At 39.6% G+C, this 230686-nt stretch carries 192 protein-coding genes, 10 tRNA genes, 3 rRNA genes, 3 pseudogenes and 3 riboswitches (1 of these 211 running past the window's edge); of the genes and pseudogenes, 56 read left to right on the forward strand and 152 right to left on the reverse strand.

From position 1 onward, the window contains the following. Window positions 1-144: 144 nt before the first annotated feature. The 6 genes from drt2 to RCG22_RS12520 form a co-directional block, all read right to left on the reverse strand. On the reverse strand, window positions 145-1527 hold the full coding sequence (drt2, locus tag RCG22_RS12495) for an antiviral reverse transcriptase Drt2 (RefSeq protein ID WP_308103201.1): 1383 nt from the start codon (window positions 1525-1527) through the stop codon (window positions 145-147). Between the two features lie 908 nt (window positions 1528-2435). Then, entirely contained in the window at window positions 2436-2795 is a 360-nt protein-coding gene (locus RCG22_RS12500; RefSeq protein ID WP_308103203.1) for a hypothetical protein, read from the reverse strand. Window positions 2796-2857: 62 nt separating this feature from the next. Next, window positions 2858-3451, reverse strand: coding sequence for a hypothetical protein (locus tag RCG22_RS12505; protein WP_308103204.1), 594 nt, complete (start codon window positions 3449-3451; stop codon window positions 2858-2860). After that, on the reverse strand, window positions 3430-4320 hold the full coding sequence (locus RCG22_RS12510; protein WP_308103205.1) for a hypothetical protein: 891 nt from the start codon (window positions 4318-4320) through the stop codon (window positions 3430-3432). The genes RCG22_RS12505 and RCG22_RS12510 overlap by 22 nt, the downstream gene beginning before the upstream one ends. A gap of 94 nt (window positions 4321-4414) precedes the next feature. Next, window positions 4415-4774: a hypothetical protein gene (locus RCG22_RS12515; RefSeq protein ID WP_308103207.1), complete on the reverse strand. Its 360-nt coding sequence runs from the start codon at window positions 4772-4774 to the stop codon at window positions 4415-4417. A 41-nt stretch (window positions 4775-4815) separates the two neighbouring features. Continuing rightward, a complete protein-coding gene (locus tag RCG22_RS12520) occupies window positions 4816-4959 on the reverse strand; it encodes a hypothetical protein (protein ID WP_308103208.1) in 144 nt (47 codons plus the stop codon). A 189-nt stretch (window positions 4960-5148) separates the two neighbouring features. On the opposite strand from RCG22_RS12520, the gene RCG22_RS12525 reads away from it, so the two are divergent. Together RCG22_RS12525 and RCG22_RS12530 are read left to right on the forward strand one after the other, a co-directional pair. Next, window positions 5149-5487 carry a hypothetical protein gene (locus tag RCG22_RS12525; RefSeq protein ID WP_308103209.1) on the forward strand — a complete coding sequence of 113 codons (339 nt, stop codon included), beginning with the start codon at window positions 5149-5151 and terminating at the stop codon, window positions 5485-5487. Window positions 5488-5661: 174 nt separating this feature from the next. Continuing rightward, window positions 5662-5928, forward strand: a complete 267-nt coding sequence (locus RCG22_RS12530; RefSeq protein ID WP_308103210.1) for a hypothetical protein — start codon at window positions 5662-5664, stop codon at window positions 5926-5928. Between the two features lie 255 nt (window positions 5929-6183). Here RCG22_RS12530 and RCG22_RS12535 read toward each other — a convergent pair whose 3' ends face one another. Then, complete coding sequence (locus RCG22_RS12535; RefSeq protein ID WP_308103211.1) at window positions 6184-6702, reverse strand: DoxX family membrane protein; 519 nt, start codon at window positions 6700-6702, stop codon at window positions 6184-6186. Between the two features lie 634 nt (window positions 6703-7336). Between RCG22_RS12535 and RCG22_RS12540 the strand changes: the two genes are divergently transcribed. After that, window positions 7337-7969 (forward strand): histidine phosphatase family protein, encoded by a 633-nt coding sequence (locus RCG22_RS12540; protein WP_308103212.1) that lies wholly within the window; start codon window positions 7337-7339, stop codon window positions 7967-7969. A gap of 307 nt (window positions 7970-8276) precedes the next feature. Continuing rightward, window positions 8277-9832: pseudogene (locus RCG22_RS12545) on the forward strand (ABC-F family ATP-binding cassette domain-containing protein). A 107-nt stretch (window positions 9833-9939) separates the two neighbouring features. On the opposite strand, the gene RCG22_RS12550 reads toward RCG22_RS12545, so the two are convergent. From RCG22_RS12550 to RCG22_RS12570, 5 genes are all read right to left on the reverse strand, one after another. Next, window positions 9940-10458, reverse strand: coding sequence for a DoxX family membrane protein (locus RCG22_RS12550; RefSeq protein WP_308103213.1), 519 nt, complete (start codon window positions 10456-10458; stop codon window positions 9940-9942). A 179-nt stretch (window positions 10459-10637) separates the two neighbouring features. Continuing rightward, window positions 10638-10940 carry a P-loop NTPase family protein gene (locus tag RCG22_RS12555; RefSeq protein ID WP_374049354.1) on the reverse strand — a complete coding sequence of 101 codons (303 nt, stop codon included), beginning with the start codon at window positions 10938-10940 and terminating at the stop codon, window positions 10638-10640. Between the two features lie 285 nt (window positions 10941-11225). Continuing rightward, complete coding sequence (locus RCG22_RS12560; RefSeq protein ID WP_308103214.1) at window positions 11226-12206, reverse strand: SHOCT domain-containing protein; 981 nt, start codon at window positions 12204-12206, stop codon at window positions 11226-11228. A 223-nt stretch (window positions 12207-12429) separates the two neighbouring features. Further along, a complete protein-coding gene (locus RCG22_RS12565; protein ID WP_308103215.1) occupies window positions 12430-12816 on the reverse strand; it encodes a retropepsin-like aspartic protease in 387 nt (128 codons plus the stop codon). Next, window positions 12813-13076, reverse strand: a complete 264-nt coding sequence (locus RCG22_RS12570) for a hypothetical protein (protein ID WP_308103216.1) — start codon at window positions 13074-13076, stop codon at window positions 12813-12815. The genes RCG22_RS12565 and RCG22_RS12570 overlap by 4 nt, the downstream gene beginning before the upstream one ends. A 291-nt stretch (window positions 13077-13367) precedes the next feature. On the opposite strand from RCG22_RS12570, the gene RCG22_RS12575 reads away from it, so the two are divergent. Next, window positions 13368-14162 (forward strand): type VI secretion system tube protein Hcp, encoded by a 795-nt coding sequence (locus RCG22_RS12575; RefSeq protein WP_308103217.1) that lies wholly within the window; start codon window positions 13368-13370, stop codon window positions 14160-14162. A 270-nt stretch (window positions 14163-14432) separates the two neighbouring features. Here RCG22_RS12575 and gad read toward each other — a convergent pair whose 3' ends face one another. Next, window positions 14433-15902, reverse strand: coding sequence for a glutamate decarboxylase (gene gad / locus RCG22_RS12580; RefSeq protein WP_308103218.1), 1470 nt, complete (start codon window positions 15900-15902; stop codon window positions 14433-14435). Window positions 15903-16168: 266 nt separating this feature from the next. On the opposite strand from gad, the gene RCG22_RS12585 reads away from it, so the two are divergent. Further along, a complete protein-coding gene (locus RCG22_RS12585) occupies window positions 16169-16297 on the forward strand; it encodes a helix-turn-helix domain-containing protein (RefSeq protein ID WP_308103219.1) in 129 nt (42 codons plus the stop codon). A 534-nt stretch (window positions 16298-16831) separates the two neighbouring features. Further along, window positions 16832-17331 (forward strand): annotated as a pseudogene (locus RCG22_RS12590) (hypothetical protein). A gap of 150 nt (window positions 17332-17481) precedes the next feature. On the opposite strand, the gene RCG22_RS12595 reads toward RCG22_RS12590, so the two are convergent. The 7 genes from RCG22_RS12595 to RCG22_RS12625 all read right to left on the reverse strand — a co-directional run bounded on the left by RCG22_RS12595 (window position 17482) and on the right by RCG22_RS12625 (window position 25781). Continuing rightward, on the reverse strand, window positions 17482-19008 hold the full coding sequence (locus RCG22_RS12595) for an Ig-like domain-containing protein (protein WP_308103220.1): 1527 nt from the start codon (window positions 19006-19008) through the stop codon (window positions 17482-17484). 285 nt (window positions 19009-19293) lie between these two features. Further along, window positions 19294-19791 carry an anaerobic ribonucleoside-triphosphate reductase activating protein gene (gene nrdG, locus RCG22_RS12600; RefSeq protein WP_308103222.1) on the reverse strand — a complete coding sequence of 166 codons (498 nt, stop codon included), beginning with the start codon at window positions 19789-19791 and terminating at the stop codon, window positions 19294-19296. Between the two features lie 18 nt (window positions 19792-19809). After that, window positions 19810-22041, reverse strand: coding sequence for an anaerobic ribonucleoside triphosphate reductase (locus tag RCG22_RS12605; protein WP_308103223.1), 2232 nt, complete (start codon window positions 22039-22041; stop codon window positions 19810-19812). Between the two features lie 86 nt (window positions 22042-22127). Then, window positions 22128-23123, reverse strand: coding sequence for a class 1b ribonucleoside-diphosphate reductase subunit beta (gene nrdF / locus RCG22_RS12610; RefSeq protein WP_308103225.1), 996 nt, complete (start codon window positions 23121-23123; stop codon window positions 22128-22130). Further along, window positions 23111-25204, reverse strand: a complete 2094-nt coding sequence (gene nrdE, locus RCG22_RS12615) for a class 1b ribonucleoside-diphosphate reductase subunit alpha (RefSeq protein ID WP_308103226.1) — start codon at window positions 25202-25204, stop codon at window positions 23111-23113. The genes nrdF and nrdE overlap by 13 nt, the downstream gene beginning before the upstream one ends. Next, window positions 25201-25560, reverse strand: a complete 360-nt coding sequence (gene nrdI / locus RCG22_RS12620) for a class Ib ribonucleoside-diphosphate reductase assembly flavoprotein NrdI (protein ID WP_308103227.1) — start codon at window positions 25558-25560, stop codon at window positions 25201-25203. Before nrdI ends, nrdE begins: the two co-directional genes overlap by 4 nt. Continuing rightward, entirely contained in the window at window positions 25557-25781 is a 225-nt protein-coding gene (locus RCG22_RS12625; RefSeq protein ID WP_098262934.1) for a glutaredoxin family protein, read from the reverse strand. Before RCG22_RS12625 ends, nrdI begins: the two co-directional genes overlap by 4 nt. A gap of 119 nt (window positions 25782-25900) precedes the next feature. Then, a riboswitch (cobalamin riboswitch) is annotated at window positions 25901-26079 on the reverse strand. Window positions 26080-26333: 254 nt separating this feature from the next. On the opposite strand from RCG22_RS12625, the gene RCG22_RS12630 reads away from it, so the two are divergent. Next, complete coding sequence (locus RCG22_RS12630) at window positions 26334-27659, forward strand: radical SAM/SPASM domain-containing protein (RefSeq protein WP_308103228.1); 1326 nt, start codon at window positions 26334-26336, stop codon at window positions 27657-27659. Window positions 27660-27892: 233 nt separating this feature from the next. Here the strand turns inward: RCG22_RS12630 and citG are convergent, their stop codons facing one another. The 6 genes from citG to citC all read right to left on the reverse strand — a co-directional run bounded on the left by citG (window position 27893) and on the right by citC (window position 33244). Continuing rightward, window positions 27893-28753: a triphosphoribosyl-dephospho-CoA synthase CitG gene (citG, locus tag RCG22_RS12635; RefSeq protein WP_308103229.1), complete on the reverse strand. Its 861-nt coding sequence runs from the start codon at window positions 28751-28753 to the stop codon at window positions 27893-27895. Window positions 28754-28863: 110 nt separating this feature from the next. Beyond that, window positions 28864-29382, reverse strand: a complete 519-nt coding sequence (gene citX / locus RCG22_RS12640) for a citrate lyase holo-[acyl-carrier protein] synthase (protein ID WP_098262932.1) — start codon at window positions 29380-29382, stop codon at window positions 28864-28866. Continuing rightward, the gene (gene citF, locus RCG22_RS12645) at window positions 29379-30935 is read right to left on the reverse strand and encodes a citrate lyase subunit alpha (RefSeq protein WP_308103231.1); all 1557 of its coding nucleotides are present in this window, start codon (window positions 30933-30935) and stop codon (window positions 29379-29381) included. The genes citX and citF overlap by 4 nt, the downstream gene beginning before the upstream one ends. After that, on the reverse strand, window positions 30928-31830 hold the full coding sequence (gene citE, locus RCG22_RS12650; RefSeq protein WP_308103232.1) for a citrate (pro-3S)-lyase subunit beta: 903 nt from the start codon (window positions 31828-31830) through the stop codon (window positions 30928-30930). Before citE ends, citF begins: the two co-directional genes overlap by 8 nt. Further along, window positions 31831-32145: a citrate lyase acyl carrier protein gene (gene citD, locus RCG22_RS12655; protein ID WP_308103233.1), complete on the reverse strand. Its 315-nt coding sequence runs from the start codon at window positions 32143-32145 to the stop codon at window positions 31831-31833. A 16-nt stretch (window positions 32146-32161) separates the two neighbouring features. Next, complete coding sequence (gene citC / locus RCG22_RS12660) at window positions 32162-33244, reverse strand: [citrate (pro-3S)-lyase] ligase (RefSeq protein WP_308103234.1); 1083 nt, start codon at window positions 33242-33244, stop codon at window positions 32162-32164. 221 nt (window positions 33245-33465) lie between these two features. Between citC and RCG22_RS12665 the strand changes: the two genes are divergently transcribed. The 10 genes from RCG22_RS12665 (at window position 33466) to RCG22_RS12710 (ending at window position 41819) form a co-directional block, all read left to right on the forward strand. Then, complete coding sequence (locus tag RCG22_RS12665) at window positions 33466-35043, forward strand: ATP-binding protein (protein ID WP_308103235.1); 1578 nt, start codon at window positions 33466-33468, stop codon at window positions 35041-35043. A 19-nt stretch (window positions 35044-35062) separates the two neighbouring features. Beyond that, the gene (locus RCG22_RS12670) at window positions 35063-35767 is read left to right on the forward strand and encodes a response regulator (RefSeq protein WP_308103236.1); all 705 of its coding nucleotides are present in this window, start codon (window positions 35063-35065) and stop codon (window positions 35765-35767) included. A 361-nt stretch (window positions 35768-36128) separates the two neighbouring features. Then, window positions 36129-37490, forward strand: coding sequence for a 2-hydroxycarboxylate transporter family protein (locus RCG22_RS12675; RefSeq protein WP_308103238.1), 1362 nt, complete (start codon window positions 36129-36131; stop codon window positions 37488-37490). 87 nt (window positions 37491-37577) lie between these two features. Next, a complete protein-coding gene (locus RCG22_RS12680; RefSeq protein ID WP_308103239.1) occupies window positions 37578-37769 on the forward strand; it encodes a hypothetical protein in 192 nt (63 codons plus the stop codon). A gap of 16 nt (window positions 37770-37785) precedes the next feature. Then, a complete protein-coding gene (locus RCG22_RS12685) occupies window positions 37786-38076 on the forward strand; it encodes an Rv2993c-like domain-containing protein (RefSeq protein ID WP_308103240.1) in 291 nt (96 codons plus the stop codon). Window positions 38077-38090: 14 nt separating this feature from the next. After that, window positions 38091-38588, forward strand: coding sequence for a fumarylacetoacetate hydrolase family protein (locus RCG22_RS12690; RefSeq protein WP_308103241.1), 498 nt, complete (start codon window positions 38091-38093; stop codon window positions 38586-38588). A gap of 273 nt (window positions 38589-38861) precedes the next feature. Next, the gene (locus RCG22_RS12695) at window positions 38862-40145 is read left to right on the forward strand and encodes a phytoene desaturase family protein (protein ID WP_308103242.1); all 1284 of its coding nucleotides are present in this window, start codon (window positions 38862-38864) and stop codon (window positions 40143-40145) included. A 34-nt stretch (window positions 40146-40179) separates the two neighbouring features. Beyond that, on the forward strand, window positions 40180-41040 hold the full coding sequence (locus RCG22_RS12700) for an RNA polymerase sigma-70 factor (protein WP_308103243.1): 861 nt from the start codon (window positions 40180-40182) through the stop codon (window positions 41038-41040). A 248-nt stretch (window positions 41041-41288) separates the two neighbouring features. Beyond that, complete coding sequence (locus RCG22_RS12705; protein ID WP_308103245.1) at window positions 41289-41489, forward strand: hypothetical protein; 201 nt, start codon at window positions 41289-41291, stop codon at window positions 41487-41489. A gap of 120 nt (window positions 41490-41609) precedes the next feature. Beyond that, a complete protein-coding gene (locus tag RCG22_RS12710) occupies window positions 41610-41819 on the forward strand; it encodes a GntT/GntP/DsdX family permease (RefSeq protein WP_308103246.1) in 210 nt (69 codons plus the stop codon). Here RCG22_RS12710 and RCG22_RS12715 read toward each other — a convergent pair. Further along, complete coding sequence (locus RCG22_RS12715; protein WP_308103247.1) at window positions 41791-42357, reverse strand: MOSC domain-containing protein; 567 nt, start codon at window positions 42355-42357, stop codon at window positions 41791-41793. The genes RCG22_RS12710 and RCG22_RS12715 overlap by 29 nt on opposite strands. A gap of 157 nt (window positions 42358-42514) precedes the next feature. On the opposite strand from RCG22_RS12715, the gene RCG22_RS12720 reads away from it, so the two are divergent. Then, complete coding sequence (locus RCG22_RS12720) at window positions 42515-43147, forward strand: histidine phosphatase family protein (protein ID WP_308103248.1); 633 nt, start codon at window positions 42515-42517, stop codon at window positions 43145-43147. A 95-nt stretch (window positions 43148-43242) separates the two neighbouring features. Here the strand turns inward: RCG22_RS12720 and RCG22_RS12725 are convergent, their stop codons facing one another. Then, complete coding sequence (locus tag RCG22_RS12725) at window positions 43243-43464, reverse strand: YdbC family protein (RefSeq protein WP_098262917.1); 222 nt, start codon at window positions 43462-43464, stop codon at window positions 43243-43245. A 301-nt stretch (window positions 43465-43765) separates the two neighbouring features. Between RCG22_RS12725 and RCG22_RS12730 the strand changes: the two genes are divergently transcribed. Beyond that, window positions 43766-45340: an ATP-binding protein gene (locus RCG22_RS12730; RefSeq protein WP_308103249.1), complete on the forward strand. Its 1575-nt coding sequence runs from the start codon at window positions 43766-43768 to the stop codon at window positions 45338-45340. Between the two features lie 292 nt (window positions 45341-45632). Here RCG22_RS12730 and RCG22_RS12735 read toward each other — a convergent pair whose 3' ends face one another. From RCG22_RS12735 to RCG22_RS12800, 14 genes are all read right to left on the reverse strand, one after another. Next, window positions 45633-45803 (reverse strand): helix-turn-helix domain-containing protein, encoded by a 171-nt coding sequence (locus RCG22_RS12735; protein WP_374049355.1) that lies wholly within the window; start codon window positions 45801-45803, stop codon window positions 45633-45635. A gap of 247 nt (window positions 45804-46050) precedes the next feature. Next, a complete protein-coding gene (locus tag RCG22_RS12740; protein WP_308103250.1) occupies window positions 46051-46446 on the reverse strand; it encodes a hypothetical protein in 396 nt (131 codons plus the stop codon). Window positions 46447-46548: 102 nt separating this feature from the next. Further along, complete coding sequence (locus tag RCG22_RS12745) at window positions 46549-46713, reverse strand: hypothetical protein (protein ID WP_308103251.1); 165 nt, start codon at window positions 46711-46713, stop codon at window positions 46549-46551. Between the two features lie 13 nt (window positions 46714-46726). Beyond that, complete coding sequence (locus RCG22_RS12750; protein ID WP_308103253.1) at window positions 46727-46873, reverse strand: hypothetical protein; 147 nt, start codon at window positions 46871-46873, stop codon at window positions 46727-46729. A gap of 469 nt (window positions 46874-47342) precedes the next feature. Then, the gene (locus RCG22_RS12755) at window positions 47343-48578 is read right to left on the reverse strand and encodes a TerD family protein (protein ID WP_308103254.1); all 1236 of its coding nucleotides are present in this window, start codon (window positions 48576-48578) and stop codon (window positions 47343-47345) included. Window positions 48579-49241: 663 nt separating this feature from the next. After that, entirely contained in the window at window positions 49242-50576 is a 1335-nt protein-coding gene (gene brnQ, locus RCG22_RS12760) for a branched-chain amino acid transport system II carrier protein (protein ID WP_374049356.1), read from the reverse strand. A 282-nt stretch (window positions 50577-50858) separates the two neighbouring features. After that, a complete protein-coding gene (locus RCG22_RS12765; RefSeq protein WP_308103256.1) occupies window positions 50859-51710 on the reverse strand; it encodes an alpha/beta fold hydrolase in 852 nt (283 codons plus the stop codon). Between the two features lie 204 nt (window positions 51711-51914). After that, window positions 51915-53099, reverse strand: coding sequence for a sulfite reductase subunit alpha (locus RCG22_RS12770; RefSeq protein ID WP_098262912.1), 1185 nt, complete (start codon window positions 53097-53099; stop codon window positions 51915-51917). Window positions 53100-53335: 236 nt separating this feature from the next. After that, on the reverse strand, window positions 53336-54724 hold the full coding sequence (locus RCG22_RS12775; protein ID WP_308103257.1) for a sigma-54 interaction domain-containing protein: 1389 nt from the start codon (window positions 54722-54724) through the stop codon (window positions 53336-53338). A gap of 147 nt (window positions 54725-54871) precedes the next feature. Further along, window positions 54872-55837, reverse strand: coding sequence for a DUF561 domain-containing protein (locus tag RCG22_RS12780; protein WP_308103258.1), 966 nt, complete (start codon window positions 55835-55837; stop codon window positions 54872-54874). A 42-nt stretch (window positions 55838-55879) separates the two neighbouring features. After that, window positions 55880-57121: an L-lactate MFS transporter gene (locus RCG22_RS12785; protein WP_308107149.1), complete on the reverse strand. Its 1242-nt coding sequence runs from the start codon at window positions 57119-57121 to the stop codon at window positions 55880-55882. A 77-nt stretch (window positions 57122-57198) separates the two neighbouring features. After that, the gene (locus tag RCG22_RS12790) at window positions 57199-58800 is read right to left on the reverse strand and encodes an acyl CoA:acetate/3-ketoacid CoA transferase (RefSeq protein WP_308103260.1); all 1602 of its coding nucleotides are present in this window, start codon (window positions 58798-58800) and stop codon (window positions 57199-57201) included. Window positions 58801-59530: 730 nt separating this feature from the next. After that, window positions 59531-60739 carry an ATP-binding protein gene (locus tag RCG22_RS12795; RefSeq protein WP_308103261.1) on the reverse strand — a complete coding sequence of 403 codons (1209 nt, stop codon included), beginning with the start codon at window positions 60737-60739 and terminating at the stop codon, window positions 59531-59533. A 113-nt stretch (window positions 60740-60852) separates the two neighbouring features. Then, the gene (locus tag RCG22_RS12800) at window positions 60853-61959 is read right to left on the reverse strand and encodes an NAD(P)-binding protein (protein ID WP_308103262.1); all 1107 of its coding nucleotides are present in this window, start codon (window positions 61957-61959) and stop codon (window positions 60853-60855) included. Between the two features lie 297 nt (window positions 61960-62256). On the opposite strand from RCG22_RS12800, the gene RCG22_RS12805 reads away from it, so the two are divergent. From RCG22_RS12805 to RCG22_RS12815, 3 genes are all read left to right on the forward strand, one after another. Then, window positions 62257-63504, forward strand: coding sequence for a DUF4153 domain-containing protein (locus RCG22_RS12805; protein ID WP_308103263.1), 1248 nt, complete (start codon window positions 62257-62259; stop codon window positions 63502-63504). 248 nt (window positions 63505-63752) lie between these two features. After that, entirely contained in the window at window positions 63753-65105 is a 1353-nt protein-coding gene (locus RCG22_RS12810) for an aspartate aminotransferase family protein (protein ID WP_308103264.1), read from the forward strand. Window positions 65106-65135: 30 nt separating this feature from the next. Further along, window positions 65136-66650, forward strand: a complete 1515-nt coding sequence (locus RCG22_RS12815) for a CoA-acylating methylmalonate-semialdehyde dehydrogenase (RefSeq protein WP_308103266.1) — start codon at window positions 65136-65138, stop codon at window positions 66648-66650. A 188-nt stretch (window positions 66651-66838) separates the two neighbouring features. Here the strand turns inward: RCG22_RS12815 and hprK are convergent, their stop codons facing one another. From hprK to RCG22_RS12845, 6 genes are all read right to left on the reverse strand, one after another. Next, the gene (gene hprK, locus RCG22_RS12820; RefSeq protein WP_308103268.1) at window positions 66839-67774 is read right to left on the reverse strand and encodes an HPr(Ser) kinase/phosphatase; all 936 of its coding nucleotides are present in this window, start codon (window positions 67772-67774) and stop codon (window positions 66839-66841) included. Window positions 67775-68217: 443 nt separating this feature from the next. Beyond that, window positions 68218-69126: an AEC family transporter gene (locus tag RCG22_RS12825; protein WP_308103269.1), complete on the reverse strand. Its 909-nt coding sequence runs from the start codon at window positions 69124-69126 to the stop codon at window positions 68218-68220. Window positions 69127-69163: 37 nt separating this feature from the next. Next, window positions 69164-69607: a YaiI/YqxD family protein gene (locus tag RCG22_RS12830; RefSeq protein ID WP_098262900.1), complete on the reverse strand. Its 444-nt coding sequence runs from the start codon at window positions 69605-69607 to the stop codon at window positions 69164-69166. Window positions 69608-69819: 212 nt separating this feature from the next. Continuing rightward, window positions 69820-70995 carry a NupC/NupG family nucleoside CNT transporter gene (locus RCG22_RS12835; protein WP_308103271.1) on the reverse strand — a complete coding sequence of 392 codons (1176 nt, stop codon included), beginning with the start codon at window positions 70993-70995 and terminating at the stop codon, window positions 69820-69822. Window position 70996: 1 nt separating this feature from the next. Beyond that, window positions 70997-71644, reverse strand: coding sequence for an AmiS/UreI family transporter (locus tag RCG22_RS12840; protein ID WP_308103272.1), 648 nt, complete (start codon window positions 71642-71644; stop codon window positions 70997-70999). Window positions 71645-72149: 505 nt separating this feature from the next. Then, window positions 72150-73166 carry an FUSC family protein gene (locus RCG22_RS12845; RefSeq protein WP_308103273.1) on the reverse strand — a complete coding sequence of 339 codons (1017 nt, stop codon included), beginning with the start codon at window positions 73164-73166 and terminating at the stop codon, window positions 72150-72152. A 738-nt stretch (window positions 73167-73904) separates the two neighbouring features. Here RCG22_RS12845 and RCG22_RS12850 point away from each other — a divergent pair. Together RCG22_RS12850 and nspC are read left to right on the forward strand one after the other, a co-directional pair. Further along, window positions 73905-75143: a saccharopine dehydrogenase family protein gene (locus RCG22_RS12850; RefSeq protein WP_308103274.1), complete on the forward strand. Its 1239-nt coding sequence runs from the start codon at window positions 73905-73907 to the stop codon at window positions 75141-75143. Window position 75144: 1 nt separating this feature from the next. Continuing rightward, entirely contained in the window at window positions 75145-76272 is a 1128-nt protein-coding gene (nspC, locus tag RCG22_RS12855; RefSeq protein WP_308103275.1) for a carboxynorspermidine decarboxylase, read from the forward strand. A gap of 272 nt (window positions 76273-76544) precedes the next feature. On the opposite strand, the gene bglA is transcribed toward nspC, so the two are convergent. After that, a complete protein-coding gene (gene bglA / locus RCG22_RS12860) occupies window positions 76545-77984 on the reverse strand; it encodes a 6-phospho-beta-glucosidase BglA (protein ID WP_308103276.1) in 1440 nt (479 codons plus the stop codon). A 287-nt stretch (window positions 77985-78271) separates the two neighbouring features. Between bglA and RCG22_RS12865 the strand changes: the two genes are divergently transcribed. Next, window positions 78272-78982, forward strand: coding sequence for a GntR family transcriptional regulator (locus RCG22_RS12865; protein WP_308103277.1), 711 nt, complete (start codon window positions 78272-78274; stop codon window positions 78980-78982). 164 nt (window positions 78983-79146) lie between these two features. Here RCG22_RS12865 and RCG22_RS12870 read toward each other — a convergent pair whose 3' ends face one another. Next, the gene (locus RCG22_RS12870) at window positions 79147-79917 is read right to left on the reverse strand and encodes an IclR family transcriptional regulator (RefSeq protein ID WP_308103278.1); all 771 of its coding nucleotides are present in this window, start codon (window positions 79915-79917) and stop codon (window positions 79147-79149) included. 286 nt (window positions 79918-80203) lie between these two features. On the opposite strand from RCG22_RS12870, the gene RCG22_RS12875 reads away from it, so the two are divergent. Then, on the forward strand, window positions 80204-81367 hold the full coding sequence (locus RCG22_RS12875; protein WP_308103279.1) for a Gfo/Idh/MocA family protein: 1164 nt from the start codon (window positions 80204-80206) through the stop codon (window positions 81365-81367). Between the two features lie 85 nt (window positions 81368-81452). Here RCG22_RS12875 and RCG22_RS12880 read toward each other — a convergent pair whose 3' ends face one another. From RCG22_RS12880 to RCG22_RS12905, 6 genes are all read right to left on the reverse strand, one after another. Next, window positions 81453-81725: a lytic transglycosylase domain-containing protein gene (locus RCG22_RS12880; protein WP_308107150.1), complete on the reverse strand. Its 273-nt coding sequence runs from the start codon at window positions 81723-81725 to the stop codon at window positions 81453-81455. Next, a complete protein-coding gene (locus tag RCG22_RS12885) occupies window positions 81725-82471 on the reverse strand; it encodes a hypothetical protein (RefSeq protein WP_308103280.1) in 747 nt (248 codons plus the stop codon). The genes RCG22_RS12880 and RCG22_RS12885 overlap by 1 nt, the downstream gene beginning before the upstream one ends. 170 nt (window positions 82472-82641) lie before the next feature. Further along, window positions 82642-83208, reverse strand: a complete 567-nt coding sequence (locus RCG22_RS12890; protein WP_308103282.1) for an LOG family protein — start codon at window positions 83206-83208, stop codon at window positions 82642-82644. Window positions 83209-83385: 177 nt separating this feature from the next. Further along, window positions 83386-84477, reverse strand: a complete 1092-nt coding sequence (locus RCG22_RS12895) for a GerAB/ArcD/ProY family transporter (RefSeq protein ID WP_308103283.1) — start codon at window positions 84475-84477, stop codon at window positions 83386-83388. Then, on the reverse strand, window positions 84474-85670 hold the full coding sequence (locus RCG22_RS12900) for a Ger(x)C family spore germination protein (RefSeq protein WP_308103284.1): 1197 nt from the start codon (window positions 85668-85670) through the stop codon (window positions 84474-84476). The genes RCG22_RS12895 and RCG22_RS12900 overlap by 4 nt, the downstream gene beginning before the upstream one ends. Continuing rightward, on the reverse strand, window positions 85667-87253 hold the full coding sequence (locus tag RCG22_RS12905) for a spore germination protein (RefSeq protein WP_374049357.1): 1587 nt from the start codon (window positions 87251-87253) through the stop codon (window positions 85667-85669). The genes RCG22_RS12900 and RCG22_RS12905 overlap by 4 nt, the downstream gene beginning before the upstream one ends. 218 nt (window positions 87254-87471) lie before the next feature. On the opposite strand from RCG22_RS12905, the gene RCG22_RS12910 reads away from it, so the two are divergent. Then, window positions 87472-88305: an RMD1 family protein gene (locus RCG22_RS12910; RefSeq protein WP_308103285.1), complete on the forward strand. Its 834-nt coding sequence runs from the start codon at window positions 87472-87474 to the stop codon at window positions 88303-88305. Window positions 88306-88387: 82 nt separating this feature from the next. On the opposite strand, the gene bioB is transcribed toward RCG22_RS12910, so the two are convergent. Together bioB and RCG22_RS12920 are read right to left on the reverse strand one after the other, a co-directional pair. Then, window positions 88388-89386, reverse strand: a complete 999-nt coding sequence (gene bioB / locus RCG22_RS12915) for a biotin synthase BioB (RefSeq protein ID WP_308103286.1) — start codon at window positions 89384-89386, stop codon at window positions 88388-88390. A 503-nt stretch (window positions 89387-89889) separates the two neighbouring features. Further along, entirely contained in the window at window positions 89890-90759 is an 870-nt protein-coding gene (locus tag RCG22_RS12920) for an alpha/beta hydrolase (protein ID WP_308103287.1), read from the reverse strand. 363 nt (window positions 90760-91122) lie between these two features. On the opposite strand from RCG22_RS12920, the gene rlmN reads away from it, so the two are divergent. After that, the gene (gene rlmN, locus RCG22_RS12925; RefSeq protein ID WP_308103288.1) at window positions 91123-92181 is read left to right on the forward strand and encodes a dual-specificity RNA methyltransferase RlmN; all 1059 of its coding nucleotides are present in this window, start codon (window positions 91123-91125) and stop codon (window positions 92179-92181) included. Window positions 92182-93049: 868 nt separating this feature from the next. Here rlmN and RCG22_RS12930 read toward each other — a convergent pair. The 3 genes from RCG22_RS12930 to RCG22_RS12940 all read right to left on the reverse strand — a co-directional run bounded on the left by RCG22_RS12930 (window position 93050) and on the right by RCG22_RS12940 (window position 95521). Continuing rightward, complete coding sequence (locus tag RCG22_RS12930; RefSeq protein ID WP_308103290.1) at window positions 93050-93220, reverse strand: hypothetical protein; 171 nt, start codon at window positions 93218-93220, stop codon at window positions 93050-93052. Window positions 93221-93849: 629 nt separating this feature from the next. Then, a complete protein-coding gene (fabF, locus tag RCG22_RS12935; protein WP_308103291.1) occupies window positions 93850-95091 on the reverse strand; it encodes a beta-ketoacyl-ACP synthase II in 1242 nt (413 codons plus the stop codon). A gap of 148 nt (window positions 95092-95239) precedes the next feature. Continuing rightward, complete coding sequence (locus RCG22_RS12940) at window positions 95240-95521, reverse strand: phospholipase A2 family protein (protein WP_308103292.1); 282 nt, start codon at window positions 95519-95521, stop codon at window positions 95240-95242. 500 nt (window positions 95522-96021) lie between these two features. On the opposite strand from RCG22_RS12940, the gene RCG22_RS12945 reads away from it, so the two are divergent. Continuing rightward, window positions 96022-96804, forward strand: a complete 783-nt coding sequence (locus RCG22_RS12945) for a GNAT family N-acetyltransferase (protein WP_308103293.1) — start codon at window positions 96022-96024, stop codon at window positions 96802-96804. Between the two features lie 174 nt (window positions 96805-96978). After that, a complete protein-coding gene (locus RCG22_RS12950) occupies window positions 96979-97827 on the forward strand; it encodes a DUF2935 domain-containing protein (protein ID WP_308103294.1) in 849 nt (282 codons plus the stop codon). Window positions 97828-97942: 115 nt separating this feature from the next. Here RCG22_RS12950 and RCG22_RS12955 read toward each other — a convergent pair whose 3' ends face one another. The 3 genes from RCG22_RS12955 to RCG22_RS12965 all read right to left on the reverse strand — a co-directional run bounded on the left by RCG22_RS12955 (window position 97943) and on the right by RCG22_RS12965 (window position 100247). Further along, complete coding sequence (locus RCG22_RS12955; RefSeq protein ID WP_308103295.1) at window positions 97943-99253, reverse strand: ammonium transporter; 1311 nt, start codon at window positions 99251-99253, stop codon at window positions 97943-97945. Between the two features lie 4 nt (window positions 99254-99257). Beyond that, window positions 99258-99617: a P-II family nitrogen regulator gene (locus tag RCG22_RS12960; protein ID WP_308103296.1), complete on the reverse strand. Its 360-nt coding sequence runs from the start codon at window positions 99615-99617 to the stop codon at window positions 99258-99260. Window positions 99618-99863: 246 nt separating this feature from the next. Beyond that, window positions 99864-100247 carry a hypothetical protein gene (locus RCG22_RS12965; protein ID WP_308103297.1) on the reverse strand — a complete coding sequence of 128 codons (384 nt, stop codon included), beginning with the start codon at window positions 100245-100247 and terminating at the stop codon, window positions 99864-99866. Window positions 100248-100381: 134 nt separating this feature from the next. Here RCG22_RS12965 and RCG22_RS12970 point away from each other — a divergent pair, with 134 nt between their 5' ends. After that, window positions 100382-100549 carry a hypothetical protein gene (locus tag RCG22_RS12970; RefSeq protein WP_176525598.1) on the forward strand — a complete coding sequence of 56 codons (168 nt, stop codon included), beginning with the start codon at window positions 100382-100384 and terminating at the stop codon, window positions 100547-100549. 45 nt (window positions 100550-100594) lie between these two features. Here RCG22_RS12970 and RCG22_RS12975 read toward each other — a convergent pair whose 3' ends face one another. Beyond that, on the reverse strand, window positions 100595-101035 hold the full coding sequence (locus RCG22_RS12975; protein WP_308103298.1) for an SRPBCC family protein: 441 nt from the start codon (window positions 101033-101035) through the stop codon (window positions 100595-100597). Window positions 101036-101379: 344 nt separating this feature from the next. On the opposite strand from RCG22_RS12975, the gene RCG22_RS12980 reads away from it, so the two are divergent. The 4 genes from RCG22_RS12980 (at window position 101380) to RCG22_RS12995 (ending at window position 107782) form a co-directional block, all read left to right on the forward strand. Then, entirely contained in the window at window positions 101380-102462 is a 1083-nt protein-coding gene (locus RCG22_RS12980) for a branched-chain amino acid aminotransferase (protein ID WP_098262874.1), read from the forward strand. Window positions 102463-102979: 517 nt separating this feature from the next. Next, window positions 102980-105013 (forward strand): Na+/H+ antiporter, encoded by a 2034-nt coding sequence (locus tag RCG22_RS12985; protein ID WP_308103299.1) that lies wholly within the window; start codon window positions 102980-102982, stop codon window positions 105011-105013. A 67-nt stretch (window positions 105014-105080) separates the two neighbouring features. Next, complete coding sequence (locus tag RCG22_RS12990; protein WP_308103301.1) at window positions 105081-105956, forward strand: alpha/beta hydrolase; 876 nt, start codon at window positions 105081-105083, stop codon at window positions 105954-105956. A gap of 125 nt (window positions 105957-106081) precedes the next feature. Next, window positions 106082-107782: a PucR family transcriptional regulator gene (locus RCG22_RS12995; protein WP_308103302.1), complete on the forward strand. Its 1701-nt coding sequence runs from the start codon at window positions 106082-106084 to the stop codon at window positions 107780-107782. 39 nt (window positions 107783-107821) lie between these two features. Here the strand turns inward: RCG22_RS12995 and arcC are convergent, their stop codons facing one another. From arcC to RCG22_RS13015, 4 genes are all read right to left on the reverse strand, one after another. Beyond that, window positions 107822-108799, reverse strand: a complete 978-nt coding sequence (gene arcC, locus RCG22_RS13000; RefSeq protein ID WP_308103303.1) for a carbamate kinase — start codon at window positions 108797-108799, stop codon at window positions 107822-107824. A 57-nt stretch (window positions 108800-108856) separates the two neighbouring features. Beyond that, window positions 108857-110302: a YlbE family protein gene (locus RCG22_RS13005; protein ID WP_308103304.1), complete on the reverse strand. Its 1446-nt coding sequence runs from the start codon at window positions 110300-110302 to the stop codon at window positions 108857-108859. A gap of 2 nt (window positions 110303-110304) precedes the next feature. After that, window positions 110305-111849, reverse strand: coding sequence for an acyl-CoA synthetase FdrA (gene fdrA, locus RCG22_RS13010; protein WP_308103305.1), 1545 nt, complete (start codon window positions 111847-111849; stop codon window positions 110305-110307). A gap of 285 nt (window positions 111850-112134) precedes the next feature. Beyond that, window positions 112135-113079, reverse strand: a complete 945-nt coding sequence (locus RCG22_RS13015; protein WP_308103307.1) for an acetamidase/formamidase family protein — start codon at window positions 113077-113079, stop codon at window positions 112135-112137. A 345-nt stretch (window positions 113080-113424) separates the two neighbouring features. Here RCG22_RS13015 and RCG22_RS13020 point away from each other — a divergent pair, with 345 nt between their 5' ends. The 3 genes from RCG22_RS13020 (at window position 113425) to ilvA (ending at window position 117119) form a co-directional block, all read left to right on the forward strand. Further along, entirely contained in the window at window positions 113425-114318 is an 894-nt protein-coding gene (locus RCG22_RS13020) for an oxamate carbamoyltransferase subunit AllH family protein (RefSeq protein WP_308103308.1), read from the forward strand. A 71-nt stretch (window positions 114319-114389) separates the two neighbouring features. Continuing rightward, complete coding sequence (locus RCG22_RS13025) at window positions 114390-115697, forward strand: purine-cytosine permease family protein (RefSeq protein WP_308103310.1); 1308 nt, start codon at window positions 114390-114392, stop codon at window positions 115695-115697. A 249-nt stretch (window positions 115698-115946) separates the two neighbouring features. Continuing rightward, window positions 115947-117119 (forward strand): threonine ammonia-lyase, encoded by a 1173-nt coding sequence (gene ilvA, locus RCG22_RS13030; protein WP_308107152.1) that lies wholly within the window; start codon window positions 115947-115949, stop codon window positions 117117-117119. A gap of 75 nt (window positions 117120-117194) precedes the next feature. Here ilvA and RCG22_RS13035 read toward each other — a convergent pair whose 3' ends face one another. The 11 genes and pseudogenes from RCG22_RS13035 to RCG22_RS13085 all read right to left on the reverse strand — a co-directional run bounded on the left by RCG22_RS13035 (window position 117195) and on the right by RCG22_RS13085 (window position 126351). Continuing rightward, complete coding sequence (locus RCG22_RS13035) at window positions 117195-117533, reverse strand: zinc ribbon domain-containing protein YjdM (protein ID WP_166250887.1); 339 nt, start codon at window positions 117531-117533, stop codon at window positions 117195-117197. A gap of 134 nt (window positions 117534-117667) precedes the next feature. Then, window positions 117668-118216, reverse strand: coding sequence for a 6-phospho-3-hexuloisomerase (gene hxlB, locus RCG22_RS13040; protein WP_308103311.1), 549 nt, complete (start codon window positions 118214-118216; stop codon window positions 117668-117670). 3 nt (window positions 118217-118219) lie between these two features. Beyond that, window positions 118220-118852, reverse strand: coding sequence for a 3-hexulose-6-phosphate synthase (gene hxlA, locus RCG22_RS13045; protein WP_308103312.1), 633 nt, complete (start codon window positions 118850-118852; stop codon window positions 118220-118222). A gap of 167 nt (window positions 118853-119019) precedes the next feature. Further along, the gene (locus tag RCG22_RS13050; RefSeq protein WP_308103313.1) at window positions 119020-119997 is read right to left on the reverse strand and encodes a LacI family DNA-binding transcriptional regulator; all 978 of its coding nucleotides are present in this window, start codon (window positions 119995-119997) and stop codon (window positions 119020-119022) included. Between the two features lie 168 nt (window positions 119998-120165). Further along, on the reverse strand, window positions 120166-120804 hold the full coding sequence (locus tag RCG22_RS13055) for a bifunctional 4-hydroxy-2-oxoglutarate aldolase/2-dehydro-3-deoxy-phosphogluconate aldolase (protein WP_308103314.1): 639 nt from the start codon (window positions 120802-120804) through the stop codon (window positions 120166-120168). Window positions 120805-120884: 80 nt separating this feature from the next. After that, window positions 120885-122168 carry an MFS transporter gene (locus tag RCG22_RS13060; RefSeq protein ID WP_308103316.1) on the reverse strand — a complete coding sequence of 428 codons (1284 nt, stop codon included), beginning with the start codon at window positions 122166-122168 and terminating at the stop codon, window positions 120885-120887. A gap of 1 nt (window position 122169) precedes the next feature. After that, window positions 122170-123129 carry a sugar kinase gene (locus RCG22_RS13065; protein ID WP_308103318.1) on the reverse strand — a complete coding sequence of 320 codons (960 nt, stop codon included), beginning with the start codon at window positions 123127-123129 and terminating at the stop codon, window positions 122170-122172. Then, window positions 123117-123884, reverse strand: coding sequence for a sugar phosphate isomerase/epimerase family protein (locus tag RCG22_RS13070; RefSeq protein ID WP_308103319.1), 768 nt, complete (start codon window positions 123882-123884; stop codon window positions 123117-123119). The genes RCG22_RS13065 and RCG22_RS13070 overlap by 13 nt, the downstream gene beginning before the upstream one ends. A gap of 260 nt (window positions 123885-124144) precedes the next feature. Next, the gene (locus RCG22_RS13075; protein WP_308107153.1) at window positions 124145-124369 is read right to left on the reverse strand and encodes a hypothetical protein; all 225 of its coding nucleotides are present in this window, start codon (window positions 124367-124369) and stop codon (window positions 124145-124147) included. Further along, window positions 124362-125225 (reverse strand): ParM/StbA family protein, encoded by an 864-nt coding sequence (locus RCG22_RS13080; protein WP_098262855.1) that lies wholly within the window; start codon window positions 125223-125225, stop codon window positions 124362-124364. Before RCG22_RS13080 ends, RCG22_RS13075 begins: the two co-directional genes overlap by 8 nt. A gap of 173 nt (window positions 125226-125398) precedes the next feature. After that, window positions 125399-126351, reverse strand: a pseudogene (locus RCG22_RS13085) (quinone oxidoreductase family protein). Window positions 126352-126692: 341 nt separating this feature from the next. Here RCG22_RS13085 and RCG22_RS13090 point away from each other — a divergent pair. From RCG22_RS13090 to RCG22_RS13115, 6 genes are all read left to right on the forward strand, one after another. Continuing rightward, a complete protein-coding gene (locus RCG22_RS13090; RefSeq protein ID WP_308103321.1) occupies window positions 126693-127448 on the forward strand; it encodes an SAM-dependent methyltransferase in 756 nt (251 codons plus the stop codon). Window positions 127449-127880: 432 nt separating this feature from the next. Continuing rightward, window positions 127881-128264: a MarR family winged helix-turn-helix transcriptional regulator gene (locus tag RCG22_RS13095; RefSeq protein WP_308103322.1), complete on the forward strand. Its 384-nt coding sequence runs from the start codon at window positions 127881-127883 to the stop codon at window positions 128262-128264. A 13-nt stretch (window positions 128265-128277) separates the two neighbouring features. Next, entirely contained in the window at window positions 128278-129492 is a 1215-nt protein-coding gene (locus RCG22_RS13100; protein ID WP_308103324.1) for an MFS transporter, read from the forward strand. 92 nt (window positions 129493-129584) lie between these two features. Continuing rightward, window positions 129585-129779 carry a hypothetical protein gene (locus RCG22_RS13105; protein ID WP_098262852.1) on the forward strand — a complete coding sequence of 65 codons (195 nt, stop codon included), beginning with the start codon at window positions 129585-129587 and terminating at the stop codon, window positions 129777-129779. 97 nt (window positions 129780-129876) lie between these two features. Next, window positions 129877-130056, forward strand: a riboswitch (Lysine riboswitch). A gap of 126 nt (window positions 130057-130182) precedes the next feature. Next, window positions 130183-131070 (forward strand): 4-hydroxy-tetrahydrodipicolinate synthase, encoded by an 888-nt coding sequence (gene dapA, locus RCG22_RS13110; protein ID WP_308103325.1) that lies wholly within the window; start codon window positions 130183-130185, stop codon window positions 131068-131070. A 211-nt stretch (window positions 131071-131281) separates the two neighbouring features. After that, window positions 131282-132889, forward strand: a complete 1608-nt coding sequence (locus RCG22_RS13115) for a ribonuclease J (protein WP_374049472.1) — start codon at window positions 131282-131284, stop codon at window positions 132887-132889. A 66-nt stretch (window positions 132890-132955) separates the two neighbouring features. Here the strand turns inward: RCG22_RS13115 and RCG22_RS13120 are convergent, their stop codons facing one another. From RCG22_RS13120 to RCG22_RS13135, 4 genes are all read right to left on the reverse strand, one after another. Continuing rightward, the gene (locus RCG22_RS13120; protein WP_308103327.1) at window positions 132956-133471 is read right to left on the reverse strand and encodes a response regulator; all 516 of its coding nucleotides are present in this window, start codon (window positions 133469-133471) and stop codon (window positions 132956-132958) included. An 84-nt stretch (window positions 133472-133555) separates the two neighbouring features. Beyond that, a complete protein-coding gene (gene desA, locus RCG22_RS13125; protein WP_308103329.1) occupies window positions 133556-134587 on the reverse strand; it encodes a Delta(5) desaturase DesA in 1032 nt (343 codons plus the stop codon). A 189-nt stretch (window positions 134588-134776) separates the two neighbouring features. Then, window positions 134777-135454: a response regulator transcription factor gene (locus RCG22_RS13130; protein ID WP_308103330.1), complete on the reverse strand. Its 678-nt coding sequence runs from the start codon at window positions 135452-135454 to the stop codon at window positions 134777-134779. Beyond that, complete coding sequence (locus RCG22_RS13135) at window positions 135429-136550, reverse strand: sensor histidine kinase (RefSeq protein WP_308103331.1); 1122 nt, start codon at window positions 136548-136550, stop codon at window positions 135429-135431. Before RCG22_RS13135 ends, RCG22_RS13130 begins: the two co-directional genes overlap by 26 nt. Window positions 136551-136820: 270 nt before the next feature. Between RCG22_RS13135 and RCG22_RS13140 the strand changes: the two genes are divergently transcribed. Together RCG22_RS13140 and RCG22_RS13145 are read left to right on the forward strand one after the other, a co-directional pair. Continuing rightward, window positions 136821-137594 carry a CPBP family intramembrane glutamic endopeptidase gene (locus RCG22_RS13140; protein ID WP_308103333.1) on the forward strand — a complete coding sequence of 258 codons (774 nt, stop codon included), beginning with the start codon at window positions 136821-136823 and terminating at the stop codon, window positions 137592-137594. A 139-nt stretch (window positions 137595-137733) separates the two neighbouring features. Further along, on the forward strand, window positions 137734-139179 hold the full coding sequence (locus RCG22_RS13145) for a DEAD/DEAH box helicase (protein ID WP_308103334.1): 1446 nt from the start codon (window positions 137734-137736) through the stop codon (window positions 139177-139179). Window positions 139180-139611: 432 nt separating this feature from the next. On the opposite strand, the gene RCG22_RS13150 is transcribed toward RCG22_RS13145, so the two are convergent. From RCG22_RS13150 to RCG22_RS13210, 13 genes are all read right to left on the reverse strand, one after another. Beyond that, window positions 139612-139685, reverse strand: a tRNA-Ile gene (locus RCG22_RS13150). A gap of 4 nt (window positions 139686-139689) precedes the next feature. Continuing rightward, a tRNA-Gly gene (locus RCG22_RS13155) sits at window positions 139690-139763 on the reverse strand. A 16-nt stretch (window positions 139764-139779) separates the two neighbouring features. Continuing rightward, window positions 139780-139854, reverse strand: a tRNA-Gln gene (locus RCG22_RS13160). A gap of 9 nt (window positions 139855-139863) precedes the next feature. Then, window positions 139864-139939, reverse strand: a tRNA-His gene (locus tag RCG22_RS13165). 42 nt (window positions 139940-139981) lie between these two features. Further along, window positions 139982-140058, reverse strand: a tRNA-Asp gene (locus tag RCG22_RS13170). A gap of 36 nt (window positions 140059-140094) precedes the next feature. Next, window positions 140095-140168, reverse strand: a tRNA-Met gene (locus RCG22_RS13175). Between the two features lie 24 nt (window positions 140169-140192). Then, a tRNA-Ser gene (locus tag RCG22_RS13180) sits at window positions 140193-140285 on the reverse strand. A 21-nt stretch (window positions 140286-140306) separates the two neighbouring features. Next, a tRNA-Met gene (locus RCG22_RS13185) sits at window positions 140307-140383 on the reverse strand. A 17-nt stretch (window positions 140384-140400) separates the two neighbouring features. Continuing rightward, window positions 140401-140476, reverse strand: a tRNA-Val gene (locus RCG22_RS13190). Window positions 140477-140514: 38 nt separating this feature from the next. After that, window positions 140515-140589, reverse strand: a tRNA-Glu gene (locus RCG22_RS13195). 43 nt (window positions 140590-140632) lie between these two features. Beyond that, a 5S ribosomal RNA gene (gene rrf / locus RCG22_RS13200) occupies window positions 140633-140749 on the reverse strand. A gap of 185 nt (window positions 140750-140934) precedes the next feature. Continuing rightward, window positions 140935-143873: ribosomal RNA gene (locus RCG22_RS13205) — 23S ribosomal RNA — on the reverse strand. A 156-nt stretch (window positions 143874-144029) separates the two neighbouring features. Next, window positions 144030-145567 (reverse strand): 16S ribosomal RNA (locus RCG22_RS13210). The 16S, 23S and 5S rRNA genes sit together here with 10 tRNA genes alongside, the layout of an rRNA operon. Before the next feature lie 464 nt (window positions 145568-146031). On the opposite strand from RCG22_RS13210, the gene RCG22_RS13215 reads away from it, so the two are divergent. From RCG22_RS13215 to RCG22_RS13235, 5 genes are all read left to right on the forward strand, one after another. Further along, entirely contained in the window at window positions 146032-146997 is a 966-nt protein-coding gene (locus RCG22_RS13215; RefSeq protein WP_308103335.1) for a LacI family DNA-binding transcriptional regulator, read from the forward strand. A gap of 183 nt (window positions 146998-147180) precedes the next feature. Then, window positions 147181-147978 (forward strand): Cof-type HAD-IIB family hydrolase, encoded by a 798-nt coding sequence (locus RCG22_RS13220; protein WP_308103336.1) that lies wholly within the window; start codon window positions 147181-147183, stop codon window positions 147976-147978. Between the two features lie 231 nt (window positions 147979-148209). Beyond that, window positions 148210-149280, forward strand: coding sequence for a BMP family lipoprotein (locus tag RCG22_RS13225; protein ID WP_308103337.1), 1071 nt, complete (start codon window positions 148210-148212; stop codon window positions 149278-149280). A gap of 10 nt (window positions 149281-149290) precedes the next feature. Further along, window positions 149291-150427: a carbohydrate kinase gene (locus RCG22_RS13230; protein WP_308103338.1), complete on the forward strand. Its 1137-nt coding sequence runs from the start codon at window positions 149291-149293 to the stop codon at window positions 150425-150427. Beyond that, a complete protein-coding gene (locus RCG22_RS13235) occupies window positions 150424-151338 on the forward strand; it encodes a pseudouridine-5'-phosphate glycosidase (protein WP_308103339.1) in 915 nt (304 codons plus the stop codon). The genes RCG22_RS13230 and RCG22_RS13235 overlap by 4 nt, the downstream gene beginning before the upstream one ends. Before the next feature lie 83 nt (window positions 151339-151421). On the opposite strand, the gene RCG22_RS13240 is transcribed toward RCG22_RS13235, so the two are convergent. The 11 genes from RCG22_RS13240 to RCG22_RS13290 form a co-directional block, all read right to left on the reverse strand. Continuing rightward, a complete protein-coding gene (locus RCG22_RS13240) occupies window positions 151422-152846 on the reverse strand; it encodes a sensor histidine kinase (RefSeq protein WP_308103340.1) in 1425 nt (474 codons plus the stop codon). After that, a complete protein-coding gene (locus RCG22_RS13245; RefSeq protein WP_308103341.1) occupies window positions 152836-153510 on the reverse strand; it encodes a response regulator transcription factor in 675 nt (224 codons plus the stop codon). Before RCG22_RS13245 ends, RCG22_RS13240 begins: the two co-directional genes overlap by 11 nt. Window positions 153511-153712: 202 nt before the next feature. After that, window positions 153713-154708, reverse strand: a complete 996-nt coding sequence (gene add / locus RCG22_RS13250; RefSeq protein ID WP_308103342.1) for an adenosine deaminase — start codon at window positions 154706-154708, stop codon at window positions 153713-153715. 58 nt (window positions 154709-154766) lie between these two features. Further along, a riboswitch (purine riboswitch) is annotated at window positions 154767-154867 on the reverse strand. A gap of 90 nt (window positions 154868-154957) precedes the next feature. After that, window positions 154958-155848 carry an acyl-ACP desaturase gene (locus tag RCG22_RS13255; protein WP_098261766.1) on the reverse strand — a complete coding sequence of 297 codons (891 nt, stop codon included), beginning with the start codon at window positions 155846-155848 and terminating at the stop codon, window positions 154958-154960. 496 nt (window positions 155849-156344) lie between these two features. Beyond that, entirely contained in the window at window positions 156345-157520 is a 1176-nt protein-coding gene (locus tag RCG22_RS13260; protein WP_308103343.1) for an ABC transporter substrate-binding protein, read from the reverse strand. Between the two features lie 410 nt (window positions 157521-157930). Next, entirely contained in the window at window positions 157931-158761 is an 831-nt protein-coding gene (locus tag RCG22_RS13265; RefSeq protein WP_098261768.1) for a carbohydrate ABC transporter permease, read from the reverse strand. Then, a complete protein-coding gene (locus tag RCG22_RS13270; RefSeq protein WP_308103344.1) occupies window positions 158758-159681 on the reverse strand; it encodes a carbohydrate ABC transporter permease in 924 nt (307 codons plus the stop codon). Before RCG22_RS13270 ends, RCG22_RS13265 begins: the two co-directional genes overlap by 4 nt. Window positions 159682-159782: 101 nt before the next feature. Beyond that, window positions 159783-161075, reverse strand: coding sequence for an ABC transporter substrate-binding protein (locus RCG22_RS13275; RefSeq protein WP_308103346.1), 1293 nt, complete (start codon window positions 161073-161075; stop codon window positions 159783-159785). Between the two features lie 17 nt (window positions 161076-161092). Then, complete coding sequence (gcvPB, locus tag RCG22_RS13280; protein WP_308103347.1) at window positions 161093-162670, reverse strand: aminomethyl-transferring glycine dehydrogenase subunit GcvPB; 1578 nt, start codon at window positions 162668-162670, stop codon at window positions 161093-161095. 25 nt (window positions 162671-162695) lie between these two features. After that, window positions 162696-164087: an aminomethyl-transferring glycine dehydrogenase subunit GcvPA gene (gene gcvPA, locus RCG22_RS13285; protein WP_308103348.1), complete on the reverse strand. Its 1392-nt coding sequence runs from the start codon at window positions 164085-164087 to the stop codon at window positions 162696-162698. 23 nt (window positions 164088-164110) lie between these two features. Then, the gene (locus tag RCG22_RS13290) at window positions 164111-164890 is read right to left on the reverse strand and encodes an SDR family NAD(P)-dependent oxidoreductase (protein WP_308103349.1); all 780 of its coding nucleotides are present in this window, start codon (window positions 164888-164890) and stop codon (window positions 164111-164113) included. A gap of 288 nt (window positions 164891-165178) precedes the next feature. Here RCG22_RS13290 and RCG22_RS13295 point away from each other — a divergent pair, with 288 nt between their 5' ends. Beyond that, window positions 165179-166579 (forward strand): sigma-54 interaction domain-containing protein, encoded by a 1401-nt coding sequence (locus tag RCG22_RS13295; protein ID WP_308103351.1) that lies wholly within the window; start codon window positions 165179-165181, stop codon window positions 166577-166579. A gap of 157 nt (window positions 166580-166736) precedes the next feature. On the opposite strand, the gene ebgA is transcribed toward RCG22_RS13295, so the two are convergent. Together ebgA and RCG22_RS13305 are read right to left on the reverse strand one after the other, a co-directional pair. Beyond that, complete coding sequence (gene ebgA / locus RCG22_RS13300) at window positions 166737-169793, reverse strand: beta-galactosidase subunit alpha (RefSeq protein WP_308103352.1); 3057 nt, start codon at window positions 169791-169793, stop codon at window positions 166737-166739. Further along, complete coding sequence (locus RCG22_RS13305; RefSeq protein ID WP_308103354.1) at window positions 169780-171318, reverse strand: amino acid permease; 1539 nt, start codon at window positions 171316-171318, stop codon at window positions 169780-169782. The genes ebgA and RCG22_RS13305 overlap by 14 nt, the downstream gene beginning before the upstream one ends. Window positions 171319-171474: 156 nt before the next feature. On the opposite strand from RCG22_RS13305, the gene RCG22_RS13310 reads away from it, so the two are divergent. Then, window positions 171475-172308, forward strand: a complete 834-nt coding sequence (locus RCG22_RS13310; protein ID WP_308103355.1) for an AraC family transcriptional regulator — start codon at window positions 171475-171477, stop codon at window positions 172306-172308. Window positions 172309-172370: 62 nt separating this feature from the next. Here the strand turns inward: RCG22_RS13310 and RCG22_RS13315 are convergent, their stop codons facing one another. From RCG22_RS13315 to RCG22_RS13355, 9 genes are all read right to left on the reverse strand, one after another. After that, complete coding sequence (locus RCG22_RS13315; protein ID WP_308103356.1) at window positions 172371-174056, reverse strand: amylo-alpha-1,6-glucosidase; 1686 nt, start codon at window positions 174054-174056, stop codon at window positions 172371-172373. A gap of 24 nt (window positions 174057-174080) precedes the next feature. Continuing rightward, window positions 174081-174368, reverse strand: coding sequence for a hypothetical protein (locus RCG22_RS13320; RefSeq protein ID WP_308103357.1), 288 nt, complete (start codon window positions 174366-174368; stop codon window positions 174081-174083). Continuing rightward, complete coding sequence (locus RCG22_RS13325; RefSeq protein ID WP_308103359.1) at window positions 174362-175387, reverse strand: MFS transporter; 1026 nt, start codon at window positions 175385-175387, stop codon at window positions 174362-174364. The genes RCG22_RS13320 and RCG22_RS13325 overlap by 7 nt, the downstream gene beginning before the upstream one ends. A 58-nt stretch (window positions 175388-175445) precedes the next feature. Continuing rightward, window positions 175446-176276, reverse strand: a complete 831-nt coding sequence (locus RCG22_RS13330; RefSeq protein ID WP_308103361.1) for a carbohydrate ABC transporter permease — start codon at window positions 176274-176276, stop codon at window positions 175446-175448. 36 nt (window positions 176277-176312) lie between these two features. Beyond that, window positions 176313-177266: a carbohydrate ABC transporter permease gene (locus RCG22_RS13335; protein ID WP_308103362.1), complete on the reverse strand. Its 954-nt coding sequence runs from the start codon at window positions 177264-177266 to the stop codon at window positions 176313-176315. Window positions 177267-177291: 25 nt separating this feature from the next. Beyond that, window positions 177292-178572, reverse strand: coding sequence for an ABC transporter substrate-binding protein (locus RCG22_RS13340; protein WP_308103364.1), 1281 nt, complete (start codon window positions 178570-178572; stop codon window positions 177292-177294). A 122-nt stretch (window positions 178573-178694) separates the two neighbouring features. After that, window positions 178695-179486: a response regulator transcription factor gene (locus RCG22_RS13345; protein ID WP_308103365.1), complete on the reverse strand. Its 792-nt coding sequence runs from the start codon at window positions 179484-179486 to the stop codon at window positions 178695-178697. Further along, window positions 179464-181200 (reverse strand): sensor histidine kinase, encoded by a 1737-nt coding sequence (locus tag RCG22_RS13350; RefSeq protein ID WP_308103366.1) that lies wholly within the window; start codon window positions 181198-181200, stop codon window positions 179464-179466. The genes RCG22_RS13345 and RCG22_RS13350 overlap by 23 nt, the downstream gene beginning before the upstream one ends. A gap of 233 nt (window positions 181201-181433) precedes the next feature. After that, entirely contained in the window at window positions 181434-182189 is a 756-nt protein-coding gene (locus RCG22_RS13355) for an NRDE family protein (protein ID WP_308107154.1), read from the reverse strand. Between the two features lie 294 nt (window positions 182190-182483). Here RCG22_RS13355 and RCG22_RS13360 point away from each other — a divergent pair, with 294 nt between their 5' ends. Both RCG22_RS13360 and RCG22_RS13365 read left to right on the forward strand, forming a co-directional pair. Beyond that, the gene (locus tag RCG22_RS13360; protein WP_166255941.1) at window positions 182484-182717 is read left to right on the forward strand and encodes a hypothetical protein; all 234 of its coding nucleotides are present in this window, start codon (window positions 182484-182486) and stop codon (window positions 182715-182717) included. Window positions 182718-182807: 90 nt separating this feature from the next. Continuing rightward, a complete protein-coding gene (locus tag RCG22_RS13365) occupies window positions 182808-182987 on the forward strand; it encodes a DUF3934 family protein (protein WP_166255944.1) in 180 nt (59 codons plus the stop codon). Between the two features lie 93 nt (window positions 182988-183080). On the opposite strand, the gene RCG22_RS13370 is transcribed toward RCG22_RS13365, so the two are convergent. From RCG22_RS13370 to RCG22_RS13530, 33 genes are all read right to left on the reverse strand, one after another. Continuing rightward, on the reverse strand, window positions 183081-184118 hold the full coding sequence (locus RCG22_RS13370) for an LLM class flavin-dependent oxidoreductase (RefSeq protein ID WP_308107155.1): 1038 nt from the start codon (window positions 184116-184118) through the stop codon (window positions 183081-183083). Between the two features lie 292 nt (window positions 184119-184410). Then, window positions 184411-185793, reverse strand: coding sequence for an L-cystine transporter (locus RCG22_RS13375; protein ID WP_308103368.1), 1383 nt, complete (start codon window positions 185791-185793; stop codon window positions 184411-184413). Between the two features lie 250 nt (window positions 185794-186043). Further along, window positions 186044-187705, reverse strand: coding sequence for a glycerol-3-phosphate dehydrogenase/oxidase (locus RCG22_RS13380; RefSeq protein ID WP_308107156.1), 1662 nt, complete (start codon window positions 187703-187705; stop codon window positions 186044-186046). Window positions 187706-187844: 139 nt separating this feature from the next. Further along, on the reverse strand, window positions 187845-189335 hold the full coding sequence (gene glpK, locus RCG22_RS13385; protein WP_308103369.1) for a glycerol kinase GlpK: 1491 nt from the start codon (window positions 189333-189335) through the stop codon (window positions 187845-187847). Window positions 189336-189360: 25 nt separating this feature from the next. Beyond that, on the reverse strand, window positions 189361-190185 hold the full coding sequence (locus tag RCG22_RS13390; RefSeq protein ID WP_308103371.1) for an MIP/aquaporin family protein: 825 nt from the start codon (window positions 190183-190185) through the stop codon (window positions 189361-189363). A gap of 309 nt (window positions 190186-190494) precedes the next feature. Next, window positions 190495-191064, reverse strand: coding sequence for a glycerol-3-phosphate responsive antiterminator (locus tag RCG22_RS13395; protein ID WP_308103372.1), 570 nt, complete (start codon window positions 191062-191064; stop codon window positions 190495-190497). Window positions 191065-191260: 196 nt separating this feature from the next. Next, on the reverse strand, window positions 191261-193621 hold the full coding sequence (locus RCG22_RS13400; protein ID WP_308103373.1) for an anaerobic glycerol-3-phosphate dehydrogenase subunit C: 2361 nt from the start codon (window positions 193619-193621) through the stop codon (window positions 191261-191263). After that, window positions 193614-195233, reverse strand: a complete 1620-nt coding sequence (gene glpA / locus RCG22_RS13405) for an anaerobic glycerol-3-phosphate dehydrogenase subunit GlpA (protein ID WP_308103375.1) — start codon at window positions 195231-195233, stop codon at window positions 193614-193616. Before glpA ends, RCG22_RS13400 begins: the two co-directional genes overlap by 8 nt. 316 nt (window positions 195234-195549) lie before the next feature. Further along, the gene (locus RCG22_RS13410) at window positions 195550-196587 is read right to left on the reverse strand and encodes a sensor histidine kinase (protein ID WP_308103376.1); all 1038 of its coding nucleotides are present in this window, start codon (window positions 196585-196587) and stop codon (window positions 195550-195552) included. Further along, window positions 196584-197258 (reverse strand): response regulator transcription factor, encoded by a 675-nt coding sequence (locus RCG22_RS13415; RefSeq protein ID WP_308103377.1) that lies wholly within the window; start codon window positions 197256-197258, stop codon window positions 196584-196586. The genes RCG22_RS13410 and RCG22_RS13415 overlap by 4 nt, the downstream gene beginning before the upstream one ends. A 24-nt stretch (window positions 197259-197282) precedes the next feature. Beyond that, complete coding sequence (locus tag RCG22_RS13420; RefSeq protein WP_308103378.1) at window positions 197283-199031, reverse strand: ABC transporter ATP-binding protein; 1749 nt, start codon at window positions 199029-199031, stop codon at window positions 197283-197285. A gap of 194 nt (window positions 199032-199225) precedes the next feature. Further along, entirely contained in the window at window positions 199226-200842 is a 1617-nt protein-coding gene (locus tag RCG22_RS13425) for an ATP-binding protein (protein ID WP_308103379.1), read from the reverse strand. A 201-nt stretch (window positions 200843-201043) separates the two neighbouring features. Continuing rightward, a complete protein-coding gene (locus tag RCG22_RS13430; protein ID WP_308103380.1) occupies window positions 201044-201829 on the reverse strand; it encodes a 3-hydroxybutyrate dehydrogenase in 786 nt (261 codons plus the stop codon). 150 nt (window positions 201830-201979) lie between these two features. Then, window positions 201980-202708: a GDSL-type esterase/lipase family protein gene (locus RCG22_RS13435; protein WP_308103381.1), complete on the reverse strand. Its 729-nt coding sequence runs from the start codon at window positions 202706-202708 to the stop codon at window positions 201980-201982. Between the two features lie 162 nt (window positions 202709-202870). After that, window positions 202871-204334 (reverse strand): PstS family phosphate ABC transporter substrate-binding protein, encoded by a 1464-nt coding sequence (locus tag RCG22_RS13440; RefSeq protein ID WP_308103382.1) that lies wholly within the window; start codon window positions 204332-204334, stop codon window positions 202871-202873. A 220-nt stretch (window positions 204335-204554) separates the two neighbouring features. Then, complete coding sequence (locus tag RCG22_RS13445; protein WP_308103384.1) at window positions 204555-205790, reverse strand: Zn-dependent hydrolase; 1236 nt, start codon at window positions 205788-205790, stop codon at window positions 204555-204557. Window positions 205791-206316: 526 nt separating this feature from the next. Then, on the reverse strand, window positions 206317-207339 hold the full coding sequence (gene mglC, locus RCG22_RS13450; protein ID WP_308103385.1) for a galactose/methyl galactoside ABC transporter permease MglC: 1023 nt from the start codon (window positions 207337-207339) through the stop codon (window positions 206317-206319). 11 nt (window positions 207340-207350) lie between these two features. Continuing rightward, window positions 207351-208856, reverse strand: a complete 1506-nt coding sequence (gene mglA, locus RCG22_RS13455; protein WP_308103386.1) for a galactose/methyl galactoside ABC transporter ATP-binding protein MglA — start codon at window positions 208854-208856, stop codon at window positions 207351-207353. A gap of 333 nt (window positions 208857-209189) precedes the next feature. After that, window positions 209190-210254, reverse strand: a complete 1065-nt coding sequence (mglB, locus tag RCG22_RS13460; RefSeq protein WP_308103387.1) for a galactose/glucose ABC transporter substrate-binding protein MglB — start codon at window positions 210252-210254, stop codon at window positions 209190-209192. Window positions 210255-210500: 246 nt separating this feature from the next. Then, on the reverse strand, window positions 210501-212087 hold the full coding sequence (locus RCG22_RS13465) for a response regulator (RefSeq protein WP_308103388.1): 1587 nt from the start codon (window positions 212085-212087) through the stop codon (window positions 210501-210503). Continuing rightward, window positions 212062-213546, reverse strand: a complete 1485-nt coding sequence (locus RCG22_RS13470; protein WP_308103389.1) for a sensor histidine kinase — start codon at window positions 213544-213546, stop codon at window positions 212062-212064. The genes RCG22_RS13465 and RCG22_RS13470 overlap by 26 nt, the downstream gene beginning before the upstream one ends. Next, window positions 213543-214544: a sugar-binding protein gene (locus RCG22_RS13475; protein WP_308103392.1), complete on the reverse strand. Its 1002-nt coding sequence runs from the start codon at window positions 214542-214544 to the stop codon at window positions 213543-213545. Before RCG22_RS13475 ends, RCG22_RS13470 begins: the two co-directional genes overlap by 4 nt. Window positions 214545-214712: 168 nt before the next feature. Next, window positions 214713-215702 carry a LacI family DNA-binding transcriptional regulator gene (locus tag RCG22_RS13480; protein WP_308103394.1) on the reverse strand — a complete coding sequence of 330 codons (990 nt, stop codon included), beginning with the start codon at window positions 215700-215702 and terminating at the stop codon, window positions 214713-214715. A gap of 3 nt (window positions 215703-215705) precedes the next feature. Then, the gene (locus RCG22_RS13485) at window positions 215706-216764 is read right to left on the reverse strand and encodes an aldose epimerase family protein (RefSeq protein ID WP_308103395.1); all 1059 of its coding nucleotides are present in this window, start codon (window positions 216762-216764) and stop codon (window positions 215706-215708) included. Window positions 216765-216847: 83 nt separating this feature from the next. Then, a complete protein-coding gene (gene galT / locus RCG22_RS13490) occupies window positions 216848-218332 on the reverse strand; it encodes a UDP-glucose--hexose-1-phosphate uridylyltransferase (protein WP_308103396.1) in 1485 nt (494 codons plus the stop codon). 34 nt (window positions 218333-218366) lie between these two features. Further along, a complete protein-coding gene (locus tag RCG22_RS13495) occupies window positions 218367-219548 on the reverse strand; it encodes a galactokinase (protein WP_308103397.1) in 1182 nt (393 codons plus the stop codon). A 140-nt stretch (window positions 219549-219688) separates the two neighbouring features. Then, the gene (locus RCG22_RS13500) at window positions 219689-221926 is read right to left on the reverse strand and encodes an alpha-galactosidase (RefSeq protein WP_308107157.1); all 2238 of its coding nucleotides are present in this window, start codon (window positions 221924-221926) and stop codon (window positions 219689-219691) included. A 95-nt stretch (window positions 221927-222021) separates the two neighbouring features. Continuing rightward, the gene (gene lacZ, locus RCG22_RS13505) at window positions 222022-225057 is read right to left on the reverse strand and encodes a beta-galactosidase, LacZ type (RefSeq protein ID WP_308103398.1); all 3036 of its coding nucleotides are present in this window, start codon (window positions 225055-225057) and stop codon (window positions 222022-222024) included. A 40-nt stretch (window positions 225058-225097) separates the two neighbouring features. Then, on the reverse strand, window positions 225098-225922 hold the full coding sequence (locus RCG22_RS13510) for a carbohydrate ABC transporter permease (RefSeq protein ID WP_098261813.1): 825 nt from the start codon (window positions 225920-225922) through the stop codon (window positions 225098-225100). Continuing rightward, on the reverse strand, window positions 225915-226841 hold the full coding sequence (locus tag RCG22_RS13515) for a carbohydrate ABC transporter permease (protein WP_308107158.1): 927 nt from the start codon (window positions 226839-226841) through the stop codon (window positions 225915-225917). Before RCG22_RS13515 ends, RCG22_RS13510 begins: the two co-directional genes overlap by 8 nt. A 156-nt stretch (window positions 226842-226997) precedes the next feature. Further along, on the reverse strand, window positions 226998-228284 hold the full coding sequence (locus tag RCG22_RS13520; protein WP_308103399.1) for an ABC transporter substrate-binding protein: 1287 nt from the start codon (window positions 228282-228284) through the stop codon (window positions 226998-227000). Between the two features lie 175 nt (window positions 228285-228459). After that, window positions 228460-230223: a sensor histidine kinase gene (locus RCG22_RS13525; RefSeq protein WP_308103400.1), complete on the reverse strand. Its 1764-nt coding sequence runs from the start codon at window positions 230221-230223 to the stop codon at window positions 228460-228462. Window positions 230224-230236: 13 nt separating this feature from the next. Continuing rightward, window positions 230237-230686 carry the end of a response regulator transcription factor gene (locus tag RCG22_RS13530; protein ID WP_308103401.1) on the reverse strand. Its footprint extends 1110 nt past the window's final position, so the window shows 450 of its 1560 coding nt (coding positions 1111-1560); its start codon lies beyond the right edge, outside the window; its stop codon occupies window positions 230237-230239.

Genomic DNA, 230686 nt, shown 5'->3' on the forward strand with positions numbered 1-230686 from the left:
TCCAAAATGAATTTGTGGATCCTTTTCTCTTTAAATGGATTTTGATCGCTTAAATGTATATATAGATACTTTATGGTACGGTTCACCGTAATGAATCTAAATGAGGTTTTTTCACTAAAATCTAAAAAGCCCAACACTCTTTAATTAGGTGCTAGACTTTTTAGGCTTCGGCGTTATTAAGCGTTTCTGAATTTTTTTCCAATGGTTTTTAACTTGGTATGCCATAAGGTTGTTCGTTGCAGAGTCTTTATCAAATACTTCTTGAGCCCTTTCGGCATAAGTTAAGAAGTTACCATAGCCTGCCTTGCCATTTCCGAGGTGAGTATATTTAGTATATAAGCTTTTCCTATGCTTTTTTACACCCGATTTTTCTGATTTCCAATTACATAATCGAACCTTTTTATACGCCCTGCAATAGTATTTGAATAAACTCTTTTCTCGTAATTTCACATTGTGACCATCAAATGCAAAACCTAGGTAATCTAAAATGCTTGGCTCAAAATTCTCGTCATATATTCTATCCCGATTATAGATAAACCTCTTTGTTTTTTCCTTTTGAATGATTAACCTTGGAGTTTGATTTTTCACTTGCTCAATTACATCTAGATGTTGGCTATAATCGTAAATGTTTGCTTCCCCCTCAAAAGGTATAACAATGATTAAATCATCGCAATATCTTCTGTAAAGCCCCCCACAGGATTCTACATAATTATTTATTTTCTCATCAAAGTCTAAAAGGTAAATATTGGAGCAAACTGAACTCAATCCCGCTCCCTGAGGTATTCCATAATTATTTTTATTGTACTCTACGTTTCGATTATTTGCCTTTCTAAACCTTCTAAAATCCTTCTCATCTAAAAGTCTAGACAGTTTTTTTCTCTTATCCCTATTTTTGTATTTCTTCTTTAATAATTCATCGATTTTTGCCTTATCAACCCAACTATATTTAGTAATATTCTTAAAAACAGCATAATAATCTTCCGGCAAAGTTTCCTTTTCTAAAACCGTTTGTAACTGGTTTTTAAGATACTTGTGGTCAAGTTCATCAAAAAAGGATTTGAAATCCGCTACGTATATGAAAGCCTGATTACTTCTTTTAATATAATCTATTACTTCTTTTGCAAAATGGATATTGCATTTTCCATCATTCTTTCTTCTATAGGCAGTTGCAACAGAATCTATGCCACGTTTAACAACTAATTTATTGTACATATTATTTAGCAAGTCACCGTAATATTTATAAATAAAGCTATCAATATGAGATGCATAAAAGATTTTTCTTTCTTTCGGTTCTGGTTTTTCCTTCCCTTTTATCTCATTATTATATTTATGTATCTTTATACTAAAATGAATAAACGGGTAAAATCCATGCTCTTGTACCCAGCATGGATTTGTAATTCTATCAACAGCATTTTTAATAGAAACTTTATTATCAAAATGCTTATATTTCTTAGTGTTGTATTTATCAAAATTAATATTAGCAGAGCTGGAAAGGGCATGTAATTTTAGCCTATTACTCTGATTCATAGTCAGTCACCCTTTCAGCTTACCGTGGTCTCAATTAAATCCTATAAATAGACTTCAAAAGGACCGTTTACATTGTATGTGATTTCGCACAAACAACAAGGCTGTATATAATATTACTAATCCTATATACTATTAAGTATACAGTGGAATGGTTGACTACAAATGGAGGTGTTAATTCCGATATGCAGTGTGGTTGCCTTATGTTATCCTTTGTTATTGCCTGCTGGTTCGTGATAGCAGCAAGAAATGTTGTTTGGATAAAGCTTGACAACCGTTCACCAGTCTCCCCCGCAACTATTTACGGGGCACTTTTATTATATCACAAATGGATTCTATTACCAGTAATTATATCAATGGCTATTTTATCTATGAAACCTCTAGTCAATTCAAGTTCGGCATTAGCAAAAATAAGTTATAACGCATTAAAAAATATCTGCTTAGTGTACCTTAATAAGTTCATGTGCCAGGAACCACACGAATATTGCCGAAGTTTGGTAGTTTCCAGTAGTAAGTAAAGGAGACCGAATAAATTAAAATGTTTGATTAGTATTTCCCATATTTAAACCTCATACATCTTAATGCTTACCATCTCTTCCATATCTATATCAATTTCCTTAAAAGGTAAAAGTGGATTATCTGTATATCGCCAATTTCGTGTATTCTTCTTATTACATTTCCATCCTACTCCCGTGGGCTATTTTCTGTGGATCTCTCTATTTAAAAATACCGCTGCCCCGAACACAGGTCTTTTACAATGTCGCGTTGCTCCTGCAGGTGCCTGTCCCCAAGTATGCTAAAGCTTTAATGCACCGGGGGACACCTATATTCCATTTTACTAACTAGCTCCATATTTATCCCTCCAAAGCTTGTTAGATTGATAATTTATAAAACACCAGACAAAAATCATGTTAATCAGGTATGGCGAATTCACCAGATTTGATTCTCATTAACAAGCCTTCTGCTTGAAAAGCAGCATCTGGAAAATCGTTACTTAATCTTTCAGAAGCAACTGCTACATCCAGTACCTCTATTACTCTCCCAGCTTCGATAATTCGGAATAAGCAATTGACCCTCGTTCTTGTACCGCCTTCTTCTTTATCAAAACCCTCACCATTATTATATATTTCTTCAATTAATTTTGTTTTTTTATTGGGATCACGTAGTTCATCAATTCTTAATAAGAAAGTTTCCATAAAAAGTGCAACAAACCAGAGCCCCGCGGAACGATATGAATTAATAAATTGCTTTTGATTTATTTGTTTTTTCATATAGGCTACTTTATCCTTTCACTTAAAGAGATGATAAGAAAACTCTATATCATATGTAGTCTCTACTCTACAATTTCCTCCAAACCTAATGCCACATCAATAATCATATTATTTACCTCATCAAAATGTCCTTCATGGAGGCTAATCAGAGGTTTAATGATGTATTGGTGGACTTTTTCCTGGTTGTTCAATATCTCAATTGGGAGGAAGTAGGATTTTGTGATTATTCCATCAGTAAATGTAGTTGTGCAGAGTTTACCGTCAAACTCTTTCGGAACTTCTTCGTGGTCAATCCATCCAGCCTTATAAAGACCATTACCCTTAGTAACTCTATCTTTAGGGTATTCCACAACACCGCATGTTAGAAATGGAATTTTATTTTCTAATCCATCATTGCTTCCATCAAACGTAATATTTACTCCGATACCCTTTTTAGAATTCTTTTCTTTTGTATATACTCGCTGTAACAAATAGGGAAGCCAATAATCTGGATACCGATAATGCCCTGATTTTCCGAACATCACACTACCATCACCAACTGCCAAAAACCCTTCATTCTCCATAATGTCATTAATTACAATCATTAATTGGCTGGTTTCTTGGCAGACTGTTTTCATCATGTCGTAGATTTCTTTTATTTCATTTCCGATTGCCATTCTTTATTCCCCCTCCAAAAATATTTTTCAGCTTTTGTTAGTTTACTAGTATCAATTTCTGAAAATAGTGGTTGGTCCACCTTCTCTACTTCTTCCCAGAATAAAAACTTTGGTAATGAAATTTTCTTTTGAGGTGTAGTAAATCCATTAAATGGAACTAAACCTTTCCTTTGAAGCAATGCCTTCAGATCCTCTAACAAGTAACGCATGGTTGGAGCACTTTTCCAGGTTTCTCTTGAATTCACTTCATCAATGACACCAATGATGCTTATCCAGTTAACCCAAAATAATCTCTGATAATTTTGATTAAAATATTGTTTTGTCCGTAATACTTTAAAGGTTTCTTCGATATCGTGCCTCGGTGAAGCATAGTGGGCCGTTACGAAAAAGAGATATCGATTGTCTGCCGATCGAATGTATTTGTCTCTTATGATGGGATCACCGATATAGACATTTCCGTCCTGAAGTTCCTTAAATAATTCGGCAAGTTGGTCTCCGTCTAAATGTTCCAATGGATTGTTTTCTTTATCAGTGGCGTCTTTTTCTCGATGAGTATTACTTTTTCCAGAATGATATTTTGCCTCTATTAAAATAGCCATTGTGGATTGGTCTTTTTTCGTTAGTATGATTAGGACATCGGGTTCTCTGTTTAGATATGTCGTTCTTGGCCAAAATATATAATCCGCTTCAACAATATCATCGAGAAAATCAGGTGGTGCATTGTCCTTAAAGCTTGTTGCCTTTTTCAAAAATGGGATGAGACCGTTGTTGACATCAAGATACTTGAATGTAGAAAATACATCTGAGCTTAGTAAATCTTCCATATGCTCATAAGGAGAAAGCTTTCCATGGATTTCAGCAATTGTCATAACATTACCACCTAATCGATTTAATCAAAAAACTTTCATGAGCTTTCGCGAGATTAATGACATACAGCATTATACTAAATTTCCTATCATACCTTTATTCTCTAGTTTGCCAAAATACAAAATCTGCTTTTTTGATATTGGTTATTCCTGAGTTTGGATACTCTTGATCAAATAATTGGATGATTAGCTTGCCCGTTTCTTCTGCAAGTATCTTTTTATATTCATTTTTAATATCTTCATATAATAAGATGGTTTCTTCCAACCTATTTTTCTTATAATAAGCGGGAGGCTTCTTATCTAAGTTTTTTAGGACCACTGTGTCCCAAATAGGCAGGTCCGGATTAATGGTTGCTACCAATTTACTCGAGAACGATGCTTCTACTCTCTCTAATTCTTCATATATGTATCTAAATGTCTTTTCAAAGGATGGCGTGCCGTTTTTGTTTTCTTCCATAAAATTATAGAACTTATTATAAAAGATAGGCGGTCGCTGCCTTACTCTATAGAATCCGTTAAAAGACTTTTGAAATCCGCACTATGTGAAACATCCACATTAGTAACCATGCTCATTATTTTTTGATACTTTTCTAATCCTCGCTTTGCTTTTACTATTGAATTCTTTATGTTTAGTTCATCCATTTGCATATGCTCCTAAGTCCTACAATCTAAATGTACTCCTAATTACATAGTTATAGGATTCCATTAATTTCAGTTTACATTATATTCCTATAAATGATTAAATAATTTTATAAAAATACTAATTATTGTAAAATTGATGATAGGATATTATTAAATCTGCTAAATAAATAGAGAAACGAAGTAAACTAGATGGCTACTATTTATTCAGACGAGCAAAATAAAGTTTTTGTCGACTGTATGGAGAAGTATCGGAATTGGGTTGATGGAGAAACAGCTAAAGAAACTGAAAGACTTACAAAGTCATTTGCAAGAGACCTAATAAAAGAGATTCCGCTTATTTCAGACCGAAAATATACTGGTGTAGCCGAACGTCTTGTGTATTTCGATAATCTTCTTGCTGGCGTTGAATTTCCCTTCGATTATTACCTAGCCAGCACCTTTGAACAATATTTTGGCGTTTTACCAAGAAAGAACGGTAGCAAGGAACCTAATAAGCGGAAAACACAACATGAAGGAAGACGAGAATAAGATTTTCAGAATATAATTTCTAACTTAGTACTAGCTATATATGAAGAAATTATATATCAGAAACATTTCATAAATTTCACGTTCAAATCGGTTAAAATATAGTAAGCCAAGTCTAAAATAATATATTGAACTCGTTCTTGCCAGGCTTACATTTAATTTGAGGAGAAAAAATATATGGCGAAAAAGAAGAAAAAACCGAAACAGAAGCAAAAAGAGGATTTCGGAAGTGCTGAATTTTACTGTTCTAAATGTGATTACAAGTTTGAAGTTGAGTGGGAAACAATTTGGGCCATTCAGGAATGCACCCATGGTTATGTAGGCTATCATTTAAATGATACTTTTATCAGCTGCGAAAAATGTGGTGAACTTTGTGTTGACGAAGATACTGTGGAAATGTCAAGGTTAGCACCAATGATTACATATGATAAACTTCCTTTTTAAATGAATAACATAAAGCGGGTTCTCTAGCATAAACGTCTGCAAGAGAATAATCCTTTAATTCAAAACAGTATATTTTTTTAAAAAAAGTAGTGCCTGAACCTCAGCGTGTTAAAGCTTAACGCCACGGGGTCAGCACCTATTTTTTTGTCTCGTTTTTATCTATAGGAGCTTTTTGCTCTTATTTGCTAATTCGTTGATTAATAGGATAATAAAAGACGGTTCGGATACCCAAACCGCCTATCTTTTGATAGTTATTTATACATTCACTTTTGCTTTTTCGTTGCCAGTACTTTTTTTGCTCATTTTTGCGATGAATGGAACGACCCAGCGGTCTAAACCAATTCTTCCTGCATTGTAACCAGCAGTTAAGATGATGAAACCAAGGAAAATGTCTCTTGGGTTATGAGATACGGTTCCTGCTAAGAAGAAGCTGAAATTCATCACTAGACCAAAGAACATGGCGGTTGTCGTTAAGCAGCCTAAGATTAAGCCTAAGCCGATCAATGTCTCGCCCCAAGGAACGATCACGTTCAACACATCAACATTTGGTAGTGCAAAGTGTTTTAAGAAGTCAACATACCAACCAAATACAACGGCACCATCTGGACCCTTTACTGGGTTCGCGATGGCTCCTTTTAAAAATCCAGCTGCATCGAAGCCGCCACTTGTTAATTTTCCGTAACCTGCTGTTACCCAAGAATAGCCAAGGTATAAACGTAAGACCGTAAGAATAGCCGCTGCCATTTTATTTTCTCTTAAAAATTTATTAAACATAAATCATTCCGCCCTTCATGTTTTGTTTGTTCTTTATGATTAAACTATAATCCCTTTTCAAGTTAAACAACATAGCTATGGTGTTAAGTTCACGATTTGTTTGAAATGTTTTGGCGGAATGTTGAACAGTATTTGAATCACCTAAGGGAATTCTAGGAGGGCGGGTCTTTTAAGTGTTTAGAACTTGTATAGCGGAAGATTCTCTAATCTAAGAACATTAACGATTCGCCCATAAAATTGAAGAATTCGCTCATAAATTTGTTAAATTCGCCCGTAAAGTCGGAGAATTCGCCCGTAAAATCGGATTCACTTATAGAGCATTAGTTAGGGTGCCTGTCATGCACCGGATTTTCTTGTTTCAAAACGATGTTCCATGAACAACTTTAATCTATATAATAACAGGCGAACAGCACTGTCACTGTTCGCCTCTTTTTTGTTATTCTTTGTCCAATTTTCACACTCAACCAACCGATTTGTTCCATTCCAAGCTATTTATTGCATCGGATTTGTAAAATCATTAACCAAAATTTGGTGGACGGGAAACGCTTGGTGTATTTATTACAAACTACTCGAATAGTGTGTTAGTATTCATTTTATCAATCAATTAATCCCAATACAAAGTAGGTGTTTACACGTGTCCGCTGAAAAAGAAGTGAATCTTTATTTTGTTCGGCATGGGGAGACCCATTATAATGTAGAGAAACGAATACAGGGATTTTACGATTCACCACTTACAGATAATGGAATTAAACAAGCTAAATCTGTAGGAATCGGTTTATCTGATATAGAATTTAAAGCCGTATACGCTAGTGAAAGCCAGAGAGTAGTAGATACAGCGAGGTATGCCATTGGCCATCAAAACATCCCCATCATTACTGATCCACGTCTAAAGGAAATGAATCTTGGTGTTTTAGTATCCCTATCAGAAACGGAAATTCTAGCTCAATATGGGAATATCCTAGAGACATTATACAGTCTTACCGATTTAAATATGTCAGCACCTCAAGGAGAATCCTCCTTACAGCTTTTTACACGAACAAGTTCTGCTATCGATGAAATCATTCAAAAGTATAAAAATGAAGGTGGAAATGTTCTAGTATTTTCACACGGGGTAACAATCGGCCACTACTTAATGCAAATAGCAAAATTGAGTGGTTATCCTCACCATGAAAATTGCAGTGTTTCTGTGATCAAATATTTGAACGGTAAATTTCATGTAGATAGGATTGCTGACACTTCCTTTAGAGATGAATACTACCTAAAATGAAATCCAATCACCTAAGGCAGCCAGACTCCATCACCGAGCCTTAATGCGAACGACAAATGTGCGATGTACTATCAGATTCCTTACCTGTCACTCCCCAAAAGTGGTGCCTGACCCCCTGTGAGTTAAAACTTCAACGCATCGGGTGTCAGGCACCTTTTTTAAACCGTTCCCACACCTCCAATTTAAACCATTCAACTATTCCATTATCTGTGTTATAGTTAAAAATTAACTTCTAACCAGTAGGCGAATGAAAATATAAAAATATTTCCACACAAAATAAAATGAAATTTAAATGAGGTTTGAATAGATGAGTATATTAACGGTTAAAGACTTAAACCACGGCTTTGGTGATCGGACTATTTTTAATAATGTATCCTTCCGCTTATTAAAAGGAGAACATATCGCTTTAATTGGGGCAAACGGTGAAGGTAAATCGACGTTTATGAATATCATTACAGGGCAACTTCAGCCTGATGATGGAAAAGTAGAGTGGGCAAAGCATCAACGAGTCGGTTATCTTGATCAGCATACTGCTTTACAACAGGGAATGACAATCCGTGACGTACTAAATACGGCTTTTCAATACCTCTTTGACGTCGAAACGAATATTAATACGATTTATGAAAAATTATCGGACGTTACACCTGAAGAAATGGAAAAATTGTTAGATGAAGTCGGTACATTACAAGAAATATTAACAAATAATGACTTTTATATTATTGATTCTAAAGTAGAAGAAGTGGCACGTGGGCTTGGTCTTGATGATGTAGGATTAGAAAAAGATGTTCATGATTTAAGCGGCGGGCAAAGAACAAAGGTTTTATTAGCCAAGCTTTTACTCGAGAAGCCAGATATTCTTCTTTTAGATGAGCCTACAAACTATTTAGACGAACAACATATTGAGTGGTTAAGACGTTACTTGCAAGAATACGAGAATGCTTTTTTATTGATTTCGCATGATATGCCATTTCTTAATAGCGTGGTCAATGTCATCTACCATTTAGAAAATCAAGAATTAAATCGCTACGTCGGTGATTACAATAATTTCCTTATTGTCTATGAAGCTAAAAAGTTACAAGTTGAAGCTGCTTTTAAGAGACAACAATCAGAGATTTCTAGTTTAAAGGATTTTGTAGCCCGTAATAAGGCAAGGGCATCTACTAGCAGTCTGGCAATGTCCAGACAGAAAAACTCGATAAAATGGACGTTATTGAAATTGCACAGGAACGACCAAAACCTGATTTCAACTTTAAAGAAGCAAGAACATCAGGTAAATTAATTTTTGAGACGAAAGAATTTGTCATTGGGTACGAAGAGCCACTTTCAAAACCGTTAAATCTTTATATAGAGCGTGGACAAAAAGTCGCCTTAGTTGGTGCGAATGGAATCGGAAAGACGACACTCCTTCGTAGCATGCTTGGAGAAATAAGATCTCTTTCTGGTATACTTGAACGCGGTGAACACCAGTATATTGGCTATTTTGAACAAGAAGTGAAAACAGAAAATCAAAATACGTGCATCGAAGAAATATGGAATGAGTTTCCTCATTTAAGCCAAGGACAGGTTCGCGCTGCTCTTGCAAGATGTGGATTAACTAGAAAACACATTGAAAGTAAAATATCGGTTTTAAGTGGTGGCGAGCAAGCGAAAGTCCGCTTATGTAAACTTCTTAACCAAGAAAGCAATATTCTTGTTTTCGATGAGCCAACCAACCATTTGGATATAGATGCAAAAGCTGAGCTTAAACGAGCTTTGAAATCGTATAAGGGAAGCATGCTCCTTATCTCTCATGAACCTGAGTTTTACCAAGACGTGGTAACAGATATTTGGGACGTAGAATCATGGACGACTAAAGCAATATAAACTTGAAAGATCGAAAAAGGTGCCTGACCCCTATTGTGCATAGAATTACATGAAATGATAAAAAGACGGTTCGGAATGTCCGAACCGTCTTTTACTTGAAACTATATTTATGCTTGCGCTTTTGCTTTATCGTTACCAGTACCTTTTTTGCTCATTTTTGCGAGGAATGGAACGACCCAGCGGTCTAAACCAATTCTTCCTGCATTGTAACCAGCAGTTAAGATGATGAAACCAAGGAAAATGTCTCTTGGGTTATGAGATACTGTTCCTGCTAAGAAGAAGCTGAAATTCATCACTAGACCAAAGAACATTGCGGTTGTTGTTAAGCAGCCTAAGATTAAGCCTAAACCGATTAATGTCTCGCCCCAAGGAACAATCACATTGAACACATCAACATTTGGTAGTGCAAAGTGTTTTAAGAAGTCTACATACCAGCCAAATACAACCGCGCCATCTGGACCTTTTACTGGATTGGCGATCACTCCTTTTAAAAATCCTGCTGCATCAAAGCCGCCACTTGATAATTTTCCGTAACCTGCTGTAAGCCAAGAGTAGCCAAGGTATAAACGTAAGACCGTAAGAATAGCCGCTGCAATTTTATTTTCTCTTAAAAATTTATTAAACATGAGCTCATTCCGCCCTTCATATTTTGTTTGTTCTTTATGATTACACTATATTCCCTTTTCTCGTTAAACAACATGGGTATGGTGATAAGTTCACAGTTTGTTAAAAATGATTTGACGGACTGTTGAACAGTAATTGAATTACCTAAGGGAACTCTAGGTGGGTAGGTCTTTTAAGTGGTTTATAACTTGTATAGCGGAGGATTTTCTAATCGAAAGCCATTTAACGGTTCGCCCATAAAATAGAAGAATTCGCTCATAAATTTGTGAAATTCGCCCGTAAAGTCGGAGAATTCGCCCGTAAAATGTTGAAATTCGCCCGTAATTTGGGAAACAGGCATTTTTGAACGGTTAAAGCCTCCTGTCGAAGCTATTAATCGCGAAGTGATCAGCTTTTCAGGCATCTCTAAGGAAAAAACGATTGGCAGAAATCCTGCCCCACCCGACATTTTGGCAAAATGAAGCATCACGTCGGTTTTTCCCATCGATGGCCTTGCCGCAAGAATCGCAAAACGTCATAAAAACACCCCCAAAAGTGATTTTTGGAGGCGTCTTTTGCATTTTGGGTGTTTTTTTACCCATTTTTTGTGTAAAGGTGTTTGTCTTTCTTAGGTTACTTTTAAGTCTTGACCTAACCATGATAATTTTTTTATATGTTTGCATTTAATTAGGATAATTCATCACATACTCTTAAATTAAACCTTTATGCTGGTTAGAAAGGTGCACTTTTGATTTCTTGTAACTTTCTTGCTTCTTTTTAAAGTATCCATTTATAATGTAGTATTAAATAATAATTCTTCCTTTTTCCTATCAAACTCTTCCTGAGTTAGGACACCCATGTCTAATAGTTTTTTGTACTTAAGTAATTCATCAGCTGCACTAAATGATGTATTATTATTATTATTATTTTTTTCTTCTGTGGTCTTATTTAAAATATCGTCTTCTACATCAGTAAACTCAGCATCTATGAAATCAGGCATCTCATTTTTCATTTCTTGGAGATCCTTTTTGAAATCATCTTTAGAGTAGTTATTTACGGATTCATATAATGTATTTCTTAAACGTGTTCCCATTGGTTTCATTGACGCATAGGTTAAACCACCCGAAATTACACCGCCTATTAATGGGATTGCTTTTGAAATACCTTGAGCAAATGTTTTCTTTGTTATTTTCACGCCAATTGTAGCTGCGACTTTCTTTATTATCGGGTAATAGATTGTTTTCATTAATGCTTGTTGAGGCAGCTTTTTTAATACTTGTTGTGCAACCTTAGATGACAATACTTTTAATGCTGAGGCAGTACCTCCGACACCAAACATGACTCCTAAAAATAAGGCTAGTTCTCCTCTAACTCTTTCACCATCTATCCTTTCAGCATCCCACAAATCTTCGTAGCCAAATAGATAGGCTAACTCCTGGGCCAATCGTAATGATACTCCATAGAATTGAAGAGTATCAGCAGGAATTGTAGCAGCCATTGCTAATCCACCTGGAATTCCAGCGGCAAAAGATGCTCCAGAACTCTGAAGAGTACGTTTTTCTATTAAAGATTTTGCTACTTTATCTAAAGTATTAATATTTACTCCTGCTTCAATAGGGCCCTTTTCCAATACCACAACAAGTTCATTGTAACTTACAGATTCATGAAGGGCTTTAGATAAGAATTCAGTACGATTAACTTTTACCCCTGGCACTTTTAATGCATTTGTCAATATTAATTCTAATGAAGTATTTGCTTCTGCGCTACTCATTTGGATGACTTCCTCTCGATATATTCTGGCACTCCTTTAGTTTAAGGAGACTTACAGTAAGTTACAATAAATATACATAAATTACTAGTTTCATCTTCCAGAAGTGGTGCCTGACCCCCAGCGTGTTAAAGCTTTAGCGTATCGGGGGTCAGGTACCTATTTTATGGTTCACTGTAACGTATCTAAATGAGTTTTTTCTATATGAGGACGGTTATGGGGTTCTCTACTTTCTAAACACTGCTTTTTCATTAAAATCAATGACTAGACCCGACTTAATCATAAAATCGACACCAAGGATTCCGTTAAACCCATAAGTCTCTTTTGTTATTCCTAATTGTAGCTGGAAGGAACCCAAACGGAAATTATCTATTTCCAACTCTTTGACGTTTTGTTCATAGCACAATTCACTTTCACCGCCGACTCCATACATCCTTCTAGGACTGCCATTTTTGCGGTCTATGATTAAACCTACACCTTCAACTTCATCTGTATCAAAGATTGTATTTGAACAACCTGTATCCAAAAGCACATCATCCAAAATTATTATTTTTCCTTTATATCCAAGTGAAACAGAAACTATCGGCAACCCATCTTCCAGTTGAATTTTCACTGGAGTCGTCTTCTTACTCCAATAAATTTCTGTTCTTTTACTTCAATTGTTTCATGGTCCGTATGGAAAATATAGTATTCACGAGAAGGGTCATCTAAATGTAGTTTTTTGTATTCTTTCCAAGCAAAAGTTGATTCGGGGAAATTTGATATGACGGATAGCTCTTCAAGATAGCGAATTGAATTTCTTGAGTATGCAGAGATGGCTTCGACAAGTACCCATTGTTCCGGAAATTGTTCACGAACTTGTTCCCATTTCACTTTTAACACCTCCATTTTATTTATTTCTAGTATATCACTTCATGGTAATAGTAGAGCGATAATCATTTTCTATTTTATAGGATTTATAATTGATAGCAGTAGCTTGGTGTTTTATGAAAAGTGTTGCCTGACCCCCAGCTTGTTAAAGCTTTTTACCATTCATTCCCCTTTGATCTAATTCCTAATTAAACTTAAATCATTCTTTTCTATTTTAGCTCGTTCTAAATAAGGAATGCTTGGCATCTCTTATATATTGTAGAATCATTTTATTTTTATTAAAGGGGGAACGTTATGGTAAAAATTAAGAAGTTTTTAAACCATTCCATTGCAAAAGGTGGAATGATTGGTGTTTTGGTAATGGCTGCAATTTTTGGTGTTTCAAGTGCTTGGGCACAGGAAAATAATGTTACCTATTATGCTTGTGTGAACAATAGCTCTGGCACAATCAAAATGGTAGATGAAAATAAAGCTTGTAGCACTAATGAAGTAAAAATATCTTGGAATCAAGTCGGTCCGAAAGGTGACACTGGTGCAACAGGCCCTGCAGGTCCACAGGGTCCAAAAGGAGATACTGGTGCTACGGGGCCTCAAGGTCCTCAGGGTCCCCAAGGAGTTTCGGTTCCTTCGGGTGACGGATCTGCTGCTCTTGATTATGATGTTTATTTGTGGTTAGACAGCATCAAAGGTGAATCGACAGTTAAAAATTATGAAGATTGGATTGCGCTAACAGGAGTTCAATTTGATGCTTCTGTATTATTACAAAGTACAAGCGGGGGCGGTGCTGGTGCAGGGAAACCGCAAATCAATGAGTTTGTGGTCAAGAAAAGCTACGATGCCTCTTCGATTCCAATATTTCAGAATATGTTGAAAGGTAACCATGTAAGGGGTGCTAAGATCGTGTTCGTATCACGTGGCACAGCTCCAACTCCTATTCTCACGATTGAGCTAGATAATGTTTATTTCACAAACTATAACTTTAACAATACGTTCGAAAAAGTCCAGTTGAATTTTGAAGGAATTGAGTCAACTTACACTGGAGTAACTCCTGCAATTAAAGGTAGTTTTGATTTCAAAGGAAATAAATAGGGCGCTGCACATTTTTGGGCCAGATTTGTAGATATATCAGAAAAGGTGGTTATTGAAAACCGAGCGCAACTTAATCATCCTATTAAAAGGGCAAGATGAATTGCTTACCCTCAAAATTAAGCAATTTCAATTGGTATATGAGGGCTCTCTTATTTTTTTTATATGGAATATCTAATAATAAAAAGCCCTATCCAACTGGTTATTGGATAGGGCTTGCTTGTGGTAATTCCATCCAAACTAAGCGGAAATCTGATCAGTTCTGACCTCCTCTTAGTGATGAAACCCATTATCACATTTCGTATCATGCGGCATAGGGCCGTCAAGGGAATCCAGAAAGGCAACTGCCTGTTTGAGGTTCATCAAAAACAAATGCGCGAGATCCATGGAAAATCCATTCCGAACCACAACGCGCATGATCGTCACCTCTTCCATATCTGGCGGCAATGGATAGGCGGGTACCTGCCAGCCAAACACACGCAATTGTCGAGACAAGTCATATAGATTCCAGTTTGATGTGTATCCATCTTTCAGCCGCCAAGCGAAAACCGGAATATCCGAACCATCGGACAAAAGTTCGAACGGTTCCATCTCCTGAATGGCCTTGCTAAGAAAATGGGCAACTGTCTGAGAGGCCTTTTGCACCTCATAGTACCCATTTTTGCCTAAACGTAGGTAATTGTAATATTGCAAGAGCACTTGTGCGCCGGGACGAGAGAAATTCAGGGCAAAGGTCGGCATGTTCCCGCCCAAATAGGACACGCGGAAGATGAGATCATCAGGAAGATCTTCAGCTTCCCGCCATATGATCCAACCCAACCCAGGGTAGACTAATCCATATTTATGTCCGGAAACATTGATGGACTTCACCCTCGGTAATTGAAAATCCCAGACCAAGTCTGGCTGAAGAAACGGTGCAATAAATCCTCCCGAAGCCGCATCCACATGCATGGGAATGTCGAGACCCGTCCTTTCCTGTAAACCATCCAACGCTTTCGCAATGGCAGCAACTGGTTCGTAAAGCCCAGTATAAGTTTCACCGAGAATCGGCACCACACCAATCGTATTTTCGTCCACGACAGCGAGGACCCCCTCTGGATCCAAGTGGGGATGCTCTGGGCTAACCTTCACATAACGAGGTTCGACCTCCCAATAGTTCGCGAATTTTTCCCAAACGACTTGAACAGCGGAACTAAACACGATATTGGGCCGATCCACTGGCTTCCCCTGGCTTTTGCGCAAGTTTTGCCAGCGCCGCTTTAACGCAAGCCCCCCGAGCATACAGGCTTCAGACGATCCTGTAGTTGAAACGCCCATCGTCGTAAGGGGGGCGGGCGAATGCCAAAGGTCAGCTAAAATGTGGACACACCGCTCCTCGATTGCGGCTGTCTGCGGATACTCATCCTTGTCAATCATGTTTTTGTCGAATGATTTGGCATATAATTGCTCAGCGGCAGGCTCCATCCATGTACTAACGAATGTCGCAAGATTCAGGCGTGCATTACCATCAAGGGCAATTTCATCATGGACGATTTGATACGCCGTTTCGGGTAACATGCCTTTATCAGGCATTTGAAAGCGCGGAACGACTATTTCTCCTTCGCGGGCAAACAGAGGATTCACAGAAAATTCGTGAGGCAGCTTCATTTGCATGTGACGCGGCAGCCATTGTGGCTTATCTGGCATTACCTCTTTTCCTTCGCTTCCATCGTTCTGAACTTCTGCTTTTCGATCCTGTGGCATACAAGTCCTCCTTCATCTATTGTTTAACCATCATATTATTTCCAAAAAGCCACTTGGTAAACTACGTGGACGTTTCTAATGGTTCAAGCTTTAGTGATAGGTGTTCCAGAAATAACCATGGGTATACAGCAGAACTAGATCCTTCAAAATACTTATGAACAAATCATCATGTTACTCATAAGGCTGTGTAATCCAATTGGGGTAAAAGCGAATGGGAAATATAATATAGACTTTCGATTCATTTCACAAACCGTGAGTTGGCCAACATGTTTGGCACAATACGAGAAACCATTAGCCGTACGCTCAGTCAATTTAAAAAGAAAAATTATATTATCCAAGATGAGGGCGGTTTTTATTTAATTAATCGCGAAGCACTTCAGCAAGAGCTGTTTTAATTTAAAAAGTAAAAGCGAAGTGCCTGAACCCCAGCATGTTAAAGCTTTATCGCATCGGGGGTCAGACACCGAATATCCCATGAACAAGACAGTAGCCTACTGGATATTTCCGCTGTAATAGCTGTAACTCAGCTGGAAGTTTGGGAGATAACAAATGAATATCGAATGATGGCTCTTACTGCTATATTAACCTATAACTCTCCACTTGCAGAAAATTGGTTCACTTTTGGAAAAAACGCACTTTTTGATGGAAGCAGCCATAAGTATGCCACTGACGCGGAGGAATATTTACTCAAAAAGATTGGAATCCACAGAAGATTCCTTGCTATGGAATCGACTTGGCAACCTTTATTATAAAGGAGGCCGAGCAGATTTAGCGGTTATTGCTTTTGAGCGTTGTAACCAGCAGTTAGGATAATAAACCTAGGAAAAATGTCTCTTGGGTGATGAGAAACAGTACCTGCTAAGAAGAAACTAAAGTTCATCACTAAGCCAAAGAACAATCGAATTGGATGTGCTGTATCCTTACGAGTTATGGAAAATCCCAAAAAAGAAGGACATGAGAATATCTTTATTGGTGGCGGATCCACTCAGGAAGAAGTAGGATGCAGAGGCGCGATAACGTTAGGAAAGATATCACAAGCAGAAATTGGTTTCTCTATCGATGTAGGAACTGCCGATGATATTCATGGCATGCCAAAGGAAGGAATTTCCTTAGGTCTTGGTCCTGAATTATGTGTAATGGATTCCTCTACCATCTCTAATCGCAAACTTTTAAATTTTTGATCAAGGTTGCGGATGAGTGCGGCATAGCTTATCAGGTTTCCATTATGAAACACGGTGGAACAGACGCCTCTAAATTCCAGAGCTCCAATTATGGGATGCCGGTATTATTAATCAATGTACCATCCCGTTATGCACATACCCCTACTTCGATGATTCATTTTGATGATTATATCAATACAGTGAAGTTAATGACCGGAGTCATCAAACGGTTAAATCGAAAGACAGTAGATGAAATTAGGAACTTCTAACTTGGAAATCCCCTTATCATTGATAAGAGGATTTTTATTACGCTCTATCACAACTAGCGGAAAAGGTGCCTGACTCCCAGTGTGTTAAAGCTTTAATGCACCGGGGGGCAGACACCTATATTCCTAATGCTTGCAAGGATTTTAAAAAAACTAACTTACTTTTACCGTTCTACTCTTACTCTTATTGCCTGATTTGTCTTGAGCGTATATCTTTAATGTTGAACCCGTCTTTTGTAACTCAATTTTCACTTTATAGTTTCCTCGACGATCTACTATTCCTTGCCCAATCTTCTTATTACCATTGTAAATATAAATAGTGGCTACACTTTCACCTTTACCACTTACCGTTACAGTTTTACTAGTTATTTTATTAACAGTCGGGACAACTGGTGGAGTTTTATCTATTACCTTAACTCTATTACTCTTACTCTTATTTCCTGCCATATCAACCGCATAAACAACAATGCTTGTACCTGCTTTTTGCTTTTTAACTTTAATGGTATATCTACCATTTTTTGCAGTTGCTTTGCCGATTTGTTTGCTTCCCACCATTGCATAAACTTTTGAATCTGATTCAACTTTGCCACTAATAACAGTAGCATGATCATTTACAGCATTGACTGTTGGAATGCTTGGTGCAAAAGACTTTATTACATGGTAAAGGACACTATGTTTTTTATCCAATGTTGACAAAAATTTATCTTCTGAAGCATCTTCACTCAAGAATTTTGTTCTATTAATTTTTTGTACTTTTACCTTTTTGTTAATATTCCAAACTTCTTGGGTAACCTTAAGAGTGATTCCATCCAACCCACCACTCTCTTCTGGAAGCTTTTTCAATCCAATCTCAGTGTAAGATTTTCTTTGGTTGAATTTTTTATCTATCAAAATATCGGTTTTAAGAAAGTTTCTTTTAGTCAGCATTCCTGATTTTTTCATCTCAGGTAATGACTGATTAAACTGAACCCTAACTACTTGTATGACTTGCTTAAGCTCCTCTACAGAAACAACCGTATCATCGCCCGACATTTTACTAACTTCATTAATAGTCTTAGCCAATTGTGTGAGCGCTTTTTGATCTTTTGATAGATTATCAAGGAATTTTAACAATAGACTAGGCAATTCATTAGCAAATACTACAGCATGAATCTTGTGACCTGTTATTTTCTCGCCATGTACTTTAAAATGTACGTTATTTTGGACGTTAATATGTTTTGGGTTTGGCAGATCCTTCACAACAGAAGGAAGCAATTTGGATTGAATAGTTTGAACTAACTTTTCAGTAGATCCCCCATCCTGCTGAACAGGGATGCGGATTGCCTTAGAAGCTTGATCTAATAATAAAACCATCTGCTTTTTATCAGCATATAACTGAAAGGGAATTTTACCTTGTTTAAGTTTGACAAATCCACCCATCGAGAACGTATCAGCATTTTGCATTTTGGTTTGAACCTGAAGTTCCATATTGTTCAAAAGATTTAATACTTTTAAATACTCTTTATCCTTTACATTTGATTTCTTATAAGAAAGATGAAGTGAAGCAACTGCATAACTCTGGGATGACTTAATCTTGGCATTATTCAAAATCATTTGATTTAAATTAACACCTTTTACCGAATCACATGCGGTCATTAAAAAGACAGAAGCAACAATAACTAGAAACAGTTTTTTAAACATCGAATTCTCCTTTTTCATTAGAAAATATACACTTCTCTTCTGCACAAAATCATGATGGAATTTTTTTATCATTCTACAAAAATATTACAATTCAAATATAATAATATCATAATTTTCATTTATGTTGAAAGCCTATAAAAGATGAAAAAAAGTGAAGAACCAAGATCCTGGCACCTTTCACTCACAACCTCTGTTCCGAACTACCCGAAAGGTGTGGTAAAATTCATTTTATCAATCAATTAATCCCAATACAAAGCAGATGGGATCAAAACACGCTTTTTCCATTTAAGCCACATATAAGACAACCTCTTGTTTCTTCAATGAAGCCTGAACATCAATGATACGTTGATTGCAACTACCACGAAAACGTTGCTTCGGTTCCATCTTCTCTATTAAAAACTTTCCATCTACTAATATATCTACTTCTTGTAGAAATGCTTGTACATCAGAATTCTTTTCAGACCAGCGTAAAAGTTCTTCAAATGTAAATCCTGTATAAGACCAAATATTTAATCCCGTTGCTTTTACACGTTTCACTAACGAAAATAGCTCTTGGCAATAAAGAAAAGGTTCTCCACCAGATAGTGTTAACCCATCTAAAAAGGGATTCTCTATAATTTGAGTATAAATATCATCTTCGACATACAGTTCTCCATAATCCCTATCCCAGGATTCTGGATTATGGCATCCCAGGCAGTGATGTGGACATCCTGATACGAAAAGAACAGCTCTCCACCCTTCACCATTCGAGATAGAATCAGAATAGAATCCTCCAATTTTCAATTTCGTTCCCCCTGCCTTTTATGAATGAATGACTCGATCTTGTAATTCCGCTTTTTTCCCTTCATTCCACTTGCCCGTTGTACCAACCAAGTATCCTGTAATACGTTGGATCACATCCACATGATCGCTATGACATGCTTCACATGTTATCGCTTCAGCATCGCTTGTTTCATGTCCGCAATCTAAGCAGCGACAGATCGTATGATTTAAGCTGAAATAGCCAATTTCTAGGTGATGTGCCATCAACACCATCTTTTCAATCGCCTGCCAGTTTTCGGATGCTTTTCCATCTAGTTCGATATAAGCAATATGTCCACCTAATGTGAGGGCATGATACGGTGCTTCAATGGTCATTTTCTTTACAGCAGATATATGATGCCAAACGGGGACATGGTTTGAATTGGTATAGTATTCCCGAGTATTGATTCCTTCCACTTCACCAAAACGTTCTCGATCAAGTTTAGGGAACTTTTTACACAACGATTCAGCTGGTGTAGCAAGTAAGCTATAGTTAAGTTGATGACATTCTTTTAGTTCCGTACATTTATCTCGCATAAAGGTGATAATTTCCAACCCTTTTGTTTGTGCTTCATCGGATTCTCCGTGATGTTTCCCCATTAATGCGAGTAAACATTCTGCTAGTCCAATAAATCCGATCGCTAAAGTAGATTGATTTATCACTTTTTCAATTGGGTTTTCTAGTTTTAATTCACTTCCACCTCGCCATAAATATTTCATGACCGTTGGAAATTGTTTCGCTAAAGCTTGTTTTTGGAAATCATAGCGTATTTTTAATTGTTCTCCAACTTCTCCCACTAAATTCTCAAGTTTCCCATAGAAATGGGCCCATTTCTCTTCTTCGGAAAACTCTTCTCTTTCGACTTCTTCCATTGTCTCTAATGCGATACGCACTAGATTGATAGAAGTAAAGGAAGCGTTACCCCGACCGACAGATGTCTTTTCTCCATGAATATTTTCAAATACACGGGTACGACAACCCATTGTAGCTGCTTCATACAGATAACGTGTTGAATCCTCGACAGTCCATTTTTCATGCTGATTAAAGGGTGCATCTAAGTTGATAAAGTTTGGAAAGAAACGTTTTGCCGTTACGCGACAGGCTAATTGGAATAAATCATAATTAGAATCGCCCTCTTTTAAGTTAACACCGTCTTTTACTTTAAAAATTTGAATAGGAAAAATAGCTGTTTGCCCATTGCCAACACCACGTTCTGTTGAAAGGAGTAGCTGCTCCATCACACAGCGTCCCTCTGGAGATGTATCTGTCCCATAATTAATGGAAGAGAAAACGACTTGATTTCCGCCGCGCGAATGAATGCTGTTCATGTTATGTATAAACCCTTCCATCGCTTGATATACAGTATTTATTGTACGATTTAAAGCATATTGAATGACTCTTTCATCTCCGGTCAAGCCATCCAAATCTTTTTCTTTATAAACAGAAATAGGAATAGCTATTAATTTGTCAAAATCACATCCCGTAAATTCACAAGCCTTCTTCAATTCTTTTTCGTACGTTACTTTAACAAATGGAGCCATATAGAAATCAAAAGCTGGAATCGATTGTCCTCCGTGCATTTCATTTTGAGCAGTCTCAAGAGAAATGCATGCCATTACTGCAGCCCCATGAATCCCATTGGGACGACGCAGTGCAGCATGATTAACCTCCATTCCATTTTCGAGCATTTTATCCAGCGGATGCTGTACGCAGGTTAAGCTTCGAGTTGGATAAAAATCAAGGTCATGGATATGGATTGCTCCAGCTCGATGCAAGAAATGATGTTCTGGTTTCAGTAATTCGGCTGACGTATAAGCTTTTGTCGTTTCGCTTGCGAACTTCATCATCATTCCAGAAGGCGTCTCCGCACTCATATTGGCATTTTCCTTTGTAATATCATTTGACTCCGCTCTAATAATCGACGCAATCGTATCAAATGATTTTCCATTTCTAGCTTTCGATCTTTCTTCACGATATAAGATATAGGCTTTTGCTACATCCGTTCTCTCACTCTTCATAAGTTCAATTTCTACTAAGTCTTGAATATCTTCTACTGAAATTCGAATGTGTTGAATACGTTCATTCAAATCTTTTAATATCTTTTGAGCTAGGTTCGGTGTAACTCCTTGTTCTGTAGCTTGTTCAGCCTTTTCAACAGCCTGTATTATTTTTTGAGGACAAAATGGAACAATACGTTTATCTCGTTTGATTACTTCTTGTATTTTATTCATTGTTAACAAAATCATCACGTTCTTTCGTATAAAGTATCTGTATGAAAAGAGTGTAGGTTGATTCATTTAAAAGGATTGTTTTCGGTTCATCTTCTTAAAATTTTATCTGTTCTTTGACTTAAATCATTAAAGGTTTCATCTGTAATAGGAGCCACTTTCGCTTTTGTATAAGTAGAACCCTTTTGTGAAAAGAAGTCATATGTAGAGCCTTCATTTCGAATACCATTCATCACAATTGGATTGACTTCTTCGTCTGGAAACATGGATTCGAAACCGACATTCATTAATGCTTTATTAGCGTTATAGCGTACATAGGCTTTTACCTCTGGTGATAAGCCTGTTTCCGCATATACATCTTCGGTATACTTTATTTCATTTTGATACAGATCGAGTAATAGCTCATAGCCCCATATTTTCAGCTCATCTTGCTTTTTCTTTGAGAAGTGCTTAAATATATTTTGAGCAAAAAAGCCTACTGCCACACCATGGATCGATTCGTCACGCAGAATAAGCGAAATGACCTCTGCACTATTACGAAGGAAGCCTTGTCCCCCTAAGTATAGGGGGTAGTAAAAACCCGAGTAAAACAGGAAGGATTCAAGCATGACGGAAGAAAACATGGCTTTCCATAAGCTTTCTGAATTTCCTTCTTCTATATTGTTATAAATATCACCAATTTTGTTTGCTTTATATTGAAGATACTCATTTTTCATCACCCATTCAAAAAGCTCATCGATTTCTGTATTGGTACAAAGTGTTGTAAATATATAGGAGTAAGATTTCGCATGAATGGCTTCAAAAGCTGCAAAAACAGTGAAAACAGCCTTTTCTTGTAAATCAGTTGCATAGGCAGCAATATGATTCATGCCAATATTGGTTTGAACCGTATCAAGTAACGTCAATCCTGCAAAAACTTTTTTATACGTATCCTGATGTTCAAAACTTTGCCACTGTTTGACGTCTTTACTGACGGCTATTTCTTCTGGAAACCAAATTTGCTTCCATTGCTGATCCCAAAATACTTGTGCGAGTTCACTTGTTGGTTTATTCCAATTGACCGCCACATACGTTAAATTTGGCATGCCACACACTCCTCTAATGTTTGTAATCGCTGACGCACATAGTAAACCGACTTAATGCCCTTCATCCAGGCATAAATATAAATTTTCGCTAGTTGCTCGGTTGTCCAATTGTCAGTGACATAAAGTGTCATCGAAATTCCTTGATCTACATGTTTTTGAGCAGCAGCATATACATCTATTAAGTCATAAGGATTGACATCGTATGCCTCCACATATAAATGAGTATTCTCGTTTGTTAAGTGCGGCATTGGATAAATTGTACGACTATCCGCATAATCACGTACCTCCACGCGCTCTGTACAAGGAGCAATGGAAGCTGTGCAGCTACGAATATATGAAATGCTGCCCGTTGGTGCAATGGCTATACGATATGAATGGAATAAGCCGTATTGCATGACGTCTTCCTTTAAAGACTGCCACATTTTTTGAGTGATGATTGGAATATTTCCCAGTGCTTTTAATACAATGGGTGGCCTTTCTTGTTCTTCTTTATCCAAATAAGGATCAAAATAAATACCTGATGCGTAATCACTATCCTCAAATCGATAGAATGATTCGCCGCGTTCTCTGGCAATTTCCATTGATGTTTTCAGTGAATAATAGTTTATCGCTTCCATAAAACAATCGATAAATTCAATAGATTCCTTTGATCCGTATAGGATACCCTGTGTCACAAGATGTCCGTGTAAATTCATGACACCTAGCCCGACAGAATGCATTAATTGGTTTGCTTTCGCCACAGATGGAACATTTTTAATGTTTGTCATTTGTGAAACATTCGTTAATAGGAGCATCGCAGTATCTACTAACTTTCCAAAATCATTCACTTTACTTGCTGCATGGATATCAATTGAACCTAAATTACAAGATACATCTAAGCCGTATTGATTTGGTTCATCTTGGTCAGTGATGATACTAGTATGCTGCACCTGAAGAATTTCGGTACACAGATTAGACATTTTTACACGACCAATATTTTTAAGTGGATGGTCTTCGTTGGCATTGTCATCAAAGATTTCAAATGGATAACCTGATTCAAATTGTGCTTTTTTCACTTCTGTATAAAGTTTTCGTGCGTTTACCCGCTTAATTTTACGGATATTCGGATTATCTAGCAATTCATAATACATTTTTGTCAACGAAATTTCAGACATACGCTTGCCATATTCTTTAAAAATATCATATGGACTAAACAACACAATATCTTTATCTCGTCTCATTAGTTCAAAGAAAATATTTGGAATAATGATCCCTGTTGAAAGTGTGGCTAGACGTATTTTATCATCCGCATTTGGCTTCTTAGACGAAATAAAGTTTTCTATATCACCATGGAAAATATTTAAATAGGCAACACCAGAACCATTTCGTTGTCCGAGTTGATTCGAATAACTAAATGAGTTTTCTAGAAGCTTTGCGACTGGTATTACACCACTTGCACGATTTAAAATCCCCTTAATCGGGTCCCCTAATGGACGCAAATCCGTTAAATTCACCCCAACACCGCCGCCAAGACGTGACAATTCTAAACAATAGCCAATATTTTCAGCAATACTATTCATAGAATCATCCATCGATAACTTAAAACAGCTCACCAACTCTCCACGTGCTTTCTTCCCGCTGTTTAAAGCTGTTGGTGTAGCAGGTTGATAAGCCTCCATCATTGCTTCCACTGCTCGTTCTGCTAGATCCGTATTTCCCTGAGCTAAATACAATGCAATAATCACCATACGATCTTCATATTTTTCTAGAATTTCTTCCCCGTCACGGCTTTTTAGGCCATAACTATCATAAAACTTGCTAGCACTCATAAAAGATGGAAAACGGAAACTATAATCATAAGCTTTTTTGTACATTCTTTTAATAAATTCCATATCGTACCGGTCGATAAATTCTTTTTCGTAGTAGCCTTCATCTACTAAATAACGAATTTTTTCTTCCATATCAATAAAGTACCGCAAACGCACATTTACATATTCTAAAAAGTAACGGCGCGTTGCTTCTCGGTCTTTTTCCAATTCTAATTGTCCTGTTGTGCTATAACGATTAAGGACATCGTTATTTAGCTTTAAATACGTTTTCATCCCGTCACCCTCGTTTCATAAAACTGTTGAATTGCATCATAATCGGCTTGATATCCTCGTAAATCTAATTTACGTACTAGGGGGATATGATATGTCGCTGCAATTTTATCGCCAGCACCACCAAATACCGTATGACCGAAGTTACTATTACCACTAACAACTACGCCTTTACAATATTTCGAATTTTGTTCTAAAAAACGAGCAACCTTTTCAGGAATATTACCTAGCCCATCTGTATAGGTAATTAGTAGATAAGGCTTTTTCAACATTAATTCTTCAGAAATTTCAATAGGCACTGCCTTTAATTTGGATGCAATATATCGTACATTGCCCGTTCGACTGGCATAAACAATCATTGTGCAATCAGCTCAATTTGGGAAATAACTTCCTTTACATCACCTATCAACTTTCCTTTGAATTCAAGAACAGGAACACTTAAAAAGCCTGCTTCAATGATTGTTTGCCTTGCATGTTCATCTTGATCAATGTTAATTATGTCTGCTTCAAGCCCGGCACGTTGTAATTCGGATTTTACCCAAAGGCATTTAGGGCAGATTGTTTTCGTATAAAGTTTCATGTAATCCCTCTTTTCGTAATATAAAAAGGCTACCTCTTCGAAAAGAGATAGCCTAAAATGGAAACGTTCAGAAATAAAAAAATGGTTACGTCTCCATTTCTCAATCCCCGAAGAAATGATTAATCTGTTTTATCAAGGCAGGTCTCCTGGCTTCGCTTCATTCTCTGATTCCCTTCCCATGCGAATGCATAGTGGCTTTGAATCATCGTCAGCTTCACAGTTGCGGGGACAGCGTCGGTATCACACCGAACTTCCCTATTAAACTACATATAGTAGTACCTATATAAAACGAATACAATATATTGTTTTTATAGAATCAAGTGTACCATCCTTCAAATAAAAAGTAAATCTATTAAGGACCTAATGAAAAAAGTAAGAATCGTAAAATGGAGAGATTCAGATATCCTCACAAGTCGAGCCAATTGATTCGAACGATAACCCTTAACAATTTATGCCCCACCACTAAGTGATTTATCTCATTTAATATTTTTATTTACACTCCTATAATAGTTTTTGACTATCAAACTATATTCAAAGAAAGTTAGTGTAAGTATGAAAAACAATAATAGTTATGTTCCATCTAGATTTAATGCTCTATCACATACTGATGACAATGGTGTTGTGCTTTTTAATAGTTATACGGGTGCCATTACCCATTTTTCAGATGAAGAAAAAGAAGCTGTCATAAATTCTTTAAAAAGAACTGGTACAGATAGTTTAGAAAATGAAATACATAAGGATTTATATAATAATGGTTTTTTAATTCCTAGCGATGTTGATGAACAGAGAAGGGCACAATTTCTTCATCAGTCCTTACACCGAACAGATATCATGCACCTTATCCTTTTACCAACCGAAGCCTGCAATTTTCGTTGTACCTATTGTTATGAAACGTTTGAACGAGGGAAAATGGATCGAAAAGTAATAAATGGTCTTAAAGCATTCGTACAAGAAAAGAAAGCAAATTTATCAACCCTGCATATTAGTTGGTTTGGTGGTGAACCCTTAGTTTCTTTGGATGTCATCGAGGAACTTTCCACTCACTTTTTATCGATTGCCAAAGAAAACAATATCCATTACTCTTGTGACCTTGTTACAAATGGTTATTTATTAACAAAAGATGTTTTTCAAAAATTGCTATCTTGGAATATTAATCAATTTATGATTACGATTGATGGAATTGGGGAAGTACACGATAATCGAAGACCTTTATTAGGTGGTGGTAAAACATTTGGTAAAATCATCAATAATCTACTAGCCATTAAAGATATCCCAGATTCATTTGATATCACCATTCGAACAAATTTCGATGAAAGTAATTTACAGGAAGCATCCAAGTTAACTGAGCTATTAGTAGAACATTTTGCAGATGATAAGCGTTTCGGAGTTTTGTATCGACCAGTTGGAAAATGGGGTGGAAAAAACGATGATGACATCCCTGTTTGCAGCCGCACCATGTCTAACAAAAAGATTTGGGAGCTAACTGATGAAGCTATAACACAAGGATTAAGTATGAGTCCCATGGTAACAGAGTCATTAATGCCATCTGCATCAGTCTGCTATGCAGCAAAACCACACTCATTAGTAGTTGGTTCTGATGGACAATTGTACAAGTGTACCCTCTCCCTTGATGAGGAATTTAATAAAGTTGGAAAGATACATGAAGATGGTAGTCTAGAACTTGATTATGATAAAATTGCCAGTTGGGTCACTTCAGGAGAGGAGACGGATGCAGTTTGCCAATCCTGCTTCTACCGTCCTGCATGCCAAGGCAATCATTGTCCATTATATCGGATCCGTACCGGAGAGAGACCTTGCCCTTATGAAAAACGAAACATTAAAAAGGTATTAAACTTAATATGGAAAAATAGTTTGTAATAGAGAAAACAGATATTGCAAATCGGTTTTACGCCCAATTAGCCATAGTGAAAGGGGGTGAGTTAAATGCGCGTATTACGTCCAGCTTCATCTCCAGTTAACAATAATAACACTGGAAAAATTATGAAATCAGTACCAGGTAACTTAAAATAAGAGCATATATCAACAGAAGGCAATTCCCCAAATAGGGTGAATTGCCTTCTAAATGCTACTATAAAAACGTCATTAGTCTACTATGAGAGTAGATCAAACATGATTGTTACCGCCAAAAGATCTGCTGATCCTCCAGGACTTATATTTCTACGAATGAATTCTTTGTCCAATTTATCAATCATCTGAACACCTTCTTGTGTTAGCATACCTCCAGCATCCAATACCCGTTGGGCATAAAGATGAACACGTTCCAAGGTTTCTAAATTATGTCTTGCAACTATATTTGTATCTTCATTTACTGCCATTAAATGAAAGAGTGTTTGTACATAAATGTCATTAATAGATATATTACTTAAACTTTTCAGCTTCTTCAGCACAGGAAGAGAGTAATTTCGCACCGTTGGGAATCCATTCTCGACTTCTCCACGTATACCTTTTAGCCCATAATTCACATAAAGTTTTTCCCCATAAGTTAGGTTTACCGTCTTTTTCAAGAGAGTTAGTTCCTTTAAACATAACCCCTGTGTCATCTTGGAAACTTTTGTGCAGATTTTTTCGGTATCAATAATTTTATTTTGACTCTCCATCATGCAGCAAGAAGCAGCAGCGCAGATGATTCCTAATGAAAAAATTAGACCTTTATGGGTATTAACGTTGTTGGTTGCTGCAAACATTGCCTTTTCTGCTTTAATGCCAATGCTTCTTAAGGCTTGGAACAATTGCTTTGGGTCTTTTCCTGAGAATTTTATTCCCTCCGTGACACAATCATTGAAGTAATTACTCAGTGCAGCACTGCTGGCCATAAATGTAAAGAAGTCCATATCCTGATGTGCTCCCTGGTTAAATCTGTCTACAAGCCCTGGTTTAGGACTAGCGGAAACCTCATAAAGTAAAGCAAGCAGCGCTTTTTGTGAAATAGTTTGAATCCACTGTTCTGCCATGTTCCACGTCTCTCCTTCTATTTATCCAAATTCACAAAAAGAGAATGACCAAACTCGGGTAAACTACCTGTATTTAACACAGAAAGCTTATCGTAGTTTGGCCCTATTATTTATATATAAGAATCTACCATACTTTGAATCTTTTGCGTCAGCGCCTCTAATGGATGCTTTCTGCTCCGGCCGCAGCTATGAGCATCCTCATCACAGAGCAGGCATTTCCGTTTTGAATGACCAAAGTCCTCCCTGGAAATGGGTACTCCATCCGATCCGATTACATCAAGATCAAACAGCCGCCCTAGCGGATGTTCGCTCTCAATCTCAAGCATATAAGCTTTTAATGACCGTTCATCTATTTTTACAACAAAATATGCCTCATATCCCGTAATCGGCATATTGGTTCCAAAATACTCCATGCAGAAGCCAGCCTTTTTTAGTTTTTTTACTATTGCACGGCAACCCTCTTCAAAAATAATGCTGCTCTCATATGTTTTCTTGACTGGACCTGGCATATTGACTGTGAAGGATACTAAAGGGAACCTATATTTCTTCATTAATTCCTTCTGATGAGCAGCCCTATATTCTCGAGCCTCTAATAATTGCTCCAGTAATAGTTCTTTGGCTATAATCATTTCCAAGCGTCCTTCTTCACTTGATGAATGACATCGATGACTGAACCATCCCGATACTTAACCACACCAACAATATTGTCTTCTACCTTAATAGACTCTGGAATTCCGACGATTTGGTTGGCCTTTGCCTTGAGCTCTTCAATAGACACGACAGGCAGGTTCGCTTTTTTAAGGTTATTATACAAATCCTTCCTTAGAGGATTAACCGCAATCCCTTGTTCTGTAACCAGTACATCAATCGAACATCCAGGGGTTACGACCGTGTGCACTCTGTCAAGAATGGATGGCATTCTGCCCCTGATAAGTGGTGCCACAATAATTGAGCAGGCCGCTCCTGCGGCTGAATCACTGTGTCCACCTGAAGCTCCGCGGATCACTCCGTCTGAGCCTGTGATAACATTCACATTAAAATCAAGATCAATTTCTAATGCACTTAATACCGTTACATCTAATTGATTAACCGCACTTCCTTGATTATCAGGGCTGGCGTAATACTCCGCACAAATTTGCTGATGGAAGCGATTATTTTTAAGGGAAGCAACTGCTTTCAAATCAAAGCCCTGTACATCTAATAACTTTTTAATCAGACCTTCCTCATGAAGATCTACCATCTGTCCAGTAATTCCACCTAATGCAAAGCTTGCTTTAATGTTTCTCTCAATCATCTTTTCTCTTAAAAATCTTGTCGCAGCCAGAGAAGCACCGCCTGAGCCCGTTTGCAGCGAAAATCCATCCTCAAAATAGCCCGAAGCAGCGATGACATCCGCAGCACTCTGAGCGATTAACAAGTCTTTAGGATTCTTGGTAAAGCGGGTTGCACCTGACATAATCCCTTTTGGATCGCCGATTGCATCCACAACCACAATATAATCCACATGAGATTCAGGAATACCAAATGGTGTATTCGGGTATTCAACCAAATGATCTGTAATTAAAACAACCTTTTTTGCATATTGGGCATCAACTTTTGCATATCCAAGCGAACCGCATTCAGATGCAGCAGAATTATCTCTGGAATATCCATTGGCATTGCCTGCAGGGTCACATGACGGTACGCCTAAAAAGGTAACATCAATTGGCAATTCTCCCGAGGCAATCGCCCTGGCTCTTCCGCCATGGGAATTGATGACAACCGGAATGTTCATCAAGCCGTTCGAAATTGCCTCAGCCAATTCCCCTCGTAGTCCACTCGTCTCAATCCTCCGGATTACTCCATTTTTTATATGATTAATTAAAGGTGCATGGATATCTATAAGAGAACTTGGCGCAATGGTAAGATCCTTAATTCCCATTCTTGCAATGGCGTTAAGCACCATATTAATGATATAATCTCCATTTCGGAAATGATGATGGAAGGAAATCGTCATTCCGTCTCTTAAACCCGTTTCCCTAATTGCTGTTTCAAGGGAATCCAGGATTTTATTTCGGTCTGAATTTCTAATGCGGTCCTTAGATCGCTGCGTATTCTTGACCAATCCATTCGAATCAAACAGCGGCAGAGTTCCAAGTCCGAAAATCTCTTCTGGTATATTTCGCTCAATTGTATTAAACATATTGCAACATCTCCTCCATGCTAACACTATTTACAGCCTTAGCTAGTTCAAGTACTCTGTACGCTCTTTCGACGATTGGCTTATCAATCATTTTGCCGTTCAGACTAATAACGCCCGATCCTTTTTGCTCAGCTTCTTTCGCTGCAGCAATCACCGCAAAAGATTTCTTAATTTCACCTTCAGTTGGCGAATAGATAGTATGGACAATATTAATTTGTCTTGGGTTTATAAGGGATTTTCCGTCAAATCCCAATTGTTTAATCAGTTTGACTTCTTGGATAAATCCTTCTTCATCATCCACATCAGAAAAAACAGTATCGAGAGCATCTATACCGGCAGCCCTTGCAGCAAAGAGGATTTGGCTTCTTGCTGTCAGTAATTCAATGCCTTCTTTTGATCTTGTTGTTTTTAAATTTGTTACAAAATCCTCTGCACCAATAGCGATACCAATTAACCGCTTACTTGCTGTTGCAATTTTATAGGCATTAATAACCCCTAACGCACTTTCAATTGCAGCCATTAGCTTAATGGTTCCATATTCCATCCCAGCTTCTCTTTCAATTCGAGTAATTAATTCATCCGCTTCCTCAACATCTTGGGGTGTTTCCGTTTTCGGCAGACGGATGGCATCAGGTTTCGCTCTGACAATCGCTTCAAAGTCGTCTCTTCCAAATGGTGTATCTAAGCCATTCACGCGCACAAGTATTTCCGTCCGTCCGTAATCCATGGTTCTTAGAGCTTCATAGACTAATTGTCTAGCTGAATCCTTTTCATTAAGAGAAACAGAATCCTCCAGATCAAACATAATTGAGTCTGCTCCATAGATATTTGCATCTCTGATCATACCCGGATTGTTACCGGGAACATATAACATACTTCTTCTAAGTCTACTCATTTATCTTGCCTCCCATGGAATAGAATTTTGATGGGTGGCCCTGCCTACAGCAGTCTTAACTCTGGCCCGGATCGTACAATCCAAGGCCCCTTTATCTTTAGCCACCACAAGGGCATCCTCTATCCCTAATTCTTGCAGCGTATTGATAATGACCTTTTTAATCTGTTTTCCAAATTGATTTTCGACAGTGCTTTTAAGTTCAAGTTCTATTCCTCTACCTTCATTCTTTTCAATTTGGATAATGATATCGCTTGACTCAAGAGTTCCTGCAATCCCTACTTCTTCAATCTTTACTTTTTCTAGTAACATCAACATTTTTAGCAACCTCCTATTAATATTTTTTATGATTTGCCTGAATCTGTTGAATGATGACCTCAGCCTCAACTGATAAAAGAAATTCATATGTATGGTTAGGTACTAATTTTTTTACTTCAGAAAGCTTTCCTTCACCAACTAACTCTCTAACTCTTGAGGCACTTATTGGCATTCCCTCATCTCTTAGCCTCGGAATTATTTGAACCTCTATACCGTGAGCGGGGAGAATCTCTTGCATGACCGAGTTATATGCAGCGGTGACTTTGCAGCACGGTTCCTCACCAACAAATCTTTTTTGAATTTCAAGTGAAGGTGCAATATAACTTTTAAATATTTCTAAGTCTAGCTTTGCATGGGTTTCAACGATATCCTGATATTCTTTGATAAAGTAGGATGGGAAAGTTGCCTCCGATATGATATAGTCCTTTCCCTGATGAACAACCACATTATCGAGATGTTGAACTCCTTCTCTCACCAGCCTGTATCGGATGGCTGACGGAAATATTGACTTGTCCTCCTCGAGAACGAAGACGTGGAGTATTTGACATTTGGATGCTGCGTACTCGATTAAGTACCGATGACCTAAAGTAAATGGGTTGCAATTCACAACCACGGCCCCTGTACTTGTGTTATTACTAATATCAGATATACTATCTTTTTTCTCCTTAATGAGTTGATTCAGACAGTTTTTAATCCCATTCGGCCTGTTCTCCATCAGGATCACCTTTGTAGGAATCTCGACAATTGGATAAAAGCCCAAGTCAGTAAAGATATTCTTATTCTCTGGCTTCGTATAGATAAAGAGATGTGTCCTTCCCCTTGAGCAAGCCTCATGGATCAGATTGGTGACAAGTTTGGCAGATAACCCCATGTTCTGATATTCTTCATCTACAGCTATGCATTTTAAGATTTTCCCTCCGAGAGAACCTGTCGCAACCATCTTCTCGTTTTCAAAAAAGGCAATGGTATAGTCAACCTCAGGATCCAGTGCTAAATTCTGCCTTTTTAAGAATTCTTCAAGTTGAATCCTTTCTTCCTCTACTTGAAGGTTTACAGTTTGTTTACTAAAAGTGTCATACCACATCTTTAAATTCCCCATTGTTTGTATTATTCTACAAAAATATTTTTCTATTTTGCGATATGACTAAATACATTCCTCCTTCATAAAATTGTCAAATATGTCTCTTAATTTTGTGTATAATTTATACTAACTCATTTAATTTCATTGATATAGATTATATAATTAAGCGCCAATAAGTTTATTTATGTGAATTAAGTACCTTTTGTTCAACGGAAAAACACATCGAAGAGGAGCTATGAATGCGATTACAAACGAAGTTATCATTATTAATTTTATCCTTGCTGTTATTCATCATTCTTGTATTTAGCTTTTATTTCCATTCGTTAATTTCAAGTTCCTTAACCAACCAACTTGGGGATAGGGTCCTATCGATTGCCGAAACTGTGGCTTCTATTCCTGAAATTAAGCAAGCGTTTTCGGAAAAGGATCCCTCAAAAATCATTCAACCTATAGCTGAAAAAATCCGAAAGCAAACTGGCGCAGAGTTTGTCGTTGTTGGTAATACAGAAAAAAAACGTTACTCCCACCCCGTTCCTGACCGGATTGGCGAAAGCATGGTCGGTAAAGATAATAACGAGGCATTAAAAGGAAAGTATATTATTTCGCAGGAAAAAGGCACTCTAGGACCATCCTTAAGGGGAATAGTCCCCATCTATAATCAAAATGGGAAAATAATTGGAATTGTAGCGGTAGGTTACTCACTTCAAGATGTTGATGACATTGCGATGAATTATCGTAAAAAAATCATTCTGATCTCTTTGGGCGTTATTCTTGTTGGTATTATTGGTGCACTGCTAATCGCTCGTGGTATGAAGCGAGCAATCCTTGGATTAGAGCCGGAAGAAATCACCCAATTATATCAAGAGAATAAGGCCGTTTTGGAATCAGTCAAAGAAGGGATAGTTGCGGTAAATTTGAATGGAACCATTACTATGGTTAATCAACAAGCCATAAATATGCTCCAATGGCCAAATGAAAGGGATGTCCTTAGGGCGAACATCTTAGATATTTCACCTTACTCCCCTTTGTTAGAAATCATTGAAAAAGGGGAAGCAGTAACGGACAAGGAATTTTCACTTAATGATGAATTCTTTATTGCTAATTACTTGCCAATAATGTCTGAAAAGGGAAATATAACTGGCTGGGTCTCTAGTTTCCGAAGTAAATCCGAACTATCTCGACTTACACAGGAGCTCGCACAGGTTAGACAATATTCAGAAGCTTTACGTGCTCAAACACATGAGTATTCAAACAAGCTCTATATGATTTCAGGACTTATACAGCTTCAGTCGTACCAAGAAGCGATTGATTTCATTGCCCGAGAATTTGATATTCATCAGAACCTATTGAATTTCATTAAGCAAGAAATTTCCGATGTCATGATCGGTGGGTTGTTAATCGGTAAATTTAATCAGGCAAATGAATTAAAAATTCATTTCGATATTGATCGGGAAAGTAGTTTCAAAGAAATCCCAGAAGGTATTGAACGTGACAGTTTGACAACCATAATCGGAAATCTCATTGATAATGCAATGGAAGCAGTAATGAAACCTGGAGCTAAAGCAAAAAATATAAAAATTTACTTTTCCGATTTTGGAAACGATTTAATACTAGAAGTTGAAGATTCAGGAATTGGTATTTCACCGGAAATCGAAGATAAAATCTTTGAAAGAGGTTTTTCTACTAAAAAGTTGGAAAATCACGGTGTTGGTCTCTTTTTAGTTCAAAAAATCATAAAGAAATTAAATGGATACATTTCATATACACCTAACCCTGACGGTGGATCAGTTTTTACCGTTATTATTCCAAAATCATAGTATATTAGGAGGATCCCTGATGGCTTACCAACATCAAAGTGAGGAAATTTCCGTATTAATCATAGAAGACGATGTGCGAATTGCAGAAATCAACCGCCGGCTGATGGAAAAAGTTCCTGGCTACCAAGTCATTGGCATAGCCACAGATGGACAGGAGGCAAGAGATCAGTTAGCCATTCTTCGTCCCGACTTAGTGTTATTAGATATCTATTTTCCCGATATGAACGGATTGGAGTTTTTAGAAGTTATACGCCAGGACTTTCACGAAACAGATGTTATTATGATTACAGCATCTCGAGAAATTAGCTCTGTCAAAGAAGCTCTACGCAGTGGTGTTTTTGATTTTATCGTCAAACCTTTAGTCTTTGAACGTTTGAAAAATTCTCTTGAAAAATATCAAGAGTTTCATAGTAAATTAAAAAGGATCCAAAAAGAAAATCATCATGTAAACCAAGAAGAAATTGATGAATTAATGGATAGACAAAAAGAACAGCTTAATTCTTATCTTCCAAAAGGAATTGATAAGATTACATTACAAAAAGTGACAGAAGTATTAGATCATACAGATGAAGGTCTAAATGCAGAAAAGCTTGCCAAGAAAATTGGGATTAGTCGTCCTACTGCTCGTCGGTATTTAGAGTACCTTGTGGCAAAAGACCAAATTGGAGCAGATTTGTCTTATGGTGAGGTTGGACGACCCGAGAGAATCTATCGAAAAAAATAGGTTACTAGTTAAAAGGATGGTAAATTTACCATCCTTTTTATTTATTTACGGGCCGTTTCGCTTTTATCATGAACAAAAGGTTCAAAATATATCATAATAATCTTTTTAACTCTTAGTTTTATAAGATTCAATTTTCAAACTAATATTGCTATTTTATACCTAGCTTAATAATTTTAAAAAGACTGGAAAGGAGAAGGAAAGTGGAATACTTTCAGGCTTACTTTGTAAACGGTTTCTAACCTTTATCGCCTAATAGGCTATTATCTATTTGTTGTTGCCGTTATCCAACCTAGTAGATCTGGATCAACAATTGTAATCATTCTTACTTAAACTAATTGAAAAAAACTTAGGAGGAATATCAATGGGATTAAGAAAAGAAGTACCGGTATTCGAAGAGGTAACGACAGCGACCTCTACAAAGACAAGCTTTATAAGCTATAATATGTACGGTTTGCCTTTATGGGCATGGTTTGCCGGTGCACTTATTTTTGCTTCTGGAACAATGACAAAATCTTTCCCTGTAAGCTTTGCCGGGGATGTTCTCGTTTTAATTGTTGTTGGCTTTTTCTTTGGAAAAGTTGGCGACACGCTTCCAATCTGGAAGGATTATCTTGGCGGCGGTTCCCTGCTTGCTTTCTTGGGCGCTTCCTATTTGGTATCTACAGGAGTCATTTCGGAAGATGTAGCTGGTGGAGTTAGGACTCTTTTCGATGATATGGGTATGCTTGACTTCTTTATTGCCGTCATTATCACAAGTTCTATTCTTTCTATTAATCGAAAGTTTCTAGCTAAAGCAATCGGGGGATTTATCCCATTAGTTCTTGTTGGTACCGCTGTTGCCTTTATCATGGCAATTGTTGGTGGATTGATTGTAGGTGTCAATTATAAAGATGTAATCATGAATTATGCACTACCAATCATGGGCGGAGGAAATGGTGCTGGTGCCATTCCAATGAGCCAAATTTGGGGACAGGTTACTGGCAAGGATCCTAAAATCTGGTATTCTTCTGCCATTACAATCCTAACGATTGCTAATATTTTCGCGATTATGGTAGGTGCTCTATTAAATGGCATTGGAAAGAAAGTGCCGAAATGGACAGGAAATGGCGAATTAATTAAAGGGCAAATTACTGAGAAAAAGAACGGAGCAAAAGAAAAAAATACTGCAACGATGGAAGATGCTGGCTTTGGTTTACTTGTTGCAGTTGGTTTCTTTGGTTTAGCAAATGTAATTGGAGTTGGTTTAATTCCAAAAATTGGTCCATTCTCTATTCACCCTTACGCTTATATGGTCGTTCTATTAATCATCGCTAATGCACTTGATATCATTCCACAACGTGCAAAAGATGGGGTTAAAAAAGTTAATGAATTTATGATGGGTAAAATGTTATTCGTCTTCTTAGCAGGTGTTGGTATCACTTATACCGATTTTAGCGCATTAGTCCATGCACTATCACTTCAAACGGCCGTTATCTGTTTATTTACAGTTTTTGGAGCTGTAATTGGAAGTTGGTTATTTGCAAAAATGGTTGGATTCTATGAAATTGAAGCAGCAATCGCCGGAGGTTTATGTCACGTTAACCGCGGAGGATCGGGTGATCTTGAAATATTAGGCGCATCTAATCGAATGATTTTAATGTCCTATGCTCAGTTAGCTACCCGTTTGGGTGGAGCTATCATCCTTGTACTTGCAAGCCTTTTCTTTGGACTGTGGGCAAAGTAAGTTGTATAAAAATAGCAGACAAGGCTGGGAATCTACATCCTTCACAGCCTTGTTTTTTATCATTATAAAAAGGAGAGGTGCTTTTATATGTGGGTAATCACAGTGTTTTCAGATGGAAGATGCTCTAAAATATATGAATACGATACGGAAAATGAAGCTAGAGAAGCTTTTAATACTATTCATGGCTATAAGATCCTAACTGAGATGGTTTACCTTGAACCAATTTCCCCATTAGATGTAAATGTAAATCTTAATCAAAAAGAACTACAATTAAGTTAGATAGGAGTTTAAAAAAATGGTAATGCAATTGCTACAAAGAACACAAACAATCGTTCGTTATCAAAATGGTAACGGCAGAATACTTTACGGAATACTTGAAGATGATGAAATTTTACAATTGACTAGTAATTTTACTGAAATTGTAGACAATCAACTAAAATTTGACGGTGTAAGAGTTAAATATGATGATGTGAAAATCCTAGAGCCGGTAAACCCCTCAAAAGTGGTTAATTTCGGCTGGACATATGCAGCACACGCAAAAGAGACCGGGGGACAGCCAATCTCAAAGAACCTTTTTTATTTTTAAAACCTACCTCTTCCTTGATTCCAGACCGAGGGGAGATTATTCTTCCGTCAAATAACTTAACGCAGCAGGTGGAAATGGAAGGAGAAGTAGCACTGGTTATTGGCAAACGTGGCAAAAATATTAAAGAAGAAGATGCATTGGATTATGTATTTGGCTGTACTATATTTAACGATGTAACAGCAAGAGATCTTACGAAAAAAGATCCACAGTTTACACGAGGCAAAGGCTTTGACACTTTTGGTCCGTTGGGTCCTTGTCTTGTGACAGGTATAGATCCAACCAATTTACGTATAGTTACGACTTTAAACGGCAAGGTCGTACAAGATGGTAATACGAACCAGATGTCATTATCCATTCCTTTCCTTATCAGTTGGGTTTCACAAATTATGACACTGGAGCCTGGTGATGTTTTGGCTACTGGTTCACCTGCTGGCAGTTGTCCCATGAAATCTGGTGACATCGTTTCAGTGGAAGTAGAGAAGATCGGCAAGCTTTGTAATTATGTATTTTAGCTAGTATTTATTCTTCTTAACATTTGTTAACATATTATGAAAAGAAATTTGGCAGGCTCTTAACGAGTCCCTGCTTCTTTTTTTATTTGCAGTGCTCGTTAATAGTTTAACAAGTATTAAGGAGGGCAGCCGCAGCTTCTCTCCGTTCCTTAAAAAAGGAAGACGCCCTTTTCTTATTGTACAGCCAATCAATTAGCTTATCATTAATAAAATTTTGTCACATACCTTCCCCCTTCTTCGTCATACGTATGAACGAAATAAGGAGGTACATTTATGACTCAAAAATGGGATGTTGTGATTGTCGGTGGTGGATTGGCTGGTTATGTAGCAGCCAATTATCTAGCTAAAAGCAATTTGTCTGTATTACTTTTAGAAAAAGGAACTAAGGTTGGAGGCAGGGCCAGGACCGATAAGATGAAACAGCAATATTTTAATCTTGGTCCCCATGCCCTTTATAAAAAAGGAAAAGCCATACCAATTCTCGAAGAATTAGGAATAAATATTAATGGAACATCACCCAAACTAAGTGGAACGGTCATTGAAAATAATATCGAATATCCAGCACCCTTTTCACCTCTAGGAATTTTCACAACCAATTTTTTAACATGGAGGGAAAGATTAGAATGGATCAACACTATGACGAAAGTTATCCGTGTTGATCCCGAAAAGTTAGCGCAGCAAGCCTTCCAGCAATGGGTAGAGCAAGCCGTCCTATCAAAAAAGGTTCAGTCATTACTTTATTTATTAGGAAGACTAGCAACCTATTGTCACGCTCCTGAACAAGTTACTGCAAAAATAATGATATCTCACTTGAAGACAGCCATGGGCGGGGTCCTTTATTTAGATGAAGGTTGGCAGACGATCATTGACCAACTCCACAATAAAGCAGTTATTTCAGGTGTTCAGGTGCAATCCCATACAGCTGTAAAACTGATTGACCCAGTTGAACCTAATCATTTTAAAATAGTTCTATTAAATGACGTGGAAATTCGTTCAAAGTATGTGATTAGTACAACAGGGCCCCATGAACTCCAAAAACTGCTAGCTGACAAAGCGACCCATAACCAGAGTAATTTTTTCACTCAAATAAAACCTATCAAAGGCGCTACATTAGATGTTGCTTTAACCCAGCTACCTAATCCAAAACGATTGTTTGCCATGGGCATCACCGATCCCTTCTATTATTCCGTCCATTCACCTTATGCCCGCCTTTCTGATGATAAAAAGTGTGCCGTACTTCATGTATTCAAATACCATCACCCAGATGATTCCATAGACTCCCGTAAGGTAAAAACCGAACTTGAAAAATTCCTAGAAAAGATGCAGCCAGGATGGCAAAAATATGTGATTACCAGTCGCTTTCTACCCCAAATTTCCGTTAACCAACGCTTACCTCGAATAGGTGATGAGGAAGAGTTACACCGTTCTAAAACGGAAATTCCTGGATTATATATAGCAGGAGACTGGGCTTCTCTAGATTCCATTTTGGCAGAAGGAGCAACCAGCAGTGGCAAACAAGCAGCCAAAGACCTCCTTCTCATTTGTAACACTCATTAGGCATGGAGCCGCACAACGAACAGAGGTGAAATAAATGCAAATCGGTAATGAAGACTATCAACAATACAAACCATTGTTGTTTTCAATCGGTTATCGGATGTTAGGTTCGGTAGTGGACGCAGAGGACATTGTGCAGGATACTTTTTTAAAAGCGTTCCAACTAACGGAGCAAAACATAGATAACAAGAAAGCCTATCTCTGTAAAATCATGACCAACCGCTGTCTAGATTTATTAAAGTTGGCGCGGCACCGACGAGAGCAGTACGTGGGTCCATGGAATCCTGCGCCGCTCATGCATGAAAAAGCACATGAAATGGATCCATCCGAAGTGGTTCTACAGAAAGAGGGATTGAGTATTGCTTACTTACGGATGATGGAACATTTGACACCAGATGAACGAGCAGTCCTTCTTTTAAGAGAGGTAATAGGCTTCTCTTATTTAGAGATTGCAAACATCATTGAAAAAAAGGAAGAAAACTGTAGGAAGGTTTTCAGCCGAGCAAAACAAAAAATCTCACGCGTTGATGACGAAAGCTTAGATTATGAGAAGAATAAGTCGATGATCCATCGCTTTATCCAGGCCTTTCAAATGCAAAATACGGACGCCTTATTAGACCTCATTTCTGAAAAAGTCACACTATACTCGGATGGCGGTGGAAAAGTTAAAGCTGCCGTTCGTCCTGTTGTATCCCTATCCCACGTATTGGCCTTTTTATTTGGTATTCTAAAAAAAGCCCCAGACGATTATTATTTTAAGGTAAAAACAGTCAATGGTCAGCCAGCAATTGTGAATTACATGAATGGCACGCTTCAAAGCATTATTAGTTTTTATATAAGCGATGACAAGATTAACGAAATTTATATAACTATGAATCCCCATAAGCTGCCTATCTAAAAAAGAGAGGAGGTAACGAACTTTTCATCGTTTCCTCCTCTCTCATTACTAAGGTCCGCTACATTTCTCTGCTCTAAATCAGTATAACCCAATAAATATCGAGATGTTAGCAAAGGTTTGAGGTGCACTTATTACTGCTAGTATAGTTTGCGAGCCTTAGTTACGCAATGATTACAATGTTCGCACACTTTACTTGAATAATCGTCCTTTTTCTACATAACCTATTTCTGTTTAGGAGGTGAAACAAAATGTCAGACCAAACAAAAACTAATAATCAAAGTGTCTCAGAAGGCATTAAAGAAACTGCAGGTGCTGCGTTTCATGTCGTGCACAGTGCATTAGAAACCACTGAGAATGTTGCTATGAGTGCTGTAGATGCAACTTCAAATGCTGTATCCAATTTAACAGGCAATGCAAGCAATACGCGGAGAAAGCGTCATAATGATTAATGTAATAAGCGCCATTTATATGGCGTTTTTTTATGCTTTTAGAAGAGGTTTTAGATTCCGTGCCTTGTATAGTAAATAGGTTCAAATAATAAAAAAGGCAACGGGAGGTTAAAACATGGAATGGTTACCGATACTTTGGGTAGCAGTCGGAGTGATCCTGTTGTTAGTTCAAATATGAAATTTAAGCTTAATAGTTTCGTTGCTCTCTTGATTGTCGCTATCTTAGTAGGGATTTTAAATGGTTTATTATTAGAAGTCTCTTATGAAGTTTCACAGCTAACCAATCCGAATTCCCTCCTATTTATTGCATCGGATTTACATAATCATTAATCAAAATCTGAACATCATCATGCTCGTGAATGATTCCTGGCCTTTCTACTGCACATACGATCCCCCGCCGCTTATAACCTGCACGTACAAAACGGAGGGATAACTTCTCATGTTCTTCATAATGCTTTTGGATTTTATCGCCAGGTAAGGTACAAGGCTGGTTTTCACCCATACATATTAATCCTGCTCCACTTGGAAAAAGGATCCGTGAACCCATGGTGAGTTTTGTTAATTCCGGAAATCCCTTGACCAAGACATTAGCCCCTAACCACTCAGGCCGAATAGATGTAACCCCTAATTCTTCTGCAATCCTGTCTAATTCTTCCCCAGACACAATCGTTATTTGACGTCGGTTTAGAATTTCTGTTCCTTTTGGATACATCGGCTGTCTTGAATCTGCCTTACTGGTTATTCCAAAATGGCGGTCCCCACGAATCCCCCCAAATTCAAGATTGACTTCTGATGTTCTTCTAGTTATAAATGTCTTTGGATCATCTGCAATTAATACTGCATTTATTTTTGCCCATACTTTTTCCAAAAAGAAAACTCCAATCCATACAAACATTTCCTAAAGTAATACATCACCATCTTGATTGGATTGGAAATGCCTGGTGTATTTATACAAACTAATCGAAAGGTGTGGTAAAATTCATTTTATCAATCATTCAAATCCAATACAAAGCAGGTGGTTACACGTGTCCACTGAAAAAGAAGTGAAATTATATTTTGTCCGGCATGGAGAGACCCATTTTAATGTAGAGAAACGACTACAGGGATTTTGTGATTCACCTCTTACGGATAAAGGAATTAAACAGGCTCAATCGGTAGGTTTTGGTTTATCTGATTTAGAATTTAAAGCCGTTTACGCAAGTGAAAGCCAGAGAGTAGTAGATACGGCTAGGTATGCCATTGGCCATCGAAACATCCCCATCATTACTGATCCACGTCTAAAGGAAATGAACTTTGGTGTGTTGGAAACCCTATTACAAACGGAAATTCAAGCTCAATTTGGAGATATTCTAAAGACATTATTTAGTCTTAAGGATCTAAATATGTCAGCACCTGAAGGAGAATCCTACCTACAGCTTTTCACACGAACAAGCTCTGCTATCGATGAAATCATTCAAAAGCATAAAAACGAAGGTGGAAATGTTCTAGTATTTTCACATGGTGTAACCATTGGCAACTACTTAATGCAATTAGCAAAAATGAGCGGTTATACTCACCATGATAATTGCAGTGTTACTGTAATCAAATATTGGAACGATGAATTTTATGTAGACAGGATTGCTGACACTTCCTTTAGAGATAAATATTACCTAAAATAATATCCAATCCTTAATTTACTTGACCTAAAAAGGCGCCTGACCCCCAGTATGCTAAAGCTTTAATGCAATGGCGGTCAGGCGCCTTACCCTATTACCTACAATCCCATCTCATTCAACAAATCTCTCAAAGCTTTTAACTCCTCAGCCGTCAACGTAATACCCTTCCCCATCTTCTCATGTTCAGGTGCCCAATCACGTAAATCAAACTTTGGTTCTTTTCCGTTCCAACTGATAAGATTGAGTTCTTTGTTCCAGCCTTTAGGGGACTGAGACAAAGTCCCCACAGTTTCTTTTATTTCGAATTTGATTTCTGCCATTGCTTTAAGCCTCCCTTAAAATACATCACCATTCGCTTTATTAGAAAAGCTTTTTAATTAGCTTAAAAATGTCAAATGTGGTTCGATTATATACCTTTCAATTTTTTATCTGCTCTTTATGTTATGTTGGTCAAATCTCAACAAAATTGTTCGTAATAATCATATTTTTTTTGCCGTGTTATTTTATTTGGATATTTCTCATAGTCATTAATGGCATCTACAGGTAAAATGTTTATTATTGAAGCAAAATATCATGTTCAGTAGTAGAAAGCTCATGCATTTCTCAGAGGTGGAATAAAAGGTGAATGATCAAAGAATTCATAGTAAAAATGTTTTGTTAATCCGTATTTTATGGGGCTGTTTTATCCTATGTATGTTAGTCCAAATTTTAAAACATAAAGATCCTACTTTTATCAGTATCCTTTTTGGTAGTGGAATTTTAGTATGTGGAACCATATCGATTTTTATTTACAAGAAACTCTTTATTGAGCAGACAATGTATTTATGTGTACTGGGGATGTCATTTGTAACATTTGTACTTATAGATAATGAGCCTGTCATCTCTAATTTCTACCTCATTTTTTTAGTCATTTTTATTTTATCTTTATATCATGATTACCGCCCAGTCATTTTAATGAGTATACTTAGTATTTTTATAGGTGCTCATTTTTATAAATACGGTGATCGTCTTAATTATACTTATCACAATGGTGACTTTTTTTACTTTTTATTTACACTTTCTGTAACCTTTCTAGTAGCTTTCCTGCAAATTCGCTATAGCAGATCAGTAGAAAGAGACGATAATGCGAAAAAGGAAGAAGTAAGAAAGGACAATGAACAACAAATCCTAGCCCTTATCAATTCAATGCCTGATTTAATTTATATTCAGGATGGCACTGGAAGATTTATCGAAATGAATCAGTATGCTAAAGCCTTATTTAAATTGGAAAACATTGATTATAGGAATAAACATCTAGACGAACTTTTTTCCCAAAATGAATGGTTTAGAAACTTTCAAAATTGCTTTTCGGACGATGACATTTCATGGGATAAGGGTATAGCTTATCGATTCGAATTGGATCTTGCTATCGAAAATCAATTCTCCGCTACATTTGATATTATCAAGGTTCCTACTTTTTTTGCAGACGGCAGCAGGAAAAATTTATTGGTTATAGGCCGTGATATTACAGAACAAAAGAAGGCGTATGACCTAGTGTTAAGATCTGAAAAGCTTGCTGTGGTAGGTGAGCTTGCTGCTGGTGTTGCACATGAAATACGGAACCCGCTAACTTCAATAAAAGGGTTCATACAGTTAGCTAATCAAGAACGAGAGTTTAATCCCAACCACGTACAAATCATGTTAAGTGAAATATCGAGAATTGAGTCGATTGTTTCTGAATACTTATCATTAGCGAAACCAAACCAAAACTCACTAAAGTCTCTTCAAAATATTGATACTCTTGTTAGAAATGTGATTACTCTTTTTGAAAGTCAAACCAACCTAAAGAATATTAATATTCACTCAGAATTAGATTGTTCTTACCAAATAATGTGTAATCCAAATGAAATTAAACAAGTGTTTATTAATATCTTTCAAAATGCGATTGAAGCGATTGGAAGTAATGGGGACATTCATATATATTTGAGGAATGTTCCAGAAAGTGGAGTAAAAATTATCTTTATTGACAACGGATGTGGGATTAAGAAAGAACGCTTAAAGAAGATAGGTGAACCCTTTTACTCAACCAAGGAAAAGGGAACAGGACTGGGATTATTAACTTCCAACCGTATTATTGAAAAACATAATGGTACGATAAAGATTAAAAGTGAAGTAAAAAAAGGGACCGAAGTTACAGTTTTTTTACCCACTAGCTGATTTAAATACAAATACGACAAAGACAAACTTTCATGCAATGCAACAAATGGTCATCTAATCATCAATCATCAATAAGAAGAGACTTTTCAGATCCAGAAAACATTGCAAAACACATCACATTTTTAGTCACTAATATCAATGCATCTCTCGATGGAATTCTCTAATTAAATAATTATAATGAACGCAAAGAAGGGATAGCTTAATCGCTATCCCTTCTTTGCGTTTTCACTATCTAATCCCGTTGGTTGAAGAAAGTTGTTGTCTGTTTTTATTTAGGGTCTTCGTCACTTTTTTACTCCAAAATATCACCCGGCTGACAATCCAAAGTCTTACATATCGCTTCTGATGTTGAAAACCGAACCGCTTTTGCTTTCCCATTTTTCAGAATGGAGAGATTCGCCATAGTAATTCCAACCCGCTCCGAAAGTTCTGTTAAGCTCATTTTCCTTTTTGCCAATATCACATCAACTTCTTTAAAAAATAAGAAGCCTTGTCCATAATTGGGTAACCAACGAAAGTAAATAGGCGGAGGTTTTCCGGTTAAATGCAGAATGGCGCTCGTTTCGGGGTATATAGACGGAGTTTTTCCGGTTATGCATGGCTAGATTTCCCATTTTATAGTTTTTTGAGCTAATAGGCGGAATCTCTCCGTCTATTAAAGCTAGTTTTCATGCTATTTACTAATTAAGCGGAATTTTTCCGTCTATCTATCAGATCGGATGCTTAACCTGATCTGCCAACCGATAAGAGCGGACTCTCATGATACCAGATGCGGGAATCAGCATCTTCTTCACGACTAGTTGAGAAAGTACTTTTTTTACCGTCTTGTCACTTAGCTTCAAATACTTCTCGACTTCTATAGGGGATATGGCTTTTCCCATTCGAATCGCTAGCCGAAGCACTTCCTTTTCGATTAAGGACAGAGAGGTCTGGTCTAGTTCATTACCCAGCCATCGGCCAATCACTTGCTGAACAATCTGTTGGCATCGACGAGGTTCCTCTTTAACTTGATCATACGAAAAGCTTATCACGGTCCATCCGTCAATCACCAACTGATTCTGACGGACCAGGCTGTCGGAAAATTGCCATCTGCTTATGTTCTTCAAATGAGGGCCATATCCGTCCACCTCAAGACAAATCCGGATGGCGGGACGAATATAAGCAAAATCCAAATACCTTTTGCCATCCTTGAAATCATCGACTTCATATTATGGATGAAGATAGCTAAACTGGTAAAATGATGGCCACCACACTTGCTTCAAAAACAACATTTCAGCCTGATTGTGACCTTCTTGTAAGCGCCGAAACCGTTCACCGGTTCTTGCTTGCAAGTGAGCATTCATAAAGGACTGGTATTCTTCTTCAAAACCCATAGAATCCTTCCTCCTATCCAATGGTCATGTCTTTTACAGCACCCTTTAAATTCTTTATTTCATTTCCCAATATTAATATACCGCGCCCTCCACTCTTCTCTTCCTCAACATTGGCTTCGGTATATTTCTCAATTGTTTTCGAAACTCTAAATTCACACAAAAGAGGAATTTCTCATGAGTTTTGGAATATTCATTTTCAAATGCAGAACGTCCACAACACAGGTATTTAATAGCATACATATTCGATGCCACGATGCCACGAATGAATCATCTCCATTATTTATTCATTTGAACTTTAGACAGATTTTTAAAATTAATGAGTGTTAATGCGAGTAAAAAAAGAGGGTTAATGCGGCTTCAAGGGAGAAAGTGAAGGGCAATTGGAGACTTGTATTGTAGCTAATTAAAAAAAATGAATAGAACTATTTTTAGTTTAATAGAATCCCTAAATATGTCAATGTATTTTCTTTATATTTCGACAATACTATTCTTATCATTTCTATTTCCTTGAAAAAACTTATTATGTTCCAGCCTCCCCAACCTTAAGGAGAGGCATTTGGCTAAAAACTTCATTTACTTATGGTACGGTTCACATCGGTGCATCTATATGAGGCATTCCTAATTCTAGTCTACTTGTAATCATTTATTGGACCTTCATCCATTATAACTTCTACCATACCTGAAAACCCCATCCTAAGTTTAGGTCTATGCTCCGAGTTCGGTGTACTATAAAGTTCCAATGGGCTTATAATTACTCCTTCTGGTGTATTTTGAAGTATTCCGGGTACACAGGAATAAATTCTATCATTATTATTTGCATTTTTTGCAGATATGGTAACTGAGGTTCCATTATGATTATCTATACTCATGGACACCTTGTATCTATAGAATGAGCCTGTCCCATTTGACTGAGCAGAATAAACCACAGGAACAACTGCGAGAATATCATTATTTAACCTTAATTTAATAACTTCCGTCTTAGTTGATCCGCTATTCCCCCTAACATCCCCCATATGTTCCACTGCTCCGTTTCCAAAACTTCTGAGCGGAGGTGTTCCTTTTGCCCCAAACATAGCAACATCTATCTGCTTACCATTCTTTGTATAGACTAAAGCATATATATCATAATCTGTCCCAGTCTTCCAAGATACTGTAGCCGTAATTTCTGGTGTTTTTTCAATGATCACTGGCTTTTGACCTTTTTCGAGACTTATCTTACCCTTTACCTTTTCAAGGCTTATCAGTGACATAGTGTTATTTTCAGGAACAGTTTGAGGCGTATTAGGTTCTTTTGCGGTTTGTTTTTGAATAGTTTTAGGTTCAGATGGCATGGTTTTCTCATCCGCTTCAACCTCTACACCATAATTTTTACATAACCCTTCAAGCCCGGAATCAAATCCCCGCCAGATCGATTTTGCTTTTATCTGGCCATTCCTTAGGTATAATTCTAATACTACGATTCCATTTTCATTTCTGAAACTAGATGGGGTTAACTGAATAATATTTTGGTCGGTGCCTATCTCTGCCTTTAAATTCTTTACATTTGAAAATCCCGTACAATTATCCTCTGTAAGAGTTATAGCTATTTTTGAAATACCTTCAGGGGCTTTACTCAAGTCAAAATTAAGCTTATGTACTTTTGTATTGCCTACTTTCTCAGACGGTATTAAGGTAGCTACACCAGAAGAGCTCTCTGGTTGATTATAAAATATAATCCCACTATCTCCCTGTACCCTGTCTAAATCAGTTAAAAGGAACGCTGTTAAGGAAATCTCTATCGAATTGGAAATTTCGTAGCTAACAGTAATAGTACCTTTTGGGGAACTTAAAACTGTATTGGCACCCATCTGAAGAAATTGATTCATATAATCCACTCCCTATTCCTCTTACAATTTTCACCGAAAAATTTTCACAAATCTATCCTTCCACTCTACCCATAAATAAAAGAAAACTTCTAGATTACTCTAATTAATCATATCAAAAATCGACATAATACCCCAAGTGAAATTACAATTATTGGTTTTTTAATTTTCCGCTAAAAGATAATGGTACGGTTCACCGTGACGCAGCAAAATGAGGTTCTCTTGGAATCTATTGAAATAAGAAGTCTTGTCCTTAATTGGGGAACCGGCGAAATTAAAGGCGGAGGTTTTCCGGCTATATGCAGAATGAAGCCCATTTCGGGGGATATAAGCGGAATTATTCCGGTTATGCAAAGCTATATTGCCTTTTTTCTTGTCTTTTAAGTCAATAGGCGGAATCTCTCCGTCTATTGAAGCTAGTATTAATGCTATTTACTAATTAAGCGGAGGTTTTCCGACTATTTATTCTGATCGGGTGCTTAACCTGATCTCCCATCCGATAAGATCGGACCCTCATGATACCAGATGCGGGAATCAGCATTTATTAATATGGTACGCATCGGCCGCCACTTTAACCCACCTTGGAATTAGTAAATTCAAGTGCTAATAATAGAAAAATCCTAATTAACAGTAACTGAGTCAATGTTAATTAGGATTTTTTTAAGTTTAGGCTGCTTTCTTAACAGACGTAACTTTACTATATGTTAATTTTTCAAAAATACTTCCAATTGTGAAACCAATCAAACCAGGAATCACCCAACCAAAGCCTTTATCCTGCATTGGAACATAGGATAATACTTCTGAAAATGTACCATTAAAAAATGTTGAATTGGCGACATCAATCAAGCTAAATAATCCAACTAGGCCGATGGTTACTACATAAACCGGCCGATTATTAAAGGGTAATCTATCATGTAAAAGGCCTAAGATAATTAAGGTAATGGCCATTGGATACAATAAACCCAGCACTGGGATAGATACTTTTAATATTTGTGAAAGGCCAAGGTTTGCGACAAACCCACTGACCAAGCATAAAAGAATGGCCCATTTAATATACGATAATTTCGGGAAAATGCTTGAAAAATATTGAGCACACGATGTTATTAATCCTATACAAACACTTAAACAAGCCAATGTGAAAATTAATCCTAAAACAATCGTTCCACTTTGACCAAAAAGTTGTTGTAACACAGTACTCAATATTACTGCTCCATTGTCAACGTTTCCGATAATGGAAGTGGATGCTCCTAAGTACGCAATAATAAGATAACATATTGTTAAAAGCAGACCACAAATAAGTCCAAAACAGGCTAAATATTTAACTTGTAATTTTTGATTACTAATTTTTTTACTTTTAAAAATATTGATAAATACGATTCCATAAATTAATGCGCCTATGGCATCCATTGTTTGATATCCATCTAAAAACCCTTGTGAGAATGGATTCTCTTTATAAGCTAATGTAGCTCCTTTAAAGCTAGATAAATCTGTAAATAGAGATTTGATAAATACGATGATAATTAAAACTAATAATGAAGGAGTTAAAATCTTTCCAAATCTGTCTACCAATTTAGAAGGCGATTTGGCGAACCAAAAGACGATACTAAAAAATACAATTGTATAAACCAAAAGTCCGAATGGTGAAGACTGGATGGTACCTGGTAAAAATGGTTTTACTCCCATTTCAAATGCAAGACTGCCTGCACGTGGAATGGCCAGTCCAGGTCCGATCGACAAATAAATGGCCATTGGAAATAGTAAAGCAAATATAGGATGAACTCTATTTATTAACGAATCGAATGTCCCTGCCTTTGCAATAGCAATAAAAGCTAGTACAGCGAAACCCGCATCTGAAATGATAAATCCAATCACCGCTTGCCAGATATTTTCTCCAGCAGCTTGTCCTAAATATGCTGGGAAAATTAAATTTCCTGCACCGAATAACATTGAAAATAACATAAATCCAATAAACATAATTTCTTTTTTTGTTAAAGTAATCAACTCATTCACCTCACTTTAAAATAAAATACTTTTTATTGTATCAAATTTTATTCAATTAAGGTTTTAAAAATGAAAACGTTCTTAAATAATTCACTAAATAAGGCTATATCCCACATTATACTTTTTCTACCAATTGCAATTGAATCTGTAGATTAACAAGAGCAACTGTTTATTATCAAAAAAATCGTGTTTAAAAAAACCTTCATCAAATCTGAAAAGGGAAACTACGCTAATTGGTAGTTTCCCTTTTACTTTTTTGTAATCCATAAAGACTCTTGAGTATCATCTCAAGAAATTCTCTATGATGGAGATTTGCTCTTCCGTATTTAATGCTGGTGCGTGTCCTAGTTTTGGAATGGATACCAATTGACAGTTTGGTTTTTGTTGCATCTTTAGCGCTACATCTAAGGGCAATACATCTGATTTCTCCCCTCGGATGAGTAAAGTTTTACATTGAATAGCTTCCCACTGGCTCCAGAGGTTTAAATCCTCCGTGTGCTGAAATTGTAACACGATGTTCGGGTCGTAATTCGGACTAATTCCTCCCTCATTCGTTCGTCTGCAAGAATTTCGGGTAAAATCAGTCCATTCCTGCTCATTGGCCAGACCGAATGCCGCATAAATAGTTTGATAATAATTCTTTAATTCGGAAAAGGTTTTGAATTGCGGAGGAGTTCCAACATAACTAATAATTCGTTTGATACCTTCAATATCTTGAACAGCATTGTCAGATGCACCTGCACCAATGTCATTTAAAATTAAGCTGGTTATACGATTTTGATGAAGAGGTGTTCCGGCAATTCGTAACCCAATCGCTCCTCCCATCGAGGTCCCAATCCAACGGACCTGCTCAATCCCTAACTGGTCTAATAATCCAATAGCCACGTTACTGTAATTTTCAAAACAATAATCCTTATCTGCGGAAGAACTCCATTGGCTCCATCCTCGCCCCATCGTATCTGGACAAAGGATATGATAATCTTGTGCCAATTGCCGGGCTAAAATATCAAAGTCCCGCCCGTTCCGGGTTAAACCATGCCAACAAACCACCGTTGGTTTCTGTGGATCACCCCATTCGGTAAAATGAATTTCCATTCCATTAATGGTTTCAAATCTTGATTTAGGTGACAACATACTTCCTCCCCCTCATTTATAACATTCTATTAAGTATATATTCGCTTTAAGCGAATCTATCCCTACCTAAATACACTTTATAGAATTCAAAAATAAGACCTGCTAATGTTTACCGTACCTGGCACCGCCTGGGTGTTCACTATAAAAAAACCCTTCGTTCTAACCGGAACGAAGGGTGGTTGCTGTTATTTTTATACAAATCTCTTAATAGACATCACGTTGGTAACGACCTTGCTTCTGCATATCTTTTAGATAGGCCTCTGCTTCTTCGCGGCTCATTGATCCTTCATTTTCAATTACGTTAATAAGTGTTTCATTGACGTCTTTCGCCATATATTCCTTATCCCCGCAAACGTAGAAATAAGCGCCTTTTTCAAGCCATTCAAATAGTTCTTTACTATGTTCAAGCATTTTAGTTTGAACATAGACTTTTTGAGTTGTGTCGCGGGAAAATGCCGCATCTAGTTTAGTCAGTATCCCATCTTGCTGATATTTTTCCAATTCATCTTGATAAAGGAAATCTGAAGCCGCATGCTGGTCTCCAAAAAACAGCCATGACTGGCCTGTTCCTTTATTCACGGCACGTTCTTGTAAAAAAGAACGGAATGGTGCAATACCTGTCCCAGGTCCAACCATAATAATATCTTGGTCAGAAGACTCTGGCAAATGGAAATGTTTATTTGCTTGAACAAAGACTGGAATTGTATCTCCCTCTTTCAACCGTTCAGCAAATGAAATAGAACAAACCCCTTTACGATCCCGTCCATGAGCTGTGTAGCGAACAGCACCGATAGTCAAATGAACTTCCTCGGGATTCGCTGCAATGCTGCTTGCAATTGAATAGAGGCGCGGTGTCATTTTTCTTAAGATAGCGACCATTTCTTGGGCAGTAGCTTTCCATGGACCGAATTCACGTAACATATCAAGCAAATCTCGGCCATAGCAATATTCTTTCAATTGAGTTGTATTTTCAACCAAGAGAAGCGTTTGTAACTCTTCATTTTCTGTAAATGCAGCAGCCTGCTGTAAAATCTTTTTTGAAAGTAAGGTAATTTCAAAGTAATTGGTAAGCGCTTCCGCTAATGGTAAATTTTCACCTTGCTTATTGATCGTAACAAGTGCTTCTTCATCCCAATGCATTTCCTCAAGTAGTGAGGCAACCAGGTCTGGATCATTGGAAGGAATAATACCAAGAGCATCACCCGGTACATAAGAAAGGCCTGACCCTTCTAGTGATAACTCAATATGCCTTGTTTCTTTATTAGAACCTGATCCATTTAAATCAATATTCCGAAGAACTTTTGCTTGAAACGGATTTGTTCTTGAAAAGGTTGTTTGAACCAATGTGTCCTTTTGGGCCGTATTCGGGTTTTTCAAAGTAATTTGCATGTTTCTTAACCTCCCAAAAAATTTAATATAATATACATATTAACATGGATTATGGGATTTTAGATGTGTGTTTTCCCACAACCTATTTCCAACTTCTTTAATACCAAGAGAATTTACCTATTAATGTTAAAGTGCTGGTACCCTGGTATAAAAAAAGGCCGCAGTCAGGAGCTGATTTTCCTGACTGCGGCTTTAGACAGAGTCTTTTTTGTTTCTTCTAATTCCTCGAAATAAGGCTATTTACCAAGGGCATTATCCATCTTCTTTAACTTTCGATAAATAACCGATCGATCAACGCCTAATCTTTTTGCGGCTTCTGTCGCATTTCCACTATACGCGTCGAGCACATGTTTAATGTATCTTCCCTCAACAATCGATGTAAAATCTTTTAATGTACATTGTTTATCCAGATTCCTTTTAATAAAATGGTCAATTGCAAACCAATCAGTCACAGCATCCTCCGCAGACTGTTGGATGCTTTGCTGCTCAATGACAACCAGACGCTCGACATAATTTCTTAGTTCTCTGGCATTTCCAGGCCAATCAGATTTAAGTATTCTTTGAAACTCATCTGCACTAAGGACGACCTTATCTTGATATTTCTCATTAAATTCCGCTAAGAAGTAGGATATTAATCCAACAATGTCCAATTTCCGATTACGAAGTGGTGGAATATGAATAGGAATGACGTTAATCCGATAATATAAGTCCTCCCGGAACATTCCTTTTTTCACCATCTTCCATAAATCACGGTTGGTCGCAGCAATAATCCGGCAATTGATGGGCACATTTTGCACGCCGCCCACTCGTCTCACTTCATTATTATCGATTACCCTAAGCAATTTCGCTTGCATTTCGAGCGGCATTTCAGCAATTTCATCTAGGAACAAAACGCCATCATTCGCCAACTCAATGATGCCTTTCTTCTTCACATCTGCCCCGAGGAAAGCAGCTTTCTCATAGCCAAACAACTCTTGTTCAAATAAAGTTGGCGGGATTGCCGCACAATTGATGGTAACAAACGGACCTTGAGATCGATCACTTTTCTGATGGATATAGCGGGCAACTACTTCCTTCCCGGTACCTGACTCGCCATAAATTAAAACCTTGCTGTCATAGGAGGCGATTTGATTGCAGACCTTTACAATTTGCTTCATCGCCAGGCTCTCGGCGACAAAACTAATTTCTGCTCTAGTGTCCTGTATATCTGTTTTACTTTTACCATTTATATTTTGTATGTTAGTGGGTTCAGTGGCTATAGGGAATTTTCCGTTATATTCATTGGAGGTGGTGACCACAAGCCGGAGCTCTCCATCCTTTTGAAAGATAGGAGTTGCCGTCGATTTAATATGGAACCCTCGGTTGGTATCAACAGCCCGTGATACCCTTTGCTTGGTTTCAATTGCTTCCATTGTAATAGAACGTTTATAATAACCGGCCTTCACTAAATCTTGAACGTTCATTTTTAATAATTCATCTAGTGAGATACCAATTGTCAGTGCGGTAAAATCATTGGATATTAGAATATTTCCCTTTGCATCCGTTACGAATAAGGTAGAAGGCAAATCGTTGATGTCCTGAACCTTAAAGTTACTTTTAGATTTCTCAATCACCTTTTTCTTCATTCTTATCAACACCCTTCTGCTATTATTCATTCCTTAATTATAAAGATATAGCACTATCATGACGGTAGATATATTATGACAAATTCATTAAATACAAAAAAAACAGTACCTTAGACTTAAGGCACTGTTTGATTTAAAACAAAACTTTTAAACTAGTACTAACTCTTTTTCTTCTTCCATAACAGTAATTTTACCAAGGTTATTTAATACTTCTTGTGCTTCTGCAAACATACTAGTAATCATTTCTTCAACCGTTGTAATTTCCTGGACTAAACCACAAATTTGTCCAGCCATTACCGATCCACGATCTGTGTCACCTTCAAACACGGCTTTACGTAATGACCCTAATGAAATTTTTTCTAGTTCATCACGCGAAGCATTTTGTCTTTCAAGCTCTTGGAATTCAGCAATCATGCTGTTTTTAATGCTTCGTACGGGTCCACCTAGGCTGCGCCCTGTAACAGTAGTACTTGTATCATCTGCATTGATTACTGCAAGTTTGAAGTTTTCATGTGTTGGACATTCTACTGTTGCTAAGAAACGTGTTCCCACTTGAACACCTTGTGCACCTAAAGCAAATGCGGCCGCAATACCACGTCCATCTGCAATACCACCCGCACCAATAACAGGGATGGAAACCGCACTGGTTACTTGAGGTAAGAGCGCCATAGTTGTTGTTTCACCTACGTGACCGCCTGCCTCCGTGCCTTCAGCGACAATGGCATCAACGCCTAATGCTTCCATTTTCTTAGCAATTTTCACAGAGGGAACAACTGGAATGACTGTAATTCCATGTTCTTTGAAAATGGGCATATAAGGTGCTGGTGTACCTGCACCTGTTGTAACAATTTTTACGCCTTCTTCAATGACTACTTCAATTAGTTCCGGGATATTTTTCATCATTAGCATTAAATTAACTGCAAATGGTTTGTTGGTAATTTCTTTGGTTTTTCTGATTTCTTCACGAAGACGATCGGCAGTAAGTCCGCCAGAACCGATTATTCCTAAACCACCGGCATTGGATACCGCACCAGCTAAAGGGGCAAGCGCAATTTGCGCCATACCTCCTTGAAAAATGGGATATTTGATTCCTAATAATTTTGTGATATTCATGTCGTTTTCCTCCAATAAGTTAATAAGTTAATAGTATTTTAGTTAAGCCACTTTTGGTGTAGTTGTGTTTGTTTGTTTCTTCTTGTCCATTGCTTGGAACACAAAAGTTAAGGCGAAGCCTACAAGTGAAATCACTAACGCGATATAGAAAGCATTGGTGAATTGACCACCATTTGCTGCAGCCACTGTATTGGCAATTCTAGGGCCGAAGAATGCTGCACCTGAGTAGCCAATAAAGGTCACCCCATAGTTGACACCATAATACTTCATTCCGAATTTCTCACCCACAATCGAAGGGAAAATTCCCATTGTACCGCCAAAGCATAAGCCAATTCCTACAATCGCAACCGCAAAGCCGGCAATAGAAGTGGATAATGCGATCGTTAACATCATCGCAGCAATAACAATATAGATCATCATTAGACATTTTGTACGGCCGATCTTATCAGAGATTGCTCCCCAGAAGACACGTCCTGTACAGTTACTTAATGAATATAAACTTACAAATAATGCCGCAGTTGCAGGCGTTAAGCCAAACATGGTCTGTCCAATAACGGAAGCATTTGAGGTAACCATCATTCCGGAAAGAGCGCCGATTAAGAACAAACTTGCAATCACGTAAAAGATTGGTTTTTTAATCATTTCATTCCAAGCAATATTGACGCCGCCTTTATTCGGACCTGCTGCTGCAGGTGGAGTCCATCCTGCTGGAATAAACCCGGCCGGACAAGCTTTTACTAGAAAGCTGCAGCTTAAAATGACAACTAAGAAAGCTATTCCAAGCGTAATAAGTGCAAACTGAACACCGTTACTTGTAATTAGGGCGTTGGCAATTGGCGCAATGACAATGGTTCCACCACCATACCCTGCTGTTACAATCCCAGCTGCAAGACCTCTTTTGTCGGGAAACAGTTTAACAGAGTTACCAATCGTTGCTGAATAAACAATCCCTTGACCCAACCCGGTAATAACACCGTAGGTAATGTACAACATCCAAGGAGCCGTAGCTAAGCCTGATAGGATAAATCCTAAACCAAACATGGAACCGCCAAGGATAATCGCAGTCTTGGCCCCGCCTTTATCAACTAATTTCCCTCCCAAGATCATCGGGATAGGTGAGATCGCAGCATTAATAGTAAAGGCCATCATAATTTCCGGCATAGTCACATGGAATACGTTCGTTAAAGGCATGGCGAAAATACTGAATGCATAAATGGCACCAACACATATGTTAATAATCGTAGATGCAATAAGAATCTTCCAACGGTTAATCTGAATGTTCATCGCTTTTGTTTCCTTCCTATTTTGGATTAGTCGGCAAGGCAACCTGCTTTCTGCCCTGCCAACTGATTTATTCATTTCTACCCTGCTGGAACAAGCTCAGGTTCGTTACAGGTTTCCTTCTTCTCTTCAATGATTGCTTTCAATTTACCCCAGTTTTCTTGGAACATCGCCGGATCCATTTCTTTTAGTTCTGCTGAAATGACCGGAGTGAATTCCATTTGCGCCAGAATATCTTTCTGTAAATCTACACCTGGTGCCATTTCTGTTAAGGTCACTCTACCGTCAATCAGTTCAAATACCGCACGCTCCGTCACATAGACGACTGGCTGATTGATTTGTGAAGCATAAGAACCACTGAAAGTGACTTGCTGAACCTTTTTAATAAATTTCTTTGCTTTACCTTCTTGTAAAATTTGCAATCTGCCATCCTCCACCTTCACCTGCAGACCCCCTGCTGTAAAGGTTCCGGCAAAGACTAGTTTTTTGGCAGATTGAGAGATATTAATAAATCCGCCGCAGCCAGCGACACGAGTACCAAATTTACTTACGTTTACGTTGCCAAATTCGTCTGTCTGCGCTAATCCAAGAACGGATAGGTCAATACCGCCGCCATCATAAAAATCAAACTGAGAATCGTGGTCCACTATTGCTTCAGAGTTAAACGCATGGCCAAAGTCCTTCAAACCTGCTGGAACACCACCAACGGAACCGGCTTCGGTTGTCAGCATAAGTTGATCGTTCACACCTTCTTCTGCTGCTATCGTTCCAACGCAGACTGGGATTCCCACACCAAGATTTAAGATCGTATTGGGCTGAAGTTCAGCTGCGGAACGACGGGCAATGACTTTCCGTTCATCAAGCGGAAGTGCTTCAATCCCATCCACTGGTACTTTTACCTGGCCGGAAAAGGCTGGGTTATAATAGGTATTTTCTGTTTGGAAGTGATTTTCCGGTTTTGCTACGACAATATAATCAACTAAAATCCCCGGTACTTTAATATCCTTTGGATTTAATGTGCCATTTTTAGCAACTGTCTCGACTTGAGCAATGACGATTCCGCCGGAGTTGTGTACGGCTTGAGCAACAGGCAGTACCTCCATGTGCAATCCTTCTTTTTCAAGTGTTAAGTTGCCGTTCTCATCCGCTACCGTTCCGCGGATAAGGCCGACCTGGATCGGAAAAGATTTATAGAATAACCACTCATCTCCCTCAATCTCGATTACCTTGACGATATCTTCTTTAGTAGAAGGCGACATCTTTCCACCTTCAAGGCGGGGGTCGACAAAAGTTCCCATTCCTACTTTTGTAATTACACCAGGCCGTTTTGCTGCGATTTCCCGGTACAACTGGGTGATGACACCTTGCGGCAAGTTATATGCTTCGCATTTGTCTTCTTCGATTAATTTCGCCATGCCTGGAGAGGCAATCGCAATCCCGCCAATCCAGCGTTTTACTAATCCTTCATAACCTAGGTGGCTCATTCCTTTATCCCGGCGGTTACCAACTGCACTTGAATGCATAACCGTTAAGTTCTTGGGGTATCCTGTTTGTAAAAAACGTTCTTCAATGGAAATTCCCATTTCTTCTGCCCAGCAAGATAATCCAAAACCAGTTGCAGCTAGGGTATCGCCATCCTTAATCAACTCGGCAGCTTTTGCAGCTGAAATTACTTTTGACATGTCATCCACTCCTAATTTAGTTTCAGTTTTACTGTAAGTTTCGTTTTGTGAATTATTTCACAATATTTAATAAAAAAAATGGCTTTTTCTTTTTTGTAAGCTTGTCGTTAATGTTTGTGAATCATTTCACTAACATCCTATGATAGAAACTAATCCACGTCAACCAAGCCAAAAACCTTAAAATAGCTGCCTTTGATTGTGGCTTTTTTGCCTAAATCAAAACTAGCTTTCATGATGATTATTTTAAAAATCATGCGATTTCAGCCGTATTTTCTACACCAAAAAACTACAGTTCAAAAGTTCCCTTATGTTCCAGGCTGATATTGTTGACCTGTTGCAAGAAAACAACAACAACACAAACCTTGCTCGCCTCATTTAGATATTTATGGAGACTTTTATATCATAAAAATCAGTACTTCCTTTTACGATAAGATTTGTTTTTTTATAAAAAAATTTTTCCCACGGTCCTCTATCTTAAATATTGCAATTTTACATCAGCTAATCAACACAAGAATGAGGATACTTTCACTCTACTCTATGGAACAAAATTCTCTTTTGAATCAAAAAAATGTCCTTCATCTACTCAATGAAGGACAAATTCCATTTTTAGTTTTAATAAAAACTATTAATCATGTTTTACTTGGGCTCTATGAATCTTTTCACCGAAGCAGGGGGGTGGTTCTTGTGATTGGCACTAACCTCATTAATAACCATAACCATCCCTCTGGATTCAGGAATTTATTGATGGAAATCGTATGGTGACGGTAGTTCCTTCACCTTTCGTGCTTTCGAAGTCAATTGTTCCTTTATATTTTGCTGCGATATTATAGCAAATCATCATCCCTAATCCGGTCCCTTTACTTTTTAAAGAATAAAAAGGTGTACCAAGCAACTTAATTTCTGCTTCTGACATCCCCTGTCCAAAATCAACTACTTTAATCTCGATGAAATCTTTATTCCTACCAGCCGATACAATTACCGAATCGCCAACTTTAGAGGCCTCAATGGCGTTTTTTATAATATTTATTAATAATTGTTTAAACTCTATGTTGTTAGCAGCAATATAGCAATCTTCTACTAAAATTAATTCAATCTTATTATCATGTAAAAGCCCATAGGAATGAAGTAGGTCGGTTACACTCTGAAGAACAATCTTTATATTTACGGTTTCTATTTCTGTTTCTTTGCTTGGCTTGGCTATAGATAAAAATTGAGTAATTACTTGTTCAGCAGTATTTAATTCATCAACTAATAATGTAAAATTTCCTTTTATATCCTCACTAAATCTAGCGTCTTGTTGGTATAATTGCAAAAAACCTTTCACAACGGTCAAGGGATTTCTAATTTCATGTGCAACAGCAGCTGCTAGTTGTCCAGTTGTCTTTAAACGCTCTGCTTGCTGAATTTGTTCATAATATAATTGCTGTTTTTTAATTCTTCCTTGCGTTAAATAAAAAATAAAAGAGATTATCACTTGACTCCCGATAAAGTTGATAACATTTCCGATTAAATCCTGCTTTATATAGGGATACCCATGATCAAAAAGCATAATATAAATAAATGTAAACATGATGGCTAAACTGTTTAATAGTAAAGAAAAATAAAACAGCTTTGAATCAAAAAACAGAATCGCGATGGCTGGAATAAAACATAGAAAAATAAAGGTCGACCAAGTTTCTGGATATAGAAAGAACAGCTCATAAAAGTAAACGGACGCTGCTGTAATGATAATCAGTCTAAAAACATGAGTAATATATTTAAGATAAAGTAATAAACATACAGATAGAATGACAACAAGACCAATATGAAGAATATAACCAGCATCAAACTTCCCGAAACGCGGATTGTCCATTAACAAACCAATTATCATAATCGCTATTACGATTATTACTGTAAAATAATATAACTGTTTATTTACATGAGTATAAAATTCCTTCATACAGACTCCTTTTATATGATTCACTCCTACTATAAAGAAAAAATAATATGGTTTATATTACCTATTTTTATATTATCATATAAAATTGCTTATCTGTCACTCCCTGGTTTTAGTCATAAGGATGCGTCTCCTTTCTTCAATTTTATATATGGTCTTAATAAATAACTTGCTACTCTCAGTGGATTTATCCATTTGGTTTGAAACAATTTTTCACCCATGTCCCCTTGAAGTGCGTGGATAATTCGATTTAATCCTTCATTGGATAACTGTTCCATCGCCCTTCGTAAAACGAGCGAATTAGCATAATTTTGACGATGAGGCTTCATTAACTCTTCATAATTCCCTAAACCACATAAATCATAGGCCGCATACACCCCGCTTATAATAGAAGCATATTGCCCAAAGCCCATAAATGGCATCATCGTTCCGAAACAATTCCCAACATAAAAGGTATTACCAATCCGTGCTGACTGACAAATTCCCATAGGATACTTAGTTATTTGAAACTGGTCGGTTATCGGTAATTCTTGATTAAGCTGAGATCGCACCATATCGTAAAATTTATCCCAAAGATTATTTATATTAAGATCCTTATTTTGGGGTAAGTCTGGAATGGCTAAAGAGATATTCGCTTCTTTTTCTGAATAGGGAATAAGGAAACAATAGCCAAAAGGTGCAAGATCGTAATCAAGCCATGCTGTGACAGAATAACGATTAAAAACCCCTTCAACTGTTGCTCCTTTTATGGAAACCGTTAAATCCTCTCTATAGTTCCTAGTCCTCTTCGAATATTCTCCGTCACCCGTTGCCAAAATGACATGGGAATAACTTGACAATAATTGTTCATAAGTTTTCTCGGAATTAAAGTGAATGGCTGCTTTTATTTGCTTTTCTAACTGCGATTCAAACGAATCCTGTTCCCTGCCTCGTACATTGGTAAACCCAAGGTGACCTTCGATGACTGCTTTCTCATTTTTTGAAAAAAGCTCCATTCTCTGGATATTTGAAGTAGTTTTAAGATAAATTCCAAATTCTTCTGATAATGATGCAATACAATCATGAACGGGTCTTGAAAAAATAGATAATAGCACCTCTCCATTAACAAATCTATCACCCACCCTGCTACGCTTTTCATATATTGTTGGGGTGATTCCATTTTTCTCAAGCGTAATAGCACAAGCTAAGCCAGAAAGACCTGCACCCATAATTGCAACATCCATATTTCTCCTCCAAAATGATTAATTACTTCTTAAAGTATCCCCAGAAAAAAGACAATCATTACTTGAATCTAGCGTGATAGCTACCCCTCCTTAAAAATAATGATACAAGGAATAGAGCATTTCTTTTGTAAGGAGAAATGTTTTTTTGTCTGACTTAACAACAAAAACATAACAAAATTTAATAAAAATTTATTGTAAAACAATAAATAGGATGTTAATATCAAATAAACAACATATAACATTGTGAGGAAAGTTGGAATTAATTTGACAATGATTAGGGGAGGTATTAACAAGGACATGGACATGAACCATTTGATTATTGAAAATATTGCTAACCCCCATGAACTGGAGAGACTGTTTAGAAAAGACCCCAAAGCCTTCAAAAAGTCATTCTCACACGCATGGGAACAAAATCCTGATTCACACGTACTCGCCGTTTGGAATGAAAGATTGAATTTCAAGGAAACAGCACATACAGAGGAAGCATCTTTGCTTCAGAAAGGTTTCTTATTCATGGGCATTTTAGCCATACTAGCCGGGATAAGCACCAGGACTATTTTCCATTTTGTCGAACAGCAAGCAATTGCTCCAATTAACCTTGCTTTCGGGATTCTACCCTTTATTGCAGCCTATTTTGTATATAATAATCCCCCTAAAAAAAATATTCTTTATATCCTTGCATTGTTGTTCCTAACCTCGGGGATTTATCTAAATATGCTGCCATTAAATGAGAAAGACAGTATGATTCTTGTTTACTTGCACCTTCCCATATTCTTATGGGGATTGATCGGGCTTGCATTTTCGGGAAATGAATATTCAAAAGGCCATACAAGGTTAGCCTATCTTAAATTTAATTTGGAATTTTTCATACTTTACGCCAGCATGGCGATTAGTGGAATGCTGCTAACCCTATTAACCCTGCGGTTATTTAGCTTTGTTGACTTGGATATAGAAGACTTTTATTTTAGAAATGTCGTTTTATTTGGTGCTGCTGCTCTCGCTATTGTAGCTGCCTACCTGGTATCAATGAATCTTAAACTTGCTAAGAATATTACACCATATATCGCTAAAATTTTTAGTCCTCTTGTCCTGGCCACATTGTTGGTCTATCTTATCACGGTTCTTTGGATAGGAAAAAATCCATTCATGGACAGAAATTTCTTGATAGCCTTTAATGGAATACTCCTTGGTGTTTTAGCCGTTACCATATTTTCAATAACCGAAAGCGGCACAGACGAGAAAAAGAGCATTTTTGATTATATAAATTTTGCCCTTATTGTTCTTGCTCTTATTATTGACAGTGTGGCTTTGTCAGCCATTATATTCAGACTTTCTTCTTATGGGATTACACCAAACAGACTTGCAGTTTTAGGCGTAAACATACTTATCTGGGGAAATCTAATTTGGATCATGATCTCCTATATGCGTTTTCTACAAAACAAAACCGGACCTTCAACCATCCAAGATGCGGTTACTAAGTATTTGCCGGTCTACGGACTTTGGGCGGCTTTCGTTACATTTACTTTTCCACTAATTTTTAATTAGAAAGGCTATGGATATGCTTCCGCCTAAGCGTCTTTTAGTTGAATTAATGCTGCTCGCGACTCAATTTAAATTCCAGTTTGCTTATGTAGAAAATCTCTCTAAAGGAAGAGGGATTTTTTTTTCGTACAAAAATTTGTCAATATGTAAAACATCTTTTGAAAACATTTTACATTATGTCTGATGATAATAGGGTCATAACCCTTCACAATAAAGATAGATGAAACAAATTTTAAAGGAGTGACTTAAGGATGGAAAATGTTCAAACAGGTGAAAATTTAGTCACGAAAGATGAGAAATACTTATGGCATGGAATGAAGCCGTATAACCCGCAAGCTACTTCCATCATTCAAAAAGCGGAAGGTGCTTGGCTGACAGATATTGAGGGTAATCGTTATTTAGATGCTATGTCGGGATTATGGTGTGTAAATGTTGGTTATGGAAGAGAAGAAATAGCCAAAGCCGCATATGATCAGCTTCTAGAGAACAACTATACACCATTAACCAATGGGCATCCTACAGCGATTTTACTTGCTGAAAAAATTAGCAAGTTATTAGGTGGGGATTATGTAGTATTTTTCTCCAATAGCGGCTCGGAGGCAAATGAAACAGCCTTTAAAATCGTCAGGCAGTATCACCAGCAAAAAGGGCAAGGCAACCGTTATAAAATCGTCTCTCGTTATCGCGCCTATCACGGGAACTCCATGGGAGCACTCGCAGCAACAGGGCAAGCAGAACGGAAATACAAATACGAGCCACTAGCACCTGGTTTTATTCATGTGAAAGCGCCTGATCAATATCGTAATAATGAGGATGGATTTGAGAAGGCAAGTGATTTACCTTCCGTTAAAGCAGTAGACGAAATCATGACATGGGAACATTCAGAGACGATTGCGGCGATGATATTGGAGCCGATTATTACAGGTGGCGGGGTCATTATGCCACAGGATGATTACCTAAAAGGTGTAAAAGAAGTTTGCGAGAAGCATGGCGCCTTATTAATTGTCGATGAAGTTATTTGCGGCTTTGGACGGACAGGTAAAGCTTTCGGCCATCAACATTATGGGGTTCAGCCAGACATTATTACAATGGCAAAGGGACTTACCAGCGCTTATATGCCACTTTCAGCAACGGCAGTCAAGAGAGAAGTTTATGAGGAGTTTACGAAAAGCGGGAATTATGACTTTTTCCGCCATATCAATACATTCGGAGGCTCTCCAGCGGCTTGTGCAGTGGCATTAAAAAATTTAGAAATTATGGAACGAGAAAATTTATTTGAACAATCGACCGAAATGGGTACGATTTTAATAGAAGAATTAAAAGCTAGAATTTCACATCATCCTAACGTTGGGGATATTCGCGGAAAAGGATTGCTGATTGGAATTGAGCTTGTCGAAGACCGCAATACAAAAAATCCTTTACCGGTAGACAAGGTCAATCAAGTGATTGCTAAGTGCAAAGAACAAGGATTAATAATTGGAAAAAATGGTGTAACCGTCGCAGGATACAACAACGTATTAACGTTATCTCCACCATTAAATATTACGCTGGAGGAAAAAGATTTTATTTTAACAAACTTAGTTCAAGCCATTGAATCATTATAAAGCTTTTAAAATCGAGAGGAGAACGGGTAGATGACTAACATTACTGACGTGAAAGAACTTACACATTTTATTGATGGAAAAATGATCAAAGGTGAAAGCGGCCGTTTTTCAGACGTGTTCAATCCAGCAACAGGCGAAATCATTGCGAAAGTACCATTGGCTTCCTCCAATGAAGTGAAAAGTGCCATAAAAAAAGCAGAAGCTGCCTTTCCGGCATGGCGTGATCTCTCCGTTGCAAAGCGTGCAGAAATTGTCCTGAATTTCCGTAACTTACTAAAGAATAATAAAGATAAAGTAATCGAATTAATCTGTACCGAAAGCGGGAAAACAGAAGAAGACGCAATGGGTGAAATTACTCGTGGATTAGAATCAGTAGATTTAGCGATTAATGCGCCTCATTTCATGAAGGGGGAATATTCAGTTAATGTAGGCGGACAAATTAATGCCTATTCAGCTAAATATCCACTTGGTGTAGTGGCAGCCATCTCTCCTTTTAATTTTCCAATCATGGTGCCATTAGCACAAACAAGCATGGCAGTAGCCGTTGGAAATGCGGTAATTTTAAAAGCTTCTGAACGCGTACCAATGACCGCTTTATATATTAGTGAATTATGGAAAGAAGCCGGCCTGCCAGATGGTATTTGGACAGTAATTAATGGTGATAAAGAGGCGGTAAATGAACTACTTGAAAATCCCGCTGTACAGGCCATTTCATTCGTTGGGTCTACACCAGTAGCACATTACATTTATGAAACCGGTGCTAAATATGGCAAACGCGTGGTTGCCTTAGGTGGCGGAAAAAATAATATGGTCGTTATGCCAGATGCTGATTTAGAACAAGTAGCGAATGCTTTCATTAGTGCAGGGTATGGGGCGGCCTCACAACGGTGTATGGCCATTTCTACCTTAATGCCAGTCGGACAAGAAACGGCTGATCGCTTGGTAGCAATTTTAAAAGAAAAGGTTGACCGCTTAAAAGTAGGTGCTTTTAATGACGGTGCAGATTACGGACCAGTTATTTCCTTGCAAGCAAAAGAAAATATCTTAAAAGCCATTGACCTCAGTGAAGAAGAAGGGGCAACCTTCGTTTGTGATGGCCGTAATAAAGACATTACCAAAAATGACGGCGGATTCTTCCTGGCACCAACATTGCTTGACCATGTGAAACCAGGAATGAAAATTTATGATGAAGAAGTATTCGGTCCTGTTCGTAATATTGTCCGTGTAGATAGTTTAGAGGAAGCCATCAAATTAATTAATCAGCAAGAATTAGCAAATGGTGTAACGATCTTTACCAATAATGGGCTGGCAGCTAGAAAATTCACAACTGAAATTGATGTAGGAATGGTTGGTGTAAATGTACCCATTCCGATCCCAGTAGGCTTTCATAACTTTGCTGGATTTAAGGGCTCAAGATTCGGCGACGGGCAAATGTTTGGCCCAGACCAAGCACGGTTCTATACGAAGACCAAAACAGTTTCAGAACGCTGGGTATCAGCAAGCGAAAACAGTAGTTTGTCATTTGCATTCCCTAGTAATAAATAATACAGTCAGTTCCGGTACACCACTGAGAAATGTCGATTAATTGCTGGACATTAGGGTCAGTCCCCCGCTATGATATCATGCTGAAGCAGCGGGGGATAATCTTTCATTACTTCACTTTAATGCATCAAGTTAGGGACATTTTTTGGTTCTCCGTGACCGTTTTTTTTTGCAAATTACTACTTTAATAGTTATTTCAAATCAGATTTCGAAATATCCGCCTCAATCCTGCTCATGAACTCTTCTGCTGCGCTGTAGCCTTGCTGCCTTAGATACCAATTATTAGCTGCTGCCTCAATTAAACCCGCCACATCACGTCCAGGCTGGAGTTGAATTTCGATCGATGGAATCTTAACACCCATATATTCTATATATTGAGGGTCCTGGTCCAATTCATTATTCAAGTCATCTTTTTGCCATTTCGTTAAATGAATATCAAGCACAATTCGTGATTCATCTTGAAAAGCTTTGCGCCCGTATAAGCGAACCACGTTAAGCAGCCCAATACTGCGAAGCGCCAAAAATTCTTTAGCTTTTTCATCATGTGTACCGAGAATGGTTTGCGGGCCAAGCTTCTTCAGGACAACAATATCATCAGAAACGAGCCGGTGTCCTCGAAGGATTAGTGTATGTGCTGTTTCGCTTTTCCCTACCCCTGAATTACCGCGGAGTAAAATCCCGATGCCGGACACATTCATACAAACGCCATGAACCGTCATTTCTGGTGCTAATTCCTTCACCAAATACGCATCCAATTTAGGGATAAACTCTGAAGTTGTCTCCGGCTTGTTTGTTAGTAACAACGGGATCCCTTGTTCAACACAATGATGTGTTAAGTAGGTAAGTCCCTCTTCACCAGCCGTCACAATAAAACATGGCGGGTGATAGTGAACGATATTTCCAATTCGAATTTTCCGTTCCTCTTTCGTTAACTTATGTAAATAGGTAATTTCCTTTTTTCCTAGAATTTGAACTCGTTCCATTGGAAAAAAATCAAAATGGCCAACAAATTCCAGGCCAGGGCGATGCACCCGTGATTGTGTAATCATTTTCTGCAGTTGATTTTCCCCAGTTACAACTTTCAATGAAAACTTCCGAACCAAGTCTTCGACTGTAATTTTTTTCACCTTATATTCACCGTCCTAAAAGCCTTTCTATAGTTGAATTATACTTAATAAAAGTGGAAACGTCATCCATTTATGAACTGATTTCCATGTGGCTGCTTTATTCTATGGACAACGTACCCACTTTTGTACAAGGCAATCATTAATATAGAGATTTTATGTAAAATTACGCTTCAATCGTGGAACATTCATCATCTATTAGTCGATTGAACTCTTCAATGAGCGAATTTTATAGTTCTATGAGCGAATATTGGGGTTCTATGAGCGAATATTGGGATTCAATGAGCGAATATTGGGATTCAATGGGCGAATTTCGTAGTTCTATGAGCGAATTTAAGAAGCAACATTTTTTTAAAAAAGTTGTAAGAAAAAACACCTTACTATTTCTGCTAAGGTGCCTGTTAGGTTTGAGTACTCTTTTAATAAGAACTGTTCCCATAGTTTCCCTATAAAATAAAATTTGCAAAAGTATATAATATGGCAATGCTAATTAAAATGGTTATATTTGATATGGTGGCAATTAAGCGGGTGCTGCTGGTGCTGTATTTAAATTCAACGGCAAAGGTTAAGGCGGATGCTGCAACAGGTAGTAACAGCCCGATTAAGACCGTGAATCGATACATCTGATTGTAAGGAAGGAATAAGTACAAACCAAATCCAAAAAGTAAACCTAAACCATACCGGAAGGTTAAAAATTTCAACATAGGTTTAATAAATTGTTTGTCCAATTTAAAATTTAAATAAAGTCCTAATAATAATAAGGATAAGGGCATATTGGCTTTAGAGATTGTACTTGCCACATTAATAATCGTATCCGGTAATTGGATGTGACTAAAATTTAAAATACTAGCAATTAGGTAGGTCATTAACGGAATCGACTTGCCAAGTTTTTTTAGAATTTCTATCGGTTTAAGTTTAAGACCTTCTGCCGAAAAATAGCTTCCTAAAATATAGGCAATACCAAAAACGACAAATGATGTTCCAACATCAAACATACTAAAATAGGTTAATCCTTCCATCCCCCATATGGCAAAAACTAAAGGAAAGGCAAATAAGCCTACATTAAATCCGGAAAGCATCAGGAAGGAACCTTTCAGTTCCCTTTCCTCATTTTTAAAAACCAATAAGCCTAGACAGGCGGTGATAAGGCCATAAATAAGGACGATCACTGGCAATAAAATTAATGATGTTTCTATTTTTACAGAATCGAATGTGACAAGAACTAAGGCCGGAAGGGAAATTTTAAAGATAATTTTTGAAATGACTTCTCCATCTTTTTCTTTTAAAATATTTAAACGCTTCAATAGGTACCCAAGGGCAATGATGATAATAATATAAAGAAATTCCTGATTCATTAAAAAAGTACGCTCCTCTATGATGGATCTTTGTTTTTCATTGATTTAAAATTGCTTGTTTAAATAGTTGCCTAAATTGCTCCCGGTCTTCAGCAGTAAAAGGCTTCGGTCCCTTAGTTCGTTTTCCACTTTTTCGAGCCATGGCACTTAAATAACGTGTTTGTAATAATTGATCAATATTTTCATTAGTATAGCGAAACCCCTTATGGTGAAGAACGATGCATCCTTTGGCTAAGCCCAGCGATGCAAGACCATAATCTTGCGTCACTATAATATCCCTTGCTTGGGCCAGCTTCATAATCCGATAATCGGCCGCATCCGCTCCAGAGTCAACATATATGATTTCCACTCCTTGAGGCTGCTCCGCATTAGAATAGTGAGAAAAGCTCGTCACAAGGATAACAGGTAACCCTGCATTCCTTCCTTCCAAAATAATAATATCTTTTACCGGACAAGCATCCGCATCCACATAAATTTTCATCTTTATCTCTCCTGTAACGAAGTTCGAATTAATGTGATACTATTGCTAAATTAAGCTTTTGTCAAACTTTGTAAGCACAGGGGCGCTTCTATTTACCAACTGGTGTCAGGCACCAAAAAGGCACCAAAACATAAAAAAATCCCCTTCCTCACTTTTGTTTACATTGGGTAAATAAAGTGAGAGAGAGGATTTGAATCTTCATTATTAAATAATTATAGGAACAAACCTATGATAGTTCCCGTTAAGACTGATCCCATTGTTGCAACTAACAATACCTTTAAACCAACTTTAGCTAACTCACTCGCTTTTTCATTATTAATAGCTTGTACAGTTCCTAAAATGATTCCAATGGAAGAGAAGTTAGCAAATGATACTAAGAAACCTGAGACGATCCCTACAGTCTTCGGAGCCAAGTGAGGGATCATTTTCATGAAGTCTAACATAGCGACGAACTCGTTAGCGGCTACCTTGGTACCCATGACTGAGCCAGCTTTAACAATCTCATTTGAAGGAATACCCATGATCCAAGCGATTGGTGCGAATACATATCCAAGTACACCAGTGAAAGAGATTCCGAAGATTGAAGTAAAAACCCAGTTAACTGCCGCGATCAATCCTACATAAGTGATAAGCATAGCGCCTACGATTAAAGCCGTCTTTCCACCGAGCAATGTCCAGTTGCCGATGGCTTCAAAAAGAGATTTCTCTGGAATCATTCCTTTAATGTCGATTTCTTCATCTTCTTCTTTTCGAACGGGACAAACGATCGTTGATAGGATAAGTCCTGAGAATACGTTAATTGGTAACGCCACCAATACGAACTCCGCAGGAATCATTTGCATGTAAGCACCTAAGATGGAACAACTTACCGCAACAAGAGAAGAAGTAACAACAACAAACAAGCGATTACCAGAAAGGCTAGGAATGAATGATTTAACAGAAAGAATGGCAGAAGTATCACCAAATACCATAGAATTCACCGCAACAAATGATTCCACTTTTGGTAGACCTGTTATTTTACTTACGGCACCACCAATGTATTTAATAGCTAATGGTAATATTCTTGAATAAGTTAAGATACCTAGAAGAGCTGTTACGAATACAATCATCATAAGAACATTTACAAAGAATAAATTCTTTCCTGCAAGATCACCGAATACGAATGAGATCCCGTCATTACCAAAAGAAAGAACTTTGTTAAAGCCATTTACGATCTTGTGCAGAACTTTTTGACCGATTGAAGTATTGAGCATAAACCAAGCGATAAACAACTGAACAGCTGCCATGATACCGACTGCACGATAGTTGATGTTTTTCTTATCGTTGGACATCAACCAAGCAATACCTACTAGAACTAGGATACCAATGATTGCGATTAGGATTGACATATTATTTTACCTCCAGAGGATGGATTTCTTGAATTTCTTGACCGATATTATCGTTTTGATCCGAAAACTTCAATCTGTAAAAACTAACAACAAAATAGACAATGGCTAGGATTAATACGCTAGTCCAAATTTGATGAACAATATGAGTATTCCAGATACTTAAAAAGTAAAGGAGCGACGGAATGGTCAACGTTACCCACGACTGAACAAATGCAACTTTCCCAATATAATGGTCGATTTTCTTACCTAGTGCATTTGATAAAAAGAACAGAAACCATAAAAATGCCCACATGCCCCATGTTAGTGCATTGACAACATCATGAAAGTGAATAATAGATGTAAAAGTATATACAATTCCAATAATAGCAACCCAGAGACTGAACCAACCAAGCCCGCTGCCTTCAAGTCCCTTCCATATATTGCATCCAACATATAAATAAGTTAACCCAAATAAGAATATAGATGCATCATTATAAAGCTCCCAATGATCTTGACCCGAAACAATGATTAAGTAAAATGGGATGATTATTTGAATCGTTCCTATGAAAAGATTAAATATCCCCACACTTTTTGCCTCTGCTTTTCCTAACAGCATGAGACTGTTAAGAAATAATACTGCACCTGAAAGAAATAAACCAACAAACCCCATATTAATTGTTGTGAAAAGAATTTTTCACAACTTTCCCTCCTTCACAAACAGGACTGAGTGAACGCTTCCATCTGTAGTTTCTAAAACACGTAAATAATATAACACAACTTTTGAACAAATGTTAAAACACTTATGAAAAAATGTAAATTATTTTTTCATAATTCCCTAGAAAATGTCCATTTCCATATATTTCATAAGAATTTTTATAAAAATTTTTGAATAAAAGTGAAATTTTGTAATATTTACTTTGAAAAAATGTAAATAAAACTCACATAAGATACACTATGCAATTGCACTTTTTAAACAAGGGAGGATATGAAAGTTTCAATTGTAGAGATACAAAAAGACCTGGAAGAGGAAATCCTCATTAGGTGTTATGAGATGTGTTGTGATATCAAGGCAGTATGTGCATGTGCTTAGAAATAAACTGGAGTTTTCAGAGGAGGGACAATAGGAAAAAGACCAAACGTCAAAGAAAAAATGTTGCGTCTTGGTCTATACAAATTTATAATAAATTTTTTAATAATTTCTGTGTTTCTAACTGGAAGGAATCCCTATACACTGGATAACCAGGTTGCGAGTTCGTCCGTATTTGGGTCTGAAGTAAGTCGAGTAAACCCTGCATATCTGGATCATTTCCCTTTTTTAATTCACCTTTCTGGAGAACGTTCAAGTTTCCAAAAAACTTACTAATAGTTTGTAAGTAAGTGCCGGCCTCCTTTTGATCTGTTGAAGATAAGTGTCCTTCCTTTTCCCATTCCTTTAAGGTCGTTACTATGGTCGAAATATAATCATAGCATTTGCTCATCTTTTTGAGCTCCATATCATAATTATTAAGCAGGGAATGATGCTTTTTGCCAAAAGGATTAAATTTCAAACTATTGGTTGCTGTACTTAATATATCCTTTGTAGAATGTAACTCCTGCAAAAATTGATTTATTTTGTTCTCTATGATGTTCCCTTTTTCTTGTCCCCATTCGACTTGGATCCAATTGGAAAGTTCACTAAGGATTTCTGAGAGTTGACCTGATAATTTTTCTAAAGATTTTGCTGCCTTCTTTGTAAAGTCTGGCGGGAATAAAAACATGTGAATCAAAATAGCCACTACTATCCCAATCATCGTATCCACTATCCGATCAAATGCATAATCCTTAGATTTTCTTTCAAATGTAAATATCAGAACAATGGTGAGAGCTACCTGATGTATAACCGATTCATCTAATTTTAACCACTTAGCAATAAAGGCTCCTCCTAATATTAAAAGACCCAATATCCAACCATTCATATCTAAGTGACTAACAAGACTAGCCGATAAAATGATACCAATAGCCGTTCCTACCATACGGTGAAAAGAATACCGAATCGACTGATCTATCGTAGTTTGCAAACAAAGAACAACAGAAATGGGTGCTAAATATGGGTGATCAGAGCCCACTAATTTTGCTAATTCCCAAGAAATTGCTGAAGCAATAGCCATTTTCCAGACCAAGGCTGTTTTACTTTCTAAGTTTTTCTTCTCCATGTTGATCTTCTTCCTTTCAGCCATCCATCTTCCTTATGTTTGTCCCACTCAGAACTTTTATACGGTTGTTTCAAAAACGCGCCGATAGAACTGTTCAACCTTCCCAAGGGCTTTTTTTGATCCCCTAATATTTTCCGACATTTTTTTTATTTTGCATATTGCCATTTATGTTTGTTACTGATACTATAGAAAGTGCGTAAATTGGAAAGCTAATATTCAATATATCTGGATCTTTCCAAGCAGATAATTTTTGACCACTTCGTTTACGAAGTTAAGGCCATACGGACAGCCGGGTCAAATGCCGAATGGCAACTTTAGTTGCCTTATTGATTGAGTTAGAAGCTCAAATTTTATAAGTTGGTTACTTTACAACCAGTGCATATTGCACACAACTTGTGAAACGGTCAATAAGAGTAGTAAAAGTGATTATTTGCTATATAGACTCTGATCCTATTATGATATATTTTGAATATTATTAAGCTTCCTTACTAATCCTTTAAGGACATTTATCGTATTAGTGTATGATTTCTATTACGGTATTCTTATGCTTTTTAATATTGATGATTATATCTAAAGCAAGTGTGGTGCGCAGGTTTGCGTTTTTACACTTGCTTTTTTTGTTGTGTTGCAGCTGCTTTAAAGAGGTTATGACTTTCGTCTTCATCGTTCGATCATCGTTATATTGTTATGGAATCCTCTTTGCTTTATCAAAAATTCTATTAGTTAGGAGATAAGAAAATGGGAAAAGCACTTATAATCGGGGCAGGCGGCGTGGCATCTGTTGCCATTCATAAATGTGTTCAAAACAGTGAGGTATTTGAAGAGATTTGTATCGCAAGCCGTACCAAATCCAAATGTGATGACTTAAAAGCAAAACTAGATGGCGGTAAAACAAAAATCACCACTGCACAAGTGGATGCTGACAATGTAGAAGAGTTAATCGCGTTAATTAATGAAGTAAAACCAGATATCGTTATGAATTTAGCTCTTCCATACCAAGATTTAACGATCATGGATGCATGTCTAGCAACAAAAACACACTATATGGATACTGCAAACTATGAGCCAGAAGATACAGCAAAATTTGAATACAAATGGCAGTGGGAATACAAAGAGCGCTTTGAAAAGGCTGGAATTACAGCTCTTTTAGGCAGCGGCTTTGACCCGGGTGTAACTGGCGTATTCTCTGCTTATGCACTTAAACATTATTTCGATGAAATTGAATATATCGACATCCTTGACTGCAACGGCGGCGATCATGGTTATCCGTTCGCGACTAACTTTAACCCTGAGATCAATATCCGTGAAGTTTCTGCTAACGGAAGATACTGGGAAAACGGCAACTGGATTGAGACAGAGCCAATGGAAATCAAACGCGAGTATAACTTCGCTGAAGTTGGCCAGAAAGATATGTATTTGCTTTACCATGAAGAACTAGAGTCTTTAGCTCAAAACATCCCAGGAATTAAGCGTATTCGTTTCTTCATGACATTTGGCCAAAGCTATATTACTCACCTAAAGGCCCTTGAAAATGTTGGTATGACTAGCATTGAGCCAATTGAATTCGAAGGAAAACAAATCATTCCACTTCAATTCTTAAAGGCTGTATTACCAGATCCAGCTTCCCTTGGACCTCGTACAGTTGGAAAAACAAATATCGGCTGTATCTTCAAAGGGAAAAAGGACGGCAAAGATAAAACTTATTACGTTTATAATATTTGCGATCACCAAGAGTGCTATAAAGAAGTAGGTTCTCAAGCTATCTCTTATACAACAGGTGTTCCTGCAATGATCGGTGCAGCGATGATCATGACTGGCAAATGGAACAAACCAGGCGTTTACAATATCGAAGAATTTAATCCAGACCCATTCATGGAAGAGTTAAACAAATGGGGACTTCCATGGGTTGAAGACTTTAACCCAGTGCTAGTTGATACTTTGCCTGAAGAAAAAAAAGATACGGAGCTAGTTCGTTAAGATGCGGTTCGAAGAATTACCAACACCATGTTATGTAGTTGATGAAGGGCTTGTCGAAAGAAATCTTAAAATCCTGAACGGGGTTATGGAACGTACAGGAGCAAAGATTGTTTTGGCGCAAAAGGCATTTTCGATGACTACCATGTATCCACTCATTGGCAAGTATTTAAGCGGTACAACAGCAAGCGGTTTGTACGAGGCACGTCTGGGTTACGAGGAAATGGGCAAAGAAAATCATGTCTTTGCCCCTGCCTATCGTGAGGATGAAATGGATCAAATCATCTCTATTTGCGATCATATCATCTTTAACTCGTTCTCACAGTTAGAAAAATTTAAAGATATAGCTCTTCAAGCTGGCAGGAAAGTTGGCTTGCGGATCAATCCTGAATGCTCCACACAAATTGGGCATGCCATTTATGATCCGTGTTCACCGGGTTCAAGGTTCGGTGTAACCCGTGAGCATTTTCGTCCTGATTTGCTCGAAGGTGTTTCAGGGCTGCATTTTCACACCCTTTGCCAGCAAAACTCAGATGACTTAGAGACCACTCTAAATGCTTTCGAAGAAAAGTTTGGGGAATGGCTTCCTCAAATGGAATGGGTCAACTTTGGCGGCGGGCACCATATTACGAGAGAAGATTATGATATCCCACGCTTGGAAGCATGTATTAAGAGAATGCAAGATAACTATGGTTTAGAAGTCTATCTTGAGCCGGGAGAAGCGATTGCTCTCAATGCAGGTTTCTTGATTACATCCGTTCTTGATCTCCATCAGAACGGATTGGAGATTGCGATTCTTGACACTTCTGCCAGCTGCCACATGCCTGATGTATTGGAAATGCCGTATCGCCCCCCTCTTTTTGGATCAGGCGAAGCCGGAGAAAAGCCATTTACCTATCGACTTGGCGGGCAAACCTGCCTGACAGGCGATGTCATTGGCGATTATTCTTTTGATCAGCCATTAAAGAGCGGCGATCGGTTAGTATTTGGTGATATGGCCATTTATACAATGGTCAAAAACACCACCTTTAACGGGATGCCATTACCAGCCATCGCTGTTCAAGATAAAGATGGAGATTGCCGTATCGTTCGCGAATTTGGCTATCAAGATTTTAAAATGAGACTTGCTTAACAGACGATTATTTATAAAAGAAGTGCATTCGAGGATGCCGCTTCTTCTACATAAATATCTATAAAAAAACCAGATTCTGAAATATGAATCTGGGTTTTTTTACTGATGAAAGTAATCTGAATCTTTTATGAAAATTAGTATTTTGATTGTTAAGGAGAATAGAAGTTCCGACTCCGATGGACAAAATCCCCTTTAAAAAACCCGGATGAGGCACTTGTTTAGAAGTGCCCATTATCCGGGTTTACATTCATCCCGACTGCTGCAGGGAGTGATTATAATTCTTGGCCATCTGTTTGAATGACGTTTTTATACCATTCAAATGAATCTTTCTTCATCCGTTTCATTGATCCATTTCCTTCATTATCACGATCAACATAAATCATACCGTAACGTTTTTTCATTTCACCTGTTGTGAATGAAACGATATCGATGATTCCCCACGGTGTATAGCCCAGTAAATCCACACCATCGTAATTTACGGCTTTTTCTAATGCTTCAATATGTGATTTTAAATATTGAATTCTTTCGGGGTCATGGATGCTGCCATCTTCTTCGACTGTATCCACAGCACCAAAACCATTTTCCACGATAAATAATGGAATTTGGTAGCGATCATAGAAACGGTTTAATGTATAGCGGAGTCCAGTAGGATCAATCGCCCAGCCCCAGTCGCTCGATTTAATATATGGATTTTCTACACCATTAGGTAATCCGCCATTCACGATATCTCCAAGGTTATCCTTTACCACATCGCTTTTAACGGTAGTAGACATATAATAACTGAAACCTAAATAATCAACCGTCCCATTTTTTAAGATTTCTGCATCACCATCTTCGAACTTGATATCATAGCCTTCCCTTTCAAATTCTTTTAAAGCGTAGCTTGGATAAGAGCCGCGGACATGTACATCAGCGAAGAAGTAGCGTTGTCTCATTTCTTCCTCCGCCAGCATCACATCTTCTGGGTTGGATGAATAAGGATAAATCGGAACATGCGAAACCATTGCCCCAATTTGGAAATCTGGGTTAATTTCCTTTCCTTTTGCCACAGCCAATGCACTGGCAACTAATTCATGATGACCTGCTTGGTACATGACTTCTTTTGCATTTTCGCCTTCTTCTACAGTAACACCTGAATTTGTCCATAAAAACAGGGGATTATTCACGTCCATTTGGTTATTAATTTCATTAAAAGTCATCCAGTATTTAACCTTGTCTTTATAACGATCGAAGCAAACCTCAGCGAATTTCGCAAAAAAGTCTACTACTTTTCTATTTTTAAATCCGCCATATTCTCTTGCCAAATGTAACGGCATTTCAAAGTGAGAAAGCGTAATAACAGGTTCAATTCCATACTTGAGCAACTCATCAAATACATCATCATAGAATTGTAATCCTGCCTCGTTCGGTTCCACTTCATCACCTTTTGGAAAAATCCGGCTCCAGCCAATGGAAGTTCTTAAACATTTTAAGCCCATCTCTGCAAATAAAGCGATATCCTCTTTATACTTATGAAAGAAATCAATGGCTTCATGATTCGGGTAGAATTCATTCTCTTCGACCATTTCTGTTATTCTTCTTGGTACGCCATGTGCTCCTGCAGTAAGAACATCAACCACACTTGGTCCTTTACCTCCTTGATTCCATCCACCTTCAAATTGGTGAGCGGCTAAAGCGCCGCCCCATAGAAAATCCTTTGGTAATTTTTCCATGTCCATTTCCCCCTTACTTCACTACCGTGAATAATTTCTGATCTAATGTAATGTCTTTAATATTTTCGATAATAATTTCTTTAAACGCATGTGTATTTGTAATGAAAAGAGCTTACTTTTAAAATTATAAGGTAATATTAATATTGTACGGGTATAATTCATTATAATTGTACCGGTATAATTTATCAATACCCAAATAATATAATTATAAGCACATAATATTTTTGTTCGGTTTATGCTATAATTCTAATAATGAAGCAAGTAAATTTAACTAATGAGGAATGCATATGTTAAAGTACCAGCAAATCGCATTTGAAATAGAAAAATATATTGAAGATAATTCCCTTCTACAAGGAGATAAACTTCCAGTTTTAGAAACTCTAATGACTCAATTTGAAGTGAGCAAAAGCACCATTACGAAATCTTTAGAACTATTGGAGAAAAAAGGGGTCGTTTTTCAAGTCAGAGGCAGCGGAATTTTTGTGAGAAGGCATAAAAGAAAAGGATATATTAGTTTGCTTTCGAATCAAGGATTTAAATCGGACCTTGAGGATTTCCATGTAACTTCGAAAGTAATTGAATTGGAGTTAAGAAAACCAACCCAAGAAGCAGCTGATAATTTAAATCTTACGCTCAATGATGATGTCTATTATGTAAAACGAGTCCGGTATATTAACGGACAAACCTTATGTTATGAAGAATCTTACTATAATAAATCGATCGTTACGTATTTGAATGAGGAAATTGTTTCAGAATCGATCTTTCATTACATTAGGGAGGGGTTAGGATTAAAGGTTGGTTTTTCAGATATATTCCTTCATGTCGATAAACTAAATGAGGAGGAAGCCGAGTATTTAGGGTTAGAGACTGGTGCGCCCAAACTTTACGTCGAAACGATCTTTCATTTAACCAATGGTCAGCCCTTCGACTTTTCCAAAGTAACCTATAACTATCAGCAATCCCAATTCTTTATTCAAGCGACTAATCATTTATTATAAAAACAAAGGATTGTAAAGCAAAAAATTAAACCTGAACAACATCCTCTAGTGACTAACGGGATGAGGTAGCATTCTAGACAAAAAAAAGTAAGCTGGACCAGATATGTCATTAAGATATATCTGGTCTAGCTTATTTTTTCGTTTTGCTATGGTCCTTATTACTTTCATTTGTTACCAAGGTGCTGGTTAATTGTTTGACATGTATTACGAAGGGCAGCCGCAAGCTTCTCTTCCTTGCCATAAAAACGAGAAGATGGGAGCGGAATCGATATCGCCCTTAAATTCCCCATTTGATCAGAAATAGCTGCACCCACCGCACATATTCCTTGGATATGTTCTTCCTTGGCAAAAGCAACTCCCTCTTTACGAACCACTTCTAGTTCCTTTAACAATTCATACCGGCTTGTAATCGTATGATCATTGTACCGTGGCAGTTCTTCAGGTAACAATCTCTCGACCTCAGCTATTGGCAAAGCGGCTAGTATGGCCTTTCCGTTTGCCGTGCAGTGTAATGGAAAGGAAACACCAGGTTGTGAAGTCGCTTGTAATGGATGCGGAGCAATAATTTGATCCACGAAAAGCACCTTCCCGTTATCTAATACGGACAGGTCCACTGTTTCATTGACTTGGCTTGATAATTGGATTAAAAATGGTCGAACTTCCTCCCTTAAATCACTCTGGACAGCAGCCCCAAGTATCGCAAGCTCAGGTCCCAGACGGAATCCTTCTTCAGAGGAAACGGCTGCTACAAACTTTTCCTGTTCTAGTGTAGCAACAATTCTTTGAACCGTAGATCTAGCCAGGCCCACTTCTTTGGCAATTTTCGACAGACTTAACCCTTTGGGATGATCTTTAAGTGCCCTTAGAATATTAGCCGCACGAGAGATCACTTGAACCGTAGATAGTTTCGTTTGATCCTGTTTATCATTGTTCAAGAGTATGAACTCCTTCCACAAATATATCCATCTATTATACCTGAAATATGAATCGCTTTTGTATATTGAATCGTGGAACGCATATGTTTTAAAGAATCATCAAGAAAATTGTGGAAAAAGTTAGTGATTGACAGATGAATTTCCTAACTAATATACTTTAGTTAACACAAATGATACAAGTGTACCACGATGTGGTTAATTTCTTCCTCATAAATATAGAACAGTTTTAAATAGATCCTCGTGTTTTCCTATAAAAAAAGAATCCTACAAAAGATGAGGGATAGATATGGGCTTAGTTAAGGTTGGCGTGATTGGAATAGGAAATATAGGCAGTTCGCATGTTCAATTGTTGAACAACGGACAAATCAAGGGGGCAGCTTTAACAGCGGTTTGCAGCAGAAATGAAAGCCGGATGGAATGGATAAAAAATCATACAAAGGGTGATGTGAAGGTTTTTAAGGATGAAGACACCTTTTTTAATGAATCAGGAATTGACGCCGTGCTTATCGCCACACCTCATTATAGTCACCCCGAACTCGCCAAAATGGCCTTTGCGAAAGGAATTCATGTCCTGATTGAAAAACCAGCAGGAGTCTTTACAAAAGATGTGCAAGAAATGAATGATGCCGCGAAGTTGAGTGGAAAAGTATTTGGTATTATGTATAACCAAAGGGCAAACCCGCTTTTTCAAAAAGTACGAGACCTTATTCAGTCGGGTGAAATAGGCGAGATCAAACGGACCAATTGGATTGTTACCGATGTTTACCGTTCACAAAGTTATTACGATTCCAGTAAATGGAGAGCCACATGGAGAGGTGAAGGTGGCGGTGTTCTATTAAATCAGGCGCTTCACCATTTAGATATTTGGCAGTGGACCACAGGTTTGTTGCCAAAGAGCATTCGTGCTATGTGCCGTATCGGAAAGTATCATGATATTGAAGTCGAAGATGATGTAACTGCATTTGTGGAATACGAAAATGGGGCAACAGGTGTATTTATTACTTCAACTGGAGAAGCTCCAGGAACGGATCGATATGAAATTGTTGGGGACCGCGGGAAACTTGTGGTTGAAAATGATGAACTTACTTTTTACCGATTAACACAATCTGAACGTGACTTTAATGCTACGTATACAGGTGGTTTCGGGTTGCCTGAATGGCAGAAAGTCGAGATTCCTGTAAAGTCCGGAAATGCAAATCATTCCATAATTATTCAAAATTGGATGGATTCGATTGTCACAGGTTCACCGTTATTGGCACCAGGTATAGAAGGAATAAAGGCATTAGACATTTCAAATGCCATTTACTTATCCTCTTGGCTCAACAAAACGGTAGAACTACCTGTCGACCCAAACCTTTATTATGAAAAATTACAAGAAAAAATCAGCAGCTCCACATTTAAGAAAAAGTCGGTCACGAATACAACATTAGATGTAACCGGAACACATTAGTGCCAAGGGAGAAAGTCTTTCTAATGGCTTATTTATGGTTGCTCCGATCAATAAAAAGCCATCGGAATCTTCCGGTGGCTCAATCCTAATTTGTCGGCAATCCTGCAGCAGCAAATTGGCGCTGATATTTACTAGCCAATGCAGGTACATTTCGAATATAGTTTTGGGTCTCAGAGATATACAAATACCTTAAGTTGAGCACTCTTCCGGGACCGGCATTATAAGCAGCCAACGCCAGTTCAAGACTTCCAAAACGATTAAGTTGAATGGCTAAATATTTTGTACCGCCTTCAATGTTCTGCGCAGGGTCGTAAGGATCAACGCCTAACCCCCGGGCCGTTCCAGGCATTAATTGCATCAATCCGATAGCTCCAGCCGGACTTTGGACATTTGGATTACCCCGGATTCTTGTTCGATAACCGCGGCTATTACAGCTGGGTCGATTCCATATTTATTAGAGGCGGCTTGAATTTCATTACCCCATCTCATTACTTTATCAGATGAATCAAAATCGACAGCGACAGGTTTGTTTTCAACAACCTTCACAATTATTGGTTTACCATCTTCAGTCATAATTCTAACAGTCAACATATCCTTAAGGGCATTAAAACCGTCGTTTAGGTTATTTTTAATAATACCCCAATCCGATATGGCAACTTTTGTATCCTCTGCCTGCTCATCCTCAAATTCTATTTCATTTACGAGTAGATCCTTGAATTTGCTATCCTTAGAGATCTCTTTCCTTAAACTTGTTAAGTTGTTATTTGGGTCGTTACTTTGAATTCCGACTTTTGAGGCTAACAACTGAACAGAAATTTTGATGTTGGTCTTAAACATCATATACTTTTCCTTTTTATAAGCTTTAGTGTCGATGATATCCACCTTATCTCGAAATAGCAGGGAAGATTGATTACCTATGGGTTCCTGATGGGCTAATTGGTCAATTACCCAGTTTTCAATAGGCTCCCAATTGATTTTCCCGGCAACATAAATCAATACAGCCAAAATGCCTATTAGTATTAAGACTTTGCGAAAAACTGGCCAAATCCAGCCTTTTATTACTAGATTGATATTTTTTTGTAGTGGCACAAGATATTTATTCAAAGGTAATTCCTCGCTTTTGTCTCTGACAATAGAAAAAAATCCACCCTATTTTCCTAAGAAATTTTAAGGTAGGATTTGTTATTTCATATTAATTAATTATACCATCTATTCTCTTACTATCTTGATGACATAATTTCGAATCTTTTTCGCTGTTACCTATGGTTTTTTTCCTACTCGTATGTTTTGATCGTCGGAGGAATATAGTTTACAAATTTATCGAGTAATGCTTCTGGCTTTTCTTCGATAATAGCCATCGAGCGGAATTTTTCCTGGAGGAATTTTTGCTCAATCATATGGTCAAACAGGCTGATCAATGGGTCGTAATAATGACTAATATTAAGAAGCCCGCATGGCTTTTGATGCAACCCAATCTGACCCCAAGTGAACATTTCAAAAAACTCTTCAAGTGTTCCGGTGCCTCCGGGTAAGACAACAAATCCATCAGCTAAATCAGCCATTTTCGCCTTCCTCTCGTGCATGGTTTCAACGGTAATCAATTCCGTTAATCCTTTATGAGATATTTCACGTTCCTCCAACACTCTTGGTATCACACCAATCGCATGACCACCCTCAGCCAATACCGTATCCGCGACCACACCCATCAAGCCGTTACTCGAACCGCCGTATACTAACGTAATGCCCCGTTTAGCAAACTCTTTTCCTAGTTGGATAGCTCCTGTTTTATATGCCTCTGAAGCACCGAAACTTGAACCACAAAAGACAGCTAATCGTTTCATATGCTGTTGCCTCCCCCTTTTTTCTATCTAATATAAAATATATATGATTCCCATTGGAACTAGAATACGGATATACTGACGATTACTGACTTCATTTCGGTGAAACAAAAACTTAAAACAAGAGAGCCATACCTAAAATTCATAAGCAAAAGACCAACAATAACTTCCCCTTTTGGATTAATGATTTGCTTGAATTTTTTTGCGTAGACTTCCAACAAACCATAGTAAAAGTGGAATACCCACCATATTGACAGGCAGGGCAAAATAGATCCAATAGGTATTATCAAAGATGTAGGTATAGGTAGGGTTTGGAAAAATGATGGCTAAAATAAAAAAGAATGTCGAAGTAACCCAGATTAATTTCCGCCATTTTTTTATATGGAACAATTGTGCTGTGCCATAATTGGCTAAAAAGAAGTAAAGCGATAGCTTAATAAAAACACTAAGGATCCAGATTAGAACCGCAATAATTTCTAAATTTTGAATAAAATCCATGACGGTAATGTAGCTGACTGCATCAAAAGCAGGGTGACGCAGTCCCGATGCAATCTCAGGGCCCAAAACCAGCAATACCCAAATCGCGACGGTACTCACTAAACAGGAGGCTGCGGCAATTCCCCAAACGGCTCTTTTTGGACCCTTGTTTGGCTGATCCATAAATGAGAGAAGCATCAACATCATGACTGACTCTCCCAAAAACGACAGCGGATGCAGGGTCCCTTTAAGTATAGGTACGAAGCCTGTATCTGAAAAAACAGGTAAAAAATTTTTGTAATTGAAAATTGACACGGATAAAATCAACAAAATCAATACAGATAGGAGGATGATGGGACCAAACACTTCGCTGCACCGTCCAATTCCTTCAATTCCACCGCTGTAAGTTATATAAATTAGTAACAACAGCATGGTTAATACCAATACCCACATAGGTGTGGTGGGAAGAAGAATCGTTATCGTGAATTCCGCAAATTCTCTTAAAATATCGCCTAATACAGAATACCATTGAATAAGATAGACAATCACAATCAGAATTCCCAGCCACTTGCCAAATATAAGCTTACTGTATTCAATAAGTGTCTTACCGGGATATAGCAGGGCTGCTTTAGAGGAAACAAACACAATTAGGATTCCCAATATGGCAGCGAGCAAATAGGAAATCCAAGCATCCTGTTTAGCGTCCTGAAAAGTTGGGGAAAGGGTAAGCAGAATCATATTTCCCGTTTCAAAAGTAAACATTAGCCAAAAAACTTGCAGCCCTGAAATTTTCATCTTTTTATCTCACTTTCTTTATACAATAATGAGGGTCCATCCATTCCAATCTCTTTGATCCTTAAGTCTGTTTTCACTAAAATGGTCGCCTCTGAAAATTTCTTGTCCCAATCATGCTTCAATAATTTCCATTTGTTTGGATTCTTTCGGTGGATCACTTCCCCCAATCCAAAGATATCAAGGCCGTATTCTTTTTGTACCTTTGTAACCATTTGTTGAACTTGTTTTTGTGAAGTTTTTTCAAATTCCTTTTCAAGCTGTTTAAGATTTTTTGGATTCCTAACGTCCAACCCTGAATTATTTTCCTTCAGGGAACCGTCACCTTTTAGGGTGATAGTGAATGTAATCTGCTGATTTTTACTTATATGTGGTTCAATTTTACTGCTGAGTTTGTCTACAGTGAGACTAGCGTTGACATCCTCTTTTTTAACTCCAATGGCTAAAAATTTTTGGATTCCCATCACCCAAAGCACATCCCTGTATTCTTCCATATTCAAAATTCCTTGCATTTTAAGGTTTTTATCAAATATAGCAACACCAGCAATCCTAAGCAGCGGGGGGTTAGCTGATTCTTTATCTTTGCGTTTCCCACCTTGGGTACTGCTGAATTCAAGAACAGGAATAGAAGGGCGTAAACCGTCACTGGTAGCGGCCATGAGGAGATCTAAATAAGCCGTGTTCCCTCTGCCGCCACTTTGTTCATGTTCACCTAATGGAGCAGTAATAGGTGGTTTTTCTAACGGATTGGATACAGAAAGGGCTTTCTTTGCTGTCGCCCCTTTAATCACAAAGACATCTGTCCGCAAATTGACCTCGGCACGCCGTTGATTGTTGTCTAATTCTCTTTTTATTCCCCGTCTAGCAAATGGTTCCCCGAATATCATCACACGCCGCTGTCCAGCTAAAGCCTGCCTTGGAAGTTTTGTCTGGATGTTTTGCAAGGCGTCAGTTAGATTTTTCCCAATTGCAGAGATCGTAAAAAAACCCTTTTGCATCGTTCCACCCCCACCGCCTTGGGTTTGAATGTTAGAGGGAATGACAATCTGTCCGCTGACTTCTATGCCGCCATTTTTAGCAACATCCCAACCTGACCCAATCCAAATGGCCTGTTCATTTAATTCCTTGCGATCCCAGCAACCAGTGATAAAAAGGACAGACAAACATAATCCTAAACGAAGAATGATCTTCTTCAATCGTCTCTTCCTCCTTTTTGGGAATCTGGCTTTTGACCGGGAGGAACCCGCTGTTTATTCCTGCCAAATGTAAAGATTGGACCAGTCTGTAAAGCCCATCGGGGTGACCTGATTAATACATCCTTTAAATCGCGGGGAATCTGTGGTGCCACCGGAGTAAAGTACGGAACCCCAAAAGAGCGCAGGTTAACCAGATGGATGGTCAGCGTAATAAAACCTAGGGTAATACCATAAAAACCGAAGATTCCCGCTAATATCAGCATGGCGAACCTAATAAGCCGGAGTGCAGTTCCCAGATTGTAACGCGGAATCGAAAAGGAGGCAATTCCAGTTGTGGCCACCACAATGACCGTCGGAGCGGAAACGATTCCTGCTTGTACAGCAGCCTGGCCGACGACAAGTGCTCCGACAATACTGACGGCTTGTCCGACCGCTTTTGGCAGTCGAATCCCTGCTTCCCTTAGACCTTCAAACACAAATTCCATGAGCAGTGCTTCGATGATTGTTGGAAATGGGACACCTTCCCGGGCTGCGGCTACACTAATAAGAAGTTTAGTCGGTATAAGTTTAGGATGATAGGTTGTAAGGGCGACATAGACAGATGGTAAAAAGAGAGTAACATTAAACATAACATAACGAACCAGCCGGATGAAGCTGGTATAGATAGGCCGTTCATAGTAATCTTCAACCGCCTGCATTCCATCCCAAAATGTCATTGGTACAATGAGGGCAAAGGGAGTGTTATCGACGAGAATCGCTACCTTTCCCTCCAGCAGGTTGGCAATGATAATATCAGGCCTTTCGGTATTTTGGATTTGTGGGAACGGAGAATGAGGCACGTCTTCAATAAATTCCTCGATATATTCTGATTCTAGTATGGCGTCAATTTTAATGCGGTTTAGTCGTTTGCGGACCTCATCCAACAGGGAATCACGAGCAATCCCCTCAATATAAGCAATTACAACATCCGTTTGAGAAAGCTCGCCAATCGAGAGGGGTTCGAATTTCAGTCTTGTACTTCGAATTCTTCTGCGTAGAAGGGTGATATTTGTCCGTATTGATTCAGTAAACCCTTCTCTCGGACCTCTAATAACAACTTCTGTCGCTGGTTCTTCTACATTGCGCTTTTCAAATCCTGTTAAACTGGCAAGTAAAGCCTCGGACTCTCCATCTATTAACATTCCAACATTCGCCTTCAAGATTCCGTTGACCAGGTCGTTCATATGTAAAACAGTTTTAACTGGAGTGGCAGAAAAGAGTTGCTCCTTCATTATTTGTACAATTGGACGAAATTCACCTAATTCGTTGGGAAAACCATCCGATAAAATAGGCTTTAACAGAATATTTTCCAGTGTTATTGTGTCTGTTAACCCATCTAAATACATTAGAAGTATTTTAGGTTTTCCAGTTATATAAATAGGACGAATAACAAAATCAGAGCATTTTTGAAACAAATCTCGTAAAATTTGCTCATTTTTTGAAAGATCCGAACTAAACGGTTCGTTATTTTCTTCTTCAGAAGGCAGTGAAGTCATCTTTTTCATTTCGTGAAACTTCATTCGTTTACGGAACCGAACCATCATCAAGGCCCCCTTTAATTAACTATGTGTATTTTTCCAATTAAAGGGATTAATATGCGCATTGGCCGAACCTAAGATGGAATATTGTTAAATGATATCTAGAAAACTTTCACTAATTTAAATCCTTTTTTTATAATGCTAGAACTATGCAGCATGTTTTTAAGTAGGATAGAATAGAATCAAAAGAAGGACAAGTACAATTCATTGGAAAGGTGATCCAAGTGAAAGAAATTACCTTTAAAGCATTTGCCATTACGCATGAAATTGATTTGAACAAGATTGCCATCCATTGCGGTATTCCTAAGAAATTCACCTGGGAACAGCCTTTGATCTTAAAAGGCGAGATTCTAGAATCGATCCTTGGTCAGGAAGTGGACGAATCGCAAATGGTGCTAGTTTTTTCGTTTGGCAGCATTGTCTTTACTAATCACAAACACGCAGATGAAATAAAGAGCTTATTGCACTACATCCATTCCTTTGAACCGGATTTTGACATTGAACAGGCCGATAGATATACCGATGATTACTGCCTTCATATCAGTGAAGCGGAGAGTATTGAATTAACCGACGAATATGTGATGGTGCCTGAATATGAGGATTTTTACCCTGAATTGATTTCTACCGTGATCGCTAAATCAGTGGCGCTTGAGAAAACAGAGGAACAACTCGGGAAAATCCACGATAAGCTCGAAACCATGATCGACCGGCTGGAGAAAGGCAAGCTTCGGATTGGTAACAAGGAATTGGCCAGGACCACTGCCAAAATCGTCCGCCACGAGTATAATACGCTAGCTTATATCATGATTTTGGATAAGCCTGATATAACCTGGACGAGCAGCACAGCAGGCGATTTCTATGACCGGATGGTTGAGTTTTTTGAGTTGAATGATCGATATAAAATTTTAAAAAGCAAAACGGATATTTTATATAATATCATGGATGGATTTTCCACCATTAGCCATTCGATCCGTGGTTTATTCGTGGAATGGATCATCGTAACTCTGATTGTCGTGGAGATTGCCCTGACATTATTACAAATTGGCGGCTGGCTATAAAGGATTTGCGTTTTAAAAAAGAGACACCATTGGACTTCGGCCGAGGTGTCTCTTGCTGTGATTTTGTATTACAATAAACCCTCTAGCTAAGGCTAGCTTTCATTTCTTCTACGGATTCTACTTCAAATCCTAAATCATGTAACATTTTGTGATCTTCCGATTCAGCTTGTCCGGCAGTTGTTAAGTAATCACCGACAAAGATGGAATTGGCTGCATATAAACCCAATGCTTGGAGTGAACGAAGGTTGACTTCTCGTCCACCTGATATTCGAATTTCCTTTGTTGGATTGATAAAACGAAATAACGCCAAAACCTTTAAACAATAAAGTGGGTTCAATTCTTTTACTCCTTCTAACGGAGTACCATCAATCGCATGTAAAAAATTAATCGGAATTGAATCCGCATTAAGTGCTTTTAAGCTGTTAGCCATATCGACTACATCCTGCTTTGTCTCCTTCATCCCTACAATAACACCTGAACATGGGGACATTCCGTATTTTTTTACCGTTTCCACCGTAGTGATTCGATCATCGTATGTATGTGAAGTTGTGATGTTTGCATGATTGCTTGCAGACGTATTGATATTATGATTGTAACGATCTACACCGGCTTCCTTCAGTCGCTTTGCTTGGTCAGGTTTTAACAGCCCTAGGCAGGCACAAACTTTCAATCCATATGTTGTCTTTATTTCTTTAACTGCGTCCACCACGTGATCTACATCTTTATTAGATGGCCCTCTACCACTAGCAACAATACAGTATGTCCCTATATTTAAATCATGTGCACGTTTTGCTCCTTCAATTATAGTATCCTTATCTACCATTCTGTAAGAATTAATCGGTGCTGTCGAAATCGAAGATTGAGAGCAATAGCCACAATTTTCGGGACATAGTCCGGATTTTGCATTCATGATCATATTAAGCTTTACTTTTGTTCCATAATATCGCTTTCTAATTTGAAAGGTAGCATGCATTAGTAAAAGTACGTCATCATCAGGGCAATCTAAAATTGAAAGGGCCTCCTGATTTGTTATTTCCTCCCCATCTAACACACGATTAGCAAGTTCCATCCATTTATTCATCTTTATCCCTCCATTTTATTTCATTTACCATGCCAATCAGATAAATTCCCAATATTCCAAAGTTCCGAAGCTCCAACCATATGTCTTTTGATTGTAAACTAAAATCATAACAATGTTAACAATTAAATAATAGAATCATTAAATTATTCTGTCAACCTTGGAAACCTTAAAAGGATAAATATCATTTAAGTCAGAACTATTTAGATCCTTCAAAAGGATATAGATTTATCGGAAAAATTAATGATGTGTGGGAGTAATGAAATTCTTGAGGGATATTGAAGAATATGGTGAAGGTGTTACTCCGATTCGGTCGAACTGCTAGATGAATGGTGGTGGCATCTCGATAAGGTGGCATCAGGTGAATTGGAGGTAGTAATTGGATTAAGCCAGAAAGATAAGGTTCCATGAAAACTTCAAATACCAAAAATACCACAGCCTATGCTGTGGTAGATAAAAATTTTCTTTTTATAAAAGGCCCTGCTTCCCCAAAAATAGTATCCTTACTATACTCTAACCATCTCCCTGTATAGCACCTTTTGTTTTTTCTCCAGCTGCTGGTCTAACCAGCCGACCAAATCTCCTAAAAACTTCTCTCTTCCCACTCCATCAAAGGGACGATGCTTGACTAGGGCGTACTCATATAGCTGTTTGTCTGTGGATGCCACTTGGTGGAAAAATTGTCTTAGCTTTGTTGGCGGGGTAATTTTATCATCCAGTCCGTATTGCAATAATAATGGCAGTTTAATGGACTGCGCCTGATTTACTGTTCGTGAAACCGCCTGAATTAATTCACTGCCCAATCCAGGTGTAACGGTATTATGACGCAGACGATCGCTATAATATTTCGCATGTAGCTCCGAATTTTTTTTCAAAAGCATTCGAGTATTTGCCAATTTATTGATCGTGTAGTCTGGTTTAACCTTACCCATTAAGGTTATCCCAAACTGTTCAAATGGTGTCACTTCGTAAGAAATAGCCGGAGAAATTGCGATCATTCCTGAGATACCTGAACTATAATCTAATGCATACTCAAGTGCAATTAGGCCACCCATACTGTGCCCGACAATATATAAAGGCAGGTCGGGTTGATCGAGAGAAACAAGTTTCCGAAACGCATGTAAATCCCCTCTAAATTCATCCCAATTCCGTATAAATCCCCTTTTACCGGTGCTTTTTCCATGACCGCGTAAATCAAGGGCATAAACAATATATTCATTATTAACCAAGCTTGCGCTAAGATTCCGCAGCCCTCCACTATGGTCGCCATGTCCGTGCACTAAAATAACCGCAGCTTTTGGAGCTGATAATGGTTCGATCACCCGAAAAAATAGTTCTGCTCCAGCGACACCATTAAATGTCCCTTCTGTTGCCATGCTTTGTAATCCTCCAGTTATGCAATAAAATGAAAACAAGTCTTTGTAGTTTCAAAAGTTTTTAAAGTTCATTTTATTATAAAGCTAGAGACTGACCCTGTCACGCTCCAACGGCTACAATTTATTATATCGTGGTGTCAGGCACCATGTTGGTGCCTGACACCACGCCCTTTCCCGCAACCAATTTTAGGTAATTTTTTATTATATGTGTTTTCTTGGTATAATAGATAATGTTTTTAAATTTTACATCTGGTGAAGAGTTGGATAAGCTCTTATAAGAGTTTTTATGCAAATAATAGATTACAATTTGGGTAAGAAAGATAAATATTAGTAAGTTGTATCGTTACGAAAAGAGGGGAACGTATGAATAAACAGTCTATATATGGATTAACTATAGATCAATTGGAAGCCTGGCTTACCCAGCACGGTGAGAAGAAGTCGCGGGCACAGAAAGTTTGGGAATATCTTTATCGAAAACGTGTGACAGCATTCACGGAGATGACGGATGTCAATCCAGCGTGTCTTCAATTACTATCAGACCATTTCGTCATCCAGACCCTACAGGTGCATATTAAGCAGGAATCGGCGGACGGCACGATTAAATTCTTGTTTAAATTGCAGGAGGGCAACTTGATTGAAACCGTGTTAATGCGGCAGAAATACGGCCTTTCTGTTTGTGTGACAACGCAAGTAGGCTGTAACATCGGCTGTAGTTTTTGCGCGAGTGGTTTATTAGCGAAAAGCAGAGATTTATCAAGTGGAGAAATTGTTGAGCAGATTATGAACGTTCAACTGCATCTGGATAAAAAAGGTCAACGGGAAACGGTCAGTCATGTAGTTGTGATGGGCATTGGTGAACCCTTTGATAATTTTGAAAATCTATTAGACTTCATTAAGGTCATCAAAGATGATAAAGGTCTCGCGATTGCGGCTAGGCGGATCACCGTATCCACCAGTGGTCTTGCTGATAAGCTATATGAATTCACGGATACGAAGCTGCAAGTAAACCTAGCCGTCTCCTTGCATGCGCCCAACAATGAGCTCCGGACCCGCATTATGAAAATAAACCGTGCCATTCCGATTGAAAAATTAATGAAGGCAATGGAGTATTATATCGAAAAAACAAACCGCCGGATTACGATCGAATACATTCTGCTACGGGATGTAAACGATCATAAGCAAGAAGCCGAACAGCTGGCCGAACTTCTTCATCCGCTTGAACAGCAGGTCTATGTTAATTTAATCCCCTATAATCCGGTGGATGAACATAGTCAATATCAACGAAGTGAGCAGGAATCAGTGCTATCCTTTTATGATACGTTAAAAAAAGGCGGGGTAAATTGCAAAATCCGCCAAGAACACGGAACTGACATTGATGCCGCTTGCGGCCAGTTACGAAGCAAACAAATAAAAAAAGCATAAGCCTAATTAGCTACAGATTTGAGCTATTTGACTAAGAAAAAGAAAATAGGAAAGCGGAAGCGCCTTGAACAAGGACGACAAGCATTAGACTAGCCGGCGAGTAGGTCGCTCTTTACCTTCTTGACGGCTAGTCCTATGACCTCGAGCCCCTAGGCGCTGCAGCTAGACAATACGAATCGCAACTTTTTTGCGATTCTTTGTTGACTTATCGTAAGGAAGAAATATCAAGGTTTACTCGTTGCAGGCCTAGAACTGGACAATTCTCTAGGCATACCTAATAAATAATGATTATTGTTTGATATGATATCTAATTTCATAACAAAAAAAACGACAGAAAACTGCCGTTCCCAGTTTAATATCTAACTGCCTGATAGTTTATCAGTATGTAACTCCACGATCTTGTTCAGGAAATAAAAAAAAGTATCTCACAACCTAAGCCGTTCTCTTTCAAGGTACCCGCAACAATAAAAGTCAGTATAAAAGCAAAGCAATTCGCGTAGGAATTCGCTTTGTTTTTTTATTGATATTTTTAGACGGAGAAATTCCGCCTAATTAGTGAATATTATCAAAAATAGCTAAAATAGACGGAGAGATTCCGCCTATTGAATCATTAAACGTGAAAATGGAGGATTTGGCTATGCATAAGCGGAAAACCTCCCCTTATTTACCTCGTAACAAGTTCTATTTTGCTTTTAACCGGAAAATCTCCGCTTATCTTACTTCCGCTAGTTACTTAATTAAGGTAAAGGCTTCTTATTTAAACGGGCTTTTTTTATGAATTTGGATTACGATAATTCCACCTTCTATAATTGCGTTTTCCCTTGCGGGTACTCCAAAAGTGTACGGCTTACTCACAACCTTCCCTACCTTAATCTCTTAAATATTCCTCAAATGTGACTTTCCCTATTTTTTGGCTAAAATTAGTGTTTTTCCCATCGTAGAAAGATTTGTAAAGTTTTCCTGGTGAAGAAATGTTTAAAACCTTATTTGTTTCATTATTTATCTTAATTTTAAGCTCGGCCATTTCTCTTAACGTCATTATATTTGGCCCACCAAAGTCTTCTGTTCTTCCTTGTGGTTCTTTATTAATAAAGTCAATTAAATGATTGGCAAATTCACCAACATCTATACTTTGAGCCTAGTTGTCCTGTTGAACCAGTCACCAATATCCTCACGTACATCCCTCACTCTACCTGATTATCTTTGTATTGTAATATTCAAAAATTGGTGTCTTTATTCAAATATTATTCCCTTTTAATTATGGCTAAAGTTTACCTGGGCTTATTTTGTCGATGCGGATTTCGACATTCTTTTCTTCATTTCCCAGGAAAAATCCTTTTGATAAAGGTTTATCTTATATCTAATCAAACGTTTAGTTAGTAAGGAATTATCAGGAAATATGTCGAAGAGTGAGTATTTCACTAAGAAAATCCTTGTTTCGACATGATTTTTTATTTTCATAGAGGAAAAATTTAAACGGTCGACAAGGATTTGATTCAAATAAAGGTTGAACCCTTTATTTATAAGAGGTCATGGGTATTTAATCAAACGTTTGATTAGTTTTATTTTTGGTAGATATTGTCGAGACATTTAAGGTCTCCTTTTGAAAAAACCGTAAAAAAAGGGTTCTAAAAAGATATTTTAGACCCCTTTTTGCACTATTTATGGTTATTCGGTAAATTTTTTAAAAATTAATGTGGCATTATGTCCGCCAAATCCTAAGGAGTTCGATAATACTACTTGGACATCCTTTTTCTTTGCCACGTTAGGGACATAATCTAAATCAAGTTGCTCATCCGGTGTTTCATAGTTGATGGTCGGAGGGATGATTCCTTCCTTAATAGCTAAAAGAGAAAAAATGGCTTCAATAGCCCCTGTAGCTCCCAACATGTGTCCCGTCATTGATTTCGTCGAGCTTACAGATAAAGTATAGGCATGTTCTTTGAAGACTTCTTTAATGGCTAACGTTTCATACAGATCATTATAAGGAGTGGACGTTCCATGTGCATTGATATAGTCGACTTGTTCCGGGGAAATGCCCGCATCATTTATAGCAAGCTTCATTGCCCTACCTGCACCTTCTCCTTCAGGTGCCGGAGTCGTAATGTGATGGGCATCACCGGTAGCTCCATATCCAATTAGTTCGCCATATATGGCAGCACCACGGGCGATTGCATGCTCTAATTCTTCCAGGAAGACAATCCCTGCGCCTTCCCCGATGACAAATCCATCACGATTCTTATCAAACGGACGGCTTGCTGTTTTAGGATCTGGATTTTTGGTAAGAGCGGTCATATTAGAAAATCCAGCAACGGTCATCGCAGTAATCGTTGCTTCAGTTCCACCGGCAATCATTGCATCCACATCCCCCTTTTGAATCACACGGAATGCATCACCAATGGAATTGGCACCTGAGGCACATGCGGTTACGGAACAATTGTTGATCCCTTTCGCTCCAAGTGCAATCGAGACTTGTCCAGCTGCCATGTCAGGGATAAACATCGGAATCGTAAACGGGTTAACCCTTCTTTGACCTTTTTCAATAAATTTCCGATGTTGTTCTTCGAATTCAGCTAACCCGCCAATCCCTGATCCAATCCAAACACCGACTCGTTCAGGCTGAATATTCTCACCGATTTGGATGCCTGCATCCTTTACAGCCATTTGACTCGCGGCAATCGCAAACTGGCTATAACGCCCCATTCTTCTTGATTCTTTTTTATCCATAAATTCTTCTGGTGCAAAGCCTTTTACTTCCGCTGCAATCTTAACGTCCACTTGGTCAACATCAAAAAGGGTTGCCGGGCCAATTCCTGAAACACCACTTTTAATCTGTTCCCATGTTGTATGAGCATCATTCCCCAAAGGAGTGACGGCCCCAATACCTGTAATCACTACTCTTTTATTCATTCAATCTCTCCCACTCTATATTCAAAGTAATATACCGACAAATGTTCATCTTTTATAGTTTAACGAATTTAGAGTGGTTGGACAAATTGATTTCGGACTATCTTTATTTTATTTTTGTTAAAAAAAACATATTTTAACGACACAGCATCTATTTTGTACAGGTGAACGTGGTCTTCATTTTCATAAATCCGTACATTAAGCGTGCATTTCTACCTTTTTGCGTATGCGGAGTAATTTTTGATTTAAGGCATTTCATAAATTGTTTATCACAGTAACATGGTGAATTCCCTTGGCTCAGACAGCGGTCATGCTGATAGCAGCAGCCATCCACATCATTAATCGGTCTTCCCGGACCGCTGCATCCAGGCCCGCACCAACGATAACCTGGAAAAAGACAAAATGAGAGGAAGCTCTTTTTTCTACGTTTCACTAAGTTTCCACCTCCTAGAAGTTTATTACTATATTAATATGAAAAAGTACTGCATCGGTTTAGACTCATTTGCTAAGACCCTTTCGGAAAAAAATATGGTAAACGCTTTATTTGTTTTTGCTATGCTTGATCATGGTTCTCTAACAAGCTATGGCGGAATATAAATATATAAAGCGTTCTTTGATTATTGAAAACACTTACATGAAAGGGGGAATCTATACCTATGGATGTTTGCATTTCTTGCGGGAGTGAATTGTCCAAATTCGAAAGAAATAGAAGTGAATGCTGGGAGTGCATGGATACAACCACCGAAGCCTATACAGAAGAAGAATAATTATTTTATACAGACAAAATCCTTTTATAAAGGAATAAAAATCGCCCAGTCCTCTAAACAAAATGAGGATTGGGCCATTTTTATTTATATTCAACAAATTTACATTGAAACCATTGTAATTTTCCAAATATTTGTTTACCTTTAAGAACAGGGAGGGGAATTGGAGATGATTCGAAAACTTACAGACCACGATCATGAACAGGTTCTCGCTTTTTTAAGTGAGGAACCGTCTATTAATCTATTTATCATTGGGGATATTGAGGCATTTGGATACTCATCTGAGACTCAAGAACTATGGGCAGAGTTTGATGAAAGCGACACCATTATTGCTATTCTTCTTCGGTTTCATCAATCCTTTATTCCCTATGCTAAAGGAGATTTTGATACGAACGGTTTTGCATCCATTATGAAAGAGTACAGCCAACCGATTCTTCTATCAGGAAAGTCCGATATTATAGAGAAATTTGAAGGTTTTGACGGCCTGCAGCTCGGTAAAAGGCAAGTTACATACTTTGCTGAATGCCGCACGAATGAATTTCTGGCTTTAGATAACGTGGGTTATAAAAAGGCTACTATCGAGGATGTGGACCAAATAGTAAAACTTCGCGAATCTATTGATGAATTTTATGTAAGAAGTGATGCACGCGATATATTAAAACAATCGATGGAATCTAATGCATCTCGGACCTATTTCACAGAAGAGAATGGTATTGTCACTTCTTGCGTTTCAACCACAGCGGAAAATTCCATGTCGGCAATGATTGTGGGTGTCTGCACCCGGAAGGAATATCGAAAGAAGGGTCTCGCCACATCGATTATGCAACATGTCGTTCAGGATGTTCTAAACGAAGGGAAAACACTTTGTCTTTTTTACGATAACCCCGAAGCCGGCCGTATATATAAGCGCCTTGGTTTTAAGGAAATAGGAATGTGGACCATGCATCGCTGATTGATTCATTTCAATGAAGCAGCAAACCAAATTATCGGGCTTTCACCAATACATATAGAGGCGTATTAACTCTTTTCTGGTCTTAAGGATATCCCCCGGATTTTTATATGGTCTTTTTATTTGGATAAGTTAATAAGAATAGTAAGGACGTAGTATATTCAGGGGGGGTTGGAAATGAGTAGTGATGAACGCGCATTACATCCTGATACCGGTGTTACATCCGGAATGTTCGTAGAGCGCTCTTTAAATGAAATTCGTTTTTGGGCTCGAATCATGAAAGAGCATTCTTTATTTCTTCGATTGGGTTTTAGAGCAGAGGATACTCAACTAATCCAAGAGGCGAATCAATTTTACAGATTGTTTGAACGCATCGAACAAACCGCACATTCCTATACAAATCATACAGATCCTGAGCAAATAAGAAGGTTTAATTCAGAAGTACAACAAGCAGCAACTAATATTTTTGCATTTAAGCGAAAAGTACTAGGATTAATCCTCACATGTAAATTGCCAGGGGCGAATAACTTCCCTCTATTAGTTGATCATACAAGCAGGGAAGCTAATTATTTTAGAAAACGTTTAGTTGAATTAAATGAAGGTAAGTTGAAGCCTCTTGCCGATGCCATTATTAAAGAAAATGTTTTCTTCTTAAGGATTATGGCAGATCATGCTAAATTTATTGGGCATCTGTTGGATCCGTCCGAAAGAAAACTAGTTGATACAGCTCAAAATTTCAGCAATGATTTTGATCAATTGCTGTACCAAGCACGGGACTTAGAATCTATGAAGCCACAATCGCAAACCGTTCCTCTTTTAGATCAATTCCTAGATCAAAATCGTGTGTCGGTCTCATCGCTTCGGGACTTCAAGAAAACCGCACGGGATTTAATTGAGCAATGTAAAATACAAAGTATCATTCATCCATTATTAGCAGACCATGTTTTCCGTGAAGCAGATCGATTCCTTGAAATCATTGATATGTTCGATGCACACCTTACAAGCGCTAATCCCCAATCAAGTTAGCCCATAAATATCTATTCACACACATAGAAAATTGATGTGGCCCCCTATTATCTAGGGGGCCATTTTTATGGATTAATTATTTATTTTATGAGTACCCGAAGGGAATCCAGCAAATTTAAACAACTTCCTTTTCTTTCCTAATAGCAGGCGTGGCAACTGTAATACCTGTTGTTTCCTCAAAATTAAAGAGGCTGGTTGGGATATCGGTAAAACGTTCTAATTCATTGTAAGCAGGGATCCCATGATAAGACATATCCAACCCCTCGTCTTCTTCCCGTTCCGTCGCCCGGAAACCCACAGTCTTCTCGCATACCTTTGCAATAAAAGTTCCCCCAATTAACCCCCAGCCAACAACCACTACCGCACCTAGTAACTGAACCTTTAAAAGCGAGAAATCACCAGTTGTTAGGAGGCCTTGTGACTGATCAAGGAATCCAACAGCAATTGTTCCAAACACACCACCGAACCCATGAACCGCCACAGCCCCGACGGGATCATCCACCTTTAGATAGTCGACAAACAGAGTGGCATAAATCACGATTAAACCACTTAAAGCTCCAATCAAGATCGCGCTCCATTCAGAAACATATGCGCATCCGGCAGTTATCGCAACCAGCCCGGCTAATACTCCATTTATCGTCATACTCGGATCAGCTTTTCCGAACTTCCTCATCGTCAAAAAGAGAGCTGCCGACCCGCCACTTGCTCCGGCTAACATCGTATTAATGGCAATAGGTGCCAAAGCTGAACTAGAAGCATCTAAAGTACTTCCTGCATTAAAAGCAAACCATCCGAACCACAAAATAAAGGCACCTGCTGAAGCTAAAGGTATGTTACTGGGGGCAAAAACATTCACGCTGCCATCCGAATTAAACCTTCCTTTTCTCGGTCCCAAAAGCTTTGCCATTGTGAAAGCCGTAAACCCTCCGAGAGCATGAATCGCGGATGAACCCGCAAAATCTTTCATTCCAAGCTTCTCTAGCCATCCATCGCTGTTCCAGATCCAATGACCGGAGAGAGGGTAGATTATCATACAAATAAGCGCGGCTGTGACTACGTAGGCTTTAAAATTCATCCGTTCAGCTACTGCTCCCGAAATAATCGAGACACAAGCCACAGCAAATCCCATTTGAAAAAGGACAAAAGCAACACTTGGCAATTCAATAGAAAGTGCAATTTTCTCGGGACTTCCAAGAAGACTAGTCCCAATGAATCCAAATGCATCTTTTCCAAACATAATCCCAAATCCGATAAGCCAAAATGCCAAAGCTCCTATCGTCAAGTCTACAAATATTTTCATCGTCACATTTACAGCATTTTTTGTTCGGACAAACCCGGCTTCGAGTAAACTAAATCCACCTTCCATAAACAACACCATAGCTGCAGCAAGGACAACCCAGACCGTATTTATGTACATTAGTTCCAAAAGCTCACCCCTCACCCTTCGCCAAATCTTCGATATCATAGTCAATTGTCCCGGTCCGAATGTTATATGCTTCTAAAATTGGATAGACATAAATTTTACCGTCACCATCTTCACCGGTCTGAGCAGACTTAACAATTGTCTGAATCGTAGACTCTACCAAATAGTCCGATAACACAATTTCCATTTTCACTTTCGGGTGGAGTGTAACCTGATAATTTTTCCCGCGATACACTCCTTGAGTATCTTTTTGTTTCCCTCTGCCAACAACCTGTGAAACCGTAAAACCTGTAATTCCTATTTTTTTTAATCCTTTTATCGTCTCCGTGAGCCTCTCCGGTCGAATGATTGCCTCAATCTTTTTCAAAGAATCAGCCCCTTATGTTATATTTCCTAACATTAATATGTTAAAATATATAACATGTAAGGAATGTCCGTCAATATAAATTTATGGAAATCGAAAAATTCCAAAATTTTTATATAAAAATCATTGGTCTCTAGATTTTATTTGCAATTAAAAAACACACAAGCTTTTACGCCTGTGTGTTTTCCAAACACTATTAATTCGGAGTTTGTTTATATTCTTTTAAGAATCAAAACCGCACGAAAGAAGCTAATGTCTCCCCTTAGACACCGTTAATTCCTTTATTTTAACAATCCAATCCTTGAAACTTCCGTACTCATTGGAATCAAAGCCGAAGTACGACTTGATGAATTGAATAGTTTCGCTTTCTTGATCATGAAAAACTCCATCGCTATAGATAAGTTGAAGGAGTTCGGTTAAGACAATATTTTTTGATCGTTCAGTCTTAAATTCCTTAAGAATTTCCCCAATTTCGAGACCTTTTATTTTATAATCCTCAAATCCCATTTCTTTTTGGTACTTAATAAGTATGGAATTCTCGAAAATAGATACTTTTCCATCAATTTTGGCAATCAGCGAAGCAAGTTCAAGAAACGCCTTTCTTTCCTCTGCTTGAAGTTCTGCTAGGAACATTCCCACATCTCCTTTTTAAGCTTTGTTCTAAGTATACGTAGAAGGTCAGGAGAAAGTTTCAAATTGTTTCTTCCCCATTGAATAAATTCATTCATACTACAAATACTACTCTTTGTGTTTAGGAGGTGAAGATTATGCCAAATCAACAAAACAATCAACAAAAAAGGAAAACGGATCCTACTGAACAAGGTTCAGGAACCCAGTATCATAAAGAGCATGCAAGTAATGTCCCGGATTACGGAGCAAACACGGTTGACCCAAATGCATTCACGAATTCCACAGAAAACAGTGAACAGCAATGATCAACTGATTAGACGCCCAATTGTGGCGTTTTTCTTTTTGAATTTTTATTTTTCAGATTCAAGGATATCCTTAATTTTCTTTAAATCTTTCCTGTTTGCTTTTTTCATCATCGGAGCCATAATTGGCGCGAAGACTTTAGAAAAACCGGTTGGATTTCCTTTGTTTCTTAATGTCATTCGCGTTCGATTGCCCTCGATAGCCTCCCAATTATAGGTTGTTTCCATCGGAAAAGGTCCCTGTGCCGTTCTCATCACTAGCTTTTTTTCAGAAATAAATTCTGTTATTTCATAAATATAAGCAAGTTCCCTTCCAAGAAATTGCGCTTTAAAGGCAACCCTTGAGCCCACTTTCAATGGTTTTTCGGTTTGCCATTGTGCTGATTGAATATTTACATACCAATTCGGAGCGTTGTCAGGGTCGGCTGCGTACATTGAAACTTGATCCACAGGACGCTGGATGATGATCTCAGTAAAAACGTCTACCACATGTTACACCTCCCTTTTTTGATCCTATGAAGATTTATTTTTTTCCACATAATTCTCTTATCTTGTTACTTCTGGAAAAAATTCAATACCATCTCTTGAGTCACTCACCACTTTTGAATAGTATCACTTTCATGGTAGTATCTATACGGTCCAATATTACTCAATAATTTGTTTTTCCTAAATCTATAGTATGGAAGTTCGTACTAATAAAATGGTATAGTTAGATAATATAGTTAATTACAAATTTTCAACCTTATTTGAATCCTTTATGTTACAAATGATTATTCAAGGGAACGTATCCTGCTTTCACGTTGGAAAGTAGAGAATTGACAAGAGGTGTGTCCATGAAACAAGAAATTGGATTTGTTCAGAGAGAAGTTTTAAAGGAAAAGCCTGATTTTTCATCTCTAGGTTTCGGTAAATATTTTACTGATTATATGTTTGTGATGGATTATCAACATGAAATCGGCTGGTTTGACGCGCGAATTACTCCTTACGAGCCATTAACACTCGAACCGTCCGCGATGGTTTTTCACTATGGGCAAGCAATCTTCGAGGGAATGAAAGCTTATAAAGCAGCAGATGGAACCATTCAACTCTTCCGCCCTGAAAAAAACATGAAGCGTTTGAATGACTCATGCGAAAGACTGTGCATTCCACAGATTGATGAGGACTTTTTATTAGAATCCATTAAACAATTGATTTTAACAGAAAAAGATTGGGTTCCTGATGGTGAGGGGACTTCTCTTTACATTCGTCCGTTTATATTCTCAACCGAGCCTTATCTTGGTGTTCGACCTGCGAAACAATATAAATTGCTCGTTATTCTTTCTCCATCGGGAGCTTATTATGGAGACCAATTAAGCCCTGTTAGAATTTATGTAGAAGAACAGTATGTTCGGGCTGTTATTGGCGGAGTGGGTCATGTGAAGACGGCCGGAAATTATGCAGCAAGTTTGAAAGCGCAGGAAAAAGCAGATGAAAATGGATTTGCTCAAATTCTCTGGCTTGATGCGAAAGAGAATAAATATGTCGAAGAAGTTGGCAGTATGAATATCTTCTTCAAGATCAATGGCGAAGTGGTAACACCACGATTAAATGGCAGTATTTTGCCGGGTGTTACACGTGATTCGGTTATTGAATTACTAAAGTATTGGAATATCCCTGTACGAGAAGAGAGAATTTCAATTGAAGAGGTATTTGCTGCACATGCGCGCGGAGAACTGGAAGAGGTCTTTGGTGCAGGAACGGCTGCCGTTATTTCCCCTGTAGGCGAATTAACTTGGAATGAACATGCAATTGCCATCAATGATTATAAAATTGGTGAACTCTCTCAACGCGTTTATGACGAAATGACCGGCATCCAACTTGGGAAAAAAGAAGATCCTTTTAACTGGACAGTGAAAGTTGAACAGGTAGAAGTGTAAAAGCAAACCGGGCAAATCGCCCGGTTTTTTTGTCTACTGAATTTTACCTCCTTCTTATAGGCACTGGTTGACTCCACTAATGACCGGTGAACCACTTTTTCTACCTCCACGGGCATTAGTCGCTTCCACTAGTTACCGGTGAACCACTTTTTCCACCTCCATGGGCATTAGTCGCTCCCACTAGTTACCGGTGAACCACTTTTTCCACCTCCATGGGCATTAGTCGCTTCCACTAGTTACCGGTGAACCACTTTTTCCACCTCCATGGGCATTAGTCGCTTCTACTAGTTACCGTTGGGCCACTTTTTCGACCTCCATGGGCACTAGTCGCTTCCACTAGTTACCGTTGGAACACCACTTTTTCGACCTCCACGGGCACCATACGCTTCCTATAATCACCGCTGCACCGAATGTTTCGGACATTGCAAGTCGCTTATTTTTTAAAAAATAGGAAATGTTCTTTAACGTGTTGAAAAGTCCCCTTGTTACACAAAATACTTAAGAGAGGAGACACGATATGGAATTTTTTCTACTTACCCTTTTACTACTCGCTATTATCGGCTTGTCCAGTTTCATCCATCATTTTATGCCATACATACCAGTGCCACTTGTCCAAATTGCATTAGGGGTTTTGCTTGCGGCACTTCCGTTAGGAATCCAAATCCCTATGGAGCCAGAATTGTTCTTCGTACTATTTATCGCTCCCCTGCTATTTCATGATGGCAAAAATGTATCCAGGCAAACATTATGGAAATTGCGGAAACCGATTCTGTTGATGGCTCTCGGACTTGTGTTCGTTACTGTATACACGATTGGTTACTTAATTTATTGGCTTATCCCGTCCATTCCCTTACCAGCCGCTTTCGCGTTAGCAGCGATTCTTTCCCCTACGGATGTCGTTGCCGTGAGTGCCATATCAAGCAGGGTAAAGATACCGCAAACCATTATGCATGTTCTTGAAGGGGAAGGGCTAATGAATGATGCGTCAGGTTTAGTTGCTTTTAAATTTGCCGTTGCAGCAACAGTAACGGGCGTTTTTTCATTGGTTGACGCAAGTTGGAGCTTTTTAGTGATTTCGATTGGAGGCATCGTCGGCGGCGCCTTTCTATCTTTTCTTATTATTCAACTGAAAATTTTTATTCGACGGTTGGGGATGGAAGATGTAACCATTCACATGCTGATCCAACTCCTTACCCCATTCGTGATTTTTTACATCGTTGAGCATTTTCATCTTTCAGGAATCTTATCTGTCGTTGCAGCAGGTATCGTTCATACCATTTTTCGAGATCGGGATCAATCGCCTGCCATGCAATTGCAATTGGTATCCCAAAGTACATGGACCGTTCTAATCTATATTTTAAACGGATTAGTATTTGTGCTGTTAGGCCTGCAAATACCGAATGTAATCAGTGAAATCTTTCAAGACCCGCTGTTTAATAATTGGCAGGTGAGCAAGTATATTTTCATTATTTCTGCTGCCCTATTTGTCCTTCGTTTCTTGTGGATTATGGCAGCATGGCAGTGGGGATGGCTGAAAAGGCAAATTCAAATGCCGTCTATGAGGGCGGTTGGCATCCTTACAATTTCTGGTGTAAGAGGAGCCGTTACACTGGCTGGGGCATTTACGATTCCCTATGTATTGGCGGATGGGAGTCCCTTTCCGCAGCGCTCGTTATTCATCTTTATCGCTGCCGGGGTAATTCTGGTTACACTAGTCGCAGCAAGCATCCTCTTACCGAGTCTGGCACGGCCCGAAAAAGGAAACGCAGATGAACTTGGTAAGGAAATGGAGCGGGTCGCCCTGATCCGAACGATTGACTCCGCCATTCGTTCGATTCGTGAATTGATGAATGATGAGAATCGTGGAGCAGCAGTCTCTGTTATTTCATCGTACAATCAACTCCGAAATCGGCTTACCACTATTAGTGAGGAGAACAACGATCAACTGAAGTTAGTAGAAACGGAAATTCGGATGAAGGCCCTCGATGCCGAGACCAGCTATATTGAAAAATTAAAAAAAGAAGGACAAATTGATCGTGAAATGGCTTATATGTCTGAGGAACATATTCAACGGATGAGGCTTGCGGTTACCAACCGAATCCGCTATCGAAGATTGTTTATTTGGACCTTGGTTAAAAGAAGTCTGTACCAGGTCGTTCATCTTTTTCTACCAGATAACAAAGAACAGCTTAAACAACGCCAAGCACAAATTAAAAAGGTCATTCGACTTAAAGTAAACATGGCGAAAGCTGCTATTCAGTATTCGAAGAAGCAAATGACTTCTGAAAATGCAAATATCTATTTAGCGATTATCGGAGAATATAGCGAATTGATCATGAAATTAAAACTAGCTAAAAAAGGCGCAGATTCTACTCACTACACACAATTACAAAGAGAATTACATGTGAAAGCATTTCAAGCAGAACGAGATGCCATTCAGAACTTGTACGAAGAAGGCGAAATCACAATCGATGTCACCCGGAAAATTCGGAAGCAGATCAATATCCGGGAAGCTTATTGGATGGAAGAGAGCAGTTTGCATTCTCACTAATTAAACAGAACATAAAAAATGTTACAATATCCTTTAGAACTACCTTATTGGATGGGAAATGATATCTATGAAGAAGAATACAGTTGTTTATAAAGAAGATGAGCGTTTTGCGCTTCACGTTGATTTTTATGGAACAATGAAGGAGCAATCACCAGCTGTGGTATACATCCATGGTGGCGGGCTTCTTTGGGGGACTAGAGAAGAAATTCAGGAGGAAATGGTCGAATTCTATTTAAATAATGGATTTTCGCTCTTTTCCATTGATTATCGACTTGCACCGGAAACAAAATTGCCCGACATACTTGAAGACATCCATGATGCTCTAAACTGGATTGAAACCGAAGGATCAAGGCGATATTCGATTGACTCCAGCAGAATTGCGGTTGTAGGCAGCTCTGCCGGCGGCTTTCTTGCTCTAAGTACCGGTATGTTCCAGCATAAACCACGTGCCATTGTCTCTTTCTATGGATATGGAGATATAACATCTAAATGGGCAACCGCCCCTAATCAATTTTACAGTCAAAAGGTCACTGTCCCGAAAGAAACAGCCCAAAAGCTTGTAACTAATCAAGTGATTACAGAAGGCTCCATTGACGAGCGTTTCTTACTGTATTTATATGCAAGGCAGACAGGTGAATGGATCCAAGAAATTTCTGGAATCAATCCAAATCTCCATAAACAAGAACTCATGAAGTTTTGCCCTCTGCACAATGTTACCAATGATTACCCGCCTACTTTACTGCTGCATGGAACAAAAGATGTGGATGTTCCTTACGAGCAGTCTGTCTATATGCGCGGAGCATTAGTGAAACAAGGAGTGGAAGCAAAACTAATTACCATTCCAAATGGTGAGCATGTGTTTGACAAAGACTTTCAAAACCCTGTTGTGCAAAATGCCTTAAAGCAGGTTTTTGCGTTTTTACAAAAACATTTAATAGTTTAAGGTTTAACTTCCATATATAATTCATCAAATTGTTTAAATTGACTAATTGTATGAAAGAATATTAGTGATATATTATCTATCATAAACTGCGAATAATGGTCCGTTTCCACAAAGAAGGTGAAAAAATGTTAACTGTTAAAGACTTACTAAAGATTAAATCAATTGAAGGAATTCGAATTGTTGCTGGTGAAAAAGGAATCAATAATAAGATAGCGATTGTCAACATTATGGAGAACCCAGATACATTTGATTGGCTGACACCAAATGAACTGCTCCTATCTACGGGTTATATCTTTAAAGATAGCGTGGAGTTACAGAATCGCATTATTAAGGAACTTGCCGAAATCAATTGTTCCGGTCTTTGTATAAAGATGAAACGGTATTTTGATAAAATTCCGCAAAACATGATTGACCTTGCTAATCAATATAATTTTCCACTTTTAGAGTTGCCATTTGAATATACCTTATCACAAGTGATTTCTATTATTAATGAAAAATCAGCTGGGGTCTATGACTTATTAAACAGAAAAGCTCTGGACATGCATAATAATTTGTTTCGGATCTCGCTTGAAGGTGGGGGCATCGATAAAATTTCATCAGAACTGGCAAGACTGATTCATAATCCTATTCTGTTCGTGGACCGGGACTGGAATTTACTGCATTATGTTGAACTTGAAGATAATAAAATACCACTTACTACTTGCCTTCCCCTTAAAAAAAATAGATCTTTGTTCTCAGAAGAATTTACGGAATCGATTCCGGCAAATATCAAAGAGTTTAAAAAGGCAATCACACGGATCTATCGAGCAAATGAGTTTGAGGTAAAATGTCGAATTCTCCCTGTAGCTGTTTCCGAATATATTTATGGTTATATTGTGGTATGGCAATCAGTTAGCGAACTGTCAGAATTCGATTATGTTATCCTGCAGGATGTCTCGAGAATGATGGCCCTCGAAAGGATCAAAGCACAGGAAATAGAGGAAGTAAAATTAAAAATAAGACAGGACTTTTTCGATGATCTATTAACCGGGAAGCTTTCCTCAAATGATAATGTTCAAACTCTTTGTGATCTCCATGGTTTAAAATCGGACTATATGTATTATTGTATGGTGATTGATATTAACCAAGTGAATATCAATCGAGACGATGATATGATTGCCAGAAGGCTTAAGCTCGAAAACATCGCGAAAAAGTGTGTCAATTTCATTTATGATGATTCACGAAAAATACAAGGTGAACTTACCTCCTTTTACCGTAATAATCGCGTGATTATTCTTATTGGTAAAAAGGACTTTATTCATTCTAAGACAAAAGAAGAAGCAAAGATTTTTGGTGCTGATATTTATAAAATCCTAACTAATGAAATCAGGGATACTTCCTTTTTTATTGGAATTGGGAGCCAGTATAAATCGATTACTGCGCTTCACAAAAGCTTCACAGAGGCACATGAAGCCATTCGGATGATGAAACAATTGGAGAATCATACGGGGGTCACTCATTTTGAAGATTATTCTGTCTACCATTTACTAGGCTCTAATATTAATAGTCAGGAATTAGCGGACTTTTTTATGAAAAGCCTTGGAAAGATACACGAACATGACAAACTTCACGATACCTCTTACCTAAATACTTTAGAAAGTTACTTTCAAAATAATCTTAATTTAAGTGAAACGGCAAAAGCGCTTTTTATTCATCGGAATACACTTATCTATCGGATTGAAAAAATAAAGGAACTTCTTGGAACAGATTTGAAAAATGCCGAGGAATTATTACAGTTTCAACTAGCTATAAAAATTTCCTATCTACTTCCAAGTTTGCATCAATAAAAAATAGCCCTATATTAAAGTATAGGGCCACTTTTATGTTTATTGAGCTATTTGTAAACATTCTGACTGAGCAAGAATATGAGTACCTGCTTGTTCATTCAAAGCATCCTTAAGGCTTTTTGGGTCGGTAATAATAACCCGTTTCCCGTTGTTTTCTAGAAAGTTAAGACTGGCTTCAATTTTAGGTAACATACTGCCTTTAGCAAAGTGGTCTTCAAGGACATATTGTTTCGTTTCATTGACCGAAATTTTATCAAGTGCCTTTTGATTGGGTTTACCAAAATTAATACACACTCTGGAAACACCGGTTGTGATAATCAATGTCTCCGCACTAATTTGTTCAGCCAATAGGCCTGTTGCAAAATCCTTGTCGATTACAGCATCAACACCCATGTAGGAATCATCAGCGGTTTTTACTACCGGCACACCGCCGCCACCAACTGCAATTACTACAAAACTAGATTCAATTAATGATTTGATGGCGTCCTTTTCAACGATATCGATTGGTTTTGGAGATGGAACTACTCTCCTGTAACCTCGCCCGGAATCCTCCATGAAAATCCAATCAGGATGTTCCTTTTTCATTTCTTCGGCTTGATTAAGCGTAAAGAACGATCCAACGGGCTTTGTTGGATTGAGGAAGTTCGGGTCATCCTTACTTACTTCAACCTGCGTTATCACCGTAGCCACTTTTTTATTGATTCCTCTTTTAACAAATACATTTGTTAATGCTTGCTGAATTTGGTAGCCAATCCCTCCTTGTGTATCTGCCACGCAGTTCACTAGCGGCATAGCCGGCATACCTACTATTTCATTGGCAATTTCCGATCTTCTTAATCCAAATCCAACCTGTGGTCCGTTTCCATGTGTTACGACAACAGAATAGCCTTCTTCTACCATATCAGCAATGTGTCCTGCTGTTTCACAAACTGCTTCATACTGATCATTAACGGAATCACGGCCATTTTCCCTTACTAACGAGTTACCTCCGATTGCGACAATTACTAGTTTCTCCAAGCTGCTCTCCCCCTGATTAACAAGACCCCATAAATGGGGTCCGTTTAAATTTATTTATTATGCCATCTGTAATTCTTTATTTGTAATTCTTTCTGTAAATGCAAGCAGAGCCTTTTCAAAAGCAACTGCGGGCGGGTAGGTAATACCGGCACCAATCATTCCAATTCCAGCTTCTTTATGAGCAATTGCTGTATTAATAACTGGCAGAATACCTGTTTGAACAACCTTGCGGACATCAATACCAGTAGCAATCCCGCGGAAATCAAGCAATGGAATGGTAATGTTTGGATTTTCTGCAGTTGTAATTTCAGTCATTTTCTTTGAGTAGCCTATTGCTTCATCGACAGTACCACCTACTAGTGGGACAATTGCTGGAGCAGCTGCCATTGCAAATCCACCGATACCGTATGTTTCAGTGATGGCACTGTCACCGATATCTAACCCTGCATCTTCCGGCTTATATCCAGCAAATAAAGGTCCAATAACCTTTTGCGCTGGACCAGTAAACCATGTAAAGCCCGGCATACCGCTGACGCGAATCCCAAAATCAGTACCATTGCGGCACATCGTAGTAACAATGGTGCTATTTTCAATTCCATGTGCAGCATCAAGGGCGCATTTAGAAACTGCCATCCAGGTTGGGCCTGAAAAATAATCAGAGCTGCCAATGAAATCAAATACTGTCTTCTTTTGTTCTGTTGTAAAATCGGTTTGTAAAAGGTACGGAGCCAAAGCTTGCATTAATAATAGTGTCCCTGCACCATTACGGTTGTGACACTCGTCGCCCATATGAAGAGCTTGTACAAGCAAGAAACGCAAATCAATTTCACCTGCAAGTTTCATCGCATCCCGTAACATCGGACCAAATACATCACGCATCCAGTTAAGACGTTCAATAACGGTGTGATCATTGGCGCCCATCCGTAAGATTTTTGCCAACTGTTCAGATAAGTTCGTGTAGGCAATATTTCCATAAGTTTTATTTTCAACCACGTGCATAAACATGGATGCAGATGTAACCCCGGCCATTGAGCCAACACAGTTATGCTCGTGGCAAGGCGAGAAGGTGATTTTTCCAGATGCAGCAAGCTGTGCAGCTTCTTCAACTGTCTCAGCTAATCCTTCAAATACAATTGCACCAGTTACAGCTCCCCTCATTGGTCCATTCATTCTGTCCCATGTAATGGGAGGGCCAGCATGGAGAATCGTTGTTTTAGTCATACCAGGAACTACGTTAATCGCTTGATCATATCCAATCAGAACCGGATGAGAATTGATAATCCTCTCAACGGCTAATTTGTTAGCAGCTTCAATTTTTTCTATCATTTCAGGATTTTCAAGTTTATCAAGTGCAGTAATTAGCTCTGGATTTCCTCCACCTGGCGGAGTCCATTCTAATTGAGTAACCGTTGCATTTTGTTTTTCCATATCTTCTTTAAATAGGTCGACACCAACATTAATTACGTTTAATTTTTGATTAAAAAGCTCATTAATTTTGTTCATCGTTAAGCTCCTTTCACAACAAATTCGCTTGCTAATAATCCTGCTTGAGTGTTACTGTTTGCAAGCATTACACCGGCAGCTGCTAATTTATCCTTTTGTTCTTCTATATTTTGACTATCTAATTCTGTTCCGAGTACATATCCAACAATTTCAAGATGTCTGCCTTCTTCTTCTGCCAATTGTTTTGCTTCAATAATTGCAGGAAGGAAAGCCCCAGCTGGATCCTCATGTGCTCCAAATCCCAAAACAAAATCCATGACGATAACACCGACAGATGGATCTTTTGCTTCTTGAGCAAATCTTGCTAGTCGGGTAGATGGATCTATCATTGGGTGCGGTTTACCTTGAGTAAATTGGTCATCCCCAAAATCGATAAAAGTATGTCCCGCACTGACATTTGTATCTATAAGAAGAAATTTCGGATCCCTTTGAATATTGCTGTAGACATCATTGAATTTCTCCATTGCTGCATGCATGGCTTCATCACAAAGGGTTCCGCCGCTAAAAAGGCCGCGAATATACTTTTGTTCTGGAGAAAGCTTTGCACGAACCTCACTGATAAGCTCTTGATTTAACTCGCTAGAACGAAGGGTATTTACTTTAACTCCAGCAAGTTCAACAGCTTTCCATGCAGCTTCTTCTGTTGTTTTGGCAAAATGTCCGCCTGCTTCAACAGCAGCGTCTTCCTTACCGCCCATGAAGCAAACTACCACTGGTTTTGTACAATTTTTTATTTCTGCTAGCACTTTTTTCTCAACCGTTGGATGTGGTGGTTTAGAAATCAACACAATGACCTCAGTAGAAGGATCCGCCTCAAGTGCTCTGATTCCATCGAGCATCATAATACCGCCGACTTCCTCACTTAAATCTCTTCCCCCGGTTCCAACTAACTGTGTAATTCCACCGCCTAAATTATGAATAAGAACGGTAACTTCTTGGCTTCCTGTTCCAGATGCACCAACGATTCCAATATTGCCCTTTCTTACTGCATTTGCAAAGCAAAGTGCGACATTACTAATGATTGCTGTTCCACAGTCTGGACCCATCACTAATAACCCTTTTTCATGTGCTAATTTCTTAAGCTGAATTTCATCTTCAAGGCTGATATTATCACTGAACAACATCACATGCAGGTCGTTTTCGAGTGCTTTTCTAGCTTCTCTGGCAGCATATGCACCACTTACTGAGATAACCGCCAAGTTTGCTTCCGGAATGTTCTTTGCAGCAGATGGAATAGTGGAATATTTTACGTCGCCTGCATCTTTGGGTTTTGCCTTTTTTGTAAATAATTCTTCTACTTGGATGAATGCGCTCTCACAGAGTTCCTCAGTAGCTGCCTTTACAATAATCATCAAATCACTGCTGTTTGCTCCTTCAATCTCAGGGGTACTTAAACCGATATTTTTTAAAACCTCCTTATTCATATCCGTACCCATTGCGATCATCGCTTGGTCAACGCCTTCAATATCACTTGCCCGATTTGATAGTGTCATTAATGATACTGAATCAATATATGTGTTTTTCTTAAATACCACTTTAATAGACATTTTTTACCCTCCAATATTTATTTTTAAAGCTATATGATAGATTTTACCGATAGTAGAGTTTAAGACCCCTTTCCTGTGAATGCAGAAGAGAAAGTACTTCTTCATATTGTTGATTTTGAAAAAGGCTTACACGATTATTTTAGAAGGATGGCTTAAAAACGTCATTGTATAACCAATCCAAAAAATCTTCTTAACAGTTAGGCATAATATACAATGATAATATTTCACAATTACTGCCAATCAAAAAAACTGAACACTCCTTGTGTCCAGTTCATCCTACCTTATTCAAATCTTCCTTAATGTCTCATGTGGTAATACTGCATGTACCCCCTTGACCCCATTTACAATTTGGGTAATTCTTAGGTCTACTGCAACACTTGCCAGGGCAGTAGCTTCAAGCTTATCGACTTGGTAGAGTTCCTGAATTAATTCCAACATATCTTGGAGAGCCATAATGGTTGCCTCATTTAAATCCTCATGAAAACCAAACGTTATTAAGCCCGAAGGTGTATTGGCTCTAGGCATTTTAAGTTGCATGTCTTCTCTTACGATAAAGGTAAGGTCAACAAGTTCCATCGGACATTCAATCGCAGTCCCCGATGATTCCCCATCCCCTTGTGCAGCATGACCATCGCCTACGGAAAATAATCCACCTTCTACTGCAATTGGCAGATACAAAATACTTCCCTTTATTAATTCCTTACAATCAATATTCCCCCCACAATATCTCGGCGGCATTGTGGAATGAACCCCTGGCTCAGCTGGCGCAACCGCCATCACACCCATAAATGGGTTTAACGGGACAGAAATAGAACGATTGCCAACTTGTGTGATGGCCCTGTTATTTGTTTGATCGATTAGCCACTCCAACTTTCGTTCCAATTGTTCAACTAACTTTAGATGTTGGTTCAGCCAGTTAGTATGGCCGCCTGCCCAATTGACACCATACCAACCCGGAACAATATCATTTATTCTAACCTCCAGGGTCATTCCTGGCTTTGCACCGCGGATGGCAATCGGCCCAATCATAGGATGCCCCCAAAAACCTTCTTTTTCCCTTGATTCAAACCTAGTTGGTTTTCCATCTTTCGGTATGTTTCCCCAATCAATATCTGGGGTTTTAAACTGTACAGAATCACCAGATTCAATCATAAGAATGGGTTGATAGTTTTTACTAAATGAGGCATGAAGGTTTTCATCCTTTGCATCAACTCTATGTTTTTTACTCATCTTTCAACTTCCTCATCTTTTCATTAATATAATTATTATACATTTTACAAATGGCTATAATCCTCTCCAACTAAAAATTAAATAGTAGGTCTTATCGCCTCTTGAAAACACCTATATTTTTACTAATTACCCTTTTCCATACAAATCACTCGTATATAATGCATAATCGAATGCCTCTATTTTTAGTTTTCTTATACAATGACTCCAACAGAGATGCCACTTACAATATTCTTGTAAGGTCATTTGAAAGCGATTTATTTACCAAAATGATATATATAAAAGGAGGGATCCTTTCCCAAAAGCCCTTTTAGATTCAGTAAACTTTCCAGATAAGAGGTGATTTATATGATACAAGCTTTATCTGGTGATGTTGAGTTTGTCCAGGCGATTGTCCATTCTGGGTTTAACGGATTTATTCATAGTATTTTTAATAAAACAGTAAATATTAAGTGCCGGAAAACTGGCGATTTATACACCCTGGCAAGCAATAGTTTGGATAATGGACCAAATTCAATCGTGATTAATATTAACAGTTTTGCAGACAGCCACCTTGAATTAACTAATAACGTTTTTACGAACAACAACTCTCTATATATTGAGGATAAAATCGCTATTTCAATGAATGATATCAAAAAGTGGGAATGTTTATTACCTAGCTATCCAGTAAATGATACGCAGCTGAGAAAAAACTTAATCATTATAAAGAATCAGATCGAAGAGTTTGGCAAATGTGGAGGAATGAAGCGAAATTTACACACTAAAAATCCATTTCAAATTGAAATGGAACTAATGCTTCAAGAAAGAGCTCATTCATTTCTATGCTCATTAGTAAACAATAATGTGGCTGATGCCTTACGCCATGCAACTAGGCTCATAGGTTTAGGACCTGGATTAACACCATCGGGGGATGACTTCTTAACAGGATTAATGGCCACTTTTCATTTACCTAATTGCCCATGTTTATCGTTTCAAAGTTTTAATAAAAATGTAGTTACTAGTGCGCAATCTTTAACAAATGATATCAGCTATATGACCTTAAAAATGGCATCGGCAGGTAAAGTAAGAGAATCGATTGTTACATTACTCCATTTAGCGTTAACCGGGGAAGAGGAGCATTTAATTTCTGCCTTACAAGAAGTTTTAAAAATTGGTTCTTCATCCGGAACAGATATCGCTCTTGGTATTGTCAGCGGGTTGGAAGTGAATTTAATTAGAAAAGCGCAAGGGCACTGGAGCTAGACAATTTTCAAAGTCGAATTTTATACTTTCTTACCTTTAAATAAAAAATAGATTCCATTAGGAGGATTCATATGTCAACTAATAATGTTGATAAAAAGTTATTAGACCCGGAGTTTGAACACACTCCCGTTCCAAAAGAATATCGAAAAAAATTATCATCTGTAGCAGCTGTTTGGTTTGGTTTCCCAATGGTATTAACCAGTGCCGTAATCGGCGGACTTATTACGGCTCAACTTGGATTTAAAGCCGGTGCGTTAGCGATGCTGGTTGGAAATCTACTATTGTTTGTTATGGTAGGGTTACTGAGCTATGATGCTGGCCGGAGCGGATTGAACTTTTCTCTTACTGCACAGAAGACTTTTGGACGTAAAGGATATTACCTCATTTCCGGATTACTTTCTACTGTTGTAATTGGCTGGTTTGCCCTTCAGGTAGGACTAACTGGCGCTACAATGCATGGGTCATTTGGGGCAAGCCTATTATTAATGACAGTGATTGGCGGAGTCCTTTATGTAGCTGTAACTTATGTCGGGATTAAAGCACTATCATTCTTAGGCTGGATTGCTGCACCATTTTACATTCTCATTGCAGTAATTGCAATTACAATGGCATTCCAATCTGGAAACTCTGATATTCTTAATTACCACCCTCATGTTTCAAATGCCATGTCATTTGGAGCTGCTGTTACTTTAGTATTTGCTGGATTTGCCGACTCCGGTACGATGACAGCAGACTTTACCCGCTGGGCAAAAAATGGTCGTGAAGGGGCTTTATCCACTATATTTGCATTCCCAATCGGGAACTTTATCGCTGAACTTGTAGGAGGAATTGTTGTTGCAACTGGTGTCATCCCTAATCCGGCTTCAACAGGGGGAGACTTCATGTCAGTATTGGCTGGGCATGGTCCATTGCTTACAGTTTTATCCATTCTGTTTGTTTTTATCAATTTAGGTTCTGTTGGTACACACTGTTTATATAACGGGGCAGTTGGCTGGTCTCATATGACAGGTAAAAAAATGCGACCTATCACTGTTATTATTGGAGTGGTTGGCCTAATCGTTGCAGTTTCCGGAATATATAATCACTTTTTCAACTGGCTTGTTCTTCTTGGAGTAATCATTCCGCCAATCGGAGCAATCATAATTATGGATCGTTTAGTTTTTAGTAAAAAGCAATCTGCTAATTTAGTAAGCTGGAGACCAATGTCATTTATCGTATGGATCTTGTCAGCAGCTATCGCGTTATACTGTAATTACTTTGCACCGCATTTATCAGTAGCTGTAGTTGGCCTTGTATCTGCAGCAATCTTCTACGCCATTGGCAATCTTTTTGTCAAAGGTGATTCTGATACAAATGCCGGTATGAAGAAAGCCGTTTAAAACGAATTCTAAAACAAACATCAGCAGGAAAGTTTATCAGAATCAATAAATAAAGTAGAGCCGCCTACTCCTTTTTATAAAGGAATTGCGGCTTTTATTTTGTTATCCGGCTACGTTCCCCCTTTATGTTATAACTTTGTAAAATTGGACATAGTTTATTTTCTCCAGTACATCCTAAATAGTAGAACTTGGTGTTCGGAGGAGGATAAAAACGTGAATATCGATGATATCATCATTGCACGCGAGAAGATGAAAGGAATTGTCCATACCACTACCCTTGATTATTCCAAAACATTTAGTCAGCTTGCCCATAATGAAGTCTATTTAAAGCTTGAAAACCTCCAAAAGACAGGCTCCTTTAAAGTGAGAGGTTCTTATAATAAGCTCAATTCCCTCTCAAAGGAAGAGCTGGCCAAAGGAGTTGTCGCTGCATCAGCTGGAAACCATGCACAAGGGGTGGCCTATTCCAGTCAAATGCTTGGTGTCCCTTGTAAAATTGTCATGCCAAAAGGAGCACCACTTAGTAAGATTCTTGCCACAAAACAATATGGTGCGGAGGTTATTTTAGAAGGAGCGACATTCGATGATGCACTCGCCTATGCATTAGAGCTCAAAGAAAAATTAGGGGCCACATTTATTCATGCTTTTGACGATGAGGCGATCATTGCCGGCCAAGGAACGGTCGGTTTAGAAATTCTCGATCAACTGCCGGATGTGGAGGCAGTAATTTGCCCTATTGGAGGTGGCGGGCTGATTGCCGGAGTGGCGATGGCAATTAAGGAACAAAATCCTCATATCTCCGTTTACGGTGTTCAAGCCCTTGCTTGCCCAAGTATGAAGCAGTCCTTGTTTGAAAATAATCCTGTAATGGTTGCTTCCACACCCACAATGGCGGATGGAATTGCCGTTAAAAAACCCGGGGTAAAGCCCTTTGAAATTGTCCAAAAATACGTGGATGATATTTTTTGCGTCGATGAAATGGAAATTGCTAGGACCATGCTCATGTTGCTGGAGAGGAATAAACTGCTAGTTGAGGGGTCAGGCGCCGTTTCACTTGCTTCGTTACTTTATGAAAAGGGGAATATCCGGGGGAAAAAAGTTGTTGCTGTGTTAAGCGGCGGTAACGTCGATATGAATTTTATTTCAAGAATTATCGAACGCGGTTTGGTTGAATCCGGAAGGTATGCTAATTTTACGATTACGTTAAAAGACAAACCAGGTGAACTGCAACGCGTGTTAAGCTCAATAACCGACGTAGATGCGAACGTTCAATCGGTGAATCTCCATCGGATTGGTAAGGATATTTATCCAGGCTATGCCCAAATTGAGATTTCAGTCGAGACCAAAAATCATGATCATATTGAGCAGTTGCACAAAGTTCTTACCGAGAAAAACTATCATGTGGAAATGGGGAATTTTTAGAGTCATTGTGATTATTGAAAAAGAGCTTGGAATCCAAGCTCTTTAACATTTTTTTACTCGACTACTTCTGAGACTCTATAACTTTTTAACAAATTCAGATTTTAAACTCATAGCACCGAATCCATCAATTTTGCAATCAATATTATGGTCTCCATCTACTATACGAATGTTTTTAACCTTTGTACCTGCTTTCAAAACCGATGAACTTCCTTTTACTTTCAGGTCCTTAATTACGGTGATTGAGTCCCCATCGGTTAAAACATTCCCATTGGAATCTTTAACAATATTCTGGTCTTCCTTTTCAGTCTCTGATTCTAAATTCCATTCATGAGCACATTCCGGGCAAACAAAAAGGCTGCCATCCTCGTAAGTGTACTCTGAATTACATTTCGGGCAATTTGGTAAATTAGACATCTATTTAATTCCTCCATTCATCCCTGTTATTCTAATACATACAAGGGTTTGTAGTCTAGGATGTGTTAAAGAAAAAAGAGTGCCTGACACCAATTCGGATATTTCCGAATTGGTGTCAGGCACCATTTACTTCCCTATTCTAGATTGCTATGCCGGCTGAAAGCTAGTGTATGGTCAACTTCATTCAGCTTGCTGTAGAGCAGGCAGAGGGTATCAAATAGAATATGAGCGCATTGATCGAATAAAGAACCAAGCGGCTGGATCGTTTGCAACTCATTCTCTCGGCGATATTTTGTCGCTGCCGGTACATGTAGAATCTGCGTTGCCGCCGCTGCTAATGGAGACTCAGGGCTTGTAGTCACAGCCATAACCAAACAGCCAAGTGACTTCGTTTTTTCAGCCGTCCAAACCACGTTTTTCGTTGTGCCTGAACCCGAGATTGCTACTAAAAGATCTCCTTCTTCAATGGACGGAGTGATGGTTTCTCCAACTACAAACACGGTTGCTCCTAAATGCATTAAACGCATCGCGAAGGATTTTGCCATCAAGCCGGAACGCCCTTCCCCGATGACAAAAATCCGCTTCGCTTTTTGCAATTGAATCGCTAACTCTTGAAGCTGCTCTTGTTCCACTTGGCTTAGGACTGTTTCTACTTCTTTTAATATAGTAGGAATGACTAACATCTTCTATTTTCCCTCCGATTGTAAAATAAGTTGTTTAAATTGTGCCGCAGCCTCTGCTGGATTTTCCGCTTTCGTAATCGCAGAACCAATAATGACCACTGCTGGGTTTAATGACCTTGCAAGGTCGCCTATCGATTCCAACTTAATCCCACCTGCTGCCGCTACCTGGAATCCTGAAAAAACACTTTGCATTGTTCCATGATTTTGACTGCCTAACTCCTCTTGCTGATCCTTACTCACGTGCTCACAAAAAATGGCTTCCGTGTATTTCATTAAGTCTCTTTTTTGTTCAGCAGATGTATTCAATAGATCAATCATGACCTTTTTTTGATAACGACTGGCTACTTCCATACAGGTATCAATCGTCACAAGGGGTGAGACACCCATGACAGTAGCCACATCTGCCCCCGCATCAAAACACAGTTCAAATTCATAACGAGCATTATCAATGGTTTTTATATCAGCAACAATTTGTTTATTTGGAAATGCTTGTTTCATCTCCTTGATGCTCGCCACACCAAATTCTTTGATTAGTGACGTACCAACCTCGATCCAATCGATTGAAGTCTCTACTTGTCTGGTCAACTCAATCGCTTTATCTATTTCCATCCGATCCAAAGCAAGTTGTATATTCATCATCCGAACTCCTTATTTAGGGTTTAGGTTTAGAGTTATATTTGGATAAATCGATTTACTAAATCGGTTTATTAATAAATTATACTCCATTTGTAAGCGTTTTTCAATGAACAAAATGTGCCTGACCCATTATGGTGTCAGGCACCAACACTTACGAACGAATTCTTTTACACGATCCGGCTTGGAAAAACAAACACTTCAGGAGGGGTGTCTTCTTTATTGATCTGTTGAAATAGCAGTTCGGCCGCCTTTTTTCCCATTTCTGCTGCCGGCTGTATGATGAAAGAGATAGGCGCTTCTAGCAATTGGGAGAACGGGATATTATCAAATACAATTAATTCCAGCTGTTTGCCAAGCTTGATTCCCTTTTCTTTTAAAAATTCCCCCACCGCCATAAATGCCCGATCATTGGCCGCTAGGAGTGCAGTTGGCTTAACCTCTAATGAAAAAAGCTGTTCTAGTTTGTTTTTCATGTCGGGTATACTTGCTTCAATAATATAATCCGGATTTATTTCTATACCTGCATCGGTTAATGCCTGTTTATATCCTGCTAATCGATCGATTCGGGTACTAACCGATAGTGGCTGTACCACGAAGGCGATATTCCGGTGGCCCTTTTCAATGACACGCTGCACGGCCATTGAAGCCGCATGGGCATTATCTGTTATGACTGAAAACACCTCTAGATTCTCGACTTTTCTATCGACAAATACAACGGGATAGCCTTGACTCACCATTCTTTTATATAAATCATTATTTTGTCCAGTTGGAAAAATGATAAGACCATCAACCTGCTTCGCTCTTAACATTTCAATATAATTTTTCTCTTTCTCAGGATCATCATCTGCGTTACAGAAGATCGCATGCAAATCATGTGTATGACAAAAATCCTCAATGGCACGACTGATTTCCGTTGAAAAAAAATGAGTAATATTTGCCACAATAATACCAACCATCGAGGTACGTTTTTGCTTTAGACTTCTTGCGATAAAATTTGGCTGGTATCCAAGCTCTACGATGGCCTCTTCGATTTTAAGCTTCGTTTTTTCGCCCATATATTCATATCGTTTATTTAAGTATTGTGAAACGGTACTTTTTGATACGCCCGCCACTTTCGCAACATCAGCCATTGTTACTTTATTCATGCCTATCTTCCTCTTTCCTGTTGGTTCACTGACTTTATTTTAGCGGCAAATCTAGTATTTTTCCAGTAATGGTCCGAATAGGAAACCCACATAACAAAAAAAGATGACCTCTAAAGTGAAAAGTACCCGTTAAAAACCGAGCCCTGTCACTTACGGTCATCCTCCCCCTTATGCTTGCCGAGCTGACTGTACTTCTTCCATCAACTTTCTCGCATTTTCAGTGATTAGTCTTAAATAATCATCTGTTAAAGCTTTTTTCGGGTTAACGAGTGAGCTTCCAACACCAACAGCAACCGCTCCGGCGCGGATATAGTCCTTCGCATTTTCCATGTCAATACCGCCTGTTGGCATTAACGGAATATGTGGCAGCGGGCCTGCTAGATTTTTAAAGTAACCAGGTCCGACACTGCCAGCCGGGAATACCTTAATCACATCGGCACCGTACTCATAGGCAGTTAGAATTTCGGTAGCGGTAAACGCACCGGGAACACTAATGACCCCATACCGTTTTGTCATCTCAATCGTTTCCTTTCGGACAGTCGGTGAAAAAACAAACTTCGCTCCTGACAGTATCGCAGCTCGGGCAGTTTCCGCATCCAAGACCGTACCGGCTCCTACAAAAATTTCATCACCAAACACATTGGCTGCTTTTTCAATAATGGCTAATGCTTTTGGGGTTTCCATCGTAATTTCAAGTGCAGTGACCCCGCCTTCTTTTAGGGCATGAGCCATTGGAATGATAGTTTCCACGGAAGCACCGCGAAGGACTGCAACAACCGCCCGTTTTTTAATTTCCTCTACTCCCATTAAAAAAACTCCCTTCATTTCATATTTTCGAAAAACAATAAGGAACAGCCTTGGAAAATTTCCAAAGCTGCCATCCTTTTTTAAGCACTCACTTTTACATTAGCAGGCTTACTGCTATCCTTTTTTGCCACTTTTACTGCCCAAATGGTTAAGATGGCAGAAAGGAATAGTGATCCAGCCATAAAGATATAAGAAGTACCGAATCCACCAGTTGAATCATTTAAATAACCTACGATATAGGCACCCACAAACGATCCTAATGCACCCATACTGTTAATAAGAGCCATTGCGCCCCCAGCCACATTACGCGGAAGGATTTCGGGAATGATTGCAAAGAATGGACCATACGGCGCGTACATAGCACCACCAGCAATGACGAGTAAGGCAAATGAAATCCAGAAATGATCTGTTCCAATCGCATAGGAGGCATAAAATGCAACGGCACCAATTAAAAGGAACGGCCAAACAAATGCGTTACGATTCAATGTTTTATCAGAGAAATAGGAAGCAACTAACATTAGAATAATGGCTAAAATATAAGGAACCGAAGATAACCAGCCAGTTTTTACAATATCCATATTTGGAGCTGCTTTAATAATTGATGGAAGCCACATGACAAATCCATATACACCAATGCTCCAAAGGAAATATTGCGCGCTTAACAAAATAACTGGTTTCGATTTAAAGGCTTCGCTGTAGTTTTTAACAGCCTTAATTCCTTCTTGTTCTTTTGCTAATTGTTGTTCAAAATCATTCTTTTCTTGTTCCGTTAACCATTTGGCATCTCTTGGTTTGTCATTGACAACCTTCCACCAAATAAATGCCCAAATTACTGCAGGAATACCTTCGGCAATAAACATCCATCTCCAGCCAACAGAGTTCACTAAATAACCAGAAACAATCGACATCCATAAAACGGTTGCAGGATTTCCTAAAATTAAGAACGTATTCGCACGAGAACGCTCCGCTTTCGTAAACCAGTTGCTTAAAAGGACGAGCATCGATGGCATAACGGCACTTTCCACAACCCCAAGCGCAAACCGTATCACAAATAGTAATTTAATATTGGTAATCATCCCTGTGAAAGAAGCTAATAACCCCCATGCAATCAATGACCAGAAAATAAGTACCTTTGCACTCTTTTTCTCAGCAAAAGCCGCACCCGGCACTTGGAAAAAGAAATAACCTAAGAAGAATAACGAACCAAGTAAAGATGAAGTACCTGCTGTAATGTGAAGGTCTTCTGCTAATCCTGAAGCAGCGCCGAATCCATAGTTAGCACGGTCAAGGTATGCAAGACTGTAAGTGATAAATGCAATTGGAATCAGCCTGAGCCACCGTTGTTTGGCAATCGTTTGTTTCATGTTAAATCACTCCCTGTAGGTTATTTTTTAAATATTTTTCTAACTCTGTTTTGGTTGGATAGCCATCATTGTCACCTGGTGATTGAACCGCTAACGAACCAATTGCATTTCCCTTGGATACCGCTTCTTGAACGGTGAGGCCTTCGAGTAGTCCACTGATGACTCCAACCGCAAAGCCATCGCCCGCACCAACGGTATCAACAACCTTTTCCACATGGAAGCCGCGTACGGTTCCTTCTTCTGTTGCTGTTTTATAAAATGCTCCCTCAGCTCCAAGCTTAATAACGACAAGCTCAACACCTTTTTCTAGGTAAAAGGAAGCGATTTCACGCGGTTCCTTAGAACCTGTTAAGATTTCACCCTCAGTGATTCCCGGAAACACATAATCTGCCAGGAATGCCGCTGCGTTGATTTCCCTCACCATTTCCTCTTGTGATGCCCAAAGAGTTGGCCTTAAATTCGGGTCAAAGGAAACCTTTTTACCATTCATTTTCATGAAAGATAAAGCGTGCCTTGCAAACGCTCTTGCACTGTCTGAGAGTGCTAAAGGAATCCCTGTCATATGCAGGTGCCTGGCACTTTGAAAATAATCTTCATTTAAATCATCGCTTGTTAGATGGCTTGCTGCCGATCCTTTGCGGAAATATTGAACCTCCGGGTCGCCTTCTAGCACCATCGATTTCAATTGAAAGCCCGTCGGATAATTTTTGTCGATTAAAACATGGTCGATGTCAACGTTTTCATTTTTGAGCCTTTCGATGACAAATTTTCCAAACGCATCATTTCCGACTTTACTTGCCCAACCAGAGTGCAGGCCAAGTCTGGCAAGTCCGATCGCTACATTCGTTTCCGCACCGGCAAGTTCGCGTGTAAATTGGCCAACTTCATGTAGAGAACCAGGATAATTGGCCATAAACATGGCCATTGCTTCTCCAAAAGTAATTACATCTAACTGTTGCATGTGAATACCTCACTTTCCGTTATCATCTGAACAAACTCTTTTGTTTTCTCCTTTGGTTCAATAGGAAACTCAAGGGCCTTAATGATTTCAGCTGAAAAACTATTCATGACTTTCTCCCAACTGTGTCTTCCATCTTTTTGAAGAGGCACAGTGATGAATTCCCCATTGTCATCTACCACTTGTTTCAGATGTAGATATTGGACATATGGTGATAGCTTAGTTAGTGCTTCGTCCACATCCTGCCCGGAATAATACCAGTTCCCTGCGTCAAATGTCATTTCAACGGGTGTTGCCTGCTCGGAGGCGCTTTCAAAAAAGGACGTTAATTGATTGATATTGCCGCCATGAAGCGTCTGGTCATTTTCAACGAGCAAATGAATCCTTGGGTGCTGATTCAAAAAGATATTCAGTTCCATAAGATTGGATTGACCTTTCTGAAAATGCCCTAATGAAACTTTTATCCATTTCGCTCCAAGTGCTCTTCCTTCTTGGAAAATCACGTTTAATTCTTTTACATTTAGCCCGTTGTCCTCTTTCCATAACTCAATCGGAGCCGAGTACACGGTAAAAAGTTGATATGCTTCAATTTCTTTTCTCATGCTATCTAGCGGCGGATCCTGTTCCGACAATAATTCACGGCGAATCTCAATTCCAAATGCGCCAGACTCGGCAATGAGCCGAATAAATGAAGATTGCCCTTTCTTCAACACTTCGAATCTATCAAAAGCATTTATCGGGACAATTACATTTTTCATAACAAAGACCCCTTTTGAAAAATAATTACTATAAACCGATTTAGTAAATCGGTTTAGTAAATCAATTTATACACATTATAAACCCAATGTAAGCGCTCTTGCAAGAAAAACTTTTTTCTTTTTTAAAAATACATTGTGGTCCTTTGTGGTGCCTGACACCTTAAAATTGGTCTAAGTAATCTTGGGGGAAAATGGGGAAAAGGTTATAGTTATAGAACTCCGAAGTAAAGATTCCCAAAAAAAAGGCCCCGTATGGGGGGTTAAAGACCGAAGCTTTTCAATTTCGACCGGTCGATTTTTTTTTCCTGTTTCATTTCATTTTCTTTACGAATTGCTCCGACACCCTGTTCCATATCTCGTTGGATCAGGCGTTTGATATATGTGGCAAATTGAATGAACTGGTTACAATGTTCTAGAAGCTCTCTTTCATAGGGGTCATCAAGGTTAAAAGGGACCGACTTGACCTTTCGATTGATTTCATTCATCAGCAAAGACCGCTTTCCCCATAGAATAATACCCGAACGCGTTGGCATATTGCGGACTGTATGCTTTGGGTCCGTTCATCCGGTAGAGGACGGGTTTGATTAGCTGGATATTTTTAAAATGCTCTTTAATATATGGAAGAAGATATTCAGCAATTCCCCCGCAAAGAAACGTCGGCTCAGACAAGTTCCACTTGCCCCGAATTTCTGCCAGGATGGCCACTGCCATTTGTTTTTCTGTCATATCCATATGTGTTTCAGCCCCGAAAGCAAGGGTTCCGCTTTTCCTGTCAATAAAGTAGCCATCTTCCACTCTTAAATAGTTGAAGGTACCACTTCCAGCGTCAATGATGTTCGCAATTTCCTCCGGTCTATCTTCCATGCTGAAGTATGCTCCCGACCCTTCAGGTGCGACTTTTACATCCTCGATGTGGAACGTTTTCTTTACATTGTTCACTGTGATTGTGTGTGAACCTTTCAGCATGTTCTCAATTTTTTCCCTGTCCTTATCCACCATACCTCGAATCGGCTGCCCAATCACTACACAGTTTCCTTTCACCTTTCCATACTGATGTACAGCGACGAGTACCCTGATCTTTGTTTCTTCGTGCGCTTTCGAAATATCTCTCGGCTCCCTTATTGCATGACATTCCCTCCAGGCAATATTCCCCACGAACAGCTTTTCGTCTTCGTACTCAACGATGAAATCGCCGGCTTCCATGTAGTTGCCATCCGCGTTCGTCAAATGGAGATGGCGGTATGGTCCAATTGTTGACCTAAACTTAAATACTTGATCCCTTGTTCTTCCCTTTACCTCGTAGGCCCCAGCATCGATCGCTAAAATCCATTTGTAATCCATTTATCCTACCCCTTTTAACAATATAGTGACAGTGCACATATGTCATACATCTAGCCCATTTTCAAACTTATTATATGAGTGGAGTACCACATGTGACACACACCTGTCATACTTTACTGTTCATTGGAAAATGGATAATTCAGTTGGGCAAAAATAAGGACAGGACCTTCACTTTAGGGAATTAGTAAGATTTTTCCCATGCTCTTACGGCTTTCCAGTAAACGGTGTGCTGCTTGACCATCACGCAGTGCGAAGACGGTTGGTTCGGAAACCTTAACTTTCCCTTCCTCCATCCACCGGAACAGCTCATTTGAACGGACTACTCGTTCTTCTCGGGAGGTAAGGACATTCCATAGATCTCCGCCTGTAAGGGTTTTGGATGTATCCATTAACATTCTTGGATCCACCAACGCCGGATCCCCCCTGCCATACCGTAAAATACAACCGTTCCACCGATACGCGTTACATAAAAACTGTCTTGAAGGGTAGAGCCTACTGATTCATAGACCACATCGACTCCTTTGCCATTCGTCGCCTCGAGCACTTGTCTCTTCCAATCATCTTTGTATAAAAAGACCTTATCCGCACCTGCTTCAACTGCGGCAGCTGCCTTATCAATCGAAGAAGTTAAGCCAATTGCCGTGCCTCCAAGTAATTTCACCATTTGAATAAGAAGCTGCCCGACACCGCCTGCAGCCGCATGTACAAGCACAATCTTGTTCTTTTTCATGGGATAACTATCTTTTGTTAAATAATGTGCTGTTAAACCTTGTAGCAGCACAGATGCTCCTTGCTCAAATGAGATGGTGTCAGGAAGTGGGATTGCTTTTTCTACTGGAACAGCTACTAATTCTGCATTCGCATAAGGTACATCAGCAAAAGCAATTCGGTCACCAACACTGATTCCATGGGCATTTGCTCCTGTTTCTTGGACGATCCCTGCCCCTTCATACCCTAAGATATAGGGCGGATCACCTGCAAGATGGTAGTTTCCTCTTCTTCTATATATATCAGCAAAATTTAAACCAATTGCTTTCATGCTTACCAATATTTCATCCGGACCTATCACAGGTTCCTCTACATCACCAAATTCAAGGACTTCTGGCCCTCCAAATGCTTTAAACATAAGTGCTTTCAAATGAATTACCTCATTTTAGTTATTTTTTTGGACACGTCTATATTAAATAAGATAGTGATGGTAATGCAACTAATCGTTACCGCTGACTCTAGTTTCTCAAGCCCACAGGCACGATTACTACCTAATCGTTACCATTACCTCCATTTTTCCGAGCCCAAGGGCACGATTACTACCTAATCGTTACCGCTACCTCCATTTTTCCGAGCCCATGGGCACGATGAATCTTATTAAATAAAGTTGACATTCTCTTAATAATGATAATAAATGAGATGAGGATAGTGTTAGGAATAACCCATAAACACTTGGAGTAGAAAAGGAGCCCTATACATATGGATCGAAACAAATTTTCAGCGATTGCCCATCGCAACCATGCATTCAGTAATCCAATCAGCGAAACAAAGCTCATGAAAATGCTCGACATTGTATCTCCGCAAGCTACTGATAAAGTTATAGATATCGGGGCAGGAAAGTGTGAACTGTTGATTCGCTTGGTGGAAAATTATCAAGTATCAGCTACCGCGATAGAATTGTTTGACGGGGCCGTCGAGGAAGCAAAGCGCAAGGCTAGCAGCCGAATACCCGAGGGGAGTATTGAATTTATTCTGGATGATGCCTCAGCAGCGATCGAGAGATGTAAGCCTGATGGCTATGATTTGGGTATTTGTATCGGTTCTACGCACGCATTAGGCGGACTTGAACCAACCCTAGAGACACTCAAGCGCCTAGTAAAGAAAAATGGCTATATTTTGATAGGTGAAGGCTATTGGAAACAAACTCCAAGTCCCGAGTATTTAGAGGCTCTTGGGGGCGCAGACGAGTCAGAATGTAAGAGCCATGCGGATACCGTTAAGACTGGCGAGGAATTAGGATTAATCCCGCTATGGTCTTATGTTGCCAACGAGGATGACTGGGATGATTACGAATGGCTCTATTCGATGTCAGTTGAGAATTATTGTCTTCTTAATCCTGATGACCCCGACCATGATGCGATGTTGGACCGGATTCGAACATGGCGACGGACTTATTTGAAATGGGGCAGGGATACGTTGGGATTCGGGTTGTATTTGTACCGGAATAACAAATAACACTCTTTCAAGTAAAACCAGACAGGTGAATGCAAGTCATACCAAGGATTCAAGCCTATTTAATCAAACGTTTGATTAGTTTTTTCGGGTATTTTTACTTCCATTTTTAATTAAACGTTTGATTAGTTTTTTCCAAAAAAAAATCCCCCCTCCTTATAAAACCATCTATACCAAGGCCTCAACCCACTTTAATCAATCGTTTGATTAGTTTATCCGAAAAAACTCATTCCCTCAGAAAACTATACCTACCAAGGCTTAAGCCCTTTTTAATCAAACGTTTGATTAGTTTCCTACCAGATTCAGCCTTAGACATTCTTATCAGACTTTGTTACACTATTATAGTTACCCAAGGTAATTATTACTCTAGCTAACTATTTTGTAAGGGGTGTGTTTCAAATAAAGACTTCTCAAAAATTCTTCCACCAATTACTGATGTTATACCGGCCCTTTGAAAATAAACTTAATTTCCATCTAGCCGAACATCAGTTGCACCGAGCGCAATGGTCAATTTTTTACTATTTATTCAATAATGGCTCGGCAACTCTTGTGGAACTTTCTCATTATCTTTATGTTGAGAAGCCCACTATCACCCGTACCATGAATCGCTTGGAAGAACTAGGCTATGTGGAGCATGTTCCAAGCAATGATAAACGAGAAAAGAGAACACAGCTGACAGAGCTTGGCAGAAATGTATATGCGGAGGTCCGTGTCACAATTGATCAATTTGAAACTGATATTTTAAAAGGAGTCTCAGAGCGAGAACAGCTCGAGGCCATCCGTATTATGGGTGAAATTCGCAATAATATTATTAAGTAAGGGGTCTTTAAAAGTGAATCAACCGAGAGCTAAACTGTGGACAAAGGATTTTACGATTATTTCCGGAGTCAATTTTTTAGTAACTTTAGTTTTTTATTTATTAATCGTCATTATCGGTGTCTATGCCGTTGATGAATTTCATGCTTCTACAAGTCAAGCAGGACTTGTCACCGGGATCTTTATTGTCGGGTCGCTAATTGGACGATTGGTCATTGGCCGATTTATCGAGTCAATTGGCCGTAGGAAAACGTTATTCATTGGGATCATCTTTTTTATTTTGACGCTTCTTTTATATTTTGTGAATATGGGGATCACCTTCTTGCTTATCACCCGCTTACTTCATGGGATTGCAGGGGGAATGGTCGGCACAGCGACAGGTACGATTGTGGCCCAGATTATTCCTTCAACTCGTAAAGCAGAAGGAATCGGCTACTACAGTATGAGTGCGACATTAGCTACCGCTGTTGGACCCTTCATCGGACTGTATATGACCCAGCATACCGATTATCAAATGATTTTTATTTTCTCTCTTGTCTTAGGGGTAATTAGTTTAATCACTGCCTACTTCGTGGATGTGCCGCAATTGGACCGATTGGTCCAACCAACTGAAACAAAAGGATTTAAGTTATCTAATTATATTGAGCCAAAAGCACTTCCCATCGCGGTTATTACATTAGTAGTCGCCTTTTGTTATTCCAGCGTTCTTTCTTTTATTAACTTCTATGCAATAGAAATTAACCTAGTAAGTGCTGCAAGTTTCTTTTTCTTAGTTTATTCCATTGCTGTCTTGTTATCACGCCCCATCACTGGACGTTTAATGGACTTGAAGGGTGCAAATTCGATTATGTATCCAGGCCTTGTCATCTTTGCGATTGGCTTGTTCCTGTTAAGTTCAGCAAGTATGAGCGCCACCTTATTATTAGCTGGTGTTCTGATTGGCCTTGGTTTCGGAAACATGCAATCAAGCACTCAGGCGGTAGCAGTTAAAGTGACTCCTCCCCATAGGATGGGATTAGCAACGTCTACCTTCTTTATCTTTCTTGATGCAGGGCTTGGATTCGGTCCCTATATCCTTGGATTCATCATTCCATTAACAGGCTACAGGACTCTATATGTTATCTTGGGGGTTGTTGCCCTTGCAACGATTGTTCTTTACTACTTCCTGCACGGGAAGAATGAAAAGTCGCGAAGGTCGATTATGCACCGACCAACACCTGAAACGAATTGATTTCCAAAACCGGCTTCTCTCAAGTCAGACATAAAACCAGTTTACAGCAAATATGATTATCATAAGAATCCTAATTAAAGGGGTCGGTAGATTTGATAATTTTCAATAAAATTGCCTTATCCTTTGTTGTCTTCTTTTCCTTCAGCATAATCATAAATACTTACTTAGGAGAAAAGGAACAGGTGCAATCGAATGTTATTTACTTGTGTTTAAACGGGTTTGCCTACATCGTATCTGCCTTAGAAGTTGAAAAGGAAAAACAGCGTTTAGAAATGGCGGAAGTTTGACAACAATTTCAAAAAAAGTTCCAATTCCTCTTGAACAAAAAGGAATATTCTGATATATTTACAGTCAATTAAATATTTTCTTACTTCAATTTTTTGAAGTGAGGATAGAGGCGCAAAGACCATAAGTACACAATATGAGGATAATGAGATCTAATGATGATTGTGAAAAGGGGAATTTGCCGAAGCTTCAATGAATCTCATGGTCTTGAAGCTGGTTCTGCTATTGAAAAAATACAGAACTGTCATATAGGAAACTATATGGAGGGCTATCTTACGCACGGGAACTTATTTTTATGTTTCTACTGCAACAGCGAACCCTCGTTGTTGCTTTTTTGCGTTAAATGATAAATGGCCTTACCCACCTCTAAATTTTATAAAAAATTTATATAAAGGGTGAGAAAAAATGAATTTTGGCCAATTATTAACCGCAATGGTTACGCCATTTGATCAAAATGGTGAAGCAGATTTTAACGCCACGAGAAATTTAGTAGACTATTTAATCGAAAATGGTACGGATGGAATCGTTGTTGCTGGTACAACCGGGGAATCACCTACTTTATCGTCTGAAGAAAAAGTTGCTTTATTTCAATTTGTTGTCAATGTTGTCAATGGAAGAGTTCCGGTTATCGCCGGTACCGGCTCAAATAACACCAGAGCTTCCATCAGCTTAACAAAGCAAGCTGAAGAAGCCGGTGTCGATGGGATTATGCTTGTTGCCCCTTATTACAATAAGCCATCTCAGGAAGGTATGTATCAACACTTCAAGGCAATTGCTGAATCCACATCATTACCGATTATGATATATAATATCCCGGGACGATGTGCAGTCAACATATCCGCAGAGACCATCGTTCGACTTTCACAGCTTCCTAATATTGTTGCAGTAAAAGAAGCAAGCGGCAACCTTGATGCTATGGCTGAAATTATTAGCCAAACACCAAGTGATTTTTCTCTTTATAGTGGGGACGATGGCTTAACCTTGCCGGTCTTAGCGATTGGCGGAACCGGAGTGGTATCCGTTGCATCCCATGTCATTGGGAATGAAATGAAAGATATGATTCAACTATTTAAAAATGGGCAAGTCCAAGAGGCTGCTAGTGCCCATCGACGTCTCCTCCCGATTATGAAAGCTTTATTTACTGCACCAAACCCGGCACCTGTGAAGGCTGCATTAAATATCAATGGTGTTAATGTTGGAGGGCTTCGCCTTCCGTTGCTGCCATTAAGCGATGAAGAAAAGAGTGCATTACAAGCTGTTCTTCCTGCTAGAAAAATCAAAGTAATATTTTAGAAAAAATAAGCTGTTGAACTCCCCTTAATGCGGTAGTTTGACAGCTTTTCTTTTTATAAAAAAAATTTTAGCTCCCTCCTCCCGATATTGTCCATCTAAAGGGGCATACTAACCCTATTTACTTGGGATAAGGAGGATATAAACTTTGCGAACCAATGATAGGTCATTATCTATTTTCGCTTTAGGCGGAATCAGTGAAATTGGAAAAAACATGTATGTGGTTCAATATGCTGACGATATCTTTATCGTCGACTGCGGTGGTAAATTTCCAGATGAAAGTTTGTTAGGAATTGATTTGATTATTCCCGATATTACCTACTTAGAAGAAAATCAGGAGAAAATCCGCGCTTTAATTGTGACCCACGGGCACGAGGATCATATTGGAGGTATTCCATATATCCTTAGAAAATTAAATATCCCTATCTATGCCACTCATTTTACTCTCGGTCTCATCGAATTAAAAATAGACGAGCATCGACTCCATGGAAACACCAAACTCATGACGATTGATACTAATTCGAAACTTGAGTTTGGAGATGTAGCTGTTTCCTTTTTCAGAGTAAGCCATAGTATCCCTGATTGTCTTGGCATTGTCTTTCATACACCTGAGGGGAATGTTGTTCATACGGGAGACTTCAAGTTCGACTTAACACCTGTGAATAATCAACATTCAGATATTCATAAAATGGCCAATATCGGTCAGCTAGGTGTCCTAGTTTTACTATCTGAAAGTACCAACGCTGAGCGTAAAGGACTAACACCTACCGAACAAATCATTGGTGATCATTTGGATGAGGCGTTCATGAAGGCTGACGGGAAAATATTTATCTCCACGTTTGCATCGAATGTAAACCGAGTCCAACAGGTGGTTGCGGCGGCGATCAAGGCCAATCGAAAGATAGCCCTTCTTGGCCGGAGTATGGTAAATGTGGTCTCTGTTGCGATTGATCGTGGTTATTTAAACATGCCCGAGGGGATGCTCATCGAACCACGCGAGGTCGACAGACTTCCACCTGAAAAGGTGGTCATCCTTTGTACAGGTAGTCAAGGGGAGCAAATGGCAGCTCTTTCCCGCTTAGCGAGCGGAAATTTTCGTGATGTCTCCGTTTATCCTGGCGATACGGTTATTTTAGCTGCCTCTCCAATCCCTGGAAATGAAAAGGATGTTTCTCGGATTATCGACAACCTATTTCAATTGGGTGCCAAAGTAATCTATGGTTCCGGAAGTACTACAGGGATGCATGTTTCCGGACATGGCTACCAGGAAGACTTAAAACTGATGCTTACCTTAATGAAACCTACCTATTTTATACCGATTCACGGTGAGTATCGTATGCTGCACCACCACCGTTTGTTAGCTGAGTCCGTGGGAGTCGAGAAGGGAAATACCTTCATTATTAAAAATGGGGATGTCGTCGATGTGGAAAACCAAGTGGCTCGTCAGACCCGGTCTGTACCAGCTGGGGATACATATGTGGACGGGATGGGTGTTGGCGATGTTGGAGAAATTGTGTTACGCGACCGAAAGCAACTTTCTGAAGATGGTATGCTCGTGATTGTGATTACCATTAATAAAGGGGACCGGCGGATTATTTCCGGGCCAGACACCATTACCCGTGGTTTCGTCTACGCCAGAAACTCGGATGAACTTCTAAAAGAGATCAATCGCCTGGCCAAGAAAACCATTAATGACCTGCAAAGTGAGAATATCCGGCAATGGAACATCATCAAACAAAACATCAAAAAAACTGTCGGTCAATATGTATTCACCCAAACCAAGCGAAAACCCATGATCCTCCCGATTATTATAGAAATTTAAAAGATAAAAGATTAAAGGTGTCAGGCACCATGTGAATATTTCACATGGTGCCTGACACCCATTTTTTTATCCGGTTGGTAATTTCATTTTATCTAGGATGGTTGTCAGGTAATTTCTGACTGAGTTAACTTTTGTCGGTCTTTGGCCTTGCGCTTGGAATACTTCTAAATCCGCTTCGTAGTCATTTGAGTCCTCATTGATTAGTTCAGAACTGTATATGTGCTGTCCCTCGATGATTCTCCGAATCGAGCCTGCCAATTCTTCACTTGGGTTATCTTTCAATAAATACCCGCTTACATTCGCTTGTAAGATCCGTTCAAAATACCCGCTTCTGGGAAAGGTTGTTAAGATAATAACCTTGCAGCCAAAGGACATTAACGCCTCTGCTGCCTCAAGTCCACTCATTTCAGGCATCTCGATATCCATGATACAAACATCCGGCAGCAATTGGTGCACGAGTGCAAGCGCCTCTTCCCCATTACTTGCCTGGCCGACCACTTCCATATCCTCCTCCAAATTGAGGAGAGAACCCATTGCTCCTAGCAGCATTTCCTGATCCTCAGCAATCACAATTCGAATCATCTATGTCCTCTCCTTATCTGGCAGCTGTTATGTAAATAACAACTCCCCTTATTATGAAGGGGAGTTTGCCTGGTCATGATCTCATTAAATTTCAGGTTTAACTTGAACAGAAAACCTTTTTTTAGCTAAAGCTTTGACTTCTTTAAAGCTGACAAAATTCTTTCTTTCCTCATCCCATAAACGGAAACGAAGTGAACGTAAGCTCGTCGCAAGCGTAATCGTCGGTACCTTTTGTAACGGCGGTGTATTTTTGTGTGCCTCTTCTAATTTGTAATTAGGCACTCTTGGGCTTAAATGGTGAACATGGTGGAAGCCGATATTCCCTGTAAGCCATTGTAAAATTTTTGGAAGCTTAAAGAAAGAACTGCCTTCTACTGCAGCTTTCACATATTCCCACTCTTTATCCTCTTCAAAATAAGAATCTTCAAACGTGTGCTGTACGTAGAACAACCAGATACCTGCTGCACCTGAAATCATGAAAATTGAGCCTTGTACTAATAGAAATGCCTGCCATCCAATTGCCCAACAAAGCAAGCTAATCAAAGCAACAATCAGAAGATTCGTCAAATACGTGTTGTTACGTTCTTTACTTTTAGCACCTTTGCGGTTAAATCGATTTTTTAAAAGGAACACATAAATTGGTCCTAAACCAAGCATGACCAATGGATTGCGATAAAAGCGATAGGCGAAACGTAGTTTAAGTGGTGCTGCCAAATATTCATCAACGGTTAGCGTCCAAATGTCGCCTGTTCCGCGTTTATCCAAGTTCCCGCTTGTCGCATGATGAACCGAATGTTCGTGACCCCATTGATCGAACGGAAAGATGGTTAATACACCCATGGCCGTCCCAACAATGCGGTTAGCCTGGCGGTTTTTAAAAAAGGAGTGATGGGTACAATCATGAAATATAATGAAAATCCTCGTTAAAAATCCTGCTGCTACCACAATTGGAACTAATGCTAACCAATAGGAAACGGATAGGCTTAAATAGGCAAGGTACCACAAGACAAAAAACGGTACGACAGTGTTAATAATCTGCCCTACACTTTCTTTTGTCGTTGATTGTTCAAAGGGAGCTATGTGTTTTTTTAGAGTTTTCGTATTTTGTATAGTCATTTTATTGATTTCCCTTCCTTCTTTGTTTCGTTATATCTTATATCAAAAGTATAAGCGAAGGAATTTGTCCGTGTTAGTAGCAGGTGTCATGTACAGGGTATGACAAATGTCACATTCCAATAATATTTTCAACAAAAAGGTGCCTGACACCAGATGCAGAAGTGCTTCTGGTGTCAGGCACCTTTTTTTCTAATCATATTTTTCTAATGAATTTGGGCGGATTAATCCTTCTTCTGTCGCTTTAAAGACAGCCTTGTGTCGTCCAGTGACTTCTAATTTTGAATAAATATTGGATATATAATTTTTAACCGTTCCTTCTGTTAAGAATAGTTTTCTGGCGATTTCACGATTGCTTGATCCTTTTGCGAGTTGCTCTAGCACCTCAATTTCTCTTTCAGTCAGTCCATAGGTAATTTTTTTATTTTTTGCCACTTTTGATTGTTCCAGAGGGTGGATCCAATCGGCAATCAGCTGTTTGGCGATCTCCTGCGTAATCAGCGTCCCACCATGATGAACCAATCTGATGCCTGCTGCTAAATCTTTAGGATGGATGGCTTTAAGTAAATAGCCTTCAGCGCCTGTTGCCAATGCTTCCCTTACATATTCCAACTCCTGAAAGGTAGTTAAAATAATCACTTTTACTCCTGGAAACTGACTTTTGATTTGCCTTGTTGCCTCAACCCCGTCCATTAGCGGCATATGAATATCCATGAGGACAAGATCAGGAGAAAGTTGTTTGGCAAGTTCCACCGCCATCTTTCCCTGCTCAGCCAAACCGACAATTTCAAAATCTGACTCGCCACCCAATACAATCGACAGGCTTTCACGAATGAGTTCTTGGTCATCCACAATCAACACTTTTATCATTTTTCAGGTTCTCTCCCCTTATCCGATCAAATCTTACTGGTAAAAAGCAAGTAACAACCGTTCCTTTTTCTACTTCCGATTCAATCGTTAATCCACCTTGAAGGGCTTCTAGACGATCCTTCATTCCGGTCAGACCAAACCCAAATGTTTCTTTTTCCATCCCGACTCCATCATCCTTAATCGTTAAAACAATCTGTGAAGCCTCTTGCTTAAGAATAACGGTTATTTCTTTTGGATTGCCGTGGCGGACTGCATTTGTTAAGGCTTCCTGTAAGCACCGTGTTAATGCAGTTGTGCCTTGAAAAGAAATATTTGCTGGTGTCCCCATACTCTTAAACTTAATTTCTGTTTTCGTGTGGGTAGCAAATTCACATGCAACATTCCTTAGTTGGGCGCACAAATCCTCCCTGCTGTCATTCGGGGAGATTTGATGAATATAGGATCTTGTTTCATCTAGTGACCTTCGCATTACCTCTCTTAGCTTGCCAGCTTGTTCCTTTGCTTGTTGTGGAGAAGTATCGATAAGGAAGGATACGGCATCAAGTCCCATAATGACGGAGGTAAACGTATGTCCCACCGTATCATGCAGATCCTTGGCGAGTCGGTTTCGTTCCTCCAATAATGTGACATTTTCAATCTGCTTGGCGTATTCCTCTAACAGTTGATTTTGACGTTGATTTTCAGCCAATAACATTTTGGTCCTTTTCTCCGCCTCAAGGACCTTCGCAATGGTAATACCAATTGCGAAAAAAAAGAAACCATCAATCACGCCCAACCCGATCTGATCTATCCCTACAGCTAGATAGGCTAGAATAGGAACAATCGAAAAACCAGCCCATAGTAACCATCTCTCTTTCCCTGGTCGGCAATAGATACCCGCACAGAGGGATGGGATCGCTAAGAAGGAAGAATATTTCCCCAATAGGTAACATCCGGCAATTAAGAATAACCCGCTAAAAACCAATTCCAGCAACGGGTAGTTGATGCGCTTAGCGGGATTCACGTTTTCGCCTGCCCATTGAGGTATAAGGAAGGCTGCAAAAAGTAAGGTCATTAGCAGCCAGGAGAAAGAAAATGGAATTAGGAATACTGCCATAATGAATAAATGAAAAATAAACCAGCCTATTCTTGTGATGTGCGAAGCTTTATATACCCAATGGGTTTCATTTTGAAATGACAGCATACTGCTCTCCTTTATATACTAAGGAATTCTGATTTGTTTACTTAATTCAACAAACCGTTCCTTTTTTCCTTTTTAGAAAGTCATATGACTATATATGAATAATTGATGACCGAACTCACTGTTTGGTATGACCGGTTCTGTTTCATAATGAAGATACAAATTAGTTATGAAGGAGAGATAGTAATGAGATTATTTTTACATCGGCATGCTTTAGTATTATTTCTAGTGGTTATGTTCGGAAGAGGAATTCTCGGGATGCTGACTGTGAAAGGGATTCAGCTGGTTAATCCCGAACTTTCCGTACAAAAGGATTTAGGTTGGTTAGTGATGCTTTTATATGCGGTCTGTGCCTGCTTGGTAGTGAAATGGGTGAGGATTGATAAGGAGATTGGTTTAATTAAACCTACTTCGTCAAAGGATTGGTTCGTTTGGTTACCCGTATTGATTATTCCATTAACTTTAGGATTTTATTTAGGTTTTGACACCACATGGGGACATGTCCCGTTATTACTGATTGCTGCTTTAGGTGTTGCTATTAATGAGGAAATAGTATTTAGAGGGATTCTCCTACGTGCGATGTTACCCTTCGGGAAAGCAGTTGCCATTATCATTCCTTCGTTGCTGTTTGGGGCAGCGCATCTAGGCAATATTTTTGTAGGCGGGGATGTGACATTTGCTCTTTTCCAGTTTGCATGGGCGTTTATCGGCGGCATGGCCATTACAGCGATGCGTTTACAAAGTAAGAGCCTGCTCCCGGCGATTGGATTTCATTTTATACTCGATGCAGTAGAATATGCTGCAACCGGAGAATACGGCGTGCACAGTATCCATTATTCACTTGGATGGCTCTTAATATTTGTCCTGTTAAACCTTGCCTTTCTTGTTTATGCACTTTTCGGATTAAAACTGAAAAGAAAAGGCGTTAGTGTCGTTAAAAACACGATTAACGCCAATTAAAATTACGAACAGTGCTAGTCACTGTTCGTTTTTTTCCGTATATCAAGTATAATGAAGCATATTCAGATTATGCATACGATATTTCTTTGCGAGAAATCCTATAGATAAGCCGGATAATACAAATAAACGAGGTTAATACATGAGCGAAAAAAGTTTTAACGATTATAATTTAAGTGATGAAATCACAAGAGCACTAGCTATTTTAAAATACGATACACCGACCGAGGTTCAAACGGAAGTTATTCCATTAGCTTTGGAAAATCAGGACCTGGTTGTAAAATCACAAACTGGCAGTGGCAAAACGGCTTCCTTTGCCATCCCTATTTGCGACATGATCGAATGGGAAGAACGAAAGCCCCAAGCCTTAATTCTTACCCCAACTAGAGAGCTTGCTGTTCAAGTTCGCGAAGATGTCACCAATATCGGCCGGTTTAAACGAATTAAGGCAATGGCCGTTTATGGCAAGGAACCATTTTCAAAGCAAAAGGAAGAATTGCAGCAAAAAACACATGTCGTCGTTGGGACACCTGGACGTGTCATGGATCATATCGACAGAGAAACCCTAGTACTTGACGAGATAAAATATCTTATTATCGATGAAGCAGATGAGATGCTTAATATGGGGTTTATCGACGACGTCGAATCCATCATCAAAGAGCTTCCTTTGGACAGAGTCACGATGGTCTTTTCAGCTACCCTCCCTGAAGATGTTGAAAAGCTTTGCCACAAGTATATGAAAAATCCCGTGAATATCGAAATTACCTCGACCGGGATTACGACCGATACGATTGAGCATTTATTAATTGAAGTGAAAGAAGAAGACAAGCTTTCCCTGCTAAAAGATGTGACCGTCGTAGAGAACCCCGATAGCTGTCTAATTTTTTGCCGAACCAAAGAACATGTCGATACCGTTTATTCCGAATTGGAGGCCTCCAATTATTCCTGTGAACGACTCCACGGGGGATTAGAGCAGCAAGATCGCTTTGCGGTAATGGATGGCTTCAAAATGGGGAATTTCCGTTACCTGATCGCAACAGATGTTGCTGCACGAGGAATTGATATTGATAATGTAACTCTGGTTATCAATTATGACGTTCCTATGGAAAAAGAAGGGTATGTCCACCGAACAGGCAGGACCGGCCGTGCTGGGAATGAGGGAAAAGCAATTACGTTTGCTACCCCTTATGAAGGAAAGTTCGTTCGAGCGATTGAACGTTATATTGGCTTTGAAATCCCTAAAATGGACGCTCCTAAGGCCGAGGAAGTGGCGAAGGGTAAAGACGCTTTCGAGGAAAAAATCAGCGGACGACGCGTTGTTCGTAATAATAAAACTGCTCGTATTAATCAAGGCATCACGAAGCTTCATTTCAGTGGTGGAAAAAAGAAAAAGATGCGCGCGGTTGATTTTGTTGGGACCATCGCGAAAATCCCCGGAGTGACAGCCGATGATATTGGAATCATCACGATTCAGGACCAAATGACGTATGTCGATATTCTTAATGGCAAAGGGGCGCTTGTCCTACAAGCAATGGAGAATGCTACAATTAAAGGTAAGAAACTGAAGGTTAGTAAGGCACTTAAGTAAGATAAGTTGTAAGGAAGGACGATTAGGCTCATTCTAATCGTCCTTTTTTTATTTTGTCCGGATTTAACATCTCAAATTTCCTTCTTCATTAACCGTAACGGAGCTATTTATCTCTTGGCGGTCAATGGAGCGCCTTTTCATTTACCGTGACAGTACGATTTTTCCCTCCTCGGTCAATGGAGCACCTCTCATTTACCGCAGGACTGATTTTTTCTGCTCAATGGGCATTAGTCGCTTCCACTAGTTACCGCCGGACCGACTTTTTCCGCTCAATGGGCATTAGTCGCTTCCACTAGTTACCGCCGGACCGACTTTTTCCGCTCAATGGGCATTAGTCGCTTCCACTGTTTCCCTAAAGCCATTTTAATAACATAAAAAAACTTGAAAGCTGTTTAATGCTTTCAAGTTTTTTTGGTATTTATTTAAGATGAATGGGCCTAAATGGACTCGAACCATCGACCTCACGCTTATCAGGCGTGCGCTCTAACCAGCTGAGCTATAGGCCCAAATTGGAGCGGGTGAAGAGAATCGAACTCTCATCATCAGCTTGGAAGGCTGAGGTTTTACCACTAAACTACACCCGCATGGTAAAAAAAGAAATGGCTGGGCTAGCTGGATTTGAACCAACGCATGTCGCAGTCAAAGTGCGATGCCTTACCGCTTGGCTATAGCCCAATAAAAAAATGGGGCGACTGATGGGAATCGAACCCACGAATGCCTGAACCACAATCAGGTGCGTTAACCACTTCGCCACAATCGCCAAAATCTATATATCAATAGTAGGAAACCTACTAGAAAAAAATGGCGGTCCGGACGGGACTCGAACCCGCGACCTCCTGCGTGACAGGCAGGCATTCTAACCAACTGAACTACCGGACCAAAGTTATTATCAAGCATAGCTTGATAATAACTTAATTGCGGGGACAGGATTTGAACCTGCGACCTTCGGGTTATGAGCCCGACGAGCTACCGGACTGCTCCACCCCGCGACAATATTATTTATGAAAAGATAATGGAGGAGGAAGAGGGATTCGAACCCCCGCGCGGTGTTACCCGCCTGTCGGTTTTCAAGACCGATCCCTTCAGCCAAACTTGGGTATTCCTCCAATTTCAAACAAATAATGATATGGTAGCGGCGAAGGGAGTCGAACCCCCGACCTTTCGGGTATGAACCGAACGCTCTAGCCAGCTGAGCTACACCGCCAAAAAACAAATAATATATGGTGGAGGATGACGGGCTCGAACCGCCGACCCTCTGCTTGTAAGGCAGATGCTCTCCCAGCTGAGCTAATCCTCCACATGAAAGTAAGTTGTTTTAAGCTTACTCAAAAAAATTGGTGACCCCTACGGGACTCGAACCCGTGTTACCTCCGTGAAAGGGAGGTGTCTTAACCGCTTGACCAAGGGGCCGTCTGTTAATATTAAGCAAAAATAATAGCCCCAATTGGGGCTAGCCTGGCAGCGTCCTACTCTCACAGGGACGCGTGTCCCAACTACCATCGGCGCTGAGAAGCTTAACTTCCGTGTTCGGTATGGGAACGGGTGTGACCTTCTCGCCATTGCTGCCAGACTATATGAGGGTTTCATTCCCTCAAAACTAGATAACTGACAATCATCATATAAACTTTTAGTTGTCCAGCTGCGGCTCCTAACTTCTCGGTCGTTTCGATCTGTCCCCACAAATCCAAAATCAGGATTTGCAGTGCCAGCCCTCCAACGTCTGTCGAAGTTGACCAGTCGCCTCCGCTTTTCTATTTGGTTAAGTCCTCGAACGATTAGTATCAGTCAGCTCCACATGTTACCACGCTTCCACCTCTGACCTATCAACCTGATCATCTTTCAGGGTTCTTACTAGCTTGCGCTATGGGAAATCTCATCTTGAGGGGGGCTTCATGCTTAGATGCTTTCAGCACTTATCCCGTCCGCACATAGCTACCCAGCGATGCCCTTGGCAGAACAACTGGTACACCAGCGGTGCGTCCATCCCGGTCCTCTCGTACTAAGGACAGCTCCTCTCAAATTTCCTGCGCCCACGACGGATAGGGACCGAACTGTCTCACGACGTTCTGAACCCAGCTCGCGTACCGCTTTAATGGGCGAACAGCCCAACCCTTGGGACCGACTACAGCCCCAGGATGCGATGAGCCGACATCGAGGTGCCAAACCTCCCCGTCGATGTGGACTCTTGGGGGAGATAAGCCTGTTATCCCCGGGGTAGCTTTTATCCGTTGAGCGATGGCCCTTCCATGCGGAACCACCGGATCACTAAGCCCGACTTTCGTCCCTGCTCGACTTGTAGGTCTCGCAGTCAAGCTCCCTTGTGCCTTTACACTCTGCGAATGATTTCCAACCATTCTGAGGGAACCTTTGGGCGCCTCCGTTACTCTTTAGGAGGCGACCGCCCCAGTCAAACTGCCCACCTGACACTGTCTCCCACCCCGATCAGGGGTGCGGGTTAGAATTTCAATACAGCCAGGGTAGTATCCCACCGACGCCTCCACCGAAGCTAGCGCTCCGGCTTCTCAGGCTCCTACCTATCCTGTACAAGCTGTACCAAAATTCAATATCAGGCTACAGTAAAGCTCCACGGGGTCTTTCCGTCCTGTCGCGGGTAACCTGCATCTTCACAGGTACTATAATTTCACCGAGTCTCTCGTTGAGACAGTGCCCAGATCGTTACGCCTTTCGTGCGGGTCGGAACTTACCCGACAAGGAATTTCGCTACCTTAGGACCGTTATAGTTACGGCCGCCGTTTACTGGGGCTTCGATTCAGAGCTTCGCTTAGCAGCTAACCCCTCCTCTTAACCTTCCAGCACCGGGCAGGCGTCAGCCCCTATACTTCGCCTTGCGGCTTCGCAGAGACCTGTGTTTTTGCTAAACAGTCGCCTGGGCCTATTCACTGCGGCTCTTCGAGGCTATTCACCTCAAAAAGCACCCCTTCTCCCGAAGTTACGGGGTCATTTTGCCGAGTTCCTTAACGAGAGTTCTCTCGCTCACCTTAGGATTCTCTCCTCGCCTACCTGTGTCGGTTTGCGGTACGGGCACCATTTATCTCGCTAGAGGCTTTTCTTGGCAGTGTGGAATCAGGAACTTCGGTACTAAATTTCCCTCGCTATCACAGCTCAGCCTTATGTGAGAAGCGGATTTGCCTACTTCTCAGCCTAACTGCTTAGACGCGCATATCCAACAGCGCGCTTACCCTATCCTCCTGCGTCCCCCCATTGCTCAAACGATAAAGAGGTGGTACAGGAATATCAACCTGTTGTCCATCGCCTACGCCTTTCGGCCTCGGCTTAGGTCCCGACTAACCCTGAGCGGACGAGCCTTCCTCAGGAAACCTTAGGCATTCGGTGGATGAGATTCTCACTCATCTTTCGCTACTCATACCGGCATTCTCACTTCTAAGCGCTCCACTAGTCCTTACGGTCTAGCTTCAACGCCCTTAGAACGCTCTCCTACCACTGACATCTAAGATGTCAATCCACAGCTTCGGCTGATACGTTTAGCCCCGGTACATTTTCGGCGCAGAGTCATTCGACCAGTGAGCTATTACGCACTCTTTAAATGGTGGCTGCTTCTAAGCCAACATCCTGGTTGTCTAAACAACTCCACATCCTTTTCCACTTAACGTATACTTTGGGACCTTAGCTGGTGGTCTGGGCTGTTTCCCTTTTGACTACGGATCTTATCACTCGCAGTCTGACTCCCACGGATAAGTCTTTGGCATTCGGAGTTTGTCTGAATTCGGTAACCCGATGAGGGCCCCTAGTCCAAACAGTGCTCTACCTCCAAGACTCTTACTACGTGAGGCTAGCCCTAAAGCTATTTCGGAGAGAACCAGCTATCTCCAAGTTCGATTGGAATTTCTCCGCTACCCACACCTCATCCCCGCACTTTTCAACGTGCGTGGGTTCGGGCCTCCATCCAGTGTTACCTGGACTTCACCCTGGACATGGGTAGATCACCTGGTTTCGGGTCTACGACCACATACTCATACGCCCTATTCAGACTCGCTTTCGCTGCGGCTCCGTCTTTTCAACTTAACCTTGCATGGGATCGTAACTCGCCGGTTCATTCTACAAAAGGCACGCTATTACCCATTAACGGGCTCTAACTACTTGTAGGCACACGGTTTCAGGAACTATTTCACTCCCCTTCCGGGGTGCTTTTCACCTTTCCCTCACGGTACTGGTTCACTATCGGTCACTAGGGAGTATTTAGCCTTGGGAGATGGTCCTCCCTGCTTCCGACCGGATTTCTCGTGTCCGGCCGTACTCAGGATCCACTCAGGAGGGAACGAAGTTTCGACTACAGGGTTTTTACCTTCTATGACGGACCTTTCCAGGTCGCTTCATCTACCCCGTTCCTTTGTAACTCCATGTTGAGTGTCCTACAACCCCAAGAGGCAAGCCTCTTGGTTTGGGCTATGTCCCGTTTCGCTCGCCGCTACTCAGGGAATCGCGTTTGCTTTCTCTTCCTCCGGGTACTTAGATGTTTCAGTTCCCCGGGTATGCCTTCTATACCCTATGTATTCAGGTAAAGATACTGTTCCATTACGAACAGTGGGTTCCCCCATTCGGAAATCTCCGGATCAAAGCTTACTTACAGCTCCCCGAAGCATATCGGTGTTAGTCCCGTCCTTCATCGGCTCCTAGTGCCAAGGCATTCACCGTGCGCCCTTTCTAACTTAACCGAAGTTAATTTAAAAGAACTTACTTGTTTATATGATGTCTTGTCAATTTGCTATCTAGTTTTCAAGGAACAAGTTTTGAGAGTTAATTCTCTCAAAACTAAACAAAAACAGAAACGTCATTTTAATGAAGTATCTAGTACTTCATATTATCCTTAGAAAGGAGGTGATCCAGCCGCACCTTCCGATACGGCTACCTTGTTACGACTTCACCCCAATCATCTGTCCCACCTTAGGCGGCTGGCTCCTTACGGTTACCCCACCGACTTCGGGTGTTACAAACTCTCGTGGTGTGACGGGCGGTGTGTACAAGGCCCGGGAACGTATTCACCGCGGCATGCTGATCCGCGATTACTAGCGATTCCGGCTTCATGCAGGCGAGTTGCAGCCTGCAATCCGAACTGAGAATGGTTTTATGGGATTGGCTAAACCTCGCGGTCTTGCAGCCCTTTGTACCATCCATTGTAGCACGTGTGTAGCCCAGGTCATAAGGGGCATGATGATTTGACGTCATCCCCACCTTCCTCCGGTTTGTCACCGGCAGTCACCTTAGAGTGCCCAACTAAATGCTGGCAACTAAGATCAAGGGTTGCGCTCGTTGCGGGACTTAACCCAACATCTCACGACACGAGCTGACGACAACCATGCACCACCTGTCACTCTGTCCCCCGAAGGGGAACGTCCTATCTCTAGGAGTGTCAGAGGATGTCAAGACCTGGTAAGGTTCTTCGCGTTGCTTCGAATTAAACCACATGCTCCACCGCTTGTGCGGGCCCCCGTCAATTCCTTTGAGTTTCAGCCTTGCGGCCGTACTCCCCAGGCGGAGTGCTTAATGCGTTAGCTGCAGCACTAAGGGGCGGAAACCCCCTAACACTTAGCACTCATCGTTTACGGCGTGGACTACCAGGGTATCTAATCCTGTTTGCTCCCCACGCTTTCGCGCCTCAGCGTCAGTTACAGACCAGAAAGCCGCCTTCGCCACTGGTGTTCCTCCACATCTCTACGCATTTCACCGCTACACGTGGAATTCCGCTTTCCTCTTCTGCACTCAAGTCCCCCAGTTTCCAATGACCCTCCACGGTTGAGCCGTGGGCTTTCACATCAGACTTAAAGGACCGCCTGCGCGCGCTTTACGCCCAATAATTCCGGACAACGCTTGCCACCTACGTATTACCGCGGCTGCTGGCACGTAGTTAGCCGTGGCTTTCTGGTTAGGTACCGTCAAGGTACCGGCAGTTACTCCGGTACTTGTTCTTCCCTAACAACAGAGCTTTACGACCCGAAGGCCTTCATCGCTCACGCGGCGTTGCTCCATCAGACTTTCGTCCATTGTGGAAGATTCCCTACTGCTGCCTCCCGTAGGAGTCTGGGCCGTGTCTCAGTCCCAGTGTGGCCGATCACCCTCTCAGGTCGGCTACGCATCGTCGCCTTGGTGAGCCGTTACCTCACCAACTAGCTAATGCGCCGCGGGCCCATCTGTAAGTGTCAGCCGAAACCGACTTTCAGCTTTTCCCCATGAGAGGAAAAGGATTATCCGGTATTAGCACCGGTTTCCCGGTGTTATCCCAGTCTTACAGGCAGGTTGCCCACGTGTTACTCACCCGTCCGCCGCTAATCACCGAAGTGATCCGCTCGACTTGCATGTATTAGGCACGCCGCCAGCGTTCGTCCTGAGCCAGGATCAAACTCTCCAAGAAAGTTGATTAGCTCATTTTGTTACGTTGGCTTAGCTTCACTTTCTTACGAAAGCTTCACTAATAATTTTTTGTTGACGTTTCTGCTTTGTTTAGTTTTCAAAGAACTATTTTTGCGACAGAACAATAGTTTATCACACCGCTTCAATAAAGTCAAATGTTATTTTGAAATAACTTTTTCAATAAATCAGCGAGGTTAATATCATACCATTCGTTATCGTACTTGTCAACTGGTGAAGGAAGTTTATTCGAGAAATTCATATCCTCTTCCGCAATGCCCTCATCAGATTTACTATATTACTATCATATATAAGTAAAGTCAACTATTATTCTATTAATAATTAAATTAATTATTTCGATCACAATATAAGGGCTGTAGATACTGATACTACAAAACGACAGGCTGATAATATACAATGATGCAAAGATTAATTATGGTGTCAGGCACCGTTAAGGAAGGTAATTGTATGACAAACATTAAAGATTTGGCGAAGATGGCTGGTGTATCTGTAACCACTGTTTCTCGAGTGTTAAATAAGCATCCGTATGTAAGTGATGAAAAACGGAAAGCTGTGCAGGAAGCCATTCAACAAAGTAATTACCAACAAAACATTAACGCAGTCCATTTAAGTATGGGGAAAACGTTTCTTATTGGTGTGGTTGTCCCCTTTATCGATCACGCTTACTTTGCCATGTTAATAAAAGGCATAGCCAATGAAGCGTTAAAAAACAATTACAATTTGGTATTATTTCAAACTAACTATATAGAAAGCCGAGAATTAGACGCCATGCAAATGCTAAAGCAAAAGCAGATAGATGCATTAATTATTTGTTCTAGAATATGTTCATGGAGCACGGTAGAAGCATATTTACCATATGGACCCATTATTTTATGCGAAGATACCAGAGGCAAGATGGTGTCCTCCACGTACGTGGACCACTATAAAAGCTTTATTTTTGCATTAAAATACCTATACACCAAAGGTCATCGTAAAATTGGGTATTGTATTGGAAGAAACTCAGGAACGAACAGCAAAAATAGAAAAGCGGCATTTATGGACTTTTGTGCGGAGTACCAGTTGTCTTATGAAACTGACTATATTTTTGAGCAATGTCTACATTCTGAAGATGGCGAACGAGTAATTGAACAAATTAAACAAATGGCTCATCCGCCAACAGCCTTGTTAGTCACTAGTGATGAGGTTGCAGCAGGGATTGTTACCTGTGCACAGACTCAGCATATTTATATTCCCCGTGACTTGGCTCTCATCGGATTCAATAATCAGCCCATCGCAAAAATGATGAATATTACGACCATTGAAATCCCGCTTATGGAAATTGGGAGTAAGTTATTTCTCCAAGGATTAAGTGATACAAAAGAGCCTTCTTATCAGGAAATACCCGTGACATTAATTGAACGTCAAACAGTATAATCCCCTTTTTATCATGTATCGAACTTTCTATAATCGAATTCTATTTTTAAATTTACATATATCCTCTTGACATGAAATGCGTTTCATAAATTATTCTTTCCTTGCAGGAAAATCACAACACAAGCCGGCGTGATCCGGAAACGGAGCGTAACGGCAGTGTTGTGTTTGACAGGGGGAAGAACAATGAATAAACCAATTGTATTTTTCGATATTGATGGAACATTACTAAATGAGAATAAAATCATTCCGGAGTCAACAAAGACCGCCGTTCGTTTACTTCAAGATAAAGGTATCCATACAGTTATTGCGACAGGTCGAGTACCGGAAATGTTTTATTGGATCCGTAAAGAATTAAATATTGATTCATACGTATCCATGAATGGACAATACGTCGTATATGACGTGAAAGAAATTTATTCAAATCCGATGAATCCAGAGTGGCTTCATTCCTTATCCCTAAGGACAGCAGAAAATGGCGATGCCTTAGCCTACTGCAGTGCTCAAGATATTAAGGTAAGTGCATCCAATCATCCTTTTATTGAAAGTAGTTTCGACACTTTAATGATGACCTATCCTGAGGTTAATCATCATTTTTATAAACAAAAGCCTATCTACCAAGGACACCTATACTGTGATACTAGTAATCACCAGCTGTATGTCGATCACTTTCCTGATTTTGAATTTGTGAAATGGCATGATTACGCCTACGATATTCTTCCAAAGGGAGCTTCAAAAGCTATTGGAATTCAGGCGCTGTTAAAAGTTCTAAATATAAATAATGAGAATTGCTATGCTTTTGGAGATGGACTGAATGACTTGGAGATGTTGTCTTCTGCCGGCACTGGAATCGCGATGGGGAATGCTGTTCCAGAAGCAAAGGCTGTTGCGGATATCGTCACTACCTCATCCTCACAAAACGGAATTCTTAACGGGCTTATACAGGTTGGACTATTGGAGGAAAAGCTGAAGAAAATTATATAAATGGATATATTTAAAGGGACTCCTCTTAATTGGAGTCCCTTATTTTTTTGAAGAATAGAGCATACTAAAAGTTGCCAGGGATAGTTTGCCTTGTACTAAGAAAATTATAGATAACATGGGTTGACCTAAAATAAGTCTAGGGTTATAATTCAAACATAAGTTTAATTTACAAACATAAGTTTACAAGTGCATTTATCTTATCCAAACATACATCATAAGGGGGAACTTAGTTTGAAAAAACAAAAAGTTGGAATGGCACTAACACTCGTTCTTGCTGCAGGGACTATATTAGGTGCTTGTGGAAAAAGCAATGACAACCAAGGCAAAGAAAAGGCAGAAAAGACTTTCTCAGTAGCAATGGTGACAGACATCGGCGGTGTTGATGACAAATCATTTAACCAATCCTCTTGGGAAGGCCTCAAAAGTTTTGGTGAGGAAAACGGAATGAAAAAAGGTAAGGGTGGCTACGATTACCTTCAATCTAAATCGGATGCTGATTATACAACAAACTTAAACAAACTTGCTCGTGAAGGATTTGACTTAGTTTATGCGATTGGCTTCTTGATGCCGGCAGCAGTAGAAGAAATTGCAAAACAACAAAAAGATTCTAAATTCGCAATCGTTGATGCTGAAGTAAAACAGCCAAACGTTGCAAGTATTCTTTTCAAAGAGCAAGAAGCCGGGTTCCTAGCGGGAATAGCAGCGGCTAATACAACAAAGTCTAACCATATCGGATTTATTGGCGGCATGGAAATTCCTGTTGTTGAACGTTTCGAAGCTGGGTTCTTAGCTGGTGTTAAAGCGTCAAAACCAGAGGTAAAAGTGGACGTGCAATATGCAGGTGCGTTTGACAAAGCCGAGCTTGGTCAATCTATCGCGTCAAAAATGTATTCTTCCGGAGCGGACGTCATTTTTCACTCAGCAGGGGCAACCGGTGTCGGTCTATTCAAAGAGGCCAATGACCGTAAGGCAAAGGATCCCAGCAAGGAATATTGGGCAATTGGTGTAGACCGTGACCAAGCTGACATGGGTCCGGATGTTGTCCTAACATCCGCTTTAAAACGCGTGGATATAGCTGTTAAAAACCTTGCAACAAAAACGAAAGAGGGTAATTTCCCTGGCGGTGAAGTTACGTTATATGGTTTAGCGGAGGATGGTGTTGGCTTAGCCCCTATCAATGCAAAAGCGGCAAACAAAGCGGATACTGAAGCTGCTATTAAAGAATGGGTTGAAAAGATTAAATCAGGTGCTGTAAAGGTCCCTGAAACACGTAAAGAATTAAAAACTTTTAGTCCAAAGTAATCGTACTGGAATGTACAAGATTAAATGGGGTGAGTTTGTGCCTGAAAGAATGAATGATAAAGAACAATTGATTATCGATTTAATCCGAAAGAACCCCTATGTTTCTCAACAAGAATTGGCCGAAATATTAGGATTATCTCGGCCTTCTATTGCCAATATTATTTCTGGTTTGATTAAAAAGGGCAATATTCTAGGCAGAGCTTATATTTTAAATGAATCGCAACATGTTATTTGTATAGGCGGGGCTAATATTGACCGTAAATTCCATATCAAAGAAAAAGCTCAATTAGGTACTTCTAATCCAATTTACGCTACTCAAAATGCAGGCGGAGTTGCCCGGAATATCGCTGAAAACTTAGGGCGGCTTGGAATGGACGTTTCACTCATTTCAACAAGCGGTGCTGATAAGGACTGGTCGGTTATTGAAGATTCATCATCTCTTTATATGAACTTAGAAACCGTGACCCAGTTCCCTGAAAAGTCAACAGGTTCCTACACGGCTGTTTTAGACGCGAACGGAGAACTAGTGATTGCTTTAGCGGATATGGAAGTGTACGAAGCAATCACACCAGATTTACTGCTTAAACATGATGTCCTATTAAGTCGCTCTAAATGCATTATCGTCGATTTAAACTGTCCGAAAGAAGCGATTCAATTCTTGTGTTCCTTTGCCTATAGTCACGATCTCCCGATTGTGTTAATACCCGTTTCATCACCAAAGATGAATCGATTACCGGATAATTTAGAAGGTGTAACATGGCTCATTACAAACCGGGATGAATCTGAAACATATTTCCAAATGGAAATCAAAGATGAAGTAGATTGGAAGAACGCAGTGGAAAAATGGCTGGCACAAGGGATAGCCAATGTGGTGATAACGAATGGAAAACAAGGCTCGATGATTGGTAATACGAAGGAAGGAATTTTTCATGTTCCTCCTATTGAAATTGATGAAGTCGTCGATGTAACGGGTGCGGGCGATGCTTTTTCCTCCGCAGTTATTTACTCTTGGTTAGAAGGTAAATCATTGATCGAAATTGCTAATGCCGGGAGTATGAATGCTTCTAAAACCTTGCAATCATCTTATACAGTAAGACAGGATTTATCCGCAGAACAACTACAAAAAGACATGGAGGAATTATCTTGAAACAATACATTACATTATCAGAAGAAGTACGTATCGCCAAGGAACAAGGAAAACCAATCGTTGCCTTAGAGTCAACCATTATCTCTCACGGTATGCCATACCCACAAAACGTGCAAACCGCACGTGAAGTAGAGCAAATTATCCGTGATAACGGAGCAGTACCAGCAACAATTGCAATCATTGATGGAAAAATTAAAGTCGGATTATCTGATGACGAGCTAGAAATGTTCGGAAAAAGTTCTGGAGTAGCAAAAGTATCAAGACGCGATATCGCTTATTTGATTGCTACAAAACAGCTGGGTGCTACAACCGTTGCAGCAACAATGATTTGTGCTGAATTAGCAGATATTCATATCTTCGTAACCGGAGGTATTGGCGGTGCTCACCGTGGTGCCGAGACTACCATGGATATTTCAGCAGACTTGGAAGAATTAGGACAAACAAACGTGGCTGTCATTTGTGCAGGTGCTAAGTCGATTTTAGATTTAGGGTTAACAATGGAATATCTCGAAACAAAAGGCGTACCTGTGATTGGTTATCAAACCGATGTACTCCCTGCTTTCTTTACACGTACAAGCGAATTCCCGTTAAACCTGCGTGCAGATGATGTGGATTCAATCGCCTCTACTTTAAAGGTACAATGGGATTTAGGTCTAAAAGGCGGCGCTGTCATTGCGAATCCGATTCCTGAAGAACACGCAATGGACGAGCAATTTATTAATGGCATCATTGAGACAGCATTAAAAGAAGCAGATGAACTCAAGATTGCCGGTAAAGATGTCACACCTTTCATGCTTGGCAAGGTGAAAGAACTGACTGGAGGCAAGAGCTTGGAGGCAAACATTGCTTTAGTTAAAAACAATGCCGTTGTCGGAGCTAAAATAGCTGTAAGTCTTAATGGGTTGAAATAAGAATAGATAAACTTTTATAGGCAGCTGCCAATTGTACTTGCTTGCAGATCAATCTATCTTTTAGATGCGTCTGCAAGCTTATTTTAATTTTTACCGTGACCGGTTGTATTTTGAACAAGTGGAATTTGAACAATGAATGTACTCCCTTTTCCGATTTCACTTGATACTTTAATTGTCCCTTGATGGGTATCCACGATCCACTTGGCAATGGAAAGTCCCAAGCCATGTCCGCCTATTTGCCGGGTACGGGATTTATCAGACCTGTAAAAACGTTCAAATATACGCTGGTAATCCTCTTGCCCAATTCCGATCCCCGTATCCTCAACCGTAATACAGAGCTGTTTTCCTTCTATAAAAATTGAGAGCTTAACTTCCCCGCTGTTTGGTGTGTATTTTATCGCATTGTCTAAAAGAATATATAAAAGCTGGGATAATCTTTGCGGGTCACCAACAATATATAGTGAAGCAGGTGAACGGAAGTGAAGTGCTATTTGCTTAGAAGCCGCTAGTGGGCGAACAGACTCGATCGCTCTTCCTGCTTGTGGACAGAAGTCAAAGATCACTAAGCTCAGTTGATTTGTATTGGAATCAGACCGAGCAAGCGTCAATAAATCACTCACCAAATGTGTCATCCGTTTTACTTCCTGCCTCATGTTCGTAAGCATTTTCCCTGCCAGGTCATTTTTCGGAGGCTCGATGGTCATTTCCACCGCATCGATGGATGATAGCAAGACACTTAACGGCGTCCTCAATTCATGCGAGGCATCGGCCACAAATTCACGCTGCCTTGAAAATGCACCACTTATCGGTATCATCGCCTTTTTAGACATGACTACACTCATGTAAATGGCTACGCCAAAAAATACGACCCCCATCGCTGTGAGTATTATTAACAGCAAGTGGAATAGCTGGTAGGCAAAGGTGATGTCCTTAGCGACATACAACTGACCCATGTATTGACCATTACCATAAATTGCCCGGCTCCCTATCATCAGACGAATATCCTGAGGTTCCTTACGCGGGCGAAATTCTCCCTTATTTCCCCTTCCCTTTACATTACCTTCCACATATAAGGTTGCCTTTTGAATTTCCCTATCAGTTTGAATCCCCCCTGTTATCAGCCGCAGGATATCAGTCCGCAGGCGCGAATCTGTTTCATTACCCATGATGATTTTCCCGTTCGAATTTATGACATAATAAAAGAACTGATCCACTCCTGCAAAGACCACCGCTTGGTTTTCTACTCCCGGGAGATTGTGCTGTTCATTTGTTGATAAGTAATTCTCAAGATAGTTTGCTTCTTGATTTATTAATGATTGAAGTTCACGCTCCTGGTTATTTAGAATCACAACATACAAAACGGTATACACGATTCCAATAAAAAGAACGAGAAAAAGAATGAGCAGCCCACTGTACATGCGCGTTAACCGACCTTGTGTGGCCTTAAAAATATCTCTATCCCTATAGTTCATAAGCGTTCGGAAAAATGAGCGAATGTTAGCTTCCAAACTTATAACCTACCCCTCTGATACTTTCCACCAACCCTTGTTTCCCAAAGGATTGAAGTTTTTTTCGGATTAATTTGACGGTTGCATCGATGGTTTTCGGGGCAACCTCTGAATCAAAGCCCCAGATTCGTTCAAGAATCAACTCACGCGGCAGAACCTGTCCCTTATTTTTCACCAATAAATCTAAGAGTTGAAATTCACGCGGACTTAATTGAATTTCACCGCTTCCTAAACGAACACTATGGCTCATCCGATTCAGAATCAATCCTTGAATTTCAATTTCCTCTTCCAATATCGGTGCGTAGTTACGGCGGGAAAGCGCTCTGAGCCGGGCTAAGAGCTCATCAATTTCAAATGGTTTAACAAGGTAATCATCCGCACCGGCATCTAATCCCTCAATCCGATCGCCGACGGTATCTTTGGCGGTTAACATCAAAATAGCACCTGAATATCCTTGTTTACGTAACCGCTGGCAGACATCAATACCAGTCCCGTTAGGCATCATCCAATCCATAATGATGACATCGTATTGCGAGGCGGTGGCGTAATAGTACGCATCTTCCCCATCCACCACCCATTCGACCTGGTAGCTGCCTTTCTTTTTTAACATATATACGATCAATTCCCCAAGTCGGATATCATCTTCTGCAAATAAAATATTCATGATAGGCCCCCTTTTTGAGAATGACTTTAGAAAATAGAAGAGTCCTCTCTAGTAACTCAAATCTAGCATCGTAACCTTAACGTTTGCTTAAGAAATTTAAGAGGAATCCATGTGAAAATTGTTTAAGAACAAAAGGCAGAAAAAGGGTGTCAGGCACCATGTGAATTTTTCACATGGTGCCTGACACCCTAATTACTTATGATTAAAAGATACAATTCTTCAGCATTTCTTTTGTATCGGCATCAGCAAAGCTTGCTTCAACACTATTAAGGTAAATTTGCCTATAATCATCTTCACTTATATTGAATTCTTTAAATACGATGTTACATTCATTCGCCATCGTTGTATTAGATACCGTCCGGTTATCGGTATTAACAGTTACCTTTATTCCATCCCTATGAAACTGATAGATTGGATGTTCACTAAACTGGTTTACTGCTTTGGTTTGCACATTACTTGTTGGGCACATTTCAAGCACAACCTGCTTTTCCTTCACAAGGTTATATGCCTCAGGACAATCCTTGATAAATACGCCGTGTCCAATTCTTTCCGCGCCCAATAATTCAACAGCCTCTAATACATTCCTTCCAACCCCCGTTTCACCCGCGTGGATTGTTACTCTATATCCATATTGTCTAGCTAAGGCAATCGGTGCCACGAATTTCCCACAAAACCCTTCCTCTTCCGATGCACATAAGTCGATGGCCACTACACCGTCTCCAAGGAATTTCTTCCCCTTCTCTACGACCTCAAAAGCATGGTCCACAGACATGGTTCTCATGCAGGAAAGAATCAAGTTTCCCTTAATGTCAAATAGCTTTTCGGCATCTTTCATTCCAGCTAAGACGCTTTGGATGATCTCTTCAACGTCTAATCCCTCAACCGTATGAAGGAGCGGAGCAAATCTTACCTCCATGTATTTCACATTTTCTCGGGCCGCATCCTCAAAAAGTTCAAAGGTAATTCTTTTAAGATTTTCTTTTGATTGCATAACTAAATTAGGGATAGCAAATTTCTCTAAATATTGGTCAAGAGATACGCATTCTATTGGCGCAATGAGCTCGTTTTGAATCCCGCCGATTTCCATGGAGGGTAAACTGATACCCTCTCTCTTTGCGATATCAATAATAGTTTTAGGTCTAAGACTACCATCTAAATGGCAGTGAAGTTCAATTTTGGGTAAAGTCGAGAAATTCATTTTGGGGTTACCTCCTAGTTTTTTATAAAAAAAAAATTCCTGATTACGAAGAAAATACAAATACATGTACCTTCTTCGTAATCAGGAATTTATAGGTTCCTGGTAGAGACCTCCAAACCATATCATTGGAGTTATACGAAAGTTTTATTAAATTAATATTGGTCAAGAATAATAAATTTTATTATTAAAGTCAAGCGATTAAAATTGGAATAAAACCCAAAAAATATTTGCGCCCCATCAGGAAGTATCTTATTTATTTCTATAGAAGCGCTCTCTTACTTTTTTCAATCGGGCGTGATATTTGAGAATGTCGAGTCTAGCTTTTTCCGCCTCCGGTGCCATGGGCCTTAATTTTTCCAATTCCCAATAATCAACAATCACATCTAGTACTTGATCAAAGTATTCTAGTGGACCATAGTTTGCCTCTTTTGCAATAATCGCCATCCGATCTTCAAAGTCAGGCATGACTGTACCGGGCATCTGAAAGTTTTTAATGACATGTCCTAAGTGATAACAGTAATTAGGTTCCAATTGCAGGTGATATTTAATCACATCACGATAAAAGGCATAATGCAACGTTTCATCCTTTGCCAGACGGCGAAGAAGGCTAGCTAAATCCTTATCATGGGCTCCAGCTACTTTCGCCACATTATTATAGAAGACCATGGTTGCTAACTCTTGGAGCGAGGTATAGACCATCGTTTCAAAAGGCGTATGGTAATCAGGATTCCAGCCATTCTCAACCGTTTGTTTGTGCAATTGGTGGAGGCGCTTCGGATCTACATTGCGTGTTATTAGTAGATATGTTTCAAGCAGATTGGAATGTTGATCTTCTTCTGAAGTCCATGTATGGACAAAATCTTTAATTACGGTTAATGACCCCTTAAACGTTTGATCTAGATGAGAGGTAAACCACGGCAAATTCACTTCGGTTAAAAGTGCCGTCTCCACTGCAGTAATAATGGAAGCAGGCAATGTAACCTGGCTTTCCTCCCAGGGCACCCGCCTGAAATCCATTGCCTTATCCCATGGTAAGAAATCATGATAACCCCAATCTACTTTCTCAGACCGCTTTTTATGTTCTTCATATAAATCAATTAGTTTAGGCTCTAATCTAAAATCCAAATCATTTGTTAACATCGTAGTCCCCCGTTGTGGTAAAATTCGTTCGTTTTCCGTACAAATGCTCCAAGGGTGAAAATACTCCCTTTTTATACCCGTTTAACTTTCCGGGGTACACAATCTTTGGTGCCATTACTTTATATCAGATATTAGCACCTACTACCAAATTAATTATAACACAACTATTCTGAATTTTACTAACAATTGACTTTCCTCTATCTTCATTTCAGCCGTACACAACTGGTTAGAATTCCATTTCGAACCTTCGCTGGCAAATTTCATGGGGACTGGTGCTTTTTCTAACTCTTACTCTTAACCAATGATGAGCTGCGAGACCAGATGGGAATCACCGGAAGAGAGTATGCATTAACACAGAGATGGGATCAGATTTTTGAAGATCTGAATTGGCAGTACAAGAGTGTGATTGAAGAACAAAACGGGCAAAAATATGCATAATTAATTGAAAGAAAAAAAGTGAAATAGAAGGAGATCCTTCCATTTCACTTTTTCTATTTTACGGATTTACCTTAGCGTTAAATACTTGCTTACCGTCTTTATATTCTAAAACGGTTGCTGATTTGATTGGATTGTGGTCTTTATCGATTGAGATCTTACCTGTAATTAACGACAGATCTTTAGTTTGCTCTAATGCATCCTTAATTTTTGCAGTATCCGTACCACCCGCACGCTTAATCGCATCTGCTAATAGATAAACAGTGTCATAGCCAAGTGCATTAAAGGCGTTAGGAGCTTCACCATTGAACTTTTCTTTATAGGTTGTTACGAACTTTTGAATCGTTTTATCAGGATCTTCAGACGCGTAATGGTTCGTGATAAATGTGTTGTTTAGCGCATCCTTACCAGCTAATTCTACTAACTTTGGTGAATCCCAGCCGTCAGCACCCATTAATGGAACCGTGATACCCAATTCACGAGCTTGTTTCACGATTAAACCAACTTCTTCATAGTAACCAGGAATAAAGATAAATTCTGGATTTTTTGACTTAATGCGAGTTAATGTTGCACGGAAATCTGTATCCTTCGCCACATAAGCCTCTTCAGCGACAACTTTACCGCCATCTTTTTCAAATGTTTCTTTAAATGAAGCTGCTAAACCCTTAGCATAATCACTTGCACTGTCTGCAAAAATAGCCACATTCTTTACATTTAATTTCTTCGCAGCAAAGTTACCAGCCACAATTCCTTGGAAAGGATCAATATAAGAAGTACGGAAAACAAATTCGTTTAATTTTCCATCATCCCCAACTGTTACATTTGGGCTTGTCCCTGAAGGAGTTAATAGAATTGTTTTTGTATCATTTGCGATTTGTGCTTGTGCTACAGTATTACCACTAGTGGCTGCACCAATAATAGCCGTTACTTTATCTTGGCTTGTTAATTTAATGATACCGTTTGTCGCTTCAGCTGCCTCGGATTTGTTATCTACTTTAATTAGTTCTAGCTTTTTACCCTTTACTCCGCCAGCTTTATTAATCTCATCCACTGCGATATCGACACCGTTTTCGAGTGACTCCCCGTAAGAAGCAACCCCACCGGATAACTCTAAGTTTACGCCTACTTTAATCGTTTTACTGTCACTTCCTGAACTTTTTGGTGCTCCTGAACAACCTGCAAGAACTCCGGCTAATAAAGCGGAAGCCATAAACATTTTTGCCCATTTCTTCTTCATCCTAAGGACCCCTTTTCTTTTGTCTGAGTTTTCTGACATATAACAACGTAGTTTGTTAGATTAACTAACAAATCAACCATTAATGCCAAATCTATTTAATAAATATTATTTTAGAACAATTTTATCGATTCGTCTAGTATATTTTTTATTTATTTAAATATTTCTGAAACTTACGATTTACCAGTATTAATGATAACGCTTTCAGTGATAGGGTCTCGAAATAGTTATTCAAATTCTATCTCACTTTTTTAAAAAGTTATTCTAAAATTAAATTGGGTTTCCTTTACATTGATTACAGATAAATACAATTCTAAAGACGAGGTCCTTTTAGCAAATAAAAGAGTGTCAGGCACCGCTCGTGGACATTTGTCCACGAGTGGTGCCTGACACCATGTTCTTAACACCTGGGTTTATTCTTTTACAGACCCACCTAAAATCCCAGAGATAAATTGTTTTTGGAGCACTAAGAAGAAAATCATGATTGGAATTGTCGATAACGTGGTTCCTAGCATTAGCTGTCCGTAGTCAATCCGCGCCATCCCGATTAAACTAGATAATGCCACCGGAAGTGTGAACATTTCCTTTGAATTCAGCGTAATAAGCGGCCATAGTAAGCTGTTCCATTGGGACATAAATTGGAAAATTGCTACGGCCGCCAATGCTGGTCTTGTTACTGGCAAAATAACTGAGAAGAAAATTTTCAGCTCCCCTGCCCCGTCCACACGTGATGCTTCAATAATTGAGTCTGGTACGGCCTGCATATTTTGTCTCATTAAATAAATGGCAAATGGTGAGGCTAGACTTGGTAAAATAATCGCTTGATATGTATTTAACCAATTGAAGGAAACCATTAATTCAAACAACGGAATCAAGGTCACTTGAAAAGGGATCATTAAGGAAAACAAAATAATGAAAAAGAAAAAGTTCTTCCCCTTAAATCTAAATTTCGCAAAGGCATACCCGGCCATTGCACAAATAAATGTGCTGGCAATTGTATAAACGATCGCAATAAATATAGAGTTCCAAAATATCTTAGCGATGCCTAATGACTCATTCAGCGATTGAAAGTTCTTTGCTAAGTAATCGCCAGGAAGGAGCTTAGGCGGGAGATGGAAAATCTCTCCTGAGGGAAGAGTGGAGCCAATCAGCATCCAATAAAATGGACCGATGGAAAGAATGACACCCAAGACCAATAAACAATAGATTCCTATTTTTGTAGAAAGCTTCTTCTGAGTAATCATTCTTCAATATCACCTACCAATTTCATTTGGATCCAGGAAACAAGCGCAGTTATAAGGACAAGTACATAAGCGATAGCTGACGCATATCCAAAGTCAAAAAATTTAAATCCTTGTTCATATAAATAAAGCGTAATCGTCATTGTTGCGCTATTAGGACCACCATGAGTTAATATGAAAGGTTCATCAAAAAGCTGAAGTGTTCCGATTGTTGACATAACGACAGTAAAAATAAAGACAGGCTTTAATAGCGGGATGGTAATCATAAAAAATTGTTTGACCTTACCGGCCCCATCTATACTCGCAGCTTCATAGAGTTCAGAGGGAATATTCTGTAATCCTGCCAAGAAAATAACCATGTTATAACCTGTCCATCTCCATGTCATAACCAGAATCACAGAAGCTTTCGCCCAAAAAGGCGTCGTCAACCAATGGATGGAGTCAATTCCTACGAATGATAATAAATAGTTTACTAACCCAAAATGTTCATCTAATAAAATCATAAAGACGATGGATGCTGCTACAAGCGCAGTAATCGCTGGCATAAAGTACGAAATCCTGAAGAATGCTTTCGCTTTTATTAAGGATGTATGAAGACCAACAGCAATTAATACTGCTAGAAAGAGCATGATGGGAACTTGGATAATTAAAATTTCAAAGGTGTTTAATAGGGATTTATAAAATATGGGATCATGAAACAATCGTGAATAATTGGCAAAGCCAACAAAGGATTTCTCCACTCCACGGACCTGTTGAAAACTAAGGAATAATGAAGAGATGACTGGATAAACAGTAAAGATTAATATAAAAACAAAAGCTGGTCCAATAAAAATGTACGGAGCACTTTTAGGAGTTAATAGATATTTTCTGTTTTTCACTCGAATGTTTGCAGTCGTTTCTGCTATTTTTTCAGCTTGGGCCACCCGATACACCTCCATGACTTAAAGAACTAATGAACGTAGAGCTGAAAAATGTTGGTTTCATTCTAACTTCACCATTCACCTTTCAGCTCTGTTACTATTCCTTATTTCATTTCATTTTCTAATTGTTTTTGAGCATCCGTTAGTGCTTTGTCCACTGGTTTATTTTCAAGTAAAATTGCGGCTTGAGCATTAATTGTAATAGAGCTGGCCTTTGCATAGTTCTCATTTAAATAAATTTTTGGAACCTGACCGACAATATCAGAGAACTTTTTGAATACTTGACCATTATTGAAGTACTCACTTTTTGCCGTAAATTGTGGTGCACTATATGTTTCCTTTAAAGATGGGAATAGCCCATATTTTTCAAAACCTAAAAGCTGTGATTCTTGATCGGTTGTGAAGAATTCAGTAAACGCATAGGCTGCCGATTGATTTTTACTAGTTGAAGGAATTAACAAGGAGGATCCTCCCAAATTAGCAAATCTTGCCGCTTCATCTGTAAAGCTTGGCAGATAAAATACGTCCCATTTTCCCTTTAAATCTGGAGCTTGGTCCATAATGGTACCAGCATACCAAACACCATATGGAATCGTTGCAACACTGCCATTTACTGTTGCTGTTACTATACCGTCCCAACCATTATTATTTAGGATTAAATCTTCTTCGTGGAGCTTCTTAATGGTTTCCATTGCCCGTTTAGCTTCAACTGATTGAAGATTAATTTTCCCGTCTTTATCAAAGTAAGAAACACCTTGCTCCTGCATCATCATTTGGAAAACACCATCATGGTTTGCTATATCAATTGGTAATAACTGAGCACCTGTTGCCTCTTTAATTTTCTTACCTGCTGCAATATAATCATCCCATGTTTTGATGGAATTAGGATCAACCTTTGCTTTTTCAAAGAAATCGACACGATAGAATACACCTGCAGGGCCGATATCCCACGGAGCGGCAATAAATTCTCCATCCTTATTCTGAACGGATGCGACTTTAGCTGGACTGAATGAGTCAGTGTACTTATTAAATCCATGCTTGTTTAAATTTAAAAATCCTTCGGGGAATTGGTGAACATACCCTGGAATCCGTTCATCTTCCATTAGCACGACATCCGGTAAGCCTGAACCTCTTGCGGCTAAACCAACTGTCAGTTTGTCATAGAGGTCGGAACTATTAAAATCTTCGACTTTCACTTTTACATCTGGATACTGTTTCTGAAACCTCTCAACGGATGCTTTCATTGTTGCTGCAGCGACATCCCAGCCCCAAACCGTGATGGTTCCTGATGGATGCTTTGAATCCCCTGTTTTCCCCTGATCACTAGTTGTTTTATTGGAGCAGGCAGCTAGTAGTAAAAGAAGCATGACGAGCATTAAAGACATGTACTTTTTCATGTTTCATTCCCCATTTACTAAGAATTTATGGTTTCGGTTTTCTTTATTTTTTTCAAATAGGAACGCCAAGTAATGGCCCACTTTTCAGGATTCTCAAAAAAGTCCTGCTCATCCACACGATGAATGGTACTATTATGCGGTGCACTTTTCACTACTTCAGGATTGGTATACGCCTCGTTAGAAATATGTGTTAATGAGGCAATGTACTCGTCTAAATCTGCTTTTGAAGTTGATTCTGTCGGTTCAAGTGTAAACGGCTCAGGTACAACATAGGGGTGATGACTAGACCAATAATGATGGGCAAAATCAGCCATCCGATGGGAAATATCCTCTGTAGTGACGCCAGTATCTTTCGTTAATTGCTCCCAGCTATAACGGACTTGCTCCAGCCTTTTTCCATTAATATAAGGAGCATCCGCACCGCGGATCTTTAATATCTTGTGGTACAAATAATTGTTATTTAACACGGCCACTTTAGCTACATCTTTTAACCCTTCTGCACCAAGGGATCGAATCCAAGCATATGCACGTAACACGGTTTGTGGTACTCCTTGAAACGAACGCACTTTCCCAATACTATGATGCAAGTGATCATTCAAACTATAATTCTCACCTTGTTTTTCAACGATCGGTCCCGGCAAAAATTCTTTTAGCTTATCAACAACACCCAATGCTCCCGTCGCCGGTCCGCCGCAGGCATGCGGTGTGGAGAAGGTTTTATGGAGGTTGAAGAAGCACATATCAAATCCAGCCTCTTTCGCTCGTGTAATACCTAGCAGCCCATTGGCATTTGCCTGGTCATAATAACAAATCCCGCCTGCTTCATGGACAATTTTTGTAAATTCTTTGATACGTGGATTATAAATCCCCGTATCTTCAGGATTAGCGACAACAAATCCTGCCGTTCTGTCGGAAACGGCTGCTTTTAACTTTTCGATATCTGGGAAGCCGTCTTTATCTGGGTACAACGTGATAATTTTATACCCCTTTACAGCTGCGGTTGCGGCTTGGGAAGGATGCGAAAAAATGGTCGTGATGATTTCATTTCGCTGTTCCCCTTCTCCTTTCGACTCATGATAAGCTCGAACGATGGAGGCCATTGTGAATAAGGATTGCGTTCCGCTCCCCGGCTGGAAAGAAAAGTATTCCATTCCAGAAATCTCTCTCATGCACAAATCCAACTTGTAAATAATTTCAAGCATTCCTTGGACTGTGCTAACATCTTGCAAAGGATGCAGTTCCGTCATTTTAGCTGAGGAGGCAAAGGCTTCGTTTATTTTCGGAGAATACTTCATCGTACAAGTTCCTTGTCCGATTTCAACGTTAAAGGCCGCTCCTAACGTTTCCTGTGATAAACGTAAATAATGGCGCAATACTCTATTCTGAGAAATTTCCGGTAAATTTGGTTTCCTTTTTCTAATCATTTCTGCTGGTAGGGCCGAGACCCCATCCCCTACATGATTTTCAATACTTTCTTCCACCATCGGGAGTGTGACTCCCCGCTCTCCGCTTTTATGAAGTTCGAAAATAATCGGCTCATCCCATTTTGCTTGATGAAAATGTCTTACCTTCTGATCCCTATTAATTTTTTGCATTTACATACACCATCCCTTTCCTTTATTACTTTGTATCTATACATTCTTGAATCGCAGTTACTAGTCGATCGATGTCTTCTTTTGAGTGAATTTCTGTGACACAAAATAAGGCACATTGACCTAGTTCTGGAAAGTCCTCGGATAAGTCCTTTCCGCCAAAAATTCCATGGTCTAATAGATATTTATTGATTTCCTTCACAGATTTCCCTGTATAGCCAAAGTCAACGACGAACTCTTTAAAATTCGTTGATTCAAATCGGGACGCTACCACATTTGATATATTTCCAAGCTGCCCCATCGCATATTGTGATTTTTGCAGTATGGTCTTCCCAAGTTTATACATTCCATCAGGACCTAAGAGGGATAAATAGACTCCAGCAGTGATCCCCCATAATGCCGTTTGTGTCCCAACCGATTCCTTTCCTTTCTCTCTTAATGCAAAGGAAGTACGGTCATAAAGAACATCTCCGAAGCCATATTCACCTTCGACAACCGTTGGTGCAATCCCAAATAAACGGGAAGGATATTCTTGGATAAAGGTTAAATCATCGTGGGTAGCGATAAACCCAGATTGACCACCGCCATAGTTCATATGCATGCCGAGCGGCTGTAAATCACCACAGACAATATCAGCGCCGTAGTGGCTTGGCGGTGAAAGTACGCCTAATGAGCTCGGGTCCACACCAACAATGGTTATCGCACCGAAACTTTTTGCTAGTTTACTAATCTTTTGGCCCTTTGTTTCAACAAATCCCAAATAGGAGGGATTTTCAAAGTAAACAGCAGCGGTACTCGACGATAGCTTGACTTCTAGATCGCTTAAATTTATTTGTCCTGAATCTTCTTCATAATCAACCAGAATGCATTCAATATGTGGTGAGCAATAATTTTTGATGACTTTCAGCCGATCAGGAGAGATGGTCTTTGGTAAAAGCACCTTGTTTCGGCCATTGATCCGGCTCGCCATCCGGATGGATGTTGCCGCGGCCTGCGCCCAATCAAACGTTGGAACGTTGACCACATCCATGTCTACTAATTCAGCCATTAGGCTTTGATATTCAAACAATGCTTGATATCTGCCGTGATCTTCATAGGGATCACCAGCATAAGCCGTTAAAAATTCCGCTCGCTGATTCACTTCATCACAAACTGCAGGTACAAAGTGGTTCCAGCATCCTGCACCTAAAAAGTTTACATACTCTTGTGTGCTTTTGTTCTTGGCTAAGATGCCGTCAATATATCTTCTTAGTTCGTATTCAGAAAGCGCTTTCGGAATATTCATCTCTTTTTTATACTGTAATTCTACAGGTACGCCATCAAAAAGCTCTTCTATCGTTTGTGCACCAATCTCTCTTAGCATTTCCTCTTGTACTTCCGGAACTGTGTTTGGTATATATGGATGAGCTTGTTTTTTCATCACTTTCTCCCCTTTGATTAGTTTTACGCTAAACCGCCGCCGTCAACTGTTAAAACCGTTCCTGTCACCCAGGATGACATATCACTTGCTAAAAACAACACGCCTTTAGCAATATCTCGAGGCGTTCCAATTCTTTCAAGCGGCCGGCCGACAGCTGATGAAGCAAGAAATGATTCTTCTTCAAATTGCAATTGCTTTGCTTCATCTCTCAATAACGGAGTATCTGTGTCACCAGGGCATATACAGTTGACACGTATATTCTGGTTTCCATGGTCAATGGCCATTGCTTTTGTTAAATTTACGACACCTGCTTTTGCTGCACAGTAGGAGACCGCTTTATCTCCTCCTTTTAACCCCCAGCCTGACCCTGTGTTGATAATGCTGCCCCCGCCGTTTTTAGCCATAATTGGGATGATGTATTTCGAAAATAAGAAGGCTCCTTTTAAAGAAACATTGAGGACTAGGTCCCACTCTTCTTCGGTATGTTCGACAACTGTTTTTCTTCTAATCACACCTGCATTATTAAAGAGAACGTCAATTTTCCCAAGTTCTCTTTCTATTTGATTTGCCGCCAATTCACATTCAGTAGAAGAAGTAACATCACATTTAAAAAATGCGGCTCTTCCGCCTTTGTCATTTATTTCTTTGGCATGGATGATTCCCATTTCTTCATTAATATCAATCATGGCAACATAAGCCCCTGCTTCACTGAACAGCTTTGCCGTGGCTAATCCAATCCCAGAGGCAGCTCCCGTAATCACAATAACTTTATTTTTCAATCCGATGAGTTCTTCATAGTTCACTTTAATCTCCAACCTTCCTAAACTATTTGTTTAACAAATAAATAATTGCTGTTCTTCCTCCTTTATCTTTCACTTAATTAGTTTGCAATTATTGTGCCAAAATTGCGTTATTTCTAAAAGTAAGAAAAAGAAAGCCTGCTTCGTCCTATTTCGCTAAATCTCTGCCTAGACCTGTGTCAGAAATGACATATCTTTGTCACTATCGTCAAAACTATTTAACTATTCTAAATGTTATAATAAAATTAAACTTACATAAAAGACAAACAACCACAAGTGGGGGGAAATGATTTGTTACTGTTAAATTCAATTTCAAAAGTCATTCAGGCTTTTTCCAAACTCCTTCACGTAGATATTGCTTGTTTTAATCCGGAGGGAAAACTAATTGGTGCCACGGAGGAATATGTCAGCCAAAAGGGCAAGAAAGTGTATGTGCCATTTTTTAATACTTTATACGGGCATCACATTACCTTCCTCCATCAACCTGGGAAAATGAAAACATGTGATGGGTGCCATTTTATTAATAATTGCCCCTCAAAGGTTGAGCTAGTCCAAGACATGATAATCAATGGAAAAAAGTATGGTTATTTAACATTTGTCAGTTTTTCTGAAGAAAATGAAAAGAAACTTATCGAAAACAAGGAGTTTTATATTGAATGGCTCTCGCGCTTGAAGGAAATTATTATCTCCATATTACGAGACACCGATGGCTTCAAAGTAAAAGATTATATGGACCTCGCTAACACAAACTATATTTTTGGCAAAAGCAAGTCACATATTCAAATTCATAATCTCATTAAGAGCATTCGTAATAGTACCTCCTCTGTTTTAATTACAGGAGAAACTGGCACCGGAAAAAGTTTGCTAGCCCAGTATATTCATAAAGGAAGTCTTGTCAGTAAGGGTCCCTTTGTTGAATTAAACTGCGCTGCCATTCCAGAGAGTTTATTTGAGAGTGAATTGTTTGGTTATGAAGACGGAGCCTTTACGAATGCAAGAAGACAAGGAAAACCCGGTTACTTCGAATTAGCCGATAATGGAACCTTATTTTTAGATGAAATTGCTGATTTACCCATGAGTTTACAGCCAAAACTATTGAAGGTCTTACAGGATGGTATTATTCGGCGTGTGGGAGGGACAACAGCTAAGAAGGTAAAAGTTCGTCTTATTGCTGCAACAAATCAGTCTTTTGATGAATTAATAGCTGGGAAATTGTTTCGCGCGGACCTTTTTTACCGATTGAATGTCATTCCAATCATGGTTCCGCCATTAAGAGAAAGAATGGAGGATATCGAATTATTAGTAGTTAACTTTTTGGAAAAGTTACGAGACCGAACAGGTAAGTATATTCATTCCTTTACTGATGAGTATCTGCAATTGTTATCTTCCTATCACTGGCCGGGCAATTTACGTGAGCTTGAGAATGTGATTGAATATAGCTTGAATGTAGAAACGGGGCAAAAGTTAACAAAAGACTCTCTTCCCCACAATCTATTAAATAAACAACATTTACTTCAGGATTCTAAACCTCTCCTCGAGCCTTCTCTAGCAGAAGCAGAAAGAGAGGTTATTATTCAAAAGCTAACCCATTATGGCAGCAACTACAACGGCAAACAAAAAGCCGCCAAGGATTTAGGCATAAGCATCCGGACATTATACCGAAAAATGGAGAAACTCCAGATTCATTCTTAATATGGAATCACAAAAAGCGAAGAGCGCAAATATGCTCTTCGCTTTTTTCTTTCGACCAAAATAACATAATCCACTATCTACAATACTGACTGCCCGCCTGAGGTGGACAAAAAAGACGGTTTGTCCACAGACGGTGCCTGACACTTTCCAATATTGTTTATTTACTTAATCTACCTAATTCAACCGCTGAAGTTTCTTCTGTATTATAGGCTGAGATCCGGAACGACAGACTGAAGTCATCAAATTTACAACGGTACTTTTCTAGTTGGTCCTGGCCGCAAGAGTTGCTACCGAGGCCATTCTGTTTATAGTCAATATTTAGGACGACGTAGTCCCTTGGCTTCAAATCGACTGTATGCTTGGCAAGTTCTAGGTCACTAACTTCATAGTGTGAAGCACTGAAGTCAAATTTGCCATCAGCGATGAAAATGAGACCATTAGACTGATTATCTGATAAACTTACCCAGTCACAATCAGAGCGGTTGCCGTTTTCTTGCGGCTTCACATAGTTTGTAAACAACTCATCAACTGTCTTACTGTAAACACCGAAGTGATTCGCTTGCTTCGAATCCACATAACTTTCACCAGGTCCTCGGCCACGCCACTCTGTATCGGTAAACTCTTTAGTCAAGCGCATATTTACACCGAGCCGTGGAATCATAACCGGAGCATTTTCTTTCATGCCGGATGCAATACCGTCAATGCAGCAAACAATATCACCGTCTGGATAGATGCTGTACTGGTATTGAAGCTGATAGTACCAAGAACTGTTTGTGGTTCCGTATAAAGCATCTGTCTGCCATTCAAACACGCCTTCCTTCAGTTCCCAGCGAGCATCTTCCACGATTTCATGACCTAAATGCATGAAGTACTTTGTCCGGTAATCCGTGACATAATACATATCGTTATCGATAGGCGCACGCCAGAAGTTGAACTGCGGTCCCTTCTCAATTTGAACCTTTCCATTACGAGTTACCTCAATAATTGCCCCTTTAACAGCATCAAAGGTTACCGTAAAGTCAGTGCCGCTAACAGTTACGTACGCACCTGCTTTAACCACTTGAAGCTCACCGTCAGCATATACCTTTGGTAACTTCTCTTTATCTAGAAGGACAAAAGAAGCATTTGCTAGTTCATGACCTTTGGCTGCCCATACTGCGTCTTGTTTCAGTGTGTAAGAAAAGACGAAGTAATAGTTAGCACCGCTGATTTTTTCAATATCTTGTCCTATTGGAAGCTGAATTTCTGAGGTTTCACGCCCAGAAATCTTCGGTAGATCCACCTTAAAGGACTTAAGCTGTGTATCGTCCTCAAACAAGGAACAGGTCAATTCTAGATGATCTAGTGATAAGAAATCGTAGCGATTAATCAGTTTGAATAATCCCTTTTCGATATCAACAACTTCTGTTTGTACAGGTTCAATGACCTTTTTATATTCAGATAACGCTGGTGATGGTGTCCCGTCAGGCATGATTAAGCCATCGATACAGAAGTTTCCGTTCGTTGGGTCATCCCCGAAATCACCGCCGTAGCGATAATACACGCTGCCGTCTTCAGCAACCGTTTCAATTCCGTGGTCAAACCATTCCCAAATGAAGCCGCCCTGCAGCTTATCATATTTGTAAAATAAATCTTGATAGTCTTTCAGATTACCGGGACCATTCCCCATCGCATGAGCATATTCACAAAGAATATGTGGTTTCGCAGACTTTTCAATCACCTGATCCATGGTTAACTTCTCTTTATGCTCAAGCCAAGTGTACATCGTACTGTAAACATCCGTTACTTCGGCTTCAAAGTCTCCTTCGTAGTGAACAAGACGAGTCGGATCCATTTCCTTTGCCCGTTTCGCCATAGCACGGAAGTTGTGACCAAAAGCCGATTCATTTCCAAGCGACCACATGATAATAGAAGGATGGTTTTTATCACGCTCAATCATCCGTTCTAGACGTGAAACATAAGCTAGTTCCCAGTCTGGATCATCACTAATCCAGTCATATTTCCCTGTTAGTTCAAATCCGTGACACTCTAAGTCAGTTTCATTAATCACATACATGCCGTATTGGTCACAGAGATCATATAAGAAATATGAGTTTGGATAATGAGCAGTCCGAACTGCATTGATATTGTTTCGCTTCATGGTGATAATATCGCGCTCAATTTCCTCTTTCGTGACGACACGGCCTGTTTTCGGATTATAGTCATGGCGGTTTACCCCTTTGAACTTGATCGCCACACCATTCACAAGGAATGTTTCACCAGAGACCACAATCGAACGGAAACCAACATGCTGGCTGATGATCTCTATCGGTTTTCCATCAGCATCTTTTACCGTCATATAAAGAAGATATAAATTCGGCTCCTCCGCACTCCATTTTAGTGGTGCCTCAACAAATTTACTGAAAGGCTCATCCGCCTTTTTTTCTTCGCTAAAAACTTGCTCGCCACTAGGGTGGATTAATTCATAACTAATTGATTGCCCACACTGCTCTGTCAGCTTTACTGAAACAGATAAAGTGGCATTTTGATAATCACTGTCCAACTCCGTGTTCACATTATAATCATAAAGGCCGGCAGTTGGTCTTGTATAAAGTTCAACATCACGGAAGATCCCGCTCAGCCACCACATATCCTGGTCTTCAAGATAGGTCCCATCTGACCATTGAAACACGCGGACAGTCAAGTTGTTTTTACCCTGACGGCAAAGGCTGGTAATATCAAATTCCGCCTGAATCCGCGCTCCCTTACTGTATCCGGCAAACTCGCCGTTTACGTACAATTCGTAGGCTGAATCTACTCCATTAAACTTAAGAATTAATTGTTCCCCTTCAAGGCTGCGGTCCAGTTCAAATTCACGGCGGTAAATACCAGTCGGGTTATCGGTTGGCACACGTGGCGGAATAATCGGGAAGTTATACCATAGATCGGAATAATGCATCTTCCCATAGCCTTGCAGTTGCCAGTTGCCAGGGACAGTGATCTCGTCCCAATTTGTTGTATCAAGTTCCTCTTGGTAAAAGCCTTCCGGCGAATATTCCGGTGCCTCTAAGAACCTAAATTTCCACGTTCCATTTAATTTTTGATAGTAATAGGCATGAATTGCTTTCTGTGTTTCAGCAGCCTTGCGGTTCGGAAAACTGTTAAAATGAGCCCGGGCTGGCATACGATTGATTCCGTCTGTATGAATGTCTTCCCATCTTTTAATATTTTTCATTATTTTCCCCTCCATGTAGTTGTAATTTTTTTTCGTAACGGCGGTAACAAATCCAGGCAAACCCTAGGAATACAATAATCCCCAGCACGTTATATAGCAGAACAAATATTGGGTTAGCCCCATCACCTGCTACATTACCTGTTTTGATATATTCTATAATCACACTTGGTTCTGGGAATGTAGAAACCAGGAATGATAGAAAGAAGATTGCTAGAATTAAGAATCCAGCAAAAATCCCAAACGAACGTCCGCCCATTCTAAAGCTGCGTTCTAAATCATCCTTTTTCATCCGCATGTTAATGTAAGCAATTAACAAGAAAAGTACTGGGATGATCGCAGTGGACGCCGTCATATTAATCAATGTTTGTAAAAATGTATCCATTGAACCAATTCCGATTGCTGGGACAAGTAGTAACACAGTAACAATAGCAGCTTGTAGGTAAAGCGCATTAACAGGGTTTCCTTCATGGTTGGTTTTTGCTACCCATTTTCCAAAAATACCTTCAGGGATTTCTGAGAATAAGATTTTAACAGGAGCTGCTGTCCAAATAACAAGTGATCCAAGTGCTGCCAACATCATTGTCAGACCGACAACGTTTGTAATGATGTTGCCAATCCCATAATGCCCGCCAATAATTTTGAACGCATCGAACAAGCCATTTGAATAATTGTTTTTCAGTACATCAGATGGGACGACTAATCCAACAGCCAGACAGCCTAAGCTATAAATTAACCCAATTGCAACCGTGGAAATTAGCATTGTTTTGATGAATGACTTATTACCGCCTTTTACGTCTTTAACGTAAACACCAACACTTTCAGCACCCCCAACCGCTTGGAAGATCCAGGCCATTGTCATGAAAAAGGTCCAGTTAAATTTTGGTGTCATCGTCGAAGCATTAATGGTTTGTGCTGGTTCTTTTCCAAAAATAATAACAACCCCAAAAGCTAGAACAATAAATCCTAATCCAATAATTATTCGAGCAATCCCGGAGATATTAGTTACTTTTGAAATCCAGCCTACCCCGCGGGTGGAGACATAAGTGGCTAACCAAAATAAAACAATTGATATGAGAGAAATAATTAGCGTTCCCTTGTCCCCTTCAAACACGTTTTTACCTAAAAATGTGTAAGAAGCGTAAATAATAATTTGTGGTAATAGTGCAGTAAAATAAAATAAGTTTACAAAGAAATAGGACCACGAGCCTAGAAACGCCCATTTGTCTCCTAGGGACGTACGAATCCAGCTATATACGCCTGATTCTGAATTCTGGTTTGCTGAAGCAAATTCTCCTATCATTAGTGCAAATGGAAAAAAGTAAAACACAGTTGCAATAATATAAGCAGGTATGGTGGCCAGGCTGATACTAATGCTGTTATTGATAATACTGTTAAACGCAAAAACTGCTGTAAAGGTCATTAGCAGTAATGAGGTAGAACTGATCTTCTTTCTTGTCTGCTCCATGATGTCTCCATCTCCTTTTTTAGCCCGTTCTTGGGCAAATGTTGCAAATTGATGTTGCAAAAATAAACACAGTTTAGATTTACACCAAGATAAGTTTATTATAAAATCAGTTATATCTCATGTGCTTACGTTTTCATTGTAGTTATTTGTAGATTAACTTTCTATATACTAGTGTTGCAACTATATGTCATTATGTTGAATTGTGAGGGACAGCTGATGTTTGACTCTATTGGAATTTTTCTTACCGATGAAAAAATCGGGGAAGAGCTTTATATTTATGAATGCGGCTATGAGGATGTGAAACCGAGGGATCCGTATCAATATGAACAAATTGATTATTATTTGCTTCATTATGTCATAAGTGGTGAAGGTCTATTCTTTATAAATGGCGATGTACACAAACTAGGTGCTGGGGACTTGTTTTTGATCCCGCCACATACGGATAACAATTATTATCCGTTAATTGGGAACCCGTGGAGTTATCGCTGGATTGGATTTAAAGGAACAATATGTGACGAATTGTTAAAGAAATGCGGCTTTAATGGTGATAAGTTTACGCTATCCTATACGAAGGATGATTTTGTTGAGAAGCAATTTTCTCAGGTGTTTAACGATTGTACCAAGGGGAAATTACATGCAGGTCTAGGCCATTTATATATTCTATTAAATACATTAATGGTGGAATATGAGAGTGAGTTGAGGTATTCGTTTAACGAAGCAGAAAAATATGTGAAATGGGCGTTAGATATTATCCATGAACGCTACCATCAGACGGATTTAACCGTTGCTGCACTTGCTGAAGAAATAAATGTGGACCGGACCTATCTATTTCGTCTATTTAAAACCTATGTAAAATACAGTCCACAGCAGTACATTATTCACTATCGGATGAATAAAGCCAGTGATTTACTGCGTAAGAGCAGGTTTTCAATAAGCGAAATTAGTGAACTTGTGGGGTTCAACAACACTCCCCATTTCTCAAAACTATTTACCAAACATAAATCCATCTCACCAGCCGCTTATCGAAAACAATTCCTTAAGAAGGTATGAAAAAGGGTGTCAGGCACCGCTCGTGGACATTTGTCCACGAGTGGTGCCTGACACCAATACCCTTATTTATACAATAAATAACCGAGAATAAGGAATACGCTGGATGTCCAGGTGAATGCTGGGTCACGTAAGCCTTCACCAGTTAGCGCGTTATAGTTTTCTGCCATGCCGGATTTAGTGGCCATAGCACAGAATCTGCGGGCGATTTCCAGTCCTAGTTCCTGTTCGCCTGCAGATAGCAATCCGTCAACGATTAATAGTGTAGTTGGTGCCCAAATCGGGCCGCGCCAGTAGCCATCTTCGCGGTAGAACGAGCTAGAAGGAAGTTCCGTTGCTAACCCATACTTTGTTAAAAACCCTTTATCTCTAATCCCCTCAATTAACTTCTCTAAGATATCCCCCGGCAGCCTTTTTCCGAGAATGAGGGGTATAGATAATACTAAACTATCGGATTCAATCACTTCATGGGTACCTGAACGTATGGCCGTAAATCGCTCTCCATCCCAGAAGTGTTCAATCATTCCTGTTAACAATTGCTTAGATTGAAGCCTCCATTCCTCAGCTTCATCTTTTTTACCGATCTTACCCGCGATGTCAGCTAGCACTTCCATTTGTAGTACTAAGAATGAAGACAAATCCGGACTTTCCACCGGGGTCCCTTTATGAAAAATCGTGCTGTTATCCCAGCCGCTGTCGTTTCCATGATTATATTGTGGTATCCCATCATGATCACTATCCTGATAAGTCATCCACCAATTTGTCCATTTCTTCAGCGGTTCATAAACTTCCAATAATTTCTCAACCGTCACATAATCGCTTTGTTCCCAAATGCGTTTTAAAGTCCAACCATGAATCGGCGGTTTCGTGAAATTCCACAACGCAAACCGGTTATTCACGAAATCTGGAAGCATGCCAGTCGTATCCTGCAAGTCAAAAAAGATCATAAACTGATCCCAAGCCAGTTCAGGAGATTGTTTTGCCAAGGCCATGGCATTAAAGCAGTGATCCCAGCTCCAAATGTTCGTCATCCAATTCTTAGACATATACATGGCTGGGCGTGTTAAGATTCCTTCCCCCGGAACAACACATGACCAGGTAATGTACGCCGCCAAATACTTACCACTGCTATATTCCTCCGGGAGCGGAAGTGTATTGTGAACCCAAGCTTCAAAATCTCTCTTAACGGCCATTCGCCCCTCTTCAAAAGCAGGATAAGACCGCAGATGATAATTCGTTGTAAACTCCTCTATCACACATTCCATTTCTGCTCCAATCGAGTCAGGCAGTAAATCAGCGATAATTTTATCACAACGCTGCTCGATAAATGGTGCGTCCATTTCAATCAGACCTTTTACTGATGTAATCATATAGCGCATTTCTTGCGAGGAATGATTGACCTCCCAACGGTCTGATTCAACCATGACCGCATAATCATAGGCACCAGTAATACCTGTCAGCCTAACCCCAATACCCTTGCTTCTTATTTGTAATACATTAGCATCTGTTATACAAAATTCCACATAACCTTCCTCACTTTCAAGAAGAAGAAAACTTGGCTTGAGGATCGGTTTATACGACTGGATTTTCCCTTCCCAAACTAGTTCTATCTTGAACACTTCACCAAAGTCATTGTCCCCGTTCCGAATATTGCGAATATAAAGTGCCCCATCTCCCTTTTCCTGATGATTGGGGGAAATGGTTATAAACGAGCCGTAACGGCTGAAAGGAATTTTTTGTATATCAAACATAAGACCACCTCTTGTTCTGTTGATCTATTCTTCATTTGTTAGCTGTTCCTGATTAGTTGTATGAAAAACTCGTTTAGTTTCAAAATAATTTGGTATAATCACTTGGATAAAATATAGATAACCTATAAGCAGAAACACGCCTGTCAGTAAAAACGGAAGTGTATAATTTTTTCCAGATAGAATGCTGCCAATCACAAAGGCAATTAATGCCGAACCAATACTCCGGAATACAACGCTCATCCCTGCGTAAGCATCTCGGTCCTCATCCCTAAACGACGACATGGACAGACTGTCGACCAAATTTGTCAGCATCGTAAAAGTACCCCCCTTACAACGAGCAGCATTGAGAAAACATAGGCTGGTATGTTTAAAAATAAAATAAAACAGAAAATCACATTCACTAGATAAATATAGAAAAACGTTTTTTTCGTCCCAAGCCGTTCAATCAAAAATGGAGAGAATATGGAACCGATAAACAACGCTAAACCATTTAAGGCTAATAAAATAGATACAGATTCATTTGAGAAATCATAGCGAAACTTTACAAATAGATTCAAATAGGGCAGCAGACTGGATACCGCACCTCCGGTTAAAAACGCCATAATTGAAAATAATAATAATTTTTGACGCAGACCACGTGAAGGTTCTTTTATAAGGAAGGAACTGTAAGTTCTCCCACTCTGCCGGGGCGGTTCCTTGGTTTGTCTTTGTTCCTTTGGCAGTAATACCACCCTTGCACAAACTAATAGAACAAAAACCAGAGAAGTCACCAATAGTGTGTTTTGGTATCCGATGCCTGAAGAATCAATCCATTTGGGTAAATAGCCAGCAAGTAAGGTTCCCACACCAGTAAAGGCTGTAAAGACAGCAAACAGAAAACTATATGCTTGAGTTTCTTCTCTTTTTGAACGGGAATAATAGAATAGTAGCTGTATTTCTGTTGTTTCGACTAGCGTAAAGCCGATAGAGACAATCAGCTGGGCCATAAATAATATGAGAAAGCTTTTAGATAATGCAAATATCATACAGCCAAGTGCCACACTCCCAACGCCAGAAACCAGAAGCTTTTTCCGCCCTATTTTTTTGACTAGAAAGGTGACAATAATAGCAAAGATTCCCTTCAGTAAAATCCCCATTGAAGTAATAAAACCAATCTGCTTTTCGGAGATGCCCATTTCAATCAAATGTAGATTCAGAATCAAGGTAAACATACCGATGCTCAGCCCATACAGTGATTCGGTGGCTAAAAAGCGCTTCACACCGGGCGATAATGAAACTTTTTGTAACGACTGTTTCATGGTTGCCACCTTTCCAATAAACTTACTGCCCATGCAGGACTCCCTACTGACCAGCACCAAACTCATGTATATCCGCCCTAATTTCTGTGATTTATCCCTTTACCCCTGACTTCGATACATCATCGACAATGTAGCGCTGGGCAGCGAAGAAAAGAATAAGCGGCGGGATACTGATTAGGAAGGTAATAGCCATGATTCCCTCCATATCGACACCAAACATTCCTTTGAACTGCGCAAGACCAAGTGTCAGTGTATATTTACTCTGATCATTCAAAAACACGAGCGGTCCTAGGTAATCATTCCAGCAGTTCAGCATGCTGAAGACTCCAACTAGGATTAATATCGGCTTCATAAGCGGAAGATAAATTTTATAAAAAATTTGAAAAGAGTTAGCACCATCTATTCTTGCCGCTTCATCAAGTTCCTTTGGTATACCCATGATGAACTGGCGCATCAAAAAGATATAAAACGGAGCACCGAACCAGGCAGGAACAATCAGCGGTTTCAACGTATTGATCCAGCCTAGGAAGTTAAATTCCATATATAAAGGAATCATTGTCACTTCCCACGGAATCATCATCGTGGCTAGAAGCACCATAAATAAGAAATCTCTTCCCTTAAAGGTAAATCTCGCAAATCCATAGGCGACGAGTGCTGATGAAACGATTTGGCCAAGTGTTGCTAAGATTGTTACCGTGAGTGAATTCTTTAGAAATTGCGTAAAAGGCTGGGAAACCCAGGCTTCCTTAAAGTTCTCAAAGTGAAAGCTGGAAGGAATCCACTTGGGCGGGAACAGATAGAGCTCTTCTGGGGATTTTAACGATGTCGTTACCATCCAAAATAATGGTGCCAAAAATAACAGTGAGAAAAAAATTAAGATTCCGTATATAAAGGTTTTTTCAACCCTGCTTTTCATTTTCATAGTCATACCCCACGTATCAATAGATTGGCTGCAATTTTATTTCTTCTTCACTTTCTTCACTTCTCCTTCGTAATACACCCAGGCAGACGAGGATTTAAACACTAGCATCGTTAAGCCTAAAACAATCAAAAACATAAACCATGCATTTGCGGAGGAATAGCCCATTTTAAAATATTTAAAGGCATTCTCATAAACATACATGGCGTAAAAATAAGTGGAATTGAGCGGCCCTCCGCCGGTTAATAGCAGGGCTAAGGTCAATTGTTGAAAGGCAGCGATTATCGTTGTGATAACATTAAATAGAATGGTTGGCGTCAAGAGCGGCAGGGTGATTTTGAAAAACTGAGTTAGTTTATTTGCTCCATCAATGGATGCCGCTTCATAAATTTCACCTGAGATGCCTTTTAAACCAGCTAGGAAGATTAACATCATTGTCCCTTGACCCCAAAGGCTTGCAATCACCATGGCCACGAGTGCCCAACCCGTCTCATTCAGCCAGTTTGGACCTGTAACATCAACCAAAGATAGAAAGTAATTAAGAATACCGTATTCACCATTGAAAACCCATGCCCAGATCATCGCTAAGGCCACACCTGAAATAACGGATGGGAGGTAGAAAAAGGTCCGGAAAAAGGAGTGACCTTTTACATTTTGATTCAATAAAATCGCTAGTACTAGAGCAACAATAATATTTAAAGGAACGAACAATGCAGCGAATTTCACCGTCACCCACAATGATTGCCAAAATAGCGGATCATCCATAAACATGGTTTTGTAGTTATCTAGACCGATAAATGTTGGCTCACCGACAACTGGCCAATCATAAAAACTGATAAAAAGCGAATATAATAAGGGTCCAAGCGTGAAGGCTAGAAACCCGATTACCCATGGGGAGATAAAAAGAAGCGGGACCAGAAAGTCCCACTTTATTTTCTTTTTCTTTTTTATTTCCACATAGGGTGTTGGAGAGGCAAGTAAAGATTTCATCATGAACACCCCATTTATTTAGTATAGTCTACTTCTTCATGTATTTTTCAGAATCATCAACTGCTTTATTTAGCAGTTTCTCTGCATCCTGCCCAAGCATAACTGCATTAACAGCTGCAGACAGGTTACGGTTGATTTCATTCCAATTGCTGTTCAAAAGAAATGCAGGTGTGTCAGTAGATCGTTCAAGCATTTTATAGAACGGACTTATTAATGAATCCTGCTCCATATTCATTTCTTTAACCACACTGATTCGAACCGGTAAATCAGCCGTCCGCATTTTTATAGCTTCTGCAGAGGAATAGAATTTCACAAATTTGTAAGCAAGTTCTTTATGTTTAGAGTCCTTCGCTACAGAAACAGCTGATGAAGCAATAACCCCTTTTGCTGGCTTGTCGCCAAAGGATGGAACTTCAACCGTTCCAAAATTAATCTTAGCCTCTTTAAATCCTGCTAATGGCCAAATACCACTTTCCCACATGGCGATTTTTCCTGCTTTGAAAATATCATCACCGCTTTGCTGGTTTTTCCCGCCAACAAGAACAGCGCTTTTCTTTTTAAGAAGATTGCTTAAAATTTCAATTGATGCAATTGTTTCAGGACTGTTCATATAGCCTTTAACTTCTTTCCCGTCGTTACTGATGAAGCTGCCGCCATTGCTCCATACCAACCCTTGAAGATCATACGTATCTGGCTCTGGCACGATCCCGACACCGTATTGCTTTTTGCTAGGGTCTGATAATTTTTTTGCAATTTGCTGGAAGTCATCCCATGTCCAGCCATCCTTTGGATACGGGATGTTAGCCGCATCAAATAAATCCTTGTTATAATAGACAACCCTTGTTGTAAATCCAGCAGGCATTCCATAGACTTTTCCGTTCATGCTGGAGTAATTAAATAAACCTTGGTAAAAATCATCCATATCCATTTCTGTATCGCCTTCGAGGTACGAATCAAGCGGCTCGAGAGACTCGTAGTATGCAGGGAAATTCCACATATACATCATATCTGGCGGATTCTTCGCCCCAAAGGATGCGGCTAGCTTCTGATCAAAACCGTCACCGTAAGCTTCGACTTGAACCTTTACACCAGGATTTTTTTCTTCAAATTTTTTGGCAATATCCTGTTGAATTTTCAGGGCCTCACCGGAATCCCAGGTAGCAAAACGAAGTGTAGTATTTCCTTTTCCATCCTTCTCTTCCCCAGTTCCTTCAGATGCCTTTTCTCCTGAACTGCTGTTCGAACAAGCGGCCAAGGAGAAGGCACTAACTAGTACTAAAATCATCGCTAGCAAGCTTATTTTTCTCATTTCTGAATTCCCCCCTCTTTAGATAAAAAATTAACCGCTTTCATTGTACTTCGAATGAAAGCGGCCACATACTGAAATTCATCTTAACTTGTTCGTAATAATGTTTTAATTTTCTGTAAAGTTTACAGGATAGGGGTAAAATCGTCCGAATGGATTCCTCTTTTTGTTTGACGGTAGTCTGATGGTGTATGTCCGGTACATTTTTTAAACCATTTACTAAAATATTTACCGTCCTGCACTCCAATCTTCTCCCCAATTTCCTGTAAAGTGAAAGTGGTAGTTTCAAGCAATTCGCAAGCGGCATCGAGCTTTAACCTTTCCGTAAATGCATGGAAGCTTTCCCCTACGGATTTACTAAAAAGGGTACTAAAATGGCTTCTACTTAGGCATACTTCATATGCAATATCAACCGATGAGTAGGATTTTGAAAGATCCTTCGTGATTAGTTGAACGGCCTTTTGAATCGGTTCCGGCCATTTTTCATCAATGCTATATGTTAAGACATCTGGTTCATTTGAGTTTTGCTCATTCACTCCTGATTGAATTTCAGCTGAGAATTGTTTTAGATATTCTTCAAATTCATCATCTTGAAAGGCTGTTTTTAAGATATAACCGGAAGCACCAAGCTTAATGCCTTCCTGAGCATATTCAAAATCCCGATGGCAGCTTAATAGCAGAATTTTTGCGTTCGGGGCAGCTTGTTTAATTTTCCGAGCCAGCTCAATACCATTCTGTTCTGGCATGACAATATCTGTAATGACGACCTCAGGAGAATGTTCAAGAAACGCTTCCCAGCCTTTCTGACCATTGGATGCATCCGCTACCACTTCCATATTGTATTTCTGCCAATTCACCGTTGCCATTAACCCTTTTCGGACGATATATTCATCATCAACCACTATGACTTTGATCATTATTCATCCTCCTTTTTGGCCAGCGCATTTTGATCTTAGTTCCATCCTTTGGTTTTGATTCTATAATGAGTCCATATTCATTCCCAAAATGAAGCTTTAGTCGCTGATCGACATTAAACACGCCTATTCCCCTTGCTTTGTTTTTTGGTGCATGGGTATTAAGTAAGTTTAAAGCCGTTTGTTCATTCATTCCTTTTCCGTTATCACTTAAGGTTAGCTCAAGGAAGTCTGATTGATCCTCAATCGATAATTCAATGATTCCCTTTCCATCTTCAAAAGCATGGAAAAAGATATTTTCAAATAATGGCTGCAGGGACAACCTTGGTATCAGAAACTCTAAGCATTCCGGACTAACCCTTTCATGGTAGTCAAACATATGGCCATAACGGATTTCCTGGACTTTCAAATAGTGACTGATCGTATCGAGTTCCTTTTTTAAGGAAATCAGTTCATCAGAAAATTTGAGATTTTCATGAAGAACCTCCGTAAGATGATAAATCATTTGCTGAACTTCCTTGGCATTACTGAGCCTTGCCTTCCACTGGATGGAGTTTAACGTATTAAACAACAAATGTGGATTAATTTGATAATGAAACGCCCTTAACTCCGCTTGCCGTTTTAACCGTTCTGTCTCACCGATTTCATCAATTAATTCCTTAATTTGCTGAACCATCTGATTAAAGCTAATCGTTAATTTCCCAATTTCATCGTTTTCTTTAACAGGAATCTGAGTCTGCAGCTCCCCTACACTAACCAGCTCCATGGATTCCTTTAATTTTCTGATCCGTTTTGCCAGTGGGGCTGAAAAAACAATCGCTAAAAGAATAGCTAGGATAATTAAAAAGAAAATACCTAGCAACGTATAATTAAAGATTACTTCAGAGGATTGATAAAACAGCTTTTTAGGGACACGGATCTCAATTTTCCAGCCATAGGCATCAATATTTTTTACCCTGACAACATCACTTGAGAGTGGCTCCCTTTTCGCTTTTGTTCGGTAAATGACTTTACTCTTTTCATTATGGATGGTTACAAAGGCATGAACATCCCGTTCAAGGTACTTAATATAGGTAAATAGTTCCTCGGCATTCGTCTCAATTAACAACTTGCTTCCTTTTAAAATTCCATATTGACTCTGAATAGGTAAAACCAAGCCAATCATTGGTTCAAGAGGTTTATTGCTTTCGTAATGATCTGCAAGATAAAAACCAATCCAGCGCTCCCCTTGTTTTATTTGGCTCGCTTCCTTCCAAAATGGCATTTTAAAGAGTTTTTGAGAATTGAGATGGTTTCCCCCGTAATAATAACCGGATTCTGTGATCAAGTAGATACCTTTTGTATTAAAAGTTTTATGGGCCTCAAGGAATCGTTCAAAATTCTTTTTCTCTATGAATCCTTCATAGGTTCTTGGTATCTCCTCTTTAATTACAATTAAGGTAGGATCAGACAAATATTGATGAATATCATTTGAAACAACAAACATCTGATTAATCGTATTTTCCAATTGGTTTTCAAGCTGAGCAACAGCAAAGTTTTCATATTCATTAAATTGTCTGTTCACAATTGTGGATGACTTTTGATAGGAGAGATAACCGAATAGTAGAAGAGGTATCAGTGCCACCACAATGAAAAACAGCATCAGCTTGGTGCGAAAGCTGCCATACAATTGATTCTTAACCTTTATCGTAAAATTCTTGATAACTTCGACACTCATCTTCTGCATCAACCTTTAATGTTTTCGCATGTTATCACATTTTTCATAACCGCATGTATCTCCCTTTTTGTCTCGAATATATTTTCATAAATCTCCCTAAATCATAAACCAGAGTTGGTACAATTTCTATAGACATTTTTTAAGGGAGAACGACTTTTATAGATAAAAAAATGAAGGAACAAAGAAAGAAAAATCTCCCTTTATCCCTTCATTCAGCCATCTTTCAAAATCGCCTATAATTTAATTTTATATTGCTGCTCACTTATCCCATCCTTAGTGAAGACCCGCTCCACGTATTGAATAGCTTTATCTGCCATTAACATGACGGTCGAACTCCTCGTCCCGTAGTTCTCACTTTTGATGAACAGCGGGGAAAGCCTTCTTTCCCATTCTAAGGAGACGCCTGTGTGTGGAAGGAGTTCATCAGGAGCTAGATCAACATTTTGTAGCATGGCCAAAAGTTTCTCAACAAGTTCATCCTGTTCGCCGTTGATAATTTTAGACATTCCTTCCTTACCCTTCTTCACTTTTGGCCACTCGGTATTTAATAAGTGATTGCTAACACCATAAATACCTGGGTCCACCGATTGCAGCTTCTGCCCCTTATTTGAATAATAGTATAATTCCGTTTCATCCCCTGCTAGTAGGTTATAGCCAGGATAAAGATCCTGCTTCCCTACAAGACTTTGCATATAATCTTTTACATTTCCTTTGTATTTCAGGGCATCGGCCACCAATTCACCCCTTGAACGCTTACCTTCCGTTTCTTCCTTTGGATCGCGGTAATTGGTCAACGCCGCAAAGTGTCCTGCTCTGGTAACCCCCATCCATGTGCCCATTTTTTCTAAATCCCTGCCGGCAAGGATGTCAGGCTGGTCTTCCCAATAATGAGCCGGGGCAGTTGGCCTCCCGTAAAATTCATCTCGGTTGGCTGCTACAATTAGCTTGTAGACTGGGTGGACTTTATAAGCAAATAGGATTAAACACATTACAATCACAGCCTTACTAAAAATTTACCGTTTAAGTTTGAGGAGCGTCTTTTTGATCGATTAGGTATAATGTATCCAAATTCATTTAAATACCTCCACTTGAAAAAATGATGCATCAATTATTATTCGCTATCTTTATTAAAATCCCTTTTAACATAGTGGAATCCCTTCAGGCTTTTCAATCTTTTCATAAAGCTAAATTTGTTAAAATAAAATAAGAGGATTCCTGATGTTTGTTCGCATCTTTGGAAATGATAATAGCTACGACCTAATTTCATTTGGAGGTGTGTTTCCATGTCTGAATTCGAGCCGTTAGAATACGAAACTGGGACCGCGATTCGCGAATATGACATTATTGATATTAGCCAAACAGCCACCGGTTATGAAGTAGTCCTTGATATAGAATTGGACAGCGGTTATTCCTTAGCGGGAACAAAGTTGGAGGTCACCCATGAGGACCTTTTAGGATATGAAACAAATGATATCGAAGAAGGAATTAAATTTGCCTTGGGGTTTTTCAATCATTAACGAACTAAATTTTCAGGGCTAATCGCCATAAACTGTGTTAAACTAACCAACGACGGTTAGGTATACGTACAATAATTTTGGAGTGGTTAAATGAGTAATGCGAAAGGGAAAGGCGGAACTGGCAGAGGAACCGGCAAGAAGGGCTGGACTCGCTGGCAAGCCGGTGTTAAAAAAGCAAAGAGCGCCAAACCATATGTAAGCAAAGGTGTGAAACAAGCAACTGACGGGAACGTCACTAGCAAAAGTAAAGGTGACACATCCGATAAATAGCGATATTTCAAAGACCTAGGGAGATCCCGTTTCCCTGGGTCTTTTATTTTTGACTGTTAATTTAGAACTCGAATATAATACACAAATCTCATACTACTTCCTTGTTTCCCTTCGCACAACAGGGGCTACTTCTGTTGCCAACCGTTCGATGCTTTCGGCCACTTGTTTAAAGGGCATTCCGCCGATGTCCATTTGGGCGATAAACCGCTGGTGTCCGTACAGCTCGTATTGGTGGAGGATCTTTTCGATGATTTGCTGGGAACTCCCCACAAATAAAGCTGTCTCCGGTCCGGCCATCTGCTCAAAATCTTCTCTGGATATATTTCCACTCACTCCACGCTGGCGATTAAAGTATCCCCAATAATTCGAATGATACGGATAAAACTCATCCTTTGCCTTTTGGGTGGTTTCCGAAATAAAAGCATGACCTGTTACTGCAACCTTCATCGACTCAGGATCATGTCCTGCTTCTCTCGCCGCCTGACGATAAATGTCTACCAGCGGTTTAAAGCGACTATGTTCTCCTCCTAGTATTGCGATGGCTAAGTTGGTCCCTAATCTTCCTGCTCGTGCTGCACTTGATGGGGTTCCTCCAACCCCTACCCACATTGGAATATTTTCCTGTAACGGTCGTGGGGCAATTTCAGCATCCTGTAAAGAAGAACGAAATTGACCCTTCCAGGTAACTCGCTCCTCTGCACTCAACTGCTGAAACAGCTTGATGTTCTCTTCAAATAGTGCGTCATAATCGTCTAAATCGTATCCGAATAGCGGAAAGGATTCGATAAAAGCCCCGCGTCCGGCAATGATTTCGGCTCGGCCGTTAGAGAGGAGATCAAGTGTCGCAAAATCCTCAAATAGTCGTACGGGATCGACTGTGCTTAAAACAGTTGTGGCACTTGCCAATTTAATTTGCTTTGTAACTTGCGAAATAGCGGACAAGACGACGGGCGGTGCGGATACGGCATAGTCTAGTCGGTGATGCTCACCCACGCCAACTACATCCAAGCCTGCCTCATCAGCCATTTTCGCCGCTTCAATAATTTCATTAAGTCGCTGCCGTGCACTGATCGACTTCCCTGTTCCCCAATCTGGAACTAAATCCCCTAACGTATAGATCCCTATTTCCATTCCTGGATTTTCATCTTTAGATTCTGGCTTCACTTCATATCCCTCCCACATGCATTTATAGAACTATTCAAAACCTTTTACGATTAAGACCTCTTTATTAATATGGATATTTTTCATTACATTAAACCGATTGCAGTTGGTATCTCTCTACTTTCAGCATACTTCAAATTTATCTCGGATTCAAGTATTTTAAATTTAAAGTATATTTTTAAAAAAGCCCATTTTTTATCCCTGCAAAAGAAAAAAGGACTCATCCGCTAAGCGGAAAGCCCTTAAAGTTGTTCCCCATATGTTACGCTTCGACAATGTCTGGCTGCTGGTAAACCTCTTTTTCGAATTCACCGGTTACTTTACTTGTTAGTATACCTGAGGTCATCGCTCCGCTGACGTTTAGGGCCGTACGACCCATGTCAATGAGCGGCTCAACTGAAATAAGCAATCCAACAATCGCTATTGGCAGGTTCATGACAGATAAAACAATCAAGGCTGCAAAGGTTGCACCGCCCCCAACACCAGCCACACCAAAAGAGCTAATTGCGACCACTAGAATAAGCGTGAGGATAAAGGATATGCTCGTTGGGTCGACTCCTGCCGCTGGAGCCACCATCACCGCTAACATTGCCGGATAAACACCTGCACATCCGTTTTGACCGATGGTAAGTCCAAATGAACCTGCAAAGTTAGCAATCCCTTCGGATACACCAAAGTCCTTTGTTTGCGTTTTAATGGTCATCGGCAAGGTTCCTGCACTTGTCCGTGAGGTGAAAGCAAAGGTTAAGGTTGGCAGCCCTTTTTTCACATAACTTACCGGGCTAAGTTTGGCAAATGCTAATAACAGAAGATGGATAATAAATACAATAATGAGCGCCACATAAGAGGCAATCACAAACTTACCTAATTTGGCAATGGCAGCATAGTCACTCGTTGCTGTCACCCTGGCGATGATTGCTAGGATACCATAGGGAGTTAAACGAAGAATGAGTGTGACAACCCTCATAACAACAGAGTAGAAGGTATCAATGATTTTTGCGAAAAACTCCCCATGCTCTGGATCCTTTCTCTTAACTCCAAGATAAGCAATCCCGATAAATGCAGCAAAAATAACAACTGCAATCGTAGAAGTGGCGCGGGCACCCGTTAAATCCTGAAACGGGTTACTTGGAATTAATTCAATGATTTGTTGCGGGAGTGTCATATTTTCGATTCCTGCAACTCTTTCCTCTAACTGAGCATTACGGGCAGCTTCCGCTTCTCCTTCGGTTAGCTGCACCCCGTCAAGACCAAATCCTAAGGCAGAACCAATTCCAACCGCAGCAGAAACGGCTGTTGTTGCAAGCAGTATGCCGATGACAAGAAAACTGATTTTCCCGATATTTTTAGTTAACTTTAATTTGGTAAAAGCCCCGACAATCGAAACAAAGATCAGTGGCATAACCACCATTTGCAACAGTTTGACATAGCCATTTCCAACAATGTTAAACCAATCAATCGAACCTGTAGTTACTTCATGTGTTGTGCCATAAATCAGATGAATAATATACCCAAAAATAATACCTAAACCCAAGGCACTAAATACACGCTTTGAAAAAGAAACATACTTTTTTTGCATCGTAAATAAACAAAACATGAGTAACAACAACACCGCGACATTTACGATGATTAGAATGGTATTCATTATATTCCTCCTCCTTCAATTTTGGAAAATTGTAACCCAGCCTCAATATTCCAATGCAATAAGTCGGAATTATAATTAATAAGATCTAGACCTTTATTCATTTTGCAACAATCAAACGTTTGATATGGTAATAATATGACAGGACAACACTATATATTCCAAGCCCCTCACTAATTTAATCAAACGTTTGATTAGTTTCTCCATCATCCAAAAAGTGCGTGAAATAATCGGGGATGCACCGCGGATAAACTCAAATCATTTCATTTGGATCCGGATGAATCGCATCATTTAAAATAGTTTCTAATTCTTCCCTGTAAATGACCTTCTCCTCATTTGTCCATTCAAGAGCATCATTCATAAATCCAATAATGGCTTCTTTCCACTCATATACCCACTTGATATCAAAAAATAAAGCTCCCGTTCGACGAATAAAAAAGTCCACTGGTTTCACTATCATTTCTTCCTCTAGTGAATAAACAATTTGAACGTATATCTCTTGCGGCAAGCCATACTTATTGTTCGGCTCATACGTTTTCGCAATTCCAAAAATACGGTCAATATTGGAACCATAGCGATGTACTAGCTTTCGGTATTGATCCTTTGAAAATCCTAGTAATTCGGCATCGTTTTCCTTGGCCTCAATAAATGAGACAAAGTTATGAGAACCATCAAAATGCCCTCCTGAAATCGGTAAATGCTTTGTTTGGCAAGCTTTGTACTTACTTGTGTCTTTGCTCTGTAAAGCAATTAAGTCAATCACGGTTTCCGCCATTTTTCTATATCCGGTCAACTTTCCACCTGCGATTGTGACCAACCCAGATTTAGATACCCAAATTTCATCCTTTCGCGAAATCTCAGAAGGGTCCTTACCTTCTTCATAAATTAGTGGTCGTACCCCTGCCCAGCTTGATTCAATATCCTCCGACTTAATATCTACGGTTGGAAACATATAATGTATCGCATTCATAATGTAATCACGGTCATCAGCGGTCATTTTCGGATGAATTGGATCGTTGCCATAATAGGTGTCTGTTGTTCCTACATACGTTTTCCCGTCTCTTGGAATGGCAAATACCATGCGTCTATCTGGTGTATCAAAGTACACCGCCTGTTTTAGGGGAAATCTCGACTGATCAATCACTAAGTGGACTCCTTTGGTGAGCCGCAGTTTTTTCCCAGATAACGAATGATCTTTGTCACGGAGCGAATCGACCCAAGGTCCGGTGGCATTGATGACTTTGTTCGCGTAAATAGTATGAACCGATCCATCTAATTGATTTTCAACTATAGCACCGATGACTATTTCATCTCGATAAAGAAGGTCGATGACTTTTGTATAGTTTACTGCTCTCACACCCTGTGTGACCGCTTCTTTTATTACTTCGATTGTTAACCGCGCGTCATCGGTCCGATATTCCACATAATACCCGCCACCTTTTAATCCCTCGCTTTTAATGAGGGGCTCTTTCTGAATGGTAGCATCCGACGACAGCATCCTTCTTCGTTCACCTTTTTTTACATCTGCTAAAAAGTCATAAATTCTAAGTCCAATAGATGTACTAATTTTTCCAAACGTTCCACCTGTATGTATAGGCAGAAGCATCCATTCTGGTGTGGTTACATGCGGGCCATTTTCATAGACAATCGCTCGTTCCTTCCCTACTTCCGCGACCATCTTCACTTCGAATTGCTTTAAATACCTGAGACCACCGTGAACAAGCTTCGTTGATCGGCTAGATGTCCCAGCGGCATAATCTTGCATTTCTACTAAAGCTGTTTTCATTCCCCTTGTTACAGCATCTAATGCGATTCCAGCGCCTGTAATTCCCCCACCGATGACAAGCACATCAAACTCTTCTGCAGCCATTTCCTTTAGGATCGTATTTCTATTTGAACTCGAGAATTTTAACATTTCCACTATGGTTACCTCCAATGGGGATAAAAAAAGAGACCACAACAATCACAATGTAAAAAAAACATTGCTTTGTTGAGGCCTCTCGAGTTTCTCCCGCCAAAATATTAACTTAACTACATTTTACCATAAGTTACGATTATTTAAAAGCCCTAGCAGCGTTTACGGCCTTTTTCCAACCAGTATATAAATTTTCTCTGTCCTCTTCAACCATATCTGGTGTAAATGCTTTATCCATATTCCATTGAGTAGCAATTTCTTCTTGGCTTTCCCAATAACCAACAGCTAATCCTGCTAAATATGCTGCACCTAGTGCAGTTGTTTCCTTAATTTCTGGACGTTCAACTGGTACATCTAACACATCGCTTTGGAATTGCATTAAAAAGTTATTGGCAACAGCGCCGCCGTCGACACGCAATGCTTTAAGTGAAATACCTGAATCAGCTTCCATAGAAGTTAGAACGTCTTTTGTTTGATATGCTAGGGATTCTAATGTTGCACGTACAAAGTGTTCTTTTGTTGTACCACGAGTTAAGCCAAAAACAGAACCACGTACATCGCTATCCCAATAAGGTGTTCCTAACCCCACGAATGCCGGAACAACATAAACACCGTCAGTAGAGCTTACACTAGTAGCAAAATTCTCGCTCTCTTCAGCACTTCTAAACATTTGGAGCCCATCACGAAGCCATTGGATCGCAGACCCAGCAACGAAGATACTTCCTTCTAATGCATATTCAACTTTTCCGTTAATACCCCAAGCAATCGTTGTTAACAAACCGTGCTCAGATTTTACTGCTTTTTCGCCGGTATTCATTAACATAAAGCAACCAGTTCCATAAGTATTTTTCGCCATTCCTTTTTCATAACAGGCCTGACCGAATAACGCAGCTTGCTGGTCACCTGCAACTCCGGCAATTGGTACATTGCAGCCAAAGAAATGGTAATCAACTGTTTCTGAGTATACTTCTGAAGAAGGGCGAACCTCTGGAAGCATCGATGCTGGAACAGTGAGAATTTCTAATAGCTCTTCATCCCATTTAAGGTCATGAATATTGTACATCAATGTTCTCGAGGCATTTGAATAATCTGTTACGTGGGCTTTTCCACCAGATAGTTTCCAAATCAACCATGTGTCAATCGTTCCAAAAAGCAGTTCTCCGCGTTCTGCCTTTTCCCTTGCACCTTCCACATTGTCTAGAATCCATTTCACTTTTGTTCCAGAGAAATAGGCATCAATTAAAAGACCTGTTTTATCCCTAAATAATTGATCATATCCTTTTGCTTTTAATTCTTCACAGATCTCAGCAGTTTGGCGGGATTGCCAAACAATTGCATGATAAACTGGTTGACCTGTTTCTTTATCCCAAACAACGGCTGTTTCCCGTTGGTTTGTAATCCCAATTCCTGCCACTTGCTCTGGCTTTACATTCGCTCCAGCTAAACATGAAGCCATTACCGCTAAGATCGAGCCCCAAATTTCATTTGCATTATGTTCTACCCAACCTGGTTTTGGGAAGTATTGTTGAAACTCCTGTTGAGCTACATGGACGATCTTTCCTTCTTTATTAAATAGGATGGCACGTGAGCTTGTTGTACCTTGATCTAATGATAAAATGTATTTTTCCATATGTGAACTCTCCCTTAAATTAAAATTATGCACTAATTTTTTCTACGTGTACCAAATCCTGAGACTTCTTTCCAAATACGGAAGCCACTGCAAGAACAACGACAATTGCCCCAATGACAAACCAAAGGCTCATCTCTGTCTTACCTAAGAATGCTGCTTTATAAAACAAGCCTCCAAGGCTTCCCCCAAGTAATGGACCTACAATTGGAATCCATGAATATCCCCAGTTCGAACTTCCCTTCCCTGGAATTGGAAGAAGAGCATGTGCTAATCTAGGACCAAAATCACGGGCGGGATTGATCGCATATCCTGTTGTTCCCCCAAGGCTCAAACCGATACTAACAATAAGGAAACCTACCACAAGTGGATTTAGCCCATCTGTAAATTTATTTGCCCCAATCGCTAATATACCTAAAACAAGAATAAATGTACCAATAATTTCACTAATTAAGTTTGCAAAAGTATGAGGAATAGCAGGACCTGTTGCAAATGTTCCTAATTTTGCGCCTTGATCTTCTGTTACTTTCCAGTGTGGAAGGTATTGGAAATAAATAACTGTAGCTCCAATCATTGCCCCAATCACTTGACCGAAAATATAAGTTGGGACCTCTTTCCACGGAAGATCACCGGTAAATGCTAATGCAACTGTTAATGCAGGATTTAGATGTGCTCCACTGAATTTACCCACTGAGTACGCAGCAACTGCAACCGCAAATCCCCATCCAAAAGTAATAACAATCCAACCACTGCCGTTAGAGAGCGTTTTCTTTAGATTCACACCTGCGCAAACACCTGCACCTAACGTAATTAAAATCGCCGTACCAATTAATTCACCCCAAAAAGCTGTCATTATAAACCTCCTCTTTTTTAAAAAACCTTTTACCTTGGAACCTGTTGTGAATAACATGGAAAAAGAAAAAAGACGCACAGAAATATCCCAGAAAAATGGGTAATCCCGTGAGTCTCTAACACTTCTTCACATATTATTAACTTAATTACTAGTATAATGTTTGTCTGAAAACGCTGTCAACAAAATTCACAAAATCTACATATTCTTCCTCATAAATGCTTTTTTCTACACCTTTTGACAAAAAACAACATAAAAAAGGCATTCTCTATAAAAAAGAATGCGGGTTGAGTATACAGTTCATTTCTTCAATTACTTTTTTATTTCAGGCTCAAAATATTTCCATAATTCTTTTTTGGATGTTGTTACTGTTATTGCTCCAGCCAAAAATGCTTGTTCTACCTCTTCAATCGTGTCAATAAATCCTCCAGCAAAAACTTCCCTTTTCGTGCGATTCCGAATATCCTTAATAATTTTCGGCATAATTCCTGGTAATACTTCAATATAATCTGGCTTGGTCCGTTCAATTAATGCAAAACTCTTTTCGATTGAACTGGTATCTAATAAAAACAGACGTTGAATCGATTTTACACCTTTTTGCCTTGCTTTCAGAATAACGCTTCCTTTAGTTGAAATCAGTCCAAATGGTTTAAATTCCTGACAAATAAATTCTGTTGAGTATTCATCACTCTTTAACCCATGAATTAAATCCATATGGATAATCAACTTTTTATCGTTGGCCTGCGCCATTTGAAAAATGGGTTTCAGTCTGGAAACATGCATATCTAAAATTACCAAATATTCATAATTACTAGACATCATTTTTTCGACATCTTCTATTTTTCGAATCGCAGGTAATACCTTTTGTCCAAAAAAGCTCATCCCATTGTTCACCTTTCATTTTCGACCTCTTTAAATATATTTTATAACACTTCTATCCTTCAATACAGTCTTTATTAGATATACCATGATTGGTAATGTCGAAACTGTGAATATGTGGAAAATTTACCCACCAAGGCCTGTTTGAAAATAGATTATATACCTGCTTGCCAACTAAACTAAATCATCATAATAGAATTTAAGTCAATGCTTTTGCTCGATCATAGGATTCTGCTACGATTTGCATGGGATGTTTAACCACTTTTTCAGTCAGTTGATCGAGTTGATTTTTACACATTCCACATTCTGTCACTGTGTAATCTGCATTTGCGTCCTTCACTGCTTCTGCCATCGGTCGACCAATTTTCATCGAAACCTCATATTTTTCCGTTTTAAATCCAAAAGTGCCACATTGCCCGCAGCAGCCTGCCCCCACATCATTAATTTCATAGCCGGGAATAAGCTCTAAAATATCCATTGCCGGATTTCCGATTCCTTGTGCTTTCATATGGCATGGAGCATAGTAACCTGCTTTTTCTTTCATTGGAGCAAATTCCATGTTAAGCTCTCCATTTTCCTTTAGCATGAGCAAATATTCATCTGCATCATAGACATGGGCGGCCAATTCCTTTGCTTCTGTTGTCTTCACATACGCTACATACTCCTTTTTAAGCGCAAGAGTGCAGCTTGTACAGGTGACAACAATGTCATAGCCTTGGCGGGTATACTCTAAAAAGCTATTAATATTGTAGTTCGCATTTTTCAATCCTTGTTTCATTTGTCCATTAGCGAACATTGGAACACCGCAGCATTTTTGGTCAGGTTTAACCACCTCAATGCCATTATGCTCCATCACTTTAATGAAACTTTCTGCTACTTCAGGTGCATTATAGGTCGCATAACAACCAACAAAATAGGCGACCCTGCGCTCCGTATAGGCATACTTTCTGTTATAAACACGGTTAAAATTATTAAAACGATACTTTGGAAATTGCCGCTCTGCTGGAATTCCCATGACCAGTTCCATCACTTTTCTTACAGGTTTCATGCCCATTGCAAGATTGGTCACTGGAGCAAAAGCAGAAGCGAGTTTTCCTACCATCTCTGCATTACTTAACACCAAGTCACGGAATTTTGTTCCCGACTGCTCGGCATGAATCGCTTTTGCATAAGCGGTTAACGTCGATACATGGACATTCTCCGGACATGACATGTCGCAATTGCCGCATAACGTACATAATTCGATTCGTTTATCATCAATGAGTTGTTGATTATCCATAAGCCTTTTTAACTCAGGACCTAAATGTTTAGGTCCGCCGAACTCCAACGTCGTATTGGAGACAGGACAACTTGTGACACAGGCATTACATTTAAGGCACTTATCAAATGTAGTTTCAGCAAATTGCAACTCAAGCACTACGAGTCCCCCTATCATCGTTTGCTGGCGCAGTTGGCCGATCATTTCATGGATGGATAAGAGGGTAAAAACGCCACCGGTAATTCCGTTATGTGTTACCTGAATTCCCCTGCCTGCACCGACTGGGTGGAGATTTGAAGGACAATCAAGTAGTTCTCCCCATTCATTTGTCTCAAGTCGTAAAGCTGTTTCCTTTAGTCCGTCCGGGGTTACTTCCAATCCACCACCTAGAACCCCTCCGGTTGCGAGTATAAATTGTCTCCCAGTAAGGTTTGTCATTCTATTTGCCGTTTGAATCGTTAATGATTCGATCTCATCTCCGTCAAAGGTGCAACCCGTAACAGCGGTGTCAGCATAGAATCGTATCCCCAATTTCACTGCTTCCTTTTTCAAACGCTCATGCAGACGGATGGCGGTTGTATTGGGCGGCATTCCTGGAGCCTCGGTTATCTTTGCATTTAGTTCAAAAGAAAAATGTTCGATGGTCTCTTTCCAATTTTCGACTCCAAGTGAGGCTGGAAAAATAAACATATCCCGCTGACTGATATTCTTTTCAATGATTAGCTGTTTAATTTGGTTGATGCAGTTGTTCCGAATTTCCTTTTGGTCCAATAGCCGTGCCGCATCTAGTTGGGTCATCGTCCGTTGCGAGTGATTTCCTAACTTAATTTTTAAAACATCGATAGCTAAATGGGGTCTGGCCTTCTGTAAATTTCCTTTAATATAAGTAGGCTGGAAATCAACTACTTCCTCGAACCCAACGATAACAACATGTCCTTCTTCTGGAAGAGGAGAAATAGTCTCCGGATACAAGGCCGTCTTTTTCACATGACCGGAGCCGGTAACAATGGAAGAGAGTTTCTCGATTTCACCTTTGTAAGGATATCCTAATTTTTTCATTAAGGTTTTAAATTGCTCCATTGCCCCTGTTAATTGAGATAGTTGCAAATTACTCAATTGATAAAGGTCTGCCCACTCATCCAATCCCCCATATGATCCAGGGATGAGGTCCATTACACCTGTTGATTGAATAATTTTCCCTGTACCGTTAGCTACTAATGCCGTGCTATGCCCTTGTTCTTTTGCCCAAATGGCGGAAAGCAGACCAGATAACCCTTGACCTATAACAACAACATCATACATGTTGATAATCCCCCTCTACGAATCCTAAAGAAACCTTATAAATCGTTTCCATTAACTGCAATTGCTTCGCTGTTTCACCCGTGGCAACCACATCCATCCCTTTTTTTCTTTCAAAAACAGCATGGTGAAGTGCCCATTCTGCTTCCTCAATGGTCGTCTTACCTTTCTCAACTGCTAGTGCTGCTGCCCGGTGATTGCAGAAGGTTCCTTGACAAGGCCCCATACCCAAGCGAGTTCTACGACGAATATCCCCTAGATGAAATCGACCTTCCTCTGGTAGAACAGATTCAATTTCTGCCCATGTAACTTGCTCACACTCACAAACGACTACGTTTGAATTCTTCTCTTTTAAGGAGGACTCGATTTTCCTTGCTTTTGTACCGGCCCAATGAAACAATTTTTGTTTCGCGGCAGGTGCCATATCGACTTCTTTGAAAAACTCATCAGCTTTTCGGTGCGGGACCATTTCCTGGTCCGTGGTGCATTTTGCCCTTACCCCAAGCTTTTCACAAATTAAATCGACTGTTTTTTCCGCCATAAAGCGGAAGGTTGTTAACTTTCCACCTGTAATCGTAACTAATCCATCCATTCCATCCCGTGTATGATGGTCTAATAACGCAACACCGCGGGTAACATTTCTCCCACTAGCATCAGCCACATTCGATTCTTGATAAAGGGGGCGGCTCCCGCTAAAAGCTCGAATCAACCGTAAGTCATTGATCTTTGGAATTAACTTTTTCCCTTCTGCTAACATTCCCTCGAGTTCTTGTCGGTTTAAGGAAAAGTCATTCGGATCTTCGACATTTATTCCCGTTGTACCAAAGATCGTTACATTATGGGCTGGAACAAAAATATCGGCATCTCCGGGCATCCGCAGACGATTAATGACTTGTTTGTTGATGCGATGGCTAAAAATCGCGAGCATTCCTTTATTATTAATCATCTTTAACGGAATGCCAGCTAACTGGGCAATTTGTGCCCCCCATGGACCGGCTGCATTGACCACCAAAGAGGCGAAAATTTCCTTTTCCTCCCCTGTAAAAACATCACGAACTCGTACACCTCTAACTCGATTTTGCTCAGTTAATACATCGACCACCTCATGATAGGTCAACGCTTTTGCCCCATGTTTCACCGCGTCGGCTACTACATCCACAACCATTGTAAAGCAGTCTACCGCACCATCTGGGACTCGATAGACTGCTTGCACTTCCTTCGTTAAAAAAGGTTCTTGCTGCAATGCCTGGGCAATTGGAATTTCTTCAACAGGAATACCCAGTTTTTCACAAGATATCAGCCATTTTTGTAAATATCCATCTTCATCTTCAGGGACTTTTACGAATAAACCTCCTGTTTGCTCGATTGATCCTGGAATCGTTTTTTTCAAGATTAGGTTTTCTCGGTAACTTTCAATGGCTGCTTCCTCATCACGAACAGCATATCGTGCACCCGAATGGAGCAGACCGTGATTTCGTGTGGAAGTACCATGTCCCAAGTCCTGTTGCTCTATTAATATTGCTTTTATGCCACGTAGGGAAAGATCACGAAGCACTCCTGCTCCTGTCATTCCTCCACCTATTACAATTACTTCCGTTTCTAGTCTTTGTCCCATATCCAATTCCCTCCCAAGTTCGTTCTTAAGGGTTATTTTTGCACACAAAAAAGCCATAAAAACGCATAGGAATAGTAATGACCCATTCCCGATGGTTTTTATGGCTTTCTCCAAGTCTCTAAGCCTGCTATTATATTTTCTATTTTAAGCATACCAAATATATTCCTTCGCACAAAGCAATAGCATGTCAAAATTGTGAATTTTAATTAGAAACGTTCCATTGGTTTTTAAATAAGGTGTCAGGCACCGTTCGTGGACATTTGTCCACAAGCGGTGCCTGACACCAAACTAACACCACACCATGCTAACGCCCAAATTACAATGTGATAGTAAAGGTTGTCCCCTTCCCTTCTTCACTGTCAACAAGGATGGTTCCGTCATGCATTTCGATGATTTTTTTCACGATAGATAGTCCTAATCCACTGCCGCCTTTGGAGCGGTCTCTCGCTTTATCTGCTTTATAAAAACGTTCAAAGATATGAACCTGATCTTTTTTTGAGATGCCAATCCCCGTATCGGTTATTTTCACCACCGTTTTGCCAACGACCTGATGGAGATGAACGCGAATCGTTCCGAGCTTTGGAGTAAATTTAATACTGTTGTGAATGAGATTGGTCCATACCTGGCTCATCAAATCTTCATCCGCAGTGATGTCGACCTTCTCTAGGGACACATCCAGTTCCAGTTCCTTTTCTGTCCAATGCGGTTCACACGCCAAGATAATCATCCGTATTTGTTGGTCTAATCGATAGCTATGCCTCTCAAAGGGATGATGCTTTGTTTCTAGTGACGTTAACTTCATGAGATTATCACTTAATTTTGATAACCTTCTACTCTCCGTTTCAATAATACTAAGATAATGGCTTCTTTCCTCACCCGAAAGTTGATTTAATTGAAGCGCCCTTGCAAAACCCATGATTGACGTCAAAGGCGACTGAATTTCATGCGAGACATTAGAGATAAACTCCTGCCGCATCTCTTCTAATTGCTTTAATTGCTTTGCCATATGATTAATATGGTCAACCAGACTAGTGAACTGGTTTCTTTTACCGGAATTTAATTCGAGATATACATTAAAGTCGCCTTTAGAAATCCTTTTTAAAGCATCAAGTACTTCAAGAAAGAGATTGCGGCGCCTAGAACGAGTAAATAAAGAAATAAAATATCCTACTATACTCATGACGAATAAACTGATAATTACTGTTGCCATATGACGAAAATAATCGGATGTATGAAAATCGAATAAATGATAAATGCCAGAGACGATGAAATAACCTGCTGAAAAGCCAAAAGAAACAAATACAAAGAAAAAGACAATCCCAAATACATGTTGAAAAAAACGCTTAATTTTCATGATCTTCCCTCAAAACGGTAGCCTAATCCCCAAATCGTCCGAATCCGGAACGGGAATTCTCCCTCAGGAAATCGCTCTCTTAACCTTTTAATATGGACATCGACCGTTCGTTCGTCTCCTTCATAGTCGTAGCCCCAAATGTCTTCAATCAGCACCTCTCGTGAAAATGTTTTCCCCGGATAACTAGCCAATTTAAACAAGAGTTCGAATTCCTTCAACGGAAGGGTAATTTCCTTATCTTTAAAAGAAATTTCATGGGTCTTTCGGTTTAACTTAAATTCTTCAATCGTGATTGTTTGCGAAACGGTTATATTATATCTTTTTAATAATGCTTTGACTCGAGCAGTTAGTTCCATCGGGTCAAAGGGTTTCACAAGATAATCGTCCGCTCCCAGCTCGAACCCTTTGAGTTTTTGTGAGGTTTCCCCTTTAGCCGTCAGCATTAAGATAGGAATATCACTGAAGGCCCGCAGCTCTTTGCATAATTCCCAACCATCCATATTTGGCATCATGATATCAATGACCGCTAAATCGATCTTTACCTTTTCCAGCAGTTTTAATGCCTGTACACCATCTGAGGCTTCATAAAGTTCGAATCCTTCTTTTTTTAAAAAAAGGTGGATTAATTCGCGAATATTGGCATCATCGTCGACTAGTAGTACCTTCGTCATTCCAACCTCATTCCTTTCCATCTATTAAACAGTTTCATTCATCCGTAATTGCTGTTCGGCAAATTCACGATACAAAGAGTGGGTCCTAATCAACTGTTCATGCGTACCGCTGCCAGTAATTTTCCCCTTATCTAAAAAGAGAATTTGATCCGAATCAATCACGGTCGATAGACGATGCGCAATCACAAGTGTGGTTCTTCCCTTCATCAAATTTTGCAATGCCTGTTGGACAACCTGTTCAGATTTGCTATCCAGACTCGAAGTCGCTTCATCTAACATTAAAATTTTTGGGTCTCTTAAAAAGGCACGCGCAATCGCAATCCGCTGTCGTTGCCCGCCCGATAGTTTAATTCCTCGTTCACCCACTTCTGTATCATATCCGTTCGGCAGTTCGGAAATAAACTGGTCTGCAAAGGCCATTTTGGCTACCCTTTCGATATCCGACTGGTCTACTGTTTTATCCATTCCGTAACAAATATTATCACGAATTGTCCCCACTACAATAGGACTTTCCTGTGATACATAACCAATTTGACTTCTCCAAGAAAACAGTGAAAACTGGTTAATTGGTACGTGCCCTAGGAGAATCGCCCCTTGCTGCGGTTGATAATAACGCTCTAATAAAGAAAACAGTGTCGTTTTTCCGCTTCCGCTCGGACCGACGATGGCTGTCACCTTGCCTGCTTCAGCGGAAAAACTGATATCTTTTAGTATTTCATCCCCATTCTTATACGAGTAATTCAGGTGCTCTACAATTATGGATTGATCCACATGATCGACATCCCTCATGGACTCATCCTGTTCTTCGCACATATCCATGATGGCGATAATTCGATCTGTGGCACCGGTTGCTTTTTGAAATTGGGTAAAAAAGGCGGCTAATTGTCCCATTGGCATGACGATTTGAAATAGATACATGATAAAGGCAACTAAATCACCCGCCTTTAATGCACCTGAGGACACTCTCATTCCACCGTAACCGAGAATAACCACAAGTAATACCATGATGACTAAACCAATCAGCGGTGTGATTAATGCTTGAATTTTGGCCTCTTTCAAGCCATATTGAAACAATTGAGTAATCCCGTTTTTGCCATTTTTATACTCGAATGCTTCTGCATTTGAGGCTTTGACTAAGCGTATTTCTGATAGTACTTGCTGGAGGACTGAGGTGAACCGTGCTGTTTCGGTTTGCATTCCTTTTGACACCTGATGCATCCTCCTCCCAAGTGTCATTAAGATGACTGCTGCAAGTGGCAATGCGATAAACATTAACAAGGCCATTTTCCAATCCAATAGCAGCAATACAACAATTGAACCAATGATGGAAATGGTTCCTGAGAGGAAATTGGCGAGGTGATCGGTAATTAATCCTCTTACGACGGCCGTATCATTGGTCATTCGGCTGACCGTTTCACCTGTTTGATTTTCATCATAGAACGGAATCGGTAAGACGAGCAGTTTTTTCCATAGACGATCGCGGATTCCTGCCACCACGGATTGGCCGATATGATTTAATAAATAGATGGATATGCCGCTTGCTACTGCTTGGATTAAGAGCGCGGAAACAAGAAGAAGAATCCTTCCCGTACTTAAAGAGCTAATGGTAAAATCATTGATCAGGTTTTTTGTAAAAAGCGGGACCATTAGCCCCACTAGGGTGGTACCCACACTTAAAAGGAGGGCAATCCCCATAAACCATTTCGAGGGCTTGGTGTGTTGAACCAAGCGAATAAATTGGCGCCAGCCCTTCTCTTTCTTCACTTCTGTCATATATATTTACATCCCTTCTTCGGATCACGAACTTCAAACTTCGATTCTCATCTACAAACTGAATTATATAAAGAATATATGAATTGAATGTGAACTTCTAGTAAGCGGAACCGGAAAAAAGGTGTCAGGCACTGTCCGTGGACATTTGTCCACGCGCGGTGCCTGACACCCAAACATAACATCTAATTTCACTTTCAACTTACGGATGGTAATTTTATTTCGACTACTGTTCCTTCATTGCCGTTACTATTAAACGTAAGGCTTCCGTTGTGTTGTTTAATAATTTTATTACTAATCATTAGTCCGAGGCCTGTTCCCTTTTCTTTCAATGTATAAAACGGCTCGCCTAAACGAGGGAGCAGTTCTTCCGGAATCCCGCAGCCCTGATCTTGAAATGCTATTACACACTCGTCTTCCGGCCCTTTTCGAAGGTTGATTTGAATTTCTCCTCCTTCTTTCATGGCCTCCATAGCATTCTTTAAAATATTAAGGAATACTTGCTTTAATTGATTCTTCTCACAAATAATAAAATAAGAGGATTCTTCAAACTTTAGGTTAAATTGGATATTACTCATCATGGCCTCAGGAGCTAAAAGCACAAGTGTCCCTTCAATCAATTCTAAAACATTCGTCCTATTTAACTCCACTGCTTGCGGTTTTCCCAGCGTAAGCAGTTGGCTTGTAATGTTTTCAATACGATCCAGTTCACTTAGCAGCAATTCATCAATCGAACTATCTGCTCTTTTATAAAGCTGCATGAAACCTTTTATGGTTGTTAGTGGATTCCGGATTTCATGAGCCACTCCTGCCGCTAACTCCCCGACAATTGATAGCTTCTCAGAGCGCAATAGAATATCTTCCGCCTTTTTACGTTCAGAGATATCCCTGCTGACAATCACAATATTCTCAATCAAGCCAGTTTCTCCCCTAACGGGCATACAGCGGGACTCAAAATCAAGCCATCGTCCATCTTTGTGCATCATCCGGAATTCCATAGATTGCGATTCTTTATTTTCATACATCTGCTTGATGGTATTACTAAACATATCAACTTCGTCCGGATGAATTAATTGGAATTTTTCTAAGCGTTCAAGCTCATTGCATTGAAACCCTAACACATTTTCATGTGAAGGGGAGGAGTAAATAATCGCCTGCTCTTCATTCATAACAATGATCAGGTCTGAAGTATTCTCAGCAATCAAGCGATATTTTGCTTCACTTGCCTCAACCATTTTATACATATCTATTAAGCTATTATTTAATCTATACAACTTCAAATATGACTCAATAAGTAATACTCCAACAGAAAATCCTAACCACACAAACAGAAGATACTGAACGTGAAAGAATGGTTTATCAATAAATATTTTAAACACGAAAACAACAATTAAATAAAAAACAAGATATGTTCCAAAAAGGGCTATACTTCTTTTTACTGCAGTAATACGTTTTGTAAACAAATAGATGATGGAAAAACCAATCATTGTCATTGCCCATCCTATAATAACAGGAGGCCAATGACCATTTGTCACTAATCTTGTAAATAAAGAAAGGGCTCCCGTTATTAACCCTGCTGTGGGTCCAAGATAAGCAAATATTAGTATAACAGGTGCATACCTAATGTCATAGGAATAGCCTTCCTGATTGATTGCTAACAAACTAAGGACGGAGGAAACGACTCCCGCATAAATACCCATTCCAATTGTCGAATGCTTAAATGGTTTATGTTTGGTAAATGCACCTATGACTAAAGGCGTACTTACCAATAGAGAAAAAATTGCGAGGTTCATAATGTAGTCTAACAGGATCAAGTAACTCCCACCCACTTTATATGATGTTCAAAATATTCCCTCTTATCATAAACCAGTCCTGTTGCTATTTCCATACAAATTCTTTTCGCAGTAAATAAAACCTAGGATTAATTACTTGTATCTACAATTAATAATTTTAAAATTCCCCTATACAATATGAAAATCCTACTCAACCAATCGAATAGGATCCTTTTGTATGATTTACTGGGCTGTGTAGCCGCCATCTAGAATGACTGCTTGCCCTGTAACCCCTCTTCCTTTTTCACTTGCTAAAAAGACAGCGTAATCAGCAATTTCGGTTACGGACAAGAGCCTTCTTTGTGGAATCAATGGGAAGAGCACTTCTTCAATAACACGGTCTAAGCTGACATTTCTTGTTTTAGCCAAATCTGCCAATTGGTTTCTCACAAGCGGTGTATCGACGTAACCAGGACATAAGGCATTTACGGTAATTCCGTCCGCAGCCCCCTCCAATGCGGCGACCTTTGTTAAGCCAATAACACCGTGTTTTGCGCTATTGTAGGCAGCTTTACCTGCAAAGCCGATGACACCGTTAATGGAAGCAATGTTGATGACTCGGCCAAAGCCTTGTTTTTTCATGATAGGGAATACGTTTTTGATGCCAATAAATGGGGCGGTTAACATAAGTTTTATCAGTAATTCAAATTTTTCAGTAGGAAACTCCTCAATTGGTGAAACATGCTGCATTCCGGCGTTATTGACTAAGATATCCATGCTGCCAAATCTTTTATAAGCCGCTTGAAGGCTATTTTTAAATGCTTCCTCATCCATCACATCACAGGGGGCCGATAACGCTTCAAATCCTTGCTCCCTTAATTCAGCAGCTACTTCCTCACTTTTATCAGCGTTTATATCTGAGATCACTACCTTCGCGCCTTCCTGTGCAAAGGTTTTTGCCATTTCTAAACCAAGCCCACTTGCAGACCCTGTAATAAATGCAGTTTTTCCTTCTAATAATTTGTTCATATGCATATCCTCCTCATCAACTATTCTTTTATATTTACGCGCAACACTCTTAGGTCATCCCTGTCTCCAAAAAGAAACGAGAAAATTTATAAAAACTCTTACTTAACAAAAAAAGCATCAAAGAATCTCTCTCTGATACTTCTTTTCTATTTATCTTACCTCATTCTTACTCTTATCAATATTTTTCCAAAACTCTTTTGCAATTAGTTGATAGCCTTCTTTACTTAGATGAATGTTTAATGGATTTGGAAGGTAGGTTTGATAATCCTCAGCGATAATTGTATCTGTTTCAACAAAAGTGTCGCCATTTGCGATGGTTCTTGCTTCAATCATTCCATTAAATGTAGCTAACAGTGGTAATAATACAGCTTGTTGTGCTTGTGGAAGGTATGGAAATGGATTATAGTAACCCATCACATACACCTTAACCGTTGGATTTAACTGGTCAATTGCAGCTAAAATGGTTTGTAAATTTACGGCAACCGTGCTTAATGCACCAGGGATTTTAGATTGATCCGTTATTGCTGGTAATAAATCATTCGCACCTATATCAATTGTAATAAACTCAGCTTCTTTAATTTTTGTCTGAACATCTGCTCTAGTAAGAACATCGGTTGCTAAATTCGTTGATTTATACCCAGGAATTCCAAAATTCTTAAAGTCCACGGTATATTGGGATTGTTCAAAGCGGTTTTTAAGGTAATCAGGATAACCCAAATCCATTCCACCCGCAGGTGTCATCCCTGCTGCTAACGAATCACCTAGTGCTACATAATCTATGACCTTCTTGGCAGGTTCATTGGCAAAGGTGGAAATTGGTACAGCAGTGAGTAAGGCCCCGACGAGTACTGCACTTGTTACCTTTCGAAAAAACTTCATACACGGTTCATCCCCCTTTGTTCTTTATTAATACCACTTCAATCTTAACAGAGAACTACTTTTCTGTAAAATGACTGCCTGAATATTTAATAATCTAACTGTATCAAGCAAGCAAGATTGAAAATGTCCACTGACGGTGCCTGACACCATATTTTTGACATCTTATTTTGGACTATATTTTATATAGCCCACTTCTTCCACTAGCTTTTGGCCTTGTGGTCCTTGCATCCATTCGAGGAATGGTTGGATGGTGCTCACTTTTTTGTTGTCCTTCACTGTAATTGCATAGAGAGAGGCGGTGAATGGGTAGTTGTCACTCGCGATGTTTTCAGGACTAGGTTCAATCCCATTAATGGCAAGCAGTTTAATATCTGAATTGGCCTTCATTCCTGTTGCAAAAAAGCGAAAGGAAAAACCAATCGAGTTATCGTAGTTTCGGTAGTCCGCTACTTGTTCGATAATCCCGCCCATTCCTTCAGGCACCTCTTCTTTTAAGGGCTTCATAATCGGTGTATCGCCCATAATTTTCTCCAAAAGTGTTTGGCTTCCTGAATTTTCGGGGCGTTGAAAGGCAATAATTTTTTCATTCTTACCACCAAGCTTTGACCAGTTTTTTATTTTACCAGAGTAGATATCTTTAATCTGGGCTACTGATAATCTATCAATTTTATTATCCGCATTGACAAAAAAGACAAACGCTTCCTTGCCAATTGGGGTCATGACAAGCTCTTTTCCTGCCTCTTGTGCCATTTGCTGCTGTTTCTTCGATGGTTCTGCACCGAAGTAAATATCGACATCCCCTGTTAAAAGCCGCTCGTAGGCATAAATGGTATTGGTAAAGGTAATGACTTCGCTTACCTCTGGAGAGACTTTTTCAATATTTTCATAGGTTGCATTCGCAAAGGCAGAGTAAACCGGGAATGCAGCTTCTGCTCCATCTAAAATAGGCATTTCACTTGGGTTTTCGATGGTAAAGGTTGAAGTCGTTTTTAGTTTTGGCAGGATATTATCTGGATTGTTTACATCATACGGATAGAGGTCCGTACTAGAGTATCCTCCTCCATATTCGAAACCATAGGATGGCAGGACCGTTTGACTCCGGTGCCAATGAACAGCCGAACCCGTACCCATTGCAAGAACAAATACCATACCAACAGACAACAGCTGCTTTTTATCAATGGCAAGGAGCCTCCCCCCGTTCAACAGGGCAAAAAATAAACCTAAAACAAAGGAAAGCTCATAAGCGAGCGGCGCCCCAAGAAATAATCTTCCCTCTCCCAAAAGGAGGGCAATAAAATAGATGGGTGCATAGGCAAGATGAAAGATACTATAATACAACCAAGCTTCTGCTCCGTAAAACCCGCTGCTAATCAGCATAAATACAGCCCAAAGTATAGCTGTATAGGCGAGGGGAATAAGGAAAAGGATCAATTTCTCTGTTAATTTTTCCTGCTTCATTAGTTTCTTGCTAACTAGAAACCCAGCGAGCCCCCCAACGATAATCAGGACGGGTAATGAGACCAATAAGATATTATCAAACTCCATTAGTATCGCTAATTCTAAAAATGAGACCCCAAGTGGCACAATTCCAAAATACAATAATATGAACCTAAGTTTTTTCCCCATATCCCCGCTCCCTTTCACCTTTGAAGTGATTATTCCGATATATTATATAGTGTAATTTTACACTTTTAGCTAATATTTTACAACAGATTAGTATTAAATTTCCAGACTTGTATGAGGGAACGATTCAATCAGTTATTCATAAGGGATCCAATCGTAAAAAAAGAGACCCTTCCGCATCGCGAAAAAGTCTCCCTCACAACCTACTTAAATTTAGCTATAACTATTTTGCTAACATCGTTAATACCGTATCTAATAAAACATTTATCCCTTTTTCGCAATCTTCCCATGTTGTTAATTCTTCTTCACAGTGGCTTTTTCCGTTAATACTAGGTACAAACAGCATCGCAGTCGGAACGAAACTGGCAATAAACTGTGCATCATGGCCGGCACCACTGACCATTCTTCGATTAGAATAACCGAGTGACTGTGCTGACTCTTCTAGGAGCTGGCAGATTTCTGGCTCGAACCATACGGTGTCCCGCTCCCATAATTTTGTTGTTTTAACCTCACAGCCTTCATTTAAAGAGGTTAAATTTGGAAGAGTCTCGATGAAGTCTTTAACCGTTTGGACAATCACCATGTCTTTATGGCGTGCTTCAAGCGTAAAGACGACCTTATTCGGAATGACCGTGTGGATGCTCGGGTATACATTCACTCTGCCAATCGTGAAGACCAAATCTTCATCTAAAACGCTTAATCGCGTGCGGATTTCGTTAATTAAGTTATTAGTGGCAAACAGGGCATCTTTTCTCATATTCATTGGGGTTGTGCCGGCATGATCGGATTCCCCTGTCACTTCAATCTCATAGCAGGCCATTCCCACCACACATTCGACAACACCAATCGAGAGGGCCTCTTTTTCAAGAATTGGACCTTGTTCAATGTGAAGCTCCAAAAGGGCCGAGGCCTCTTTCAATCGATTCTCCACATTCCCTTCATACCCGCTCGCTTTTAGGGCCTCCCCAAAAGTAACTCCATCTGAATCTATTTTATTTAGCATAGTAGACTTATCAAATTTACCGGATAGCACCCCAGAAGCCATCATCGAGGGCTCAAATCTGGCACCTTCTTCATTTGTAAAGTTAACAATCGTAATCGGAATTTGTGGTTTGATTTGGTTCTCGACTAACGTTCGAACCACTTCTAAACCTGCGACAACCCCTAAGACGCCATCAAAACGGCCACCTTTTTTCACCGAGTCTAAATGGGAGCCAATAAGAATTGGCGGCTTGTCTTCATTACCTGCCAGTGTCGCATACATGCAGCCCATATCATCAACCGTGACCGTCAGTCCTAATTCCTCACAGCATAAACGGAAGTAATCCCTAACCCGAATATCTTCCATAGATAAGGACAACCGTGTTACTCCATTGTTCTCTGTCCGGCCAAAGTTTGCAAATTGCTCTAATGTCGTTTTCAGCCTTTCCCCATTAATCACTAGCTTTTGTCGTTGCATGATTAAACACTCCCTTTTTTTAATATGAGATTATCTGCAATATTCAGAGGTAAATAAATCTCTCGGAGGTGAAAAACGTAAATTCATTTGCAAAGGACATACGAGTCAATTTTCATTTATGTAAATATTCAGTCAACAACTTAATTATACACCACAGACAATACCTGTCATTAGACAAAACAGCAAATCTTACCCACAAATTGTTTTATCATTTGTATGAATTGAAAACATCGTTAAGAACAAAAGGCGCAAGCGCCCGTTCAGCGGCGTATGGCCTGGAGCGCTCCAACTGAGATAAAGGAAACACGAAGAGCGTTAGCGCATTCGTGCTTGACTTATCGTAGGGCGGAGAGCGAAGGACACTAGCCGTTGGGCGCTGGAGCTGGATTCAAAGAGACTAAATCAATTTATCCACAATTAAATTATTAAAATTTCCTATACAAATAAAAATTGGTGTCAGGCACCTCGTGGACAAATGTCCACGAACGGTGCCTGACACCAATTTAACAGCAAACTATTAAGCTATTTATTTTTTCTTTGCATGTTTGCGCATGTCAAAGGCTACTGCGACGATGATGATTGCGCCTTTTACGATGAATTGGATGTATGGGCTTACGCCTAGGAAGGCTAGACCGTAGTTGATTACTTGGAAAATCAGTACCCCTGTGATAACACCAGGGACGGTTCCGATACCACCTGATAGTGATACCCCACCGACGACGCAGGCTGCGATAGCATCTAATTCATACATATTACCTGTGTTGTTTGTTGCACTACCTACTCGTCCTGCTTCCAGTGTACCTGTTAAGCCGTAAAGAAGACCGGCGATTGTGTAAATGATGATAAGATTTCTTGCTACGTTTACACCAGAAACCTTTGCTGCTTCCGGGTTTCCACCGATTGCGTACATATTTTTACCGAGTTGCGTTTTATTCCAAATCACCCAAATGATCAGGGATACAACGATTGCATAGATAATGAGATATGGAAATTCATATTGGCCAATTTTTATTCCGCGCTGTGCAAAAGTTGTAAAGGCTTTGCTTAAACCACCAATAGGCTGTGCCCCATATGGCGGGCGGTCAAAATAAATCGAAGTTAGACCATAAACACCAATCATCATACCTAAAGTTGCAATGAATGGAGGTACGTGGAATTTTGCAACAATGACACCGTTTAATGCAGCAATAAGACCCGTTGCTGCCATTGCAACCAAAATCGGAACAATTAGTGGTAATTCAGGCAGGTTCGGATACATACGATATGCATAATCGCCAGCCTGTAACATAGAAGCTGAGATTACCGCTGCAAGTCCAACCATCCGGCCTGCTGAAAGGTCTGTTCCTGCTGTAATTAAGATACCAGCAACCCCAAGTGCGATAATAATACGCGAAGAGGATTGACTTAAGATATTAATTAAGTTTGTCATCGATAAAAAGTCTGGAGAAGCAGCGACGATCCCGACAACAAGAAGAATTAAAACTACATAAATTACGTTATCAACAAGCCATTTAGACAAGTTTGATTTTTTCGAAGCCTGAGTATTCATATCCATTCCTCCTAATACAAAGCTGCTAATTGCATGATTTTTTCCTGAGATGTTGCGTGCGTCTCAACAATTCCAGCTGCTTTTCCATTACTCATTACTAAAATTCGGTCTGTTACACCCAAAAGCTCAGGCATTTCGGAAGAAATCATGATAATCCCTTTTCCTTCTGCGGCTAATTGGTTAATGAGCTGATAAATTTCAAACTTTGCTCCTACATCAATACCCCTTGTAGGTTCATCCAACAATAAAATATCCGGTTTCGTTAGGAGCCAGCGACCAATAATTACCTTCTGTTGGTTACCGCCTGATAGACTTCCAATGGATGTCTTTTGGGTAGGTGTCTTTACTTTCATGGAATCAATTACCCACTGGGTATCATCGGCCACTTTCCGATCAGATAGAAAACCGCTTTTTGTTTTATATTGTTTCATGTTTGAAATGATTGAGTTAAAGCTAATGCTAAGTTCAGGGAAAATACCCGTTGATCTTCTTTCTTCCGTCACTAGGGCAAAGCCATTTTTGATCGCTTGCTGCGGGGAATGATTTTTAACAGCCTTGCCATTTAATTCAATCTTTCCAGCTGTTAGCGCCCTCATCCCAAATAAGGCTTCTACGACCTCGGTCCGTTTCGAACCAACCAATCCGGCAATACCTAAGATTTCACCCTTTTTTAAGTCAAAGCTCACATTAGAAAAAGAAGGCTGTGTTTCTGCTGTCAGGTCAGTAACCTTCAATATTAATTCGCCCGGCTTGTTTATTTTTTCAGGGAAGCGTTGTGAAAGGTCACGTCCAACCATCAATTTAATAATTTCATCGGTTGTTAGGCTTTTCGAACTTTTTGTCGCGATATACTGACCATCACGCATGATTGTTACTTCGTCGGAAATCTTTAAGATTTCCTCCATTTTGTGTGAAATATAGATAATTGCTACATTCTCACTTTGAAGCCTTTTGATGATTCTGAACAGGTGATTTACTTCCGTCTCAGTTAAAGATGATGTTGGCTCATCCATGACGATAATTTTGGAATGGTAGGAAACAGCTTTTGCAATTTCGACCATCTGCATTTCGGAAACAGAAAGCGTACTTACCTTACTGCGTGGATCAATACTGATATCCAGACTTTTAAAAATAGCTGCTGTATCCTGGTACATTTTCTTTTCATCGATAAAAATGCCCTTCTTCGGATAACGACCCAGCCAAATATTATCCATAACATTTTGTTGACGTACCTGATTTAGTTCTTGGTGGACCATGGAAACACCGTTTTCAAGTGCTTGCTTCGAATTGGCAAAAGAAATTTCTTTCCCGTCAAAGAGGATTTTGCCCTCGTCCATGGAGTAAATCCCAAATAAGCATTTCATTAACGTTGATTTCCCTGCACCGTTCTCGCCCATTAAGGCATGCACCGATCCGGGTTTTACTTTTAGTGAAACATTGTCTAAAGCGAGTACCCCCGGGAACCTTTTGGTTATATTAAGCATTTCTAGTAAATTAGTAGTACTTGATTCTGACATGAGCGAACCTCCTCTGAAACCATTTAGAAAAATATGAGATACTCCACTGGATGCCTCTCAAACTTTTAAAGAGAGTAATAATTTTTTGCGGTATCCGGCTCCATTTTCTTGGAGTCTTACCCCGAACGAAGGAAAAGCGTCCGCTTTTCCTTTGTTCGAGGAGCGCCAAGGGGCAGAGTGCCCCCGGACAGGCGCTAGCTCTAAACATTACAGTCTAGCTGCAGCGCCTAGGTGCTCGCAGGTCTACAGCCAATCCGTCAAGAAGGTTAAAGAGCAACCTTCTCGCCGGCTCGTCTTATGCCTGTCGCCCCTGGACAAGGCGCTTCCTCTTTCTTATTTATATGCGTCTCTACCCACTTGGATATTATCTTTTGTTACTTCGATGTAAGGAACACGAACGGCTTTTTTATCATCAAGTTTCCACTCAGTTCCGTCTAAAACATCCTTACCGTTAGCTGCATTTGCTGCTAAATCAATCGTTGCTTTCCCTTGGTTTTTCGCGTCATTTAAGATTGAACCAACCATTTTGCCGCTTTCGATCATTTCAAGTGCTTCTGGAATCGCGTCAACACCTACAACTGGCATGAACTTGTCACCAGAGAAGTAACCTGCTTTTTCAAGAGAAGCAATGGCACCTAATGCCATACCATCGTTGTTAGCGATAACGAATTCAATTTTTTCATTGTATTTTGCAATCCAAGCATCCATTTTCTCAGTAGCTTTCATTGCATCCCACATTGCTGTATCCATTGCTAATTCTTCTACTTGGATGCCTTTTTCTTTTACAGTATCAATAGCAAACTTTGTACGTGCTTCTGCATCTGGATGTCCTGGCTCACCTTTAAGTAAAACGTATTGAAGCTTGCCATCTTTATTTTTGTCATATTTATCTTTGTTAGCTTCCCATGCTTTTGCGATCAGTTCACCTTGAAGGACACCTGATTCTGAAGATGTGGTTCCAACATAATAAGCTTTATCATAGCCAGTTAATACAGTTGCATCCGGCTCTTTGTTAAAGAAGATAACTGGAATATCTTTAGCTTTCGCTTTGTCTACAATCGTTTGCGCTGCTTTTGGATCCACTAGGTTAATAGCTAGTGATTTTGCTCCTTTGGCAATAAGTGTGTCAACTTGCTCAATTTGTTTGGCTTGGTCGTTTTGTGAGTCATTCAACATTAACTTTACTTTATCTTTTGCTGCAGTATCCATCGCACGGCGTACATAGGACATAAAGTTATCATCAAATTTGTAAATCGTTGCACCCACTGCCGGTAGCGCGTCGCCCTTGTCTTTTCCAGAATCTGTACCGCTGGTTGAATTACTACTGCAGCCTGTTGCTAATAGAATGCTAGATGCAACCGTTAAAGATAGAATTAAACCTTTTTTCTTTTTAAACATGTTGTCATTCTCCTTTTACTATTTAGTAAAGACTCTGGTAAGGCAGCATGACCGCTCCACTTAACCTTGGTGTAAGCCCTTACACATATGTTAGCATGGGGGGAATCCCCGCAATAGGTCAAAAGTCTAGCATAAATTTGTGATTATCTAGACTTTTTTGCAAACGCTTTATTTTTTACCACAATTGACCTCGAATTAAAAATGAGACCGATCCACAGCTGGGATTGGTCTCATCGGTGAAATCTATTAACTTACGGTTACTTTACGAAATTCAGTAGGCGATAAACCTGTGTGCTTTTTAAAGACTCGGCTAAAATAGTTTGGATCCTTGTAACCAATCGAGTAGCATATTTCCTTCAAGCTTTTTCCCGGATCAACCATCTCAGCCTTAGCACGATTAATTCTTATTTCCGTCAAATAATCAATAAAGGTCATCCCGAAGCGATCTTTGAATAATTTACTAAAATAATAGGGACTAAGCTCCACGTATTCTGCCGCCGATTCCAACGTAATCGACTCTGCATAATGCCTTTCGATATACTCCTTCGCTTTATGGAGCATACCCTTTGCATGATTGTTGCGCCACACCTGGACATGATGAACAACTGCCAATAAATGGGCCTTTCCTTTTTCAAAAATTGTCATGATCTCCTCAGACTCTTCTACCGCAGGTATCCGTTCATAGCTTATGCCCAGTTCATGGAGCATCCGGGAGACGAGAATAAACAATTCATCAAAGGACTTTTTCACGAGGGAACCATTTGTATTCTTTTCCTCAACCAGCATCGTGGCAAACGATTCAAAAATAAACAAGACTTGATTAACATCTCCCTGCCGAACGGCTTCTAATAGCTTCTTCTCAGTCTCTAACAATTCAGATGAGGACGGCAGTTCAGCCGAACCTTGTTTAACCGCAAATAAATACTTACGATTCGAAGTTTTTGCGAGTTGCTGCAAGGCCATATGCGCTTCAAGATAGGATTTATTTAGCTCATGGGCATGGTTATATGGCAGCCCAACCCCAATCCTCAACTCGGCATTAAATCCTTTCTTTTCAAAAATACGGTTCAATTGATCGATAATCATCTGGGCATTTGTTTTAAGATGAACCTTTTCTATAGTTTTTTTAGTAAGGAATAACACAGGAACCTGCAAATCGGTTAACGGCCCAACCATCATTTCCTGATTCATCCCGACAGAATGAAGGGTATCTTTCAGCCACAGATACCAATTCTGCTTTTGATCTATAGATATTTCGGTCCCTTCTTTAGGACGGAGCAAAAACAGCATAATATACCCTGAAGTAATTTCAACTCCAAGCAGCTGACCCCATTCATCAAAAGTGATATCCTGAACTTGATTCACTAAAACAGTCGATACCCATTCCTTTTGCGCGATTGATACCGCACGGTCCAGGTTTTGGCGCAAGTTATGCTGCTCTTCTCGCTGCTTACTCTCCTCAAAGATCTCACTAGAAACGCGCTCTAATGCTGCAAGAATATCTTGCTTTCTGCTAGGTTTTAGGATGTATTCCTTCACACCCTGCTGCATCACTTCTTTTGCATATTCAAACGTATTAAAGGCGGAAACCATGATAAAGCGAATGACGGGATTAATTTTTTTTATCGCTTTGACAGCTTGCACACCATCAATTCCGGGCATTTTTATATCCATAAAAATAATATCCGGCCGCTGTTCCCTGGCCATTTCGATCGCTATCCTTCCATTGGGGGCTTCTCCAATGACCATTACATCCTTTGAAGAACTGTTTATGATTTTCGTTAATGCAGTTCGCTCGAGGATTTCATCATCTACTATAAGAATTTTTAACAAGCTCGCGTCCCCCTTTAGCAACCTCAGGAATGGTTAGTCTAAAATTTGTCCCATGCATAGGTTTAGAATAAATCTCAACGATGTCATTTCTCTGATAGAATAGCTGCAGCCTTCTGATTACATTTTTTACACCAATACCATTGGAGTGACTTTTTAATTTTTCAGCTTCGTATCCATCCTCCTGGTCTGGACATTCAACATATTTGAGCAATCTCCTTTTAACAGGTTCATCCATTCCAGCGCCGTTATCAATAACTTCTACATAAATCCGATCATTTTGCCGATAGATATGAAGACTGATAACTCCATTTTCTTCGTAGGATTCCACCCCGTGCATGAAGGCGTTTTCGATTAATGGCTGTAGAATTAAACTAGGAATCTCAATATCTAAACATTCATCCTCGATGTCTGTGTCAAACGTAATCCGTTCTCCAAACCGAGTTTGTTGGATGTAAAAATACTCTTGGACAATTCTTACTTCCTCTCTAAGCGTCGAAGCTTTATCAAAATCACTCAAGTTGTAACGCAGGATGGCAGCCACGGCTTCTATTAATCGTGAAGTTTGTTCCGCTTCTTCCAAATACGCCATTTTTGAAACCGTATTCAAAGTATTGAATAAAAAATGAGGATTAATTTGGTTTTGCAGGCTTCTTAACTCTAATTCCTTTAGAAGCTTATCTAATTCTGACTTTTGCTTAATTTCCATGACCAGCTGTCGTAAATTGGATCGCATTTGATTGAAGGTTTCCGTTAACGGCTTTAATTCATCTTTTGTTGTTACTTTAATATCCTCTCCTGCCAAATTCCCTTTTGAAATTTCCTTTGCAGCCTCTGACAACAGACTAATCGGTTTCGTAATCCCTCCTGAAATCCATAAAGCTAGCAATGTGCTGAGGAAAAAAGCCGCCGTAAAAAGAGAAATGGACAAGAGCTTGTAGTAATGGTTTTGCTTTTCCATTTGAGCATAAAAATTTTGATAATCCGTCAGTTTATTATTTAACAGCGCAAGGGTACTTTCTTGAAGGAAGGCAGCAATTTTCAAGACTCCATTGAAATGATTAGAATAGCTGTTAATATCATCCTTCTGGAAAGAGCCTACGGTTGCATCACATTCATCCAGAAAACTATCAATCATATTTTTATAATTTGTCAGGGTGATGTCATGGCTGTTCATTTCCTCACTCAGGCGCTTTTGGTCTTTAATTAACTTGAGCTTTTCTTTTTTATAATCTTTTAGATAAGAAGTTTCCTTATCTAGGAGATAGCCACGGAGATTTTCTGTTATTAAATTAGTTCTCTTGGAAATATCATTCAGCAGGAGAAACCGTTCAAAGCTTCGATCATATTCAATCACAAGCTTTTCACTGCTGTTATAAAAAAAGAACCCAACAGAGGTTAACAAAACTACCAGGACGATGAAATAAAGGAGTAATTTTGATTTAATCCTAAATAGTATCAATTACTCTCCTCCATTCTGTACCGGTTGCTAACGGGTAGATCTACGATTCTCATAATTCGCGTGTTCGTATGGACGATAGGCTCGACCGTTTTCCCTTGAATGAGGTTAATCATCATTTTCACGGCCCGATATCCCATTTCATAGGGTTCTTGAACCACGGTTGCGTTGATAGTCCCATTCCGAATGTATGCCAGTGTTTCTGGTAGGGCATCGAATCCAACGATATAAATCTTACCCGGTTTAACATACTTATCCACCACTTGGGCAATCCCAATTCCGTCTAACGCACTTGTCCCGAAAAAGGCATTGACCTCTGGATGATCCTTGATTATTTGATAGGCTTTTTCTGCTGCACGTACCCTGCTAATTTCAGATTCGACGACATCGATAATATGGATGCCTTTTTCACCTTTCACCGCATCCTGAAATCCCTTGACACGCTGCTGTTGATGATTTGCATAAAAGCTCCCTGTAATAATCGCCACATTGGCTTGTCCCTTTGTATCTTGAATCAAGGCCTTTCCAGCCAGGAATCCGGAATAATAGTTATCCGTGCCAATATATGCCAGTCGTTTACTATTCGCCGCATCGGTATCGACAGTAATGACTGGAATCCCACCTTCTACCACCTTGTTAATTAAGGGTGTAAATTGTTCGTCACTCAGTCCCTGCGTTAGGATTCCATCGACTTTGGAGGCCGCTGACATTTCAATTGTTTTTAAATGATTATCGATATTCGCTTGCTTAGGTCCAACATATTCCAGCATGACACCATAATCTTTTGCAGCAGCTTGTGCTCCTTGCTCGACAAGTCTCCAATAATCATTATCGAGCTCCTCTGGAACTAGAACGATATGATAGTTATACTTCTCAACCTGGCTTTTCTCTGTAGGCAAATCATGAGAAAGAACCTTATATCCATAAAATATCGCAAATGAGCAACTTACAAGAAAAAATACCGCCCCAAAAAAATATGCCAGCACCGATAACTTGCTCATAATAGCGTTCACATCCTACATCTATCTAGATAAAAACATTATACGGAACATACCAAAATTCGACAATGGTATATGGTGTCAGGCACCGCAAAAAGACAATCCTACCATTTCGTCCGTGTCAGGAGGACACTCAAAAAAAGAAACTCACCAATGGATGGTGAGTTTGATTTAAAAGCTGCTATTACGAATAATAAGCTCTGTCGCAATGAATATTTTCTTGGCTGTTTTTCTGCCTGCTATTCGCTCCAACAGGGTGTCAACGGCTGTTTCACCCATGGTTTCGGTGTACACTTTAATCGTGCTTAAGGCCGGAAAGACATATTTGGAGATACTAATGTCATTCACGCCGATGATGTTCACACGGTCAGGAACTGGAATTCCTTCCTCCAGCAGGGCCCTTAAGGCTCCAACAGCTATCGAGTCATTCCCCGCAAAAAAGGCGGTTGGCAATCTGTCGCCATGTTCGTGAATTGCCTTTTTCATTAGAGCATGACCATCCTCTGCTGAGAAGGCACCTACATACATAAACGCTTCATCCGCTAGCCCTTTGTCTGTTAAATAGCGCTTGAACGTCCATTCCCTTGGGTCTTCAATGATAGAGGTTTGATCCTTGAACGCTTCTCTTCCGCCAATATACCCGATTTTCTCATGGCCCTTTTTCAAAAAGTGATCTAGGACCTTTTTAGTGGCCCGTTCAAAGTCAACAACGATTGAATCAAACCGCTCTTCATCTGGTGAGGTATCGACAAAGACAATATTTTTGGTAATCTTAAGGAGCTCACTCACCTGCTTTTTGCTAAATTTCCCAATCGCAATCAGCCCTTGAATATCATCTTCCTTTAAATCCTCATAATTGTCCTGAAAATATTTGGTCACTTGAATCCCATGCTGGCGGCATTGATTTTCAACGCCAAGCCGGATCGACATGTAATACAAATCTCCCAGTTCTTCTTTTTCGGTATACCATTGCAGGAGGGCAATTTTCCCAGACTCTGGCTTGCGAGTTGGTTTCTTTTTATATGATAATTCCTCTGCCACTTCGAAAATTCTTTTCTTGGTTTCATCCCCGACGGAAAGAGTAGTATCATAATTCAAAACACGGGATACCGTCGCAATCGATACTCCGGCGATTTGTGCAATATCTTTGATGGTAGCCATAAATCAATCCCCTAAAGTATTCGCGAAAAAGCGAAACACAGTTTTGGAATGGTATACTTCTTCTGGATTTAAAACGACAGATGGAAGCTCCGGATGATGGATTGCATCTGGAAACCCTTGCGTTTCCAGACAAACCCCTAAATGTTTTCTTGATCGGACACCCGCAATGGAATAAGGACCCTCTAGAGAATTGCCTGTATAAAGGACCACACACGGCTGATCGGTTGTTACAAGAAGCGAGCGTCCGCTTTCTTCGTCGCTTAGGATCAACTTATTTTCTCCCTCTTGTGAAAGAACAATCGGGTGGTCGTAACCATTACCCACAAGCACATTTTGTGGATGTGATGAATTCAGCCCAGAATACAGCCTTCTGCCGTGATTAAAATCAAACGGAGTATTTCTAGATTCCATCACCTTTCCAGTAGGGATTAGATCGTCTCTCAACTCTAAAAAACCTTTACTATCTAATTTAAGAATGTGTTCGGAAATATCTCTTTTTATATTACCACTTAGGTTAAAATACGAGTGATTCGTTAAGTTGACTAACGTTTTTTGATCCGTTTTAGCTTCAAAAGTGATATCGAGTTCATTTTTATTATTTAGAATGTACGTAACAGTGGTGTCTAGATTACCCGGATAGCCTTCTTCTCCGTCTGGACTATGGTAAAAAAACTTCAATCCAACCGTATGATCTTGCTCGATGATTTCAGTTTTCCAAATTACGGAATGAAAACCCTTCTTGCCACCGTGCAGATGATTGGGATAATTATTGTCTGCTAGATGATATCTTTTACCTTCCAACTCAAAACTCGCACCGCCAATTCTTCCGGCTACGCGCCCGCAAACTGCTCCGAAATACGGGGACCATTCTGTGTAATCTTCGAAGTTATCAAATCCAAGGACAACATTCTCAAAGTTCCCCTGACGGTCAGGGACGATGATTTTCGTAATGACACAACCAAAATTCAGACAAGAGACCTCCATGCCATAATCATTGACTAAGGTGTATTCTATAACGGACTCACCCTCGTAACTGCCAAATATTCTATCTAATATTTGCATCGATATATCACTCCATATTTTTTTAAAAGTAGCAAACTCCAGTTTTTCCCACACACTAAAATACCCAAGTCCGATCCATTCTTTTATAAACTATTGATAAACCGTCTGAACCCGGCTGCCCCTGTTTCATCTCGCTTATAAACTCCTGCATCTTCTAAGACTCTTGAAAATTTCTTCCCTACTTCTTCTCTTACCAAGCCTTCCACATTCGCTTCAGTGGCAACCGTTTGATAGCGAGTTTTTAACGTTTTCGCCCAGTCTAAATGATAGTCTGCCACTTCCGCTAATTTCCCGAGGATGTACTTTTCCACAGCTACAAGTTCTTCCTTTAATCGTGCTGGTAAAACAGCCAGCCCCATCACTTCAATAAGACCAATATTTTCTTTTTTAATATGATGTACATCGGCGTGAGGATGGAAAATCCCAAGCGGATGCTCATCACTCGTGCGGTTGTTACGAAGAACCAAGTCTAATTCAAATACATCGCCATTTTTCCGTGCAATCGGTGTGACCGTATTATGCGGTGTCTCTCCGGTTCGAGCCAAAATTCCAACCGTTTCATCCGAATAGTCTCTCCAAAGGTCAAAAATATGTGAACCTGCTTCAACTAACGGGCTAATTTCAGCAGAACGGAGGCGAATGACAGACATCGGCCATTTAACCACTGAACAAGTGACATTTGGATAATCAGCCATACTAAATTTCCAGTCATCTGCTGCCTTTGCCATCGCAAATTGATAATTTCCGCCTTGATAATGATCGTGAGTTAAAATCGAACCACCTACAATTGGCAGATCCGCATTCGAGCCGACAAAATAATGTGGAAATTGTTCCACAAAACTTAACAGCCGTAAGAAAGACGTTGAACTTACCACCATATCCGTATGTTTTTCTGACAATACAATACAATGCTCATTGTAATAGACATACGGAGAATACTGGAGGTACCATGGTTGATCTAGTAAATTGACCCGAATCATCCGGTGATTCGAGCGGGCCGGATGCCCAATTCTCCCGGCATAGCCTTCATTTTCTACACATAGCAAGCATTTCGGATAGTCCGTCTTCTGCAACGACCGCTCGAGGGCGATACTTCTAGGATCTTTTTCAGGTTTCGATAAATTAATCGTAATGTCCAGTTCACCATACTCGGTGGCAGTTTTATACTCAATATTATTACGAATTCGCTTCATCTGAATGTAGTTGCTATTTTTACTTAACTCATAAAAATATTCGGTCGCTGCTTTTGGATCTTGTTTATATTTTTCATAAAATAGTTGATTTATAGTTGATGGCCGGGCAATCAAACAGTTCATAATTTTACTTGAAAAAATTTCCTTTTCATCAAACAATTCTTCAATAATCCCTTGCCGGCAGGCATAGTCTACGATCAAATCGAGTAAGTCAGGGATATCAAGGCTACTATCCAATACTCGGTCAGTTTCCTTAAATTCCGATAGTTGCAGGAACGACAGAATCTGGTTGCGGGCATAGATTTCATCTTCCCGCTCAATTAGTTGAGTGGCAATCGCTTGATTCATTAATTGTTGTAGTAGTTGATAGATCATATTGGTCCCCTTTATGAAGAAGCAATGAATATCTTTAAATTGCTTCCTCCATTTGAATTTCCTTTGCTCCGTCACCAATACTCGCCACATAAAATTCTGCCTCGTAGCCTATTTTTTCTAGATAAGCCGCTCCAACATTCGCAATAAAGTTCTCAACCTCTTCATTTCTGACAATCGCAATCGCACAGCCGCCGAAACCTGCACCCGTCATTCGTGAACCTAGAACTCCCGGCTGTTTCCATGCTGCTTCTACTAAACTATCCAGTTCAACTCCGGTCACTTCATAATCATCACGTAAGGAAATATGTGATTGATTAATTAATTGTCCAAATGCCTCTAAATTTCCGGCTTTAAGTTCTTCTAGAGCCTTAATGGTTCGCACATTTTCATAGACTGCATGCTTAGCACGTTTACGAACCGTTTCATTGGTAATTAGGTTTTGATTTTCATCAAACTCCGCTTCTGATAACTGACCAAGCGCCTCAATTGGCAGCTTTTGTTGAAGCTGCGTTAGTGCCTCTTCACATTCCCCTCTACGCTCATTGTATTTCGAATCAGCTAATTCTCTGCGCTTGTTTGTATTCATGATTAAGATCTTGTAATCTTCAAGATGAATTGGTGCGTACTCATATTTCAATGTTTGGCAATCCAGTAAAATTCCCGCATCCTTCATTCCCATACCAATCGCAAACTGATCCATAATGCCGCTGTTCACGCCAATAAATTCATTCTCTACCTTTTTGCCAAGCTTGATAAGATCGAGGCGAGGAATTTCTAATCCAAATAAGCCGTTCACTAGCACTCCAGTCAAAAGCTCAATGGACGCTGACGAAGATAGACCAGCACCGTTAGGGATATTACCATGAATTACACAATCAAATCCAGATGGAATTCCATATCCCGCTTCAATAATATAACGGACCATCCCTTTTGGATAATTAGCCCAATTATGTTCCAACTGATAATCTAATTCGTTTAAGTTAAATTCGATGATTCCTTTTTCAGGAAAGTTAGTTGAGTACAGGCGAATCAGCTTATCTTCCCGCTTTCTTGCTACAGCATAGGTACCATATGTGATCGCACATGGAAACACATGACCGCCATTATAATCGGTATGTTCGCCAATTAAATTAATCCTTCCAGGGGCAAAGAAAGCTTGTCTTGGTAACACTTGAAACATATCTAAAAATACTTTATGAAGTGTAATAACGTCCATTTTGAGTTCCTCCAGCGTAATGTGTCTTGTTAAGTAATTTTAACTTCATTTTACTCTCTTTAGTAAAATACTTCAATTATTTTACTAAAAATTTAACTAAAAAAGGACGGATACATTTCCCCCGTCCTGCTTTATTCAAATCAATTAGCCTCTATACTTTTTAAATAAAAGACATATGACTGGAAGTCGCCGCCACGCTCGGCACTTCCGCCATTACAACCATTAAATTCTGTCGGAAGCGGCAAGCCCACGTTCATTAGTTCATCACCATAAAACGTTCGCTCGCTCCCAGAGACTTTATACATTTTCGATTCATCTAATCCACTTAGACGAAGCGTCTGATGTTTTCTTGGATTCGGCGTTGCGAGTACCTTATACCAGCCAATCAATGCTTCCGATTGATCTTGGCTAACCACCATCCATGCCGTTTCATTATTCGAAAACGGACTTAAGCAGCGATAAAATTGACCATCACGCATTAATCCACGATGCTGTTTATAAAAAGCCACCTGCTCTTTAATTTCTGCACGCTCTTCTGCAGTTAAGGTCAGTGGATCCAGTTCATAGCCAAATGTTCCAAAATATGCAGTGTTTGCCCTCGTTTGTAAGGGTGCCTGCCGTAATGTTTGGTGGTTTGGAACAGCCGAGACATGCGAACCCATACTATAAAGCGGATAGGCGAAGGATGTACCATATTGGATTTTAAGTCTTTCTATCGCATCCGTATCATCGCTCGTCCACGCCTGTGGTGCGTAATACAACATACCAGGATCAAACCGTCCGCCTCCGCCTGCACAGGATTCAAACAACACATGCGGAAATTCAGTAGTTAACCGGTCATAGAGACGATAAACCCCTAAGATATAGCGGTGAAAAAACTCCCCCTGCTGATCAACAGCAAGTTTTTGTGAAAACGCTTCGGTAATATTTCGATTCATATCCCATTTAATATAGGAAAGGTTTGCTTGTTTAATAATGGCGGACATCTTCTCATACAGATAATCTACTATTTCCTGTCGTGAAAAATCTAAGACTAATTGATTGCGCCCCAAAGTATAGTGCTGTCCAGGCAGACCTACTGCCCAATCTGGATGCTCGGTGAATAATTCACTATTCGGGCTGATCATCTCCGGCTCAAACCAAAGCCCGAATTTCATACCCGTTTTTGCTATTTTTCCAGATAAACTTTCTAATCCATTAGGAAGCTTATTTAAGTCGACATGCCAATCCCCAAGTGAGGACGTATCATCGTTCCGCTTTCCAAACCAGCCATCATCTAGGACAAGCAGTTCGATGCCTAATTCACTCGCAGATTTTGCAATCTTCACAAGTTTTTCTTCATCGAAATCAAAGTAGGTTGCTTCCCAGTTATTAATCAAAATCGGGCGCACACCCTTCCTCCATTGAGCTTGAATGAGATGCTCGCGGTAAAGAGAATGAAAAGCCTGACTCATCCCGTTTAACCCTTGATTGGAATACACCATTACTACTTCCGGGGTTTGAAAGGATGCTTGCGGTTGTAAATTCCACTTAAAGCCGAACGGATGAATCCCAACAGTTAGCCGAGCCATGTCATAGTGATCCACTTCTATCTGCATGAGGAAATTACTGCTATAGATAAAATTAAAACCATATACTTCGCCTGTATGCTCCGTCGTGTCGGGCCGTTTTAGGGCCAAGAACGGATTATGGTGATGAGAGCTGGCTCCGCGCAGACTGGAAATAGACTGGATGCCTGTTTCAAGATTTCTCTCCTTGACATGGCGCTCCCGTGACCATGTACCTGCTAAATGAGTAAATACAAAATCCTTATCCGGAAGGTCGAGCGATGCTCCCATTAATCGATCAATTATTAATCCCTCTGTACCCTTATTGATAAGAGCAGCACTTCTTGTTATGACGGGTTTATCACGGAAAATTGTATAATTTAACTGCAATTCAGCTTGCAGGAACTCGTCTTTTAAGAGGATTTGAAGTGTACTTGCATCATGATTGTCTTCTGTATAAGTTGCTGGGAGACCTTCAAGACGGGGTTTCCCTTCTAGAATCTGATAGGATTCATATGTAAAGCTTGGAATATGATTTGCTGTGGCCTTACTAACACTGATTGCTGGTTCGCGAAAATCTGAATTTCCGTAGGCAGGGAATTCCTGACGCAACGTCTCTAATCCAAATGCTGGGTCGTCCGCATATACATGCGTAGTTGCTCCTGTTGGGACATCATACGTTTGCAAATGGGAAAAATCGTCTCTGTGGCGTAATGCCTTTCCGTAATAAAGATGGCCGAGTTGCCCATTTTTCATAACGTGAAAAATATAACTTACTTGGCCATTTGTTAAATGAAACTGCCTGTCCTCTTGATTCACATGAATAAGCATCGCTTTCCCCTTCACCATTTTGACTTCTTTTCTAATATTAAGGGAAAGAGCCTGTAATCCCAGGCTCTTTCCCTTGTAAGTGCTAAATATATTGATTAGATTCTATTAATCACAAACTCGAATTCCATGTCTTTGTCAGCATGAATAAGATGTTCATCATGGACCGGTGCGCCCCAGCTGTCGTCTCCGCCAACGCCCATTTGCTTACCTGCTACCGTCACAACTGTGTAATGAACATTCGGAAGCTCAAATTGATGATTCGCATTCTCTAGTTCAAACGCTGTATACGGTGAAAAATTGCACTCCAATGGTTCGGTCACAGCTGAAATTCTTAGCCCTTGTCCATCCTGGTTTGTCACACTTACCCGGCGTACTCCCGTGCGGTTGCCTGACTCTTGCGGCATCACATATCCGCTCAAATTCTCTGATACGCTGTTGCTAAAGATACCAAGTTTGGCTCCCTGCGCACGGTCCGAGTAGTTTTCTTCAGGACCCATGGCGTACCATTCTAATTGATCATAATCTGCAGGCACCTTAAAGGATACGGCAAAAATCGGCATCTGCGGAAGATGATTTGCGCCATGGTACACCGATTTCACACGCACACTGCCATCGGCAAAAACCGTATAGCTTATTTTCACTACCACTTCTTCACTTATTGATAATTTATACGTAAAGGCAACGGTCACCTGACCTTTGTCATTTTTAAGATCAATAGCAACACATCTTCTGGTGAGACTGGCTGCGTACCAAAGCCCTGAATGGAAGCCTTGTGAGTAGCCGCGATCATTATCTGTTGTCGCCCGCCAGAATAATGGTGCTGGCGGAAGAGCAATCATCTCATTCCCCGCGTAATTAAGCGAAACAAGGCTTCCGGCCTGTTTCGAGAATAGGATCGTAAAGTCCCTGCCATGGACACCTATATTGACATCGCCTTCGACGACCCTTAAATCGTCCTGAACAGCGGCAGACTTCTCTTCCGCTTTTACCTGGAACACAAATTGTCCAAACGCTATTTCATAACCAGCATCAGCCCATAGTGTGTTCTCCTTTAAGATCAAGGAAGCCTGAATACAATACTCCCCAGAAGCACTCGTGACACCGGCAGGCAGCTTAAATTCTGCTCTTCCCTCGCTTAAAGGTCCAACATTTACCTCAAGCTTGTTTTGATACACTTCCTTGCCCTCAAGGTAAAGGACGTATTCCAAATCATAGTCCGTTAGATCAGAGAATAGGCTGTCATTGATAATGGATATACCGGTCTGATCAGGGTTTAGCTTAAAGTTTTGATATAAATATTTAACTTCCTGCATCTTAGGTGAAAGTTCTCGATTAGAATAAACGATCCCATTTGTACTGAAGCCATAATCGGTCGGCCGGTCATCAAAGTCACCGCCGGTCGCGAAAAATTCCTTCCCGTAGCGATCTTTTTTGATAAGCGACTGGTCTATATAATCCCAAATGAAACCACCTTGATACATGGGATACTTCTTCTCTAAATCTGTATATTTGTACATCCCGCCAAGTGAATTTCCCATAGCATGCATATATTCGCAGCTAATATAAGGCTTTTCCGGGTTTGCATTCAAATAGTCCTCAATATCAGCGGGCTTTGCATACATACGGCTTTCCATATCGCTCGTTTCATTATATTCACGAGCATGAAATACACCTTCGTAATGAACTAAGCGGCTTGGGTCCACTCTCTTAAAATATTTAGACACCTTAAGAATGACCTCACCTGCATAGGATTCATTCCCGCATGACCAAATCAGGATGGATGGGTGATTTTTGTCCCGTTCAACCATGGAAACAGCCCTATCCATAACAATATTCTCCCACTCCGGTTTATTCCCGGGAATGTTCCAGGACGGCTCGACAGCCCCCATCTTTTGCCATGATCCGTGCGTTTCCAGGTTCATTTCATCGATTACGTAGACGCCATATTGATCGCACAGTTCGTACCAATAACTTTGGTTCGGATAATGAGACGTCCGAACAGAGTTGATGTTATTTTGTTTCAGCGTTTTAATATCCCAAAGCATGTCTTCCTTTGTAATCGCACGGCCCGTCCTGCAATTGAATTCATGACGATTCACACCCTTGAAGACGATCCGTTCCCCATTAAGATGCATGATTTTATTAATGAGTTCAAACCTTCTGAAGCCCACATTTTGCGGAACCACTTCTACTAAACTGCCTTTTTCGTTATACACTTGAATATAAAGCTTGTATAAATATGGACTTTCTGCGCTCCATAATTTTGGACATTCAACATCCATCGCTGCTGAGCATTCTCCGTCATTATTGCTAATCGTACCGGATGCTACCAAGTTGCCTTCTGTATCGTACAATTCTGATACAATTTTTGAAGGAGACGCGTTATCATACAATAGCTTGAGGTCTACTTTAAGCGTGCCTTGCGTAAAGACATCATTCAATTCAGCACGAACGCACGTATCATAGACATGAATCTCTGGGACGGTATAGAGATAAACATCCCGGAAAATACCTGAAAAACGCCAGAAATCTTGATCTTCCAGCCAACCACCTGTGCTGCGCTGATAAACTTCGACCGCTAGCTTGTTTTCACCTTCAGTAAGGAATGGAGTAAGGTTAAACTCAGCTGGCGTGAAGGAGTCCTCACTATAGCCGACAAACTCTCCGTTTAGCCACACATAAAACGCTGACTCTACACCCTGAAAGGAAATGTAGACAGGCTTATTTATCATGTTTTCAGGTACCGTAAACATCTTCACATAGCTGCCCACCGGATTATGGTCTTGTGGAATCTCAGGAGGACGAATCTCATTGAGGCCATCCCATGGGTACATCGTATTCACATATTGTGGTTTTCCGTAGCCTTGCAACTGGATATGCCCTGGTACAGTGATGTTTCCCCAGCCGGAACAATTAAAATCCTGCTCGTAAAAACGCTCCGGACGATTGTCAGGATTGACACTATAGCTAAATTTCCAGTTTCCGTTTAAGTCATGGCGCATCGCCATTGGACCTGAGCTTTTTGCCTGCTCACGTGTTTCGTAGTACATGTGGTCTGAATGCGCTGGCAGTCGATTAACGGCAAACACATTCACATCGGTAAGCCAATCTATTTTTGGAATGGTTGTCATTTATGATCACTCTTTCTATTTACATTTTTCCAAAAACCAATTATTTAACAGATCCCATCATACCAGCGACAAAATGCTTTTGCATAATGAAGAAGATGAGTGCTGCCGGTAAAGTCGCAATGACAATTGCTGTCATGATCATTCCAAAGTCAGGAGAGTAACTTGAACCGAGATTCGAAATTAACAGTGGAATGGTCTGATTCTCTGGTGACTGTAACACAACCAACGGCCATAAATAACTGTTCCAGCTAGCCATGAAGGTAATGATGGCTGCTGCAGCGTACGTTGTCTTCATTGTTGGAAGATAAATCCGAAAGAAACATCCCAATTCGGATAGTCCATCGATTCTTCCTGCCTCAAGGATTTCCTTCGGAAACATTTTGGTACTTTGTCTAAAGAAAAAGATTAGGTAGGCGGTTGTCACAGTCGGTAATATGACGGCTGCAATTGTATCAATCCCAATGAACGGTAAGGATTGTGAAATGGTCGCAAACATTCTAAAGAGCGGTACCATCAATGCAGCAAAAGGAATCATCATGGAAACTAACAAAATGTTAAACACAAAATCCTTGGATTTACTTTTATAAATTTCAAATCCATATCCTGCTAAGGAAGCAATCAGCATAGCAAGGATAGTTGTTATGACCGAGATTTTTGTTGAATTAATTAACGCAGGTACAAGATCCACCGTGTCCAGCAGATTGTGAAGGTTTTGCATAAAATGACTGCCAGGCAGCATCTTTCCTTGTGTTACATCGACAGATTTATTTGTCGAGCTCACAATCATCCATAGAAATGGAAACACAGAGACAATTGCTGCGATGATTAGGACGGTATAACTGAATGTGTTTTTTAGCTTATTCATTATTATCACCTGCCGCTTTAAACTGAATGATTGAGAAGATGACAATCATAATTACGATCGCGTATGAGACAGTGGCTGCATACCCAAAGTCCGGAGTATATTTAAACGATAAATTATAGATATACTGAGAAATGGTCATGGTCGCATTACCGGGTCCACCCTTGGTAATATTCATAACCTCATCAAATAATTGCAGTGTACCAATCGTTGAAGTGATTGATGTAAACAGGATAATCGGTTTCAACATTGGGATGGTAATTTTGAAAAATTGTTGAACTGGCGAAGCCCCATCTATTCTAGCTGCTTCATAGATTGATTCATCGACGTTTTGAAGAGCGGATAAATAGAAGATCATATTGTAGCCTGTCCATCGCCAAGTAATCGCCACGATAATGGCAATTTTTGCCCAAAAGGGATCAGTGAGCCATTGAATCGGTCCTGAGATTAATGAAATTTTCATTAACATCATATTAATAATGCCATCCTGAGCAAACAAATATTTGAAGATGACGGAATAGGCAACAAGTGAGGTTACGCATGGTAAGAAGATGGCTGTTCGGAAAAAGCCCTTAAACTTTAGCGTTTTATTATTTAGTAGAACAGATAGAAATAAAGCCAGTAAAATCATAACCGGTACTTGAATGATTAGATAGATGACTGTATTTTTCACTGTGGTAAGGAATGTTGGATCCTTAAATAAACGCGTATAATTATCGATTCCTGTAAAGGTTAGGTTCGCACCAACACCTGTTTGAAAGGATAAAATAAGAGCCTGAACCATTGGGTAGAAGTAAAACAAAAAGATCATTACGGCAGCGATAATTACAAAGGACCAGCCAATGACATTATTTTTCAACCGAGTTTTGCGACCAGAATTTGTTTTTGGAAGGGCTTGAGTGTGGTCTTCTTTCGCTGTTATCAATTATAGTCAACTCCTTACGTTGTAAGTTTAAGAAAAGAAAACGCCTCAGAAAGTCGCCTGATACATCAGATAGCTCCAATACATGAATGGCAGAGCCGGCGAATTTCTAAGGCATAATCTCTTTACAAAGATGTGTTATTTGCTACTTGTTGTTTATTTAATTTGTTCTTCTGCTTGCTTTTGAGCATCTTCTAATACTTTATCCAGATCTTTACCTTTAAGGTAATCTTGCATTGCCACAGCTAAAATATCCTCTATTGCATAGGTGTGCATACCATAGTTGACTTGAGGAATTTTTTCTGTCCATGCCGCGAAGTCAGAAACCACTTTTTGACCTCCAAAGAAATCGTCAGCAGCCATATAAGCTTCGCCTTCTGCAGCTGGCTTATAAGTACCAATAGCGCCCATTTCTTTATTCAAGGTTTGATAGAAATCAGCATTGGATCCAAATGTTTTGCCTAGGAAGTCCGCTGCCTTTTCTTTACCATCGATATTTAACACATACCAAGAGCTTCCGCCTAAGTTAGAAGCGTTTACAGAATTGGCGATGCCTGATTGTTTTGGCATCGGAAGAACCGCCCATTTGCCAGCTTGTGAAGCTTCTGCCTTAATAGATGGAGTAATCCAGTTACCAGTTGGAACCGTTGCAACGTCGCCGCTGTTAAAGCCTGCTACGAATTGACCCCAGTCAGAAACAGGTTTCACTAAATCTGCATCTAAAATTGCTTTATAGGTTTGGAATGCATCCTTTAATGCTGCATTGCCTGCGATGTCAGGTGTAACGCCGTCGTTCTTTAAGTACCATGAACCGCTCGTTTGAATCATCATACGAATAAGGCCAAGGTCTTTTGGATCCTGTGTAAGCATTGATTTACCAGTTGCTTCTTTAACCTTTTTACCTACTTCAATATACTTATTCCAGTCCATGTTTTGTAAATCTGCCACTTTGTAGCCTGCTTTTTCTAAATAGTCCGTTCTAACGTATAGTCCCGTTACACCTGTATCGAATGGAAGACCGTAGTTTTTGCCATCCAAGCTGGTAGGTGCAATTTTATACTGAGCGAAATCAGCCGCTTTAAAAGAACTAGTTAATTCATGGAACATATCTGGATACGCTTTAAGGAAGCTTTGCGCCCGATAATCTTCAATTAAAACAATATTCGGTAGTCCTTTGGTTGTCCCGGAACTTAAGCTCGTATTTAACTTTTGAATAATGTCATCTTGAGCATGTTCAATTATCTTAATGTTTACATCTGCATTTTCAGATTTATAAGCGTCTTTTGCTAAATTCATTGCTTTAATGTTGAAATTTGGATCCCATGCCCAAACCGTTATTTCATTTGTCTCTTTGCCTTTGTCGGAAGTCTCTTTATTTGATCCCGAAGAACAGGCAGTTAGCATCAATATACTAACTAGAAAGAGTGCTAGTACTTTTTTCATTGATATTCCCCCAACATTCTAGTTTTGTAAGCGTTATCCGACTTACAAATATAATGTTATCACCTGAAAGGACCGAATCGTTAGGACGATATTTTTAATGGTTGGTAATATTTTTGTAACATGAACACGCTTCCAAATAATTAGTTTGGAATATTTTTAGATTCTATGACTATTTTTATATCGATGAAATCGGAAGTTCTACACGGACTTTTGTTCCTTCGCCCACCTCGCTGGATATTGTCACCCCAAACGGTTCTCCGTAAATTAACTGGATCCGCTCATGAACATTCCGCACACCGATTCCAGAAAACATCTGTTGTTTTCGTTTTGTATTGGGTAGTTTATTTTCAGAAGAGATTTCCATTCCATCTCCATTATCAACTACTTCACAAATCAACGTACTCTCCTCCTGCCAGACAAGAACATTAATAAATCCACTCACCTTACGATTGAAGCCATGAAAGAATGAATTTTCCATAAAAGGCTGCAGGATTAGCTTTGGTACGTGATATCCCAAGCAATCTGGTGCTACGAAATAATTAACTTTTATCCGATTACCATATCGCTTCTGATTGATAAGGACATAATTTTTTAAATTATCCACCTCTTGGCTTATGGTATTCGTCTCACTAACATTGCCAATGGTATTCTGAAGCAAGGAGATCAACGCATTAATTGTGGCTTCGGTCTCTTCCTTTCCACCTTGCTGCACCATAAATTTTATTGAAGTTAATGTATTGTATAAAAAGTGAGGATTAATTTGCTGCTGCAATGCGGCCAATTCCGCATTGCGCTTTTGCTTTTGTGATTCCACCAGTTGATCCACATACAGATGGAGCTCATCAAGCATGGAATTAAAGGCATTGCCAATTTTCATGGTTTCATAGGTGCCGGCCGAAGACACATATTGGTGGAATTCATGTTTGGATGCATCTTCTATCTGCTTAACAAGACTCGATAACGAATTGGTCAATCTCCTTGTCGCTAGTAAGACAATAATGAGCGCCACAAAAACGATCGCCATGGAGATAAGCACGATATCTTTTTTATCGATGAGGTCTCCGACTGCTTTTTGCTTGTCGATCATATTAAATAAGTACATGTCAAAGGAAGGTAGATATTCCATCGAGATAATTTGGTCCTTCCCCATAAAGTTCTCAATGATATAATGGTCTGTACTGTTTTCAATTTTATCCGCATAGCTAAGCAAGCCCTCTGGTTTTTTCCCAATGAGCTTGGACCGGTTGCTAGAAACAATGATCCCCTGCTTGTCGACGACAAACACATTATTACCAGGGCCAGTATAGCTTGTGAAGAACCTTCTAAATTCACTTTCCTCAAACGCAAAGTACATGGAACCATAAACCGTACCGTTGATCCGTTCCATTAGCACCTTTGATGCAACGATAAACCGGCGATTGGTTCCATCCTTTCGCTTGTCCAATTGGTAAATTAGTTTCTTTGGCTCCTTAAACGTATTACTGGCTAGTATGCTTGTCCTTAACTCTTCGTCCGTAATTGGCCAGTAAGCACGGTTGGTTGCAAAGCTGAACCCATTTCTACCCATGACTAGAATACTTTCCTCATATGCATCCAAATTGGTTTCGACATGCTTTAACTGCTGGCCCGTATTAAAATAGGCACTGAGCTTTTCTTTATTGCTGAATTGCTCATGTGTAAGAATATTTTTAATCGTATTGCTTTGAAGAAGATTATTGGATGCAAGGACGACCGAATAGTTAAAGGATTCGAAGCTTTCCTTGACCTGACTCATTACTTTGTAGTTCGTAATGCTAAACTTCTTTATAAAAAATTGCTCGGACATCCGAATGGTTGTCCAAGTAATCGTTATCGAAACTGTGATAATCATCATAACCGTAATAAAAAACATAACGATAAACAATCCGTTATGTTTAAAACGCTCGGGAATAAATCTCATAATTCACCATCTCTTATCTTAGTTTTTGCTTCCTTTTGTATTGACTTGGAGACACTCCCTTTATTTTCTTGAAAACTTTACAGAAATAACTGTGGTCCGAATAACCAACCATTCCACTAATCTCAGAGATTGATTCTGTACCCTGTATAAGGAGTTTCGACGCCTCATCAATCCGGATTCTATTAAGATATTCGATAAATCCTTCTTTATTATGCGTTGAAAAATAGCTGGAAAGGTATGAAGGATTAAAATGAAAATGTTTTGCTACCCCAGTAAGGGTGAGCGGTTCAGCATAATGTTCTTCTATATAATTGATTAAATTTTTCATATTTACATCTTCAGGCTCGCTTTGCACCGCCTCAAATAGGCAATTTTTTGCTTCTTCGGTAAAGCGATTCATTAATTCAACGGTAGCCATTGCTGAAGACGCTTCATCAATCAGTTTAAAATAGGAATACTTAGC

This window comes from Neobacillus nitrireducens (assembly GCF_030915405.1).
In the GTDB taxonomy this organism is placed as follows: Bacteria; Bacillota; Bacilli; order Bacillales; family Cytobacillaceae; genus Neobacillus.

Excerpts from the sequence above, each read along its gene's own strand:
- RCG22_RS12800 (WP_308103262.1), bottom strand. The coding sequence starts at position 61,959 with ATGGATGTTGCAATTATGGGTGCAGGTCTTTCTGGCTTAGCTTGTGCT.
- RCG22_RS12840 (WP_308103272.1), bottom strand. The coding sequence starts at position 71,644 with ATGGGGTTTGTTGGTTTATTTCTTTCAGGTGCAGTATTATTTCTTAAC.
- citX (WP_098262932.1), bottom strand. The coding sequence starts at position 29,382 with ATGATTATAGCCAAAGAACTATTACTGGAGCAATTATTAGAGGCTCGA.
- RCG22_RS12905 (WP_374049357.1), bottom strand. The coding sequence starts at position 87,253 with ATGATGGTTCGGTTCCGTAAACGAATGAAGTTTCACGAAATGAAAAAG.
- RCG22_RS13375 (WP_308103368.1), bottom strand. The coding sequence starts at position 185,793 with ATGAATACCATTCTAATCATCGTAAATGTCGCGGTGTTGTTGTTACTC.
- RCG22_RS12520 (WP_308103208.1), bottom strand. The coding sequence starts at position 4,959 with ATGGATGAACTAAACATAAAGAATTCAATAGTAAAAGCAAAGCGAGGA.
- RCG22_RS13140 (WP_308103333.1), top strand. The coding sequence starts at position 136,821 with ATGAGATTATTTTTACATCGGCATGCTTTAGTATTATTTCTAGTGGTT.
- RCG22_RS12695 (WP_308103242.1), top strand. The coding sequence starts at position 38,862 with ATGACTCAAAAATGGGATGTTGTGATTGTCGGTGGTGGATTGGCTGGT.
- RCG22_RS13370 (WP_308107155.1), bottom strand. The coding sequence starts at position 184,118 with ATGGAAATAGGGATCTATACGTTAGGGGATTTAGTTCCAGATTGGGGA.
- desA (WP_308103329.1), bottom strand. The coding sequence starts at position 134,587 with ATGACTATACAAAATACGAAAACTCTAAAAAAACACATAGCTCCCTTT.
- RCG22_RS12585 (WP_308103219.1), top strand. The coding sequence starts at position 16,169 with ATGTTTGGCACAATACGAGAAACCATTAGCCGTACGCTCAGTCAATTT.
- RCG22_RS13415 (WP_308103377.1), bottom strand. The coding sequence starts at position 197,258 with ATGACGAAGGTACTACTAGTCGACGATGATGCCAATATTCGCGAATTA.
- RCG22_RS13230 (WP_308103338.1), top strand. The coding sequence starts at position 149,291 with ATGTACAAGATTAAATGGGGTGAGTTTGTGCCTGAAAGAATGAATGAT.
- RCG22_RS12995 (WP_308103302.1), top strand. The coding sequence starts at position 106,082 with ATGTTAACTGTTAAAGACTTACTAAAGATTAAATCAATTGAAGGAATT.
- RCG22_RS13500 (WP_308107157.1), bottom strand. The coding sequence starts at position 221,926 with ATGCTTATTCATGTGAATCAAGAGGACAGGCAGTTTCATTTAACAAAT.
- RCG22_RS12920 (WP_308103287.1), bottom strand. The coding sequence starts at position 90,759 with ATGGCAACAGAAGGGACATTTAATGGTGTCGCTGGAGCAGAACTATTT.
- RCG22_RS13435 (WP_308103381.1), bottom strand. The coding sequence starts at position 202,708 with ATGAAGTTTTTTCGAAAGGTAACAAGTGCAGTACTCGTCGGGGCCTTA.
- RCG22_RS12880 (WP_308107150.1), bottom strand. The coding sequence starts at position 81,725 with ATGCAATTAATGCCTGGAACGGCCCGGGGGTTAGGCGTTGATCCTTAC.
- RCG22_RS13360 (WP_166255941.1), top strand. The coding sequence starts at position 182,484 with ATGTCTGAATTCGAGCCGTTAGAATACGAAACTGGGACCGCGATTCGC.
- RCG22_RS12775 (WP_308103257.1), bottom strand. The coding sequence starts at position 54,724 with ATGAAGAAAAAGGTGATTGAGAAATCTAAAAGTAACTTTAAGGTTCAG.
- RCG22_RS13090 (WP_308103321.1), top strand. The coding sequence starts at position 126,693 with ATGGATCGAAACAAATTTTCAGCGATTGCCCATCGCAACCATGCATTC.
- ilvA (WP_308107152.1), top strand. The coding sequence starts at position 115,947 with ATGAAAGGAATTGTCCATACCACTACCCTTGATTATTCCAAAACATTT.
- RCG22_RS12510 (WP_308103205.1), bottom strand. The coding sequence starts at position 4,320 with ATGACAATTGCTGAAATCCATGGAAAGCTTTCTCCTTATGAGCATATG.
- citD (WP_308103233.1), bottom strand. The coding sequence starts at position 32,145 with ATGTTGATGTTACTAGAAAAAGTAAAGATTGAAGAAGTAGGGATTGCA.
- RCG22_RS12675 (WP_308103238.1), top strand. The coding sequence starts at position 36,129 with ATGGGATTAAGAAAAGAAGTACCGGTATTCGAAGAGGTAACGACAGCG.
- RCG22_RS13060 (WP_308103316.1), bottom strand. The coding sequence starts at position 122,168 with ATGAAACAAACGATTGCCAAACAACGGTGGCTCAGGCTGATTCCAATT.
- RCG22_RS13095 (WP_308103322.1), top strand. The coding sequence starts at position 127,881 with ATGTTATACCGGCCCTTTGAAAATAAACTTAATTTCCATCTAGCCGAA.
- RCG22_RS13275 (WP_308103346.1), bottom strand. The coding sequence starts at position 161,075 with ATGAAAAAGTACATGTCTTTAATGCTCGTCATGCTTCTTTTACTACTA.
- RCG22_RS13055 (WP_308103314.1), bottom strand. The coding sequence starts at position 120,804 with ATGGGAGTAGAGGAAATTAAAAAACGGGCGGTTGTTGCAGTCCTTCGC.
- RCG22_RS12830 (WP_098262900.1), bottom strand. The coding sequence starts at position 69,607 with ATGAAAATTTATGTGGATGCGGATGCTTGTCCGGTAAAAGATATTATT.
- RCG22_RS12930 (WP_308103290.1), bottom strand. The coding sequence starts at position 93,220 with ATGACGTTAAGAGAAATGGCCGAGCTTAAAATTAAGATAAATAATGAA.
- RCG22_RS12630 (WP_308103228.1), top strand. The coding sequence starts at position 26,334 with ATGAAAAACAATAATAGTTATGTTCCATCTAGATTTAATGCTCTATCA.
- RCG22_RS13020 (WP_308103308.1), top strand. The coding sequence starts at position 113,425 with ATGATACAAGCTTTATCTGGTGATGTTGAGTTTGTCCAGGCGATTGTC.
- RCG22_RS13445 (WP_308103384.1), bottom strand. The coding sequence starts at position 205,790 with ATGCAACGACAAAAGCTAGTGATTAATGGGGAAAGGCTGAAAACGACA.
- RCG22_RS13135 (WP_308103331.1), bottom strand. The coding sequence starts at position 136,550 with ATGGCAGTATTCCTAATTCCATTTTCTTTCTCCTGGCTGCTAATGACC.
- nrdE (WP_308103226.1), bottom strand. The coding sequence starts at position 25,204 with ATGAAAACGTATTTAAAGCTAAATAACGATGTCCTTAATCGTTATAGC.
- RCG22_RS13390 (WP_308103371.1), bottom strand. The coding sequence starts at position 190,185 with ATGACAGCTTTTTGGGGTGAATTAATTGGTACGGCGATTTTAATTACG.
- RCG22_RS13335 (WP_308103362.1), bottom strand. The coding sequence starts at position 177,266 with ATGATGAAATCTTTACTTGCCTCTCCAACACCCTATGTGGAAATAAAA.
- RCG22_RS12785 (WP_308107149.1), bottom strand. The coding sequence starts at position 57,121 with ATGAACATTCAGATTAACCGTTGGAAGATTCTTATTGCATCTACGATT.
- RCG22_RS12500 (WP_308103203.1), bottom strand. The coding sequence starts at position 2,795 with ATGAAAAAACAAATAAATCAAAAGCAATTTATTAATTCATATCGTTCC.
- rlmN (WP_308103288.1), top strand. The coding sequence starts at position 91,123 with ATGAATAAACAGTCTATATATGGATTAACTATAGATCAATTGGAAGCC.
- RCG22_RS13120 (WP_308103327.1), bottom strand. The coding sequence starts at position 133,471 with ATGATTCGAATTGTGATTGCTGAGGATCAGGAAATGCTGCTAGGAGCA.
- RCG22_RS13485 (WP_308103395.1), bottom strand. The coding sequence starts at position 216,764 with ATGCAAATATTAGATAGAATATTTGGCAGTTACGAGGGTGAGTCCGTT.
- fabF (WP_308103291.1), bottom strand. The coding sequence starts at position 95,091 with ATGAATAAAAGAGTAGTGATTACAGGTATTGGGGCCGTCACTCCTTTG.
- RCG22_RS13330 (WP_308103361.1), bottom strand. The coding sequence starts at position 176,276 with ATGAAAATGAAAAGCAGGGTTGAAAAAACCTTTATATACGGAATCTTA.
- RCG22_RS12530 (WP_308103210.1), top strand. The coding sequence starts at position 5,662 with ATGGCGAAAAAGAAGAAAAAACCGAAACAGAAGCAAAAAGAGGATTTC.
- RCG22_RS12990 (WP_308103301.1), top strand. The coding sequence starts at position 105,081 with ATGAAGAAGAATACAGTTGTTTATAAAGAAGATGAGCGTTTTGCGCTT.
- RCG22_RS13325 (WP_308103359.1), bottom strand. The coding sequence starts at position 175,387 with ATGGGCAGTAAGTTTATTGGAAAGGTGGCAACCATGAAACAGTCGTTA.
- galT (WP_308103396.1), bottom strand. The coding sequence starts at position 218,332 with ATGATCTATCAACTACTACAACAATTAATGAATCAAGCGATTGCCACT.
- RCG22_RS13130 (WP_308103330.1), bottom strand. The coding sequence starts at position 135,454 with ATGATAAAAGTGTTGATTGTGGATGACCAAGAACTCATTCGTGAAAGC.
- RCG22_RS13065 (WP_308103318.1), bottom strand. The coding sequence starts at position 123,129 with ATGCAACAGTTAGATGTAATTACTTTTGGAGAAGCAATGGCCATGTTT.
- citF (WP_308103231.1), bottom strand. The coding sequence starts at position 30,935 with ATGTTTAATACAATTGAGCGAAATATACCAGAAGAGATTTTCGGACTT.
- RCG22_RS12845 (WP_308103273.1), bottom strand. The coding sequence starts at position 73,166 with ATGGAGAAGAAAAACTTAGAAAGTAAAACAGCCTTGGTCTGGAAAATG.
- RCG22_RS12765 (WP_308103256.1), bottom strand. The coding sequence starts at position 51,710 with ATGTTGTCACCTAAATCAAGATTTGAAACCATTAATGGAATGGAAATT.
- RCG22_RS12745 (WP_308103251.1), bottom strand. The coding sequence starts at position 46,713 with ATGGGTTTTGAAGAAGAATACCAGTCCTTTATGAATGCTCACTTGCAA.
- RCG22_RS12790 (WP_308103260.1), bottom strand. The coding sequence starts at position 58,800 with ATGTCAAAAGTAATTTCAGCTGCAAAAGCTGCCGAGTTGATTAAGGAT.
- RCG22_RS12685 (WP_308103240.1), top strand. The coding sequence starts at position 37,786 with ATGGTAATGCAATTGCTACAAAGAACACAAACAATCGTTCGTTATCAA.
- citE (WP_308103232.1), bottom strand. The coding sequence starts at position 31,830 with ATGAGTAGACTTAGAAGAAGTATGTTATATGTTCCCGGTAACAATCCG.
- RCG22_RS13355 (WP_308107154.1), bottom strand. The coding sequence starts at position 182,189 with ATGTGTTTAATCCTATTTGCTTATAAAGTCCACCCAGTCTACAAGCTA.
- nrdF (WP_308103225.1), bottom strand. The coding sequence starts at position 23,123 with ATGCCAAATTTAACGTATGTGGCGGTCAATTGGAATAAACCAACAAGT.
- RCG22_RS13115 (WP_374049472.1), top strand. The coding sequence starts at position 131,282 with ATGTATGTGGTTCAATATGCTGACGATATCTTTATCGTCGACTGCGGT.
- RCG22_RS12945 (WP_308103293.1), top strand. The coding sequence starts at position 96,022 with ATGATTCGAAAACTTACAGACCACGATCATGAACAGGTTCTCGCTTTT.
- RCG22_RS13075 (WP_308107153.1), bottom strand. The coding sequence starts at position 124,369 with ATGAATGAAATCAATCGAAAGGTCAAGTCGGTCCCTTTTAACCTTGAT.
- ebgA (WP_308103352.1), bottom strand. The coding sequence starts at position 169,793 with ATGAAAAATATTAAAAGATGGGAAGACATTCATACAGACGGAATCAAT.
- RCG22_RS13015 (WP_308103307.1), bottom strand. The coding sequence starts at position 113,079 with ATGAGTAAAAAACATAGAGTTGATGCAAAGGATGAAAACCTTCATGCC.
- RCG22_RS13070 (WP_308103319.1), bottom strand. The coding sequence starts at position 123,884 with ATGAAAAATGTAATTGTCCCGATAAATGCTTTTGATAGATTCGAAGTG.
- bioB (WP_308103286.1), bottom strand. The coding sequence starts at position 89,386 with ATGAATAAATGGATGGAACTTGCTAATCGTGTGTTAGATGGGGAGGAA.
- RCG22_RS13430 (WP_308103380.1), bottom strand. The coding sequence starts at position 201,829 with ATGAACAAATTATTAGAAGGAAAAACTGCATTTATTACAGGGTCTGCA.
- RCG22_RS12850 (WP_308103274.1), top strand. The coding sequence starts at position 73,905 with ATGGGAAAAGCACTTATAATCGGGGCAGGCGGCGTGGCATCTGTTGCC.
- RCG22_RS13255 (WP_098261766.1), bottom strand. The coding sequence starts at position 155,848 with ATGTTAACAAATGATTTGGATTTTAGATTAGAGCCTAAACTAATTGAT.
- RCG22_RS12550 (WP_308103213.1), bottom strand. The coding sequence starts at position 10,458 with ATGTTTAATAAATTTTTAAGAGAAAATAAAATTGCAGCGGCTATTCTT.
- RCG22_RS12950 (WP_308103294.1), top strand. The coding sequence starts at position 96,979 with ATGAGTAGTGATGAACGCGCATTACATCCTGATACCGGTGTTACATCC.
- RCG22_RS13510 (WP_098261813.1), bottom strand. The coding sequence starts at position 225,922 with ATGAATAAGCTAAAAAACACATTCAGTTATACCGTCCTAATCATCGCA.
- RCG22_RS13365 (WP_166255944.1), top strand. The coding sequence starts at position 182,808 with ATGAGTAATGCGAAAGGGAAAGGCGGAACTGGCAGAGGAACCGGCAAG.
- RCG22_RS12710 (WP_308103246.1), top strand. The coding sequence starts at position 41,610 with ATGGTTACCGATACTTTGGGTAGCAGTCGGAGTGATCCTGTTGTTAGT.
- bglA (WP_308103276.1), bottom strand. The coding sequence starts at position 77,984 with ATGGAAAAATTACCAAAGGATTTTCTATGGGGCGGCGCTTTAGCCGCT.
- RCG22_RS12825 (WP_308103269.1), bottom strand. The coding sequence starts at position 69,126 with ATGAATCAGGAATTTCTTTATATTATTATCATCATTGCCCTTGGGTAC.
- RCG22_RS12865 (WP_308103277.1), top strand. The coding sequence starts at position 78,272 with ATGTTAAAGTACCAGCAAATCGCATTTGAAATAGAAAAATATATTGAA.
- RCG22_RS13315 (WP_308103356.1), bottom strand. The coding sequence starts at position 174,056 with ATGTTTGATATACAAAAAATTCCTTTCAGCCGTTACGGCTCGTTTATA.
- RCG22_RS12595 (WP_308103220.1), bottom strand. The coding sequence starts at position 19,008 with ATGTTTAAAAAACTGTTTCTAGTTATTGTTGCTTCTGTCTTTTTAATG.
- RCG22_RS12575 (WP_308103217.1), top strand. The coding sequence starts at position 13,368 with ATGGTAAAAATTAAGAAGTTTTTAAACCATTCCATTGCAAAAGGTGGA.
- RCG22_RS13220 (WP_308103336.1), top strand. The coding sequence starts at position 147,181 with ATGAATAAACCAATTGTATTTTTCGATATTGATGGAACATTACTAAAT.
- RCG22_RS13400 (WP_308103373.1), bottom strand. The coding sequence starts at position 193,621 with ATGTATGATGTTGTTGTTATAGGTCAAGGGTTATCTGGTCTGCTTTCC.
- RCG22_RS12795 (WP_308103261.1), bottom strand. The coding sequence starts at position 60,739 with ATGAAGGAATTTTATACTCATGTAAATAAACAGTTATATTATTTTACA.
- RCG22_RS13525 (WP_308103400.1), bottom strand. The coding sequence starts at position 230,223 with ATGAGATTTATTCCCGAGCGTTTTAAACATAACGGATTGTTTATCGTT.
- RCG22_RS12560 (WP_308103214.1), bottom strand. The coding sequence starts at position 12,206 with ATGAGTAGCGCAGAAGCAAATACTTCATTAGAATTAATATTGACAAAT.
- glpA (WP_308103375.1), bottom strand. The coding sequence starts at position 195,233 with ATGGGACAAAGACTAGAAACGGAAGTAATTGTAATAGGTGGAGGAATG.
- RCG22_RS13475 (WP_308103392.1), bottom strand. The coding sequence starts at position 214,544 with ATGAGCAAGTTATCGGTGCTGGCATATTTTTTTGGGGCGGTATTTTTT.
- nspC (WP_308103275.1), top strand. The coding sequence starts at position 75,145 with ATGCGGTTCGAAGAATTACCAACACCATGTTATGTAGTTGATGAAGGG.
- glpK (WP_308103369.1), bottom strand. The coding sequence starts at position 189,335 with ATGGAAAAATACATTTTATCATTAGATCAAGGTACAACAAGCTCACGT.
- RCG22_RS12505 (WP_308103204.1), bottom strand. The coding sequence starts at position 3,451 with ATGGCAATCGGAAATGAAATAAAAGAAATCTACGACATGATGAAAACA.
- RCG22_RS12985 (WP_308103299.1), top strand. The coding sequence starts at position 102,980 with ATGGAATTTTTTCTACTTACCCTTTTACTACTCGCTATTATCGGCTTG.
- RCG22_RS12665 (WP_308103235.1), top strand. The coding sequence starts at position 33,466 with ATGCGATTACAAACGAAGTTATCATTATTAATTTTATCCTTGCTGTTA.
- RCG22_RS13345 (WP_308103365.1), bottom strand. The coding sequence starts at position 179,486 with ATGATCAAAGTCATAGTGGTTGATGATGAATATATCGTCCGAAAAGGG.
- RCG22_RS12895 (WP_308103283.1), bottom strand. The coding sequence starts at position 84,477 with ATGAAAATTTCAGGGCTGCAAGTTTTTTGGCTAATGTTTACTTTTGAA.
- RCG22_RS13480 (WP_308103394.1), bottom strand. The coding sequence starts at position 215,702 with ATGGCTACCATCAAAGATATTGCACAAATCGCCGGAGTATCGATTGCG.
- RCG22_RS13005 (WP_308103304.1), bottom strand. The coding sequence starts at position 110,302 with ATGAACAAAATTAATGAGCTTTTTAATCAAAAATTAAACGTAATTAAT.
- RCG22_RS12875 (WP_308103279.1), top strand. The coding sequence starts at position 80,204 with ATGGGCTTAGTTAAGGTTGGCGTGATTGGAATAGGAAATATAGGCAGT.
- RCG22_RS13145 (WP_308103334.1), top strand. The coding sequence starts at position 137,734 with ATGAGCGAAAAAAGTTTTAACGATTATAATTTAAGTGATGAAATCACA.
- mglC (WP_308103385.1), bottom strand. The coding sequence starts at position 207,339 with ATGAATACTCAGGCTTCGAAAAAATCAAACTTGTCTAAATGGCTTGTT.
- RCG22_RS13265 (WP_098261768.1), bottom strand. The coding sequence starts at position 158,761 with ATGATTACTCAGAAGAAGCTTTCTACAAAAATAGGAATCTATTGTTTA.
- citG (WP_308103229.1), bottom strand. The coding sequence starts at position 28,753 with ATGGCAGAACAGTGGATTCAAACTATTTCACAAAAAGCGCTGCTTGCT.
- RCG22_RS12835 (WP_308103271.1), bottom strand. The coding sequence starts at position 70,995 with ATGTCAATCCTAATCGCAATCATTGGTATCCTAGTTCTAGTAGGTATT.
- dapA (WP_308103325.1), top strand. The coding sequence starts at position 130,183 with ATGAATTTTGGCCAATTATTAACCGCAATGGTTACGCCATTTGATCAA.
- RCG22_RS13350 (WP_308103366.1), bottom strand. The coding sequence starts at position 181,200 with ATGAGTGTCGAAGTTATCAAGAATTTTACGATAAAGGTTAAGAATCAA.
- RCG22_RS13380 (WP_308107156.1), bottom strand. The coding sequence starts at position 187,705 with ATGTTAAAATTCTCGAGTTCAAATAGAAATACGATCCTAAAGGAAATG.
- RCG22_RS12965 (WP_308103297.1), bottom strand. The coding sequence starts at position 100,247 with ATGTTCCTAGCAGAACTTCAAGCAGAGGAAAGAAAGGCGTTTCTTGAA.
- RCG22_RS12525 (WP_308103209.1), top strand. The coding sequence starts at position 5,149 with ATGGCTACTATTTATTCAGACGAGCAAAATAAAGTTTTTGTCGACTGT.
- RCG22_RS13520 (WP_308103399.1), bottom strand. The coding sequence starts at position 228,284 with ATGAAAAAAGTACTAGCACTCTTTCTAGTTAGTATATTGATGCTAACT.
- citC (WP_308103234.1), bottom strand. The coding sequence starts at position 33,244 with ATGGGGAATTTAAAGATGTGGTATGACACTTTTAGTAAACAAACTGTA.
- gcvPA (WP_308103348.1), bottom strand. The coding sequence starts at position 164,087 with ATGAAAAAACAAGCTCATCCATATATACCAAACACAGTTCCGGAAGTA.
- gcvPB (WP_308103347.1), bottom strand. The coding sequence starts at position 162,670 with ATGCAAAAAATTAATAGGGATCAGAAGGTAAGACATTTTCATCAAGCA.
- mglB (WP_308103387.1), bottom strand. The coding sequence starts at position 210,254 with ATGTTTAAAAAGAAAAAAGGTTTAATTCTATCTTTAACGGTTGCATCT.
- RCG22_RS12680 (WP_308103239.1), top strand. The coding sequence starts at position 37,578 with ATGTGGGTAATCACAGTGTTTTCAGATGGAAGATGCTCTAAAATATAT.
- RCG22_RS12780 (WP_308103258.1), bottom strand. The coding sequence starts at position 55,837 with ATGAATATCACAAAATTATTAGGAATCAAATATCCCATTTTTCAAGGA.
- RCG22_RS13080 (WP_098262855.1), bottom strand. The coding sequence starts at position 125,225 with ATGGATTACAAATGGATTTTAGCGATCGATGCTGGGGCCTACGAGGTA.
- RCG22_RS13035 (WP_166250887.1), bottom strand. The coding sequence starts at position 117,533 with ATGTCTAATTTACCAAATTGCCCGAAATGTAATTCAGAGTACACTTAC.
- RCG22_RS13340 (WP_308103364.1), bottom strand. The coding sequence starts at position 178,572 with ATGAGAAAAATAAGCTTGCTAGCGATGATTTTAGTACTAGTTAGTGCC.
- RCG22_RS12700 (WP_308103243.1), top strand. The coding sequence starts at position 40,180 with ATGCAAATCGGTAATGAAGACTATCAACAATACAAACCATTGTTGTTT.
- RCG22_RS13215 (WP_308103335.1), top strand. The coding sequence starts at position 146,032 with ATGACAAACATTAAAGATTTGGCGAAGATGGCTGGTGTATCTGTAACC.
- RCG22_RS13495 (WP_308103397.1), bottom strand. The coding sequence starts at position 219,548 with ATGGACGTTATTACACTTCATAAAGTATTTTTAGATATGTTTCAAGTG.
- add (WP_308103342.1), bottom strand. The coding sequence starts at position 154,708 with ATGAATTTCTCGACTTTACCCAAAATTGAACTTCACTGCCATTTAGAT.
- RCG22_RS13050 (WP_308103313.1), bottom strand. The coding sequence starts at position 119,997 with ATGAATAAAGTAACAATGGCTGATGTTGCGAAAGTGGCGGGCGTATCA.
- RCG22_RS12815 (WP_308103266.1), top strand. The coding sequence starts at position 65,136 with ATGACTAACATTACTGACGTGAAAGAACTTACACATTTTATTGATGGA.
- RCG22_RS12890 (WP_308103282.1), bottom strand. The coding sequence starts at position 83,208 with ATGAAACGATTAGCTGTCTTTTGTGGTTCAAGTTTCGGTGCTTCAGAG.
- mglA (WP_308103386.1), bottom strand. The coding sequence starts at position 208,856 with ATGTCAGAATCAAGTACTACTAATTTACTAGAAATGCTTAATATAACC.
- RCG22_RS13440 (WP_308103382.1), bottom strand. The coding sequence starts at position 204,334 with ATGGGGAAAAAACTTAGGTTCATATTATTGTATTTTGGAATTGTGCCA.
- RCG22_RS12705 (WP_308103245.1), top strand. The coding sequence starts at position 41,289 with ATGTCAGACCAAACAAAAACTAATAATCAAAGTGTCTCAGAAGGCATT.
- hxlA (WP_308103312.1), bottom strand. The coding sequence starts at position 118,852 with ATGAATATACAACTTGCTTTGGATCGGATGGAAATAGATAAAGCGATT.
- RCG22_RS13245 (WP_308103341.1), bottom strand. The coding sequence starts at position 153,510 with ATGAATATTTTATTTGCAGAAGATGATATCCGACTTGGGGAATTGATC.
- RCG22_RS12980 (WP_098262874.1), top strand. The coding sequence starts at position 101,380 with ATGAAACAAGAAATTGGATTTGTTCAGAGAGAAGTTTTAAAGGAAAAG.
- RCG22_RS12805 (WP_308103263.1), top strand. The coding sequence starts at position 62,257 with ATGGACATGAACCATTTGATTATTGAAAATATTGCTAACCCCCATGAA.
- RCG22_RS12770 (WP_098262912.1), bottom strand. The coding sequence starts at position 53,099 with ATGCAAATTACTTTGAAAAACCCGAATACGGCCCAAAAGGACACATTG.
- RCG22_RS12515 (WP_308103207.1), bottom strand. The coding sequence starts at position 4,774 with ATGGAAGAAAACAAAAACGGCACGCCATCCTTTGAAAAGACATTTAGA.
- RCG22_RS13320 (WP_308103357.1), bottom strand. The coding sequence starts at position 174,368 with ATGCTGACAAATTTGGTCGACAGTCTGTCCATGTCGTCGTTTAGGGAT.
- RCG22_RS12625 (WP_098262934.1), bottom strand. The coding sequence starts at position 25,781 with ATGAAACTTTATACGAAAACAATCTGCCCTAAATGCCTTTGGGTAAAA.
- gad (WP_308103218.1), bottom strand. The coding sequence starts at position 15,902 with ATGCCACAGGATCGAAAAGCAGAAGTTCAGAACGATGGAAGCGAAGGA.
- RCG22_RS12970 (WP_176525598.1), top strand. The coding sequence starts at position 100,382 with ATGCCAAATCAACAAAACAATCAACAAAAAAGGAAAACGGATCCTACT.
- drt2 (WP_308103201.1), bottom strand. The coding sequence starts at position 1,527 with ATGAATCAGAGTAATAGGCTAAAATTACATGCCCTTTCCAGCTCTGCT.
- nrdI (WP_308103227.1), bottom strand. The coding sequence starts at position 25,560 with ATGATTGTTTATGCCAGTCGAACGGGCAATGTACGATATATTGCATCC.
- RCG22_RS12535 (WP_308103211.1), bottom strand. The coding sequence starts at position 6,702 with ATGTTTAATAAATTTTTAAGAGAAAATAAAATGGCAGCGGCTATTCTT.
- RCG22_RS12605 (WP_308103223.1), bottom strand. The coding sequence starts at position 22,041 with ATGAATAAAATACAAGAAGTAATCAAACGAGATAAACGTATTGTTCCA.
- lacZ (WP_308103398.1), bottom strand. The coding sequence starts at position 225,057 with ATGACAACCATTCCAAAAATAGATTGGCTTACCGATGTGAATGTGTTT.
- RCG22_RS13260 (WP_308103343.1), bottom strand. The coding sequence starts at position 157,520 with ATGAAGAAGAAATGGGCAAAAATGTTTATGGCTTCCGCTTTATTAGCC.
- RCG22_RS12725 (WP_098262917.1), bottom strand. The coding sequence starts at position 43,464 with ATGGCAGAAATCAAATTCGAAATAAAAGAAACTGTGGGGACTTTGTCT.
- hxlB (WP_308103311.1), bottom strand. The coding sequence starts at position 118,216 with ATGTTAGTCATTCCTACTATATTAAAAGAAGTAGAAACAGTCCTAAGC.
- RCG22_RS13420 (WP_308103378.1), bottom strand. The coding sequence starts at position 199,031 with ATGACAGAAGTGAAGAAAGAGAAGGGCTGGCGCCAATTTATTCGCTTG.
- RCG22_RS13025 (WP_308103310.1), top strand. The coding sequence starts at position 114,390 with ATGTCAACTAATAATGTTGATAAAAAGTTATTAGACCCGGAGTTTGAA.
- RCG22_RS12555 (WP_374049354.1), bottom strand. The coding sequence starts at position 10,940 with ATGGGAAAAACCGACGTGATGCTTCATTTTGCCAAAATGTCGGGTGGG.
- RCG22_RS13310 (WP_308103355.1), top strand. The coding sequence starts at position 171,475 with ATGTTTGACTCTATTGGAATTTTTCTTACCGATGAAAAAATCGGGGAA.
- RCG22_RS13410 (WP_308103376.1), bottom strand. The coding sequence starts at position 196,587 with ATGAAAATTAAGCGTTTTTTTCAACATGTATTTGGGATTGTCTTTTTC.
- RCG22_RS12670 (WP_308103236.1), top strand. The coding sequence starts at position 35,063 with ATGGCTTACCAACATCAAAGTGAGGAAATTTCCGTATTAATCATAGAA.
- RCG22_RS12810 (WP_308103264.1), top strand. The coding sequence starts at position 63,753 with ATGGAAAATGTTCAAACAGGTGAAAATTTAGTCACGAAAGATGAGAAA.
- RCG22_RS13395 (WP_308103372.1), bottom strand. The coding sequence starts at position 191,064 with ATGAGCTTTTTTGGACAAAAGGTATTACCTGCGATTCGAAAAATAGAA.
- fdrA (WP_308103305.1), bottom strand. The coding sequence starts at position 111,849 with ATGTCTATTAAAGTGGTATTTAAGAAAAACACATATATTGATTCAGTA.
- RCG22_RS12755 (WP_308103254.1), bottom strand. The coding sequence starts at position 48,578 with ATGAATCAATTTCTTCAGATGGGTGCCAATACAGTTTTAAGTTCCCCA.